Annotated in this window: 199 protein-coding genes, 1 tRNA gene and 1 pseudogene (2 of these 201 cut by a window edge); 124 read left to right on the top strand and 77 right to left on the bottom strand. The window is 72.5% G+C overall.

The window, feature by feature from the left end; all coding sequences use genetic code 11:
• Window positions 1-156, top strand: the end of a protein-coding gene (gene yczR / locus GA0070607_RS21305) for a MocR-like transcription factor YczR (protein WP_089019771.1). Its footprint begins 1,299 nt before the window's first position; only the last 156 of its 1,455 coding nucleotides appear in the window; its start codon lies off the left edge, out of view; it ends in the stop codon at window positions 154-156.
• Between the two features lie 73 nt (window positions 157-229).
• Here the strand turns inward: yczR and GA0070607_RS21310 are convergent, their stop codons facing one another.
• The 3 genes from GA0070607_RS21310 to GA0070607_RS21320 all read right to left on the bottom strand — a co-directional run bounded on the left by GA0070607_RS21310 (window position 230) and on the right by GA0070607_RS21320 (window position 3,897).
• A complete protein-coding gene (locus GA0070607_RS21310) occupies window positions 230-2,056 on the bottom strand; it encodes an AMP-dependent synthetase/ligase (protein WP_089019772.1) in 1,827 nt (608 codons plus the stop codon).
• A 138-nt stretch (window positions 2,057-2,194) separates the two neighbouring features.
• Window positions 2,195-3,142, bottom strand: a complete 948-nt coding sequence (locus GA0070607_RS21315) for a terpene synthase family protein (RefSeq protein WP_089019773.1) — start codon at window positions 3,140-3,142, stop codon at window positions 2,195-2,197.
• Window positions 3,143-3,270: 128 nt separating this feature from the next.
• Complete coding sequence (locus GA0070607_RS21320; RefSeq protein WP_089019774.1) at window positions 3,271-3,897, bottom strand: TIGR03085 family metal-binding protein; 627 nt, start codon at window positions 3,895-3,897, stop codon at window positions 3,271-3,273.
• Window positions 3,898-4,071: 174 nt separating this feature from the next.
• Between GA0070607_RS21320 and GA0070607_RS21325 the strand changes: the two genes are divergently transcribed.
• The 3 genes from GA0070607_RS21325 to GA0070607_RS21335 all read left to right on the top strand — a co-directional run bounded on the left by GA0070607_RS21325 (window position 4,072) and on the right by GA0070607_RS21335 (window position 8,641).
• Window positions 4,072-5,955, top strand: a complete 1,884-nt coding sequence (locus GA0070607_RS21325) for an ABC transporter ATP-binding protein (RefSeq protein ID WP_089019775.1) — start codon at window positions 4,072-4,074, stop codon at window positions 5,953-5,955.
• A gap of 61 nt (window positions 5,956-6,016) precedes the next feature.
• On the top strand, window positions 6,017-7,792 hold the full coding sequence (locus GA0070607_RS21330) for an ABC transporter ATP-binding protein (RefSeq protein WP_089019776.1): 1,776 nt from the start codon (window positions 6,017-6,019) through the stop codon (window positions 7,790-7,792).
• A gap of 99 nt (window positions 7,793-7,891) precedes the next feature.
• Entirely contained in the window at window positions 7,892-8,641 is a 750-nt protein-coding gene (locus GA0070607_RS21335) for a DUF2470 domain-containing protein (RefSeq protein ID WP_089019777.1), read from the top strand.
• 37 nt (window positions 8,642-8,678) lie between these two features.
• On the opposite strand, the gene GA0070607_RS21340 is transcribed toward GA0070607_RS21335, so the two are convergent.
• Genes GA0070607_RS21340 through GA0070607_RS21350 form a run of 3 tightly spaced genes read right to left on the bottom strand, consistent with a single transcriptional unit; the run spans window position 8,679 to window position 10,859 of the window.
• A complete protein-coding gene (locus tag GA0070607_RS21340; protein ID WP_089019778.1) occupies window positions 8,679-9,275 on the bottom strand; it encodes a TetR/AcrR family transcriptional regulator in 597 nt (198 codons plus the stop codon).
• Window positions 9,276-9,298: 23 nt separating this feature from the next.
• Window positions 9,299-10,054 (bottom strand): ABC transporter permease, encoded by a 756-nt coding sequence (locus tag GA0070607_RS21345; RefSeq protein WP_089019779.1) that lies wholly within the window; start codon window positions 10,052-10,054, stop codon window positions 9,299-9,301.
• A 55-nt stretch (window positions 10,055-10,109) separates the two neighbouring features.
• On the bottom strand, window positions 10,110-10,859 hold the full coding sequence (locus GA0070607_RS21350; protein ID WP_089019780.1) for an ABC transporter ATP-binding protein: 750 nt from the start codon (window positions 10,857-10,859) through the stop codon (window positions 10,110-10,112).
• 548 nt (window positions 10,860-11,407) lie between these two features.
• Between GA0070607_RS21350 and GA0070607_RS33475 the strand changes: the two are divergent.
• The 4 genes and pseudogenes from GA0070607_RS33475 to GA0070607_RS21365 all read left to right on the top strand — a co-directional run.
• Window positions 11,408-11,731, top strand: a pseudogene (locus GA0070607_RS33475) (phosphoribosyl-AMP cyclohydrolase); the annotation flags it as partial.
• A gap of 180 nt (window positions 11,732-11,911) precedes the next feature.
• The gene (gene hisI, locus GA0070607_RS33480) at window positions 11,912-12,343 is read left to right on the top strand and encodes a phosphoribosyl-AMP cyclohydrolase (RefSeq protein WP_089021997.1); all 432 of its coding nucleotides are present in this window, start codon (window positions 11,912-11,914) and stop codon (window positions 12,341-12,343) included.
• Complete coding sequence (locus tag GA0070607_RS21360) at window positions 12,340-13,893, top strand: anthranilate synthase component I (RefSeq protein ID WP_089019781.1); 1,554 nt, start codon at window positions 12,340-12,342, stop codon at window positions 13,891-13,893. The genes hisI and GA0070607_RS21360 overlap by 4 nt, the downstream gene beginning before the upstream one ends.
• Entirely contained in the window at window positions 13,890-14,483 is a 594-nt protein-coding gene (locus GA0070607_RS21365; protein WP_089019782.1) for a Trp biosynthesis-associated membrane protein, read from the top strand. The genes GA0070607_RS21360 and GA0070607_RS21365 overlap by 4 nt, the downstream gene beginning before the upstream one ends.
• 79 nt (window positions 14,484-14,562) lie before the next feature.
• Here GA0070607_RS21365 and GA0070607_RS21370 read toward each other — a convergent pair whose 3' ends face one another.
• Window positions 14,563-14,832: a hypothetical protein gene (locus tag GA0070607_RS21370; RefSeq protein WP_089021998.1), complete on the bottom strand. Its 270-nt coding sequence runs from the start codon at window positions 14,830-14,832 to the stop codon at window positions 14,563-14,565.
• 474 nt (window positions 14,833-15,306) lie between these two features.
• On the opposite strand from GA0070607_RS21370, the gene trpC reads away from it, so the two are divergent.
• From trpC to trpA, 3 genes are read left to right on the top strand one after another with little or no spacing between them, the layout of a single operon-like run.
• Window positions 15,307-16,110: an indole-3-glycerol phosphate synthase TrpC gene (gene trpC, locus GA0070607_RS21375; RefSeq protein ID WP_172899211.1), complete on the top strand. Its 804-nt coding sequence runs from the start codon at window positions 15,307-15,309 to the stop codon at window positions 16,108-16,110.
• 38 nt (window positions 16,111-16,148) lie between these two features.
• Window positions 16,149-17,387, top strand: a complete 1,239-nt coding sequence (gene trpB / locus GA0070607_RS21380; protein ID WP_089019783.1) for a tryptophan synthase subunit beta — start codon at window positions 16,149-16,151, stop codon at window positions 17,385-17,387.
• 1 nt (window position 17,388) lies between these two features.
• On the top strand, window positions 17,389-18,192 hold the full coding sequence (gene trpA / locus GA0070607_RS21385; protein WP_089019784.1) for a tryptophan synthase subunit alpha: 804 nt from the start codon (window positions 17,389-17,391) through the stop codon (window positions 18,190-18,192).
• A 127-nt stretch (window positions 18,193-18,319) separates the two neighbouring features.
• Here trpA and GA0070607_RS21390 read toward each other — a convergent pair whose 3' ends face one another.
• Window positions 18,320-18,859 carry an NUDIX hydrolase gene (locus tag GA0070607_RS21390; protein ID WP_089019785.1) on the bottom strand — a complete coding sequence of 180 codons (540 nt, stop codon included), beginning with the start codon at window positions 18,857-18,859 and terminating at the stop codon, window positions 18,320-18,322.
• Between the two features lie 102 nt (window positions 18,860-18,961).
• Here GA0070607_RS21390 and lgt point away from each other — a divergent pair, with 102 nt between their 5' ends.
• Window positions 18,962-20,149 carry a prolipoprotein diacylglyceryl transferase gene (lgt, locus tag GA0070607_RS21395; protein ID WP_089019786.1) on the top strand — a complete coding sequence of 396 codons (1,188 nt, stop codon included), beginning with the start codon at window positions 18,962-18,964 and terminating at the stop codon, window positions 20,147-20,149.
• Window positions 20,150-20,164: 15 nt separating this feature from the next.
• Window positions 20,165-21,352 carry an FAD-dependent oxidoreductase gene (locus GA0070607_RS21400; protein WP_089019787.1) on the top strand — a complete coding sequence of 396 codons (1,188 nt, stop codon included), beginning with the start codon at window positions 20,165-20,167 and terminating at the stop codon, window positions 21,350-21,352.
• Between the two features lie 42 nt (window positions 21,353-21,394).
• On the opposite strand, the gene GA0070607_RS21405 is transcribed toward GA0070607_RS21400, so the two are convergent.
• Window positions 21,395-22,240, bottom strand: a complete 846-nt coding sequence (locus GA0070607_RS21405) for a GNAT family N-acetyltransferase (protein WP_089019788.1) — start codon at window positions 22,238-22,240, stop codon at window positions 21,395-21,397.
• Window positions 22,241-22,384: 144 nt separating this feature from the next.
• On the opposite strand from GA0070607_RS21405, the gene gltB reads away from it, so the two are divergent.
• The 3 genes from gltB (at window position 22,385) to GA0070607_RS21420 (ending at window position 30,205) form a co-directional block, all read left to right on the top strand.
• Entirely contained in the window at window positions 22,385-27,091 is a 4,707-nt protein-coding gene (gltB, locus tag GA0070607_RS21410) for a glutamate synthase large subunit (RefSeq protein WP_172899076.1), read from the top strand.
• Window positions 27,084-28,598, top strand: a complete 1,515-nt coding sequence (locus GA0070607_RS21415; protein WP_089019789.1) for a glutamate synthase subunit beta — start codon at window positions 27,084-27,086, stop codon at window positions 28,596-28,598. The genes gltB and GA0070607_RS21415 overlap by 8 nt, the downstream gene beginning before the upstream one ends.
• A 191-nt stretch (window positions 28,599-28,789) precedes the next feature.
• Window positions 28,790-30,205: an MFS transporter gene (locus tag GA0070607_RS21420; protein ID WP_089022001.1), complete on the top strand. Its 1,416-nt coding sequence runs from the start codon at window positions 28,790-28,792 to the stop codon at window positions 30,203-30,205.
• A 308-nt stretch (window positions 30,206-30,513) separates the two neighbouring features.
• Here the strand turns inward: GA0070607_RS21420 and GA0070607_RS21425 are convergent, their stop codons facing one another.
• The gene (locus GA0070607_RS21425) at window positions 30,514-32,049 is read right to left on the bottom strand and encodes a M1 family metallopeptidase (RefSeq protein ID WP_089022002.1); all 1,536 of its coding nucleotides are present in this window, start codon (window positions 32,047-32,049) and stop codon (window positions 30,514-30,516) included.
• A gap of 201 nt (window positions 32,050-32,250) precedes the next feature.
• On the opposite strand from GA0070607_RS21425, the gene GA0070607_RS21430 reads away from it, so the two are divergent.
• The 4 genes from GA0070607_RS21430 (at window position 32,251) to GA0070607_RS21445 (ending at window position 36,975) form a co-directional block, all read left to right on the top strand.
• Window positions 32,251-33,048, top strand: coding sequence for an SGNH/GDSL hydrolase family protein (locus GA0070607_RS21430; protein WP_089019790.1), 798 nt, complete (start codon window positions 32,251-32,253; stop codon window positions 33,046-33,048).
• Window positions 33,049-33,191: 143 nt separating this feature from the next.
• Window positions 33,192-35,747 carry an FtsK/SpoIIIE domain-containing protein gene (locus GA0070607_RS21435; RefSeq protein WP_089019791.1) on the top strand — a complete coding sequence of 852 codons (2,556 nt, stop codon included), beginning with the start codon at window positions 33,192-33,194 and terminating at the stop codon, window positions 35,745-35,747.
• 2 nt (window positions 35,748-35,749) lie between these two features.
• Window positions 35,750-36,559 (top strand): hypothetical protein, encoded by an 810-nt coding sequence (locus GA0070607_RS33485; protein WP_089022003.1) that lies wholly within the window; start codon window positions 35,750-35,752, stop codon window positions 36,557-36,559.
• 146 nt (window positions 36,560-36,705) lie between these two features.
• On the top strand, window positions 36,706-36,975 hold the full coding sequence (locus tag GA0070607_RS21445; protein ID WP_231930110.1) for a DUF6244 family protein: 270 nt from the start codon (window positions 36,706-36,708) through the stop codon (window positions 36,973-36,975).
• A gap of 210 nt (window positions 36,976-37,185) precedes the next feature.
• Here the strand turns inward: GA0070607_RS21445 and GA0070607_RS21450 are convergent, their stop codons facing one another.
• Window positions 37,186-38,178, bottom strand: coding sequence for an SEC-C metal-binding domain-containing protein (locus tag GA0070607_RS21450; RefSeq protein ID WP_231930112.1), 993 nt, complete (start codon window positions 38,176-38,178; stop codon window positions 37,186-37,188).
• Between the two features lie 104 nt (window positions 38,179-38,282).
• A complete protein-coding gene (locus GA0070607_RS21455; protein WP_089019793.1) occupies window positions 38,283-39,749 on the bottom strand; it encodes an MFS transporter in 1,467 nt (488 codons plus the stop codon).
• Window positions 39,750-39,966: 217 nt separating this feature from the next.
• Between GA0070607_RS21455 and GA0070607_RS21460 the strand changes: the two genes are divergently transcribed.
• Window positions 39,967-40,548, top strand: a complete 582-nt coding sequence (locus GA0070607_RS21460) for a TetR/AcrR family transcriptional regulator (protein WP_172899077.1) — start codon at window positions 39,967-39,969, stop codon at window positions 40,546-40,548.
• A gap of 4 nt (window positions 40,549-40,552) precedes the next feature.
• Here GA0070607_RS21460 and GA0070607_RS33840 read toward each other — a convergent pair whose 3' ends face one another.
• Complete coding sequence (locus GA0070607_RS33840) at window positions 40,553-40,684, bottom strand: hypothetical protein (protein WP_269458392.1); 132 nt, start codon at window positions 40,682-40,684, stop codon at window positions 40,553-40,555.
• Between the two features lie 363 nt (window positions 40,685-41,047).
• Between GA0070607_RS33840 and GA0070607_RS21465 the strand changes: the two genes are divergently transcribed.
• A complete protein-coding gene (locus GA0070607_RS21465) occupies window positions 41,048-41,827 on the top strand; it encodes a lipase family alpha/beta hydrolase (RefSeq protein ID WP_089019795.1) in 780 nt (259 codons plus the stop codon).
• A gap of 56 nt (window positions 41,828-41,883) precedes the next feature.
• Here GA0070607_RS21465 and GA0070607_RS21470 read toward each other — a convergent pair whose 3' ends face one another.
• A complete protein-coding gene (locus tag GA0070607_RS21470; protein WP_089019796.1) occupies window positions 41,884-42,756 on the bottom strand; it encodes an aldo/keto reductase in 873 nt (290 codons plus the stop codon).
• Between the two features lie 221 nt (window positions 42,757-42,977).
• Here GA0070607_RS21470 and GA0070607_RS21475 point away from each other — a divergent pair, with 221 nt between their 5' ends.
• A complete protein-coding gene (locus GA0070607_RS21475) occupies window positions 42,978-46,967 on the top strand; it encodes a CHAT domain-containing protein (RefSeq protein ID WP_089019797.1) in 3,990 nt (1,329 codons plus the stop codon).
• A gap of 8 nt (window positions 46,968-46,975) precedes the next feature.
• On the opposite strand, the gene GA0070607_RS21480 is transcribed toward GA0070607_RS21475, so the two are convergent.
• Complete coding sequence (locus GA0070607_RS21480) at window positions 46,976-47,482, bottom strand: hypothetical protein (RefSeq protein WP_089019798.1); 507 nt, start codon at window positions 47,480-47,482, stop codon at window positions 46,976-46,978.
• Entirely contained in the window at window positions 47,479-47,799 is a 321-nt protein-coding gene (locus GA0070607_RS21485; protein ID WP_089019799.1) for a hypothetical protein, read from the bottom strand. Before GA0070607_RS21485 ends, GA0070607_RS21480 begins: the two co-directional genes overlap by 4 nt.
• Window positions 47,800-48,063: 264 nt before the next feature.
• Between GA0070607_RS21485 and GA0070607_RS21490 the strand changes: the two genes are divergently transcribed.
• The 4 genes from GA0070607_RS21490 (at window position 48,064) to GA0070607_RS21505 (ending at window position 52,473) form a co-directional block, all read left to right on the top strand.
• Window positions 48,064-48,429, top strand: coding sequence for a YciI family protein (locus tag GA0070607_RS21490; RefSeq protein WP_089019800.1), 366 nt, complete (start codon window positions 48,064-48,066; stop codon window positions 48,427-48,429).
• Between the two features lie 132 nt (window positions 48,430-48,561).
• Complete coding sequence (locus tag GA0070607_RS21495; protein ID WP_172899078.1) at window positions 48,562-49,944, top strand: FAD-binding oxidoreductase; 1,383 nt, start codon at window positions 48,562-48,564, stop codon at window positions 49,942-49,944.
• 199 nt (window positions 49,945-50,143) lie between these two features.
• Window positions 50,144-51,592 (top strand): pyruvate kinase, encoded by a 1,449-nt coding sequence (gene pyk / locus GA0070607_RS21500; RefSeq protein WP_089019802.1) that lies wholly within the window; start codon window positions 50,144-50,146, stop codon window positions 51,590-51,592.
• Window positions 51,589-52,473 carry an acyl-CoA thioesterase gene (locus GA0070607_RS21505; RefSeq protein ID WP_089019803.1) on the top strand — a complete coding sequence of 295 codons (885 nt, stop codon included), beginning with the start codon at window positions 51,589-51,591 and terminating at the stop codon, window positions 52,471-52,473. Before pyk ends, GA0070607_RS21505 begins: the two co-directional genes overlap by 4 nt.
• A 103-nt stretch (window positions 52,474-52,576) precedes the next feature.
• Here GA0070607_RS21505 and GA0070607_RS21510 read toward each other — a convergent pair whose 3' ends face one another.
• Window positions 52,577-53,245: a YceI family protein gene (locus GA0070607_RS21510; protein ID WP_089019804.1), complete on the bottom strand. Its 669-nt coding sequence runs from the start codon at window positions 53,243-53,245 to the stop codon at window positions 52,577-52,579.
• 272 nt (window positions 53,246-53,517) lie between these two features.
• On the opposite strand from GA0070607_RS21510, the gene GA0070607_RS21515 reads away from it, so the two are divergent.
• On the top strand, window positions 53,518-53,982 hold the full coding sequence (locus tag GA0070607_RS21515) for an RrF2 family transcriptional regulator (protein WP_089019805.1): 465 nt from the start codon (window positions 53,518-53,520) through the stop codon (window positions 53,980-53,982).
• A 101-nt stretch (window positions 53,983-54,083) separates the two neighbouring features.
• Entirely contained in the window at window positions 54,084-55,067 is a 984-nt protein-coding gene (locus GA0070607_RS21520) for a sulfite exporter TauE/SafE family protein (RefSeq protein WP_089019806.1), read from the top strand.
• A 64-nt stretch (window positions 55,068-55,131) separates the two neighbouring features.
• Here the strand turns inward: GA0070607_RS21520 and GA0070607_RS21525 are convergent, their stop codons facing one another.
• Window positions 55,132-56,568 (bottom strand): pyridoxal-dependent decarboxylase, encoded by a 1,437-nt coding sequence (locus tag GA0070607_RS21525; protein WP_231930114.1) that lies wholly within the window; start codon window positions 56,566-56,568, stop codon window positions 55,132-55,134.
• A gap of 259 nt (window positions 56,569-56,827) precedes the next feature.
• On the opposite strand from GA0070607_RS21525, the gene GA0070607_RS21530 reads away from it, so the two are divergent.
• Window positions 56,828-59,062 carry a rhamnogalacturonan lyase family protein gene (locus GA0070607_RS21530; RefSeq protein WP_089019808.1) on the top strand — a complete coding sequence of 745 codons (2,235 nt, stop codon included), beginning with the start codon at window positions 56,828-56,830 and terminating at the stop codon, window positions 59,060-59,062.
• A 199-nt stretch (window positions 59,063-59,261) separates the two neighbouring features.
• Here the strand turns inward: GA0070607_RS21530 and GA0070607_RS21535 are convergent, their stop codons facing one another.
• Both GA0070607_RS21535 and GA0070607_RS21540 read right to left on the bottom strand, forming a co-directional pair.
• A complete protein-coding gene (locus tag GA0070607_RS21535; protein WP_172899213.1) occupies window positions 59,262-60,272 on the bottom strand; it encodes an LLM class flavin-dependent oxidoreductase in 1,011 nt (336 codons plus the stop codon).
• Between the two features lie 81 nt (window positions 60,273-60,353).
• Window positions 60,354-60,833 (bottom strand): Lrp/AsnC family transcriptional regulator, encoded by a 480-nt coding sequence (locus GA0070607_RS21540; RefSeq protein ID WP_089019810.1) that lies wholly within the window; start codon window positions 60,831-60,833, stop codon window positions 60,354-60,356.
• Window positions 60,834-60,916: 83 nt separating this feature from the next.
• Here GA0070607_RS21540 and GA0070607_RS21545 point away from each other — a divergent pair, with 83 nt between their 5' ends.
• Window positions 60,917-62,095 carry a trans-sulfuration enzyme family protein gene (locus GA0070607_RS21545; protein ID WP_089019811.1) on the top strand — a complete coding sequence of 393 codons (1,179 nt, stop codon included), beginning with the start codon at window positions 60,917-60,919 and terminating at the stop codon, window positions 62,093-62,095.
• Between the two features lie 171 nt (window positions 62,096-62,266).
• On the opposite strand, the gene GA0070607_RS21550 is transcribed toward GA0070607_RS21545, so the two are convergent.
• Both GA0070607_RS21550 and GA0070607_RS21555 read right to left on the bottom strand, forming a co-directional pair.
• Window positions 62,267-63,016: a helix-turn-helix domain-containing protein gene (locus GA0070607_RS21550; protein WP_089019812.1), complete on the bottom strand. Its 750-nt coding sequence runs from the start codon at window positions 63,014-63,016 to the stop codon at window positions 62,267-62,269.
• Window positions 63,017-63,048: 32 nt separating this feature from the next.
• Window positions 63,049-63,124: transfer RNA gene (locus GA0070607_RS21555), tRNA-Leu, on the bottom strand.
• Between the two features lie 96 nt (window positions 63,125-63,220).
• Between GA0070607_RS21555 and GA0070607_RS21560 the strand changes: the two genes are divergently transcribed.
• The 8 genes from GA0070607_RS21560 to polA all read left to right on the top strand — a co-directional run bounded on the left by GA0070607_RS21560 (window position 63,221) and on the right by polA (window position 73,316).
• Window positions 63,221-63,841 carry an ANTAR domain-containing response regulator gene (locus GA0070607_RS21560; RefSeq protein WP_089019813.1) on the top strand — a complete coding sequence of 207 codons (621 nt, stop codon included), beginning with the start codon at window positions 63,221-63,223 and terminating at the stop codon, window positions 63,839-63,841.
• Between the two features lie 80 nt (window positions 63,842-63,921).
• Entirely contained in the window at window positions 63,922-65,124 is a 1,203-nt protein-coding gene (locus GA0070607_RS21565; RefSeq protein WP_089019814.1) for a hypothetical protein, read from the top strand.
• A gap of 368 nt (window positions 65,125-65,492) precedes the next feature.
• Window positions 65,493-66,644 (top strand): branched-chain amino acid ABC transporter substrate-binding protein, encoded by a 1,152-nt coding sequence (locus GA0070607_RS21570; protein WP_089019815.1) that lies wholly within the window; start codon window positions 65,493-65,495, stop codon window positions 66,642-66,644.
• 67 nt (window positions 66,645-66,711) lie between these two features.
• Complete coding sequence (locus tag GA0070607_RS21575) at window positions 66,712-67,695, top strand: branched-chain amino acid ABC transporter permease (RefSeq protein WP_089019816.1); 984 nt, start codon at window positions 66,712-66,714, stop codon at window positions 67,693-67,695.
• Window positions 67,692-68,849 carry a branched-chain amino acid ABC transporter permease gene (locus GA0070607_RS21580; protein ID WP_089019817.1) on the top strand — a complete coding sequence of 386 codons (1,158 nt, stop codon included), beginning with the start codon at window positions 67,692-67,694 and terminating at the stop codon, window positions 68,847-68,849. The genes GA0070607_RS21575 and GA0070607_RS21580 overlap by 4 nt, the downstream gene beginning before the upstream one ends.
• Window positions 68,842-69,783: an ABC transporter ATP-binding protein gene (locus tag GA0070607_RS21585; protein WP_089019818.1), complete on the top strand. Its 942-nt coding sequence runs from the start codon at window positions 68,842-68,844 to the stop codon at window positions 69,781-69,783. The genes GA0070607_RS21580 and GA0070607_RS21585 overlap by 8 nt, the downstream gene beginning before the upstream one ends.
• Window positions 69,770-70,483 carry an ABC transporter ATP-binding protein gene (locus GA0070607_RS21590; protein WP_089019819.1) on the top strand — a complete coding sequence of 238 codons (714 nt, stop codon included), beginning with the start codon at window positions 69,770-69,772 and terminating at the stop codon, window positions 70,481-70,483. Before GA0070607_RS21585 ends, GA0070607_RS21590 begins: the two co-directional genes overlap by 14 nt.
• 133 nt (window positions 70,484-70,616) lie before the next feature.
• A complete protein-coding gene (gene polA, locus GA0070607_RS21595) occupies window positions 70,617-73,316 on the top strand; it encodes a DNA polymerase I (RefSeq protein WP_089019820.1) in 2,700 nt (899 codons plus the stop codon).
• Window positions 73,317-73,475: 159 nt separating this feature from the next.
• Here polA and GA0070607_RS21600 read toward each other — a convergent pair whose 3' ends face one another.
• The 3 genes from GA0070607_RS21600 to GA0070607_RS21610 form a co-directional block, all read right to left on the bottom strand.
• Window positions 73,476-73,910, bottom strand: coding sequence for a DUF3140 domain-containing protein (locus tag GA0070607_RS21600; protein ID WP_089019821.1), 435 nt, complete (start codon window positions 73,908-73,910; stop codon window positions 73,476-73,478).
• Entirely contained in the window at window positions 73,894-74,118 is a 225-nt protein-coding gene (locus GA0070607_RS21605) for a hypervirulence associated TUDOR domain-containing protein (RefSeq protein WP_089019822.1), read from the bottom strand. Before GA0070607_RS21605 ends, GA0070607_RS21600 begins: the two co-directional genes overlap by 17 nt.
• A gap of 102 nt (window positions 74,119-74,220) precedes the next feature.
• Window positions 74,221-75,027 carry a class I SAM-dependent methyltransferase gene (locus GA0070607_RS21610; protein WP_089019823.1) on the bottom strand — a complete coding sequence of 269 codons (807 nt, stop codon included), beginning with the start codon at window positions 75,025-75,027 and terminating at the stop codon, window positions 74,221-74,223.
• 403 nt (window positions 75,028-75,430) lie between these two features.
• Between GA0070607_RS21610 and rpsA the strand changes: the two genes are divergently transcribed.
• Complete coding sequence (gene rpsA / locus GA0070607_RS21615) at window positions 75,431-76,927, top strand: 30S ribosomal protein S1 (RefSeq protein ID WP_089019824.1); 1,497 nt, start codon at window positions 75,431-75,433, stop codon at window positions 76,925-76,927.
• Between the two features lie 156 nt (window positions 76,928-77,083).
• On the top strand, window positions 77,084-78,256 hold the full coding sequence (coaE, locus tag GA0070607_RS21620; protein WP_089022004.1) for a dephospho-CoA kinase: 1,173 nt from the start codon (window positions 77,084-77,086) through the stop codon (window positions 78,254-78,256).
• A 13-nt stretch (window positions 78,257-78,269) separates the two neighbouring features.
• On the opposite strand, the gene GA0070607_RS21625 is transcribed toward coaE, so the two are convergent.
• Window positions 78,270-79,784 carry a hypothetical protein gene (locus GA0070607_RS21625; RefSeq protein WP_089019825.1) on the bottom strand — a complete coding sequence of 505 codons (1,515 nt, stop codon included), beginning with the start codon at window positions 79,782-79,784 and terminating at the stop codon, window positions 78,270-78,272.
• Between the two features lie 329 nt (window positions 79,785-80,113).
• On the opposite strand from GA0070607_RS21625, the gene uvrB reads away from it, so the two are divergent.
• A complete protein-coding gene (gene uvrB, locus GA0070607_RS21630) occupies window positions 80,114-82,222 on the top strand; it encodes an excinuclease ABC subunit UvrB (RefSeq protein ID WP_089019826.1) in 2,109 nt (702 codons plus the stop codon).
• Between the two features lie 139 nt (window positions 82,223-82,361).
• Complete coding sequence (locus GA0070607_RS21635) at window positions 82,362-83,219, top strand: helix-turn-helix domain-containing protein (RefSeq protein ID WP_089019827.1); 858 nt, start codon at window positions 82,362-82,364, stop codon at window positions 83,217-83,219.
• A gap of 100 nt (window positions 83,220-83,319) precedes the next feature.
• Here GA0070607_RS21635 and GA0070607_RS21640 read toward each other — a convergent pair whose 3' ends face one another.
• Entirely contained in the window at window positions 83,320-83,613 is a 294-nt protein-coding gene (locus GA0070607_RS21640) for an antibiotic biosynthesis monooxygenase family protein (protein ID WP_089019828.1), read from the bottom strand.
• Between the two features lie 117 nt (window positions 83,614-83,730).
• Between GA0070607_RS21640 and GA0070607_RS21645 the strand changes: the two genes are divergently transcribed.
• Together GA0070607_RS21645 and GA0070607_RS21650 are read left to right on the top strand one after the other, a co-directional pair.
• A complete protein-coding gene (locus tag GA0070607_RS21645; RefSeq protein ID WP_197701113.1) occupies window positions 83,731-83,895 on the top strand; it encodes a hypothetical protein in 165 nt (54 codons plus the stop codon).
• 325 nt (window positions 83,896-84,220) lie between these two features.
• On the top strand, window positions 84,221-85,219 hold the full coding sequence (locus GA0070607_RS21650; RefSeq protein ID WP_089019829.1) for a TerC family protein: 999 nt from the start codon (window positions 84,221-84,223) through the stop codon (window positions 85,217-85,219).
• Window positions 85,220-85,256: 37 nt separating this feature from the next.
• Here the strand turns inward: GA0070607_RS21650 and GA0070607_RS21655 are convergent, their stop codons facing one another.
• Window positions 85,257-86,174, bottom strand: a complete 918-nt coding sequence (locus GA0070607_RS21655) for a C40 family peptidase (protein ID WP_089019830.1) — start codon at window positions 86,172-86,174, stop codon at window positions 85,257-85,259.
• 58 nt (window positions 86,175-86,232) lie between these two features.
• Complete coding sequence (locus GA0070607_RS21660) at window positions 86,233-87,330, bottom strand: mandelate racemase/muconate lactonizing enzyme family protein (RefSeq protein WP_089019831.1); 1,098 nt, start codon at window positions 87,328-87,330, stop codon at window positions 86,233-86,235.
• 44 nt (window positions 87,331-87,374) lie between these two features.
• Between GA0070607_RS21660 and GA0070607_RS21665 the strand changes: the two genes are divergently transcribed.
• A complete protein-coding gene (locus GA0070607_RS21665) occupies window positions 87,375-88,172 on the top strand; it encodes a tyrosine-protein phosphatase (RefSeq protein WP_089019832.1) in 798 nt (265 codons plus the stop codon).
• Between the two features lie 82 nt (window positions 88,173-88,254).
• Here the strand turns inward: GA0070607_RS21665 and GA0070607_RS21670 are convergent, their stop codons facing one another.
• A complete protein-coding gene (locus GA0070607_RS21670; RefSeq protein ID WP_089019833.1) occupies window positions 88,255-89,115 on the bottom strand; it encodes a serine hydrolase in 861 nt (286 codons plus the stop codon).
• Window positions 89,116-89,235: 120 nt separating this feature from the next.
• On the bottom strand, window positions 89,236-91,104 hold the full coding sequence (gene typA / locus GA0070607_RS21675) for a translational GTPase TypA (protein ID WP_089019834.1): 1,869 nt from the start codon (window positions 91,102-91,104) through the stop codon (window positions 89,236-89,238).
• A 133-nt stretch (window positions 91,105-91,237) separates the two neighbouring features.
• Here typA and GA0070607_RS21680 point away from each other — a divergent pair, with 133 nt between their 5' ends.
• On the top strand, window positions 91,238-92,656 hold the full coding sequence (locus GA0070607_RS21680) for a DedA family protein (protein ID WP_089019835.1): 1,419 nt from the start codon (window positions 91,238-91,240) through the stop codon (window positions 92,654-92,656).
• A gap of 36 nt (window positions 92,657-92,692) precedes the next feature.
• Window positions 92,693-93,577: a lytic transglycosylase domain-containing protein gene (locus GA0070607_RS21685; RefSeq protein ID WP_089019836.1), complete on the top strand. Its 885-nt coding sequence runs from the start codon at window positions 92,693-92,695 to the stop codon at window positions 93,575-93,577.
• Between the two features lie 13 nt (window positions 93,578-93,590).
• Here GA0070607_RS21685 and GA0070607_RS21690 read toward each other — a convergent pair whose 3' ends face one another.
• Window positions 93,591-95,717 carry an MMPL family transporter gene (locus tag GA0070607_RS21690; protein ID WP_089019837.1) on the bottom strand — a complete coding sequence of 709 codons (2,127 nt, stop codon included), beginning with the start codon at window positions 95,715-95,717 and terminating at the stop codon, window positions 93,591-93,593.
• Between the two features lie 125 nt (window positions 95,718-95,842).
• Between GA0070607_RS21690 and GA0070607_RS21695 the strand changes: the two genes are divergently transcribed.
• From GA0070607_RS21695 to GA0070607_RS21715, 5 genes are all read left to right on the top strand, one after another.
• Window positions 95,843-96,358, top strand: coding sequence for a MarR family winged helix-turn-helix transcriptional regulator (locus GA0070607_RS21695; protein ID WP_089019838.1), 516 nt, complete (start codon window positions 95,843-95,845; stop codon window positions 96,356-96,358).
• A gap of 3 nt (window positions 96,359-96,361) precedes the next feature.
• On the top strand, window positions 96,362-98,038 hold the full coding sequence (locus GA0070607_RS21700; RefSeq protein WP_089019839.1) for a CocE/NonD family hydrolase: 1,677 nt from the start codon (window positions 96,362-96,364) through the stop codon (window positions 98,036-98,038).
• Window positions 98,039-98,212: 174 nt separating this feature from the next.
• Window positions 98,213-99,058: a hypothetical protein gene (locus GA0070607_RS21705; RefSeq protein ID WP_089019840.1), complete on the top strand. Its 846-nt coding sequence runs from the start codon at window positions 98,213-98,215 to the stop codon at window positions 99,056-99,058.
• Window positions 99,059-99,141: 83 nt separating this feature from the next.
• Window positions 99,142-99,717, top strand: coding sequence for an ArsR/SmtB family transcription factor (locus tag GA0070607_RS21710; protein WP_089019841.1), 576 nt, complete (start codon window positions 99,142-99,144; stop codon window positions 99,715-99,717).
• Complete coding sequence (locus GA0070607_RS21715; RefSeq protein ID WP_089019842.1) at window positions 99,714-100,994, top strand: MFS transporter; 1,281 nt, start codon at window positions 99,714-99,716, stop codon at window positions 100,992-100,994. Before GA0070607_RS21710 ends, GA0070607_RS21715 begins: the two co-directional genes overlap by 4 nt.
• Before the next feature lie 48 nt (window positions 100,995-101,042).
• Here GA0070607_RS21715 and GA0070607_RS21720 read toward each other — a convergent pair whose 3' ends face one another.
• Entirely contained in the window at window positions 101,043-101,246 is a 204-nt protein-coding gene (locus tag GA0070607_RS21720) for a cold-shock protein (RefSeq protein WP_007462771.1), read from the bottom strand.
• Window positions 101,247-101,427: 181 nt separating this feature from the next.
• On the opposite strand from GA0070607_RS21720, the gene GA0070607_RS21725 reads away from it, so the two are divergent.
• Entirely contained in the window at window positions 101,428-102,123 is a 696-nt protein-coding gene (locus tag GA0070607_RS21725; protein WP_089019843.1) for a class I SAM-dependent methyltransferase, read from the top strand.
• Window positions 102,124-102,225: 102 nt separating this feature from the next.
• On the top strand, window positions 102,226-102,846 hold the full coding sequence (locus tag GA0070607_RS21730) for a DedA family protein (RefSeq protein WP_089019844.1): 621 nt from the start codon (window positions 102,226-102,228) through the stop codon (window positions 102,844-102,846).
• An 88-nt stretch (window positions 102,847-102,934) separates the two neighbouring features.
• On the opposite strand, the gene GA0070607_RS21735 is transcribed toward GA0070607_RS21730, so the two are convergent.
• Window positions 102,935-103,588 (bottom strand): MBL fold metallo-hydrolase, encoded by a 654-nt coding sequence (locus tag GA0070607_RS21735; RefSeq protein ID WP_089019845.1) that lies wholly within the window; start codon window positions 103,586-103,588, stop codon window positions 102,935-102,937.
• A gap of 7 nt (window positions 103,589-103,595) precedes the next feature.
• Complete coding sequence (locus tag GA0070607_RS21740; protein WP_089019846.1) at window positions 103,596-104,312, bottom strand: maleylpyruvate isomerase family mycothiol-dependent enzyme; 717 nt, start codon at window positions 104,310-104,312, stop codon at window positions 103,596-103,598.
• 178 nt (window positions 104,313-104,490) lie between these two features.
• On the opposite strand from GA0070607_RS21740, the gene rsgA reads away from it, so the two are divergent.
• From rsgA to uvrC, 4 genes are all read left to right on the top strand, one after another.
• Window positions 104,491-105,561 carry a ribosome small subunit-dependent GTPase A gene (gene rsgA / locus GA0070607_RS21745; RefSeq protein ID WP_089019847.1) on the top strand — a complete coding sequence of 357 codons (1,071 nt, stop codon included), beginning with the start codon at window positions 104,491-104,493 and terminating at the stop codon, window positions 105,559-105,561.
• Window positions 105,562-105,731: 170 nt separating this feature from the next.
• Window positions 105,732-108,695 carry an excinuclease ABC subunit UvrA gene (uvrA, locus tag GA0070607_RS21750; protein ID WP_089019848.1) on the top strand — a complete coding sequence of 988 codons (2,964 nt, stop codon included), beginning with the start codon at window positions 105,732-105,734 and terminating at the stop codon, window positions 108,693-108,695.
• A gap of 156 nt (window positions 108,696-108,851) precedes the next feature.
• Window positions 108,852-109,337: a Rieske (2Fe-2S) protein gene (locus tag GA0070607_RS21755; RefSeq protein WP_089019849.1), complete on the top strand. Its 486-nt coding sequence runs from the start codon at window positions 108,852-108,854 to the stop codon at window positions 109,335-109,337.
• A 113-nt stretch (window positions 109,338-109,450) separates the two neighbouring features.
• Window positions 109,451-111,451 (top strand): excinuclease ABC subunit UvrC, encoded by a 2,001-nt coding sequence (gene uvrC, locus GA0070607_RS21760; protein WP_089019850.1) that lies wholly within the window; start codon window positions 109,451-109,453, stop codon window positions 111,449-111,451.
• 335 nt (window positions 111,452-111,786) lie between these two features.
• On the opposite strand, the gene GA0070607_RS21765 is transcribed toward uvrC, so the two are convergent.
• On the bottom strand, window positions 111,787-113,049 hold the full coding sequence (locus GA0070607_RS21765; protein ID WP_089017243.1) for an ISL3 family transposase: 1,263 nt from the start codon (window positions 113,047-113,049) through the stop codon (window positions 111,787-111,789).
• A gap of 583 nt (window positions 113,050-113,632) precedes the next feature.
• On the opposite strand from GA0070607_RS21765, the gene GA0070607_RS21770 reads away from it, so the two are divergent.
• Window positions 113,633-114,292, top strand: a complete 660-nt coding sequence (locus tag GA0070607_RS21770; protein WP_089019851.1) for a C39 family peptidase — start codon at window positions 113,633-113,635, stop codon at window positions 114,290-114,292.
• 68 nt (window positions 114,293-114,360) lie between these two features.
• Here GA0070607_RS21770 and recQ read toward each other — a convergent pair whose 3' ends face one another.
• Window positions 114,361-116,214, bottom strand: coding sequence for a DNA helicase RecQ (gene recQ / locus GA0070607_RS21775; RefSeq protein WP_089019852.1), 1,854 nt, complete (start codon window positions 116,212-116,214; stop codon window positions 114,361-114,363).
• Window positions 116,215-116,388: 174 nt separating this feature from the next.
• Here recQ and rapZ point away from each other — a divergent pair, with 174 nt between their 5' ends.
• From rapZ to GA0070607_RS21815, 8 genes are all read left to right on the top strand, one after another.
• The gene (gene rapZ / locus GA0070607_RS21780; protein ID WP_231930116.1) at window positions 116,389-117,321 is read left to right on the top strand and encodes an RNase adapter RapZ; all 933 of its coding nucleotides are present in this window, start codon (window positions 116,389-116,391) and stop codon (window positions 117,319-117,321) included.
• Window positions 117,318-118,352, top strand: a complete 1,035-nt coding sequence (locus GA0070607_RS21785) for a gluconeogenesis factor YvcK family protein (protein WP_089019853.1) — start codon at window positions 117,318-117,320, stop codon at window positions 118,350-118,352. Before rapZ ends, GA0070607_RS21785 begins: the two co-directional genes overlap by 4 nt.
• A 54-nt stretch (window positions 118,353-118,406) precedes the next feature.
• Window positions 118,407-119,387, top strand: coding sequence for a DNA-binding protein WhiA (gene whiA, locus GA0070607_RS21790; protein ID WP_074312802.1), 981 nt, complete (start codon window positions 118,407-118,409; stop codon window positions 119,385-119,387).
• 262 nt (window positions 119,388-119,649) lie between these two features.
• Entirely contained in the window at window positions 119,650-120,654 is a 1,005-nt protein-coding gene (gene gap / locus GA0070607_RS21795; RefSeq protein ID WP_089019854.1) for a type I glyceraldehyde-3-phosphate dehydrogenase, read from the top strand.
• Window positions 120,651-121,850: a phosphoglycerate kinase gene (locus GA0070607_RS21800; protein ID WP_089019855.1), complete on the top strand. Its 1,200-nt coding sequence runs from the start codon at window positions 120,651-120,653 to the stop codon at window positions 121,848-121,850. The genes gap and GA0070607_RS21800 overlap by 4 nt, the downstream gene beginning before the upstream one ends.
• Complete coding sequence (gene tpiA / locus GA0070607_RS21805; RefSeq protein ID WP_089019856.1) at window positions 121,851-122,642, top strand: triose-phosphate isomerase; 792 nt, start codon at window positions 121,851-121,853, stop codon at window positions 122,640-122,642. It begins immediately after the preceding gene.
• Window positions 122,643-122,737: 95 nt separating this feature from the next.
• Complete coding sequence (gene secG, locus GA0070607_RS21810; protein WP_089019857.1) at window positions 122,738-122,998, top strand: preprotein translocase subunit SecG; 261 nt, start codon at window positions 122,738-122,740, stop codon at window positions 122,996-122,998.
• Between the two features lie 138 nt (window positions 122,999-123,136).
• Window positions 123,137-123,478 carry an RNA polymerase-binding protein RbpA gene (locus GA0070607_RS21815; protein ID WP_089019858.1) on the top strand — a complete coding sequence of 114 codons (342 nt, stop codon included), beginning with the start codon at window positions 123,137-123,139 and terminating at the stop codon, window positions 123,476-123,478.
• A 72-nt stretch (window positions 123,479-123,550) separates the two neighbouring features.
• Here GA0070607_RS21815 and pgl read toward each other — a convergent pair whose 3' ends face one another.
• The 6 genes from pgl to tkt form a co-directional block, all read right to left on the bottom strand.
• Window positions 123,551-124,321 carry a 6-phosphogluconolactonase gene (pgl, locus tag GA0070607_RS21820; RefSeq protein WP_089019859.1) on the bottom strand — a complete coding sequence of 257 codons (771 nt, stop codon included), beginning with the start codon at window positions 124,319-124,321 and terminating at the stop codon, window positions 123,551-123,553.
• Between the two features lie 156 nt (window positions 124,322-124,477).
• Window positions 124,478-125,494, bottom strand: coding sequence for a glucose-6-phosphate dehydrogenase assembly protein OpcA (locus GA0070607_RS21825; RefSeq protein WP_089019860.1), 1,017 nt, complete (start codon window positions 125,492-125,494; stop codon window positions 124,478-124,480).
• 55 nt (window positions 125,495-125,549) lie between these two features.
• Complete coding sequence (zwf, locus tag GA0070607_RS21830) at window positions 125,550-127,100, bottom strand: glucose-6-phosphate dehydrogenase (protein ID WP_089019861.1); 1,551 nt, start codon at window positions 127,098-127,100, stop codon at window positions 125,550-125,552.
• Window positions 127,101-127,102: 2 nt separating this feature from the next.
• On the bottom strand, window positions 127,103-128,752 hold the full coding sequence (locus GA0070607_RS21835) for a glucose-6-phosphate isomerase (RefSeq protein WP_089019862.1): 1,650 nt from the start codon (window positions 128,750-128,752) through the stop codon (window positions 127,103-127,105).
• Window positions 128,753-128,828: 76 nt separating this feature from the next.
• Window positions 128,829-130,007, bottom strand: a complete 1,179-nt coding sequence (gene tal / locus GA0070607_RS21840; protein WP_089022006.1) for a transaldolase — start codon at window positions 130,005-130,007, stop codon at window positions 128,829-128,831.
• A gap of 16 nt (window positions 130,008-130,023) precedes the next feature.
• The gene (gene tkt / locus GA0070607_RS21845; RefSeq protein WP_089019863.1) at window positions 130,024-132,162 is read right to left on the bottom strand and encodes a transketolase; all 2,139 of its coding nucleotides are present in this window, start codon (window positions 132,160-132,162) and stop codon (window positions 130,024-130,026) included.
• Window positions 132,163-132,427: 265 nt separating this feature from the next.
• Here tkt and GA0070607_RS21850 point away from each other — a divergent pair, with 265 nt between their 5' ends.
• The 3 genes from GA0070607_RS21850 to GA0070607_RS21860 all read left to right on the top strand — a co-directional run bounded on the left by GA0070607_RS21850 (window position 132,428) and on the right by GA0070607_RS21860 (window position 134,945).
• A complete protein-coding gene (locus tag GA0070607_RS21850) occupies window positions 132,428-133,381 on the top strand; it encodes a heme o synthase (RefSeq protein ID WP_089019864.1) in 954 nt (317 codons plus the stop codon).
• Window positions 133,382-133,674: 293 nt separating this feature from the next.
• A complete protein-coding gene (locus GA0070607_RS21855; protein WP_089019865.1) occupies window positions 133,675-134,010 on the top strand; it encodes a hypothetical protein in 336 nt (111 codons plus the stop codon).
• A gap of 14 nt (window positions 134,011-134,024) precedes the next feature.
• Window positions 134,025-134,945, top strand: coding sequence for an ATP-grasp domain-containing protein (locus tag GA0070607_RS21860; protein WP_089019866.1), 921 nt, complete (start codon window positions 134,025-134,027; stop codon window positions 134,943-134,945).
• Between the two features lie 91 nt (window positions 134,946-135,036).
• Here GA0070607_RS21860 and GA0070607_RS21865 read toward each other — a convergent pair whose 3' ends face one another.
• On the bottom strand, window positions 135,037-136,002 hold the full coding sequence (locus GA0070607_RS21865; RefSeq protein ID WP_172899079.1) for a COX15/CtaA family protein: 966 nt from the start codon (window positions 136,000-136,002) through the stop codon (window positions 135,037-135,039).
• Between the two features lie 176 nt (window positions 136,003-136,178).
• On the opposite strand from GA0070607_RS21865, the gene GA0070607_RS21870 reads away from it, so the two are divergent.
• The 10 genes from GA0070607_RS21870 to GA0070607_RS21915 all read left to right on the top strand — a co-directional run bounded on the left by GA0070607_RS21870 (window position 136,179) and on the right by GA0070607_RS21915 (window position 144,615).
• Window positions 136,179-136,901 (top strand): helix-turn-helix transcriptional regulator, encoded by a 723-nt coding sequence (locus tag GA0070607_RS21870; RefSeq protein ID WP_089022007.1) that lies wholly within the window; start codon window positions 136,179-136,181, stop codon window positions 136,899-136,901.
• Complete coding sequence (gene sufB, locus GA0070607_RS21875; protein ID WP_074312771.1) at window positions 136,898-138,328, top strand: Fe-S cluster assembly protein SufB; 1,431 nt, start codon at window positions 136,898-136,900, stop codon at window positions 138,326-138,328. Before GA0070607_RS21870 ends, sufB begins: the two co-directional genes overlap by 4 nt.
• 98 nt (window positions 138,329-138,426) lie before the next feature.
• Window positions 138,427-139,569: a Fe-S cluster assembly protein SufD gene (gene sufD, locus GA0070607_RS21880; protein WP_089019868.1), complete on the top strand. Its 1,143-nt coding sequence runs from the start codon at window positions 138,427-138,429 to the stop codon at window positions 139,567-139,569.
• A complete protein-coding gene (locus GA0070607_RS21885) occupies window positions 139,569-139,895 on the top strand; it encodes a non-heme iron oxygenase ferredoxin subunit (protein ID WP_074312767.1) in 327 nt (108 codons plus the stop codon). Before sufD ends, GA0070607_RS21885 begins: the two co-directional genes overlap by 1 nt.
• Complete coding sequence (gene sufC, locus GA0070607_RS21890) at window positions 139,895-140,668, top strand: Fe-S cluster assembly ATPase SufC (RefSeq protein ID WP_089019869.1); 774 nt, start codon at window positions 139,895-139,897, stop codon at window positions 140,666-140,668. Before GA0070607_RS21885 ends, sufC begins: the two co-directional genes overlap by 1 nt.
• Before the next feature lie 20 nt (window positions 140,669-140,688).
• A complete protein-coding gene (locus tag GA0070607_RS21895) occupies window positions 140,689-141,993 on the top strand; it encodes a cysteine desulfurase (RefSeq protein WP_089019870.1) in 1,305 nt (434 codons plus the stop codon).
• Window positions 141,993-142,466: a Fe-S cluster assembly sulfur transfer protein SufU gene (gene sufU, locus GA0070607_RS21900; protein WP_089019871.1), complete on the top strand. Its 474-nt coding sequence runs from the start codon at window positions 141,993-141,995 to the stop codon at window positions 142,464-142,466. Before GA0070607_RS21895 ends, sufU begins: the two co-directional genes overlap by 1 nt.
• Window positions 142,463-142,924 (top strand): metal-sulfur cluster assembly factor, encoded by a 462-nt coding sequence (locus GA0070607_RS21905; protein ID WP_089019872.1) that lies wholly within the window; start codon window positions 142,463-142,465, stop codon window positions 142,922-142,924. The genes sufU and GA0070607_RS21905 overlap by 4 nt, the downstream gene beginning before the upstream one ends.
• A gap of 257 nt (window positions 142,925-143,181) precedes the next feature.
• The gene (locus tag GA0070607_RS21910) at window positions 143,182-143,805 is read left to right on the top strand and encodes a LysE family transporter (RefSeq protein WP_089019873.1); all 624 of its coding nucleotides are present in this window, start codon (window positions 143,182-143,184) and stop codon (window positions 143,803-143,805) included.
• A 123-nt stretch (window positions 143,806-143,928) separates the two neighbouring features.
• The gene (locus tag GA0070607_RS21915; RefSeq protein WP_089019874.1) at window positions 143,929-144,615 is read left to right on the top strand and encodes an acVLRF1 family peptidyl-tRNA hydrolase; all 687 of its coding nucleotides are present in this window, start codon (window positions 143,929-143,931) and stop codon (window positions 144,613-144,615) included.
• Between the two features lie 108 nt (window positions 144,616-144,723).
• On the opposite strand, the gene ypfJ is transcribed toward GA0070607_RS21915, so the two are convergent.
• Window positions 144,724-145,644, bottom strand: a complete 921-nt coding sequence (gene ypfJ / locus GA0070607_RS21920) for a KPN_02809 family neutral zinc metallopeptidase (protein ID WP_089019875.1) — start codon at window positions 145,642-145,644, stop codon at window positions 144,724-144,726.
• A gap of 262 nt (window positions 145,645-145,906) precedes the next feature.
• Here ypfJ and GA0070607_RS21925 point away from each other — a divergent pair, with 262 nt between their 5' ends.
• Window positions 145,907-147,511 carry an ABC-F family ATP-binding cassette domain-containing protein gene (locus GA0070607_RS21925; RefSeq protein ID WP_089019876.1) on the top strand — a complete coding sequence of 535 codons (1,605 nt, stop codon included), beginning with the start codon at window positions 145,907-145,909 and terminating at the stop codon, window positions 147,509-147,511.
• 85 nt (window positions 147,512-147,596) lie between these two features.
• On the opposite strand, the gene GA0070607_RS21930 is transcribed toward GA0070607_RS21925, so the two are convergent.
• Window positions 147,597-148,196, bottom strand: coding sequence for a cadmium resistance transporter (locus tag GA0070607_RS21930; RefSeq protein ID WP_231930118.1), 600 nt, complete (start codon window positions 148,194-148,196; stop codon window positions 147,597-147,599).
• 219 nt (window positions 148,197-148,415) lie between these two features.
• Here GA0070607_RS21930 and GA0070607_RS21935 point away from each other — a divergent pair, with 219 nt between their 5' ends.
• The 3 genes from GA0070607_RS21935 (at window position 148,416) to GA0070607_RS21945 (ending at window position 151,547) form a co-directional block, all read left to right on the top strand.
• The gene (locus GA0070607_RS21935; RefSeq protein WP_074312753.1) at window positions 148,416-148,643 is read left to right on the top strand and encodes a helix-turn-helix domain-containing protein; all 228 of its coding nucleotides are present in this window, start codon (window positions 148,416-148,418) and stop codon (window positions 148,641-148,643) included.
• A gap of 46 nt (window positions 148,644-148,689) precedes the next feature.
• Window positions 148,690-149,457: an enoyl-CoA hydratase/isomerase family protein gene (locus tag GA0070607_RS21940; RefSeq protein WP_089019878.1), complete on the top strand. Its 768-nt coding sequence runs from the start codon at window positions 148,690-148,692 to the stop codon at window positions 149,455-149,457.
• A 113-nt stretch (window positions 149,458-149,570) separates the two neighbouring features.
• Window positions 149,571-151,547, top strand: coding sequence for an ABC transporter ATP-binding protein (locus GA0070607_RS21945; RefSeq protein ID WP_089022008.1), 1,977 nt, complete (start codon window positions 149,571-149,573; stop codon window positions 151,545-151,547).
• Window positions 151,548-151,573: 26 nt separating this feature from the next.
• Here GA0070607_RS21945 and mug read toward each other — a convergent pair whose 3' ends face one another.
• The 6 genes from mug to GA0070607_RS21975 form a co-directional block, all read right to left on the bottom strand.
• Window positions 151,574-152,179 carry a G/U mismatch-specific DNA glycosylase gene (gene mug / locus GA0070607_RS21950; protein WP_089019879.1) on the bottom strand — a complete coding sequence of 202 codons (606 nt, stop codon included), beginning with the start codon at window positions 152,177-152,179 and terminating at the stop codon, window positions 151,574-151,576.
• A complete protein-coding gene (locus GA0070607_RS21955; RefSeq protein WP_089019880.1) occupies window positions 152,176-152,937 on the bottom strand; it encodes an SDR family oxidoreductase in 762 nt (253 codons plus the stop codon). Before GA0070607_RS21955 ends, mug begins: the two co-directional genes overlap by 4 nt.
• Window positions 152,922-153,494 carry a hypothetical protein gene (locus GA0070607_RS21960; protein WP_231930120.1) on the bottom strand — a complete coding sequence of 191 codons (573 nt, stop codon included), beginning with the start codon at window positions 153,492-153,494 and terminating at the stop codon, window positions 152,922-152,924. Before GA0070607_RS21960 ends, GA0070607_RS21955 begins: the two co-directional genes overlap by 16 nt.
• On the bottom strand, window positions 153,491-154,309 hold the full coding sequence (locus GA0070607_RS21965) for a DUF692 domain-containing protein (RefSeq protein ID WP_089022009.1): 819 nt from the start codon (window positions 154,307-154,309) through the stop codon (window positions 153,491-153,493). The genes GA0070607_RS21960 and GA0070607_RS21965 overlap by 4 nt, the downstream gene beginning before the upstream one ends.
• A complete protein-coding gene (locus tag GA0070607_RS21970) occupies window positions 154,306-155,229 on the bottom strand; it encodes a TIGR04222 domain-containing membrane protein (protein WP_089019881.1) in 924 nt (307 codons plus the stop codon). Before GA0070607_RS21970 ends, GA0070607_RS21965 begins: the two co-directional genes overlap by 4 nt.
• A 105-nt stretch (window positions 155,230-155,334) precedes the next feature.
• Entirely contained in the window at window positions 155,335-155,907 is a 573-nt protein-coding gene (locus tag GA0070607_RS21975; protein ID WP_089019882.1) for a TetR/AcrR family transcriptional regulator, read from the bottom strand.
• A gap of 88 nt (window positions 155,908-155,995) precedes the next feature.
• Between GA0070607_RS21975 and GA0070607_RS21980 the strand changes: the two genes are divergently transcribed.
• The 3 genes from GA0070607_RS21980 (at window position 155,996) to GA0070607_RS21990 (ending at window position 158,723) form a co-directional block, all read left to right on the top strand.
• Window positions 155,996-156,853, top strand: coding sequence for a carbon-nitrogen hydrolase family protein (locus GA0070607_RS21980; RefSeq protein ID WP_089019883.1), 858 nt, complete (start codon window positions 155,996-155,998; stop codon window positions 156,851-156,853).
• 65 nt (window positions 156,854-156,918) lie between these two features.
• The gene (locus GA0070607_RS21985; RefSeq protein ID WP_089019884.1) at window positions 156,919-157,563 is read left to right on the top strand and encodes an HAD family hydrolase; all 645 of its coding nucleotides are present in this window, start codon (window positions 156,919-156,921) and stop codon (window positions 157,561-157,563) included.
• Window positions 157,564-157,790: 227 nt separating this feature from the next.
• A complete protein-coding gene (locus tag GA0070607_RS21990) occupies window positions 157,791-158,723 on the top strand; it encodes a serine protein kinase RIO (protein WP_089019885.1) in 933 nt (310 codons plus the stop codon).
• Between the two features lie 48 nt (window positions 158,724-158,771).
• Here GA0070607_RS21990 and GA0070607_RS21995 read toward each other — a convergent pair whose 3' ends face one another.
• Window positions 158,772-159,020 (bottom strand): DUF2630 family protein, encoded by a 249-nt coding sequence (locus tag GA0070607_RS21995; protein ID WP_089019886.1) that lies wholly within the window; start codon window positions 159,018-159,020, stop codon window positions 158,772-158,774.
• Between the two features lie 383 nt (window positions 159,021-159,403).
• Here GA0070607_RS21995 and GA0070607_RS22000 point away from each other — a divergent pair, with 383 nt between their 5' ends.
• The 10 genes from GA0070607_RS22000 to GA0070607_RS22045 all read left to right on the top strand — a co-directional run bounded on the left by GA0070607_RS22000 (window position 159,404) and on the right by GA0070607_RS22045 (window position 169,861).
• Entirely contained in the window at window positions 159,404-160,789 is a 1,386-nt protein-coding gene (locus tag GA0070607_RS22000) for a cytochrome P450 (protein ID WP_089019887.1), read from the top strand.
• Window positions 160,786-161,697, top strand: coding sequence for a terpene synthase family protein (locus GA0070607_RS22005; RefSeq protein WP_172899080.1), 912 nt, complete (start codon window positions 160,786-160,788; stop codon window positions 161,695-161,697). Before GA0070607_RS22000 ends, GA0070607_RS22005 begins: the two co-directional genes overlap by 4 nt.
• On the top strand, window positions 161,694-163,313 hold the full coding sequence (locus tag GA0070607_RS22010; RefSeq protein ID WP_197701114.1) for a prenyltransferase/squalene oxidase repeat-containing protein: 1,620 nt from the start codon (window positions 161,694-161,696) through the stop codon (window positions 163,311-163,313). Before GA0070607_RS22005 ends, GA0070607_RS22010 begins: the two co-directional genes overlap by 4 nt.
• 110 nt (window positions 163,314-163,423) lie before the next feature.
• A complete protein-coding gene (locus GA0070607_RS22015) occupies window positions 163,424-166,039 on the top strand; it encodes a sensor histidine kinase (protein ID WP_089019888.1) in 2,616 nt (871 codons plus the stop codon).
• 90 nt (window positions 166,040-166,129) lie between these two features.
• Window positions 166,130-166,552, top strand: a complete 423-nt coding sequence (locus GA0070607_RS22020) for a roadblock/LC7 domain-containing protein (protein WP_089019889.1) — start codon at window positions 166,130-166,132, stop codon at window positions 166,550-166,552.
• Window positions 166,553-166,557: 5 nt separating this feature from the next.
• Entirely contained in the window at window positions 166,558-166,944 is a 387-nt protein-coding gene (locus tag GA0070607_RS22025; RefSeq protein ID WP_089019890.1) for a DUF742 domain-containing protein, read from the top strand.
• A complete protein-coding gene (locus GA0070607_RS22030) occupies window positions 166,925-167,536 on the top strand; it encodes a GTP-binding protein (RefSeq protein ID WP_089019891.1) in 612 nt (203 codons plus the stop codon). The genes GA0070607_RS22025 and GA0070607_RS22030 overlap by 20 nt, the downstream gene beginning before the upstream one ends.
• Window positions 167,537-167,632: 96 nt before the next feature.
• On the top strand, window positions 167,633-167,968 hold the full coding sequence (locus GA0070607_RS22035; RefSeq protein ID WP_089019892.1) for a YciI family protein: 336 nt from the start codon (window positions 167,633-167,635) through the stop codon (window positions 167,966-167,968).
• A 58-nt stretch (window positions 167,969-168,026) separates the two neighbouring features.
• Complete coding sequence (locus tag GA0070607_RS22040; protein WP_089022012.1) at window positions 168,027-169,253, top strand: RNA polymerase sigma factor; 1,227 nt, start codon at window positions 168,027-168,029, stop codon at window positions 169,251-169,253.
• Window positions 169,254-169,336: 83 nt separating this feature from the next.
• On the top strand, window positions 169,337-169,861 hold the full coding sequence (locus GA0070607_RS22045) for a GNAT family N-acetyltransferase (protein ID WP_089019893.1): 525 nt from the start codon (window positions 169,337-169,339) through the stop codon (window positions 169,859-169,861).
• A gap of 66 nt (window positions 169,862-169,927) precedes the next feature.
• Here GA0070607_RS22045 and GA0070607_RS22050 read toward each other — a convergent pair whose 3' ends face one another.
• The gene (locus GA0070607_RS22050; protein WP_172899081.1) at window positions 169,928-171,019 is read right to left on the bottom strand and encodes a winged helix DNA-binding domain-containing protein; all 1,092 of its coding nucleotides are present in this window, start codon (window positions 171,017-171,019) and stop codon (window positions 169,928-169,930) included.
• 105 nt (window positions 171,020-171,124) lie between these two features.
• Window positions 171,125-173,977 carry an aconitate hydratase gene (locus GA0070607_RS22055; RefSeq protein ID WP_089019894.1) on the bottom strand — a complete coding sequence of 951 codons (2,853 nt, stop codon included), beginning with the start codon at window positions 173,975-173,977 and terminating at the stop codon, window positions 171,125-171,127.
• Window positions 173,978-174,167: 190 nt separating this feature from the next.
• Between GA0070607_RS22055 and GA0070607_RS22060 the strand changes: the two genes are divergently transcribed.
• Entirely contained in the window at window positions 174,168-174,824 is a 657-nt protein-coding gene (locus GA0070607_RS22060; protein WP_089019895.1) for a DedA family protein, read from the top strand.
• A 65-nt stretch (window positions 174,825-174,889) separates the two neighbouring features.
• On the opposite strand, the gene GA0070607_RS22065 is transcribed toward GA0070607_RS22060, so the two are convergent.
• The 4 genes from GA0070607_RS22065 to GA0070607_RS22080 form a co-directional block, all read right to left on the bottom strand.
• Window positions 174,890-175,549, bottom strand: a complete 660-nt coding sequence (locus tag GA0070607_RS22065) for a C39 family peptidase (RefSeq protein ID WP_089019896.1) — start codon at window positions 175,547-175,549, stop codon at window positions 174,890-174,892.
• 491 nt (window positions 175,550-176,040) lie between these two features.
• Window positions 176,041-177,237: a hypothetical protein gene (locus tag GA0070607_RS22070; protein ID WP_089019897.1), complete on the bottom strand. Its 1,197-nt coding sequence runs from the start codon at window positions 177,235-177,237 to the stop codon at window positions 176,041-176,043.
• Window positions 177,237-177,731: a SigE family RNA polymerase sigma factor gene (locus tag GA0070607_RS22075; RefSeq protein WP_231930134.1), complete on the bottom strand. Its 495-nt coding sequence runs from the start codon at window positions 177,729-177,731 to the stop codon at window positions 177,237-177,239. The genes GA0070607_RS22070 and GA0070607_RS22075 overlap by 1 nt, the downstream gene beginning before the upstream one ends.
• Before the next feature lie 236 nt (window positions 177,732-177,967).
• Complete coding sequence (locus GA0070607_RS22080; protein WP_089019899.1) at window positions 177,968-178,156, bottom strand: hypothetical protein; 189 nt, start codon at window positions 178,154-178,156, stop codon at window positions 177,968-177,970.
• A gap of 19 nt (window positions 178,157-178,175) precedes the next feature.
• Between GA0070607_RS22080 and GA0070607_RS22085 the strand changes: the two genes are divergently transcribed.
• From GA0070607_RS22085 to pulA, 5 genes are all read left to right on the top strand, one after another.
• Window positions 178,176-178,853, top strand: a complete 678-nt coding sequence (locus GA0070607_RS22085) for a hypothetical protein (RefSeq protein WP_089019900.1) — start codon at window positions 178,176-178,178, stop codon at window positions 178,851-178,853.
• Window positions 178,854-178,889: 36 nt separating this feature from the next.
• Window positions 178,890-179,279, top strand: coding sequence for a hypothetical protein (locus tag GA0070607_RS22090; protein ID WP_089022014.1), 390 nt, complete (start codon window positions 178,890-178,892; stop codon window positions 179,277-179,279).
• A 126-nt stretch (window positions 179,280-179,405) separates the two neighbouring features.
• A complete protein-coding gene (locus GA0070607_RS22095) occupies window positions 179,406-180,098 on the top strand; it encodes a hypothetical protein (protein ID WP_089019901.1) in 693 nt (230 codons plus the stop codon).
• 97 nt (window positions 180,099-180,195) lie between these two features.
• A complete protein-coding gene (locus GA0070607_RS22100; RefSeq protein WP_231930136.1) occupies window positions 180,196-180,885 on the top strand; it encodes a cellulose binding domain-containing protein in 690 nt (229 codons plus the stop codon).
• 144 nt (window positions 180,886-181,029) lie between these two features.
• Window positions 181,030-186,525, top strand: a complete 5,496-nt coding sequence (pulA, locus tag GA0070607_RS22105; protein ID WP_089019902.1) for a pullulanase-type alpha-1,6-glucosidase — start codon at window positions 181,030-181,032, stop codon at window positions 186,523-186,525.
• Between the two features lie 105 nt (window positions 186,526-186,630).
• Here the strand turns inward: pulA and GA0070607_RS22110 are convergent, their stop codons facing one another.
• The 3 genes from GA0070607_RS22110 to GA0070607_RS22120 form a co-directional block, all read right to left on the bottom strand.
• On the bottom strand, window positions 186,631-188,280 hold the full coding sequence (locus tag GA0070607_RS22110) for a hypothetical protein (RefSeq protein WP_089019903.1): 1,650 nt from the start codon (window positions 188,278-188,280) through the stop codon (window positions 186,631-186,633).
• Window positions 188,281-188,580: 300 nt separating this feature from the next.
• Window positions 188,581-190,386 carry a hypothetical protein gene (locus GA0070607_RS22115; protein ID WP_089019904.1) on the bottom strand — a complete coding sequence of 602 codons (1,806 nt, stop codon included), beginning with the start codon at window positions 190,384-190,386 and terminating at the stop codon, window positions 188,581-188,583.
• 300 nt (window positions 190,387-190,686) lie between these two features.
• Window positions 190,687-192,168, bottom strand: a complete 1,482-nt coding sequence (locus tag GA0070607_RS22120) for an aminopeptidase P family protein (protein WP_089019905.1) — start codon at window positions 192,166-192,168, stop codon at window positions 190,687-190,689.
• 131 nt (window positions 192,169-192,299) lie between these two features.
• Between GA0070607_RS22120 and asnB the strand changes: the two genes are divergently transcribed.
• Complete coding sequence (asnB, locus tag GA0070607_RS22125) at window positions 192,300-194,261, top strand: asparagine synthase (glutamine-hydrolyzing) (RefSeq protein ID WP_089022016.1); 1,962 nt, start codon at window positions 192,300-192,302, stop codon at window positions 194,259-194,261.
• Between the two features lie 99 nt (window positions 194,262-194,360).
• On the opposite strand, the gene GA0070607_RS22130 is transcribed toward asnB, so the two are convergent.
• Window positions 194,361-195,479: a lytic polysaccharide monooxygenase gene (locus GA0070607_RS22130; RefSeq protein WP_089019906.1), complete on the bottom strand. Its 1,119-nt coding sequence runs from the start codon at window positions 195,477-195,479 to the stop codon at window positions 194,361-194,363.
• A 450-nt stretch (window positions 195,480-195,929) separates the two neighbouring features.
• Here GA0070607_RS22130 and GA0070607_RS22135 point away from each other — a divergent pair, with 450 nt between their 5' ends.
• On the top strand, window positions 195,930-197,081 hold the full coding sequence (locus GA0070607_RS22135) for an XdhC family protein (protein ID WP_089019907.1): 1,152 nt from the start codon (window positions 195,930-195,932) through the stop codon (window positions 197,079-197,081).
• A gap of 139 nt (window positions 197,082-197,220) precedes the next feature.
• Entirely contained in the window at window positions 197,221-198,156 is a 936-nt protein-coding gene (locus GA0070607_RS22140) for a PfkB family carbohydrate kinase (RefSeq protein ID WP_089019908.1), read from the top strand.
• On the opposite strand, the gene GA0070607_RS22145 is transcribed toward GA0070607_RS22140, so the two are convergent.
• Together GA0070607_RS22145 and GA0070607_RS22150 are read right to left on the bottom strand one after the other, a co-directional pair.
• Complete coding sequence (locus GA0070607_RS22145) at window positions 198,153-198,983, bottom strand: MBL fold metallo-hydrolase (RefSeq protein WP_089019909.1); 831 nt, start codon at window positions 198,981-198,983, stop codon at window positions 198,153-198,155. The genes GA0070607_RS22140 and GA0070607_RS22145 overlap by 4 nt on opposite strands.
• The gene (locus GA0070607_RS22150) at window positions 198,980-199,384 is read right to left on the bottom strand and encodes a thioesterase family protein (RefSeq protein WP_089019910.1); all 405 of its coding nucleotides are present in this window, start codon (window positions 199,382-199,384) and stop codon (window positions 198,980-198,982) included. The genes GA0070607_RS22145 and GA0070607_RS22150 overlap by 4 nt, the downstream gene beginning before the upstream one ends.
• A gap of 138 nt (window positions 199,385-199,522) precedes the next feature.
• Here GA0070607_RS22150 and GA0070607_RS22155 point away from each other — a divergent pair, with 138 nt between their 5' ends.
• Window positions 199,523-200,629, top strand: coding sequence for a phosphatase PAP2 family protein (locus GA0070607_RS22155; protein ID WP_089019911.1), 1,107 nt, complete (start codon window positions 199,523-199,525; stop codon window positions 200,627-200,629).
• A gap of 45 nt (window positions 200,630-200,674) precedes the next feature.
• Here the strand turns inward: GA0070607_RS22155 and GA0070607_RS22160 are convergent, their stop codons facing one another.
• From GA0070607_RS22160 to GA0070607_RS22170, 3 genes are all read right to left on the bottom strand, one after another.
• Complete coding sequence (locus tag GA0070607_RS22160; RefSeq protein WP_408630844.1) at window positions 200,675-202,171, bottom strand: PH domain-containing protein; 1,497 nt, start codon at window positions 202,169-202,171, stop codon at window positions 200,675-200,677.
• A 40-nt stretch (window positions 202,172-202,211) separates the two neighbouring features.
• Window positions 202,212-202,724, bottom strand: coding sequence for a PH domain-containing protein (locus GA0070607_RS22165; RefSeq protein ID WP_089022018.1), 513 nt, complete (start codon window positions 202,722-202,724; stop codon window positions 202,212-202,214).
• A 349-nt stretch (window positions 202,725-203,073) separates the two neighbouring features.
• Window positions 203,074-203,304 (bottom strand): hypothetical protein, encoded by a 231-nt coding sequence (locus GA0070607_RS22170; protein WP_074312690.1) that lies wholly within the window; start codon window positions 203,302-203,304, stop codon window positions 203,074-203,076.
• A 242-nt stretch (window positions 203,305-203,546) separates the two neighbouring features.
• Here GA0070607_RS22170 and GA0070607_RS22175 point away from each other — a divergent pair, with 242 nt between their 5' ends.
• Genes GA0070607_RS22175 through GA0070607_RS22185 form a run of 3 tightly spaced genes read left to right on the top strand, consistent with a single transcriptional unit; the run spans window position 203,547 to window position 206,580 of the window.
• Window positions 203,547-204,653, top strand: coding sequence for an AAA family ATPase (locus GA0070607_RS22175; RefSeq protein WP_089019912.1), 1,107 nt, complete (start codon window positions 203,547-203,549; stop codon window positions 204,651-204,653).
• A complete protein-coding gene (locus GA0070607_RS22180) occupies window positions 204,632-205,633 on the top strand; it encodes a DUF58 domain-containing protein (protein ID WP_089019913.1) in 1,002 nt (333 codons plus the stop codon). The genes GA0070607_RS22175 and GA0070607_RS22180 overlap by 22 nt, the downstream gene beginning before the upstream one ends.
• Window positions 205,630-206,580, top strand: coding sequence for a VWA domain-containing protein (locus tag GA0070607_RS22185; RefSeq protein WP_089019914.1), 951 nt, complete (start codon window positions 205,630-205,632; stop codon window positions 206,578-206,580). Before GA0070607_RS22180 ends, GA0070607_RS22185 begins: the two co-directional genes overlap by 4 nt.
• A 413-nt stretch (window positions 206,581-206,993) precedes the next feature.
• Here the strand turns inward: GA0070607_RS22185 and GA0070607_RS22190 are convergent, their stop codons facing one another.
• From GA0070607_RS22190 to GA0070607_RS22205, 4 genes are all read right to left on the bottom strand, one after another.
• Window positions 206,994-208,178, bottom strand: a complete 1,185-nt coding sequence (locus GA0070607_RS22190) for an acyltransferase family protein (RefSeq protein WP_089019915.1) — start codon at window positions 208,176-208,178, stop codon at window positions 206,994-206,996.
• Window positions 208,175-209,083, bottom strand: a complete 909-nt coding sequence (locus tag GA0070607_RS22195; protein ID WP_231930138.1) for an alpha/beta hydrolase — start codon at window positions 209,081-209,083, stop codon at window positions 208,175-208,177. Before GA0070607_RS22195 ends, GA0070607_RS22190 begins: the two co-directional genes overlap by 4 nt.
• A gap of 96 nt (window positions 209,084-209,179) precedes the next feature.
• A complete protein-coding gene (locus GA0070607_RS22200) occupies window positions 209,180-209,842 on the bottom strand; it encodes a response regulator (protein WP_089019916.1) in 663 nt (220 codons plus the stop codon).
• Window positions 209,839-211,077: a sensor histidine kinase gene (locus GA0070607_RS22205; RefSeq protein ID WP_157743194.1), complete on the bottom strand. Its 1,239-nt coding sequence runs from the start codon at window positions 211,075-211,077 to the stop codon at window positions 209,839-209,841. The genes GA0070607_RS22200 and GA0070607_RS22205 overlap by 4 nt, the downstream gene beginning before the upstream one ends.
• Window positions 211,078-211,232: 155 nt before the next feature.
• Between GA0070607_RS22205 and fabG the strand changes: the two genes are divergently transcribed.
• From fabG to GA0070607_RS22225, 4 genes are all read left to right on the top strand, one after another.
• Entirely contained in the window at window positions 211,233-211,937 is a 705-nt protein-coding gene (gene fabG, locus GA0070607_RS22210) for a 3-oxoacyl-ACP reductase FabG (RefSeq protein WP_089019918.1), read from the top strand.
• 35 nt (window positions 211,938-211,972) lie between these two features.
• Complete coding sequence (gene fabI, locus GA0070607_RS22215; protein ID WP_089019919.1) at window positions 211,973-212,740, top strand: enoyl-ACP reductase FabI; 768 nt, start codon at window positions 211,973-211,975, stop codon at window positions 212,738-212,740.
• A 123-nt stretch (window positions 212,741-212,863) separates the two neighbouring features.
• On the top strand, window positions 212,864-213,892 hold the full coding sequence (locus GA0070607_RS22220; protein WP_089019920.1) for a ferrochelatase: 1,029 nt from the start codon (window positions 212,864-212,866) through the stop codon (window positions 213,890-213,892).
• Window positions 213,893-213,929: 37 nt separating this feature from the next.
• Window positions 213,930-214,709 carry an HAD-IIA family hydrolase gene (locus GA0070607_RS22225; protein WP_089019921.1) on the top strand — a complete coding sequence of 260 codons (780 nt, stop codon included), beginning with the start codon at window positions 213,930-213,932 and terminating at the stop codon, window positions 214,707-214,709.
• A 15-nt stretch (window positions 214,710-214,724) separates the two neighbouring features.
• On the opposite strand, the gene GA0070607_RS22230 is transcribed toward GA0070607_RS22225, so the two are convergent.
• Complete coding sequence (locus tag GA0070607_RS22230; RefSeq protein ID WP_089019922.1) at window positions 214,725-215,519, bottom strand: hypothetical protein; 795 nt, start codon at window positions 215,517-215,519, stop codon at window positions 214,725-214,727.
• A 273-nt stretch (window positions 215,520-215,792) separates the two neighbouring features.
• Here GA0070607_RS22230 and GA0070607_RS22235 point away from each other — a divergent pair, with 273 nt between their 5' ends.
• Window positions 215,793-216,605: a DUF3097 domain-containing protein gene (locus GA0070607_RS22235; protein ID WP_089022020.1), complete on the top strand. Its 813-nt coding sequence runs from the start codon at window positions 215,793-215,795 to the stop codon at window positions 216,603-216,605.
• Window positions 216,606-216,662: 57 nt separating this feature from the next.
• On the opposite strand, the gene GA0070607_RS22240 is transcribed toward GA0070607_RS22235, so the two are convergent.
• Window positions 216,663-217,964, bottom strand: coding sequence for a serine hydrolase domain-containing protein (locus GA0070607_RS22240; protein WP_089019923.1), 1,302 nt, complete (start codon window positions 217,962-217,964; stop codon window positions 216,663-216,665).
• A 130-nt stretch (window positions 217,965-218,094) separates the two neighbouring features.
• On the opposite strand from GA0070607_RS22240, the gene GA0070607_RS22245 reads away from it, so the two are divergent.
• The 4 genes from GA0070607_RS22245 (at window position 218,095) to GA0070607_RS22260 (ending at window position 221,366) form a co-directional block, all read left to right on the top strand.
• Window positions 218,095-218,568: an NfeD family protein gene (locus tag GA0070607_RS22245; RefSeq protein WP_089019924.1), complete on the top strand. Its 474-nt coding sequence runs from the start codon at window positions 218,095-218,097 to the stop codon at window positions 218,566-218,568.
• Window positions 218,569-218,573: 5 nt separating this feature from the next.
• Window positions 218,574-219,680 (top strand): SPFH domain-containing protein, encoded by a 1,107-nt coding sequence (locus tag GA0070607_RS22250; protein WP_089022021.1) that lies wholly within the window; start codon window positions 218,574-218,576, stop codon window positions 219,678-219,680.
• A 151-nt stretch (window positions 219,681-219,831) separates the two neighbouring features.
• Window positions 219,832-220,599: a hypothetical protein gene (locus tag GA0070607_RS22255; RefSeq protein WP_089019925.1), complete on the top strand. Its 768-nt coding sequence runs from the start codon at window positions 219,832-219,834 to the stop codon at window positions 220,597-220,599.
• A gap of 167 nt (window positions 220,600-220,766) precedes the next feature.
• Complete coding sequence (locus GA0070607_RS22260; RefSeq protein ID WP_456299231.1) at window positions 220,767-221,366, top strand: response regulator transcription factor; 600 nt, start codon at window positions 220,767-220,769, stop codon at window positions 221,364-221,366.
• Here the strand turns inward: GA0070607_RS22260 and GA0070607_RS22265 are convergent.
• On the bottom strand, window positions 221,307-222,980 hold the full coding sequence (locus tag GA0070607_RS22265) for a sensor histidine kinase (protein ID WP_157743195.1): 1,674 nt from the start codon (window positions 222,978-222,980) through the stop codon (window positions 221,307-221,309). The two genes, GA0070607_RS22260 and GA0070607_RS22265, sit on opposite strands and share 60 nt — an antisense overlap.
• A 73-nt stretch (window positions 222,981-223,053) precedes the next feature.
• Between GA0070607_RS22265 and GA0070607_RS22270 the strand changes: the two genes are divergently transcribed.
• Together GA0070607_RS22270 and GA0070607_RS22275 are read left to right on the top strand one after the other, a co-directional pair.
• Window positions 223,054-224,901: a serine hydrolase domain-containing protein gene (locus GA0070607_RS22270; RefSeq protein ID WP_089019928.1), complete on the top strand. Its 1,848-nt coding sequence runs from the start codon at window positions 223,054-223,056 to the stop codon at window positions 224,899-224,901.
• Between the two features lie 203 nt (window positions 224,902-225,104).
• Window positions 225,105-227,309 (top strand): transglycosylase domain-containing protein, encoded by a 2,205-nt coding sequence (locus GA0070607_RS22275; RefSeq protein ID WP_231930141.1) that lies wholly within the window; start codon window positions 225,105-225,107, stop codon window positions 227,307-227,309.
• 18 nt (window positions 227,310-227,327) lie between these two features.
• Here the strand turns inward: GA0070607_RS22275 and GA0070607_RS22280 are convergent, their stop codons facing one another.
• Window positions 227,328-227,681, bottom strand: a complete 354-nt coding sequence (locus GA0070607_RS22280) for a hypothetical protein (RefSeq protein WP_231930143.1) — start codon at window positions 227,679-227,681, stop codon at window positions 227,328-227,330.
• A gap of 196 nt (window positions 227,682-227,877) precedes the next feature.
• Here GA0070607_RS22280 and GA0070607_RS22285 point away from each other — a divergent pair, with 196 nt between their 5' ends.
• Together GA0070607_RS22285 and GA0070607_RS22290 are read left to right on the top strand one after the other, a co-directional pair.
• On the top strand, window positions 227,878-228,675 hold the full coding sequence (locus GA0070607_RS22285) for a helix-turn-helix domain-containing protein (RefSeq protein ID WP_408630845.1): 798 nt from the start codon (window positions 227,878-227,880) through the stop codon (window positions 228,673-228,675).
• Window positions 228,666-228,854 (top strand): DUF397 domain-containing protein, encoded by a 189-nt coding sequence (locus tag GA0070607_RS22290; RefSeq protein WP_089019930.1) that lies wholly within the window; start codon window positions 228,666-228,668, stop codon window positions 228,852-228,854. Before GA0070607_RS22285 ends, GA0070607_RS22290 begins: the two co-directional genes overlap by 10 nt.
• A 47-nt stretch (window positions 228,855-228,901) precedes the next feature.
• Here GA0070607_RS22290 and GA0070607_RS22295 read toward each other — a convergent pair whose 3' ends face one another.
• Window positions 228,902-229,259 carry the final stretch of a thiamine pyrophosphate-requiring protein gene (locus tag GA0070607_RS22295; protein WP_089019931.1) on the bottom strand. 1,451 nt of this gene lie beyond the right edge of the window, so only the last 358 of its 1,809 coding nucleotides appear in the window; the start codon falls outside the window, past its right edge; it ends in the stop codon at window positions 228,902-228,904.

The following is a 229,259-nucleotide window of genomic DNA, read 5'->3' on the forward strand; positions in this document are numbered from 1 at the left end:
TTCGGCCTGGACGGGACGCTGGAGCGCTTCCTGCGGCTGCCGTTCACCCTGCCCGCCGCCGATCTCGTTGAGGCGGTCGGGCGGATCGCCGCGGTCCGCTACGACCTGGACCGGACCGGACGGCAGCGGTGGCGGGAGCCCGCCGTCATCGCCTGAGCCCGGCCGGGTCGACCGGCTGAAACGCCGGCGGCCCCGGACCCGGACGGGTACGGGGCCACCGGCGGTGCGCTCAGAGCTCGGCGAGGGAGCCGGCGTACATCTTGTCGATCTCGGCGGCGAAGTTGCTCTCCACACCGCGTCGCTTGATCTTCAACGACGGCGTGATCTCGCCGTCCTCGATTGTCAGGTCGCGCGGCAGGATCGCGACCTTCTTGATCGTCTCCCAGCGGTTGAGCTTGGCGTTGAGCTGGGCGACGTACTCCTCGACCATCGCCTTGGCCTCCGGCGAGGCGACGATGGCCGAGTAGTCGCGGCCCTCCAGCGGGCCGCCGGCCACCCACCCCCGGATCGCGTCCGGGTCCAGCGTGACAAGCATCGTGCAGAAGTTGCGGGCCTGCCCGACCACGACCGCCTGCGAGGTGTACGGGCAGATCGCCTTGAACATCCCCTCGATGTGCGAGGGCGCGATGTACTTGCCGCCCGAGGTCTTGACCAGGTCCTTCTTCCGGTCGGTGATCCGCAGGTAGCCCTGCTCGTCGAGGCTGCCGATGTCGCCGGTGCGGAAGAACCCGTCCTCGGTGAACGCGGCGGCGGTCTCCTCCGGCAGGTTGTGGTAGCCGCGCATCACCGGCCGGCCGCGGACCAGGATCTCCCCGTCGGTGTCGATCCGGCACTCCAGGTCGCCCATCGCCCGGCCCACCGTGCCGATCCGCAGCCCGGAGGGCGGGTTGACGAAGTTGCCGGCGCTCGTCTCGGTCAGGCCGTAGCCCTCGGAGATCGGCAGGTTGGCGGCGGCGAAGAAGGTGGCGATCTCCGGGCTGAGCGGAGCCGCGCCCGAGACCAGCACCCGCATCCGGCCGCCCAGGCGGGCCTGGAGCTTGCTGAACACCAGCTTCTCGGCCAACCCGTACCGCAGCTTCAGCCCGGCGGGCACCGGCTTGCCGGCCTGCTCCAGGGTCACCTTCTCCTTGCCGACCCGGACACCCCAGGCGAAGATCTTCGCCTTCGCGCCGCCAGCGCCCTGCGCTGTGGTCACCGCCTTGTTGTAGACCTTCTCGAACACCCGGGGCGCGCCGCACATCAGCGTCGGCCGGATCACCGAGAGCAGGTCGACCAGCTTTTCCACCCGCCCGTCGACGTAGGTGGGCAGGCCCACGTGGATGGCGCCGCAGAGCAGCGTCTTGCCGAACGAGTGGGCCAGCGGCAGCCACAGGTACTGCAGGTCGTCGTCGCGGAGCAGCCCGACCTCGGCCTGCGCCACGGCCTCCCAGCACCAGCCGCCGTGCAGCAGCTCGACGCCCTTGGGCCGGCCGGTGGTGCCGGAGGTGTAGATCAGGGTGGCCAGGTGCTCCGGACCGATGCCGGCCACGAGCATGTCGATCAGTTCCGGTTCGGCGGCCAGCGCGCGGGTGCCCCGCTCCTCCAGGTCGGCGAGGGTGAGCTGGGGGACCGCGGCGGTCTCGTCGGGGGCGCCGTCGAGGAGCACCACGTGGGTCAGCGCGGGCAGGTCGGCACCGGCGATCTTGGCGGCCTGGGCCGGGTTCTCCGCGAACAGCACAGTCGAACCGGAGTCGGCGATGATGTAGGTCGCGTCCGCCGGCTCGGTGGTCGGATAGACGGTGGTGGTCGACCCGCCGGCGCACATGATGCCGAGGTCGGCGATCACCCAGTCCAGGCGGGTGTTGGCGAGGATCGCGACGGGATCCTCCAGGCCGACGCCCAGGCCGTGCAGGCCGGCGGCGACCGCCTTCGCGCGCTGGCCGACCTGTTCCCAGGTCAGCCAGACGGGGCCCGACTCGTCAGGGGCCGGGGAGGCGAACGCGTGCCGGTCGGGGGTGGCCGCCACGCGCTTGAGGAACATGTCCGGGATGGAGCGGTACGGGACATCGAGAGCCATCGCTGTAGCCGCCTTCGGGGGTGGTGGCGTGACGGTCGTCACGTCATAGTGGTTACCGAAGGGTATTGCCTGGCACCGGGCATCGGCTAGCCCTGGTGATCGTCCGGGGCTCCCGTCCCGCCATCCGGTACGGCCGGATCAGGCGTAACGGGCGGCCACCAGTGACCAGTCGTAGGTTGCCCGGATCCAGTTGCGCCGGGCGGCGAGCGCCGAACGCAACTCGTCGTCGCCGCTGGCCAGCAGCGCGTCCTCCGCGCTCAGGTATGCCGTCAGCCCCTGGTTGAACCGGTCGGCCGCCGCCCGCAGGGCGCCCGGCTCGTCCGTGCCGGTCTCGTGGGCGATCACGGTCACCAGGTTGTGCGCGTCCGGGTCGGCCCGGCTCTCCTTGCCGTAGGAGAAGAGGTCGTTGCACCAGCAGACCAGGTCCACCGCCAGCAGGTCCAGGGCGGCCAGCGCCGGGTCGGCGTGCCGGCCCGGCTCGGGCGGCTCCTGCGACGCCAGGTCGGTCAGGGTGAGGCAGGGATGCACGCCGCCGATGTGTCGGCGCAGTTGGACGTACTCCGCCACCTCGGGCACCCGCCGGCGCTCCCGGTTGGTCGCCTCCCAGAGCAGCGCCAGCAGGTACTCGCGTACCTGGTGGACGAACCGCAGCAGCAGTGCCGGGCGGTCGTGCAGCCGGGTCCGGCGGCACAGGTCGTGCAGCGCGTCACCCAGCGGCCCCGCGGCCGGCGGTACGACGTCGGGGTCACCGCACCGGTCCAGCACGTCGAGAAGGGTGCCGATCGCCGGCGCCAGCCGGCCCGGGTCGGCGCCGAGGCCGTCCTCGTCGCAGGCGTCGTCCATCACGAAGAGCCAGGAGATCAGGTCGGTGAGCAGCCGCAGCCCGTCCGCCGACCCGTCGGGGGAGGCCCGCCCGGCCAGGCCGGCGGCGTCCGCCCGCTGCAACCGGTGGACCCGATGGCTGGAATCGATCAGCCCGAACGCGCGCGCCCACTCGACGCTCTCGCCGGCCACCCGATCCGTGGCCTCATGGCGCCCCGCGGGAAACGGGGGCTCCCGCAGCGCCGAGATCGCGAAAGTCCGCATAGTAACGCCCCCACTCGTGCCGCACCGGCGCGGAACGGCGCGGTGAAGCGTACGTGAGCAGGGATCGTTGCGCGTCGCTGGGAGCGATGCTTTCCACAGAGGGAGCGTGACCGTTTAGGTACAGACGGTTACATTCCCAGGCTGGCGTTGCGGAGCAACCGCGCGGACGCCGCCGAACCGTCCAACTGGACACGCGCCACCCGCTGCCGACCGGAAAGGAACAGGGCCAACTCGGCCGGGGCGCCGACCATCCGCAGCCGCTCGCCGCCGCGGCCGACGGAGATCCCGCCGTACCCCGGCGCCTGTACGTAGAGGTCCGCCGGAAAGCGGCGCAGGGCCAGTCGGGCCAGCGGGGCGACCCGCCTCCAGAGCGCGGCCTGCAGGCCGGGCGGCAGCTCGCGCGGCAGCCACCCCGACCCGGCCCGCCGTACGTCCTCGTGGTGGATGAAGAACTCCAGCGTGTTGGCCAGTTCGTCGGTCACCGGGTTGCTGACCGGGCTCCACACCGGCGGCCGGCGCACCTGCGCCACCAGGTCGGCGTAGGGCCGGGCGGCGAGGCGGCGACGGACCCGTTCGGCGTACCCGCGCAGCGGGGCCAGCATGATCCCGCCGGCCGCGTCCGGGCGGCGCTCCCGCAGCACCAGATGCGCGGCGAGGTCACGGGTCGCCCAGCCCTCGTTGATCGTCGGCGCGTCCGGCCCGAGGGCCAGCAGGAGATCCGCCAGCGCCTCGCGCTCGCCTCGGGCGTACCGCATGGCCCGATCGTAGGCCCGCGGGCCCGTCGGCGCCCGCCGGTGGATGCCGGGTCGGCATAACCGGTCTCGTCGCGCTCCGATACGTGATGGTCGACATATGCGGTCCGGGTCGGCGGGGGTGGTCCTGACCGGTAAGGATGAGGGAGATAATGGTGGCTTACGGCGGGGGAGAGCGTGGCGACCAAGACAAGTCGGGATGTGCTCGGCCGGGGGCTGGGGGTTCTCCGGCAGGCGATCCGGGAACAGCCACGGATCTTCACGGTGGCGGTGGTCGGCAGCGTGCTGTTCGGCTCGATGGTCATCGTCAGCGCGTACGTGGTCGGCGGGGTCGTCGGCGACGTGGTGGTGCCGGCCATCGCGCGGGGCGAGGTGGCCACCGGCAGCCTGGCACTGGCCGCGATCGCCCTGTTCGGCATCAGCGTGCTGCGGGTGGTCGGCATCTTCGGCCGCCGGCTCGGCGCCGGCTACATGCAGTACCGCCTCCAGGCCGCCTACCGTCGTCGGGTCACCCGCCGCTACCTGGACCTGCCGCTGTCCTGGCACCACCGCAACGCCACCGGCACCCTGCTCTCCAACGCCAACTCGGACGTCGAGGCGGCCTGGTACCCGATCGCCCCGCTGCCCTTCGCGGTCGGCACCCTGGTGATGCTGGTCGGCGCGATCGTCTCGCTGTTCGCCACCGACTGGGCGCTGGCCCTGGTCGGCCTCGCGGTCTTCCCCGCGCTGTTCGCGCTCAACGTGGTCTACTCCCGCCGGATGGCGCCCCGGCAGGCCCGGGCGCAGCGGCTGCGCGCCGAGGTCAGCGGCATCGCCCACGAGAGCTTCGACGGCGCACTGGTGGTCAAGACGATGGGCCGTGAGGCGCAGGAGACCGCCCGGTTCGCCGGCCGGGCCGGTGAGCTGCGCGACGCGCTGATCGCGGTCGGCCGGCTGCGCGGCGTCTTCGATCCGCTGCTGGAGACGCTGCCCAGCCTCGGCACCCTGGCCGTGCTGGTGGTCGGGGCGTTCCGGTTGCGCCAGGGCGCGATCAGCGTCACCGAGCTGGTCAGCGTGGCCTTCCTCTTCACCGTGCTGGCCTTTCCGGTGCGGGCCATCGGCTGGGTGCTGGCCGAGCTGCCGCGCAGCGTCGCCGGCTGGGACCGGGTCCGCCGGGTGCTCGACGCCACCGGCGAGATGCCGTACGGGCGGCGGGTGCTCGACCCGGCCACCCCGGGCCCGGCCACCCTCACCTTCACCGACGTGCACTTCTCCTACCCGCCCGCCGAGGCGCACCAGCCCGGCGTGCGGGTGCTCGGCGAGGTCGGCTTCACGGTGCCCGCCGGGCGGACGGTGGCACTGGTCGGGCCGACCGGCGCCGGGAAGTCCACAATCGCCTCGCTGGCGGTGCGCCTGGTCGACCCGGACGCCGGCGTCGTCACGCTGGACGGGGTGGACGTGCGCGAGCTCACCGCAGCGTCGCTGGCCGGCACGGTCGCCCTTGTCGCCCAGGTGCCGTTCGTCTTCGACGACACGGTCCGCGCCAACATCGCACTCGACCGGCCGGGCATCGACGACGAGGACGTCTGGGCGGCACTGCGGCTGGCCGAGGCGGACGGGTTCGTCGCGGCGCTGCCCGACGGTCTGGACACGATGGTCGGCGAGCGGGGCACCTCGCTCTCCGGCGGGCAGCGGCAGCGCCTCACCCTGGCCCGCGCGCTGGCCGGCCGGCCGCGCCTGCTGGTGCTCGACGACGCGACGAGCGCGGTGGACCCCCGGGTGGAGGCGGCCATCCTGGCCGGTCTGCGCTCATCAGGGGCTGAGCCGGGGGTTCCGGCCGCGTCGATCCTGGTGGTGGCGTACCGCCGGGCCACCATCGCCCTGGCCGACGAGGTCATCTACGTGGAGCAGGGGCGGGTGATCGCGCGGGGCACGCACACCCAGCTGTTGGCCACCGTGCCGGGCTACGTCGACCTGGTCACCGCCTACGAGCAGGCGGAGGTCGACCGCGCGCAGGAGCGCCCGTACGAGGACGAGGTCGCGCCGCTGCCCTCGGGCCTGGAAATCGAGGTGGACCGGTGAGCGCGAGGAGTGCAGCGCAGCGGAGCCCCGCAGTCGCGAACGAAAGGCCGCTCCGGTGACAGTGAAGACGGACGAGCGGGACGAGCGGGCCGAGACGACCTGGCAGACGCTGCGGCGAGGGTTGTCGCTCTCGCCGGAGCTGCGGACCGGGCTGGCGGGCACCCTGGCCCTGGCGCTGGTCTACATGGTGGGCCGGGTGGCCGTGCCGGTCGCCGTGCAGCAGGGCATCGACCGCGGCATCGTCGGTGGTCTGAACCTGAACGTGGTCTGGTCGGTGGTGGTGGTCACCGCCGCGATCCTCACGGTGACCACGCTCTGCGGCTACCTGATGATGCGCCGGCTGTTCACGGTCAGCGAGACGGCGCTGGCCAACGTGCGGACCAGGGCGTTCCGGCACGTGCACGACCTGTCGATGCTGCACCAGCAGTCGGAGCGGCGCGGCTCGCTGGTCTCACGGGTGACCAGCGACGTCGACCAGATCACCCAGTTCCTCCAGTGGGGTGGGGTGATCCTGCTGGTCAACCTCGGCCAGCTGGTGGTCACCACGATCGTCATGCTGGCGTACTCCTGGCAGTTGACAGTGGTGGTGCTGGTGGCGTTCCTGCCGGCGGTGTTCATCATCCGGCAGCTGCAACGCCGCCTGGGCGCCGCGTACGCGACGGTGCGTCAGCGCACCGGCACGCTGCTCGGCGCGATCGGCGAGAGCGTGGTGGGCGCGCCGGTGATCCGGGCGTACGGCATCGCGGGGCGCACCGCGCGACGGCTGGACGACGCGATCGACAGCCAGCGTCTGGCGCAGCAGCGGGCGATCCGGATCAGCATCGTGGGCAGTTCGGTCGGCGAGCTCGCCGCCGGGGTGGCGCTGGCCGGCGTGGTGGTGCTCGGGGTGACGCTGGGGGTGGACGGCACCCTGTCGATCGGCCAGCTGACCGCGTTCCTCTTCCTGGTGACGCTCTTCATCCAGCCGGTGCAGATCGCCACCGAGGTGCTCAACGAGGCGCAGAACGCGATCGCGGGCTGGCGCCGGGTGCTCGACGTGCTGGACGTCGCCCCGGACGTGGCCGACCCGGGGGAGCAGGGGCGGGAGTTGCCGGGCGGGCCGTTGGACATCAGGTTCGCCGGGGTGCGGTTCGCCTATCCGGGTGGTCCTCCCGTGCTGCACGACATCGACCTGGAGATCCCGGCGAAGAGCCGGGTGGCGGTGGTCGGCGAGACCGGGAGCGGCAAGACCACGTTCGCCAAGCTGCTGACCCGGTTGATGGATCCGTCGGCGGGTGCCGTGCTGCTGTCCGGGGTGCCGCTGGCGGAGGTCCGGTTCGACTCGCTGCGCTCCCGTGTGGTGATGGTCCCGCAGGACGGGTTCCTCTTCGACGCGACGGTGGGGGACAACGTCCGGTTCGCCCGGCCGGAGCTGACCGACGAGCAGCTCAACGCCGCCTTCACGGAGCTGGGTCTGGCGGACTGGCTGGACGGCCTGCCGGCCGGCCTGGACACGCCGGTGGGTGAGCGCGGTGAGGCGCTCAGCGTCGGGGAGCGGCAGCTGGTCGCACTGGCTCGGGCGTACGTGGCCGACCCGGACCTGCTGGTGCTGGACGAGGCGACCAGCGCGGTGGACCCGGCCACCGAGGTGCGCCTGCAACGCACCCTGGACGCGGTCACCCGTGGTCGGACCACCCTGGCCATCGCGCACCGGCTCTCCACCGCGCAGGCCGCCGACGAGGTGATCGTGGTGGATCGGGGGCGGGTCGTGCAGCGCGGCCCGCACGACGAGCTGGTCCGCGACGCCGACTCGGTCTACGGCCTGCTCTACGCCTCCTGGCTGGAGCAGACCCGGTAACGGAGCGGTGCCCACCTGCGCCGGGGATGGCTGGACGCCGCAGGCCGGGTGCTCTACGCTCCGGGTTAGGTAAGCCTAACCTCTGAAGGAGGTCGCGCCATGCGGCCCAGCCCCGCCGAGATCGTTCGTACCCTCGTCGCCGGCCGGCTGCCCGGTCTCGTCCACCTGGCCCACCGGCCGGGCCCGCACCACGCCCGGCACGTGACCGATCCGGACGGCCGGGTCCTGCTCCTGGTGCCGGTGGCCAGCCACCTGGCCGCCGCGCTGCGGCCGGCCACCGGGGGCACCGACGTCGCGGTGGTGCTCGACGTGCTCGACCTGCCACCCGCGGCCGGCGCGCCGGGGCTGGGTCGGGCCTGGGTCTCCGGCTGGGCCGCCGAGCTGCACGGCGCCGAGGCCCGCCGCGCGGCTGTCGACTTCGCCGTGGTGGAGCCGACCGGCGACCTGCTCGACCTGGGCGTCCGGTTCCGGCTGTTCCGCTTCGAGGTGGTCGAGGTCCGCTGGGAGCGCGCCGGCGTCGTGCAGCGGATCGACCCGGGGGAGTACGCCGAGGCCGAGCCGGACCCGGTGCACCCGGTCGAGGCGCGGCTGCTGGCCGACCTCACGGAGCGCGACGCCGGGCAGGTGACCGAGTACCTGCGCCGGCAGCTCGGGTTGACCGAGCAGACTCCGGACGGGCCGCCCCGGGTGGTGCGCATCGACCGTTACGGGCTGGTGGTCGCCCTCGGTCGCCCCGGCGCCCGGCGGCGGGTCCGGCTCGCCTTCCCGTGCCCGGTGGCCGACCCGGACGACCTGGTCCGGCTGCTGCCGCCGCTGCGCCGCCGCGCCGAGGCCCACCCGCCGGGCTGACCGCTCACCGGCCGCCCCGGGGGACCGCGTGCCGGCGCTAGCTCGGCAGCGGCCCGGTCAGGTAGCGCTGCACGGTCGGGCCGATCGCCGCGACCAGCGTCTCCGGGTCGGCGGACGCCACCGGCTCCAGCCGCACCACGTGCCGCATCATGGCCAACCCGATCAGCTGGGTGGCGACCAGCGAGCCGCGCAGCGGCAGCTCGGTCCGCTCGACGTCGAGCTGGTCGAGCACCCGGCGCAGCACCTGCGTGGTGATGAACTCGCGCAGCAGCCGGGCCGTCCACTCGTTGCTCACCGCCGAGCGCAGCAGGGCCACCCCGGCGTTGCCGGCCGGGGAGTCCCAGACACCCAGGAAGGTGCGGACCAGCCGTTCACCGATGCCGTCCTGGTCGCCCGCGAGCACCTTCGGCAGCAGCTCTCCCGGGTCGACCGGCGAGTTCATCGCGGCCAGGAAGAGCTGGTCCTTGCTGCCGAAGTAGTGGTGCACCAGCGCCGGATCCACCCCGGCGGTGCCGGCGATGGCGCGGATCGACGCGGCGTCGAAGCCACGCTCGGAGAACGCCTCCCGCGCCGCGTCGAGGATCGCCTGCCGGGTGTCCTGGTTGCCGGGTCGCCGGCCGGTCCGCCGCGCCATCGCCGCCCCTCGCTCGCCAGCCGTCAGCCGCTGCGCCGGCGCAGGGTGGCCGCCGCGAGCACCAGTGCCAGCACCACCGCACCGAGCACCACCACCACGTCCCGCCACATCGTGCCGGTCGGCTCGGCGTTGGCGCCGACCTCCTGCAACGCCTCGATGGCGTACGACAGGGGGAAGGCGTCGCTCAACGCCTGGAGCCAGCCGGCCATCTCGTCGCGGGCCACGAACAGCCCGCAGAGCAGCAGCTGGGGGATCACCACGACCGGCAGGAACTGTACTGCCTGGAACTCGGTGCGGGCGAAGGCGCTGCAGAACAGCCCGAGGGCGACGCCGAGCACCGCGTCGATCACCGCGATCCCGATCACCAGTCCACTGCTGCCGGCGGTGTCCAGATCGAAGATCCAGTACGCCACGCCGGCGGCGACCGCGGCCTGCACGGCGGCGGCCAGCCCGAACGCGATGCCGTAGCCGAAGAGCAGGTCGAGCTTGCCCAGCGGCGTGGTGAGCAGCCGCTCCAGGGTGCCGGAGGTGCGCTCGCGGAGCATGGCGATGCTGGTCACCAGGAACATGATCACGAACGGGAAGATGCCGAGCATCACCAGCGCGATCCGGTCGAACGCCGACGGCTGCCCGGGCGGGGTCGGCTGGTCGGCGTACATGAAGTAGACCAGGGTGAGCAGGACGGACGGCACCACCACGAGCAGCGCGATGGTGCGCCGGTCGTGCCGGAGCTGGCGCAGGATTCGGCCCGTGGTGGCCGCCAGGATCCGCGGGTTCATGACATGCCTCCGGTTCGCGGCTGCGGGGCTCGCAGGCCTGACTCCTTCTTCGCGCTCACGACGCCTCCCGTCCGGCCGTCGCGTCGGCGGAGCCCGGCTCGCCGGCCCGGATCAGCCGCAGGAACGCCTCGTCGAGGTCGTCCACACCGGCGGCCGCACGGATCGCGGCCGGGCTGTCGTCGGCGATCAGCCGGCCCTCCCGGATCAACAGCAGCCGGTCGCAGCGGGCCGCCTCGTCCATTACGTGGCTGGACACCAGCAGGGTGGTGCCCGCGGCGGCCATCGCGTGGAACCGGGCCCACAGGTCGGCCCGCAGCACCGGGTCCTGACCGACTGTGGGCTCGTCGAGGATGACCAGCTCCGGCTCACCGACGAGGGCGCAGGCCAGGGATGCCCGGCTGCGCTGGCCGCCGGACAGGGTGCTGACCAGTTGGCCGGCCGCCCGGGTCAGCCCGACGTCGCTGATCGCCTGGTCCGCCTCGGCGCGACCCCGCCCGTGCAGGGCCGCGAAGTACCGGGCGTTCTCCCGCACGGTCAGGTCGGCGTAGACGCTCGGCGCCTGGGTCAGGTAGCCCACCTGATGCCGTAGCGCGGGCGAGCCGGCCGGCTGGCCCAGCACTGTGACCGTCCCCCTGGTGACCACCTGCACCCCGACGACCGCGCGCATGAACGTCGTCTTGCCGCTGCCGCTGGGGCCGAGCAGCCCGGTCACGGCACCGCGCGGGACGGTGCAGCTGATGCCGTCCAGCACCCGCCGCCCGCCCCGGTCGACGAGCAGGTCGTGGACCGCTATCGCGTCGTCCATCACGCACCTCCGGAAAAACTCATCATCTGATGAACTCAACGCTAGATGAGATACCGACCCTGGCGCAACGATCGACCCACGCGTATCGCCGCGCGGAGCGTGGGAACGGGCAGTAGCCTCCGGACCGGACACCAGGTCCGGCAACGGGCATTGCGCACCGATCGGGCGTACGGCACGATGACGCCGTGGGTCACGCTCCGTTACCGGACAGCGGGTTTCTCGAAGACTGGGCCGCGCGGTTGCGGCAGGCGGCCGAGCGACCCGTCGTCGGCATCCTGCTGCGCGGCAGTCACGCCCGGCGGGCGGCCACCGCGCACAGCGACGTCGACCTCGACGTGCTGGTCGGCGGCGCCCCGTACGAGGCCCGTCGGGCGTATCTGGCCGAGTCAGCGGGCCGGCTCACCCACGTGTCGGTGGCCGCGCGGGACGTCCGCTCCTGGGTGCACCGGCTGGGTGAGCCGGCCGACTGGGCCTTCGGGCTGCCGGTCACCGCACCGGCGCGGCTGCTCTGGGCCGACCCGTACTGGCGGCGCCGCATCGACCTCCCGGTGCTCTGCCAGCCCGCCGAACCGCCCCGGCTGGAGGAGCTGATCGCCACGCTGGGTAAGGCTGCCGCCGCCCGGGCCGCCGACGACCGCCCCGGGCTCCGGCTCGCGGTGGCGGACCTGGCACGCCTCTGCCCCTCCGTGCTGCGCCCCGCCAACCCGTCGGTGCGGGTGTTCTCCCGCCGGGCGGCCTTCGCGGCGGCCCTGGAGCTGCCGGTCGCTCCGCCCCGTTACCGGGACGACATGCTGCTCTGCCTCGGGCTGCGTCCGGGCGCCACCGGGCAGCTCTGGGCCGCCGCCGTGCGGCTGGTCGCGGGAACGCTGCCGCTGATCCGCCCGTACGCCGAGCAGATCGCCGAAACGGCGGGCAGCGACCTGGCCGACGCCCTGGTGGACGGCCGACTGGACCGCTACGTCGCGCAGTTGGCCCGGCCCGCCAGCCCCGCCCCGCGGCCCAGGCGGGAGCCGTCGCAGGTTCCCGCGCCGCGTGCGGGACAATCGGTGACTGTGCCCGTACCTGACGCGCCGGTGACCGGCGTCCCCAACGATCCGACCGGCCCGACGCCGGCGCCGGCCCGCCCGTCCCAGCTCGACCCGGCCATCGCCGCGCGCCTGCGCCGCACCGCCGACGGCCTGGTCGCCGCAGTGGTCCGCGCGCACGACTCCGGCGAGGTGCTGATGGTCGCCTGGATGGACGACGAGGCGCTGCACCGCACCCTCACCACCGGCCGGGCCACCTACTGGTCGCGCAGCCGGCGCGAGTACTGGGTCAAGGGCGCCACCTCCGGGCACCACCAGTACGTCCGCTCGGTGGCGCTGGACTGCGACGGAGACGCGCTGCTGGTCAGCGTGGACCAGGTCGGCGCCGCCTGCCACACGGGTCACCGGACGTGCTTCTTCACCGAACTGCCCGTCACCGGTCTCGAGGCCCGCCCATGACCGACGGCGCGGTGAGCCCCGACCTGGCCACCTTCACCGAGCTGGCCGCCCACTGGCGGGTCGTGCCGGTCACCCGGCGGCTGCTGGCCGACGCGGAGACCCCGGTCGGGGTCTACCGCAAGCTGGCCGGCGGGCCCGGCACGTTCCTGCTCGAATCCGCCGAACAGGGCGTGGGCTCCGCCGGCATGGCCTGGTCGCGGTACTCGTTCATCGGGGTACGCAGCAGCGCCACGCTTGTCGAGCGGGACGGCGTGGCGACCTGGCTCGGCCAGCCGCCGGCCGGGCTGCCCACCGAGGGCGACCCGGTGCGGGTGCTGCGGGAGACCGTCGCGGCGTTGGCCGGCCCTTCCGGCGACCCGTCCGGCGGCCTGCCGCCGCTGACCGGCGGCATGGTCGGCTACCTCGGCTACGACCTCGTCCGCCGCTTCGAGCGGCTGCCCGAGCTGACCGAGGACGACCTGGGCGTGCCGGAGCTGGGCATGATGCTCGCCACCGACCTGGTGGTGCTCGACCACTACGACGGTTCGGCCCTGCTGGTCGCCAACGCGGTGCTGCCGCCGCTGGACGCCCCGGACCGCGCCGCGCAGGTCACCGCCGCGTACCACCACGCGGTGGGCCGGCTGGACGCGATGACTACCGCGCTGTCCCGGCCCATCCCGCCGATGATCTCCACCGTCGAGCGCCCGCCGGCCGGTGAGGTGCTCTGCCGCACCCCGGACGGGGGCTACCCGAAGGCTGTGGAGGCGGCGAGGGAGGCGATCCGGGCCGGCGAGTGCTTCCAGATCGTGCTTTCCCAGCGCTTCGAGCGGTCGACGCACGCCGATCCGCTGGACGTGTACCGGGTGCTGCGCACCAGCAACCCCAGCCCGTACATGTACCTGCTGCGCTTCGACGGGTTCGACATCGTCGGTTCGTCGCCGGAGGCGCACCTGAAGGTCACCGGCGGTGCGGACGGGCGGCGCCGCGCGCTGCTGCACCCGATTGCCGGCACCCGACCGCGCGGTGGCACACCGGCCGCCGACGCCGGGCTCGCCGCCGAACTCCTCGCCGACCCGAAGGAGCGTGCCGAGCACGTGATGCTCGTCGACCTGGGCCGCAACGACCTGGGCCGGGTCTGCCAGCCGGGCAGCGTGGAGGTGCCCGAGTTCGCCACCATCGAGCGGTACAGCCACGTGATGCACATCGTCTCCACCGTGACCGGCACGCTGCGTGACGATCGCAGCGCGTTCGACGCGCTCGCCGCGACGTTCCCGGCCGGCACGCTCTCCGGTGCGCCGAAGGTGCGGGCCATGGAGATCATCGAGGAGCTGGAACCGGTCCGCCGCGGCGTCTACGGGGGCACGGTCGGCTACTTCGGCTTCGGCGGCGACCTGGACATGGCGATCGCCATCCGGACCGCGCTGATCCGCGACGGCCGGGCCTACGTGCAGGCCGGCGCGGGGGTGGTCGCCGACTCGGACCCGGCCGCCGAGGACCAGGAGACCCGCAACAAGGCCGCCGCGGTGCTGGCCGCGATCGCGGCCGCCGAGACGTTGCGGCCGGCCCGATGACGGGTCCGACGCAACAGCACGACCGGGCCGCGACGGGTCGGCGTCAGCTGACGTACGCCGTGCTGCTCTGTCTCGCCGGCGCCGGCCTGGCGCTCTGGGCGTCGACGCGGAGCTGGTCGGTCGAGTTGACCGCGCGCCCGGCGCCGCTGCCGCCGGTGCGCGACGCCCGTAGCGGTGCTGCCCTGCTGCCGTGGCTGCCGGCGCTGGCCCTGGTCACGCTGGCCGGCGCCGGCGCGGTGCTGGCCACTCGCGGCCGGTTGCGGCGGCTGCTGGGCGTTCTGCTCGGCGTGCTCGGTCTGGCCGTGGCGGCCGGCGGCGGGTACGGGCTGGTCACCGATTTCGACGGCGTGGTGAGCCGGCAGTGGCCGGCGCTCTGTCTGCTCGGTGGCCTGCTGGCCGCGGTGGGCGGCGGGTGGACCGCGCTGCGTGGCGGCGGCTGGCCGGCGATGGGCGCCCGGTACGAGCGGCCGGCGCGGACCAGCCCGCAGAGCTCACCGCCGGAGGCCGGACCGGCCGGACCGATGGCCGGGCGGCGCACCACCGAGGCGTGGGACGCGCTGGACCGGGGCGAGGATCCGACGGCCGGCTGATCCGACGGCCGGCTGTTCCTACGACCGGCCGGCCGACCCGACGGCCGGCGCACCTCACGGCGCTGCGGCCGGGCGGGTGTCAAGCGACCGGTTGACGCTCCCGCTGCTGGCGGCGGGCGGCGGCGCGGGCGGCGGTCAACTCGGCCACCAGGCGGTCCAGTTCGGCGCGCTGGTCGGCGCGGGCCCGGTCGGCGCAGACCGCCTCCCAGGCGTTGCCGCGCGCGGTCCGCATCCGCCCCTCGCCGACCACGGCCCGCTCAAGTGTGTGCACCACCCCCACGGCGAGCGATGCCACCGTCCGCGAGATGGTGGTCAGCCCGATGCTGGGGGTCGGCTCGGAAATGCTCATGGTCACCTCGCACGAGGAGTTGGCGACGGTCGGGCAGGCGCGCCATCGAGTCTGCCCGAGGACGATGCTGGCCGGCTGACATTTCGCCGGGGTGACCGCCCGGTCAACTGTCCCGCCTCGGCCGCGACCAGGCACCGGCCGTTCGGCCTTGAGCTTGCTCACAGCATCGACGAACATCGCTGTCATGATGGGTTCGGTGGCGCGATCGACGCATTGGCCCGGTTCGACCGGGCCGCCAGCTCTCGTCGTACGACGCTTGCCGGTGCCGGAGGTGGCGCTGAGTGACATCCCCTTCACGGCAAGTCGGCCATTATGCCGCAGGCCTTTTCGTGAGCAGCGCCATACCCCCGGCTCCCGGCTCCGGCCGGCTGCCCCTAGCATCGGCCCATGACACCCGGAGAGGGGAGTCCGATGGTGACTGATGAGCATGCGCACGCGGAGGGGGACGAGGCCGGTCAGGCGGCGTCCGTAAGCGTGCTCGACGAGATCCTGGCTGGCGTACGCGAGGACGTCGCCCGGCGCCAGGAACAGGTTCCGTTGGAGCGGATCCGTGAACTGGCAGCGGCGGCGCCGCCGCCGCTGGACGCGTACGCGGCGCTGCGCAAGCCCGGCGTCGCGGTGATCGCCGAGGTGAAGCGGTCCTCGCCGTCCAAGGGCCGCCTGGCCGAGATCGCCGATCCGGCCGATCTCGCCGTCGACTACGCCTCCGGTGGGGCGCGCGCGATCAGCGTGCTCACCGAGGGTCGCTGGTTCGGCGGCTCGCTGGACGACCTGGCGGCCGTCCGGGCCGCGGTCTCCGTGCCGGTGCTGCGTAAGGACTTCGTGGTCTCCAGCTACCAGGTGCACGAGGCGCGCGCGCACGGCGCCGACCTGGTCCTGCTGATCGTCGCCGCGCTCGAGCAGAACGTGCTGATGGGCCTGCTGGAGCGGATCGAGTCGCTGGGCATGACGGCGCTGGTCGAGGTGCACGACGAGGAGGAGGCCGACCGGGCTCTGGAGGCCGGCGCGCAGGTGATCGGGGTCAACGCCCGTGACCTGCGTACCCTGGAGGTCGACCGGTCGGTGTTCGAGCGGATCGCGCCCGGCCTGCCCAGCAGCGTCGTCAAGATCGCTGAGTCTGGCGTCCGCGGCCCGCACGACCTGATCCGGTACGCCTCCGCGGGTGCCGACGCGGTCCTCGTCGGCGAGGGCCTGGTCACGCAGAAGAGCCCCCGGGAGGCGGTGGCCGAGCTGGTCAACGCCGGCAACCACCCGGCAACGCCCCGGCCGGTGCGCTGACCTCGCGCCGGTCTGACGCCCCACCGAGAGGATTTCCGATGAGCGCCGACGCGCTGGCCCCGGCGGCCGGTACGCAGCCCGACTCCGCCGGACACTTCGGCCGCTTCGGCGGTCGATTCGTGCCCGAGGCCCTGGTGGCCGCGCTGGACGAGCTCGACGGGGCGTGGCGCACGGCGATGGCGGACGAGTCCTTCCGGGCCGAGTTCGGCGCCCTGTTGCGCGACTACGCAGGTACCCCGTCGCTGCTCTACGAGGCCCGGCGCTTCTCCGCGAAGGTCGGCGCGCGGGTGCTGCTAAAGCGCGAGGACCTCAACCACACCGGGGCGCACAAGGTGCGCAACGTGCTCGGCCAGGCGCTGCTCACCAAGCGGATGGGCAAGACCCGCGTGATCGCGGAGACCGGCGCGGGCCAGCACGGCGTGGCCACCGCGACCGCCGCCGCCCTGTTCGACCTGGAGTGCGTGGTCTACATGGGCCAGGTCGACACCGAGCGGCAGGCGCTCAACGTGGCCAGGATGCGGATGCTCGGCGCCACAGTCGTTCCGGTCACCACCGGCTCGCGCACCCTCAAGGACGCGATGAACGAGGCGATGCGTGACTGGGTGGCGAACGTCGACGAGACGCACTACCTGATCGGCACCGCCGCCGGGCCGCACCCGTTCCCGGCGATGGTCCGCGACTTCGTCCGGGGCATCGGCGACGAGGCCCGCCAGCAGTGCCTGGACCTCACCGGCGCGCTGCCGGACGCGGTCACCGCCTGCGTCGGCGGCGGTTCCAACGCCCTGGGCATCTTCCACGCCTTCGTGGGCGATGACGACGTGCGGCTGTACGGCTTCGAGGCCGGCGGCGACGGTGTGGAGACCGGCCGCCACGCGGCCAGCATCACCGGTGGCTCGGCGGGCGTTCTGCACGGCACCCGCACCTACGTGCTGCAGGACGCCGACGGGCAGACGCAGGAGTCGCACTCGATCTCCGCCGGGCTGGACTACCCGGGCGTCGGGCCCGAGCACGCCTGGCTGCACGACACCGGCCGGGCCAGCTACCAGCCGGTCACGGACGACGAGGCGATGGCCGCGTTCGAGCTGCTCTGCCGCACCGAGGGGATCATCCCGGCGATCGAGAGCGCACACGCGCTCGCCGGCACCCTCGCGCTGGCCCCGAAGCTCGCCGCCGAGCTCGGCCGGGAGCCCACCATCGTGGTCAACCTCTCCGGGCGGGGCGACAAGGACGTGCACACCGCCGGCGACTACTTCGGCATCCTCGACAAGGAGCGGTGAGATGAGCCGGATCGGTGTGGCCTTCGACAAGGCACGAGCCGACGGGCGGGCCCTGCTGGTCGGCTGCATGCCGGCCGGGTTTCCGACGGTCGACGGCAGCATCGCGGCGATGACCGCGATGGTCGAGGCCGGCGTCGACGTCATCGAGGTGGAGATCCCGTACTCCGACCCGGTGATGGACGGGCCGGTCATCCAGAAGGCCAGCGACATCGCGCTGGCCGGCGGGGTACGCACCGCGGACACGCTGCGCATCGTCGAGGCGGTCGCGGCCACCGGCGCCCCGGTGGTCACGATGACCTACTGGAACCCGGTCGAGCGCTACGGCGTGGACGCGTTCGCCCGCGATCTCGCCGCCGCCGGCGGGACGGGCCTGATCACCCCGGACCTCATCCCCGACGAGGCGGACGAGTGGCTGGCCGCTTCGGACGCACACGGGTTGGACCGCACCTTCCTGGTCTCGCCGTCGTCCACCGACGCCCGGCTGGCGATGACCGTGGCGCACTGCCGGGGCTTCGTCTACGCCACGGCTGTGATGGGTGTGACCGGGGCTCGCGCGCAGACCTCCGACGCCGCCCCGACGCTCGTCTCCCGGGTCCGCGCGGTCACCGACCTGCCGGTCGGTGTCGGCCTGGGCGTGGGCACCGGTGCGCAGGCCGGCACCGTCGCCGGGTACGCCGACGGAGTGATCGTGGGCAGCGCGCTGGTGCGCTGCGTGCTCGACGCGCCCTCCGAGGCCGACGGACTGACCGCCCTGCGCACCCTGAGCGCCGAGCTCGCCGAGGGCGTCCGCACACCGACCCGCTGACCGTCGGGCGGCTGACCTTTGTCACGGTGATACCTGTGAGTCATAAATATGACTCACAGGTATCACGTTCAATTGAGTGACGCCCTTCCGGGCACGTCACCACGGGTCACCTCGCGCTCCGGAGGGGTCAGGGCCGCAGTGACGGGTCTGTCGCCGCCTCGCCACGCTGCTCCGGTGGCTGCCCCACGCTCGGCCGCCCGTCGTGGCTGGGCCCTGGCTGGCCGTCGTGGCCGCGCAGCACGCCGGAGCGGCCGGCTGTGGCGTCGGTGACGGCGGCCCGGGTGAGTGGGGTGACCGCCTCGGGCAGCGCGGCGGGAGCGTGCCAGGACAGCCGGCAACCCGGCGGCGGGTCGGCGACCGGTCGGACCTCGGCCGCGCGGGCCCGGAACACGTGCACCAGGACGTCCGGCAGCGGCCCGGCGCGCCCGGCCGGCGTGCTCGCCGTCGGGCTGGTCAGGTGGTAGACGCCGACCAGGTCGACCAGCTCGATCTCCCAGCCGGTCTCCGCGCGAATGTCCCGCAACGCCGCCTGGACCGGGCTCTCCGCCGGGCGCAGGCGCCCACCGGGCAGCGCGTACCGGCGCTCGCCCCGGCCCTGCCGGCAGAGCAGCACCCGGCCGGCGTCGTCAGTGACGACCGCGGCGACCGCCCAGGTGAGCGCGCTCATGGACAAAGAGCGTACGGCGGTGCAAACCAGAAGTCAGCGGGATGCGCGCGCAGCCGGCCCGGGGTGCCGCTTCGGGGGTGCACAGCGGTAGCGTGTGCACCCGTGACCCTCGCCTCGCTGTCCCCCCAGGCGGCCCTGCCCAGTCCCAGCACCGCGGTCTGGCAGCTCGGGCCCGTGCCGATCCGGGCCTACGCACTGTGCATCATCCTCGGCATCGTGCTGGCCTGCTGGGTGACCGAGCGTCGCCTGCGCCAGCGCGGCGTCGCGCCCGGCGCGGTGCTCGACATCGCCGTCTGGGCGGTGCCCACGGGCATCATCGGCGCCCGGATCTACCACGTGATCACCTCCCCCGAGAAATACTTCGGCGCCGGCGGCGACCCGATGAAGGCGTTCGCGATCTGGGAAGGCGGTCTCGGCATCTGGGGCGCGGTCGCCGGTGGCGCTGTCGGCGCCTGGATCGCGGCCCGGCAGCTCGGCATCCCGTTCAGCGTGGTGGCCGACGCGCTGGCCCCCGGGCTGCCGCTGGCCCAGGCGGTCGGCCGTGTGGGCAACTGGTTCAACAACGAGCTGTTCGGCGCCCGGACCACCCTGCCGTGGGGCCTGGAGATCCACCGGATGGACCCGGACAACCCGGGGCACGCGCTGCGCGACGACGCCGGCCAACCGATCCTCGAACCGGGGCTGTACCAGCCGACCTTCCTCTACGAGGCGCTGTGGAACCTCGGCGTGGTCGCGCTGGTCCTCGTCCTCGACCGGCGGCTGAAGCTCGGCCGGGGCCGGGCCTTCGCGCTCTACGTGATGGGTTACACCGCGGGTCGGTTCTGGATCGAGCTGATGCGCACCGACGAGGCGAACCAGATCCTCGGCGTCCGGCTCAACGTGTGGACCGCCGCCCTGGTCTTCCTCGGCGCGTTGATCTACTTCGTGCGGGTCCGCGGCCCCCGGGAGTACCTGATCCCGCTCGGCGCGGCGGCGACGCCGACCCCGCCCACCACGTCCGACCTGTCCCAGGTCGACCTCTCCGAGCGGGAGACCGGTGCCCGCGCCACCGCGCCGGAGGGCTACCGGGTGGTCAGCGAGGAGCAGCACCAGGCCTGGCGGGACAGCGGCGTCGTGCCGCCCGAGCCGGCCACCGAGGACGACGATCGGCCCGTCGGCGCTGAGCCGCTCGACGGGGCGGTACCCGGCGACGACCCGTCGGCCGACGATCAGGCGGCGGACGGTACGCCGGAACCCCGCGACGACCGGGCCGACGCCGCAGGCGCGCGCCCCGCCGACCGGGACAGCTGAGCGGGGGCGGCACCGATGCGAAGCGCGGTGGTCGTCGGCGCCGGGGTCGGTGGTCTCGCGGTCTCCGGCGCGCTGGCCCGCTCCGGCTGGCAGGTCACCCTGCTGGAGCGCGCCGAACGGGTCCGCCCCGAGCCGACCGCCGTGGTGCTCTGGCCCAACGGTGTCCGCGCGTTGCAGGCCCTCGGCCTCGGCGCCGGCCTGGCGGCGATCGCCACGCCGTTGCCCGACGGCGGGGTCCGGCGCCCGGACGGGCACTGGCTGGTGCAGCCCCGGCCCATCCCGGCCGACCGGATGCCGGTGGTGGTGCATCGCGAAGACCTGCACGACGCGTTGATCGCCGGGCTCGGCGACCGGGTCGAACTCCGCACCGGGGTGACCGTGCGCCACGTCCGGGTCGAGCCGGGCGAGCGCCCGGCCGTCGGCGACGGACGGCACACCATCGAGGCCGACCTGGTGATCGCCGCCGACGGCACGGACAGCGGCATCCGCCGCCAACTCGCCCCCGAATCCGGCGTGGTCAGCTCCGGCTGCGCCGCCTGGCGGGCCGTCATTCCCTGGTACCGGGCGCCCCGGCTGCCCGCCGACCAGCCGCTCGCCGGTGAGGTGCTCGGCGCGGGCTACCGGTTCGTGGCCGCCTCGCTCGGCGAGCGCGGCTCCTCGGGCGGCTCCACCCGGGGCGGCGTCTACTGGGTGGCCACCGCCGCCGGCGCGCCCCGCCCGGAGCCGCCGGAGACCCAGCTCGCCCTGCTGCGCCGCTGGTACGCCGGTTGGCCGGAGCCGATCGGCGCGTTGCTCGACGCCACCGACCCGGCGGACCTGGTCCAGCAGGAGGTCCGCGAGCTGCGCCCGCTGCCCCGCGCGTACGGCTTCCCGGTCGGGCCGGGCGGGGTGGTGCTGCTCGGCGACGCGGCGCACGCCATGCCGCCGCATCTCGGCCAGGGCGCCTGCCTCGCCTTCGAGGACGCCGCCACGCTCGCCTCCCTGCTGCGCGAGGCGCGGCTGCCCGACGCCGTGCAGGCGTACGACCGGGTGCGCCGCCCCCGGACGGCGACCGTGGTCCGGCAGACCCGTCGGATGTCGGCGGTGCTCCAGACCCGGGGCCGGCTGGCGCTGCGCGCCCGGGACGCCGCGCTCGGCACGATCAACTCGCGGCTGCTCTCCAGCGCCGCGGCCACCGCCGCCCAGTGGCGTCCACCCGCCTGATCCGAGGGGCGGGTCGACGCGGCCGAATGGCCGGGGGAGGCGTCAGGGGATGAGCGCGGCGGGCTCGGCGATGCAGGCGGTGCCGATCCGACGGAAGCCGACCCGCAGGTAGACCCGGGCGATCTCCTCGCTGCCCGCGGAGAGGAAGACCAGGTCCGTGCCCGCCGCCAGCAGTTCCCGGGCGATGGTGGCGGTCAGTGCGGCGCCCAGCCCGCGCCGCCGGGCGGCCGGCAGGGTGGCCACCCCGGCGATCTCCGCGACGTCGTCCACCCGCATCGCCATGCCGCTGGCCAGAGCGCCCTCGGTCGACGTGCCGGCCAACGCGGAGATCCGCCGGCCGTCGGCGACCCTGGTCCGTTCCTCGTCCAGCGCCGCCAGTTCCAGTTCACTGATCGCGGCGTCCCGCTCGGCCGGGCCGGCGTCGCCTCGCGCGGTGCCAGCGGCGGCGAACGACACAGCGGCCACCGCCCGCCGGGCGGCCACATCGGCGGCGAAGCCGGGCGAGTCCGCCGCCAGCACCCGGACCGGTACGTCGGAGAGCGTCGCCGGGTCGGGCAGCGCGGCCGGGTCGAGCACCATCAACGGCGCCTCCAGCACGCTCAGCCCCGCCGAGCGGGCCACCGCGAGCAGCTCCGGGGTCGTCTCGTGCACCCACTCGAAGGCTTCCGGCAGGCCCAGCTCCCGCTGCCGTTCACGGACCGAGCTGATGTCGGCCAGCGACGGCGGCTCGGTCGCGTCGAGCCGGGGCCGGGCGTAGAACGGCCAGCCGGCGCCGTCACGGACGAACAACACCAGCCCGCCATGCTCCTGTACAACGGCGACGTCGCGGGGCACCGCGTCGTAGAAGCGTTCCAACCGGCCGAAGATGTACTTGTGCTGCGGATCCACCGCGCGAGACTACACGTCCCAGACTCTGGACGGTGTGATCAATCTCGAGTGGCCTTGCGACCCCCGCCCTAACGTAGACTCAATAGACCCACGGGCCGACGTCGTCCCCACCATGCTCCAACCTGAGTGACGACAGGAGGCCCGGTGGCTCAGCCGTACCCGCACAAGTCACAGCCGTACCCGCACAGCCCGCAGGCGTCCCCGACGCCCGGCCCCCGCCCGTCCGCCCAGGGCCTGTACGACCCGGCGCAGGAGCACGACGCCTGCGGTGTGGCCTTCGTGGCGGACCTGCACGGCCGGCGTTCACACTCGGTCGTCGCCAACGGGCTCGGCGCGCTCTGCCGGCTGGACCATCGGGGCGCCCGCGGCGCGGAGCCCAACACCGGCGACGGCGCGGGCATCATGATCCAGGTTCCGGACGCGTTCCTGCGCGCCGTGGCGGACGTCGGGCTGCCACCGGCCGGCGAGTACGCCACCGGCCTGGTCTTCCTCCCCGACGACGACGCGGCGGAGGCCCGGGCCCGCCGGGTGGTCGAGAAGTACGCGCTCGTCGAGGGCGCCGACCTGCTCGGCTGGCGGGACGTGCCGACCGACACGACCGGGCTGGGCGAGACCGCCGTGGCGGCGATGCCCCGGGTCCGGCAGCTCTTCCTGGCCGCGCGCCGGCTCACCGACTCGCCCGCCGGGCCGGCCGGTTCCGCGCTGCGCGGCGTCGAGCTGGACCGGGTGGCGTTCTGCCTGCGTAAGCAGGCCGAGCGGGAGACCGCCGAGCGGGGTGTGCCGGCGTACTTCCCGTCGCTGTCCAGCCGGACCATGGTCTACAAGGGGATGCTCACCCCCGACCAGCTGCCGGCGTTCTACCCGGACCTGCGTGACGATCGGGTGGACAGCGCTATCGCGCTGGTGCACTCCCGGTTCTCCACCAACACGTTCCCGTCGTGGCCGCTGGCGCACCCGTACCGGTTCATCGCGCACAACGGCGAGATCAACACGATCCGTGGCAACCGCAACTGGATGCAGGCCCGCGAGGCGTTGCTGCGCTCGCCGAACGTGCCGGGCAACATCCGGCGGGTCTTCCCGGTCTGCACCCCCGGCGCGTCCGACTCGGCGAACTTCGACGAGGTCCTGGAGCTGCTGCACCTTGCCGGGCGGAGCCTGCCGCACGCGGTGCTCATGATGATCCCCGAGGCGTGGGAGAACGACCCGGGCATGCAGCCGGACAAGCGCGCCTTCTACCGCTTCCACGCGAGCCTGATGGAGCCGTGGGACGGGCCGGCGTCGGTGGCCTTCACCGACGGCGAGATCGTCGGCGCGGTGCTGGACCGCAACGGGCTGCGCCCGGGGCGCTGGTGGCGTACGGACGACGGGCTGGTGGTGCTCGGCTCCGAGGCGGGCGTGCTCGACCTCGACCCGGCCCGGGTGGTCGCCAAGGGGCGGCTTCAGCCTGGGAAGATGTTCCTGGTCGACACCGTCGCCGGTCGGATCGTGCACGACGAGGAGATCAAGTCCGAGTTGGCCGCCGCGCGGCCGTACGGCGAGTGGCTGCACGCCGGGCTGATCGAGCTGGACGACCTGCCCGCCCGCGAGCACACCGTCTACACGCACGACTCGGTCCGTCGCCGCCAGCAGACCTTCGGCTACACCGAGGAGGAGCTGAAGATCCTGCTCGCGCCGATGGCCCGCACCGGCGCCGAACCGCTCGGCTCGATGGGTACGGACACCCCGATCTCGCCGCTGTCCACCCGGCCACGGCTGCTCTACGACTACTTCCACCAGCTCTTCGCCCAGGTCACCAACCCTCCGCTGGACGCCATCCGGGAGGAGCTGGTGACCAGCCTGGCGTCGACGATCGGGCCGGAGGGCAACCTGCTCGACCCGGGCGCGGCGAGCTGTCGGCAGATCGTGCTGCCGCACCCGATCATCGACAACGACGAGCTGGCGAAGATCCTCTCCATCGACGACGACGGTGACCTGCCCGGCTTCAAGGCGGTCCGGGTCTCCGGGCTGTACCGCATCCGGGAGGGCGCCGCCGGGATCAAGGCGCGGCTGACCGAGATCTGCCGGCACGTCTCCGAGGCGATCGAGGACGGCGTCCGCATCCTGGTGCTCTCCGACCGGGACTCCAACGCCGACCTGGCGCCGATCCCGTCGCTGCTGCTCACCGCCGCCGTGCACCAGCACCTGGTGCGCGAGCAGACCCGCACCCAGGCGGCGCTGATCGTGGAGTCCGGCGACTGCCGGGAGGTGCACCACGCGGCGGTGCTGGTCGGCTACGGCGCGGCGGCGGTCAACCCGTACCTGGCCTTCGAGTCGGTGGAGGACATGATTTCCACCGGCGCGTTGGCCGGCGTCGAACCGGCCGCCGCGGTGCGCAACTACGCCAAGGCGCTCGGCAAGGGCGTCCTGAAGATCATGTCGAAGATGGGCATCTCGACGGTCTCCTCGTACTGCGGGGCGCAGGTCTTCGAGGCGGTCGGCCTGGACACCCGGCTGATCCAGCGCTACTTCCGGGGCACCCCCAGCCGGATCGGCGGGGTGGGGCTGGCCGGCGTCCACGCCGAGGTGGCCGCCCGGCACGCGCTGGCCTGGCCGCCGGCGGGCACCGCCACCTCCGACCGGCTGGAGGTCGGCGGCGAGTACCAGTGGCGGCGCGAGGGTGAGCTGCACCTGTTCAACCCGGAGACGGTCTTCCTGCTCCAGCACGCCACCCGCAGCCGGCAGTACGACATCTTCCGGCAGTACACCGCGAAGGTCGACGAACTCGCCGCGCGGGCCGGTTCGCTGCGCGGGCTGTTCACAGTGCGTACCGGTGTGCGTCCGGCGGTGCCGATCGAGGAGGTCGAGCCGGCCACCGAGATCGTCAAGCGGTTCGCCACCGGCGCCATGTCGTACGGGTCGATCTCCGCTGAGGCGCACGAGACGCTCGCCATCGCGATGAACCGCCTCGGCGGCAAGTCCAACACCGGCGAGGGCGGCGAGGACGTCGAGCGGCTGCACGACCCGGCCCGCCGCTCAGCGGTGAAGCAGATCGCGAGCGGCCGTTTCGGCGTCACGAGTGAATACCTGGTCAACGCCGACGACCTCCAGATCAAGATGGCCCAGGGCGCCAAGCCCGGCGAGGGTGGGCAGCTGCCCGGCAACAAGGTCTGGCCGTGGATCGCCCGGACCCGGCACGCCACGCCGGGCGTGGGTCTGATCTCCCCGCCGCCGCACCACGACATCTACTCGATCGAGGACCTCGCCCAGCTGGTGCACGACCTGAAGTGCGTCAACCCGGCCGCCCGGGTGCACGTCAAGCTGGTCAGCGAGGTCGGCGTCGGCACCGTCGCCGCCGGGGTGGCGAAGCTCAAGGCGGACGTCATCCTGATCTCCGGCCACGATGGCGGCACCGGGGCGTCCCCGATGAACTCGCTCAAGCACGCCGGCACCCCCTGGGAGCTGGGCCTGGCCGAGGCGCAGCAGACCCTGCTGCTCAACAAGCTGCGCGACCGGGTCACCGTGCAGGTCGACGGCCAGCTCAAGACCGGCCGGGACGTGCTGATCGCGGCGCTGCTCGGCGCGGAGGAGTTCGGCTTCGCCACCGCGCCGCTGATCGTCGCCGGCTGCGTGATGATGCGGGTCTGCCACCTGGACACCTGCCCGGTCGGCATCGCCACGCAGAACCCGGTGCTGCGGGAGCGGTTCACCGGCACTCCGGAGTTCGTGGAGAACTTCTTCCTGTTCCTCGCCGAGGAGGTCCGCGGCTACCTGGCCGAGCTGGGTTTCCGCTCGATCGAGGAGGCGATCGGCCAGACCGAGCTGCTCGACGTGGCCCCGGCGGTGACGCACTGGAAGGCGCACGGTCTCGACCTGGCGCCCGTACTGCACCTGCCGGAGCTGCCCGCGGGCGCCGCCCGGCGCGGGGTGCGCGCCCAGGACCACGGCCTGGAGCACGCCCTGGACAACGAGCTGATCGCGCTCGCCCACCCGGCGCTGACCAACGGGTCGTCGGTACGGGTCGAGGTGGCGGTGCGTAACGAGCACCGCAGCGTCGGCGCCATGCTCGGCGGCGAGGTGACCCGCCGCTTCGGCGGCGCCGGCCTGCCCGACGACACCATCGAGTTCGTGCTGCACGGCACCGCCGGGCAGTCGTTCGGCGCGTTCCTGCCGCGCGGGGTGACCCTGCGGCTGCACGGCGACGCCAACGACTACGTGGCCAAGGGCCTCTCCGGCGGGCGGATCATCGTCCGTCCGGACGCCGCCGCGCCGTTCGCCGACGCCGACGCCGAACCGGGGGCGCGGGCCGAGGACCAGATCATCGCGGGCAACACCATCCTGTACGGGGCGACCGCGGGTGAGGTGTTCCTGCGCGGCCGGGTGGGGGAGCGCTTCGCGGTGCGCAACTCCGGCGCCGTCGCCGTGGTCGAGGGTGTCGGCGACCACGGATGCGAGTACATGACCGGCGGGACGGTGGTGGTGCTCGGAGCGACCGGCCGCAACTTCGCCGCCGGAATGTCCGGCGGCACGGCGTTCGTGCACCAGTTGGACCGGGCCCGGGTCAACGTGGAGCTGGTCGACCTGGCGCCGCTGAGTGAGCAGGAGCAGGCGCTGCTGCACGAGCTGATCCAGCGGCACGTGGCCGAGACCGGGTCGGCGGTCGCCGAGGAGCTGCTCAAGCGCTGGCCGGAGGCGGTCGCGGAGTTCACCGCGGTGGTGCCGCGCGACTACCGCCGGGTGCTGGAGATCATGAAGGCCGCCGAAGCCGCCGGCCGCGACGTCGACGACGCGGTGATGAGCGCGCTCAGCGCGCCGTCCGCCGCGCCGGTGCCGCCCGCCCCGCGGGTGGCCGCCCAGGAGGTGGCTCGTGCCTGACCCGAACGGTTTCCTGCGTTACGACCGGCGACTGCCGGCCCGCCGCCCGGTGCCGGTGCGGATCAGCGACTGGCGTGAGGTGTATCCGCCGGCCGGCGAGGAGCTGGTCCGCGAGCAGGCCACCCGCTGCATGGACTGCGGCATCCCGTTCTGCCACGACGGCTGCCCGCTCGGCAACCGGATCCCGGACTGGAACGACCTGGTCCGCACCGGCAACTGGGACGCCGCGGTGGAGTCGCTGCACGCCACCAACAACTTCCCGGAGTTCACCGGCCGGCTCTGCCCGGCGCCCTGCGAGGCGGCCTGCGTGCTGGGCATCGCGGGCGGCCAGCCGGTGACCATCAAGCAGGTCGAGGTGGAGATCGCCGACGCCGCCGCAGCGCGCGGGTTCGCGCCTCGCCCGGTGCCGGCGCCGTCCGGCCGGTCGGTCGCCGTGGTCGGTTCCGGGCCCGCCGGCCTGGCCGCCGCCCAGCAACTGGCCCGCGCCGGTCACGCGGTGACGGTGTACGAGCGCGATGACGCGATCGGCGGCCTGCTCCGGTACGGCATCCCCGACTTCAAGCTGGAGAAGCGGCACATCGACGCCCGGCTGGCCCAGCTCGCCGCCGAGGGGGTGCGCTTCCGCACCGGGGTGAACGTCGGGGTGGACGTCACCGCCGAGCAGTTGCGCGCCGAGCACGACGCGGTGTTGCTGGCCTGCGGCGCCCTGCAGGGCCGGGACACCCCGGAGACTCCGGGCCGGGCGCTGCGTGGCGTACACCAGGCGATGGCACACCTGGTCGCCGCGAACCGCGTGGTCGCCGCCGCGGCCACCGCCGGCGAGTCCCGGCCGTCCGTCGCGGTGCTGCCGGATGGCAGCCCGATCGACGCGGCCGGCAAGCACGTCGTGATCATCGGTGGTGGTGACACCGCGGCCGACTGCCTCGGCGTCGCCCACCGGCAGGGCGCGGCCGGCGTGCACCAGCTCGACCTGTACCCGCAGCCGCCGCACGAGCGCGACGAGGCGCGGGACCCGTGGCCGACCTGGCCGTGGATCCTGCGCAGCTACCCGGCGCACGAGGAGGGCGGCGAGCGGGTCTTCGCAGTGGCGGTGCAGGAGTTCGTGGACGACGGCACCGGTCAGGTGCGGGCGGTGCGGATCGCCGAGGTGACCGTGGAGAAGCGCGACGGCCGGCGGGTGCTCACCGTGGTGCCCGGCTCGGAGCGGGAGTTGCCGGCGGACCTGGTGCTGCTGGCGATCGGCTTCGAGGGCACCGAGCAGCAGCCGCTGCTGGCCCAGTTCGGGGTCACCCGCAACCTCCGGGGCGCCGTCGACGCGCGGGACGACTGGCAGACCGGCGCCGACGGGGTGTTCGTCGCCGGCGACATGCACCGGGGCGCTTCGCTGATCGTCTGGGCCATCGCCGAGGGGCGTGCGGCCGCCGCCGCCATCCACGGCTACCTCGGCGGTCCCGGCGCGCTGCCGGCCCCGGTCTCCTCGGCCGCACAGCCGCTCGCAGCGCGCTGACCAGGGCGTAGCCCGACGGACCGGAATATCTGGCCGGCGCGGGGGTTTACCGCGCCGGCCGGGCGGGGTGGGTCGGTGAGACCGGTCACGAGTGTGGGCAGATCGGTTTAATTGCCGCAAGACTTGTCCGCTGCCGGGCCGCGCCGCGATCGGGCGTGATCATCATGCTCGATTGCACGGGAGGGTTCGTCGTGGCCAAAGGTGCCACCTTCGCCGCGCTGCGCCACCGGAACTACCGGATCTGGGCGCTGGCCGGGTTCGTCTCCGTCATCGGCACGTGGATGCAGGTCCTCGGAGTCAACTGGTACGTGCTGAAGGAGACCGGCTCGGCGACGTCCATGGGTTTCGCCGTGCTGCTCCAGGCCGTGCCCACGCTGCTGCTCAGCCTCTGGGGCGGTGTGCTGGCCGATCGGCTTCCAGCCCGCCCGCTGCTGATCGCCGCCCAGGTGGCCCACGCGACACTCGCCGCCGGGTTGGCGGCGGTCGCCCTGACCGGTGTCGGCGGCCTGCCGCTGATCTTCACGATCTCCCTGCTCACCGGCGCCGTCTCGGCGATCGAGGGCCCGGTGATGGGACGTTGGTCCTCCACGCTGGTGGACCGGGAGACGCTCGGCAATGCGCTGGCGCTCGGCTCGCTCACCAACTCCGCCGGCCGCATCCTCGGCATGAGCCTCGGGGCGGTGGTGGTGGCCGCCGTCGGCCCAGCGCTGCTCTTCGGCATCAACGCGGCGAGTTTCCTCGCCGTGGTGGTGGCGCTCTTCGGCGTACGCCAGGGGGCGTTGCACGGTCACCAGGTGGCGGCGCCGGACGGCGGCCGGAGCCACGGCGGCGTCCGCGACGGGTTTGCCTACCTGCGTGGGCAGCCGGTGCTGCTGCTCGCGCTCGCCCTGGCGTTCGTGCTCGGCAGCCTGGGACGTAACTACCAGGTGACGATGGCGGCGATGAGCGAGGGCCCCCTCGACGGCGGGGCGTCCGGCTACGGTTTTCTGTCGACCGTGTTCGCGGTCGGGACGGTGCTGGGTGCGCTCGCCGCGGCCCGCCGGCGTGATCTGGGTTACCGGACCCTGGTCGCCGCGGGCCTGCTGGCCAGCACGCTGCAGATCGTCGCCGGTCTCGCCCCGGGCACCTGGAGCTTCGCGGCGGTGATCCTGCCGATCGCCGCCGCCGCGGTGGTCATCGACACCACCGTCGGCACCCGCGCCCAGCTCGACACCGACGGCGCGATGCGGGGCCGGGTACTCGCCGCGCTCGCGGTCACCGGCTCGGTCTCCGCCGCGGTCGGCGCGCCGCTGCTCGGCTGGCTCTCCGAACACGCCGGGCCCCGGCAGACGCTCGTCCTGGCCGGATCCGTCGCGGCGATCGCCACCGTGGCGGCGGCGGTCGCCCTGGACCGGCAGCGCGGTCGCCAGCTCACCCTCACCATGGTCGTGCCGCCGGTGCGGCGGGCGGCGCGGACGGCGGCCCGCATCGCCCGGCCCGCGGCGGTGGTCGGCGGCGGCCCGCTGACGCCGCTGCCGGTGCTGACACCGGCCGGCGACGATCGGCAAACCGTCGGTGTGTGCTCGGCCGACCTGACCGATCCGGCTCTCGCGCCCACCTGCCGCTGAGACGGCGGTCACCCGGGGGACCGGCCTGCGCGGTGGACCGGTCGTCGGCGCCGGCGTCCTGAGCCACGATCCCTCTGCCCGCGTCGGCGTCCGCCGTGGGCTGGCCGTTGGTGACGAGTCAGTACGTGGGCCAGCGACATCTGCGGGCCCCCTTTGCGGCGGTGGGAGGTCAGGAGTCGCCGTGGTGGCATGCGGCTGAGGTCGTCCGGTGGGTGTGGGCTCCACACGGCCTCAACGCTCAGGTCCAGGCCGGGACGGACGGAAGGCCCGCCGCGCGTGCGACGGGCCTTCCGGGCGAGGTCTGCCCTCTAGTGCGACAGCAGGTCGTGCGCCTCGCGGATCTTGGCCCAGGACTTCGGCTCGACCGGCGGGGTGGCGGCCCTGCGCGCGGCGGTGGCCACGTCGGGCCGGCCGGCGGTGAACAGCCAGGTGGTGAAGAGCTCGTCCAGGTCGAGCCCGGAGATCCGCTCGGCCAGGGCCTGGAACTGCGCGATCGTGCCGTTGCCGTACCGGTGCTCGGCGGTCCAGGCCGGCAGGATCTCGAAGAACGCGTCGTCGCCGACGGCCAGCCGCAGCTGGTGCAGCGTCATGGCGCCCCGGTCGTAGACCGCGTTGTCGAAGACCCGGTCGGCGCCCGGGTCACCGGGCAGCACCTGCCAGAACTCGGAGTCCGCCGGGTAGCTGGCGTAGGTGAAGTCGAAGACCTCCTGCGCGGTGCCCTCGCCCTGCTCCTCCGACCAGAGCCACTCGGCGTACGAGGCGAAGCCCTCGTTCAGCCAGATGTTGCGCCACTCGGCCACCGAGACCGAGTCACCGAACCACTGGTGGGCGTTCTCGTGTGCCACCACGTACGTGTTGGCGCCGCGCCGCCAGAAGCCCGGGCCGTACACCGGTCGGGTCTGCGTCTCCAGCGCGAAGCCGATGCCGTCCACCGGCCCGGCCACGCCACCCTGCGCCTCGAACGGGTACGGGCCGAAGATCCCGCTCTCCCAGTCGACGATCTCGGCGGTCCGCTCGATGCTGGCCCGTGCGGCCGGCCCGAGCTCGCCCAGCGAGGTGCTGTACGCGTTCACCACCGGCTGGCCGCTCGGCGTGGTGTCGGTGACGATGTCGTACTGGCCGATGGCCATGAAGGCCAGATAGGTGGCGGTGGGGGAGGTGGTCCGCCAGCTCCACCGGGTGCGGTTGCCGGCTTCGGCCAGCGGCGGCCGCGGCTGCACGCCGTTGCTGATCACTTCGACGCCGGTGGGCACCGACACGGAGATGTCGAAGGTCGCCTTGTCCAGTGGGTGGTCGTTGCTCGGGAACCACCACCACGCGGACTCCGGCTCGTTGACGGCGAGGGCCCCGTCGTCGGTACGCGTCCAGCCGGTGTAGCCGCCGACCAGCGTCTCGGACGGAATGCCGGCGTAGCGCACCACGATCGTGAGCTGCTGGCCCCGGGTCACCGTGCGGGTCGGGGTGACCACCAGCTCGTGCGCGCCCGCGGTGCTGGTGGTCGCCGCCCATCCGTTGACCCGCACCGACTCGACGTCGAGCAGGAAGTCCAGGTTGAACCGGGAGAGATCCTCGGTCGCGGTGGCGAGGATCGTGGTGGTGCCGGTGAGCAGGTCGGTGGCCGGGTCGTAGCGCAGCCGGACGTCGTAGTGGGAGACGTCGTAGCCGCCGTTGCCGTAGTCGGGGAAGTAGCTGTCGCCCAGCCCGGGTGCGCCGGGTTGCGGCGCGAGCGTGACGGTGGGCCGGCCCCAGGCCGTCGGGGCGGCCAGGCCGGGAGCGCTGGTGAGCATTGTGCCGGCGGTGGTGAGGGTCAGGGCGGCGGTGGCCGCCGTGAGGACTCGTCGCACGAGGTGGACTCCCTCCATCGGGGTGTTCGCCCCGCCAACCTAATCGACAACTGTGAACGCCGTGGACCCGGCGCGCGGGTCAACCTCCTATTCCATCGATCTAAGTATTTCGATAGCATTACCGCCTGGTAACAACCGTTCCACCCCTGGCCACGCGCGCGGTCGCAGGATCCCACCACCCCTGTCCTGTGGAGGTCCGTCATGCCCCACCGCCCGCTGGCCCGCGCCCTGGCCGCGCTGGTCGCCATGTTCACCGCAGCCCTCGGCGCCGTGCTCGTCCCCGGCACCGCGCAGGCCGCCGCCGTCAACTACGTCGCGCTCGGCGACTCGTACTCGTCCGGCGTCGGCGCCGGCCCGTACGACTGGTCGACCTGCCTGCGCAGCCAGAAGTCGTACGCCCCGCTCTGGGCCGCCGCCCACGGCGTGACCAGCTTCAGCTTCCCGGCCTGCGGCGGCGCGGTCACCGCCGACGTGCTCAACAGCCAGGTCAACGCCCTCAGCAGCGCCACCACCCTGGTCACCATCACCATCGGCGGCAACGACGCCGGCTTCGCCGACGTGATCACCAGTTGCCGGTTCGGCAGCACGTCGTCCTGCACCAACGCGGTCAACAGCGCCAAGGCCTTCGCCACCTCGACGCTGCCCGGCCGGCTCGACGCGACCTACGCCGCCATCCGCAACCGGGCGCCGAACGCGCGGCTGATCGTGCTGGGCTACCCGAGGCTGTTCGAGACCACCTCCTGCGGTTGGTTGGCGATGAGCGTCTACAAGCGCACCATTCTCAACGAGGCCGCCGACGTGCTCGCCTCGGTCATCTCCGGACGGGCGAACGCCGCCGGCGCCACCTTCGCCGACACCCGGTCCTACTTCGCCGGGCACGGCGTCTGCGCCGGTGACCCGTGGATCCACGACGTCAGCGGCGTCATCGAGGCGTACCACCCGGACTCCGACGGCTACCGGTACGGCTATCTGCCGGCGCTGAACGCGGTCACCGGCTGACCCGTACACCTCTCGCGTGTCGGTCGACGGTCCACCCCGGACCGTCGGCCGCCACGCGTCACGCCGCGTCGGTACTGTCCCGGTGTCACCGCCGTCCGTTAGGGTTTCCGCGAACCGGACAGCCGTGGCGTGGGAGGCAGAGCGTGGGCAGGCTCGCGTCGGCGTACGGGCAGGCGGTCAACGCCCACCGGGCGGCCCGGGCGCACCTGGACACCGCCCGGGGTGCGCTGGGCGCGGCGGCGGCTTCGGCCGCGCCGGTCGGCGCCGACGAGCTGGTGGCCCGACTGGCCCGGGTCGGCGGCGCGTTGGCCACCCCCACTCCGGGCGCCACCCCGCTGACCGACACGCCGGCCGCGGTCCGGATCGGCGAGGCGTCCACTCCGGACGGCGGTTTCCCGGTGCTGCTGCCGCTCGGCGGCGGCCACCACCTGGCACTCGACACCGACGCCCGGGACCCCCGGGTCGCCGGGCTGCTGCGGGCGCTTGTGCTGCGGCTGGTCGCCACCGCCCCAGCCGGTCAGGTCCGGGTGGTCGGCATCGACACAGCCGCGCTGGGCGCCACCTTCGGGCCGTTGCGCCCGCTGCTCGACGCCGGGGTGCTCGACCCGCCGGCCACCGGCGAGGCCGAGGTGGCCGCGCTGCTGGACGCGGCCGAACAGCACGCCCGCGCCGCGCAGCACGCCGACCCCGACGCCCGGCAGTTGCTGGTGGTGGTCGCCACCGCCGCGCCGCCGCCGCGCGAGCTGGCCCGGCTCGCCGCGCTCACCCACGCCGGCCCGGCCGCCGCCGTCTGCGTGCTGCTCGCCGGCCACCCGTCGCGGCTGCCGGGCGAGACCTCGCCGCCGCTGGGCGGCGCCACGGCGGTCCGGGTCAGCGAGCGGTACGCGCAGGTCGGCGACCCGCCCAACGCGCCGTTCAGCGCGGACGGCAGCGGCCTCGCCGCGCCGGTGCTGCTCGACGGCGACCCCCCGCCGGCCTCGGTGCGGGCGCTCGCCGAGCACCTGGGCGCCGCCGCCCGCCGTACCGACACTGTGCGGTTCGCCGAGCTGCTGCCCGAGCGGCGCTGGGCCGAGTCCGCCGCCAACGGTCTACGGACCGTGATCGGCCGGGCCACCCGCGCCCCGTTGACGGTCGCCTTCGACACTCCACTGACCGTCGCCTTCGACGACGCCACCCCGCACTGGCTGGTGGGCGGGCGCACCGGCGCCGGCAAGACCGTCTTCCTGCTCGACGTCCTCTACGGGCTGGCGGCCCGCTACTCCCCGGCCGAGCTCCAGCTCTACCTGCTCGACTTCAAGGAGGGCGTGAGCTTCACCGAGTTCGTGCCCACCGGGCGTGACCCGTCCTGGCTGCCGCACGCCCGGGCCGTCGGCATCGAATCCGACAGGGAGTACGGGCTCGCCGTGCTGCGCGAGCTGCGCCGGGAGGCCCAGCGCCGAGCCACCGCACTGAAGCGGCACGGCGTCACCAAGCTCGCCGACCTGCCCCGGGACAATCCACTGCCGCGCATCGTGGCGGTGATCGACGAGTTCCACGTGCTGCTCGCCGGCAACGACGCGCTGGCCCGGGAGTCCGTCGACCTGCTGGAGGAGCTGGCGCGCAAGGGTCGCTCCTACGGCGTACACCTGGTGCTGGCCAGCCAGAGCATGACCGGCATCGAGGCGCTCTACGGGCGGGCCGAGGCGATCTTCGGGCAGTTCGCGCTGCGGGTGGCGCTGCCCGGTGGTGGCGGGGTGCTCGACCCGCTCAACGACGCCGCCGCGGCCCTGCCGATCGGCTCCGCCGTGGTCAACACCGCCGCCGGCGCGGTCGGCGCCGACACCGTGCTGCGCTTCCCCGACGCGCACGCCGCCGCGGCGGACCTCGCCGCGCTGCGCCACGAGCTGTGGGAGGCCCGCCCGCCGGGCGCGCGGGCACCCGCGGTCTTCAAGGGGTACGAGGCTGCGCGGGTCGAGGACGACCCCACCTTCGCCGGGTTGCGCCCCGGTGGCCGGCGCCCGATGGCCCTGGTCGGCCGGACTGTCGACGTGCACGGCACCACCGCGCTGTTCCTGATGGACGCCACCCCCGGCCGGCACCTCGCCGTGGTGGGCACCGCACCGGCCGGCGCGGACGTGCTGCGCGCCGCGACACTGAGCCTGGCCCGCCAGCACGCCGCCGGCGACGCCCAGTTCCTGCTGGCCTCCCTGGTCACCGCCGCCGACCCGGTCGCCGACGAGACCGGAACCGCGCTACGAGCCGCCGGCCACCCGGTGCGGCGCCTCGACGTGGCCGGGTTGCGTGACCGGATCGCCGCGCTGGCCGACGCGCCCGCCGGGCGCGAATACCTGGTGGTGTTCGGAATGGACGCCGCGGCACCGGTGCTGGAGGCGGCCGACCCGGTCACCTTCCGCTCCGGCCTGGACGACCTGCGCACCGTGCTGCGACAGGGCCCCGCTCAGGGGGTGCATCTGCTCGGCTGGTGGCGCGGCCTGCGCCGGCTCGCCGACGACCTCGGGGGCACGCAGAACCGCGACGACGTCGCGTGCCTGGTCGCGCTCAACGTGCCCGGTGCCGAACTGGCCCTGCACCTCGGGGTGCACGACCTCGCCTACACGCCCCGCGCCGACCGGGCGTTGCTGGTCGACCGGCACGACCACCGCACGAGGCTGATCGTGCCGTTCGCGCGCGACGGGCACGAGCCGGACGAGGAGCGGTGACGGTGTCCTTCGAGGAGTACGCGGCGCTGGCCCGCCAGCTCGCCGAGCAGCGCCGCGCCGGTGAGCGGGACGCCGCGGTCGAGTCCGAACGCCGCCGCGACCTGCACGCCGCCGTCGACTCCCTGCACCAGCGGCTCACCGCCCAGGGGCACCGCCTCGACCAGCTCGGGCGCGCCATCGGCGCCGAGCGGCCGGCCGCCGCCCCGCCGCCCGCACCCGAGCACCCGGGTCCCGCGCCCGGAACGGGAAACGGGGGACCCGCCGGCGCAGCCGGCGCGCCGGGGCGGGCGGATGTCGGGGCGTACCCCGAGCTGCCGGTGGGGGAGGCGCGGCTGGCGCTGCCGACGGCGGTGAGCCCGGCGGGCGCCGGGGTGCCGGCGCAGCGCGCGGCGACCGTCGATCCGGCGGTGGAGCTGGAGCTGGCCCGGCGGATGGCCGACGAGGCAGACCGGCACGGGCAACAGGCGGAGCTGCTGGCCCAGCGGCCGGAGCTGCTGCCGACCTGGTCGCCGCTGGCTCGCGCGGTCGCCGTCTACGCCGGGTGCGGGGCCGCCGCCGGGGTGCTGATGCTGGCCCTGGTGCTCGCCTCCGGGGTGGGCCTGGTCGACGGGTTCACCCTCGGCGCGTGGATCTGCGCCGGACTGCCCGCGTTGGCGTTCTTCGGCGGGTACCTGGTGCTCGGCCGGTGGGGGTGGCCCGCCATGGTCGCCGGCACCCCGCCGCGCTACCTGCCGCTCGGGTTCCTGATCTGCTTCCTGCTGGTGCCGATGGCCTACTGCGGTTACCTGCTGGTGTTCCGCACCCTGCGCTGAGCCCTGCCCGGTCTGCTGACCATGTCGCCGGCCGTCCGTGGGCGCGGGTGGGCGAGCGGACGGTCGCGCTGGGTGCGGGGATCTCGTACGCTCCCTTGTGGTCTCCGCCGGTGCGGTGGTGGAGGCGATGGTCGACCACGGGGAGGATGCGCGTGAGCGCAGCACAGATCATCGCGAGGTTGGCGGCGGCGTCGCAGAAGCTGGACGAGGCGAAGGCCAAGACGGCAGCGGCAGCACAGGACGCGGCCGAGGCACGGGCGCTCGTCGCCGGTGCGCTGGAGGGCGTGGCTGCCGGCCCGCTGATCGGCATGATCGACTCATACCGCCAGGCCCTCGCTCAGGCGTCGCAGGGCGGCGACCCGGCGAAGCAGCACGTCCAGGAGACGATCGCCAAGGTCCGAGCGTTGGGAAACTGACCACGGGTGGTGGTGGCACAGCCAAGCGGCGTTGGCCCTCCGGGCCCGACCGGCGAACCGCTCGGCGCCGACCCGGATCTCCACCGTCGCCGACCCATTCCGCTCGGGCTGGGTTGTGGGCCTGATACCTGTGAGTCATATCTATGACTCACAGGTATCAGACGTTCCAGGGACATCGCCCCCGGGGCCGCCGGCAGGCAGAGCGAAGCGTCAGTCGCGTGAGCGCGGCAGGCAGCACTTCTTGTACTTGGCTCCCGACCCGCACCAGCAGGCGTCGTTGCGGCCTGGCGGCCAGGTGACCGGGCCCACCTCGTCGAGGCTGTCCGCGTACTCGTCGAGGGTCTCCTCGTCGGTGGGGTCGCTGGCCGCCTGCTCGGCGAAGGAGGCCAGCCCCGCGACGGAGCCGGCGACCACGCCCAGGTCGGTCGCGCCCAGTTCGGCGGCGTTGGCCAGCGCGCGTTCGACCTGGGCCCGGTGCTCGTCCCAGGTGGTGGGGTAGCTGCCGGCCAGCGCGGGCCAGCGCACCAGCAGCTCGTCGAACTCCGCCCGCGGCCAGAACAGCAGCGTCGCCGGGCCGTCGTCCAGCGCACCGAGTGCGTGGTCGCTCGCGGCGCGCAGCCGGTCGGCGAGGTTGTCGTAGTCGTCGTGCGGCAGGCCCATCTCCTCGCGCAGGTCGTGCCGCCGCTGGGTCAGCCCGTAGATCATGGCGGCGGCCTCGTCCTGCGCGTCCTCGGACTCGTGCTGCTGGGTCCGGGTCCGTTCCAGGATCGCGTCCAGCGCGCCGGTGAGCCACTCCAGCGCCGTCTCGGTGTGGCCGGCCTCGGCCAGGTCGTCGATCAGGTACGTGGCGTCGGGATCGGTCTCCAGCAGTGGACGCAGGGCGGTCAGCTCGGCCAGGCCCTCGTCCTCGCGGCCGAGGCGCAGCAGCAGGCCGCCGCGCATCGATCGGGCGTGCGCGTCGTCCTCCGGCTGTTCGGCGATGGCGCGGGTGGTCAGCGTGAGCGCGTCGGCCAGGTCACCGGCCCGCACCAGGATGTCGGCGGCTACCAGCAGCGCGTACCCGGTGTCGTCGGGGTCGGCGACCCGGCCCGCGTCGACGGCGCCGACCAGCTCGGCGACGAGCGCGGCCGGGTCGGGGCTCGTGGGTCCCAGGGCACCGATCTCGTCGATGCGGTCGGCGGTCAGCAGGTCGGACGTGGGCATGGGCGCATCCTGAAGACGACGGACGGTGGACGGGGGAGCGGCCAGCGTACTCCCGAACATGCCGCAGCCCGGGCGGCGAACCGCCCGGGCTGCGACACGGACCCTCAGCGGGTCGCCGGCATGGTGGCGAACTCGCCGGCTAGCTCCGACTCGACGATCGTCGCGGTGGACGGCCGGCGACCGGACGACGCCCGCCGGGCGGACGGGACGGCCAGGGCCGCGAGCGCGGCGGCCAGGGCGATCGCGGTGAGAACGAGAAACCCGGTCGTGAAGCCGGCCTCCCGGGGCAGCCCGTTGGCCTGCGGGTGGGCGGTGATCACGCCGCTGACCACGGCGGCGCCGATCGCGCCTCCGATGGTGCGGATGTTGGCGTTCATGCCGGTGGCCACGCCGGTCTGGCTGGCGGGCACGCTGCCCACGATCAGGTTCGCCATGGAGGCGAAGGCCAGGCCGATGCCGAGGCCGACCAGGCCGCCGGCGAGCGCGACCTCCCAGCGGGTGTCGTGCGCGGCGGCCAGCATCGCGGAGGCGGCCACGTTGAACGCGGCGCCCGTGGCGAGCTGCGCCTTGGCGCTGAACACGGACTGGAGCCGGCCGGCGACCAGGCCCGCGACGAACATCGCGACCAGCATCGGCAGCATGAGCAGGCCCGCCTGGCTGATGCTGGCGCCGAAGCCGTAACCGGCGGCGGTGGGGGTCTGCACGAACTGCGGGAGGAACGCGTACACGGAGAACATCGACGCGCCGTAGAGCAGGGCGACCAGGTTGGTGGTCCACACGCCGGGCAGCCGCATCATCCGCATGTCGATCAGCGGGTTGGCGGAGCGCACCTCGGCGACCAGCCAGCCGACCAGGAGCACCACGGCGAGCGCCAGCAGGCCGAGCACCCGGGGAGAGGTCCAGCCCCAGGCCACGCCCTGGCTGATCGGCAGCAGCAGCGCGACCAGCCAGCCGGAGAGCAGCAGGGTGGCCCGCCAGTCGATCCGTCCGGGGGTACGCACCGGCGACTCGGGCACGAACAGGTACGCGGCGAGGGCGGTCAACCCGACCACGACCATGGGGATCCAGAACAGCCACCGGTAGTCCAGCGTGGTGACGATCGGACCGGCCAGCACGACGCCGAGGCCACCGCCGGCGGCGACGATCGCCGAGATGGCGGCGACCGCGCCGGAGACCCGCGCGGCGGGGAACTCGTCGCGGATGATGCCGAACGACAGCGGGAAGACGGCGCCGCCGATGCCCTGCACGACCCGGGCGATGATGAGGACGCCGATGCTCGGCGCGATGGCCGCCAGCAGGCAGCCGAGGGCGAGGGCGGCGAGCGAGACGACCAGCATCCGCTCCTTGCCGACCATGTCCCCGACCCGGCCGAGGATCGGCGTGAAGATCGAGGCGGACAGCAGGTACGCGGTCAGTACCCAGGTCACGGTGTTCTGCGAGGTGTGCAGGTCCTGCTGGATGGTCGGCAGCACCGGGGTGATCAGCGACTGGAGCATCGCGAAGAACCCGGCGCCGGCCGCGAGCACGGTGAAGGTGAGCCGACGCGAGCTGCGTCGGGATGTCACTGCCACGAGAGAAAACTCCCTGATTGCGGTACGGAAGGAGGTTTGTCACCCGCCGTGTGGAGGCGGGCAGGCTGTCGGGCCCGGGCGATCGGGTGGCCAGGCGGATCGGGCGGGTCCCGAGGTAAGCTAACCGGAGGCAGGCCTCCGGGATTCCGGAGGGGTGCCTCCACTAAGCTAGCGGAGGCTGGCCTCCGGATGCAACCAAGGTGAGGTGACGCACGTCATGACCAGCGCGGGGCAGGCGCCCGAGGTTTTCGCCCGGCGGCCGAAGCGGGCCGACGCGCGACGCAACTACGACGCGCTCATCGCCGCCGCCCGCGACGCGTTCGCCGAGCACGGCGCCGCCGCCTCCCTGGAGGACGTGGCCCGGCGGGCCGGGGTGGGCATCGGCACGCTCTACCGCAACTTCCCCAGTCGGCGGCACCTCTTCGAGGCCGTCTACGTCGAGGAGGTCCGGGCGTTGAGCCGGTCCGCCGAGGACCTGGCCGAGCTGCCCCCGTGGGACGCCCTGGTCGCCTGGCTGCACCGCTTCGTCGCGTACGTCGCCACCAAGCGGGCGCTCGCCGAGGAGTTGCTGCACGACTCCGAGATCTTCCGGAGCTGCCGGACGGAGATCTACGCCGCCGGTGAGCCACTGATGAGCCGCGCCCAGGCGGCCGGCGTGGTCCGCGACGACATCGGCTTCGACGACGTGGTGCGGCTGATCAGCGGGCTCACGATGGCCCAGTTCCCGTCGCCCGACCAGCGCGACCGGGTGCTCGGCGTCGCCCTGGACGGGCTGCGCCCGCCGGCCGCCGCCCGCTGACCGCTCAACCGTCGACGAGCAGCAGCCACTCGTCGTCGAGCCGCTTGACGACCGTGCCCGCCGGCCAGCGGTGACCAAGGTCGACCACCGCCCGCGCCTGCTCGACCTGCGGTGGCCGGCCCCGGTCAGGTAGCACGACGTCCGGCCAGTGGTCCGCGTCGTCCGCGCGCAGGTGCCGGGTCAGGACCCGCTGCGCGCTGCGCCGGGCCTCCCTCTCGCGCGCGGCATCACCCGCAGCTGACGCTCGGTGGGTTCGTCGGCGGCCACGGCCACAGCATGCCATCCGCCGTCCCGCGCCGGGGTACGCGTGGCCGGGTGGGCGTCCGATGTGGAGAGACGCCGATATGCCGGTTTGCGCCCCCGTCGGAACAACGGGTTACCGGCGCGTAACAAGTCATTGACGTTTCCAAATTGTTGCGCGCATCATCGTCGCACGGTCGACCGGACACCCCCACCCACCTGCCCGGCTCGCCGGGTGCCTCCCCCCGGAGGTGCAGCCATGCTGCTCCGAAAGACCGTCCTCGTCCTGTCCCTCGCCACCGCCGCACTGCTCGCGTCGACCGCCACGGCGACCGCCGCCCCCGCCGCCCCCGTGGCCGCCCCGGTGAACGCCGCCGCGGCCGCCAACCCGGTCATCGTGGTCGGCGGGCTCAGCGGCATCGCCATCGCGTACGAGCCGATCGCCGCCCGACTGCGCGGCGACGGCTACCGCACCTTCATCTACCAACTGCCCGGGCTGGGCCTCGGAGACATCCCCACCTCAGCCCGCGCGTTCGCCGGGTACGTCAACCAGGTGCGCGCCAGCACCGGAGCGGCGACCGTGGACGTGGTCGCCCACTCCGAGGGCGGCCTCGTCGCCCGCTACTACCTCAAGCGGCTCGGCGGCACCGCCACCGTCGGCCGGTACGTCAGCCTGGGCTCGCCGCAGTACGGCACCTACGTGGCGAACATCCTGGCGTTCCTGGGCCTGGGCAGCTGCGCCGGCATCGTGGCCTGCCAGCAGATGACCATCGGCTCGGCCTTCCTCGCCGACCTCAACGCCGGCGACGACACCCCGGGCGCGGTGCGCTACACCACAGTCCGCACCCTGCAGGACGAGCTGGTCCGGCCGACCGGAAACGCCGCCGTCAACGACGGTGCGACAAACGTGCTGATCCAGGCGTACTGCCCCCTGCGGGTGGTCGGGCACCTCGGCCTGGTGCTCGACGGCACCGCGTACACCATCGTGCGTGGCGCCCTCGTCGACGGCCCGGTGCGACCCAACTGCCTCGCCCTCTGATCGGCCCGCGCGGGTGGTCCGGGCCCGGACCACCCGCGCGGCACGCGGTCGACGGGTCAGGCCGCCTTGGCCAGCGCCTCGAACTCGTCGTCGGTGAGCTGCACCTCCGCGGCGACCACGTTCTCCTCCAGGTGCGCCACCGAGGACGTGCCGGGGATCGGCAGCATCACCGGCGACCGGCGCAGCAGCCAGGCCAGCGCGAGCTGCGCGGGCGACGCGCTGTGCGCGGCGGCGATCGTGTCCAGCGGCCCGCCCGGGCGTGCCAGCTCACCGGTGGCGATCGGGAACCACGGGATGAACGCGAGGTCGTTGCGCTCGCAGTACTCCAGCACGTCCTCGGCGCTGCGGTTGGCGAGGTTGTACAGGTTCTGCACCGAGGCGATCGAGGTGATGGCCCGGGACTCCTCGATCTGCGAGACGGTCACCTCGGAGAGTCCGATGTGCCGGATCTTGCCCTCCTGCTGCAACAGCGCCAGCTCGCCCAGCTGGTCGGCGAGCGGCACCTGCGGGTCGATCCGGTGCAGCTGGTAGAGCGGAATCGTGTCCAGGCCGAGGTGGCGCAGGCTCAGCTCACACTGCTGGCGCAGGTACTCCGGGCGGCCCACCGGGCGCCAGTCGCCCGGTCCGGCGCGGGTGAGGCCAGCCTTCGTCGCGACGACCAGGTCGTCGGCGTACGGGTGCAGGGCCTCGCGGATCAGCAGCTCGGAGACGAACGGGCCGTACGAGTCGGCGGTGTCGATGAACGTCACGCCCAGCTCGATCGCCCGGCGCAGCACCCGCACCGCCTCGGCGGGGTCCTTCGGGTCGCCCCAGATGCCCGGCCCGGTGAGCTGCATCGCCCCGTAGCCGAGACGGTCGACGGCGAGGTCGCCGCCGATCCGGTAGCTGCCCGAAGCCTTCGCGGGTTGCTTGCTGACGTCGGTCGCCATACGCGGTTCCCCAATCGTGTCGTCGTGGCGGGCCGGAGATCAGCTCGCCACCCCGCTGATGATGCCCCAATCCGGTCGTCGTATCCCCGGCACGTCGAGTGTGGGGGGCGACACGGTCGCCACCGACCGCGCCGGGATTCGGGTCGCGTTTCCGGTAGCGCCCGCGCTGTCCGATCTGCTACGCGTGATCGCAGCCGGTGCGGCCGGTCGGGGGAGGCGTGATGTGGCGGCGGTTCAGGTCCGACCCGGTGAGCCGGCTGCGGGAGCGGCTGGACGGCTTCGCCGCCACCACGGACCCTCGCGCAGTGCTCGACTCGGGCGCGATCCGCGACGCCGAGGCCGTCATCGACTTCGTGACCGCCACGCCCACCGACGGGCCACTGCCCGAGCCGGTCGCCGAGGGCTTCCTCCTCCTGGCCCGCCTGCGCTGGTACCGCTACCAGCTGCTGCCCCCGGGCGAGGACGCCGACGACCTCGGCCAGGCGGTCCGGCTCACCGAGTTCCTGCTGCGCTTCGCCCCGGAACGGGTGCCACCGTCGCTGCTGGCCCTGCTGCACGCGCACCGACCACCACCCGACTCCGGTCGGGTCCCCGGACCGCGGGTCGCCAGCGACCCGACGTCCGCGCCCACCGGCGCCGATTCCGCTCGCGGCGGGCGTACGGCGGGCCTGGTTGACGGCGAGGCCGGCGCGCTGTTCGTCGAGGCCGTCATGCTGATGGCCGCCGCGGAGAACAACCGTGACTACCGGGGCGCCGACCGGGCGGCGGCGCTGCTGCGACGGGCGGTGGACGGCACGCCCGCGGGCGAGCCGGAGCGGCTGCACTACCTGTCCGCCCTCGGCCGGGTGCACCGCGCCCAGTTCCAGCACCTCGGGCGGCGGCGCGCCCTGCCGTCGGCGATCGAGGCGCACCGGGAGAGCCTGGAGTCCACCCCGACCGACGACCCGGAACGTCCGGTCCGGCTGTTCCACCTCGGCAACGTGCTCGGCGACCGGTACGAGGTCCACGGCGACCCGGGGGACCTGGACGAGTCGATCACGCTGCTGCGCGACGCCGCACGAGCCACCGGCGCCAGCGCCTCGGTGCGCGCCATGGCCCGGGCCAACCTCGGGCAACGGCTGCGTGACCGGTGGCGCCTGCGGGCGCGGCCGGCCGACCTCGACGAGGCGATCGGCTCGTTCGCCGCCGCCCGGACCGGCGGTGATCCGCGGGTCGCCGCCCTGCACGGCACGGCGCTCGCGGAACGGTTCCTGCGCGGCCGGGCGAGCACCGACCGGGATGCCGCGATCGACGCGTACCGGTCGGCGCTGACCGGGTTCGGCGGTCTCGACCCGGAGCTGGCCGGCATCGCGCAGACCGGCCTGGCGACCCTGCTCGCCGAACGGCACCAGGCCGACGCCGCCCCGGCCGACCTCGACGCGGCGATCGAGGCGTACCGGGCGGCGGCCGCCGGGTCCGACTCGGCGCACGGTGGGCTGGACCCGGACGAGATACGACACGCGGTCGGCGGCCTGCTGGTGACCCGGTACGAGCGGCGGAGGCGGACCGACGACATCACCGAGGCGGTGCGGCTGCTGCGCGAGGGCGCCGACGCCGCCGGGGAACCGGTCCAGCGGGCCCGCTGGCTCGCCGAGCTCGGCTACGCGCTGGGTCGGGGGCACGCCGATCTGGGCGGGGTGCCCGCCCTGCGGGCCGCCCGGGACGCGCTGACCGAGGCGGAGTCGCTGCTTCCCCACGCCGACCCGCTGCGCCATCAGGTGCTCAACAACCTGGGCGAGACCCTGCGCGAACTGTCCGACCAGGCGGGGGAGCCGGCGCTGCTGGAGCAGGCCGCCGTGGCGCTGCGGGCCGCGGTCGCCGCCGCCGCACCGGATGCCGCAGCGCTGCCCGGGTACCGCTCGAACCTGGGCCTGGTATTGCAGGCCCTGTTCGCCTCGACCCAGGACCTGGCCACCCTGACCGAGGCGATCCAGGTGCTGGCCCAGGTGACCGAGGCGGCGCCACCCGGGCACCCGGACCGACTGCCGGCGCTCATCAACTACGGCTCCGCGTTGAACCGTCGGGTGGAACTCGCCCTGGACGGCGCGCTGCCCGCCGGCGGCCAGCCCGCCGACCACGTCAGGGCCAGTCCCGCCGGGGACGCCGACGCCGCTGTGACCGCGCTGCGGGAGGCGGCCGAACTGGCCGAACGGGAGGCCGAGCCCACCGAGTACGTGCAGACGCACGGCACCCTCGCCCTGGCCCACCTGCTGCGACACCGTCTGCACGACGACCCGGCGGGGCTGGACGAGGCGGTCCGGCTCCTCCAGCGGCTGAGCGAGCGCCAGCCGTTGCTCGGCGCCGAGCGGCACCGGATCCACACCAACCTCGGCAGCGCGCTGCTGCTGCGCTACCGGGCCCGCCGCGACGAGGCGGACGCCACGGCCATGCTGGCGGCCAACCGGGCGGCGGTCGACGCGCTGCCCGCCGAGCATCCCGCCCGGACCATGTGCCTGAGCAACCTGGCCACCGCCCTGGAAGCGGTCGCCACCCCCGCCGCGTTGGCCGAGGCGACCGACGTGCTGCGCGCCGCCGCCGCGGTGGAATCCGCGCCGTCGCTGCTCCGGGCGAGGGCGGCGAACCGGTACGCGGACCATGCCGCCGCGGCCGGCGACCTGCCGGCCGCGCTCGACGGGTACGCCACCGCGATCGAGCTGATCGACCTGGTGGCCTGGCACGGCATGGACCCCGACGACCAGGCGCGTCTGCTCGGGCTGTTCCCCGGGCTGGCCAGTGCCGCGGCGGCGGTCGCCATCGCCCTCGACCGCCCGGAACGCGCCGTCGAGTTGCTCGAGTACGGCCGCGGCGTCCTGCTGACCCGGGCCCACGACGCGGGCGCCGACCTGGCCACGCTGCGTGCGCGGTCCCCTCGGCTGGCGGCCCGGCTCACCGACCTCCAGGCCACCCTCGACGGCTTCGCCGCGCTGTCACCCGTCGGTCCGGACGGTCCCAGCGGCCGTGCCGAGCAGCGGTACGACCTCGCCGTACGGCGGCGCGACCTGCTCGCGGAGATCCGCGCCCGGCCCGGGTTCGCCGACTTCCTCCGCCCGCCACCGTTCGCCACCCTGGCCCAGGCTGCTGTCGGTGGCCCGGTGGCGCTGGTCAACGTGGCCGCGCGGCGCTGCGACGCACTGGTCGTCGCCGACGGCCAGGTCACCGTGGTCCCACTGCCCGAGCTGACCCTGGCCGACCTGGTCACCCGGACGGCGGGCTTCCTGACCGCGATCGCGGTGCTCACCGGGGCGGCGGCGTCGGACGCCCCAGAGCCGGCGGCGCAGCGCCGCCGGCTGGCGGCCCGGACCGAGGTCGGCCAGACGCTGGACTGGCTGTGGCAGGTCGTCGCCGCACCGGTGCTCGACGCCGCGCCAGCCCCGGCGCCCTCGGGTGCGGTACCTGCCGCCGAGGCGGACCGGCCACGGCTGTGGTGGTGCCCGACCGGGCTGCTCACCCTGCTTCCGTTGCACGCGGCCGGCCCGCTCGACGGCGGCGACGGGGTGCTGGACCGGGTCGTGCCGTCGTACACCGCGTCGCTGCGGGCGCTGGCGCACGCCCGACGCGGCGTGCCGACCCGGCCCGAGCCGGTCGACTCGGCGCTGGTCGTCGGCATGCCGCAGACCCCCGGCCTGGCCGACCTGCCCGGTGTCGCACGGGAGGAGGAGATCGTCCGCCGGCACCTGCCACGGGTCCGCGCACTCCTCGGCCCGGCGGCCACCCCGGCGGCGGTGCTCGCCGCGCTGCCCGACCAGCCGGTCGCCCACCTGTCCTGCCACGGCACCCAGGACCTGAGCGCCCCGGCCTGGGGGCGCCTCACCCTCGCCGGCGGCCCGCTGCACGTCCGGGACCTGTGGCGGCCCGCCGGCAGCCCGGCCGCGCTCGCCGTCCTGTCCGCCTGCGAGACGGTGCGCGGCGGCGCCGCCCTGCCCGACGAGGCGCTCACCCTCGGCACCGCGTTCCAGCTCGCCGGGTTCCGGCACGTCATCGGCGCGCTCTGGTCGATCTCGGACGCGCTGACCGTACGGCTCTGCGCCGACCTGTACGCCGGTCTGGCGGTGCCCGGCGGGATCGCACCGGACCGGGCGGCGCTCGCCCTGCACCAGTCGGTCCGTCGGCTCCGCGCCGCCCTGCCCGACCGCCCCGACACCTGGGCCGGCTACGTCCACCTCGGCCCCTGACGCCCCTGTTAGGAAGGGCCCCTTGTACAACACCAGGCGTTAACAGGGGTCCCTTGCTTACCGCTCGGCGCGTACCAGGTCACCCCGACCGCGACGACCAGCAGCGCGGTACAGAGCAGCACCAGCCGCACGCCGGTCCGCAGCGACCGGACCGCCGCCATCGCCTCCAGGTGGTCGCCGAGCGGGGCCGGTGGGAGCGCCGCCACCGGGGTCACCGCCAACCTGCCGTGCGCCGCCCGCAGCAGCGCCAGCGCCCCGCCCACCCCCGCGGCCAGCGCGGCGAGCAGCAGGACGCCGACCAGCGCACCCCAGCGCGGCGCCAGGGTGCTGACGTCGGTGCGGCCCCGGATCAGGCTGAACCCGACCAGCGCCACCAGCAGCCCGCCGAGGCCGTTGCGCCACGCCACCGCCGCCGCGCGGACCCGCTCCAGCTCACCGCGCAGCAGCCCGGCCACCTGCTGCGCCCGGTGCAGGTCGGCGACGGTCGCGGGTGGCCCGGGGCGCAGCCGGATCACGCCTCGACCTCCAGCCGCAGCGTCCAGTAGGCGCCGCAGCCGCGCAGCCCGGCGGGTCGCGAGGGGTGGTCGGCGTCGCACTCGCAGAGAACCGTGCGGTAGCCCGGGTCCGGGGCGGCCACCGAGGCCTCCCGCCGGTACAGCTCGTCGACGAGAGTGCTGGTGGTCGAGTGGTCGCAGCGCGGGCATCGTCCGCTGAGCTGCACCGCGAACTCGAACTCCCGCACCGTGAAGCCCGCGGCGGCCCGCGCCGCGTACGCCTCGTCGGTCACCTCGACGTACGGCAGTGGCCCCGCCGCCGGTTCGTCGTCGCGCATCCCGACCTCCCGCCGCCCACTCGGACCGTCCACCGTAGCCGGTCGCGGCACGCGGCCGGCCGACGTGTCGGATGATCACCACCAGCGCCGGCCACCGGTGCGCGATCGTGCCGGGATGCGGGCCGCCGCCGGCCCGACCGGGGCCAGTTGGCCGGAGCGAGCGGTACGGCGGCCGTCGGCGTGCGACGCTGAGCCCGTGCCGGCGACACCGGCTCGGGCCGCCGGGCCGGTCCGTACCCGGCGCGACGGCGGAGGGAGCACCCCATGGCGGGAGTGCCGCAGGTCGACTTCGCGCTCGACACGTACGAGTGCATCGTGATCTATCCCGGCGCGGCCGGACGGGCCCTGCCGAACGAGACCGTGCAGCGGTTGCAGGCCGAGCACACCGAGCACATGCAGGCGTTGCAGCAACGCGGCATCATCCTGGTCGCCGGCTCGGTGGACGGGCCGGCCCGCAACCCGGAGCCGCCGATCGGTTTCGGGTTGGCCCGCACCGGCAGCGTCGACGACGTGCGCAGCGTGCTGGAGGCCGACCCGGCGGTGCAGGCCGGGCTCTACCGGGTGGACGTGCTGACCTTCCTCTGCCCGGCCGGTTCGTTGGAGTTTCCGCTGGCCAAGACCGAGAGCTGACCGACCGCTCCATCGGCGGCTGTCGTAATGGTGACGGCGGTCGGGCGTCCGCCGCTGCTACGGTCGCGCCCAGCGAGGACCGCCGTCGGGGCGCACTCGGCGCCTGCGGCCGGCCCCGGTCGAGGAGTCGCCGTGAGCTCCGCAGCCACCTCCGATGTCGCGTCGGCCGCCGCCCGGCTGCGCGCCCTGCTCGGTGACCGGCTCCACGAGCCGGGAGATCCCGCTTTCGTCACCGCCACCCGCCTGTGGAACGCCGCTGTGGACCGCGCGCCCGCGCTGGTCGCCCGGTGCCTGGACGCCGACGAGGTGGCCGGCGTGGTCCGCATCGCCGCCCGGTGCCGCCTGCCGCTCTCGGTCCGTTCCGGCGGGCACGACTGGGCCGGTCGGGCACTGCGCGACGGCGGCCTGGTACTCGACCTGACCGGCCTGAGCCGGGTCCGCGTCGACCCGGGCACGGCCACGGTGACCATCGGCGGTGGCACCAGCGCCGCCGAGATGCTCGCCGCCGCCCGCCCGTACGACCTGGTGGTGCCCACCGGCACGGTCGGCGACGTGGGCATGGCCGGGCTCACCCTCGCCGGCGGGTACGGCCCGCTCTGCGGCCGCTTCGGCCTGGCCCTGGACAACCTGCTCGGCGCGGAGGTGGTCCTGGCCGACGGCCGTCGGGTCACCGCCGATCCCCGGCACGACGCCGAGCTGTACTGGGCGCTGCGCGGCGGCGGCGGCAACGTCGGCGTGGTCACCGAGCTGCGGTACCGCGCGCACCGGCTACCCGGCGTGCTGGCCGGCATGATCATGTTCGCGTTGGCCGAGGCGCCGGCCGTGCTGCGGGGCTACGGCGCGCTGGTCGCCGAGGCCCCGGACGAGCTGACCGTGATGGCCGGCTTCCTGCCCGGTCCCGCCGGCGAGCCGGTGATCTTCGTCTGCCCGTTCTACAGCGGCCCGGACCTGGACGCCGGGCGGCCGTGGATGGACCGGCTGCGCGCGCTCGGCACCCCGCTGGTCGACCAGGTCGACCCGATGCCGTACGCGGACGCGCTGCGGATGTTCGACGGCGGGATGGTCGACGGCAACCACTACCTGCTGCGGACCCGCTGGCTGCCCGCGCTCACCGGTGCCGCGGTGGACGCGCTGGTCGACGCCGCCCGGCAGGTCAGCTCACCGTTCTCCGCGCTGGCCCTGCACCACTTCCACGGCGCGGCCAGCCGGGTGCGGCTCGGCGACACGGCGTTCGGCCTGCGGGCCGATCATCTGTTGACCGAGGTGATCGCCGCCTGGGCGCCGGGCGGGGTGTCCGAGCCGCACCGGGACTGGGCCGAGCGCACCTCGGCGGCGTTCGCCCCGCACGCCCTGCCCGGTGGTTACCCCAACCTGCTCGCCCCGGAGGAGACCGAGCGGGTCCGGCTCGCCTACGGCGCGAACTGGGCGCGGCTGCGCCGGGCCAAGCGGCGCTACGACCCCCGTGACCTGCTCACCGCCGTGCCCACCCTGCCGCCGTCGGAGCACTCCGGGTGAGCCGCCGCCGGGAGCACCCGGACGGTGCGTGCCAGCGGAGGCGTACGATTCCCGGCGCGCGGTCGCCGTTGCCCGTCGCCACAACGTTCCCGGTGCGGTTCCGCCCGCCGGCCCGACGCGCACCGCGCGTCGTTGGACAATTGTTCCGCTGCCTGCAAGGGGTCGGCCCAGAGTCCGACCTGAAGGAGAGACTAGCCTGATGGGCGTGACACGCCGCGCGAAAATCGTCTGCACTCTTGGACCCGCCACCTCGTCCCCGGAGCGCATCCGGGGTCTCGTCGAGGCCGGCATGAACGTGGCGAGGCTCAACTTCAGCCACGGCAGCCACGCTGACCACGAGTCGGTCTATCGACTGGTCCGGGAGGCGTCCGAGGCGGCTGGCAAGCCGGTGGCCATCCTCGCCGACCTGCAGGGTCCCAAGATCCGGCTCGGCAAGTTCGCCGACGGCCCGCACGAGTGGCGCACCGGCGACTCGGTCGTGATCACCGGCGACGACATCATCGGCACCAAGGAGCGGGTCTCCTGCACGTACCGCAAGCTGCCGCAGGAGGTGAAGCCCGGTGACCGGCTGCTGATCGACGACGGCCGCGTCGCCGTCGAGGTCACCGACGTCACCGGCAACGACATCCGCTGCCTGGTCACCGAGGGCGGGCCGGTCTCCAACAACAAGGGCGTCTCGCTGCCCAACGTGGCGGTCAGCGTGCCCGCCATGTCGGAGAAGGACGCCGAGGACCTGCGCTTCTCCCTGGGGCTCGGGGTCGACCTGGTCGCCCTCTCGTTCGTCCGCTCCGCCGAGGACATCAAGCTCGTGCACGGCATCATGGCCGAGGAGGGCGTGTTCCGCCCGGTGCTGGCCAAGGTGGAGAAGCCGGAGGCGGTGGACCACCTGGAGGCCATCGTGCTGGCCTTCGACGGTGTGATGGTGGCCCGCGGCGACCTCGGCGTGGAGATGCCGCTGGATGAGGTCCCGCTGGTGCAGAAGCGGGCCGTGCAGCTGTGCCGGGAGAACGCCAAGCCGGTCATCGTGGCCACCCAGATGCTCGACTCCATGATCGAGAATTCCCGCCCCACCCGGGCGGAGGCCTCCGACGTGGCCAACGCGGTGCTCGACGGCGCGGACGCGGTGATGCTCTCCGGCGAGACCAGCGTCGGCAAGTACCCGGTGCTGACCGTCAGCACCATGGCCAAGATCGTGACGACCACCGAGGCCGGCTCGATCGGCGTGCCCCGGCTGCAGCACGACCCCCGTACGCACGGCGGTGCGCTCACCGTGGCCGCCTCGTCGATCGCCCGGGCCATCAACGCCAAGGCGCTCGTCGCCTTCTCGCAGACCGGCGACACCGTCCGGCGGCTCTCCCGGCTGCACTGCGACCTCCCGCTGCTGGCCTTCACCCCGGTCCCCGAGGTGCGCAGCCAGCTCGCCCTGACCTGGGGCGTGGAGACCTTCCTGATGCCGTTCGTGCAGCACACCGACGACATGTTCCGTCAGGTCGACCAGGCGCTGCTCGGCCTCAACCGGGCCAACCCGGGCGACTACGTGGTGATCGTGGCGGGCAGCCCGCCCGGCACCCCCGGCTCGACCAACACCCTGCGCGTCCACCAGCTCGGGTCGCTCGTCGACGCGGCGTCGGCGCGGGCGCTGCAGTGAGCGACGGCCGGGTCGCGGTCGGCCAGGCCGCGGTGGACCAGCTGCTGGAGGTCCTGGACCTGGACCCGACCGGGGAGATGACCTTCCGGGGGATGAGCCCCCCGGTCGGCCCGCAGCGGGTGTACGGCGGCCAGGTCGCCGGCCAGGCGCTGGTCGCGGCCGGCCGCACGGTCGACCCGGAGCGGTTCGTGCACTCCCTGCACGGCTACTTCGTCCGCCCCGGCGACCCGGTCGAGCCGATCGAGTACCAGGTGGAGAACATCCGCGACGGCCGGTCCTTCTCGGTCCGCCGCGCGGTGGCGCTGCAGCACGACAAGCCGATCTTCTTCATGTCGGCGTCCTTCCAGCGGGCCGAGGAGGGGTTGGACCACCAGGCGCCGGCCCCGCCGGACGTGCCCGCCCCGCAGGACGTGCCGACGATGACGGACCGCCTCTCCCGCTACCCGGAGCGGCTGGGCATCTGGGGTCAGATCCCGCGCCCGATCGACGTGCGCTACGTCGGCGAGCCCGGCTGGGTCCGTCCCGGTGACCGGCCGGCCGACCCGCACCAGCGGGTCTGGATGCGCATCGACGGCAAGCTGCCGGACGATCCGCTGCTGCACGCCTGCGCGCTCACCTACGCCTCGGACCTCACCCTGCTGGATTCGGTGCTCTCCGTGCACGGCGAGGTGTGGGGCCCGGGCGGGGTGGTCGGTGCGAGCCTCGATCACGCGCTCTGGTTTCACCGGCCGTTCCGGGCCGACGAGTGGTTCCTCTACGACTGCTGGAGCCCGTCGGCGTCCGGCGCTCGCGGGCTGGCCACCGGCCGGATGTTCACCACCGACGGCCGGCAGATCGCCAGTGCCGTGCAGGAGGGTCTGCTGCGCCGCGTGGGCGCCTGAAACTGCCGTCGTCCCCGCCGGGCACACACCTGAACACAGGTCGCGTCCGGGCGGGGACGGCTGTCTGACGGGGGCACCGTCGCGCTGACGAGCGCGGGCCGGGTCAGGGCTGGTGGATGCCCTCACCGGCGATCTCGATCTGCACGGTCTTTCCGACCAGAACGCCGCCACTTTCGAGCGCGACATTCCAGAGCAGGCCGTAGTCCTCGCGGTTGATTTCCGCCGTCGCGCTGAATCCGAAGATGTTCTGCCCGTAGGGATCGCGCCGAGCGCCGCCGAAATTCACCTGCAGGTCGACCACCCGGGTGATGCCCTTCACCGTCAACTCACCGGTGAGTACGAATCGTCCGGGTGCCGGGTCCGACTGCGGTGGGAGATTGTGACTTCTGCCTCGTCCACCGAGTCGATGCTTTCGCAGGCGGGCCCAGTAGAAAATTGGATCCTCGTTGCCCTGCCAGTTGATACCCGTGCTTCGATATTCAAGGGTGGGATAACGCTCCACGTCGAGGAAGTCGGCACTCTTCAGGTGCGTGTCCCGGTCGGCACTCCCGGTGGTGATGCTCGCCGTCTCGATGGTGGCGGTCACCGAGGAGAGCAGCGGGTCCTCCGCCACCAGGATCTGTGCGGTCGCCTCGGCGAATTCGCCCCGCACCGGGCTCACCATCATGTGCCGGGACAGGAAACCGATCCGCTTGTGCGCCTGATCGAGACGATAGGTGCCGGCGACCGGGATGGTCATGCCATCCCAGGTGCGTGTCGCGATATCGGTCATCGTGTTGCCTTCCCCCCGAGGTGGACCCCGGGTGTTTATCAATGTGCTGATGGAGCCCACGCAAACGGTCAGACACTCGTACTCCCCGCCAAGCATAAGGACGCTTCCGAGCAGCTTTTCGGGGCCCACCGCACGACGGATCATGAGGCACTCCACACGTCCTGGAATGCCTCCGGTGCGAGACCCGAGCCTGCCGTCTTTTCGTCGATGCGTGGCCGATCGGCCGAGGGTCGCCCGTCCGGCCGGCTGACCAGCGGGCTAACCTTGCCGACATGCGCCTCTCCGCCCGGGTCGACTATGCCCTCCGCGCGGCCGCCGAGCTCGCCGCGACGGCCAGCGGTCCCGGGCGGGGCCGGCCGGTCACGGCCGATCAGATCGCCCGGGCCCAGGAGATTCCGCCGAAGTTCCTGGAGAGCATCCTGCTCCAGCTGCGCCGGGGTGGCATCGTGCACGCCCAGCGTGGCCCGGAGGGCGGCTACTGGCTGGCCCGTCCCGCCGAGGAGATCTCCCTCGCGGAGGTTATCCGGGTGATCGACGGGCCCCTCGCGCACGTACGCGGGCAGCGCCCGGAAGCGCTCGGCTATCACGGCCCGGCCAGCGCGCTCCAGGAGGTCTGGATCGCGCTGCGGGCCAGCGAGCGGGAGATCCTGGAGCTGGTCAGCGTTGGCGACGTGGCCGCGAACACGCTGCCGGCCCGGGTCACCGAGCTGGCCGCCGACCCGCGCGCCTGGATCTGACCGCAGGCGTCCCATCCACCGATCGGGCACTTGACCCGGGCCTCCCCGTGCCGCATTGTCGACCAAGTCGATAGGAGATGCCGAAAAGTCAGGGGGCGCTCGTGCGCAAGCTGCTGGTCCTCGCTCTGGTCGGGCTCGCCGCGCAGCTGATCGACGGCTCGCTCGGCATGGCGTACGGGCTGACGTCGTCCACCCTGCTGCTGGTCGCCGGGGTCGCCCCGGCCGCCGCGTCGGCGTCGGTGCACCTGGCCGAGATCGGCACCACGCTCGCCGCCGGGGTGGCGCACTGGCGGTTCGGCAACGTGGACTGGCGGGTGGTGACCCGCATCGCGCTGCCCGGCGCGATCGGCGCGTTCGCCGGTGCCACGGTGCTCAGCTCGATCTCCACCGAGTCGGCCGCGCCGTGGATGGCCGGCATTCTCTTCACGCTCGGCGCGTACCTGCTGGTCCGCTTCGCCCGACCGCTGCGTACCGACCGGGTCGGCGGGCGGCTGCGCGGTCGCTTTCTCGGTCCGCTCGGCCTGGTCGCCGGCTTCGTCGACGCCACCGGCGGCGGTGGCTGGGGTCCGGTCGCCACTCCGGCGCTGCTGGTCTCCGGCCGTATGGAGCCGCGCAAGGTGATCGGCTCGGTGGACACGGCCGAGTTCGTGGTGGCGGGCGCGGCCAGCGTCGGCTTCCTGATCGGGCTGGGCAGCGAGGGATTCCTGCTGCCCACCGTCGCCGCGCTGCTCATCGGTGGGCTCGTCGCGGCCCCGCTGGCCGCGTGGCTGGTGCGTATCGTGCCGGCCCAACTGCTCGGCGCGGCGGTCGGTGGCGTGATCGTCCTGACCAACGCCCGCACCCTGATCCGGTCCGCCGAGCTGGACGGTCCGGTCCGCCCCGCGGTATACGCAGTGCTGGCGGCGGGCTGGCTGGCCGCGCTGGTGCTGGCCGTGCGGGCCCTGCGCCGTACCCGCCGGGCCCGCGCCACCGCCGTGCCCGCGACCGCGAGCGACGCCCCCGCCGCCGGCGTTCCTGCCGCCCCGGCGGCCACCGGCGCCGTCCCGGCCGAGCTCGCCGGCACAGGTACGCCAGCCGCACGCTGACCCCAGCACGCTGTTAGGAAGGGACCCTTCCTCTACACGAGGCGTTAATAGGGGGCCCTTCCTTTCACGGGTGGAGCAGCTCGTCGGCGGTGGTGGTCAAGAGCGTCCACGCCTCGTCGACGTGCCGTTCGGCGGTCTGCGGCGAGCCGACCGCCAGCCGCAACGTGTACCGGCCGGCCACCCGGGTGTGCGTCAGGTGCACCCGCCCGGTGCCGTTGAGCCGGGCCAGCAACTCGGCGTTGGTGTCGTCGTCGGCGCGCAGCCGGAAGCAGACCAGCGAGAACGGGTGCGCCGCGGCCAGCTCGAACCGGTCGTCGGCGCGTACCCGGTCGGCGAACCGGGCGGCCAGCGCCACCCCGGAGCGGATGTGCGCGCGCAGCCCTTCGACGCCGTACCAGCGCAGCACGAACCACAGCTTCAGGGCCCGGAACCGGCGGCCCAGCGGCACCTGCCAGTCCCGATAGTCGATCACCGCACCGGATTCGCTGGCCGCGTTGCGCAGGAACTCCGGCAGCACGGTCAGCGCCTCGACCAGCTCCCCGCGGTCGGCCACCCAGAACGCGTCGCAGTCGAAGCCGGTGAGCAGCCACTTGTGCGGGTCGAAGCAGTACGAATCGGCGTACTCCAGGCCGGTGTGCGACCAGCGCAGCTCCGGGCAGACGGCGGCGGCGCCCGCGTACGCGGCGTCCACGTGCAGCCAGATCCCGTACTCGGCGCAGATCGCCCCGATCTCCGGCAGCGGGTCGATGGCGGTGGTGGAGGTGGTGCCGATGGTGGCGACCACGATGGCGGGGATCTCCCCGACGGCCAGGTCGGCCTCGATCGCGGCGCGCAGCGCGGCCGGCCGTAGCGCCAGGGTCTCCGGGTCCGCCTCGATCGGGCGGACTCCGTCGCTGCCCAGCCCGGCGATCCGCACGGCCTTCTCGATGGAGGAGTGCCCGTGCACGGAGGTGTACGCCCGGTAGCGCCGGTCGATGCCGGCGTCGCGCCAGCGACCGCCGCTGGCCCGGTGCAGCGCGGCGAGGGTGGCCACCAGGGTCGCCGAGGAGGCTGAATCCTGGATCACCCCGCCGCCGCTGCCGGTCGAGCGGAACCGCTGCGGCAGGTCCAGCAACTGGGCCAGCCAGTCCATCATCACGGTCTCCAGCTCGGTGCAGGCCGGGCTGCTGGCCCAGAGCATGCCCTGCACGCCGAGCCCGGAGCTGACCAGGTCGCCGAGCAGGCTCGGGCCGGAGGTGTTGGCCGGGAAGTAGCCGAAGAAGCCTGGGTGCTGCCAGTGGGTCAACCCCGGTACGACTATCGCGTCCAGGTCGGCGAGGACCGCGTCGACCGGCTCGCTGGCGGTGGGCGGGGTGGCCGGCAGGGCGGCCGCCACAGTGCCCGGCGGGTCGGCCGGAGCGACCGGACGCTGCTCCAGTGTGGCCCAGTAGTCGGCGATCCAGTCGATGACGGCGTGGCCGGCGCGGCGGAACTCGTCGGGGTCCATGTGTGGGGCGCTCACCCGGCGAGTTGATCAGGCATCGTCCGCCGGGGCAAGAGTCGGGCGTGACGCGCGGCGGCCGAGTCAGCGACGAGCGTCGATGTTGCGTGGTGGAAAGCGCTTGCCCTACGATGCGCCTTGAGCCGGATCCGTGAGTACCCAGGGCGTTCACCCCCCGATCAGATCGCTGTCCGCCGCCGTCGCGCCGGACCGTCCACCGCGCCCTCCGGGCAGGGCTGGTGGACCGCAGCGGTCACCACCGGATCCCCGGAGGCAGTTCATGCACCAGTCCAGACATCGGTTGATCCTGCTCGCCGGTACGACCGCCGCCGCCGTCGCGGCCGGCACCCTCGGCACGGTCGTCGCCTCGGCCGCCGCCGCCGGCTGTCGGGTCGACTACCAGGTCACCAACCAGTGGCAGGGTGGCTTCGGCGCCGCCGTCACCGTCACCAACCTCGGCGACCCCGTCACCGGGTGGAGCCTCACCTGGTCGTACGCCGCCGGCCAGCAGGTCACCCAGGCGTGGAACGCAGCCGTCACCCAGACCGGCGCCCAGGTCACCGCGCGCAACGTCGACCACAACGCCGCCATCGCCACCAACGGCACAGCGGCCTTCGGCTTCAACGGCTCGTGGACCGGCGGCAACCCGGCGCCGGCCAGCTTCGCGCTCAACGGCGCCACCTGCACCGGCGCCGTACCCACCGCCGGCCCGACCACCACACCGCCGAGCACCCCACCCCCCACCACCGCGCCGCCGCCCTCGGCCGGAGCGGTGCAGATGGAGGATCTGGACCGGGGGCTGATCAGCGTCCGCTCCGGCAGCGGCAACCTGGTCTCCTGGCGGTTGCTCGGCACCGAGACCTCCGGCGTGGCGTTCAACCTCTACCGGGGCTCCACCAGGGTCAACGCCAGCCCGATCACCGGCGCCACCAGCTACCTCGACAGCGGTGCGGCGGCCGGCTCGGCGTACACCGTGCGCGCGGTGGTGGGCGGCGCCGAGCAGGCGGCCTCGGCGCCGGCGCTGCAGTTCCGCGACGGCTACCTGGACGTGCCGTTGCAGGTCCCGGCCGGTGGCAGCACCCCCACAGGCGAGAACTACACCTACAGCGCCAGCGACGCCTCCGTCGGCGACCTCGACGGTGACGGCAGCTACGAGATCGTGCTCAAGTGGGAGCCGTCGAACGCCAAGGACAACTCCCAGTCCGGCTACACCGGCAGCGTGTACGTCGACGCCTACACCCTCGCCGGCGCCCGGTTGTGGCGCGTCGACCTGGGCCGCAACATCCGCGCCGGGGCCCACTACACCCAGTTCCAGGTGTACGACTACGACGGCGACGGGCGCGCCGAGGTGGCCATGAAGACCGCCGACGGCACCCGCTCCGGCACCGGGCAGGTGATCGGATCCGCGTCGGCCGACCACCGCAACTCCAGCGGCTACGTGCTGGCCGGCCCGGAGTACCTGACCATGTTCGACGGCCGCACCGGCGCGATCCTCTCCACCGTCGGCTACGACCCGCCGCGCGGCACCGTGTCGTCCTGGGGTGACTCGTACGGCAACCGGGTGGACCGGTTCCTCGCCGGCACCGCCTACCTGGACGGGCAGCGCCCCTCGCTGATCATGGCACGGGGCTACTACACCCGCGCGGTGATCGCGGCCTGGGACTTCCGCGACGGCACGCTGCGCAGGCGCTGGACGTTCGACTCCAACGCCTCCGGCAACGGCGCCGCCGCCGGTCAGGGCAACCATCAGCTCTCCGTCGCCGACGTCGACGGCGACGGCCGCCAGGAGATCGTCTACGGCGCAGCCACCATCGACGACAACGGACGCCTGCTCTACTCGACGGGCAACGGGCACGGCGACGCCCTGCACGTCGGTGACCTCGACCCGAGCCGCCCCGGGCTGGAGGTGTTCAAGGTCGACGAGGACGCCAGCAAGCCCAGCTCCTGGTTCGCCGACGCCCGCACCGGCCAGATCCTCTGGTCCACGCCGGCCTCCGGCGACAACGGCCGGGGCGTCTCCGCGGACATCTGGGCGGGCAGCCCCGGCGCGGAGTCGTGGTCGTCGGCGGTCGCCGGGTTGGCCGACACCCGGGGGCGCAACGTCGGCCGCAAGCCGTCGTCGGCGAACTTCCTCGCCTGGTGGGACGGCGACCCGGTGCGGGAGCTGCTCGACGGCACGAAGATCGACAAGTACGGCACCGGCGGTGACACCCGGCTGCTCAGCGGCAGCGGGGTGTCGGCCAACAACGGCACCAAGTCCACACCGGCGCTGTCCGGCGACATCCTCGGCGACTGGCGCGAGGAGGTGATCTGGCGGACCACCGACAGCCGGGCACTGCGCGTCTACAGCACGCCCATCGCGACCAGCACCCGGATCCACACCCTGATGCACGACCCGCAGTACCGGGTGGCGATCGCCTGGCAGAACACCGCCTACAACCAGCCGCCGCACCCGGGGTTCTTCCTCGGCGACCAGATGGCGAACCCGCCCACCCCGAACATCTACCTACGCTGATCCGACCCCTGGCGGACCCGAGTGGGGCCGCCAGGGTGGCAGGCACCGGGCCGCAGCCGCGGAATCCGCTCAGCTCCGGCCCGGTGCGCCACACCGCGGCATTCCCGACCCGTCCCGACCGGGGATGCCGTACCACCACCGGCACCTACGTTAGGCACCGTCCGGGTCGCGGGGGTGACGCTGACGTGAAGATCGTGTTTCAGGCCTTCCGGCCCAGGCCGCCCGCCACCTGCTCGGCGATCAGCTCGTACGAGCGCACCCGGTCCGCCACGTCGTAGACCAGCGTGGTCAGCATCAGCTCGTCCGCGCCGGTGCGCTCCACCAGCTCGGTCAACTGCCGGCGCACCGTCTCCGGCGAACCCATCGCCTGACCGTCGCGGCGCTGCAGGACGAACTCCCGCTCGATCTCGGTGTACGGGTAGGCCGCCGCCTCGTCGGGCGTCGACAGTGGCTCCGGCCGGCCGGAGCGCAGCTTCAGGAACGACAGCGCGCTCGGTCCGGCCAGCCACTCGGCCCGCTCGTCGGTCTCCGCGCAGACCGCGTTGACCGCGACCATCGCGTACGGCTTGTCCAGCCACTGCGACGGCCGGAAGTTCTGCCGGTACAGCGCCAGCGCCGGCAGGGTGTTCGCCGAGCTGAAGTGGTGCGCGAAGGAGAACGGCAGGCCGAGCAGGCCGGCCAGTTGGGCGCTGAAGCCGCTGGAGCCGAGCAGCCACACGGCCGGCTGCTCACCCCGCCCGGGGGTGGCGATGATCTGCCCGGGCCGTTCCCCGCTGAAGTAGTTCATCAGGTCGGCCAGCTCGTTCGGGAAGCCCTCGGCCGAGAGCCCCTCCATGGTGCGGCGCAACGCCAGCGCGGTCATCTGGTCGGTGCCCGGCGCGCGGCCGATGCCCAGGTCGATCCGGCCGGGGTGCAACGCCTCCAGGGTGCCGAACTGCTCGGCCACCACCAGCGGCGCGTGGTTGGGCAGCATCACCCCGCCCGACCCGAGCCGGATCGTCGAGGTGTTCGCGGCCAGGTGGGCGAGCAGCACGGCGGGAGCGGAGCTCGCGATCGCCGGCATGTTGTGGTGCTCGGCCACCCAGAAACGGTGATAGCCCAACTCCTCCGTGCGGCGGGCCAACTCGGTGGTGGCCTGCAAGGCGGCGCCAGCGGTGGTGCCCTTGGCGACCGGAGCAAGATCAAGAACAGACAACGGTACGGTGATCACACGGTTGGCCAACCCGCCACCGACCGCTTTTGTTCCGCTTGGCCGGCATTCGATAGGACCGCACACCCACCCCGTCGCTGCTCAGCCCATCCCGCGGGCCTGCTCGAAGATCAGGCTGGTCTGCGTGTGCTGCACCACCGGATCGACGGCGAGGTGGTCCAGCACGAAGTCGCGCAGCGCGTCCCCGGACGCCGCCCGCACGTGCAGCACGTAGTCCTCAGCGCCGGCGACGTGGAACACCGACACCACCCCGGGCAGCCGCACCGAGCGGGCCCGGAACGCGTCCACCGCCGCCCGCTCGTGCGCAGTCAGCCGTACCGACACCAGCGCCTGCAACGGCAGCCCGAGCGCGGCCGGGTCCACCTCGGCGTGGAACCCGCGGATCGCGCCGCGCTCGCGCAGCGCCCGGGTGCGGGTCAGGCAGGTCGAGGGCGCCACCCCCACCCGCTCGGCGAGAGCGTTGTTCGGCAACCGGCCGTCCGTGGCCAGCTCGGTCAGGATCGCGCGGTCCACCTCGTCCAGGGCCGGATACGGCCGCACATCGTTCGGCTCAGGGGGCATCCCGCCATCCTCACCCGAATCCTCCAACGACACCAGGGTCAAGGACAGAATTATCTTCCAAGGCATTGCCCTCCTCGCGGAGGATGTTCGACCCTACAGCCATGACGATGGTGGACACGACAGCCGTACACGCCGGCCGCGACGACCTGCGGGCGCTCGGCGTCCACGTACCGCCGATCGACCTGTCCACCACCAACCCGCTGCCCTCCGTGGACGGCGGCGGGGACGCCTACGAGCAACTCGCCACCGGCGGCCTCCTCCCCGCCGAAGGCAGCGCCGTCTACCAACGGCTGTGGAACCCGACCGTCGCCCGCTTCGAGACCGCCCTCGCCGAACTGGAAGGCACCGCCCAGGCCGTCGCCTTCGCCAGCGGCATGGCCGCGCTCACCGCCACCCTGCTCGCCGCCACCCGGAACGGCCACCGGCACATCGTCGCCGTCCGTCCGCTGTACGGCGGCACCGACCACGTGCTCGCCACCGGGCTGCTCGGCACCACCGTCACCTGGGCCCGCCCCGACGAGGTCGCCGCCGCCATCCGTCCGGACACCGCCCTGGTCATCGTCGAGACGCCCGCCAACCCCACCCTCGACCTGGTCGACATCGCCGCCCTCGCCACCGCCGCCGGCGACATCCCACTACTTGTCGACAACACAGTCGCCACCCCCGTGCTGCAACAGCCCGCCCGGCACGGCGCCGCACTCGTGCTGCACAGCGCCACCAAGAGCATCGGCGGGCACGGCGACGTCCTCGCCGGCGTCGTCGCCTGCGACGCCGACTGGGCCGTCCGGCTGCGCCAGGTCCGCGCGATCACCGGCGCGATCCTGCACCCGCTCGGCGGCTACCTGCTGCACCGCGGCCTGCAGACCCTGCCGCTGCGCGTCCGCGCCCAACAGGCCACCGCCGAGAAGCTCGCCGGCTGGCTCGCCGACCACCCGGCCGTACACCGCGTGCACCACCCGTCGGTGCACGACCCGGCGGCGCTGGTCGGCCGGCAGATGGCCGGGCCCGGCAGCCTGCTGGCCTTTGAGGTACGCGGCGGCGCGCCCGCCGCGGCCGCCGTCGCCGGCGCCTGCCGGCTGATCACCCACGCGGTGTCCCTCGGTGGCGTCGACACCCTGATCCAGCACCCCGCCTCGCTCACCCACCGGCCGGTCGAGGGCGACGCGAAGCCCGCCGCCGCGCTGCTGCGCCTCTCGGTCGGGCTGGAGGACCCCGAGGACCTGCGCGCCGACCTCGCCCAGGCGCTCGCCATCCTCGGCTGACCGCCCGGCCACCTCAGCTTCCCCAGCACCCGGCGGGGAGATCCGTGCCGGGCCACCCGCAGCATCGCCCGGCCAACCCGTCGGTGGTGGTGACCTGGTTCGGCAGCAGCCGGCGCAGCATCGAAAGAGCGGGCGGGTCACGGCGCCGGCTACAGTCCGCGCGTGGCGCGGTCAGTACTTCGGGCCGACGTGCCGGTCCAGGGCGGCGACCGCCTCGCGCCGCGCCACCGACAGTGACCAGGGCAGGTTCATCCGCCATGCGATCCCCAGCAGATCGAGCGCCCACTGGCACAGAGTCATGATGTCGGTCGACCTGTTCGAGAACATGTAGCGCGGGTAGACGTACTCCCTGCCCCGCACCGTCACCCGATTGGCGAACCGGCAGCCGTCCGAGTGGAACAGGCCCCGGAGGAAGTGGCCGGGATGGCGCTCGATGATCGGCCGCTGCCAGTCGGCGAGGACGATCGGACGTTCGTGCTTCTTTCCCGGGCCGTGCTGCGGGAGCAGGCATGGCCAGTGCTTGCCGCTGCTTTCCACCGAGACGCAGCCGGTCTTGGGAATGCGTTGCACCTTCGTGGCGAGCACTGCCCGCATGGCCGTGTCGCACGCCTCGATCAGCCCGGGCCAGCTGTTGCTGCAGACGATGCGGAGCACCGGGACCCGCGCCGAGGTGACCAGATGCCCGTCGCCCAGGTAGAGACCGAGCAGGTAGGCGTATGCCGGTTGATCTGTCGGATTGTCGACGCCCTCCCGGCAGCGGAAACAGCGCAGCGCGGTGCCGTGGACGACGGGTTCGGGGCGGTCTCGACACCAGTGCCAGACGGTGCGATAGGGGAGCCCGACGCCGCGGGCGACATCGGCGATGCTGGCTCCGGACAGGTGGAGCTCCCGAGCGCGAGCACGCACCTCCGGGGAATGCATGACAACATCATCGAACGCGCGTACGACAGTCCTGGTGCCCCCGGTGGGATTCGAACCCACACTGTATGCAGTTTGAGTGCACTGTCTCTGCCATTGGACTACAGGGGCCTTCAGTTTCCCGGCCTGGATAGGTTACCCACTACGCTGAGGGCGGTGACACCCGGCTGGGCGGGTGTCGGGTTCTAACTGGTGGGGGTAGGGCTGGTGGCCGAGACGCCGACGGATGCCGAGCGCAGGCGGGTGCTGATCGCCGAGGACGAGGCGCTGATCCGGCTGGACCTGGCCGAGATGCTGGTCGAAGAGGGCTACGAGGTGGTGGGGGAGGCCGGCGACGGCGAGACCGCCGTGCGCCTCGCCGAGGAATTGAAGCCCGACCTGGTCATCCTCGACATCAAGATGCCGATCATGGATGGGTTGGCCGCCGCCGAGCGCATCGCCGGCGCGCGGATCGCCCCGGTGATCATCCTGACCGCGTTCAGCCAGCGTGACCTGGTGGAACGGGCCCGGGCGGCCGGCGCGATGGCGTACCTGGTGAAGCCCTTTCAGAAGAGCGACCTGGTCCCGGCGGTGGAGATCGCCCTGTCGCGCTACTCCGAGGTCGCCGCGCTGGAGGCGGAGGTCGCCGGCCTGACCGACCGTCTGGAGATCCGCAAGACGGTGGAGCGCGCCAAGGGCGCGCTGATGACCACGTACGGGATGACCGAGCCGCAGGCGTTCAAGTGGATCCAGCGCACGGCGATGGACCACCGGATGACCATGAAGGAGGTCGCCGAGCGGATTCTCGCCGAGACCGCCGGCGGTGAGGTGGCGCAGCCGACCGTCTGACCGGTCGCCCGTGGGGCCGGTTCCGGGCGCACGCGGATCGGGGGCCGCCGCGCGGCGCCCTCGGGGAATAGCATCGACCCGTGACCGTCCGACGGGTGATCGCGGTGTTCGGCCTCTTCGCGCTGCTGGTCTCCGGCTGCGACGGTTCCGCCGAGCCGTCCGGTGGCGCCTCGACCGGCGCCGGGCCGACGGCCGCCCCCGCGCCGGCGCTCCGGCCGGGGTGGCAGCCGCTGGCGTTGCCGGCGCCGCCGGGTGGCGCGGGCCGCCTGTTGCTCCGCGACGCGGCGGCCTGCGCGGGTCGCTGGTTCGTGGTCGGCGGTGTGGCCGACGCGGGTGGCGGCACCCGTCCGGCAGCGTGGACCAGCGTGGACGGTACGGCCTGGACGGTCGTGCCGGTGCGTGCGGATTCCTTCTACGGCCGGCAGAACGTGCTCTCGTCGGTGGCCTGCCGGGGCGGGAAGGCGGCGGTGATCGGCGCCAAGACCGGTGGGGCGCACGGGTATCCGCGGATCAGCACCTGGCGGCCGTTGGCCGACGGCACGCTGGGCGAGGTGCAGGCGTCGTTCGAGACGTTCGGCGGGCCGACGGCGGTGAACGTGTCCCGGTTGGTGGCCGGAGCGTCGGGCTGGTTGATCGTCGGCAACCGCTCGGCGGGCGCGGCCTCCTGGGTGTCGTCGCCGCCGGCGACGGAGTTCGAGCTGGTGGAGGGCGCGCCGGAGCTGGCCAGCGATGCGGTCGGCGTGACCTGGGCGTTCGACGCGGTGGCGGCGCCGCCGGGCTGGTTGGCGGTGGGTGGCCTGCTGCCGGCCGGCCGGATCGACCGCGATCCGGCGGTGTGGTCGTCGCCGGACGGGCGGTCGTGGCGGCGCACCGTGTTGCCGGGTGGTCCGGAGTACGAGGAGTTGCAGCGGGTGGCGGTCGTCGGCGGGGTGCCGGTGGCGGTCGGGTTGCGCGGGTCGACGTTCGGCGCGTGGCGGCAGGAGGGTGCGGGCTGGGTGGCCGGCGGAGCGTTCGGTCGGCGGGCCGGGGCCGGGGTGCCGGCGGTGGCTTCACTGGTCGTCGCCGGGGACCGGCTGGTCGCCGCCGTCGCCGACGGTGCGCGGTACTCGGTGTGGGTCTCGGCGGATCGGGGTGGGTCGTGGCGGGAGGTCGCGATGCCGCTCGACGTGCCGGCGGGGGCCGACCGGGACGTGACGCTGGTGGCGGTGGGCGACCGGTGGTGGTTGGCGGCGGACGACGGCTCGCGGTCCGCGCTGTGGTGGGCGGGTGTCCCGGGTGCCTGAATGTCGGTGGTTGCGCCGCGTCTCGGCCTGCGGTGCGGGCGTGCCGAGTAGTTTTCGCAGGTCAAGGGGCCTTTCGTCCAGGGCAGGATGGTCCGGGTCGATGCGGGTGAGCTCCGACCGGCCGCGCGATTAAGGACCGACCGACGGATTCACCTGTTACGGACATCGACAGGATTGCCCACGTCTTCGTAACGGTTTCGCAGACCCCCCGTTCAGGCCTTCCGGGAGGGTGTGCGGTGTCGGTACGCTCCGCCATCACGAGCCGTAACGCAGGGGGAGTCCCTGCGGGGTGGGTGGAATTGCGGGTTTGCTGCTGTCGCCGTCGCTTCGGGTCAGCCGCGTCCGCATCTGGAGGAGGTCAGGAAGCCGTGAGGCGAAGCTATGTACGGGCGCTGGGCACCGTTGCGCTCGCCGCGACCCTGGTGGTCGCGGCTGGTTGCCAGGATTCCGGTGGCGACGATGGTGGGACCGCGTCCGGTGACTGCGGTGGCAAGATCGCGATCTTCGGCGCGTTCACGGGTGACAACGCGGGTCTGGTGATCCCGTCGCTGAACGGCGCGAAGCTCGCCGTGAAGCAGTTCAACGCGGCGAACCCGGACTGCAAGGTCACCATGCAGGAGTTCGACACCCAGGGTGACCCCGCGGTGGCGACCCCGTTCGCGAACCAGATCGCGGGGGACAACTCGTTCCTCGGTGTCATCGGTGGTCACTTCTCCGGTGAGTCGGACGCCACGATGCCGATCTACCAGGCCGCGGGCCTGGCGATGATCAGCCCGTCGGCGACCCGCACCGACCTGACCCAGAAGGGCAACACGTCCTTCTACCGGGTGGTCGGCAACGACGGCACGCAGGCCGGCGCGGTGGCGAGCTACCTGAAGACCCAGAACGCGCAGAAGGTCTTCATGATCGATGACGCCAGCGCGTACGGCGCGGGCATCACCGACGAACTGGGCAAGCAGCTCGGCCCGCTGGTGGTCAACAAGGACAAGATCCAGGAGCGGCAGGCGCAGTTCGACGCCACCATCTCCAAGATCAAGTCTGCGCAGGCGGACTTCGTCTTCTACGGCGGTTACACCCGTGAGGCCGCTCCGCTGGTGAAGCAGATGCGTGCCGCCGGTGTCAAGGCCAAGTTCGTCGGTCCGGACGGTCTGTACGACCCGGCGTTCCCGAAGGGTGCCTCCGGCGGCGCGGAGGGCGCGATCATCACCTGCCCCTGCCTCCCGCCTGACAAGGCCGGCGGCACCTTCTCCGCCGACTACCAGAAGGAGTACGGCATCCCGCCGGGCTCCTACGGCGCTGAGGGCTTCGACGGCGCGAAGATCTACCTGGACGCCTTCAAGGACGGCAAGAAGACCCGGGCCGACATCCTGGCGTACGTGAAGGCGTACGACAAGCAGGGTGTGTCGAAGTACATCAAGTTCGATTCCAAGGGTGACGTCGACCCGACGAAGGTCGTCATCTGGGCCTACCAGATCAAGGGCGAGGCCATCGAAGCGCTGCAGGAGCTCAAGCTCAGCTGACGCCCCACGCAATGGAGTGCGGCCGGGGTGTTTCACCCCGGCCGTACTCGATTCAAGGAGACCCCCGGTGCATTTCGATGAACTGATCGGCCATCTCGGCCAGCACACGGTCGACGGCCTGTCCAAGGGCGCCATCTACGCCCTGATCGCCCTCGGCTACACCCTCGTCTACGGCGTCCTTCGTCTGATCAACTTTGCGCACTCCGAGGTGTTCATGGTCGGTACCTTCGCGGTGCTGATCCTCTGGAACCAGCTCGGGGTGGAAAATAACCCGCCTGTCGGCCAGGCGATCCTGCTCCTGGTGCTCGGTCTGGCCGTCGCGGCGGCCGCCTCGGGCGGTACGGCTCTGGCTCTTGAACGGATCGCGTACCGGCCGTTGCGGCGGAAGAACGCGCCGCCGCTGATCTTCCTGATCACCGCTATCGGTCTGTCACTGGTCTTCGTGGAGCTCTTCGGGCAGGTGCTGCCCAAGCTGCTCGGTGGCGTGCTGCCGGATGTGTTCGGCCGGCCCCGGCAGATCGTCGGAATGCCGACGATCATCCAGCAGGAGACCCTGTTCACCATCGGCAACACCGCGATCACGAACATTCAGCTGATCGTCTTCATCGCGGCCGTGGCGATGATGGCGATGCTGGACTGGTTCATCAACCGCACCCGGTACGGCCGGGGTGTGCGGGCGGTGGCGCAGAACCCGGAGACCGCCGCGCTGATGGGCGTCAACCAGGAGCGCGTGATCATGCTGATCTTCGTGCTCGGCGGGATCATGGCCGGTGCCGCCGCTCTGCTGTGGAGCATGCGGTTCGGCTTCACCCAGAACAGCATCGGCTTCGTGCTCGGCCTCAAGGCGTTCACCGCCGCGGTCCTGGGCGGCATCGGTAACCTGCGCGGCGCGCTGCTGGGTGGCCTCTTCCTCGGCGTCGTCGAGGTCTACGGCGCGACGCTCTTCGCGTCCAACTGGGAGGACGTCATCGCCTTCGTGGTGCTGATCGTGGTGCTGATGTTCCGGCCGACCGGTCTGTTGGGCGAGTCTCTCGGGAGGGCCCGCGCATGATCGACAAAATTCGCTCCGCTGATCGCCGCCGGGTGAGCATGCTGACCACGGTCGGCGACCGCTGGCGGGCGCTGACGAAGTGGCAGCAGGCCCTCGGGCTGGCCGCGTTCGTGGCGATCCTCTACTACCTGCCGTTGCTCGGCATCCCGGGCCTGACCTGGTTGCGTACCGACTCGATCCAGGGCGGCAACAACTGGGCGGGCGTGCTCTTCGTCTGCGCCATCTACGTGCTGGTCGCGATCGGCCTGAACGTGGTGGTCGGCCTCGCCGGCCTGCTCGACCTGGGCTACATCGGCTTCTTCGCCATCGGGGCGTACAGCGTGGCGCTGTTCGGTTCGGTGAACTCGCCGGTGGTGAAGTGGATCCAGCAGGAGTTCAACCTGCCGTCGACGTGGGCGGTGACCTGGGCGATCTGCCTGTTCATCGCGATCGTGCTGACGATGATCTCCGGGGTGCTGCTGGGCTGGCCGACGCTGCGGCTGCGCGGTGACTACCTGGCCATCGTGACGCTGGGCTTCGGCGAGATCATCCGGATCGTGGCTCGCAACGCCACCGGGCTGACCAACGGCCCGGTCGGCATCTCGGCCATTCCCGGCCCGGAGGGTGCGCCGTCGCCGGACAACAAGGTCTTCGGCCTGATCGACGCGAAGCCCTGGTACTGGTTGGCGATCACCTTCGTGCTGATCATGGTGTTCCTGGTCCGCCGGCTGGAGCGCAGCCGGGTCGGCCGGGCGTGGCTCGCCGTTCGGGAGGACGAGGACGCCGCGGCGGTGATGGGCGTGTACCCGTTCAAGTTCAAGCTCTGGGCGTTCGCCATCGGTGCGGCGCTCGGCGGCCTGTCGGGCTTCCTCTTCGGCAGCCGGAACGCGTTCATCGACCCGACCCAGTTCAACGCGAACCTCTCCATCCTCTTCGTGGCGATGGTCGTGGTCGGCGGCTCCGGCAACATGATCGGCGTCTCGCTCGGCGCGGTGCTGCTCGCGTACCTGCCGGAGCGGTTCCGCGATTTCGCCGACTACCGGTGGCTGGTGTTCGGTCTGGCCATGGTGCTCGTGATGATCCTGCGTCCGCAGGGCCTGATCCCCAGCCGGCGACGGGCCCGCGAGTTGAAGGACCGCGCGGCGGAGGCAGAGGAGGCGCCCGCTCATGTCTGACCAGACCACCAGCACGGCGACGCCGAAGATCCCGACCCAGCCGGGCCCGCGCTCGGTGCTGCTCGAGGTCGACGACGTCACGCTCCGCTTCGGCGGCGTGGTCGCCCTCGACAAGATCAATTTCCAGATCTACGAGGGTGAGATCCTCGGTCTGATCGGCCCGAACGGTGCCGGCAAGACCACCAGCTTCAACGTGATGACCGGCGTCTACAAGCCGACCTCCGGGGCGGTCCGGTTCCGTGGCCAGAAGGTGACCGGCCGCAAGCCGCACCAGATCAGCCAGCTCGGCATCTCGCGGACGTTCCAGAACATCCGTCTCTTCCCGGAGATGACGGCGATGGAGAACGTCATGGTCGGGACGGACTCCCGGCACAAGACGAGCGTGCCGGGTGCGCTGTTCCGGGTGCCCCGGTTGAAGGCCAAGCCGCACGAGCTGCCGCAGGTCACGGCCCCGTCCGGGCTCGCCCGGACGTGGCAGGAGATCCGCCGGTCCTGCGCCAAGGCGTTCGGGCTGTCCCGGTACGTCCTGGAGGAGCGGGCTGCCGAGGCCAAGGCACTCGAGCTGCTGCGGTTCGTCGGGATCGCCGACCGGGCCAACGACGAGGCGCGCAACCTGCCGTACGGCTACCAGCGCCGATTGGAGATCGCCCGGGCGCTGGCCACCGAGCCGAAGCTGATCTGCCTGGACGAGCCGGCCGCCGGCTTCAACCCGGCGGAGAAGGAGGAGCTCCTCACCCTGATTCGCAAGATCCGTGACATGGGCCTGACCGTCCTGCTCATCGAGCACGACATGCGGCTGGTCATGGGGGTCACCGACCGGATCGTGGTGCTGGAGTTCGGCCGCAAGATCGCCGAGGGTGCGCCCGCGGAGGTCAGCCGCGATCCGAAGGTGATCGCCGCATACCTGGGGGAGCCCGCCGATGACGCTGCTTGAGCTCGAGAACGTCGCCGTAGCCTACGGCCGGATCGAGGCGCTGCACGGCATCAGCCTCAGCGTGAACGAGGGTGAGGTGGTGGCGCTGATCGGCGCGAACGGCGCCGGTAAGACCACCACCATGCGGGCCATCTCCGGAACCCGGTCGCTCGCCAGCGGAAAGATCACGTTCAACGGCGAGGACATCAGCAAGCTTCGGGCCGACCTGCGGGTGGTCCGGGGGCTGTGTCAGTCGCCGGAGGGTCGGCAGATCTTCCCGGGTATGACGGTGATGGAGAACCTGGACATGGGGGCGTACACCCGGCGGGACTCCGCCGGCATCGCCGCCGACCTGGACCGGGTGCTGACCCTGTTCCCGCGGCTGGCCGAGCGGCGCAAGCAGGCCGGTGGCACGCTCTCCGGCGGCGAGCAGCAGATGCTCGCGGTCGGCCGGGCGTTGATGAGCCGACCGAAGCTGCTGCTGCTGGACGAGCCGTCGATGGGTCTTGCCCCGTTGGTGATCCGGCAGATCTTCGACATCATCACGGAGATCAACCAGCAGGGCACCACGATCCTGCTGGTGGAGCAGAACGCCCAGCAGGCGCTGTCGCGGGCGCACCGCGGCTACGTGCTGGAGACCGGTCAGATCGTGAAGGAGGGGTCCGGTCAGGACCTGCTGCACGATCCGTCGGTCAAGGAGGCGTACCTCGGCGTGGCCTGAGCCATCCGACCGGCGGCCGGCCATCCCTCGCGGGGTGGCCGGCCGCCGGCTTTTCCGGCCGGCTGTCCCGTTCCCGTCGGACGCGCGGTGCCGCCACCCGGGGATGTCGGTGCGACGGACTAGAGTCGCTGCCGTGACAGCTACGACGCCGCGCCTGCTCCTCGTCGACGGACATTCCCTGGCATACCGGGCTTTCTTCGCCCTGCCGGTGGAAAACTTCTCCACCACGACGGGTCAGCCGACCAACGCGGTGTACGGCTTCACCTCGATGCTGATCAACGTGTTGCGGGACGAGCAGCCCACCCACATCGTCGTGGCCTTCGACGTCTCCCGCCGTTCCTTCCGCACCGACAGATACGCGGAATACAAGGCCGGCCGCAGCGAGACCCCGACCGACTTCAAGGGCCAGGTCAGCCTGGTCAAGGAGGTCCTGGCCGCGCTCCAGATCCCGGTGGTGGAGAAGGAGGGCTTCGAGGCCGACGACGTCATCGCCACGCTCGCCTGCCAGGCCCGCGACCAGGGCATGTCGGTGCTGATCAGCAGTGGTGACCGGGACGCGTTCCAGCTGGTCGACGACCAGATCACCGTCCTCTACCCCCGCAAGGGCGTCTCCGACCTGGCCCGGATGGACCCGGCGGCGATCGAGACGAAGTACGGCGTCGGGCCGCAGCAGTACCGGGACCTGGCCGCGCTGGTCGGCGAGACCAGCGACAACCTGCCCGGCATCCCCGGTGTCGGCCCGAAGACCGCGGCCAAGTGGATCACCACGTACGGCGGGGTGGAGGGCGTGATCGCCCGCGCTGACGAGATCAAGGGCAAGGCCGGCGACAGCCTGCGGGAGCGGCTCGCCGACGTGATCCGCAACTACGAGATCAACCGCCTGGTCTCCGACCTGGAGCTGCCGCTGCGCCCGGAGGACACCCGTTGGACCGGTTGGGACCGGGAGGCGGTGCACCAGGTCTTCGACACCCTGGAGTTCCGCATCCTGCGCGACCGGCTCTACCAGTACCTGGAGGCGGTCGAGCCGGAGGCCGAGTCCGGGTTCGACCTCACCGGCGAGGTGCTCACCGCGCCCGGCGCGCTGGCCGGCTGGCTGGCCGCGCACGCCCCGACCGGCACCCCGGTCGGGATGGCGGTCAAGCTCGACACCGGCCCCAACCGCCGGCACGCCGCCTCCGTCGTCGGTCTGGCGCTGGCCACGGCCGGCGGCGCGGCGGCCTGGGTCGACCCGGCGGGTCTCGACCCGGCCGACGAGGGCGCCCTGGCCGCCTGGCTGGCCGACGCACATCGGCCCAAGGTGCTGCACGACAGCAAGCCGGCCGTGCTGGCCTGCGCCGCGCACGGCTGGGAGCTGGCGGGCATCGTGCGGGACACCCAGATCGCCGCCTACCTGGCCCGCCCCGACCAGCGCTCCTACGACCTGACCGACCTGGCGCTGCGTTACCTGCACCGCGAGCTGCGGGTGGACGTCCCGGAGTCCGGCCAGCTCACCCTCGACGGGCTGGGTGACGAGGGCGTGGCCGAGCAGAACCTGATGCTCCAGGCCCGGGCCACCCTCGACCTGGCCGACGCGATCGACGCCGAGCTGTCCCGCGACGGTGAGCAGTCCGCCCGGCTGATGGCCGGGGTGGAGCTGCCGCTGATGCGGGTGCTGGCCGGCATGGAGAGTACCGGCATCGCCGCCGACACGCACTACCTGTCCGAGCTGGAGGCGCATTTCGCCGCCGAGGTGAAGGCCGCCGCGCAGGGCGCGTACGAGGCGGTGGGCCGGGAGTTCAACCTCGGCTCGCCCAAGCAGTTGCAGGAGATCCTCTTCACCGAGCTGGGCCTACCCAAGACCAAGAAGATCAAGACCGGTTACACCACCGACGCGGACGCCCTGCAGTGGCTCTACGCGCAGAATCCGCACCCGGTGTTGGCCCACCTGCTGCGCCACCGGGACGTGGCCAAGCTCAAGTCCACCGTCGACGGTCTGCTCAAGTCGGTCTCCGACGACGGCCGGATCCACACCACCTTCAACCAGACGGTGGCGGCCACCGGCCGGCTCTCCTCCACCGAGCCCAACCTGCAGAACATCCCCATCCGCACCGAGGAGGGCCGGCGGATCCGCCGGGCGTTCGTGGTGGGCGAGGGCTACGAGTGCCTACTGACCGCCGACTACAGCCAGATCGAGATGCGCATCATGGCGCACCTGTCCTCGGACGACGCGCTGATCGAGGCGTTCAACTCCGGCGCCGACTTCCACGCGGCCACCGCCTCGTCGGTCTTTGGAACGCCGGTCGACGAGGTCACGCCGGACCAGCGCCGCAAGATCAAGGCGATGAACTACGGCCTGGCGTACGGGCTGAGCGCGTTCGGGCTGTCCCAGCAGCTCAACATCGGCACCGAAGAGGCGCGCGGGCTGATGGAGAACTACTTCGCCGGGTTCGGCGGGGTGCGTGACTACCTGCACCAGGTGGTCGCCCGGGCCCGTCAGGACGGCTACACCTCGACCATTCTGGGTCGCCGTCGCTACCTGCCCGATCTGGGCAGTGACAACCGGCAGCGCCGCGACATCGCCGAGCGGATGGCGCTCAACGCCCCGATCCAGGGCTCGGCGGCCGACATCATCAAGCTGGCGATGCTGCACGTCGACACCGCGTTGGGCGAGGCCGGGCTGCGCTCCCGGATGCTGTTGCAGGTGCACGACGAGTTGGTCTTCGAGGTCGCGCCGGGTGAGCGCGAGGTGTTGGAGGCGCTGGTCCGGCGGGAGATGGGCGAGGCGTACCCGCTGTCGGTGCCGCTGGAGGTGTCGGTCGGCGAAGGGCGGGACTGGAACAGCGCCGACCACTGATTTCTGTTGCTTGCGGTGGGGGTTCCGGGGCAGCCCGACCCACTCCGGGCGGTCAGGCTTGATCCCTGCCCGGGTCGGGCTGCCCCGGAACCCCGACGAGGTTGCTGTGGTCGGGCTGTTCGGCGTTGTTGATCAGAGTGGTGCCGTCCGGAGCGTGGGTCAGCGGCCGGGTCCTCGGCGCTCCTTCGGCGGTGTGCCGTGCCGATCGAGCGCCCGCCGGGACGGGCCGCCCGGTGGCGGAAGCGGACCCTTGAGAGGGTCGTGACCCCAGTTCATCAGCGACCAGCGCCACTTGGTGTCGCGGACGTTGCCGGAGGGGCGCTGGGCCATGTGCCGGCGGACGTAGCCGACCACCTTGCGCATGTGCTTGTAGTCCCCGTCCGACAGGTCGGCGCGCTTGCGGCGCAACAGGTCGATGATCTTTCGACCGGACTCGTGCCCGACCGACTCGCCGCCGCCGGAGCTGCCGCCCTTGTGCCAGCCGACCTGCTTCGACTCGTCGGTCTCCAGCCAGGACGACAGCTCGCCGGGCTTCATGTTCACCGCCTCGGTGAACTCCCGGTAGGTGTCCCGGCCGTCATGATCCGCGCTCATGACGCAGCACCTCCGGGCGGTGGGCCACGTCCCGGCCCGAGTCGTCGTTGCGGATGCGGTACTGCGGCTCGTCCTCGGTCGCGTTCACGGCGTGCCCGCGTACGTGCGTCCGATCAACCAGCTTCTCCTTGACCACGCCGTATGCCCGTCCGCTGTGACTGGCCCAGGAGACGTGGTCGCCTTCGCGGAACTCCCTCTGCTCGGCCATACGTTCCGGCTACCCGACCGCGCCGGGGCGAAACGGCCGGCCGGCCCGGCGGACTACGGCGTGATCTCGGCGATCGGCAGCCGCACCGTGAGTGCGACGCGGTCATGCCGCGGGCTTCTCGGTGACGAAGATGGCGGTGCCGGGGAAGAGCCGGCCGCGCAGCGGGCTCCACTGCCCCCAGATGCCCTCGTGCCCGGCCGGCCACTCCGGTTCCACCAGGTCCAGCAGCCGGAACCCGGCCCCGACCAGTTCCCGGATCCGGTCGCCGAGGGTCCGGTGCTGCTCGACGTAGGTGGCCACGCCGGCTTCGTCCTGCTCCACGTAGGGGGAGCGGTCGAAGTACGAGTGCACGGCGGTCAGCCCGCCCTCGCCCGGGTCGTCCAGGAAGATCCAACGCATCGGGTGGGTGACCGAGAAGACCCACCGGCCGCCGGGGCGCAGCACCCGGTGCACCTCGGCGAGCAGGGCCGCCGAGTCGTCCACGAACGGGATCGCGCCGAACGCGGTGCAGGCGAGGTCGAACGACCGGTCGGCGAACGGCAGGGCGAGCGCGTCGGCCTGCACCAGCGGTACGCGTACCCCGGTGCGGTCGGCGGCTTCCGCGGCGTGCCGCAACATGCCGGCGGACAGGTCGAAGGCGACCGGCCGGGCGCCCTGGGTGGCCAGCCAACGGGCGGCGGCCGCGGCGCCACAGCCCACCTCCAGCACCCGGCGCCCGGGCAGCTCGCCGAGCAGCCGGGCGTCGACCTCGCGCAGCCCCTCGGGGCACCAGACGAAGTCCACGTCTCCGAGGAAGGCGCCGTGCTCGGCCTGGTAGTCGTCGGCGTCGGTGTCCCACCAGCCGCGGTTGGCCCGCCGGGCCTCGGCGTCACCCACCCGGCGCCGGGTCACCCGGCTGTCGTCATCCACCCGCTCACGCTAGGCCCCGTCGCGACCGTCGGGGTGCGGTGGGCCGGCCGACCCGCCGGCACTTTCGCGTTGCCGGCCGGACACCCGCCGGGTGGTGCTGCTGGTGCCCGTGTGACGCAGGAGACAGCAGGGGCGGTATCCGGGCGATTGTTCGGCTTTCGCAGGTCATCGCAGGGCGAGAAGCCGGGAGGGCTTGCACGCTGTGGTAATGCGCACGGTAGGCTAGACGATGCGCTCGCGGATCGCGTTGCCTCGGCAGGGAGCAGGTGCGCGGTCGACGGAGCCACATCATGATCTCACTAGGCGATCGTTCGGTGTGCCCGGCGACGGATCCGCTGGCGCGAACAGGTCACCGCGACACCAGCCTGCTGTGACAACCCATCCGACCGGAGCAACCGCCCACATGACGAGCAGCATCGAGGCCCCCTCGAGCGCCACCCGGGTCACCCACGACGATCTCGGTTCCGAGGAGGCTTTCCTCGCCGCGATCGACGAGACCATCAAGTACTTCAACGACGGCGACATTGTCGAAGGCACCGTCGTCAAGGTCGATCGGGACGAGGTCCTGCTCGACATCGGCTACAAGACCGAGGGTGTCATCCCCTCTCGGGAGTTGTCGATCAAGCACGACGTGGACCCCGCCGAGGTTGTGACGGTTGGTGACCACATCGAGGCCCTGGTCCTCCAGAAGGAGGACAAGGAGGGTCGTCTGATCCTCTCCAAGAAGCGGGCGCAGTACGAGCGGGCCTGGGGCACGATCGAGAAGATCAAGGACGAGGACGGCGTCGTCCGCGGTTCGGTCATCGAGGTGGTCAAGGGTGGCCTCATCCTCGACATCGGGCTGCGCGGCTTCCTGCCGGCGTCCCTGGTCGAGATGCGGCGCGTGCGCGACCTGCAGCCGTACGTCGGGCGGGAGCTCGAGGCCAAGATCATCGAGCTGGACAAGAACCGCAACAACGTGGTTCTGTCCCGCCGGGCCTGGCTGGAGCAGACGCAGTCCGAGGTGCGCACCGAGTTCCTCAACAAGCTGCAGAAGGGCCAGGTCCGCAAGGGCGTCGTGTCCTCGATCGTCAACTTCGGCGCGTTCGTGGACCTTGGCGGCGTCGACGGTCTGGTGCACGTCTCCGAGCTGTCCTGGAAGCACATCGACCACCCGTCCGAGGTCGTCGAGGTGGGCCAGGAGGTCGAGGTCGAGGTCCTGGACGTCGACCTGGACCGCGAGCGGGTCTCGCTGTCGCTGAAGGCGACGCAGGAGGACCCGTGGCGGCAGTTCGCCCGCACCCACGCGATCCAGCAGATCGTGCCGGGTAAGGTCACCAAGCTCGTCCCGTTCGGTGCGTTCGTCCGGGTGGACGACGGCATCGAGGGCCTGGTCCACATCTCCGAGCTGGCCGAGCGCCACGTGGAGATCCCGGAGCAGGTCGTCCAGGTCGGTTCCGAGGTCATGGTCAAGGTCATCGACATCGACCTGGAGCGCCGCCGGATCTCGCTGTCGCTCAAGCAGGCCAACGAGGGCTTCGTCGAGGGCGAGGAGCACTTCGACCCGACCCTCTACGGCATGGCCGCGACGTACGACGCCGAGGGCAACTACATCTACCCGGAGGGCTTCGACCCGGAGACGGGCGAGTGGCTCGAGGGGTACGACAAGCAGCGCGAGACCTGGGAGAACCAGTACGCCGAGGCCCGTCTGCGCTGGGAGGCCCACACCAAGCAGGTGCAGACCTCCCGGGCCGCCGACGCCGAGGCGGCTGCCAACCCGACTCCGGCCGTCCCGGCCGCTGGCGGCACCACCTCCTCGACCAGCCCGGCCCCGAGCCGGCAGGCCGAGGAGCCGGCCGGCACCCTGGCCACCGACGAGGCGCTCGCCGCTCTGCGGGAGAAGCTCGCCGGCGGTAAGTGACCCGCTGAACGACGACGGGCCCCGTCCCCGCGATCTTCGGATCGTCGGGGGCGGGGCCCTCGCCGTACTCATCCAGGATCGAGCACGATCTCACCGCCACCACCAGCGCCCCACACCGGTTTGGCGGCCGGGTCCGTGATCCGGTTGACTGGTCCGGTGCTGAGGGTGGGATTGACCGGCGGGATCGGGTCCGGCAAGAGCGCTGTGGCCGCGCGGCTGGTCGAGCGGGGTGCCGTGCTCGTCGACGCCGACCGGGTGGCCCGGGAGGTCGTGGCGCCGGGCACCGAGGGCCTGGCCGAGATCGTCGCCGCCTTCTCCGAGCGGGTGCTGGACGCCGAGGGCGCGCTGGACCGCGCCGCACTGGGCGCGGTGGTGTTCGCCGACGAGACCGCCCGCCGTCGGTTGGAGGCGATCACCCATCCCCGGGTCCGGGCCCGCACCGCCGAACTGGTCGCCGCCGCGGCACCCGACGCGATCGTCGTCAACGACGTACCGCTGCTGGTGGAGGTCGGTCTCGCGCCCACGTACCACCTGGTGGTCGTGGTGCAGACGGCCGTACCGACCCGACTGGAGCGGCTGGCGCGCGACCGGGGGATGGACCGTGCGGAGGCCGAGCGGCGGATCGCCGCGCAGGCCGACGACGCCCGCCGCCGCGCGGTGGCGGACGTGGTGCTGACCAACGACGGAAGCCTCGCGGCGCTGCACGCAGAGGTGGACAGGCTCTGGCACAAGCGGCTGCTGCCCTACGAGCACAACCTGCGTGCGCGGCGGGTGGTCCCGCCGGGCCGGGTCGAGGTCGACCCGACCTGGCCCGAGCAGTACGCGCGGCTGGCCGCTCGGATCCGGCACGCGCTCGCCCCGGCCGACCTGCGGATCGACCACATCGGCGCGACCGCCGTGCCCGGCCTCGCCACCGAGGACGTGATGGACGTGCAGGTGGCCGTGCCCACTCTCGCCGACGCCGACGGGACGCTGGCCGACCGGTTGGCGAACGCCGGGTTCCCGCGGGTGCCGGGGCAGTGGTGGGACGATGCGCGCCCGGCCGGCAGCGGCCGGTGGGAGAAGCGGCTGCACGGCAGCGCCGACCCGGCCCGCCCGGTGCGCCTGCACGTGCGGGTGGCCGGATCGCCGGGCTGGCGGTACGCGCTGCTGACGCGCGACCACCTGCGCGCCGACCCGGGCCGGCGGGCCGGCTACCTGCTGCACCAGCGGGAGTTGGCCGACGCGGCACCGGTTGTCAGCGGCTCCGGTACGGCGCGCGACCCCTGGTTCGACGAGGAGTACCTGCGCGCCGAGCGGTGGGCCGCGCAGAACGGCTGGCGGCCGTAGGCGCCACGGTCGGTCAGGTGGTGGCCGCGGCGCGGGGCACCGGGGCCAGCCGGGGCACCGAGGCGGGGTTGAGGTCGAGCTGTGCCCACGCGCCGGGGGCGGTGTGCAGCTCCAGCCGGCGCAGCGACCCGTTCCGGTCGATCCAGTAGCGCAGGAGCGCGTCCGCGGTGCGCAGTTCGATGACGTCCACGGTCCGCCCGGCGGCGACGTCCTCGCGTATCCACACGGCCGCGCCGCGCTGCCCGGCCGACCCGGCGGCGGCCACCGCCGCGCCAACCAGCAGGCTGAGGTCGTCCGTACCGGACCGGGTGAACCGCCACGCCCCGGCGGGCGGCGGCAGCGGCGGCCGACCCGGCGCCTCGGCCGTGCCACCGCCACCGGCCGCGGCCGGTACGTCCGCCCGGGCCAGACCGGCGGTGTCCCGCCGGAGCAGGGTCCGGCGATCCGGTACGCCCAGATCGGCCACCGCCAGGTACGCGGTGCGCGCGGTCCAGCTCAACCACCCGGCGCCGCGCAGGTTGGTGTCCGTGCCCACCGGGGCGGTCAGTGTCAGCGCGGCCCCGCCCTGCGCGCGCAGCCGGGCCGGCAGGCGGCTGAGCCGGTCCCGCTCGGCGTCGGTCAGCGCACGGGGCAGCCCCGGCCGGCCACCGAGCGCGTCCACCGGCCGCAGCGTCGGCCGGTCCGCCCGGTTGAGGATCACGGTGACCGGGCCGACGCCGGGCAGTCGGGCGACCAGCTTGTGCAACCGGCTGTCCTGGTCGAGCCAGTAGCGGGGCTGCCCGTCCGCGTCGCCGCCCGCGCTCGGCGTGCCGGCCGCCGCGCTGCCCGGTGCCGGGTTGCCGCTGGCGCGCGCGCCGCCCGGCAGCGGCGCCTGCAGGACGTCCACCGGGCCGGCGGCGACGGTGTCCCGGGCCAGCCAGCGGGCGCCGCCGTCGCGGAGTGCCTGAGCCGGGTCCGGGCGGTCGGCGGCGAGGCCGAGGAGCAGGTCGAGCACCGGTGCCAGGCCCGCGCCGGGTGCCAGGTGGTGCAGCCGCCAGTGGTCCGCCGGCGGCACCAGTGGCGGCGCGGCGGGAGTGGGCACCGCCGACGGGTCCGGCCGGATCACCAGCACCGGACCGACGCTCTGCAACAGGCCCCGCTCGGCGCCCGCGCCCGGCCCACCCACGTCGAGGTAGAGCAGCGGCCGCGACCAGTCCACCCATCCCACGAGCTCGGTACGGGCGGCGCCGGTGCCGACCGTGACGCGGACCCCGGCGCGCAGGTCCCGCAGGTTGGTGACCCGCATCGCGGCCAGCCGCTCGCCCTCGGCCACGGTCAGCGGCCGGGCGGGCTCGGGCGGGTCGGGCGACCAGCTCAACAGCCCGATCACCAGCGCGGTCGCGGACGTGACCGCGGTCAGGCCGAGTAGCAGGAGCACCGTCCGGCGGCGGCGGCCGGCTCGGGTCGGGCCCGTGGTGTCGGCGGCCGGGTCGGCGGCGCGGCCGGGGCGGGACGTGCTGTCGGTGTCGCGCGTCGCAGAGGTGTCCACGGATGTGAAACGGGTCGGGCGGCGGCGGGGTGACGAGCAGGGGTGGGTGGCATCGCCGGAACGAGCAGGGGCGCTCGCGGCGGCCGGTCTGCGCCTCGAGCGCGACCACACGGGTGCGCACGCCGGACGCGCCGGGTGCTGCGACCGCAGTGCCGGGGGTGGCCGGCCGAGATGAGTGGCCTGGGCCACCGGCCCGGTCGGCCGCCGCGAGCGGCCTACAGCGAGAGCCTAGCGCCGGTGACATGCGCCACACAATGGGAATATTGAAGCTGATCACGTACCCGCCGTGACGGCGGTTCCTGTCGGACCTCCGGCGTACCGTTGAGGTCATGGCGCTCGACATTCCCCGGCTCGACAGCCGCTTCCAGGTCGTCAGTGACTTCCAGCCGGCCGGCGACCAGCCCGCCGCCATCGACGACCTTGAGCGTCGCGTCCGGCGTGGCGACCGCAACACGGTGCTGCTCGGCGCGACCGGCACCGGCAAGAGCGCCACCACCGCGTGGCTGATCGAGCGGCTGCAGCGCCCGACCCTGGTGCTCGCCCCGAACAAGACGCTCTGCGCGCAGCTGGCCAAGGAGTTCAGCGAGCTGCTGCCGCACAACGCGGTCGAATACTTCGTCTCGTACTACGACTACTACCAGCCCGAGGCGTACATCCCGCAGACCGACACCTACATCGAGAAGGACTCCTCGATCAACGAGGAGGTCGAGCGGCTGCGGCACTCGGCGACGATGTCGCTGCTGACCCGCCGGGACGTGATCGTGGTGGCGACCGTGTCGGCGATCTACGGCCTGGGCACCCCGGAGGAATACCTCGACCGGGCGGTCCGGGTCGAGGTGGGCCAGGAGCTCGACCGCGACAAGCTGCTGCGCCGGCTGGTCGACATCCAGTACACCCGCAACGACATGGCCTTCAACCGCGGCACCTTCCGGGTCCGCGGCGACACGCTGGAGATCATTCCGGCGTACGAGGAGCTGGCCGTCCGCGTCGAGATGTTCGGCGACGAGGTGGAGAAGCTCTACTACCTCAACCCGTTGACCGGTGACGTGGTCCGCGAGGTCGACCAGCTGGTGATCTTCCCGGCGACGCACTACGCGGCCGGCCCGGAGCGGATGGAGCGGGCCATCCGCGACATCGAGGTGGAGCTGGCCGAGCGGCTGGCCGAGCTGGAGCGGCAGGGCAAGCTGCTGGAGGCGCAGCGGCTGCGGATGCGCACCACCTACGACATCGAGATGATGCGGCAGGTGGGCTTCTGCTCCGGCATCGAGAACTACTCGATGCACATGGACGGGCGGCTGCCCGGCAGCCCGCCGCACTGCCTGCTCGACTACTTCCCGGACGACTTCCTCACAGTCGTCGACGAGTCCCACGTGACGATCCCGCAGATCGGCAGCATGTACGAGGGTGACGCCTCGCGTAAGCGGATGCTCATCGACCACGGTTTCCGGCTGCCCAGCGCGGCCGACAACCGACCGCTGCGTTTCGACGAGTTCCTGGAGCGGGTCGGCCAGACGGTCTACCTCTCGGCGACTCCGGGCCCGTGGGAGCTGGAGCGGGCCCAGGGCGAGTTCGTCGAGCAGGTCATCCGTCCCACCGGGCTGATCGACCCGGAGGTCGTGATCAAGCCGACCAAGGGCCAGATCGACGACCTGATGCACGAGATCAAGCTGCGCACCGAGCGGGACGAGCGGGTGCTGGTCACCACGCTGACCAAGAAGATGGCCGAGGACCTGTCGGACTACCTGCTGGAGAACGGCATCCGGGTGCGCTACCTGCACTCGGAGGTCGACACGCTGCGCCGGGTGGAGCTGCTGCGCGAGCTGCGCAAGGGCGAGTACGACGTGCTGGTCGGCATCAACCTGCTCCGCGAGGGTCTGGATCTGCCCGAGGTGTCGCTGGTGGCGATCCTCGACGCCGACAAGGAGGGCTTCCTGCGCAGCGGTCGGTCACTGATCCAGACCATCGGCCGGGCCGCCCGTAACGTCTCCGGCCAGGTGCACATGTACGCCGACAAGATCACCCCGTCGATGGCGGCCGCGATCGACGAGACCGACCGGCGCCGGGCCAAGCAGATCGCGCACAACGAGGCGCACGGGATCAGCCCGGAGCCGCTGCGCAAGAAGATCCACGACATCCTGGACGACATCTACCGCGAGGCGGAGGACACCGAGAACTCCCGGGTCGGGGGCGCGGTGCGCCAGCTCTCGCGGGGCAAGGCGCCGGTCAAGGAGACCCGCAGCCGGAGTCGGGCCGCCGCCACCACCCCCTCCCGGGAGGGGATGGCACGCGCCGACCTCGCCCAGCTCATCCAGGAGCTCAACGACCAGATGCTGGCCGCCGCGCGCGAGCTGCAGTTCGAGCTGGCGGCCCGGATCCGCGACGAGGTCGCCGACCTGAAGAAGGAGCTGCGCGGCATGGACGCCGCCGGCGTGAAGTGACGATCACGCCAGCGGGCCGAAACGGCAGGTGCGAGCCGGTCCGCCCGGTCCACGGGAGTGATCGGGCGGTTGCGGTGCGCGAGCGTGGTATTGCACTGGGTGATCGTCCTGCGTACTCTCCCTCGGTGGGGAGGCGGGGATGCCGGTGCCAACAAGTCCTGTCATTCGACGTGTGCGGCTCGGCGCCGAGCTGCGCCAGTTACGCCGCCGCGAGGCGCTGACCCTGGAGCAGGTCTGCGACCGGCTGGGCTGGGCGTCGACGTCCAAACTGTCCCGCATCGAGCTGGGCCAGAGCCGCCCGGACCTGGCCGACGTCCTGGATCTGCTCGACGTCTACCAGGTGCCGGCGCCCACCCGGGACGCGCTGATCGTGATCGCCCGGGACGCGGCCACCAGCCGCGGCTGGTGGAAGACGTTCGGCGAGATGAGCGAGCGGCAGCGCACGTACGCCGAGCTGGAGGCGGGTGCCGCCCACATCGTCGAATATCAGCCGGCGGTCGTGCCGGGGCTGCTCCAGACCCCGGCGTACGCCCGGTTGCGGGTCGCCGCCGGCGCCCTGCTCACGCCCGAGGTCGACGTGGAGGCCGAGGTGCGCGCCCGGGCGCTGCGACAGGAGGTGCTGCGCCGGGCAGACCCGCCGCGCTACACGGCGGTGCTGGCCGAGGCAGCCTGCGACCCGGGTGACCTGCCGGTCGCGGTCTGGCGTGAGCAGCTGCGGCACCTGGTCGCCGTGAGCGGGCTGGCCCACGTGACGGTGCGGCTGCTGCCCCGCGGGGTGGCCGGCGACGGGCTGCACCCGCTCACCCCGTACTCCTGGTATGCCTTTCCCGACCCTGCGGATCCGCGGACGGTGATGCTGGAGGCGTTGACCACCGACGTCCGGTTGACCACCGCGCTTGACGTGGACCGGTACGAGCGGATGACCGAGGCTCTGCTGGCCGCCGCGCTGTCGCCGGAGGAGACGGTCACCGCGCTGGCCCGCCGCGTCGGCGAATGAGGGCACGGCGCGACCACCGGACCCGGCGCCCCCGAGCCCGTCGGGGCCGGCGGCCGGCGCGTGCGGAGGGCACGATAACCGTTGGGTACGACAGCTCCACTCAGGCCGGTACGTCGATGAAGTGCTCGACCAGGGGCGGCCCGGCGAAGTACGGCCCGATCAGCTCGCGCCACCGCGTGAAGCGCTCGGTGGCCCGGAAGTTCTCCTCGTGCGCCTCGACCGAGTCCCACTCGACCAGCAGCACGAAGCGGGTCGGGGACTCGATCCCCCGGGTCATCCGCACCGAGCGGCAGCCAGGCGTCCCGGCGAGCACCGGGTGGCCCTGGGCGTACGCGGCGGCGAACGCGTCCTCGTTTCCGGGCAGTACGTCGATCAGCGCGACCTCAAGCACCATGGTGGAGAGCCTCCCACGAGGGGCCGGCCGGGCGGCGTGGAGGGTTCTGTTCCGGTGCCGACACAGACCCTAGGGTGGCACCGTGATGATCGCGACGGGGAACATCTGCGGGGCTGGATGACCGAGCGGTTCCGCGCCGAGCTGGCGGGGTGCGGGGTGCCGGTGGTGGAGCTGGCCGGACCGCACGCCGAGCGGCTGGTCCGTGCGGTGGCGGCCTGCGACGCGCTGCTCGCCGCCGGCTGGCCGCTCGGCGACCCGCTCGTCGCACCCGGCACGCACTAGCCTCCTAGGACGCCTGAGGGACGTGTCGGACGTTATTCCCGGTCGGCGGGTGGGCGGCGACACCGGTTGCCCGGGGTGCGATCACACGGCGTGGTGAGGAACAATGGTCGCGGAGGAGGGGAGTATTCCCTCGCGACGGAGTCGTCAGCACGGTCGATCGCCGGAACGTCGGCGGCCCCGACCCGGCCCCGTCGGTCGCCGTCCCGCTCGCGGGAGGTGGCGGAAGAGACCTCCGACAGTCACCAGAGTGAGCGTCAGCGGCACACCGGCCCCCGCGGGGGCGTACGGTGTGCCCGACGCCGCGTGTCTGCCGGAGGAATGAAAGTTGGACGTGTCCGGATTGGTGTGGGCGGCAACGCTCGTCGCACTGACTGCGGTTCTGCTCGTCGACCTGTTGATCATCGGTCGGCGGCCACACGAGCCCAGTGTGCGCGAGTCGAGCCTCTGGGTCGCCTTCTACGTCGGCCTGGCCCTGCTCTTCGGGGCCGGTGTCTGGTTCGCCTCCGGGGCGAGCGCCGCCGGGCAGTTCTACACCGGCTGGCTCACCGAATACAGCCTCTCGGTGGACAATCTCTTCGTCTTCGTGATCATCATGGCCCGCTTCGGGGTGCCCCGGCAGTACCAGCAGAAGGTGCTGCTGGTCGGCATCGTGCTGGCGCTGGTGATGCGCGGTGGGTTCATCGCCGCCGGCGCCGCGCTGATCTCGCAGTTCTCCTGGGTCTTCTACATCTTCGGCGCCTTCCTGATCTACACGGCGGTCAACCTGGCCCGGCAGGGCGAGCCGGACGAGGGCGAGTTCTCGGAGAACCTGCTGATCCGGTGGAGTCGTCGGGCACTGCCGATCTCCAAGAGCTACGACGACGCGAAGCTGACCACCCACGAGAACGGCCGGCGGCTCTTCACGCCGATGCTGATCGTGATGATCGCGATCGGCACCACCGACCTGATCTTCGCTCTGGACTCCATCCCGGCGATCTTCGGCATCACCCAGGAGCCCTACCTGGTCTTCACCGCGAACGTCTTCGCGCTGATGGGCCTGCGTCAGCTCTACTTCCTGCTCGGCGGCCTGCTCGACCGGCTGATCTACCTGAGCTATGGGCTGGCCGTGGTGCTCGGCTTCATCGGGGTCAAGCTGGTGCTCGAGGCGCTGGCCGACAACAACCTGCCGTTCATCAACGGCGGGGAGCACGTGGGGTGGGCGCCGCACATCCCGATCTGGCTCTCCCTGCTGGTCATCCTCGGCACCCTGCTGGTCGCCACGGTCGCCAGCCTGATGAAGTCCGCCCGGGACCGACGCCGCGAACTGGCCGAGGCTCGACGCTGACCCGCCGCCGGCCGGGTGCGGGTCAGCGCCCGGCCGGTCAGACCCGGTGCGCGCCGACCAGGGTGGCGGTGCGGTCGGCCGGCAGCGGCTCCTCCACCACTCGCCGCCGCCGGTAGCAGGCGTGCAGCATCCGCCGGTTCTCGTGGTCGCCGGGGACTGCGGTGACGATGCCGATGTGGTGGATCTTCCGGCCGGGGCGGGCGAAGAAGTAGAGGTCGCCGGGACGCTCCTCACCCAGCGGCAGTGGTGTGGTCGCCTCGGCCTGGTCGTCGGCGTCGCGGGGCAGCAGCACCCCGAAGCGGCGCCAGGCCAGGTGCACCAGCCCCGAGCAGTCGATGCCGTACGCGGAGAGCCCGCCCCAGACGTAGACGACGTGCAGCAGCCGCTGCGCTACCGCGAGCGCGTCGGCGGCGCTGGGTGGCGTGGCCGGCGCGGAGGTGAGCTGACCGTCGGGCAGCCAGAGCGGCGCGGCCTGGCCGGGGGCGTGCACCGGCTGCCAGCCGTCGGCCGCTGGGCCGGCCGGGACGAGACGGGTGCCGACGACCACGCCGGGCAGCACCACCGGCCCGTTCGGCGCGGCGCGCAGCCCGGTGACCGTGGCGTCCACGACCAGGGGGCGGCCGGTGACGGCCGGGTCGACGGGGGCCAGTTGGTCGGCGGGCAACCAGCCCGGGTAGCCGCGCGGGTCCAGCTTGGCGGCCGGTTGCTCGACGGCGACCACCCGCGCCCAGCCGTCCGGGCGCAGCTCGCTGATGAGCACCCGTTCGCCCAGCAGTAGCTGGCTCAGCACGCAGTCGCCGACCTGTTGGTCGTTGTCCAGGCCGGAGACCCAGGTCGAAATGTCGGCGCGTGCGGTCAGCGCCGGCTGATCCACCGGGCGGACCGCCTCGGGGGAGGTCCACAGCGTCGCCACCGCGACCCGGACGACGGCCTCGCGGCCCGGCTGCAGCTCCACGTCAACCCCCAGCTCGTGCCCGCTGTCCCTGGAACCCTATGAAAGAAACCAACGATCATCAACTGCGGGGCTGCATCTTTGCTTCAGCCAGGCCCGAGATGCCCAGGCCGGGAGCGTCCGGCAGCACCACCGTCGCCCCCTCGTAGCGGAGCCCGCCGTGCACCGGTGACCAGGCCAGCCACCAGGCGGCGTCCAGGTCGGCGACGGCTGTGGTGCCGTACGCGCCGACCAGGCTCGCCGCCGCCCCGATGCCGACCTGGGTCTCCATCATCGACCCGACCACCGTGCCGAGCCCGTGCGCGGCGGCCAGCTCCAGCAGGGTGCGCGCCGGTTGCAGTCCGCCGCACTTGGCCAGCTTGACGTTGACCAGGTCGGCGGCCCGTCGACGGATCACCTCCACCAGTTCACGGACCCCGAAGACCGCCTCGTCGGCCAGGATCGGCACGGACACCCGGTCGCTGACCCACGCCAACCCGTCCAGGTCCCAGCGGGCCACCGGCTGCTCCACCAGCTCCACGTCCAGCCCGGCGTCCTCGATGCCGCGGATGACCCGTACCGCCTCCCGGGGCGTCCAGCCCTGGTTGGCGTCGAGCCGGATCCGCACCCCGGCACCGACCGCCGAGCGGACCGCCCGGACCCGGTCCAGGTCGCCGGCGGCGTCGGTGCCGACCTTGAGCTTGAGCACGCCGAAGCCGTCGGCCCGCCGCTGCCGCGCGGCCGACGCCAGGTCCGCCGCGTCGCCCGCGGCCAGCGTGACGTCCGTGGGGACCCGCAGCGTGGTGCCGCCGAGCAATCGCACCAGGGGTACGCCCAACCGTCGGGCGGCCAGGTCGTGCAGGGCGACGTCCACCGCTGCCTTGGCCGCCTCGTTGCCGACCGCCGCGCGCTGCACCTCGGCGCAGCGGGCCACCAGGTCGTCCGGGTCGCGCCCGGTCAACAGGGGTCCGAGCAGCTCCCGTACGCACGCCTCGGCGCCACCGACCGACGCGCCGGTGACCTGCCAGACCTGCGGTGCCTCGCCGAAACCGGACCGGCCGTCGGCGTCGATGAGTTCGACGACCAGTGTGTCCACAGTGGTGGTACGGCGCAGCGCGGTGACGAACGGGGTGTGTAAGGGGGCGGAAACCCGGTGGGTGCGTACCGCCGAGATCGTCATGTCGGGCACCCTATACGTAGGCACGCGGTGGGAGGGGAGACCGGATGACCGGGCGGGACTGGGAGATGGTGGGCGCACCGAACGCGCGCGACCTGGGCGGCCTCGTCGGCGCGGACGGCCGGCGGGTACGCACCGGGCTGGTGATCCGGACCCCGGCGCTGGGCCGGCTCACCGACGAGGACCTGCCGGTGCTCGCGAAGCTCGGCCCGGCGTGCGTGGTCGACCTTCGTGACGGCTCGGAGATCGCGGTGGCCCCGACGGACCGGCTGGTCGGCGAGCCCCGGGTGGTGCACCTGCCGGTGCACGATCCGGAGCACCCGGTCTTCACGTACGTCTCGGCGGTGCTGCTCGGCCATGACCTCGACGCGTACGCCGAGCTGGCCCGGCAGGGCACGGCGGCGGCGATGGCCGCGATCTACCGGTGGTTCGTCACCGGCGAGTCGGCGCGGGTCGGCTTCGCCGAGGCGGTGCGGCTGGCCGCCCGGGCGGAGAACCTGCCGTTGGTCTACCACTGCTCGGCCGGCAAGGACCGCACCGGCTGGCTCACCGTCATCCTGCTGACGGCGCTCGGGGTGGACGAGGCGACGATCCGCGCCGAGTACCTGCGCAACAACGCGCTGACCGACAGCCTGCGCGCGGTGATCGTCGAGGCGATGCGGCGCCGCCAGCCCGAGCTGGACGTCGACGCGGTGCTGCCGGTGCTGGAGGTCCGCCCCGAGTACCTGGATGCCGGCTACGAGGAGGTCCACCGGGTACACGGCTCATTCGACGGCTACCTGCGCGACGGCCTAAACCTGCCCGACGAGGTCCTCAAGGCGCTGCGGGCCCAACTGCTGGAGTGAGCGTCGATCTAGGGCATATCGCTGTGATCGTAGATCAACTCACGGCGATTTGCCCTAGATCGACGTGGCGGTGGGTGTGGGGTCAGAGGTGGTGGCGGGCCGCCCAGATTTGCGCCGAGATGTGGGCGATCAGTCGGCAGGCGTCGTCCTCGACCTCGTCGCCGCTGGGGCCGCCGTCGGCCAGGTCGGTCGTCGTGCAGACGGCGATGACGTACGGCGGGGCGTCGTCGGGCAGGACCACCCCGGCGCCGTGCCGTACGCCGCGTACCCAACCGTTCTTGTGCGCGATCCGGGTGCCCTCGGGCAGGCCGGCGGCCAGGTCCTCGCGGTGCTCCTGGGCGAGCAGCACGTCCAGCATGGACGCGCAGCCGGCCGGCGAGGCGAGCCGGCCGGGGCTGGTCGCCCCGGTGGCGAGCGCGCCGAGCAGGGCGGCCAGGTCGTGGGCGGTGACCAGGTTGGTGATGCCGGCCTCGCGGGCGGCGAAGTCCTCGATGCCGCGGCCGGTGATGCTGTGCCGGGCTCCGGCCAGCGCCCACACCTCGGCCACCGCGGGCAGGCCGACGTGGCCGATGACCAGGTTGGTGGCCAGGTTGCTGGACCGCACGATCATCCGGTCGGCGAGCCAGCGCAGCGGCGCGGTGCCGCCCACCCGGTCCCAGACCGCGTCGTCGTTGTCGTAGTGCTGCGCGCAGGAGAAGCGGGGTGCGCCGGGCTGGGCCGAGTCGAACTCGTTGACCACCGGGACCGGGGCGTCCAGCTCCAGCGTGCCGGCCTCGGCGGCGCGGTGCAGCGCGGCGAGCACCGCCGCCTTCATGGTGCTGGCGGCGTAGTGGGTGGCGTCGGCATGGCGGGTCCAGGCCGGCGGCGCGTCGAGGCGGCCCACGTACGCCGAGACGGTGCCCGGCACCTTGTCCAGATGGGCGTCGAGATCATCCCAGGTCATGCCGGTGACCGTAGCGGATCACCGGCGGGTGGGCCGGGCAGGCCCGCGTACCCCGCCGGAAAGCGGACGGGCGCGCCGACCGCAAGCGGTCGACGCGCCCGGTGCCGGGTGCTGGTGAGGTCAGCCGGCGTGCTTGCGGCGGGCGGCGGCCCGGCCACGCAGCTGCTGATCGAGCACGACCTTGCGGATGCGCACCGCGGTCGGGGTGACCTCGACGCACTCGTCCTCGCGGCAGAACTCGAGCGCCTGCTCCAGCGACAGCTTGCGCGGCGGGATCAGCTTCTCGGTCTCGTCGGAGGTCGAGGCCCGCATGTTGGTGAGCTTCTTCTCCTTGGTGATGTTGACGTCCATGTCGTCGGAGCGGGAGTTCTCGCCGACGATCATGCCCTCGTACACCTCGGTGGTCGGCTCGACGAAGAGCTGGCCGCGCTCCTGCAGGTTGATCATCGCGAAGGCGGTGACCGCGCCGGCCCGGTCGGCGACCAGGGAGCCGTTGTTGCGGGTACGCAGCTCACCGAACCACGGCTCGTAGGACTCGAAGACGTGGTGCAGGATGCCGGTGCCCCGGGTGTCGGTCAGGAACTCGGTGCGGAAGCCGATCAGGCCGCGCGCCGGGACCAGCCACTCCATCCGGATCCAGCCGGTGCCGTGGTTGACCAGCTGCTCCATCCGGCCCTTGCGGGTGGCCAGCAGCTGGGTGATCGCGCCCAGGTACTCCTCGGGCGCGTCGATGGTCAGCCGCTCGACCGGCTCGCAGGTCTTGCCGTCGATCTCGCGGGTGACGACCTGCGGCTTGCCGACGGTCAGCTCGTAGCTCTCCCGGCGCATCTGCTCGACCAGGATGGCAAGCGCCAGCTCACCGCGGCCCTGCACCTCCCAGGCGTCCGGGCGCTCGGTGGGCAGCACCCGCAGCGACACGTTGCCGACCAGCTCCTTGTCGAGCCGGTCCTTGACCATCCGCGCGGTGACCTTGGAGCCCTTGACCCGGCCGACCAGCGGCGAGGTGTTGGTGCCGATGGTCATCGAGATGGCCGGCTCGTCGACGGTGATCAGCGGCAGCGGCACCGGGTTCTCCGCGTCGGCCAGCGTCTCACCGATCATGATCTCGGAGATGCCGGCGACCGCGATGATGTCGCCCGGGCCGGCCGACTCGGCCGGCTTGCGCTCCAGGCCCTCGGTCATCAGCATCTCGGAGATGCGGACCCGCTGGGTGCTGCCGTCGGTGCGGCACCAGGCCACCGTCTGGCCCTTGTTGATCGTGCCCTGCCGGACCCGGCACAGCGCCAGCCGGCCGAGGAACGGCGAGGCGTCGAGGTTGGTCACGTGCGCCTGCAGCGGCGCGCCCTCGTCGTACGCGGGCGGCGGGATGGTGTCCAGCAGGGTGCGGAACAGCGGCTCCAGGGAGCTGCTGTCGTCCGGCACGGAGCCGTCGGCGGGCTGGGTCAGCGAGGCGATGCCGTCGCGGGCGCAGGCGTAGACGATCGGGAAGTCGATCTGCTCCTCGTCGGCGTCCAGGTCGAGGAAGAGCTCGTAGGTGTCGTCCACGACCTCCTTGATCCGGGCGTCGGGGCGGTCCACCTTGTTGATCACCAGGATGATCGGCAGCCGCGCGCGCAGCGCCTTGCGCAGCACGAAGCGGGTCTGCGGCAGCGGGCCCTCGCTGGCGTCGACCAGCAGCACCACGCCGTCGACCATGGTCAGGCCGCGCTCCACCTCGCCACCGAAGTCGGCGTGGCCGGGGGTGTCGATGATGTTGATGGTGACCGGGTCGGAGCCATCCGCCGGCAGGTAGCGCACGCCGGTGTTCTTGGCCAGGATGGTGATGCCCTTCTCCCGTTCCAAGTCCCCCGAGTCCATCACCCGCTCGGTCGTCTCACCGCGGGCGCCGTACGCGCCGGCCTGCCGCAACATGGCGTCGACCAGGGTGGTCTTGCCGTGGTCGACGTGAGCGATGATGGCGACGTTGCGGAGGTCGGTGCGAAGCTGCATACCCTCTATCCTTCCGCCTGCGCTCGCGCAGGCCGCGTCGGGGTCACCCCCAGGTGCCCCTGATCTCTGGTGAAACTGCTGTCCGGGTCGTTCTCCCGGCTGGCATGCTGGCTCCCGTGTCCCGGGGGCCTGAGTGCATGACCTGCTGACCTTTGTGCAGGGTCTGCCCACGTTGTGGATCTACCTGGTCGCCGCGCTGATCGTGGCGGGCGAGACCGCGGTGATCTTCGGCCTGCTGGTGCCGGGTGAGGCTACCCTGCTGCTCGTCGGCTTCCTCACCTACAACGGTACCTTGCGGCTGGGCCCGGCGTTGCTGGCGATGATCGCCGCCGCGGTCCTCGGTGACGCGCTGGCGTTCCGCGCCGGCCGGCGGTACGGCTCGCGGCTGCGTGCCGGGCTGGGCCACCGGGTCGGGCCCGAGCGGTGGGGCCGGGCCGACGCCATGCTCGCCCGGCTGGGCGGGCGGGGTGTGTTCGCCGCGCGCTGGGTGGCCTTCGCCCGCACTCTGGTGCCCCGGCTGGCCGGCGCGGCCGGTATGCCGTACCGGCGGTTCGCGCCGTGGAACCTCGCCGGCGTGGCGACCTGGGTGGGGGGCTCGGTACTGCTCGGGCACGTCGCCGGTGAGTCGTACGACACGGTCTCCCGGTTCCTCGGCCGGGCCACCGGCGCGGTGCTGGTGCTGCTGGCCGGCCTGCTGGGGGTGGTGCTCGCCGGCCGGTGGCTGGGCCGTAACCCGGACCCGGTCCGGGCGCTGCTCTCCCGGGCCGGCGCGCTGCCGCCGGTGCGCTGGCTCAGCGCCCGTTACGGGGTGCTGTTCTTCCTGGTGGCCATGCGGATCGGCCCGGCCTGGACGCTGCTGCTCAACCTCGCCGCCGGGCTGCTGCTGCTCTTCGCCGCCGGGCTCGCCATCGCCGGCCTGCTCGCCGTGGTGGTCCGCAACAGCGGGCTGGCCGCGCTGGACGGGGCGATCGGGGGCTGGTTCGCCGCCCGGCGGACCCCGGACGCCGCCGACGCCACGCTGGCCCTGGTGTCGCTGGTGCGGGGGTGGGTGCTGATCGTCCTGGTGGCGCTGGTGGCGGCGGTGCTGGCGTGGCGGAACCGGCCCTGGCGGGCGGACCTGCTCAGCGTGGTCGGCACGGTGGGCGCGTTCGTGCCGCTGCTGGTGCTGGCCGTGGTGGCCGAGCTGACCGGGTCGCCGGGGGCGGGGCCGGGCGGCGGCGAGGGGGTCCCGTTTCCTACGCAGAACGCGGTGGTCGCGGCGAGCTTCTGCACCCTGGCCTGGCTGGTGTCCCGGGGTGCCCGCTGGCCGGTGGCGGTGGCCGCCTGGACGGCCGCCGCCGCCGGGGTGCTCGGCGTCGGCGCCGCCCGGCTCTACCTCGGGTTGGACACGGCGAGCGGGACCGCGGCCGCCGTGCTGCTCGGGGTGCTCTGGACGCTGGTGTTCATGGTCGCCTGGGCCACCCGGGACCGGGCGGTGGGGGAGCGGGAGCAGCCGCAGGACCCGGTCCGGCCGCGGTCGCAGGGGCCTCGCCGCCCGGTCGAACCTTGCTAGGGTGCTGCGGCGACGGTCACACGGGGGAGGAACGGCATGCGTGGACGGACCGGTCGGGTGGGTGCTGTGGTGCTCGCCGGGCTTCTGCTTGCGGGCGCGATGGCCGGCTGTGCCGACCGCGGTGAGAGCCCGCAGGGCCAGGCGGCGCCGGTCGCGGTCACCGATGAGCCGACGGAGGCCGCGGTCGACGAGGCCGCCGTGGAGCCGAGCCCGTCGGTGAGCGGGGTGGCGGCCATGGGTGCCGCGCCGAGTCGCAGCGCGACCCCGACCCCGAAGCCGACGAAGAAGCCGACCCGCCCGTCCGGCCCGGCGACGAAGCCGCGCCCGGTGGCGAAGCCGCCCACCGAGATCAAGGTCCCGCCGGCGCCCCCGAAGCCGGCACCGACCTCCTGTAAGCCCAGTTACAAGGGCACCCAGGCGACCCGGGCGGAGACCAAGGCGGCGCTGGCCGACGCGGCCGCCCGCGTCTACTGGCCGACCTCCGCACCGACCATCGAGATCCCGCTCAAGCTGCTCAAGGCCACCGCCTGGCAGGAGAGCGGCTGGCAGTCCAACATCTACGCCTGCGACGGCGGCGTCGGGCTGATGCAGGTGATGCCGGGCACCGCGACCTGGATGAACCAGCGGTTCGAGCAGAGCTACGAGATCGACGACTACCGGGACAACGCGTACCTGGGCGCCAATTACCTGGCCTGGCTGACCAAGTACATCGGTGACATGTACTTCGAGTCCGACTTCCGGCTCGACGCCAACCTGTGCACCTCCGAGCTGAACTCCTGTCTGCTCAACGCGGTGATCGCCGCGTACAACTTCGGGCACGGGGCGGTGGCGCAGGAGGGAAAGCCGCTGGCCATCCCCAACCCGTCCTACGTGCGCAACGTGCGCGCGCTGATGACCGAGTGCGTCTGCCTGGGTTACTGAGCGAGCCGATCGGTCAGTCGCGGGCGGCCACCGGCTCGGGCGGCACGGGGGTGTCCGCCGCGTTCTCGCCCGTGATTCGGCCGGGCCACCAGAAGCGGTCGCCGAGCACGAACGCCAGCGCCGGCACCAGGACGGTGCGGACCAGCAGGGTGTCCAGCAGGACGCCGATGCAGACGATGATGCCGATCTGGGTCAGCGTGATCAGGGGCAGCACCCCGAGCACGGCGAAGACCGCCGCGAGCAGCACGCCGGCGCTGGTGATCACGCCGCCGGTGACCCGCAGCGCGGAGAGCATCCCCTCCCGGGTGCCGGCGCTGCGGGCGTCCTCGCGGGCCCGGGTGACCAGGAAGATGTTGTAGTCCACACCGAGCGCCACCAGGAACACGAAGGCGAGCAGCAGCACACCGCTGTCCAGTGCGGGGAAGCCCAGCACGTGGTCGAAGAGCAGCCACGCCGCGCCGAGGCTGGCGAAGAACGACGCGATCACGGTGAGCACCAGCAGCACCGGCGCGACCAGACCCCGTAGCAGCAGGACGAGCACCGCGCCGACCAGCAGCAGGATGATCGGCAGGATCAGCCGCAGGTCCCGGTCGTTGGCGTCCTCCGAGTCGTAGGTGCCGGCCACCGTGCCGCCGACGATCGCCCCGGACGGCGCGTCGGCGCCGTCGACCGCGGGCGGAGCGGAGTCGGGGACCGCGGCGACCGCGTCGCGCAGCGCCTCGATCGTGCGGTCGGACGCGGTGGTCCCCGGTTCGGGCTCCAGCACCACGTCGACCTGTGCGATGCCCTGGCCCGCGTCCCCGGGGCGGGCCGAGGCGACCCCGGGAACGGCGGCGGCGACGTCGGTGACGGTCCGCACCGCCGCCGGGGTGGTGAGCACGGCGACCGGCTGCGTGGTGCCGGCGGGGAAGGCCCGGGCCAGGGTCTGCGCACCGGTCACCGCCTCGGGTTGGGCCCGGAACCGCTCGGTCTCGGACAGGCCGGTGCGGATCCCGAGCCCGCCCAGCGCGAGGGCGGCGAGCAGGAGCGTGGCCAGCACCGCGACCGGTACCGGACGGCGTTGCACGGCGGCGCCGAGCCGGCCCCAGAGCCGGCCCTCGCGGATCGCGCCGCCGACCCGGGGTACGAACGGCCAGAACAGGCCGCGCCCGAAGAGCACCAGCACGGCGGGGAGCACGAACAGCGCCGAGAGCACGGCGAAGACCACCCCGGTGGCGCAGGCCACGGCCAGCGCCCGGTTGGTTTCCTGCTCGCTGAGCAGCAGGGTGAGGACGCCGAGCACCACTGTCCCGCCGCTGGCCAGGATGGGCTCGGCCGTACGGCGCAGCGCGGCGCGCATCGCCGCGTACCGGTCCTCCTCGCGGCGCAGCTCCTCCCGGTAGCGGGCGATGAGCAGCAGGGCGTAGTCGGTGGCGGCGCCGAAGACCAGCACGCTGGCGATCCCGGTGACCTGGCCCGGCTGGAGGTGGATGCCGACGGCCGGCACGATCGTGTCCACCGCGCGCAGGGTGAGCTGCTCGGTCGCCGCGACGACGACCAGCGGCACGATCCACAGGAACGGGCTGCGGTAGGTGATCAGCAGCAGCACCGCGACCACGGCGGCGGTCACCGCGAGCAGGGTGACGTCAGCGCCCTCGAAGACCGAGGCGAGGTCGGCGGTGAAGGCGGGGGCGCCGGTGACCTCGACGGCGAGCTCGTCGGGCAGGTTGGCCAGCGCGGCGCGGAGCTGGGCGATCGTCTCGGTCACCTCGTCCTGTCCACCGACGGTGCTGAGCGGCACGGCGACCAGCGCGACCGTCCCGTCCGGGGACAGCTGCGGGGGGCTGACCCGCCCGCCCACAGCGAAGCGAACCAGGTCCGCGGAGCGGCCGGCGACGGCGGCCCGGTCGGCCTCGGTCAGCGCGCCGCCGTCACCGCGGCTGACCACCACGATGGCCGGCTGGACCCCGCTGGACGGCAGCTGGTCCTGCAACCGCTGCACCTGAGTCGACTGCCACCGTGCGGACAGGCCGGTGGCGGAGACCGGCGCCGGGTTGTCCGGCCGGGGCAGCCCGAAGACGGCCGCGCCGACGACGATCGCAGCGGCCACGGTGAGCCAGGCGGCCAACCGGCCGCGGGCGACTCTGGTGAAGGCAGACATCAGGGGAACCTCAGGGCCTCTCGATCGGAGAGTATCTTGATAGCCGAGATTATCGGCGGCTGTTCTATGCTGCAACCCGAGGGACCGACGACGGGAAGAAGCGGCGCGAGGTGGTGACTCACGGCATGTACCGGCGGCGCGACACGCGCCGGGAGCAGCTGGTCGCGGAGATCACCAACAACCTGCGGCGGTACGCGGTGGACGCCCAGCAGGTCGGCCACGCCTTCGCCAACCTGCACGGTCTCAACCCGACCGACCTGAACGCACTGCTCGCGGTGATGGACGCCGAGATCCTCGGGGACCCGATCACCCCCGGCCGCCTCGGTGAGCAACTCAACCTCTCCTCCGGCTCGGTCACCGCCCTGATCGACCGGCTGGAGCGAGCCGGCCACATTCGCCGGGACCGGGACACCGTCGACCGGCGCAAGGTGCTGCTGCACTACGCCGACCAGGGAGCCGCCCTGGCCATGGAGTTCTTCCAGCCGCTGGGCGCCCGCACCGACTCGGTGATGGCCGAGTTCGGCGAGGACGAGCTGGAGGTGGTGCACCGGTTCATGGCGCGGATGAGCGAATCGCTGCGCGCGCACCGCGACGCCGTGCGCGCCGCCCGGCCCGAGTCGACCCGCCGCCCGACGGGCTGACCCGTGCCGGACCGGCTCCTCGCCCGTCTCGCCGGTGCCGCGCTGCGGCTTCCCGCGACCCGCCCCGGCCCGGTGCGGGTCACCCGCGACATCCCGGTCCGGGTCCGCGACGGCGTGGTGCTGCGCACCGACCACTACGCCCCAGGCGTCCGGGACGCGCCCACCGTCCTGATCCGCACCCCGTACGGGCGGGGTGGACCGCTGCGGCTGCTCGGCCGGCTGCTCGCCGCCCGCGGGCGGCACGCCGTGATCCAGTCCTGCCGGGGCACCGGCGGCTCCGGGGGGACGTTCGCTCCGCTGGTGCACGAACGCGACGACGGCGTGGACACCCTGGACTGGCTGCGCCGCCAACCCTGGTGGTCCGGGGCGCTCGGCATGTTCGGGGTCAGCTACCAGGGCTTCGCGCAGTGGGCGCTGGCCGCCGACGCCGGCGACGATCTGCAAGCGATGGTCGCGGTGGTGACCGCCTCGGCCACCCGGGACTCGACGTACGCGGGGGAGTCGTTCGCCCTGGACACCGTGCTGACCTGGGCGGAGCTGCTGCACGCGCAGACCGTGCCGTGGCTGGCCCGGCAGCGGGAACTCAAGCGCGGGCAGCCCCGGCTGGCCGCCGCGCTGGAGCACCTGCCCCTGGTCGAGGCGGACCGGGTGGCCACCGGTGTGACAATCCCGTTCTTCCAGGAGTGGCTGCGCCACCACACCCCGGACGCCGAGTACTGGCGGACCCGGGTCTTCGCCGACCGGGTGGCCCGGCTGCGCGCGCCGGTGATCATGGTCAGTGGCTGGCACGACATCTTCCTGCCCGCCCAGCTCGACGACTACGCCACCCTGCGCGCCGGCGGCGCCCGTCCGCGCCTGGTGATCGGCCCCTGGACGCATGGCAGCCCCGGCCTGTTCGTGGCCGCCCTGCGGGAGGGGTTGGCCTGGCTCGACGAGCACCTGACCGGGGCGGCTCAGGCGGGCGAGCGGCCCCGCCGCGCCGGGCGGTCCGGCTCAGGCCCGGTGCGGCTGTACGTCGGCGGCGCCGGCGGCGGCTGGCGGGACCTGCCGGACTGGCCGCCGCCGGCCGTCGACACCGCCTGGCACCTGCATCCCGGTGGCGAGCTGGCGGTGCGCCCGCCGGTCCCCTCGCCGGCGGACGAGTTCCGGTACGACCCGGCCGACCCCACCCCTTCGCTCGGCGGGCCACTGCTGGTGGCGCAGCGGGCCGGCCCGGTGGACAACCGGAGCGTCGAGGCCCGCCCCGACGTGCTGACGTACACCAGCGCCGCGCTGACCCGGCCGATCGAGGTGATGGGCCCGGTGCGGGCCGAGATCCACGTCCGCGGTGAACTCGCGCACCTGGACGTCTTCGTCCGACTGTGCGATGTGGACCTTCGAGGTCGTTCGTGGAACGTGTGCGACGGTCTGGTCCGGGTCGCGCCCGGGCGCTTCCCGGCCGACCCGTCCGGGGTGCGCCGGGTCCCGGTGCCGCTCTGGCCGACGGCGTACCGGTTCGCCGCCGGGCACCGGCTGCGGGTGCAGGTCGCCGGTGGCGCCCATCCCCACTGGGCGCGCAACCCGGGCACCGGCGAACCCCTCGGTACGGCGGTGACTCTGCGTGCCGGATGGCGGCAGGTTCTGCACGAGCCCGCGTACCCCTCGGCACTGCGGTTACCGATCGTCCACTCTGGCGCCTAGCGATCTCCAAGGTGAACAGATCGCCTCTGAGCTGGGCATTAGCGGTTGACGCGGGCTATCGTTGGGTCAACGCCCGGCGCTGTGCACCAGTAGGCCGGGCTCGTCCGTAGTCCCGCACCGCGTACACGGTGTCACGTCGCGCCCGGCCCCCCGCCCATCGGAAAGGGGGACCCCATGACCCGGGCCCCGGCGAACCTGTTGGCCGTGCGCACCCTGCTGCTGGCCCACCTCGACAACGCCCCCGGGCCGGACGATCTGGAGCCGGCGGAGGTCGGCATCGTCGGCGATCCGGCGCACCGCGGCGGCTACCACTGCGGATCGGACCGGGTCGTCACCAACGACTACTCGGTGGTGGAGTCACCCCGGGACCGGGCCGGCCTGACCCTGGACGCGGCCGCGTTTGACGTCGGCGGCTTCGAGGTCCGCGTCGGTGGCCGGACGCACACCCTGCCCAGCTTCTCGCTCTGGTGCGTCGGGCAGTGCGTCGCGAACGCGGCCGACACCCGGGACATCCGCGAGATCATCTACAGCCCCGACGGAAACACGGTGCGGCGGTGGGACCGGCTCGGCAAGCGCAGCAGCGGCGACAGCTCGCACCGCTGGCACACCCACTTCAGCTTCTTCCGTGACGCCATCAAGGCGGGCCGCGACCAGCGGCCGATGTTCCGCCGCTATCTCAGCTCCATCGGACTCCTGGAGGAGAACGACATGACCGAAGCCGAAATCATCGCCGCGCTGCGGAAGGGCGTCACCAGCGACCCGGTCATCCGCGAGGTCCTACGGCGGGCGCCGTGGGAGTTCCTGCCCGCCGACCACGGCGGCAAGACGTCCGCGCACGCCATCGTGCTGAACGGACTACCCGCCCAACTGGAGGCGCTCGGCAACCGGGACTTCACCGACGAGCCGGCGATCATCCAGGGCGTGCTGGCCGGGCTGACCCCGGAGAAGATCGCTGCGGCCATCCCGCCCAGCATGGCCAAGCAGGTCGCCGACGAGTTGGCCCGCCGGCTGGTCGCCTGAGCCTGGGCGGACCACCCATTCCGCAACAGCGGTTACGCAATAGTTGTTGCGTAACCGCTGTTGCGGATGGCAGGCTGGGCGGCATGCAGAACCCCGACGTACGCCAGGTCACCGACTCACGGGTGCTGGCCGCCATGGCCCACCCGCTGCGCCGGCGGCTGATGGACGTGCTCAAGGTGCACGGCCCCTCGACGGTCGGCATGCTCGCCGAGCGCACCGACCAGGCGCCCGCGAACGTCAGCCACCACCTCAAGGTGCTCGCCGCCGGCGAACTGGTCGCCGAGGCCCCCGAGCTGGCCCGGGACCGGCGCGAGCGGTGGTGGCGGCTGACCACCCGGTCGGTGCGCTGGTCCACCACCGACTTCGCTGCCGACCCGGCCACCCGCGCCGTCGCCGACGCCGCCATGTCGCTCGACCTCGACCGGCACGTCGCCCTGGCCAGGGCATGGCATGCCGCGGACGACGCGGCCCAGGCCGCCTGGGACGACGCTCCCTTCTCGACCGACAAGTGGCTGCACCTCACCCCCGACGAGCTGACCGAGCTGAGCCGCGAGGTGATCGACCTGCTGACCCGCTGGGCCGACCGGGAGACGCCCGACGACGGGCGCGAGCGCCAGCCGGTCTTCGTGTTCGCCCACGGCGTCCCGGCCCGTCCGTGACCGCGGCCGTTCACACCGGTCCGAGCCCGGTCCAGCCGAGCGGCGGACTGCTGCGGCACCGCGACTTCCGGCTGCTCTGGGCCGGTCAGGCGGTCAGCAGCGTCGGCAGCAACGTCACCACTGTCGCGCTGCCGCTGGTCGCGGTGGCCGTGCTCGACGCCGGCACCTTCCAGGTGGCGGTGCTCACCGCCGCGGCCTGGCTGCCGTGGCTGCTGATCGGCCTGCCGGCCGGCGCGTGGGTCGACCGGCTGCCGCGCCGGCCGGTGATGGTCGCCTGCGACCTGCTCTGCGCGGTGGCCTTCCTCAGCGTTCCGCTGGCCGCCGCACTGGACCGGCTCACCGTCTGGCACCTGCTGCTGGTCGCGCTCGGCGCGGGCACCGCGCGGGTCTTCTTCGAGACCGCCGACCAGGTGTACCTGCCGGTGCTGCTCCGCGCCGAGCAGTTGCCCGAGGGCAACGCGAAGCTGCAGGCGACCCAGACCGTGAGCTACGTCGTCGGGCCCGGCCTCGCCGGTCTGATCGCCCAGCTCACCGGGGCGGTCGCCGCGCTGCTGCTGGACGCGGTCACGTTCCTGCTCTCCGCGGCCTGCCTGCTACGGATCCGCACCGCCGAACCACGTACCCCGCGGACCGACCGGTCCCCGTCGTTGCGCCGGGACATCGCCGAAGGGCTGCGCTTCGTCATCCGTGACCCGTACCTGCGGGTGCTCACGGTCTTCGGCGCCGCCAGCAACATCGGGCTGATCGGCTACCAGGCCGTCCTGGTGGTGTTCCTGGTTCGCGAGCTGCGGCTCGCGCCCGGCCTGGTGGGCGTCCTGGTCGCGGTGATGAGCGCCGGGGGGATCCTCGGCGCGCTGCTGGCCACGGCTCTGGCCCGGCGTTGCGGCACCGCGCGGGCACTGCTGCTCGGCGCGGCCCTCACCGGGCCGCCCGCGCTGCTCATCCCGCTGGCCGCGCCCGGTGCCGGGCTGGTCTGGCCGGCCCTTGGCGGGGTGCTGATCGGCCTCGGTGTGGCCATCGGCAACGTGGTCAAGGGCAGCTTCCGACAGACGTACACCCCGCACCACCTGCTCGGCCGGGTGACCGTGAGCATGCAGCTGCTCAACTACGGCACCATCCCGCTGGCGGCCGTGCTGGCCGGTGCCCTCGGCGCGCGCTACGGCGTCGGGACCGCGATCGGGGTGATGACCGCCTGGTTGGCGCTCACCCCGTTGATTCTGTTGATCGGGCCGCTCCGGCGGCGGCGGGACCTGCCCGCCGCCCCGGCGGCGTCTTGAGTGCGCTGCGACGGCGGCCGGAGACCGGCCGCCGTCACCGGCACGGAGCTACATCGGGCGGACGTTGTCCGCCTGCGGACCCTTCTGCCCCTGGGTCACCTCGAACTCGACCTTCTGGCCCTCGTTGAGCTCCCGGTAGCCGCTCGAGGCAATGGCGGAGTAGTGGACGAACACGTCCGGCCCTCCACCGTCCTGCTCGATGAAACCGAAGCCCTTTTCCGAGTTGAACCACTTAACCGTGCCGGTTGCCATGCATCTCTCCCTGTTCAAAGCGGCTGACCCTCGGCCTGTGGCCGATGATCGCCCGTACCTGTCCGACAGTAACGGTCGAAACGCGGATCCGCCGGCCGAAGTGCCGTAGGTCTTCGAGTGAAGTCGGGTGAACTCTGCGTGCCGGCACGCGAAACCCGCCCCGGCGGCCCTCCGCTGCGGCATGCTTGCGCCGATGAGGGGTGCCGCAGCCGCCGCGCTGTCCGAGTTGGAGCGCGAGATCGACGCGCCCGGCGCCGGCCTGGACCGGCTCCGGCTGGTGCCCACCCCGTTCGTGCCGGAGGTGCGGCTGCACCTGGCCGAGGACGCGATCGTCTGGTGGGCCCGGATGGAGGCGGCCGTCGGGCACGCCCTGCCGCCGCCGTACTGGGCCTCCGCCTGGGCCGGGGGCCAGGCCCTCGCCCGTCACCTGCTGGACCATCCGGAACTCGTCGCCGGCCAGCGGGTGCTCGACCTCGCCGCCGGGTCGGGGCTGGTGGCCATCGCCGCCGCGCTGGCCGGCGCGGCGACGGTGGTCGCCAACGACATCGACCCGTACGCCGTCGCCGCCGTCACAGTCAACGCGCGGGCCAACCGCGTCGCCGTCGACGCCACCGGCGACGACCTGCTCGACAGCGCCGACGCGAAGGCGGACCTGGTCCTCGCCGGCGACGTCTTCTACAGCCGCACGATGGCCGACCGGATGCTGCCGTTCCTCCAACGGGCCGCCGCCGGCGGCGCCGAGGTGCTGGTCGGCGATCCCGGCCGGGGCCACCTGCCGACAGACCGGTTGACGGTGCTGGCCGACTATCCGGTGCCCACCACCGAGCCCTCGGTCGACTCGTCGCTGCGCCGGGTGCAGGTGCTGCGACCCGCCTGAGGCCGGGGGCCGTCTCAGGGGCGACCCCGAGGTGGATACCAGGGGTCGCTGGGGGATGCGACCGGATGTCCACGGTGGTGCGGTGGCCATAGCGTACGGGGCATGACGCAATGGCTGGCTCAGGTCGGGGAACTACCCATCCTGCTGCTGATGGGCACGCTCGGGCTGGTCATGCTCTTCGACGCCGTACCGCTGCTGGGCGTCCTGGTTCCCGGTGACGTGGCGATCCTGGCCGCGGTCGGGGTGGGCCGCCCGGCCACCGGGCTCGCCACCTTCACCGCGGTGCTGGTCGGCTGCCTGGCCGGTTGGTCGTTGAGCTTCCTGGTCGGCCGCCGGTACGGGGAGCGGCTGCGACGCAGTCGGGTCGGCGACTGGATCGGCGAGGCGCGCTGGACGGCGGCGGAGGGTCTGCTGCGTCGCGGTGGGGGCCGGATGGTGGTGGTCGCGCCGTTCCTGCCGGTGTTCAACGCGCTGCTGCCGCTGGCCGCCGGCGGGCTGCGGATGTCGTACCGGCGGTTCCTCGGCTGCGCGGCGCTCGGCGCGACGGCCTGGGCCGGTCTCTACCTGGCGCTGGGCACCGCGTCCCGCTCGCTGGCCGGGCTGCTGCCGGGAGAGTCCAGCCCGCTGCTGGTCACCATGGGTGTCGGGCTGCTGCTGACCGCCGTGGTGCTGCTGGGCACCCGGCGCCGGCTGCGCGCGGTCACCGGGGCGCCGACGCCCTGACCGGGTCGGCCCGACGGCGGGTGCGGGGGTGCGCCCGCGCGGTCGGGTGGGTGGTGCGGGGCCGGCCGGGGGGCCGGCCCCGCCTGGCTCACCAGCCGCGGGCGCGCCACTGGGGCAGGGCCGGCCGTTCCGCGCCGAGCGTGCTGTCCTTGCCGTGACCGGGATAGAACCACGTCTCGTCCGGCAGCTGGTCGAACAGCTTGTGCTCGACGTCGTCGATCAGCGCCGCGAAGCGCTCCGGGTCCTGGTCCGTGTTACCAACCCCACCCGGGAAGAGGCTGTCCCCGGTGAAGAGGTGCGGAGTGCCGGCCGGGTCGCGGTAGAGCAGCGCGATCGAGCCCGGGGTGTGCCCCTTGATGTGGATGACCTCCAGCGCGCAGTCGCCGACCGGCACTGTGTCGCCGTCCGCGAGCCGCTCCGCCTCGATCGGCAGCCCGGCCGCGTCGTCGGCGTGCACCAGCGGACGGGCGCCGGTCTTGGCGACCACCTCCTCCAGCGCCACCCAGTGGTCCATGTGCTGGTGGGTGGTCACCACGGCGGTCAGCCCGCCGTCGCCGATCAGGTCCAGCAGGCGGGGCGCCTCGTTGGCGGCGTCGATCAGCACCTGCTCGCCGGTGGACGTGCAGCGCAGCAGGTAGGCGTTGTTGTCCATCGGACCCACCGACAGCTTGCTGATGGTGAGCCCGCTCAGGTCCCGCACCGCCGGCGCCTCGCCGGGGGTGACGTCTCCGCTGTAGGTCATGTTGTGTCTATATCCATTCCGGTGGAGTAGGCAGGAGGCCGTCGGGAGTGACGGCGAGCGCGCCGCCGCCGTCCCGGCCGATCAGCCAGGCGGCGAGGTCGGGGGCGGGACCGGCGACGACCGGTGCGCCCGCGCGCTCGCCGATCACCAGTTCGTGTCGGCTGCCGTCGAAGCGCAACACCATCGACGGCGGCGCCGGCCGGTCGCCGTGGTGCGCGGCCACGTCATGCAGCAGCCGGTGTGCGAACGCCTCCGACCAGTCCGCGGGCCGGTAGTCGGCGGCCAGGTCGAGGTGGTGCACCTCGATCTCGCGCAGCCGGCCCCAGACGAGCAGCGCCGCTGGCCACGGGCCCCGGCGGGTCTGCACAGTCGCCGCCCACGCCTCGACCGGCATGGCCGCGACCGCCTCGGTGAAGCGGTCCGCGGTACGCCGCAGGTCGTCCAGATGCTCGCCCGGTGGGCGGCCCGCGCCGGCTTCGATGTCCGTCGTGCGTGCCTCCGGCGAGGCGTACATCGGCAGCGGTTCGCCGGTGCGGGCCGCGGTGAGCAGGTTGACGAAGCCGTCGGCGTTGCGCGCCAGGTGCGCCAGCACGTGGCCGCGCGTCCAGCCCGGCAGTAGCGACGCGGCCGCCAGATCCGCGCCGTCGAAGGAGGCCGCGGTACGCAGGAGTCGACTGGTCGCGTCGTCCACCTCGCCCGTCAGCAGGAGCGGATCGGTGGTCACGCGTCGACCCTAGCGGTCCGCCGTCGCGGCGTCGCCGGGGAAATCGCTTTCGGCGCGTCGGCGCGCGCCCTACCGTCAGCGGCATACGCGGCACCGGGACGTCGGACGGAGGTGATGACCATGCCGGACGTGGCACGCGTGTTCCGCCATCACCAACTTCGACACCGATGAGGATGCCATGACGATCGATCTGACCGCCCTCGGCTGGGACGCCGAACGGGCGGCGTACGCCGGGCGACGCGGCGACCGGCACCCGGGCCGGGTGGCCCGGGTGGACCGGGGGGTCTGCACAGTGCTCACCGAGGCCGGCCCGGTGCGGGCCAGCCTGGGTGGGGCGGTGCTGGCCACCGCCGTTCGGGACCCCTCCGCGCTGCCCTGTGCGGGCGACTGGGTGCTGCTCGCGCACTGGCCGGACCGCCGCACCACCGTGGAGACGGTGCTGCCCCGGCGGGCCGCGCTGATCCGCCGTACCGCGGGCAAGGACGCCAGCGGCCAGGTGCTGGCCGCCAACCTCGACGCCGCGGCCGTGGTGGAGCCGGTGCACCCGGAGCCGGACGTCGGCCGGATCGAGCGGCTGCTCTCCCTGGCCCACGAGTCCGGTGCCCGGCCACTGGTCGTGCTGACCAAGGCCGACCTCGCGGCCGACCCGGACGCGCTGGCCCGCCAGCTGGCCGCGGTCGCCCCCGGTGTGCCGGTGCTGCCGGTCAGCGCCGAGGGTGGCCTCGGCCTGGAACCGCTGCGCGCCGAGGTGGCGCCGGGCCGCACCCTCGGCCTGCTCGGGCCGTCCGGCGCCGGCAAGTCGAGCCTGGTCAACGCGCTCGCCGGCGCGGTGCTGATGCCGACCCAGGCGATCCGGCGGGTCGACGGCAAGGGCCGGCACACCACCACCTGGCGGGCACTGGTGCCGATCCCCGGCGGCGGCGCGGTGATCGACACGCCCGGCGTGCGGGCGGTCGGCCTGCTGGACGGCGTGGCCGGTCTCGACCGGGCGTTCGCCGACATCGCCGGGCTGGCCGAGGGCTGCCGGTACGCCGACTGCGGGCACGACGGCGAGCCGGCCTGCGCGGTCCGCGACGCGCTGGTCACCGGGGAGCTCTCCACCCGCCGCTGGGAGAGCTGGCGACGGCTGCAGGGGGAGGTGGCCCAGGAGAGCCGGCGGCGGGAGGCGCGGCTGGCCGCGGAGCGGCGTGGCGGGTGGCGGTCCGCCCGGCGTCGGGCGACCCGGCCGCCGTTGCCCGGGGGTTGGTGACCGGCCGGCCGGCCGACCGGGCTGAGCTGGGGGAATGTGCGGGCGGGGGAAACTGTCATACCTCGGGGCTAGAGTTGCCGAGGCGAGTTTTCCGCGCCCGCACGACCGCTCAGACCCTGCCAGAGCGGGACACATCCTTCGCTTCGTCTTCACCCGGGAGTACACGCACCGTGGCCGACCGACTGATCATCCGTGGCGCGCGCGAGCACAACCTGCGTGACGTCAGTCTCGACCTGCCCCGGGACGCACTCATCGTGTTCACCGGGCTGTCCGGGTCGGGCAAGTCGAGCCTGGCCTTCGACACGATCTTCGCCGAGGGGCAGCGGCGCTACGTCGAGTCGCTCTCGTCGTACGCCCGGCAGTTCCTCGGCCAGATGGACAAGCCCGACGTCGACTTCATCGAGGGGCTGAGCCCCGCCGTCTCCATCGACCAGAAGTCGACCTCGCGCAACCCGCGCTCGACTGTCGGCACCATCACCGAGGTCTACGACTACCTGCGGCTGCTGTTCGCCCGCGTCGGCGAGCCGCACTGCCCGGTCTGCGGCGAGCGGATCTCCCGCCAGAGCCCGCAGCAGATCGTCGACCGGGTCCTCGCCATGGCCGAGGGCACCAAGTTCATGGTGCTCGCCCCGGTCATCCGTGGCCGCAAGGGCGAGTACGTCGACCTCTTCTCCGAGCTGCAGGCCAAGGGCTACGCCCGGGCCCGCGTCGACGGCGTGGTGCACCCGCTGACCGAGCCGCCGAAGCTCAAGAAGCAGGAGAAGCACACCATCGAGGTGGTGATCGACCGGCTCACCGTCAAGCCGAGCGCCAAGCAGCGGCTGACCGACTCGGTCGAGGCCGCCCTGGGCCTCTCCAGCGGCCTGGTGCTGCTCGACTTCGTCGACCTGCCGGAGGACGACCCGGACCGGGAGCGTCGCTACTCCGAGCACCTGGCCTGCCCCAACGACCACCCGCTCGCCATCGAGGACCTCGAGCCCCGGGTCTTCTCGTTCAACGCGCCGTACGGCGCCTGTCCGGAGTGCACCGGCCTGGGCACGAAGAAGGAGGTCGACCCGGAGCTGCTGGTGCCCGACCCGGAGCGCACCCTGCGTGAGGGCGCGATCCAGCCCTGGGCCACCGGCCACAACCTGGAATACTTCCTGCGCCTGCTGGAGGCGCTCGGCGAGGCCCAGCACTTCGACGTCGACACCCCGTGGCGGGCCCTGCCGGCGCGGGCGCAGAAGACGATCCTGCACGGCTCCGACGACCAGGTGCACGTGCGCTACCGCAACAAGTACGGCCGCGAGCGGTCCTACTACACCGGCTTCGAGGGCGTGGTGCAGTGGATCGAGCGCCGGCACTCCGACACCGAGTCCGAGTGGTCCCGCGACAAGTACGAGGGCTACATGCGCGACGTGCCGTGTGCGGCGTGCGGCGGTGCCCGGCTCAAGCCCGAGGTGCTCGCGGTCACCCTGGCCGGCAAGAGCATCGCCGAGGTCTGCAACCTGTCCGTGGGGGAGTGCGCGGACCTGCTCGCGGGCATCGAGCTCACCGACCGGCAGAAGATGATCGCCGAGCGGGTGCTCAAGGAGATCAATGCCCGGCTGCGGTTCCTGCTCGACGTCGGTCTGGACTACCTCTCCCTGGACCGGCCGGCCGGCACCCTCTCCGGCGGCGAGGCGCAGCGCATCCGGCTGGCGACCCAGATCGGCTCCGGGCTCGTGGGCGTGCTGTACGTGCTCGACGAGCCGTCGATCGGCCTGCACCAGCGCGACAACCACCGGCTGATCGAGACCCTGATCCGGCTGCGTGGCCTGGGCAACACGCTGATCGTGGTGGAGCACGACGAGGACACCATCCGCACCGCGGACTGGATCGTGGACATCGGGCCGGGCGCCGGTGAGCACGGCGGCAAGATCGTGCACAGCGGTTCGGTGCCGGCGCTGCTGGAGAACCCGGAGTCGGTCACCGGGGCGTACCTGTCCGGGCGCCGGTCGATCCCGACGCCGACGAAGCGCCGCCCGCAGGACCGGGACCGGGAGCTGGTGGTGCACGGCGCGCGCGAGCACAACCTGCGCAACCTGACCGTCTCCTTCCCGCTGGGCCAGCTGATCGCGGTCACCGGGGTCAGCGGCTCGGGCAAGTCGACACTGGTCAACGACATCCTGTACGCGGTGCTCGCCAACCAGATCAACGGCGCCCGGCTGGTGCCGGGCCGGCACACCCGGGTCGGCGGTCTGGAGCACGTGGACAAGGTCGTCGGCGTGGACCAGTCGCCGATCGGCCGGACGCCGCGCTCCAACCCGGCCACCTACACCGGGGTCTGGGACCACGTCCGCAAGCTGTTCGCCGAGACCACCGAAGCCAAGGTGCGCGGGTACGGTCCGGGCCGGTTCTCGTTCAACGTCAAGGGCGGGCGCTGCGAGGCGTGCTCCGGCGACGGCACCATCAAGATCGAGATGAACTTCCTGCCCGACGTGTACGTCCCGTGTGAGGTCTGCAAGGGCGCCCGGTACAACCGGGAGACCCTCGAGGTGCACTACAAGGGCAAGACCGTCTCGGACGTGCTGGAGATGCCGATCGAGGAGGCCGCGGAGTTCTTCTCCGCCATCCCGGCCATCCACCGTCACCTCAAGACGCTGGTCGACGTCGGCCTCGGCTACGTCCGCCTCGGCCAGCCGGCGCCGACCCTCTCCGGTGGTGAGGCGCAGCGGGTCAAGCTCGCCTCCGAGCTGCAGAAGCGCTCCACGGGGCGGACGGTCTACGTGCTCGACGAGCCGACCACCGGCCTGCACTTCGAGGACATCCGCAAGCTGCTGATGGTGCTGGAGGGGCTGGTCGACAAGGGCAACACCGTGATCACCATCGAGCACAACCTCGACGTGATCAAGACGGCCGACTGGCTGATCGACATGGGCCCGGAGGGCGGGCACCGGGGTGGCAGCGTGCTCGCCACCGGCACCCCGGAGGAGGTCGCCGAGGTGCCCGAGAGCCACACCGGCCAGTTCCTGCGCCAGGTGCTCAAGCTCGACGGCGAGGCCAAGGGCGCGGCGGCCGCCACCACCCGGGCCGCCAAGGCCAACGGCACCGCCAAGGCCAACGGCGCCGCCAAGACCCGGGCCCCGCGTAAGGCGACCGCCGCCGCGCGCTGAGCCGACCCGACGCCGGCGATGCCCATCGGGCATCGCCGGCGTTCCCATTTCCTGGGTCGAGGCCGTGCCACCGTGAACCATCCGGCACAGTTGCTCGTGTTGACCTGTGTGGCCGGGAGATCGGGACCGGCACAGCGGCCTAGAGAGAGGCGAGGCATGAGCGACGATCAGGCGCTGACCGGTCCGGGTACGCAGACCCGTCGGGCCCTGCTCACCGGTGTCGGGGCGGCGGGCGCGGCCGTCGTTCTGGCTGCCTGTGGCAGTGACGACACCGGCGACGGAGGCGCGGCCCCGACCAGCGGCGGTCCGGCGGTGCCCAGCACCGGTGACGCCGGCGGCGGCGATCGGCAGGGCGCCCAGTCGCTGGCCAGCACCGCCGACATCCCGGTGGGCGGCGGCAAGGTCCTCGCGGCCGAGGGTGTTGTGATCACCCAGCCGAGCCCGGGTCAGTTCAAGGGGTTCGACCCTATCTGTACGCACCAGCGTTGTCCCGTGTCGAACGTCGACGGCGGCACCATCAACTGCACATGCCATTTCAGCAAGTTTTCGATCGAGGACGGATCGGTCAAGGCTGGGCCGGCTACCGCGCCGCTGGCCTCGAAGCCCGTCAAGGTGGTCGGCGACCAGATTTCGTTCGCCTAGGCATCGGCGCTGAAATGACGTGTATTGCGTGGTTCGCCCGGGCGGTGTCGCTGTCGCCCCAATGGTCGGCGGGGACGATCTGGGGTGTCAGGGCCGGCGGCTAGTCTCGGAGTGTGGCTGACCCCTCGACCTACCGTCCCGCCCCCGGCACCATCCCGGAGTCCCCGGGGGTCTATCGCTTCCGCGACGGCACCGGTCGGGTGATCTACGTCGGCAAGGCGAGGAACCTGCGCAGCCGGCTCAACTCCTACTTCGGCGACATCTGGAACCTGCACGAGCGCACCCGACAGATGGTCACCACCGCCGAGTCGGTGGACTGGATCACCGTCGGCACCGAGGTCGAGGCGCTCCAGCAGGAGTTCACTGAGATCAAGCAGTACGACCCGCGGTTCAACGTCCGCTACCGCGACGACAAGTCGTACCCCTATCTGGCCGTCACCCTCGATGAGGAGTACCCGCGGCTCCAGGTGATGCGCGGCGCGAAGCGCAAGGGCGTGCGCTATTTCGGGCCGTATTCGCACGCCTGGGCGATCCGGGAGACCCTCGACCTGCTGCTGCGGGTGTTCCCGGCCCGGACGTGCTCCGCCGGGGTCTTCAAGCGGGCTGGCCAGGTCGGCCGGCCCTGTCTGCTCGGCTACATCGGCAAGTGCTCGGCGCCCTGCGTCGGCAGCGTCTCCGCCGACGAGCACCGGGCCATCGTCGACGGCTTCTGCGACTTCATGGCCGGGCGCACCGACTCCATGGTTCGGAAGATCGAACGCGAGATGACCGAGGCGAGCGAGCAGCTGGAGTTCGAGCGGGCCGCCCGGCTGCGCGACGACGTGGCCGCCCTGCGCCGGGCGATGGAGAAGCAGACCGTGGTGTTGGGCGACGGCACCGACGCCGACGTGGTCGCGTTCGCCGACGACCCGCTCGAGGCGGCCGTGCAGGTCTTCCATGTCCGCGACGGCCGGGTCCGCGGCCAGCGCGGCTGGGTGGTGGAGAAGACCGAGGAGCTGACCACCGGCGACCTGGTGCACCACTTCTGCACCCAGGTGTACGGCGGCGAGCATGGCGAGGCCGACGTGCCCCGCGAGCTGCTGGTGCCCGAGCTGCCCGCCGACGCCGATGCGCTGGCCGACTGGCTCTCCACCCACCGTGGCAGCCGCGTCTCGCTGCGGGTGCCGCAGCGTGGCGACAAGCGCTCGTTGATGGAGACGGTGGAGCGCAACGCGAAGGACGCGCTGGCCCGGCACAAGCTCAAGCGGTCCGGTGATCTGACCACCCGGGGTAAGGCCCTGGACGAGATCAGCGAGGCGCTGGGCATGCGCACCTCGCCGCTGCGCATCGAGTGCTTCGACATCTCCCAGATCCAGGGCACCGACGTGGTGGCCAGCATGGTGGTCTTCGAGGACGGGCTGCCCCGCAAGAGCGAGTACCGGCGGTTCATCGTCCGGGGCGCGACCGACGACCTCTCCGCGATGTCCGAGGTGCTGCGCCGCCGCTTTGCCCGCTACCTCGACGCGCGGGCGGAGACTGGCGAGGCGGGGGTCGAGCCGGCCGACGATCCGGCCGCACCGGGTGGCCTCGGTGACATCGACGAGCCGCAGGTCGGCATCCTGGTCGATCCGACCACCGGCCGGCCGCGCAAGTTCGCGTACCCGCCGCAGCTGGTGGTCGTCGACGGTGGCGCGCCGCAGGTCGCCGCCGCCGCCCAGGCCCTCGCCGAGCTCGGCATCGACGACGTGGCGCTGTGCGGGCTGGCCAAGCGGCTGGAGGAGGTCTGGCTCCCGGACGACGAGTTCCCGGTCATCCTGCCGCGCACCTCGGAAGGGCTCTACCTGCTGCAACGGATTCGCGACGAGGCGCACCGGTTCGCCATCACCTTCCACCGGCAGCGCCGTTCCAAGCGGATGACCGAGTCGGCGCTGGACAATGTGCCCGGCCTGGGCGAGGTGCGGCGCAAGGCGCTGCTGCGGCACTTCGGCTCGCTCAAGCGGCTCTCCGCCGCCACCGTCGAGGAGATCACCGAGGTGCCCGGGGTGGGCCGGCGCACCGCCGAGTCGATCCTGGCCGCCCTCAGCAAGGGCACCACGAGGGCCGACGAGGGCGCCGAGGCCACCCCCAGCTCGTGAGTCGGCCGGCCGCATCCCCGCGCTCCCTGTCGAGCTGCCCCAGATGTGGGCGCGCGTCCTCGCCCGTCCCCGGGGGCTGATATCGCGGTGTCCCGGCGCCGGGGATGCCCCGATCTCAGCGAAACCGAGTCGATCAGCCTGCGCTGACCCGGACGAGGCGTCGGAAGTGCCACAGACAGGTTTCAACGGCCCTGGCCGGCGCGCTCGCGGTGGGCGGGACGAGTGGCTCGACGGCGCACAGCGAGTTGTCGACGCGGGCGGCATCCGTGCCGGAGAGCGTGATACCTCAGAGTCATATTTATGGGTCTTGTGTCGAGTTAGTGGGTCGTTGGTGATCATCTTGCGGGTAGTTGGGGTCGGTGGCCGCCGAGGCTGAGCATGGCCAGGGCAATGAGGGCGTCGGGTGAGTGGAAGCCGAAGGCCATCCGGGTGATCAGGCGGATCTTGGCGTTGACGGACTCGATGCGGCCGTTGGACAGGCCGTGTTCGATGGACGCGACGATGGCGTCGCGGTGACGCGTCACGCGTCGTTGCAGGTCGACGAAGACGTCGATGCGGCTGCGTCGGGCCCATCCGATCCACCGGTCGAGGGCTTCGACCGCCGCTGTCGGGCTGGTCTTGGCCAGGGTGAACACCAGTCGTAGGCCTTCCTTCAACGCCCAGGCCCGGTGCAGGCGGGGATGGGTCTTGGCGATCCAGGCGAGTTTGGCGTGCTGGGCGTCGGTGAGGTTCTGCGGGTTCTTCCACAACGCCCAGCGGGTGTTCTTCAACTGCCGGGCCGCGCCGACAGCGACGCCGCGACGGCCTGCCCCACGCCCGGTGGCCTCGTTCCAGGCTTGGCGGCGAACCCGATCCACGGCGTCAGTGGCCCAGGCCACGACGTGGAACGCATCGGCGCAGCGCACCGCGTTCGGGCAGCGGCGACGCACGACCGTGGTGATCCAGTCCGCGCCGTCAGCCGACACGTGCGTGATCTTCGCGGCCCGATCAGAACCGAGCAGGTCGAAGAACTCCTGCAACGTGGCTGCGCTCTTGCCCGGCGCCGCCCACACCAGCCGACCCGTGTCGTGATCGACGACCACCGTCAGATACCGGTGGCCCTTCTTGTAGCTGACCTCATCGATGCCGATACGACGCAACCCGTCGTACCGGTCTTCAAGGCCACCGGTGTCAGCCCACACCCGGGCCACGATCGCCCCGACGGTGCGCCACCCGATCCGCATCACCTGCGACACCGCCGACTTCGCTGTGTGCACCGCCAGCCACGCCACCGTCGCGTCGAACGCCCGCGTATGCCCCGCCCCATGACGAGCCCAGGGCACCGCCGCGACCACCACCTGATGCACCGGACACGACACCCGCGGCGCGTCCGCCTCGACCACCGCCCGCACCACACCCAGATCCAACGTCCGCCACCGACGCCGCACCCCGGCGTCATAGCGCGCACACCGCCGCCCGCAATGCGGACACCGCCGCGACGCGCCCTTACGCACCCGCACCCGAGCCACCACCACCGACTCGACCGGATCGAACTCCACACCCTCCACCACCGCCTGCTCGACCCCGAGCAGCACAGCCCATACCCTGGCAGAACGCACGCCGTTCTCCCGCCCATCCAGTTCTGACCTTCGACAAGCCAGAACCTAGGCAGGACAACGGCGTGCGCCACAAACGACGCGCCCAACCACCCACAGACACGACACAAGACCCATATTTATGCCTCACAGGTATCGGGCTCGCATGCCTACTGGCCCCCGGCCCGCCCGCAACGCGGTCGCGACCTCGCGGCAGGTTGTGGCCACGCCGCACAGCACTGTCCGGGAAGTGCGCCCCCGTGGAGCCCGCCGGGTTGAAGCCTCGACGACCTGACTGTCCGGTTCGCGGTGGGCACGGCTGGGTGCCGGTGTCCGGTTTCGGGGTGGGCGTCCTGTGGTCGGGGCCACCCGTGGGCTGGAATCGGGGGCCGGGCGGGGTGGTTATACCTGGCAGATCACCGCGCCCCCGCCGGGCACTGGTGCGGCAGCCGCCGGGAACACCCGCCGGCCCGCCGCGGTTACATCCCCCGGACACCCGAGCAGGCCCCCCGGCCGCCGGGCAGATCCCCTTTTCGAACTTCCCGTGCGACACCCGCCCCCGCTTGGGGTGTCACGCGTATCCCCCATCGCAGAGGAGCACGCCATCATGCGTACCGATCTGATCCGCAAGACCGCCCTGACCGCTGCCGGCCTCGCGTTCACCGGCGGCGCCATCGCCGGCCCCGTCACCGCCGCCTACGCCGCGTCGGACGCCAAGCCGACCACCCAGACCCAGAGCGACCGTAAGCCCGCCGGTGAGCGTCAGCTCGGCGTGCGCTACGAGGCGCAGCCCAACTTCTACTACTGCGGCCCCGCCGCCACGCGTAACGCCCTGTCCGTGCAGGGCAAGGACATCAGCGTGGACGCCATGGCCAAGGAGATGGGCACCACCGAGGCCGGCACCAACTCCATCAACGACATCACCCCGGTGCTGAACAAGGAGACCGGCAAGAACAACGCCTACCACTCGGTCGAGATCAGCAGCCCCAACGCTGACGACAAGCAGACCGACACCCTGCGCGCCGACGTCGTGCGCACCGTCAACGACGGCCGGGCAGTGGTCGCGAACATCGCCGGCACCAGCGTCGACACCGACGGCGCGATGCACTCCTTCGAGGGCGGGCACTACATCAGCGTCGTGGGCTACCGCGACGGCGGCAACATCGTCAAGATCGCCGACTCCGCCGATGCCAACACCGCCTCCTACGAGGTCACCATCGAACACCTCGCCGACTGGATCGCCACCCGCGGCTACGCCACCAGCTGACCCAGACAGCACCGACAAGGGCCGGACCCCACCAGGGGCCCGGCCCTTTCGTCATGCCCAGTTCGGCGTCAGGCCGGGGCGGCGTCGGAGGCGAGGACCGCCAGGATCTGCTCGCCGTACTTGGCGAGCTTGTTCTCGCCGACCCCGCTGACCCGGGACAGCTCGGCCAGCGAGCCAGGGGCGTCGCTCGCGATCTGCCGCAGCGTGGCGTCGTGGAAGATCACGTACGCCGGGACGCCCTGCTCCTTGGCGGTGGCCGCCCGCCAGCCGCGCAGCCGCTCGAAGACCGCAGTGGCGGCCGGGCCCAGGTCCGCGACCACGGTGGCCGCACCGCGTGGCTTCGTCGACCGGCTCGACGCGGGCTTCTCCGGTTCGCGGCGCATCGTCACGGTGCGGCGACGCCCCAGCACCTCGGCGCTCGCCTCGGTCAGCGCCAACGTGCCGTAGTCGCCCTCCACGGCGAGCAGCCCTTCGGCGAGCAACTGTCGGACCACGCCCCGCCACTCGGCGTCGCTCAGCTCGGTGCCGATGCCGAAGACGGTGAGCGCGTCATGGCCGTACTGGCTGATCTTGTCGGTCTGCTTGCCGAGCAGGATGTCGATGCAGTGCCCGGCGCCGAACCGCTGGTTGCGTTCGCGGTCGAGACGGAAGACTGTGGAGAGCAACTTCTGTGCGGCGACAGTGCCGTCCCAGGACTCCGGCGGGTTGAGGCAGGTATCGCAGTTGCCGCAGGCGGCCGTTGCCGGCTCACCGAAGTATTCGAGCAGCTGGACGCGCCGGCAGCGCACCGTCTCGCAGAGTGCGAGCATCGCGTCCAGGTGTGCGGCCAGGTTGCGGCGGTGCGCGAGGTCGCCGTCGGACGTCTCGATCATCTTGCGCTGCTGGACCACGTCCTGGAGCCCGTACGCCAGCCAGGCCGTGGACGGCAGCCCGTCCCGGCCGGCGCGGCCGGTTTCCTGGTAGTAGCCCTCTACCGACTTGGGCAGGTCGAGGTGCGCGACGAACCGGACGTCGGGCTTGTCGATGCCCATGCCGAAGGCGATGGTGGCCACCATCACCAGACCGTCCTCGCGCAGGAAGCGCTGCTGGTTGGCGGCGCGGGTGGCCGCGTCCAGGCCGGCGTGGTAGGGCAGCGCGGCGATCCCGTTGGCGGTGAGGAACTCGGCCGTCTTGTCCACCGAGGCGCGGGACAGGCAGTAGACGATCCCGGCGTCGCCGGGGTGCTCATCGCGCAGCAGGGCCAGCAACTGCTTACGGGGCTCGCGCTTGGGCACGATCCGATACTGGATGTTGGGCCGGTCGAAGCTGGCCACGAAGTGCCGGGCGTCGTCGAGCTTGAGCCGGCCGGCGATCTCGGTGCGGGTGGCGCTGGTCGCGGTGGCGGTCAGCGCGATCCGGGGCACGTCCGGCCACCGTTCGTGCAGCATCGACAGCGCCAGGTAGTCGGGGCGGAAGTCGTGCCCCCACTGGGACACGCAGTGCGCCTCGTCGATCGCGAACAGCCCGATCCGGCCCCGGTCGAGCAGGGCGAGGGTGGACCGCACGCCGAGCGCCTCCGGGGCCAGGTAGAGCAGATCCAGCTCGCCGGCCAGGAAGGCCGCCTCGACCCGGCGCCGGGCCTCGAGACTCTGGGTCGAGTTGAGGAAGCCGGCCCGCACGCCGACCGCGGTGAGCGCGTCCACCTGGTCCTGCATCAGGGCGATCAGCGGGGACACGACGACCGCGACGCCCTCGCGGACCAGGGCCGGGATCTGGTAGCAGAGCGACTTGCCGCCGCCGGTGGGCATCAACACCAGCGCGTCACCGCCGGCCACCACGTGGTCGATCACCTCCTGCTGGAAACCGCGGAAGGCGTCGTAGCCGAACACCCGGCGCAGCACCGGCAGCGCGTCCTCGGTACGCAGGTCGGTGGGGGAAGCCATCCGCGGAGTCTACGAGCCCACCCCGACAGCGCCCGCCCGACGCACCCGGACAGGTGGACCGCCGGGCCGGGCCGACCGGTGACGGGTGCCCGACCACGGCCGGGCGGCGGGATAGAGTCGCTGATTGACCAATCGCGGCCGATGGCGGCCGCGGCGCCACGGCTGGGGGTACGGGTGAGCGAGGCGCGCACAGCCAGTGACCGGATCGACGTCCCGGAGGCCATCGACGGGCAGCCGACGGCCGAGTCGGAGACCACACTCGTGGTGGTCACCGGGCTCTCCGGCGGCGGCCGCAGCACGGTCGCCCGGGCGTTGGAGAACGTCGGGTACTACGTGGTGGACAACCTGCCGCAGGCGCTGATGCTCGACATGGCCGAACTGGCGTTCAAGGCCGGCGGCGCGGCACGGCGTACCGCGATGGTGCTGGACGTCCGTTCGCGCGCCTTCTCCACCGACCTGGTTGGGGCGATCCGGGAGCTCAAGGAGCGCGGCTTCTCACCCCGGGTGGTCTTCGTCGACGCCGACGACGAGGTCCTGATCCGGCGGTTCGAGAGCGTCCGGCGTTCGCACCCCTTGCAGGGCGACGGACGGCTGGCCGACGGCATCGCCGTGGAGCGTGGGCTGCTCGAGGAGGCTCGCGACCAGGCCGACGTGATCATCGACACCAGCCACCTGAACGTCAACCAGCTCCGCCGGCGCATCGAGGAACTGTTCGGCGGCGAGGACGCCCGCCGGCTGCGGGTCACCGTGCTGTCGTTCGGCTTCAAGTACGGGCTGCCGCCGGACGCCGACTTCGTGCTGGACGCCCGGTTCCTGCCCAACCCGTACTGGGTGCCGGAGCTGCGCGAGCACACCGGGCGGGAGGAGGCGGTCAGCGCGTACGTGCTGGGCCAGGAGGGCGCCGACGCCTTCGTCGCCTCGTACGCCGACCTGGTAAACGCCACCACCGCCGGCTTCGAGCGGGAGGGCAAGCGGTACCTGACCGTCGCGGTGGGCTGCACCGGCGGCAAGCACCGCAGCGTGGCCATCGCGGAGGAGCTGGCCGGACGGCTGCGCCAGTCCGGGTTGGCGGCCAACGCCCAGCACCGCGACCTGGGGCGGGAATGACGGCCCGCCGGGTGGTGGCGTTCGGCGGCGGGCACGGTCTCTCCGCCTCGCTGCGTGCGCTGCGCCACTGCGCTCCCGAACTTGATCTGGACATCACCGCGGTGGTCACGGTCGGCGACGACGGTGGCTCCAGCGGCCGGCTGCGCGCCGAGCGGGGTGGCCTGCCCCCCGGCGACCTGCGGCAGGCGCTTGTCGCGCTGGCCGGCGACCATCCCGCCACGCGCCGCAGCGCCGGGCTGTTCCAGCACCGCTTCGCCGCCGCGCCGGCGGACGCACCGGGGTTCGCGGCCCCGGCGGCGGGTGACCCCGACGGTGGCGCCGGCCGGGCGGCGGCCCGGGCCGACGGGCTGGCGGGGCACGCGGTCGGCAACCTGGTGCTCTGCGGCCTGATGGAGCTGCTCGGTGACCCGGTGGCCGCGCTGGAGCACGCCGGTGCCATGCTCGGGGCGGTCGGCCGGGTGCTGCCCATGTCCCGCGAACCGGTGGGCATCGAGGCCCAGGTGCGGGGCGCCGACCCGGCCGTGCCGGACGAGGTGCGCACCGTACGCGGCCAGCACCAGGTGGCGGTCACCACCGGGCGGGTCGAGTCGCTGCGGCTCAGCCCGACCGCCCCGGCGGCCTGCGCCGAGGCGCTGGCCGCGATCGGCGCGGCGGACTGGCTGATCTTCGGGCCGGGCAGCTGGTACACCAGTGTGCTGCCGCACCTGCTGGTGCCGCAGCTGGCCGACGCGATCGTGTCCAGCCCGGCCCGGCGACTGGTCACCCTGAACCTCGCCGCGGAGAAGGAGACCCTCGGGCTCTCCGTCGCCGATCACCTCGCGGCGCTGCACTGGTACCTTCCCGAGCTCAAGGTGGATCTTGTGCTGGCCGACGCCAAGGCGGTGGGTGACCCCGAACCGGTCGAACGTGCGGCAGAATCGCTGGGTGCCCGCCTGGTCCTCGCCCCCGTCGCCGTTGTCGACGGGACTCCCCGCCATGATCCGGCTGCCCTGGGCGCCGCGCTGGTGCCTGTCCTGGGCGCCGATCGTTAGACACGTACGTAATCTCCGGCGACACGCCGGAACAGGTCCGTGAGGGGACGCACAATGGCGATGACGGCCGCGGTCAAGGACGAGCTGAGTCGGGTCGACGTGCCCAAGCCCTGCTGCCGGCGGGCGGAGATGGCCGCGCTGCTGCGCTTCGCGGGCGGGTTGCACATCGTCTCCGGCCGCGTGGTGGTGGAGGCTGAACTGGACACCGGGGCGGTTGCCCGGCGGTTGCGCCGGGAGATCGCCGAGGTCTACGGCTACCCCAGCGAGATCCACGTGCTGGCCTCCGGTGGGCTGCGCAAGGGCAGCCACTTCATCGTGCGGGTGGTCAAGGACGGCGAGGCCCTGGCCCGGCAGACGGGCCTGCTGGACGTACGCGGCCGGCCGGTGCGTGGGCTGCCCCCGCACGTGGTGGCGGCGAACGTCTGCTGCGCGGTCTCCGCATGGCGGGGTGCGTTCATGGCGCACGGCTCGCTCACCGAGCCCGGCCGGTCCAGCGCGCTGGAGATCACCTGTCCGGGGCCGGAGTCGGCGCTGGCGCTGGTCGGCGCGGCCCGCCGGATCGGGATCACCGCCAAGAACCGCGAGGTGCGCGGGGTGGACCGGGTGGTGGTCAAGGACGGTGACGCCATCGCGGCGCTGCTCACCCGGATCGGCGCGCACTCCAGCGTGCTGGCCTGGGAGGAGCGCCGGGTCCGCCGTGAGGTACGGGCCACCGCCAACCGGCTGGCCAACTTCGACGACGCCAACCTGCGCCGCTCGGCGCGCGCCGCTGTGGCCGCCGCCGCCCGGGTGACCCGGGCGCTGGAGATCCTCGCCGACGAGGCGCCCAACCACCTGACCGACGCTGGTCGGCTGCGCCTGGAGCACCGGCAGGCGTCGCTGGAGGAGCTGGGCGCGCTGGCCGAGCCGCCGTTGACCAAGGACGCCATCGCCGGGCGGATCCGCCGGCTGCTGGCGCTGGCCGACAAGCGGGCCCGGGACCTCGGCATCCCGGATACCGAAGCAGCCGTCACGCCCGACATGCTCGTGGTCTGATAGGACGGTGGGGCCGCACGGTGCGCCCGGGAACACCACCCGGCGCAGCGTGGCCGCGCACGCTCGGATATGGTCGCTGCGTACGGCAAGGGGGCCGACACAGGCACTCCTCGTCGTGCCCACCGCCTCGGGCGGTCAGGTCCTCAGACCGCGGCGGGGTGCCGAGATGAACCGTCAACGGCCGGCTCCAACGGTCGGCGCACACCACTCCGCCGGCCCGTTGTCTGAAGCCGGCGGACCAGAACGCGAGGAGATGGGACCTGTGACCATCCGGGTTGGCATCAACGGCTTCGGCCGGATCGGCCGTAACTTCTTCCGGGCAGTGCTGGCGTCCGACGCCGACATCGAGGTCGTGGCGGTGAACGACCTGACCGACAACGCCACGCTCGCCCACCTGCTCAAGTACGACAGCATCCTGGGCCGCCTGCCCTACGAGGTCAAGGCGACCGCCGACGAGATCACCGTCGGTGGCAAGACCATCAAGGCGTACGCCGAGAAGGACCCGGCATCGCTGCCGTGGGGCGAGGTCGGCGCCGACGTCGTCATCGAGTCGACCGGCTTCTTCACCGACGCCACCAAGGCCAAGGCGCACATCGCCGGCGGGGCCAAGAAGGTCATCATCTCCGCCCCGGCGAAGAACGAGGACGTCACGGTCGTCATGGGTGTCAACCACGACACCTACGACCCGGCGAAGCACACCATCATCTCCAACGCTTCGTGCACCACCAACTGCCTCGCGCCGATGGCGAAGGTCCTGCACGACACGTTCGGCATCCAGCACGGTCTGATGACGACGATCCACGCGTACACCCAGGACCAGAACCTCCAGGACGCCCCGCACAAGGACCTGCGCCGGGCGCGGGCCGCCGCGCTGAACATCGTGCCGACCTCCACCGGCGCCGCCAAGGCGATCGGCCTGGTGCTGCCGGAGCTCAAGGGCAAGCTCGACGGGTACGCCCTGCGGGTGCCGATCCCGACCGGCTCGGTCACCGACCTCACCGTCAACGTGGGTCGCGAGACCACCGTGGACGAGGTCAACGCCGCGCTGAAGGCCGCCGCGGACGGCCCGCTCAAGGGCATCCTGGTCTACAACGAGGACCCGATCGTCTCCACCGACATCGTCACCGACCCGGCGTCGTGCATCTTCGACGCGCCGCTGACCAAGGTGGTCGGCAACCAGGTCAAGGTCGTCGGCTGGTACGACAACGAGTGGGGTTACTCCAACCGCCTGGTCGACCTGGTCAAGCTGGTGGGTTCGTCGCTGTGAGCATCCGTACCCTCGACGACCTGCTCGCCGAGGGGGTGTCGGGTCGGCGCGTGCTGGTGCGCGCCGACCTGAACGTCCCGCTCGACAAGCAGACCGGTGCCATCACCGACGATGGGCGCATCCGCGCCGTGCTGCCGACCCTCGGCGCGCTGGTCGAGGCCGGTGCCAAGGTGGTCGTCTGCTCGCACCTGGGTCGCCCGAAGGGCACGCCGGACCAGCAGTTCAGCCTCCGTCCGGTCGCCGGGCGGCTCGGTGAGCTGCTCGGCGCGCCGGTGCACTTCGCCACCGACACGGTCGGTGACTCCGCCCGCTCCACCGTCGCGGGCCTGGCCGACGGCCAGGTCGCCCTACTGGAGAACCTGCGTTTCAACGCCGGTGAGACCAGCAAGGACGACGCCGAGCGGGGCGCCTTCGCCGACCAGCTCGCCGCGTTCGGCGACGCGTACGTCGACGACGCGTTCGGTGCCGTGCACCGCAAGCACGCCAGCGTGTACGACGTGCCGGCGCGGCTTCCGCACGTGGCCGGCCGACTGGTGCTGCGTGAGGTCGAGGTGCTCTCCACGCTCACCAGTGACCCCGCGCGGCCGTACGTGGTGGTGCTCGGCGGGTCCAAGGTCTCCGACAAGCTGGCGGTGATCGAGGCCCTGCTGCCCACTGTCGACCGGCTGCTCATCGGTGGCGGAATGTGCTTCACCTTCCTCAAGGCCCAGGGCCTGGAGGTGGGCACCTCGCTGCTGGAGAAGGACATGGTCGAGACCTGCGGCAACCTGCTGGAGCGGGCCGCCGGCAAGATCATGCTCCCGGTCGACGTGGTGGTCGCGGACGCCTTCGCCCCGGACGCCGCGCACGACACGGTCCGCGTCGACGGCATCCCGAGCCACCGGCTCGGTCTGGACATCGGCCCGGAGACGGTGGCCGGCTTCGCCGCCGCGCTGTCCCAGGCGAAGACGGTCTTCTGGAACGGCCCGATGGGCGTGTTCGAGATGCCGGCGTTCGCGGCGGGCACCCGGGGGATCGCCGAGGCGATCACCAAGGCCGACGCGTTCAGCGTCGTCGGTGGCGGCGACTCCGCGGCCGCGGTCCGTGCGCTGGGCCTCGACGAGACGTCCTTCGGGCACATCTCCACCGGCGGCGGCGCCTCCCTGGAATACCTCGAGGGCAAGACCCTCCCCGGCATCGCGGCCCTGGAGAACTGAATGGCGAGCACCACCCGCCGGCCACTGATGGCCGGCAACTGGAAGATGAACCTCAACCACCTCGAGGCCAACCTGCTGGTGCAGAAGCTGGCCGCGAGCCTCACCGAGAAGCAGCTCACCGAGGTGGAGACGGTCGTCCTGCCGCCCTTCACCGACCTGCGCACCGTGCAGACGGCGGTGGACGGGGACAAGCTGCTCATCGGGTACGGCGCGCAGGACCTCTCGCCGCACGCCTCGGGCGCGTACACCGGGGATATCTCGGGCCCGATGCTGGCCAAGCTCGGGTGCTCGTACGTCGTCGTCGGGCACTCCGAGCGGCGGGCCTACCACCACGAGAACGACGCGCTGGTCAACGCCAAGGTGAAGGCGGCGCTGACGCACGGCCTGACCCCGATCCTGTGCGTGGGGGAGGGGCTGGACGTCCGCGAGCAGGGCGGCCACGTGGCGCACTGCTCCGATCAGCTCGACGGTGGCCTCGCCGGGCTCACCGCCGAGCAGGTGCGGCAGGTGGTGATCGCGTACGAGCCGGTCTGGGCGATCGGTACCGGCAAGACCGCGACGCCGGACGACGCACAGGAGGTCTGCGGTGCGGTCCGTCAGCGGCTGGCGGTGCGCTTCGACCAGGACACCGCGGACCAGGTCCGGGTCCTCTACGGCGGCTCGGTCAAGGCGTCCAACATCGCCACGATCATGGCGATGGCGGACGTGGACGGGGGCCTGGTGGGTGGCGCCAGCCTGGACGCGGAGGAATTCGCGCAGATCTGCCGGTTCCCGGAGCACATCGCCCGCTGATCGCTCGGTATCCTTGACCCCGCCCGTCCGCCGGTCGGTGCCGCCGTGCCCGATCAGACCGGGCGAGGATCGCTACGAGAGGACTGACCCCAGCCATGCCGATCTGGTTCGCATACACGTTGATCGTGTTGCTGATCATCACGAGCGTCCTGCTCACCTTGCTCATCCTGCTGCACCGCGGCAAGGGCGGCGGTCTGTCGAGCATGTTCGGCGGTGGCGTCAGCTCCAGCCTCGCCGGCTCCTCCGTGGCGGAGAAGAATCTGGACCGCTACACCGTTCTGGTGAGTGTCGTCTGGTTCGCCGCCATCATCGGGCTGGGGCTCTGGCTCCGGCTCCAGATGAACAGCGGCGCCTGAGCAGGCCCGTAAAGTCGTACAATCTGCGCGCGGTCCGTCACCAGACGGGCCGCGCGCAGGCTTTTCTCCGCTGCACCGCGTCGCCCGCCGCCCACCCCTGAAGACGGCGGGTCCCTCCGACGACAGGAGCGAGCAGCCGTGCCGAGTGGCAATGTCATCCGCGGCGCCCGGATCGGGTCCGCACCGGTCCGTCCGGACGAGCGACACCCTCCCGCCCCCCGACAGGACGTCACCTACTGGTGCCGCAACGACCACCGGACCAGCATCCGGATCGCCGCGGACGCCGTGGCGCCGCCGCTGTGGGACTGTCCCCGCTGCGGCCTGCCCGCGGGGCAGGACGCGCAGAACCCGCCCGGGCGGGCCCGCGCCGAGCCGTACAAGAGCCACCTGGCGTACGTGAAGGAGCGGCGTACCGCCGAGGAGGGCGAGGCGCTGCTGGCCGAGGCGCTCGACGCGCTGCGCCGCCGCCGGGGCGAATGAAAGGAAGGGCCCCTTATTAACGCGTACGCGTTAATAAGGGGCCCTTCCTTCCGCGCGGGGCGCGCGGCGCGCTCAGCGCAGGCTGCGCAGCCGGGCCGGTACGTCGGCTGCCGCCGCCCGGTCCAGCAGCCAGCGGGTACGGCCCACGCCGTGCACCCCGGCGGCCGGCAACTGCACCGGCCCGGCCCCGGCCAGCGCCATACCCACAGCCCGCGCCTTGTCCGCGCCGCCGGCCACCAGCCAGACCTCCTCGGCGGTGTTGATCGCCGGCAGGGTGAGCGTGGTCCGCACCGGCGGCGGCTTCGGGCTGCCCCGCACCGCGCTGCACGGCCGGCTCTCGTAGTGCACCGGGTGCTCGGGGAAGATCGAGGCGACGTGCCCGTCCTCCCCGACGCCCAGCATCAGCACGTCGAAGTGCGGCAGCACGGCGTGCCCGGGGCGGGCGGCGCGCGCCAGCTCCTCGGCGTACGCGGCGGCGGCCGCCTCGGGGTCGTTGCCGGCCGGGCCGTCGGAGGCGGGCATCGGGTGCACCCGGGCCGGGTTCAGCGGCACCACGTCCAGCAGGGCGGCGCGGGCCTGGGTCTCGTTGCGCTCCGGGTCGCCGCCGGGCAGGAACCGCTCGTCGCCCCACCACACGTCGACCCGGGACCAGTCCACCGCGTCGCGGGCCGGCAGGTGTGCCACCGCCCGGTACACGGCCGCGGCGATCCGCCCGCCGGTGAGCACCACCGAGGCCTCGCCCCGGTCGGCCTGGGCGTCGAGCAGCTTCACCAGCAGCCGGGCCGCCACGGCCTGCGCCAGCAGATCGGCGTCGGCGTGGACGGCGACACTCGCCTCACTCATTGGTTGTGCCTTCGTTTCCCGACCGCGGGGCGGTCGCTGTCGCGTCGTGCCCGGGCCGGTGCCCGGACGTGGCGGGGCGGGGTGCCCCGGAGGTCCCGGGGCAGGGACAAGGCTCACCCGGCCCTGCCCCATGTGGTGCCTCGGTCGCCGGCGGGCTCAGCGCTCGCCGCTCGTGCCGGCGTGGGCGGTGATCCCCGCCTCGGCGCGCTGTGCGGTGGCCGGATCCTTCCAGACGTGCACCCGCTGCGGCGGGCGCTGCTCCAGGCCACGCAGCCCGGCGGTCGCGCCCAACGCCTCCGCGTACACCTGGTCGGCGTCCAGCCGGCGCAGCTCCTCGGCCAGCTCGTCACCGAGCGGCCGACGCACCAGCGGCAGGGCCCGGTCGTCCTGACCGGTCCGCCGGAACACCGCCATGCTGTCCTCGCGGGTCAGCGTCAGATGGTCGCCGTTGGCGCAGGTCAGCTCCACCTCCCGCATCCGCGGGAACTCGTCGGTGGCCACCCGGCGCGGGGTGATGCCGAGCCGGCTGCCCAGCCAACCGGCCATCAGCTCCGCCGTCGGGTCGCTGGGGGGCGCCACGATGGTCGCCTCGGTGACCCGCGCCTCGGTGGTGTCGAACGCCCCGGCGACCAGGGTCCGCCACGGGGTGATCCGGGTCCACGCCAGGTCGGTGTCGCCCGGGGCGTAGTCCCGGGCCCGCTGCCGCAGCGCCGCCACCGGGTCGGCGGCCTGCGCCGTGTCGGTGATCCGCCGGTCGGCGACGACGCCGAGGAAGTCGGTGGCGATCTCGGCCGGCGGCTCGCCGTGCCACCAGGTCACCACCGGCACGTCCGGCACCAGCAGCGGCATCACGACCGACTCGGCGTGCAGCGCCAGCCGCCCGTACATCCGGGTGACCACCGCCTCGCACGGGCCGAGCCGGCCACCGACCACGATCTCCGCGTCCAGCCGGTTGCGGTCCCGCTCGATCTCGGAGCGGACCACCACCACCAGCCGGCACGGGTGGGCGGCCGCCGCGATCGTCGCCGCCGCCTCCGCCTCCCGCACCCGCTTCTCGTCCACCACCACGATGAGGGTGAGCGCCATGCCGCTGGCCACCCCGCCGGCGCTGCGCCGCTCGGCGGCGAGCGCCTTGACCACCTCGTTGCCGGTGGTGTCCCACAGCCCGATCACTGGAGCCTCCTGGTGTGCTCGCCGCGCCCGCTCGTGTGCCCGCTGGTTCGCTCGCTCACGCGCGCCGCCAGGCGCGGCCCTCGCGGGCCAGCATCTCGTCGGCTGCCCGCGGCCCCCACTCGCCGGAGCGGTACGGCTCCGGCTTGGTGCCCGCCCAGGCATGCTCCAGCGGGTCGATCACCTGCCAGCTCTGCTCGACCTCCGCCGCGTCCGGGAAGAGCGTGCGGTCGCCGATCAGCACGTCCAGCACCAGCCGCTCGTACGCCTCCGGGCTGGACTCGGTGAACGCCTCGCCGTACTGGAAGTCCATCGCGATGTCGCGGACCTCCATCGTGGTGCCCGGCACCTTGGAGCCGAACTTGAGCACCACGCCCTCGTCCGGCTGCACCCGGATGACCAGCTGGTTGTTGCCCAGCGACTCCATGTCGGCGTCGTTGAACGGCAGGTGCGGCGCCTTCTTGAACATGATGGCGACCTCGGTGACCCGCCGGGGCAGCCGCTTGCCGGCCCGGATGTAGAACGGCACCTCGGCCCAGCGGCGGTTCTGGATGCCGAGCCGCACCGCCACGTACGTCTCGGTGGTGGAGTCGCCGGGGACGCCCTGCTCCTCCAGGTAGCCGACCGCGCGCTCACCGCCGACCCACCCCGGCAGGTACTGGCCGCGCACGGTGTCCCGGGCCACGTCCTTGGGCAGGGTGATCGCCTTGAGCACCTTCAGCTTCTCGGTCCGGATCTCGTCGGCGTCGAAGCTGGTCGGCTCCTCCATCGCCACCAGGGCCAGGAGCTGGAGCAGGTGGTTCTGGAGTACGTCGCGGGCGGTGCCGACGGTGTCGTAGAAGCCGGCGCGGCTGCCGATGCCGACGTCCTCGGCCATCGTGATCTGCACCGAGTCGACGTACTTGGAGTTCCAGAGCGGCTCGAACAGGTTGTTGGCGAACCGCAGGGCGAGGATGTTCTGGACCGTCTCCTTGCCCAGGTAGTGGTCGATCCGGAAGACGTCCTGGCGGGTGAAGACGTCGTCGACCAGGTCGTTGAGCGCCTTAGCCGAGGGCAGGTCGTTGCCGAACGGCTTCTCCACCACCACCCGGCGCCAGCCGCCGGACTTCTCGTTGTCGGCCATTCCGGTGCGGGCAAGCTGCTTGAGTACGACCGGGAACGCGGCCGGGGGGATGGAGAAGTAGAACGCCGCGTTGCCGGCGATGCCGTGGCTCTGCCGCAGCTCGTCCAGCGTCGTGGCGAGCTGGTCGAAGGCGGCGTCGTCGTCGAACGACCCGCCGACGAACTTGATGTTGCCGGCCAGTCGTGCCCAGATCTCGTCCCGCCACGGGGTACGCGCGTGCTTGCGCGCCGCCTCGCAGGCCAACGTCTCAAAGTCGCCGTCGCCCCAGTCGCGGCGGGCGAAGCCGAGCACCACGAAACCAGGTGGGAGCAGCCCCCGGTTGGCCAGGTCGTAGACCGCCGGGAGCAGCTTCTTGCGGGCCAGGTCGCCGGTCACCCCGAAGATCACCAGAGCGCACGGCTCGGGGATCCGGGGCAGCCGGCGGTCCTGCGGGTCGCGTAGCGGGTTCACGCCGCCTCCTCGCTCCGCTTGCGTCACGTCGTCCATCCTCACGCCCGCAGCTCACCGACCGCGTCGAGCAGTTGGGCGACGCCGGCGGCCCGGTCGGTCAGGTGCAGCCGCAGGAGCGGCCGCTCCCGGCCAACGAGGGCCTCCCGGTCGCCAGCGGCCTGCGCCGCCTGCAACTCGCCGAAGGTGTACGGCTTGCCCGGCACCGGCAGGTCCTCGGCGACCGCGCCGGTCACCTGCAGGTAGCTGCCCACCTGTGGGCCGCCCTTGTGGTACTGGCCGGTGGAGTGCAGGAACCGTGGCCCCCAACCGAAGGTGACCGGCCGGCCCGACGCTTCGGCCAGCAGCGTACGCAGCCGGCCCGCGTCCGCGTCGGCGAACCGGTCCAGGTACGCCATCACCGCCAGGTAGCCGTCGTCGCCCATCCCGTCGAGCAGCCAGCGCAGCACGCCGGCCAGGTCACCGGGGGCACCCTGCGGCGCGTACACCTCGATCGCGCCCTCGGTGAACGACGGCGTCTCCGCCGGCAGGCCCGAGGCCAGGATCTTGTTGGTGTTCTCCTTGGACTCGGTGACGTTCGGCTGGTTGAACGGGTCGATGCCGAGCACCACCCCGGCCACGGCGGTGGCGTACTCCCAGGCCAGGAACTGCGCGCCGAGTGGGCCGTTGACGGCCACGTCCGGGTTGGCTCCGCCGCCCGGTGCGTCGCCGGGGGCCAGTGCGCCGCCGTAGCTGACGGTCAGCACGTCCGGGCCGGTGGCGCCGGCGCTCTGTGGAGACTCCACCACCACCGGCAGGATGCCCACCCCGGCCTTGCCGGTCGACTCGGCGATCAACTGCTCGGCCCAGTCGCCGAACCCCTCGATGCCGGTGCCGTCGGAGATCAGTGCGACCTTGTCCCGGGCCAGCGTGGCGGCGGCGCCCAGCGCGGCGCCCAGTGCGAGTGCCGGATTGTCCCGATCCCCGGCGAGCGACGCGGCCAGCTCGTCGGCCTGGTCGATCAGCTCCGTCACCTCGACCCCGGCCAGCGCCGAGGGCACCAGCCCGAACGCGGTCAGCGCCGAGTACCTGCCGCCCACGTTCGGATCGGCCAGCACGGTGAACGCGCCCATCTCGGTGGCGGTGGCCTCCAGCGGCGAGCCGGGGTCGGTGACGATGACGAAGTGTCGACCGGCCTCCGCCTCGGTCATCCCGGCGTCCAGGAACGCCTGCCAGTAGGCGCGTCGGTGGCTGTCCGTCTCCACCGTCGAGCCGGACTTGCTGGCCACCACCACCACGGTGCGCTCCAGCCGGTCACCCAGCGCCGCCCGGACCTGGCCCGGGTCGGTCGTGTCCAGCACCGTCAGCGGCCGGCCCATGGTGCGGGCGATCACCTCGGGGGCCAGCGACGAGCCACCCATGCCGGCGAGTACCACGTGGTCCAGGTCGGCCAGCTCCGCGGTCAACTCGGCAAGCTGTGCCAGCAGCTCCCGGCTACGCCGGTGGGTGTCCACCCAGCCGAGCCGGATCTTCGCCTCGGCTTCGGCGTCCGGCCCCCACAGGCTCGGGTCCTTGGCTGCCAGCCGGCCCGGGACCTCGGCCCTGACCAGCGCGTCCCGGGTCGAGGCGGGTGCGGACTTGTCGACAGCGTCCGCGCCGTACACGGCGAGCCCGGCGGCGGCCTCCACCGGCCCGGCCAACAAGTCGCTCATGCTGCCGCCCCGCTTCGCGCGGCGGCAGCACGAGACTCCCGGACACTGAGCCTGCTGTTTCGCTCGCTCCGCTCGCTCATGCGTTACCACCGGCCTGCTGGGCGGCCTTCGCGTTGCCCTTGGCGGCCGCGTTGGGGGAGCCCTTGCCGGCGGCTGCCGCGTCCAGCGACTTGCGGACGCCGTCGAGCAGCTCCTGCCAGCTGGCCTCGAACTTCTCCACGCCCTCGCGCTCCAGGGTCGCGATCACGTCGGCCATGTCCACCCCGACCGACTCCAGCTGGGTGAAGACCTCGCGGGCCGCGTCGTACGAGCCGCTGATGGTGTCGCCGCGGGTCTCACCGTGGTCGGCGTACGCGTGGATGACCGCCTCCGGCATGGTGTTGACAGTTCCCGGGGCGATCAGCTCCTCGACGTAGATGACGTCCCGGTAGTCCGGGTTCTTCGTCGAGGTGGAGGCCCACAGGGGCCGCTGCGGGTGCGCGCCGGCGTCGGCGAGTGCCTGCCAGCGGTCGGAGGAGAACACCTCGCTGTAGCGCTCGTACGCCAGCTGGGCGTTGGCGATGGCCGCCTTGCCCTTGAGCGCCTTCGCCGGATCGGAGCCGATCTTCTCGAGCCTCTTGTCGACCTCGGAGTCGACACGGGAGACGAAGAAGGACGCCACGGACCCGATGGTGGAAAGGTCGTGACCGTTCGCCTTGGCCTGCTCCAGGCCGGCCAGGAACGCCTCCATCACCGCCGAGTAGCGGTCCAGACCGAAGATCAGGGTCACGTTGACGCTGATGCCCTCGGCCAGCGTGGCGGTGATCGCCGGCAGGCCCGCCTCGGTGGCCGGGATCTTGATGAAGAGGTTGGGCCGGTCGACCAGCCACCACAGCGCCTTGGCCTCGGCGACCGTCCGGTCGCTCTCGTGCGCCAACCGCGGGTCCACCTCGATGGAGACCCGGCCGTCGACGCCGGCGCTCTGGTCGTACGCCGGGCGCATCACGTCGCAGGCCCACCGCACGTCGTACGTGGTGAGCATGCGTACGGCCTCCTCGACGTCCACCCCACGGGCGGCGAGGTCGCGCAGTTGCCAGTTGTACTCGTCGGCGTCGCTCAGCGCCTTTGCGAAGATCGTCGGGTTGGTGGTGACCCCGACGACGCGCTTCTCCCGCCGCAGCTGGTCCAGCCCGCCGGAGCTCAGGCGTACCCGGGAAAGATCGTCCAGCCACACCGCCACACCCGCGGCGGTGAGCTCATTCAGCCTGTCCGTCATGCCGTCCACGCTCCCCTCAGTTGCCGGTCGTGAAACCGGTGATGTCGCCCACCCGGGCCAGCGAGGCGTGTGCCGCCGCCACGATCCGGTCGCCGGTGAAACCGAACTGCTCGAAGAGCACGGTGTGCGGGGCGCTCGCTCCGTAGTGCTCCAGGCTGACGCTCTCGCCGAGGTCGCCGACGACGCCGCGCCAGGACATCGCGATGCCCGCCTCCACGCTCACCCGTGCCTTTACCCCGCGTGGGAGCACCGACTCCCGGTACGCCTCGTCCTGCTCGTAGAACCACTCCTGGCAGGGCATCGACACCACCCGGGTGGGGGTGCCGTCGGCCTCCAGGCGCTCCCGGGCGGTCAGGCAGAGCTGCACCTCGGAACCGGTGCCGACGATGATCACCTGCGGCTTGCCGTTGGACGCCTCGGCCAGCACGTAGCCGCCCTTGGCGACCCCCTCCGCGCCGCCCAGGACGTCCCGGTCCAGGGTCGGCAGCGGCTGGCGGCTCAGCGCCATGGCGGTGGGCCGGTCGGTGTGCTCCAGCGCCAGCCGCCAGGCCCAGGCGGTCTCGTTGGCGTCGGCCGGGCGGACCACGTCCAGGCCGGGGATGGCGCGCAGCGCGGTCAGGTGCTCCACCGGCTGGTGGGTCGGACCGTCCTCGCCGAGGCCGATCGAGTCGTGCGTCCAGACGTACGTCACCGGCAGCTTCATCAGCGCGGCCAGCCGCACCGAGGGGCGCATGTAGTCGCTGAACACCAGGAAGGTGCCGCCGTACGGGCGGGTGCCGCCGTGCAGGGCGATGCCGTTGAGGATCGCGCCCATGGCGTGCTCGCGGATGCCGAAGTGCAGCGTGCGCCCGTACTCGTGGCCCGGGAAGTCCTTGGTGGCGTGCGCGGCCGGGATGAAGGACGGTTCGCCCTTCATGGTGGTGTTGTTGCTCTCGGCCAGGTCGGCCGAACCGCCCCACAGCTCCGGCAGCACCGGCGCGAGCGCCTCCAGCACCTTGCCGGAGGCGGCCCGGGTGGCCAGGCCCTTGGCGTCGGCGGGGAAGGTGGGCAGCGCGTCGGCCCAGCCTTCGGGCAGCACCCGGCCGGCCATCCGCTCGTAGAGCGCCGTGCGCTCCGGGTTCGCCGACTTCCAGGCGTCGAACGCGGTGGTCCACTGCTCCTGGGCGGCGGAGCCGCGGCCCATCACCTTCCGGGCGTGGCCGAGCACCTCCGTGTCGACGTCGAAGGTCTTGTCCGGGTCGAAGCCGAGGATCCGCTTGGTGGCCTTCACCTCGTCGGCGCCGAGCGCCGAACCGTGGATCTTGCCGGTGTTCTGCTTGTTGGGCGCGGGCCAGCCGATGATGGTGCGCAGGGCGATGAAGGAGGGACGCGCGGTCTCCGCCTTGGCGGCCAGCAGCGCCTGGTAGAGCGCCTCCGCGTCCTCGTGGTAGTCGCCCTGGTCGGCGTCGCCGCTGCGCCAGTCGACCGTCTGCACGTGCCAGCCGTACGCCTCGTAGCGGGCGGCCACGTCCTCGCTCTTGGCGATCCGGGTGTCGTCCTCGATCGAGATCTCGTTGTCGTCGTAGATCACCGTGAGGTTGCCCAGCTGCTGGTGCCCGGCGAGGGCGCTGGCCTCGTGGCTGATGCCCTCCTCGATGTCACCGTCCGAGACGATGCACCAGATGTCGTGGTCGAAGACCGACGCGCCGGGCTCGGTCTCCGGGTCGAACAGGCCGCGCTCGCGGCGGGCCGCCATCGCCATGCCGACCGCGTTGCCCAGGCCCTGCCCGAGCGGGCCGGTGGTGGTCTCCACGCCCGGGGTGTGCCCGTGCTCCGGGTGGCCCGGGGTGAGCGAGCCCCACTGCCGCAGCGACTGCAGGTCGGCCAGGCTCATCGGGTAACCGGAGAGGAACAACTGGATGTAGAGGGTCAGGCTGGAGTGTCCGGCCGACAGCACGAACCGGTCCCGGCCGGGCCAGTTCGGGTCGGCCGGGTTGTGCCGTATGACCCGGTTGAAGAGCAGGTAGGCCGCGGGCGCCAGGCTCATCGCGGTGCCCGGGTGGCCGTTGCCGGATTTTTCCACGGCATCCATGGCCAGCACGCGGACGGTGTCGACGGCCCGGCGGTCGAGGTCGGACCAGTTGAGTGCGGAGTGCTCGGGTCGGTTGGCAGCCACGATGGTTGTGCTCCTCGGCAGATGGGCGGAACCCTCACTGGTGACCCTATCGAGCGTGACTAAACGTCCGCCCGGGGATCTCTGCATGGTGTGCGGTACGTAGCGGCGCGTCGCGTCGTTCAACCCGGTGGTGTGACGGCCCGCACCGTTGTCGGGTCGGCCGGGCAGCCAAAACGACAACGCGTAGTGTGTGGGTCGGTATGCGGACCCCGAGCGGGTCCCGCCGATCCGATCTCCCCGTGCCGATGCCGGAAGGTGGCAATCCGTGAGCATGATCACCGAGCGCCCCGCGAGCAACCCTGCCGGGCACCCCCCGGCGCGGGCGGTCGAGGGTCCGGTGGCGCGGCGGGACGTGCGCGCGATCCTCTCGGCGTACGTGGCGCTCACCAAGCCGCGAATCGTCGAGCTGCTGCTGGTCACCACCATCCCGGCGATGATGCTCGCCGAAGGCGGTCTGCCGTCGCTGTGGCTGATGGCCGTGGTGCTGGTCGGCGGCTCGCTCGCCGCGGGCGCGGCCAGCGTGCTCAACTGCTACATCGACCGGGACATCGACCAGTTGATGCGGCGTACCAAGCGCCGTCCGCTGCCGGCGCACACCGTGTCGCCGCGGAGCGCGCTGATCTTCGGTCTCGTGCTGGCGGCGGTCTCGGTCGCCCTGATGGCGGCGCTCACCAACCTGCTGGCCGCCGGGCTGACCCTCGCCGCGATCGCCTACTACGACCTCGTCTACACCCTGTGGCTCAAGCGCTCCACCCCGACGAACACCTTCTGGGGCGGGGCCTGCGGGGCCGCGCCGGTGCTGATCGGGTGGGCGGCGGTGACCGGCTCGCTGGCGCCGGCCGCCTGGGGGCTGTTCGCGGTGGTCTTCTTCTGGCAGATGCCGCACTTCTACCCCCTCGCCATGAAGTACAAGGACGACTACGCCCGGGCCGGGATCCCGATGCTGCCGGTGGTGGCCTCCACCCGCCGGGTGAACGCCGAGATCCTGATCTTCGCCTGGCTCACCGTGCTCACCTCCCTCGCGGTCTGGCCGCTGGGGCTCAGCGCGATCTACGGCGTGCCGACCCTGGTGGTGGGCGCCATCTTCCTGGTCGAGGCGCACCGGCTCTGCCGGCGGGCGACGCGCGGCGAGGCGGTCAAGCCGATGCGGCTGTTCCACTGGTCGACGACGTACCTGACCATCCTCTTCGTGGCCGTCGCGGTCGACGCCCTGATCTGACCCTGCCCTGCCGCGGGGCTCCGCCCGTAAGTGTGGATGGCAATTCTTCGACTAATCACGGTCATGGATGAGTTGTCCGGGTTTAACGTCACATCAGCGTAACTTTCGGCATGAGCCGGATCGGCTCAACCTGCGGGGATTGGGTCCTGATTTAACCGCGTGTTCTGCGCTGAAAAGTCCGGATAAAACCGGACAGTTAACCTGTGGTGTTCCTTAAACCTGTAGGTAATTGGCATCACAAAAGCTGCATGGTTCTCGCCCGTCCGAGTGCAACTCTGCTTAGGCTTCGCGTCATGGCAGATGGTTCCGATACGACGCTGACGGCCGAGCAGACCGCCGGCGAGCAGGCGCCCCACGGCCTGGTCGCGGGCCTCAGGGCGTTCGCCGCCGGACACGGCGGAGCGAAGGCGGTCATCGAGTACGTCGGCAAGCGTGGCGCGCGAATCGTCCTCGTAGGTACCGACGGTGAGTGGGGCGACCAGTTCGCCGACGACACCGTCACCGCGCGGGAGGCGTGCGCCAAGGCGGGAGTCACCGTCGAGAACGCCTGGGAGCGTGAACTGATGGACCAGATGCGTCCGAGCAACGACCTCTGGCGGTCGATGGCCCGACGCACTATGGCCCGCTGAGATAGATACCTGAATTGACCAACCACTATCAGTCGACCCGGGGGGAACCCCGGGTCGCTCTCGTCACCTGCACCGAACTCGTCGACCTCGACCCGGACGACCGGCTGGTCCTCGCCCCGCTCGCCGCCCGGGGGATCGCCGCCGAGGCGGTCGTCTGGGACGACGCCGACGTCGACTGGTCCTCCTACGACCTGGTAGTGCTCCGCTCACCGTGGGACTACGCGCTGCGCCGCGACGAGTTCGTCGCCTGGGCCTCCTCCGTACCGGCGCTGGTCAACCCGGCCGAGGTGGTGCGGTGGAACACCGACAAGCGCTACCTCGCCGAGCTCAGCGCGGCCGGTGTGCCGACCGTGCCGACATCCTGGGTCGGGCCCGGGGAGAGTTGGCTGCCGCCGGCCGACACCGGCGAGTACGTGATCAAGCCGGCGGTCAGCGCGGGCAGCCAGGACACCGGCCGGTACGACCTGGCCGACCCGGAGCACCGGCAACTCGCCGCGGCGCACGTACGCCGGCTCTCCGACGCCCGTCGGGTGACGATGGTCCAGCCGTACCTGACGGCGGTCGACACCGAGGGCGAGACGGCACTGCTCTTCCTGGCCGGTCCGGACGGGCTCGCGTTCAGCCACGCGATCCGCAAGGGCCCGATGCTGACCGGGCCGGACCCCGGCCCGGACGGGCTCTACAAGGCCGAGGAGATCACCGCCCGCACCGCGGCCCCGGCGCAGCTGGCGGTGGCGGAGAAGACCCTGGCGGTGGTACCGGGCGGCACGGCGCAGCTGCTCTACGCCCGGGTCGACCTGATCCCCGGCCCGGACGGCGCCCCGGTCCTGGTCGAGCTCGAGCTGACCGAGCCGTCGCTCTTTCTCGGCTACGCCGACGGCGCACCCGACCGCCTCGCCGAGGCCGTCACCACCCACCTGGCCCGTCGCGGCTGACCTTCGCGGGGCGTCCCCGCCTCGACGCTTCCCTGGCGGTGCGCGGATCGCGGGTCGGACGGACCGGCGAGATCGCGTGGCGGGGCCGCGGCTAGGCGGTGGCCGGGACTGCTTCGGTGTCGGCCGGGGCGGCGGCCCAGGGTGCGGGGGCGACCGGGCGGCGTTCGCGAGTGGACCACTGCACCGAGAGGGTGGCCAGCAGCACCAGGCAGGAGCCGAGCATGTGTGCGCCGACCAGGACGGCCGGCACGTGGGTGAAGTACTGCACGAAGCCGATGAGGCCCTGACCCAGCTCCACGGCGAGCAGGACGACGGCGGCCCGGGTGGCCCGCCGTGCGCCGACCGCGCGGAACGCGAAGATCAGCGCCACCGAGAGACCGATCAGCAGGAAGACGCTGTCGGCATGCACCTGGGAGATCGACTCCGGGTCCAGGCCGTTGCGGGCCGCGCCCTGGTCGCCGGCGTGTGGGCCGCTGCCGGTGACCCAGGTGCCGATGACCAGCACCGCCACCGCGACGCCCGTGGTGACCCGGGCCAGCGCGCGCAGCGGCGCCGGGACCACGGCGACCGTCGGCCCGTCCGGGTCGGCGATCCGCCGCCACAGGGCGTACGCGGCGGCGATGACCGCCATCGAGGCGAGGAAGTGCAGCCCGACCACCCACGGGTTGAGGTTGGTGAGCACGGTGAGACCGCCGACCACGGCCTGGGCGGGAATGCCCAGGAAGACCGCGACGGCCAGCGCCAGCAGCCCGGGCCGGCGTGGCCGGTGGGCCAGCACGGCCAGCACGGTGGCCAGCGCGATCAGGCCCACCGCGAAGGTCAGCATCCGGTTGCCGAACTCGATCACCCCGTGCCCGCCCATTTCCGACGTCGCGACGTACGACGCGTCCGTGCACCGGGGCCAGGTCGGGCAGCCGAGGCCCGAGGCGGTCAACCGGACGGCCCCGCCGGTGACGACGATGCCCACGTTCGCGATGATCGAGGTGAGCGCGAGGCGGCGCAGCAGGGTGCCGGAGACCGGACGGACGTATCGGTTCACGGCGCAAATCCTACGCACCGTAGTGATCGAGGTTCGTCCGACTCCGCCGGCTCGGTGGTTCGGATCACCGGGGCCCGGGTTTGCGGCCCCTGAGGTAATTACGTAACGTTGGCGTTGTGAAAAACGTGGCGGCGCTCTCCGGGCAGCAGCCGACGGCCGGTCCGGCCGTCGGGGCGAGCGCGTCCGCGTCGGTCGTGACCACGTCAGCCGCGCTCAGCGGCACCGCGCCGACCGAGGTCTCCACCCGGGACCGGGTCACCCAGCTGCTGCTGGAGCGGGGGGCCACCACCGCCGCGCAGCTCGGGGAGGCGCTCGGGCTCAGCCCCGCCGCGATCCGGCGGCACCTGGACGCGATGCTCGCCGACGGTGACGTGTTCGCCCGCGAGCAGACCGTGCAGGGCAGCCGCGGTCGGGGGCGTCCGGCCAAGGTGTTCCTGCTGACCGAAGCCGCCCGGGTCCGCTGTGGCACCCATCACTACGACAACATGGCCACCGCCGCCCTGCGCTGGATCGCCCGCAGCGGTGGCTCGGACGCCGTCGAGGCGTTCGCCACCGAGCAGGTGTCCGCCCTCGAGTCCCGCTGTCAGGCGGCCATGGAGGACGCCGGCGACGACCCGCTCGCGCGAGCGGAGGCACTCGCCGCGGCGCTCACCGCCGAGGGTTACGCTGCCAACGCGTCCACGATCGCCTCCGGCGGCCAGCTCTGCCAGCACCACTGCCCGGTGGCGCACGTGGCCGCCGAGTTTCCCCAGCTGTGCGAGGCCGAGACCGCGGTGATCTCCCGTCTGGTCGGCACCCACGTGCAGCGCCTGGCCACCATCGCGCACGGCGACGGTGTGTGCACCACGCACATTCCGACCCAGCCGGGCCGCGTTCAATCCGGTAATCCCGTCACCACTGTGAGGACAGATAGATGACCGAGCAGATCGTCCAGCCCCTGACCCAGGAAGAGCAGCTCGCCGCCCTGGGTCGCTACGAGTACGGCTGGTCCGACCCGGACGCCGCCGGGGCGGTTGCCCAGCGCGGCATCAACGAGGCGGTGGTGCGGGACATCTCGGCGAAGAAGAACGAGCCGGCCTGGATGCTCGACCTGCGCCTGAAGGGTCTCCGGCTGTTCGGCCGCAAGCCGATGCCGGCCTGGGGCGCCGACCTCACCGGGATCGACTTCGACAACATCAAGTACTTCGTGCGGTCCACCGAGAAGCAGGCCACCAGCTGGGAGGACCTGCCGGAGGACATCAAGAACACCTACGACCGGCTGGGCATCCCGGAGGCGGAGAAGCAGCGGCTGGTCGCCGGCGTCGCGGCGCAGTACGAGTCCGAGGTCGTCTACCACAAGATCCGTGAGGACCTTGAGGAGCAGGGCGTCCTCTTCCTGGACACCGACACCGCGCTGCGCGAGCACGAGGACGTGTTCAAGGAGTACTTCGGCACGGTGATCCCGGTCGGCGACAACAAGTTCGCAGCGCTGAACACCTCCGTATGGTCCGGTGGCTCGTTCATCTACGTGCCGAAGGGTGTGCACGTGGAGATCCCGCTGCAGGCCTACTTCCGGATCAACACGGAGAACATGGGCCAGTTCGAGCGGACGCTGATCATCGTCGACGAGGGTGCGTACGTGCACTACGTCGAGGGCTGCACCGCGCCGCTCTACTCCTCCGACTCGCTGCACAGCGCGGTCGTGGAGATCATCGTCAAGAAGAACGCGCGTTGCCGCTACACGACCATCCAGAACTGGTCGAACAACGTCTACAACCTGGTCACCAAGCGCGCCGTGTGCCACGAGGGCGCGACCATGGAGTGGGTCGACGGCAACATCGGCTCCAAGGTGACCATGAAGTACCCGGCGGTCTACATGACCGGCGAGCACGCCAAGGGCGAGGTGCTCTCGGTGGCCATGGCCGGCGAGGGCCAGCACCAGGACGCCGGCGCCAAGATGGTGCACGCCGCGCCGCACACCTCCTCGACCATCGTGTCGAAGTCGATCGCCCGGGGCGGCGGCCGCACCTCGTACCGGGGCCTGGTGCAGGTGCTGGAGGGTTCGCACCACAGCCGGAGCACTGTCAAGTGCGACGCGCTGCTGGTGGACACCATCTCCCGCTCGGACACCTACCCGTACGTCGACATCCGCGAGGACGACGTGTCGATGGGGCACGAGGCGACCGTCTCCAAGATCAGTGACGACCAGCTCTTCTACCTGATGAGCCGGGGCCTGAGCGAGGACGAGGCGATGGCCATGATCGTGCGTGGCTTCATCGAGCCGATCGCCAAGGAACTCCCCATGGAGTACGCCCTGGAGCTGAACCGGCTGATCGAACTCCAGATGGAGGGCGCGGTCGGCTGACCCCGGCCGGCCGACTCTCGCGGTGGCCCACCCGCCGCTCCGCGTCGCGACCAGCCCGTCCGACCCTCCGATTAACCGTAGAACAGACCAAGGAAGACATGACTACCCAGGCTTCCGCGCCGCCCAGCACCAAGTCGCAGGCGCTGCGCTCGTACGACGTCGCTGACTTTCCGGCCCTCACCGGCCTGGAGGAGGAGTGGCGTTTCACCCCGCTCAAGCGGCTGCGCGGGCTCGCCGGTGAGCCACAGGCCGCCACCGGCACGATCCGGCACGAGTACGGCGACCTGCCCGAGGGCGTGGCCGTCGAGCGGATCGGCACCGACGACCCGCGGGTGGGCAGCGTGCTCACCCCGGTCGACCGGGTCAGCGCGCTCGCCTACGGCGGTGCCGGCCAGGCGCTGCTGCTCAGTGTGGCCAGCGACGTGGTGGTGGGTGCGCCGGTGAGCCTGCGGGTGGTCGGTGACAGCGCCGAGGGCGTGGCCTTCGGGCACACCTTCGTCGAGGTGGGCCGGTTCGCCGAGCTGACCCTGGTGCTGGAGCACGTCGGCTCGGCGACCCTGGCCGACAACGTCGAGGTCTCCGTGGCCGACGGCGCGAAGCTGACCCTGGTCACCGTCGCGGACTGGGCCGACGACGCGGTGCAGGCACAGCACCTGAAGATCAAGCTGGGTCGGGACGCCCGGGTGACGCACGTCCAGGTCAGCCTCGGCGGTGACCTGGTCCGGCAGTACACGTCGGTGGAGTACACCGGCCGCGGTGGCGAGGCCGAGCTGTACGGCGTCTACTTCGCCGACTCCGGCCAGCACCTGGAGCACCGGCAACTGGTGGATCACAGCGTGCCGGACTGCCGCAGCTACGTCGGTTACCGGGGCGCCCTGCAGGGCGAGGACGCGCACACCGTCTGGGTGGGCGACGTGCTGATCCGGGCCGAGGCGACCGGCACCGACACGTACGAGATCAACCGGAACCTGTTGCTCACCGACGGCGCGCGGGCGGACTCCGTACCCAATCTGGAGATCGAGACCGGCGAGATCGCCGGCGCCGGCCACGCCAGCGCGACCGGCCGCTTCGACGACGAGCAGCTCTTCTACCTGATGGCCCGGGGTATCCCGGAGGGCGAGGCCCGCCGCCTGGTGGTTCGCGGCTTCTTCGCCGAGCTGATCAACAAGATCCCGGTGGAGTCGCTGCGGGAGCGTCTTGGCGACGCGATCGAGGCCCGGCTGACCAAGGCTGGCGCCTGATGATCCGGATCTGCTCCACCGAGGATGTGCCGAAGGGCACCGCGATCAGCGCGGATGTCGACGGCACCCCGATCGCGCTGGTGCACGGCGAGGACGGCCAGTTCTACGCCGCCTACGACGAGTGCTCGCACGCCTCGGTCGCCCTCTCCGAGGGTGAGGTCGACGGCTGCACGCTCGAGTGCTGGCTGCACGGCTCGCGTTTCGACCTGCGCACCGGGCAGCCCTCCGGGTTGCCGGCCACCGAACCCGTACCCGTCTACCCCGTCGAAGTCCGCGACGGCGACATCTACCTCAGCCTGACGCCGAGTAATGGAGTGACCCGATAATGAGCACCCTGGAGATCCGCGACCTGAAGGTGTCGGTCAAGCTGCCCGAGGGTGAGCTCAAGCCGATCCTGTCGGGCGTCGACCTGACCGTCCGCTCCGGTGAGACCCACGCGATCATGGGCCCGAACGGCTCCGGCAAGTCCACCCTGGCGTACTCGATCGCCGGCCACCCCAAGTACGAGATCACCGGCGGCACGGTGACGCTCGACGGCGAGGACGTTCTCGCCATGACCGTCGACGAGCGGGCCCGCGCCGGCCTCTTCCTGGCCATGCAGTACCCGGTCGAGGTCCCCGGCGTCTCGGTGGCGAACTTCCTGCGCACCGCGAAGACCGCCATCGACGGCGAGGCCCCGAAGCTGCGCACCTGGGGCGGCGAGCTGCGCGGTGCCATGGAGCGCCTCCAGATGGACCCGGCGTTCGCCCAGCGCAACGTCAACGAGGGCTTCTCCGGCGGTGAGAAGAAGCGGCACGAGATCGTCCAGCTGGAGCTGCTCAAGCCGAAGATCGCGATCCTCGACGAGACCGACTCCGGCCTCGACGTGGACGCGCTGCGCGTGGTCAGCGAGGGCGTCAACCGGGTCCGCGACAACGGCGACACCGGCGTGCTGCTGATCACCCACTACACCCGGATCCTGCGCTACATCAAGCCGGACTTCGTGCACGTCTTCGTGGCCGGCCGGATCGTCGAGCAGGGCGGCCCGGAGCTGGCCGACAAGCTCGAGGCCGAGGGCTACGAGCGGTACGCCGCCGGGGCCGGCACGGCCAAGGCCTGAGCGGGAGAGGCGCTGCCGAGATGACCAGCATCGCGATCCCCCCGGGGATGCCGCAGTACGACGACGTGCCGCGTTTCGACGTGGCCCGGGTGCGCGCCGACTTCCCGATCCTCGATCGGGAGATCAACGGGCACCCGCTGGTCTACCTCGACAGCGCCAACACCTCGCACAAGCCCCGGCAGGTGCTCGACGTGCTCGGGGAGCACTACGCGCGGCACAACGCCAACGTGTCGCGCTCGGTGCACACCCTCGGCACCGAGGCGACCGAGGCGTACGAGGGGGCGCGGGCCAAGGTCGCCGCGTTCCTCAACGCGTCGAGCCCGGACGAGGTGGTGTTCACCAAGAACTCCACCGAGGCGATCAACCTCGTGGCGTACGCGTTCTCCAACGCCTCGCTGCGCCCCGACGCCGACCCACGGTTCCGCCTCGGCCCCGGCGACGAGGTGGTGATCTCCGAGATGGAGCACCACTCGAACATCGTCCCGTGGCAGCTGCTCTGCGAGCGCACCGGCGCGACCCTGCGCTGGTTCCCGGTCACCGACCAGGGCCGGCTGGACGAGTCGGGCCTGGACGACCTGGTCACCGAGCGGACGAAGATCGTCTCGCTGGTGCACGTGTCGAACATCCTCGGCACGATCAACGCCACGGCCCGGATCACCGCGCGGGTCCGTGAGGTGGGGGCGCTGCTGCTGCTGGACTGTTCGCAGTCGGTGCCGCACCTGCCCGTCGACGTGGTCGACCTGGACGCCGACTACATCGTCTTCACCGGGCACAAGATGTGCGGCCCGACCGGCGTCGGTGTGCTCTGGGGCCGGGCCGAGCTGCTGGCGGCGATGCCACCGGTGTTCGGCGGCGGCTCGATGATCGAGACGGTCACCATGGCCCGGTCGACGTTCGCCGCTCCGCCGGCCCGGTTCGAGGCCGGGACCCCGCCGATCGCCGAGGCGGTCGCGCTCGGCGCGGCGGTGGACTACCTCACCGGGATCGGGATGCGGGCCATCCAGTGGCACGAGAAGGAGCTGACGGCGTACGCGCTGGAAGCCCTCGGATCGGTGCGCGACCTGCGGATCTTCGGCCCCACCGTGCCGGTGGGCCGGGGCGGCACCATCTCCTTCGCACTGGGTGACGTGCACCCGCACGACGTGGGTCAGGTGCTCGACTCGCTCGGTGTGCAGGTGCGGGTGGGCCACCACTGCGCGAAGCCGGTGTGCAGCCGGTTCGGTGTCCCGGCGATGACCCGGGCCTCGTTCTACCTCTACACCACCACCGAGGAGATCGACGCTCTGGTGGCCGGTCTGGAGCAGGTGCGGAAGGTGTTCGACTGATGCAACTCGACCAGCTCTACCAGGAGATCATCCTGGATCACTACAAGCATCCGCACGGGCGTGGCCTGCGCGACGCCGCCGACGCGGACGACCAGGTCGCCGAGGCGCACCACGTCAACCCGACCTGCGGCGACGAGGTCACCGTCCGGGTGGCCACCGACGGCGCGGTGCTGCACGATATCTCGTACGACGGGATGGGCTGTTCGATCAGCCAGGCGTCGGCGAGCGTGCTGCACGAGTTGCTGCGTGGTCGGGGCGCCGGGGAAGCTTTCGAGGTGCACGAGGCGTTCGTCGAGTTGATGTCCGGCCGTGGCCAGGTCACGCCGGACGAGGACGTGCTCGGTGACGGGGTGGCTTTCGCGGGTGTGGCCCGCTACCCCGCTCGGGTCAAGTGCGCGCTGCTGCCGTGGATGGCGTTCAAGGACGCCGCGGCACGCGCCGGTGTGGGCGTGAGCCCGGAGGTGAAGGCATGAGCAGCGAGAACACGGCTACCGAAGCGACGCCCGAGGCTGGTGACGCCACGGCGTCGCAGACCGGTGCCGCGACGACCGACGGTGTCGCGGCGCCGGGTGCCGGCGAGACCGCCGCCCCGGCGACCGGCGTCAGCAAGGCGATGATCGCCGACATCGAGGAGGCGATGAAGGACGTCGTCGACCCGGAGCTCGGCATCAACGTGGTCGACCTGGGCCTGGTGTACGGGGTGCACGTCGACGACGAGAACGTCGCGACCCTGGACATGACGCTCACCTCGGCGGCCTGCCCGTTGACCGACGTGATCGAGGACCAGGCCCGACAGGCGCTGACCACCGGGCCCGGCGGCGGCCTGGTCAACGACATCCGGATCAACTGGGTGTGGCTCCCGCCGTGGGGGCCCGACAAGATCACCGACGAGGGTCGGGACCAGCTCCGTTCCCTCGGCTTCAACGTCTGAGCCGACTCCGGTTGGCAGCATCGAGCGCGGTACCCGTCACGGGTGCCGCGCTCGACGCGTTCCCGCCGCGCCCCGCGCGGGTGCGGGTGCGGGGCACGTGGTGGTGCGGCGGAAATGCGCTGGCGTGGGATGGAGTGGGCCACCCAGGATGAGCGCATGATCGAGGCGTACCGGATGCAGCTTCCTGTCGGCGCGGCCATTGCCGAGCGCCGACAGCGCGTGCTTCCCCGTCGCGCCTCGACCCGGCGCCGACGACCGTGACCGGGGCGTTCCTCGCCGGCCTCGTGGCCGGTTACGGCGTCGCGATCCCGGTCGGGGCGATCGCGGTACTCATCCTGGGGCTCAGTGCCCGTACCTCGTTCCGGGTCGGCGCGGCCGGGGCGCTGGGCGTCGCGACCGCCGACGGCCTGTATGCCGCTGTCGCCGCCGTCGCTGGTGCGGCTGTGGCGGGCGTCGTCGAGCCGGTGGCCGGCCCACTGCGGATGGTGGCCGCCGCGGTGCTGCTCGCGCTGGCCGCGCACACCGCGTGGCGCGCCCTGCGGCCCGCGCCGGTGACCGGTGCGCGGAGCCGTCGCGGGCTGGACACCCCGTTGCGCGCCTTCGCCGGCATTCTGGCGCTGACACTGCTCAACCCGGCGACGGTGGTCTACTTCGCCGCGTTGGTGCTCGGCCGGGGCGACGCCGCCGATCCGGGTGTGTCGACGGCCGTGCTGTTCGTGCTCGGCGCGTTCATGGCATCGGCGAGCTGGCAGCTGCTCATCGCCGGCGGCGGCACCCTGGTCGGCCGGATCCTCACCGGCACCCGCGGCCGGCGGGCCATCGCCATCACGTCCAGCGCCATCATCACCATCCTGGCCCTGACCGTCCTCCTCTCCACCTGACGCCCCCGCCACCTCCGCTGATCATGAAGTTAGCGTCGTCGATCCCGGCGTGTCGTGACGCTAACTTCATGATCAGCGGAGGGGGCGGCGCGGGGGTGGGCGGTGGTGCCGTAGGTTCGGGGGATGTCTAGCCGACCTGCTGCCGGTGGTGGGCGCTGGGTCGAGGTTGATCCGGCTCGGCTCGGTCGCTGGGTCGAGGGCTTCGCCGAACGGCACGGTCCGCCCACCGTGACTGCCCAGGGGTACGGTCTGCTGCTCACCGCCCCCGACGGCGCCACCGCGGAGCTGCACGCCCCGCCCGGCGCCGCCGGCGACCTGAGTGCGTCTGCCGGCACGAAAGTCGGCGGGGACCTGGCGGGCTTTCTCGCCGCCGCCGCCGCGCCACGGCGGATCGGCCTGTTGCTGGCGCGCAAGAGCGCGGTGGCCGTGGGCGTCGCGGCGGGGGAGGACCTCGTAATCTCCAAGGTGGACAGCCGCTACGTGCAGGGCCGTACCGCCGCTGGTGGCTGGTCCCAGCACCGCTTCGCCCGTCGGCGGGACAACCAGGCGAAGGCCGCTCTCGGCGAGGCGGTCGAGTTGGCGGTACGGCTGCTGCTGCCGGAGGCCGGCACGCTCGACGCCGTGGTGGCCGGCGGTGACCGGCGCACGGTCGACGGCATCCTCACCGATCGGCGCCTGGCCCCGCTCGCCGCGCTGCGGGCCGACCGGCTGCTCGACGTTCCCGAGCCCCGACACGCCGTGCTGGTCGCCGCGGTGGCGGCCGCCCGGGCCGTCCGCGTCCTGGTCCGCGATCCCGCCCCGTCCGACTGACCCTGCCGTGACGAGTGGTGCGGGAAGCATCCGAGAACCTTGTCACGCGAAGGGCGCCCCGACGGTCGGTACCGGCCGTCGAGGCGCCCGAGTCGGCGCGGCGGACCGTCAGAGCTGGTTGGTGCCGAAGGTGTCGCAGACCTTCGGGTCGCCGCGGTCGTAGCCCTGGGTGAACCAGCGCTTGCGCTGCTCGGACGTGCCGTGGGTGAACTGGTCGGGGTTGACCCGCCCGCCGGAGCGCTCCTGGATGCTGTCGTCGCCGATCGCCTCGGCGGCCTGCACGGCCTCGCTGATGTCTGCCTGGGTGATGGACTTGAACAGCGGTTCCTGGCCGGTCTTGTCCTTGCTCTCGGTGGCGTGCCTGGCCCAGGCGCCGGCGTAGCAGTCGGCCTGCAACTCCAGCCGTACAGAGGCGGAGCGGGGGCCGCTCTGGTCGCCCTGGCCGGCCTTCGCGTTTGTGCCGAGCAGGTTCTGGATGTGGTGTCCATACTCGTGGGCGAGCACGTAGGGCTGAGCGAACTCACCCTTGGCGCCGAACCGGGAGGCCAGCTCGTCGTAGAAGCTCAGGTCGATGTACACCTGCTTGTCGGCGGGGCAGTAGAACGGGCCGACGCCCGAGTCGGCCTGCCCGCAGCCGGTGCTCACGGCGGCCTGGAAGAAGTTGGTGTCGGTCGGCTCGTACTTTCCGTTGCCCAGCTCCGGGTACGCCTTCTGCCAGTAGGCCTGGATGCTGTTGACGTAGAGCGCGTTGCGGCAGCGCGCGTCGTCGAGACGTTCGGGGTTGTCGCGGGAGCACAACTGCTCCAGGTCGGTGCCGCCGGCCTGACCGCCCTCGTCGCCGTTGGTCACGGCGTTGAGGCCGAAGCCGCCGCCGAGCAGCGCGATGAGCACGGCCACCACGATGCCGATGATGCCGCCTCGACCGCCGCCTCCGGGGATCGGGATGCCGAAGCCGCCGCCAGATCCGCCGCCGCGGCCCACGTCGTTGACCTGGGAGGTGTCGATTTCGGCCCGCTCGTTGAGTTCCATGCTGACCCCGATCGCCGTATGCCGGTGAGTGTCTTTATGTGTCGTTTCGTCCATCGAGTGCCGGACCGGGTCCGGACATCCGGTCCGGTACCCGATGATCTTGATCGGTAATCCGGGAGGGGCACCCGGGAGCGCCCGGTACACTGGTTGGGTGCTGCGCTGCGAAGGCTGAACCGCCCCGCGCCGCCGGGCCCCTTGAGCCCGCCGGCCGTTTCGCGTGCCCCGAGTCAGCCTTCCAGACCCCGAGAGCGAGCCCGAAGAAATGATCACTGCCACCGGCCTGGAGCTGCGTGCCGGTTCCCGGATCCTGCTGTCCGACACCACCCTGCGGGTGCAGCCCGGTGATCGGATCGGCCTGGTCGGTCGCAACGGCGCCGGCAAGACCACCACGCTGAAGGTGCTCGCCGGCGAGGGGCAGCCGTACGCCGGGCACATCGACCAGCGCAGCGCCATCGGCTACCTGCCGCAGGACCCGCGTACCGGCGACCTGGAGGTGACCGGCCGCGACCGGGTGCTCTCCGCGCGCGGCCTGGACGTGCTGATGTCCCAGATGCAGGAGGTCGAGGCCCGGCTCGCCGAGGACGCCGACGAGAAGCTGGTCCGCCGCTACGGCGCCCTGGAGGACCAGTTCGCCGCCCTGGGCGGGTACGCGGCCGAGGCCGAGGCCGCGCGGATCTGCGCCAACCTCGGCCTGCCGGACCGCGCGCTGGCGCAGACCATCGGCACCCTCTCCGGCGGTCAACGACGGCGCATCGAGCTGGCCCGGATCCTGTTCCGGGACGCCGGCGAGAACGGCGGCGGCATCCTGCTGCTCGACGAGCCGACCAACCACCTCGACGCGGACTCGATCACCTGGCTGCGGGGCTTCCTCGCCAACCACAAGGGCGGCCTGATCGTGATCTCCCACGACGGCGCGCTGCTGGAGTCGGTGGTCAACAAGGTCTGGTTCCTCGACGCCACCCGGTCCGTGGTCGACGTCTACAACCTGGGCTGGAAGGCGTACCTGGAGGCGCGCGAGACCGACGAGCGGCGCCGCCGCCGGGAGCGGGCCAACGCGGAGAAGAAGGCCGGCGCCCTGATGGCGCAGGCCGACAAGATGCGGGCCAAGGCCACCAAGACCGTCGCCGCGCAGAACATGGCCCGCCGGGCCGAGAAGCTGATCTCCGGCCTGGAGGAGGTACGGGTCGCCGACCGGGTGGCCAAGGTGCGCTTCCCCAGCCCCGCGCCGTGCGGCAAGACCCCGCTGACCGCGACCGGCCTGTCCAAGTCGTACGGCTCACTGGAGATCTTCACCGACGTCAACGTGGCGGTGGACCGCGGCTCCCGGGTGGCCATCCTGGGGCTCAACGGCGCCGGCAAGACGACGCTGCTGCGGATGCTCGGCGGCCTGCTGACGCCAGACACCGGCGAGGTGCACGCCGGGCACGGGCTGCGCCTCGGCTACTACGCCCAGGAGCACGAGACGCTGGACGTGGAGCGGACGGTGCTGGAGAACATGCGCGCGGCCGCCGTCGAGCAGTCCGACACCGACCTGCGCAAGATTCTCGGTGCGTTCCTCTTCTCCGGGGACGACGTGAACAAGCCGGCCGGGGTGCTCTCCGGCGGCGAGAAGACCCGGCTGGCCCTGTCCACCCTGGTCTGTTCCGGCGCCAACGTGCTGCTGCTCGACGAACCGACGAACAACCTCGACCCGGTCAGCCGGGAGCAGGTGCTGGACGCGATCGCCAACTACCCGGGAGCGATCGTGCTGGTCACCCACGACCCGGGCGCGGTGCTGGCGCTCAAGCCGGACCGGGCCATCCTGCTGCCGGACGGCGACGAGGACGCGTGGAGCGACGACCTGCTCGAGTTGGTCGAGCTGGCCTGACCGCTCCCGGTCGCCGCACGTAAGGAAGGGCCCCTTCTTATCGCCTCGCGATAAGAAGGGGCCCTTCCTTACACACCGGCCGCGCTCAGCCGAGCAGGTCGACCAGCCGGCCGAGCACGCCGGAGCCGACCAGGATCACCACCCCGATGCCGACGAAGATCGCCGGCACCAGCCAGTGGCCGGCGCGTTCGACCAGCCGGACAGTCCCGGGGTGCCCGCCCAGCCAGGCCGCGGCGGCGCACCACAGCGCGATGAGCAGCACGAAGACCAGCAGGAAGACCGCGCTGTCGGCGGGGCCGAGGGCCCGGAACACGGGTACGTAGACGGCCACGTTGTCGGCGCCGTTCGCGATCGTCACCCCCGCCACCCCGAGTGTGGAGGCCACCACGACGGGTTCCTCGTCGCCGTCACGGTGGACGAGGGCGCGGATCCCGAGCGCGATCGGCAGCAGCCCGAGCAGCCCGGTCCACGGGTCGGGCACCACCAGCAGGCCCGCGGCGACCACCACGCTGGCCAGCGCCAGCGTGCCGATGCCGAGGTACTGCCCGGCCACGATCTGCCGGGCCCGCGGTCGGCCGGTGCGCCGGGCGGTGACGAAGAACAGCGTCAGGATGACGATGTCGTCGATGTCGGTGGCCGCGAAGACCACGGCCGCCCCGGCGGCGGTGCCCAACAGGTCGATCACGACCGCAGGGTACGGGTCGTCGACGGGCATCGTCGCACGGCGATGATGGTACGCCCGGCCGGTGCGACGGGACCGATCGCCAGGATCACTCTATCGGGAAGCTGACATTGCATAGCGTGTCGGTTGGCGAAGAGTTGATATCTGGCGCATGATCGTTCGAGGCGGTCTAATAGGTGGGACCGTATCCGAACCGCACAGTCTGGGACGTGAGGACACAGCATGGCAGCCACTGGCACAGCCACCAGCACTGAGAAGGGTCGCCGGATCATCGGAGCCGAGCGTCAGACGCTCGCCAAGGACCTGGTAAAGCGGTACACCTCGGGGGAGAGCATCCGCGCGCTCGCGGCCTCGACCGGCCGTTCCTACGGGTTCATCCACCGAGTGCTCACCGAGTCCGGGGTGCAGCTGCGCCAGCGCGGCGGTGCCCGGCGCCGCAAGAAGGCGTGACCCGCCCCCCAGCGTCGTCCGACAGCGCCGCTCCCCGGGCCGCCCGGTGACCGCCGAGGCGACCGGGGTTCGGCTGACCTGCGACGGGCCGGTTGCCACTGTGACGTTGTGCCGGCCCGACGTGCTCAACGCCCAGACCCCCGCGATGTGGCGGGCGATGAGCGACTTCTCCCGCGACCTGCCCGGTGACGTGCGGGTGGTCGTCGTCCGGGGCGAGGGGCGTGCCTTCTCCGCCGGTCTCGACCTCTCCGTGGCCGGCGCTTCCGGCCCGGGGTCCTTCGCCGAGCTGGCCACGCTGCCCGAGCAGGAGTGCGCGGCCCGGATCGCCGAGTTCCAGGCCGGTTTCACGTGGCTGCACCGCCCGGACGTCATCTCTGTGGCGGCCGTGCAGGGTCACGCGATCGGCGCCGGGTTCCAGCTCGCGCTCGCCTGTGACCTGCGGGTCCTGACCACCGACGCGAAGCTGTCGATGGCCGAGGTGACCCTCGGTCTGGTGCCCGACCTGGCCGGCACGAAGCGGCTCGTCGAGCTGGTCGGCTATGCCCGGGCGCTGGAGATCTGCGCGACCGGCCGTCGGATCGACGCCGCCGAGGCGGACCGGATCGGGCTGGCCACCCTTGTCGTGCCGCCGACCGAGCTGGACGGCGCGGTCGGTGACCTGACCGCCGGCCTGCTCGCCGGCGCCCGTGACGCGGTGGTGGAGATCAAGGCGTTGCTCGCGGGGGCGCCCGGGCGGTCGCACGCCGACCAGCAGCGCGCCGAGCGGGAGGCACAGACCCGCCGGCTGCGCGACCTCGCCGGCCAGGGAGAATAGTAAGGACCGTACGGGAAGATCCGGGTTACGACCGAGGTTGTCACAGTCGTCGGGAGAATTGGCCTGACGATGAGGTCTGCCCGACGACCCGGAGGTGAGCGGTGTCCAACCCGATGTCCGGCGGTGGCATGGCGGGCTGGAGCATGCTCCGGTCGATGCGTAACCGGGACGAGGTCTCCACCCACCGGCTGAAGCACGGGGTGGCCCGGCGGATCGTCGCCTTCGCCCAGCCCTATCGGCGCGACATAGTGGTCTTCCTGGCCACCGTGGTGCTGGCCGCCATCATCGGCGTGGCCACCCCGGTGCTCGCCGGTGACGTGATCAACGCGATCAACCGGGGCGGCACCGAGGCCGGCCGGCTGGTGGTCAAGCTGGCTCTGTTCATCGCCGCGCTGGCGGTCGCCGACGCGCTGCTCTCGCTGGCCCAGCGCTGGTATTCCGCCCGGATCGGCGAGGGCATCATCCTCGACCTGCGCACCCGGGTCTACGACCACGTGCAGCGGATGCCGTTGCAGTTCTTCACCCGCACCCAGACCGGCGCCCTGGTGAGCCGGCTCAACAACGACGTGCTCGGCGCCCAGCGGGCGTTCACCTCCACCCTGTCCGGGGTGGTCAGCAACGTCATCCAGCTGGTGCTCACCGCCGCGGTGATGTTCACCCTCTCCTGGCAGATCACCGCGCTCTCGCTGGTGCTGCTGCCGATCTTCATCATTCCGGCCCGCCGGGTCGGCCGGCGGCTCGCCGACATCACCCGCGAGGCGTACAACCTCGACGCCAAGATGAACGCGACGATGACCGAGCGGTTCGGGGTGGCCGGCGCGCTGCTGGTGAAACTCTTCGGCCAGCCCGAGATCGAGGCCCGCCGGTTCGCCGGCCGGGCCGAGCGGGTGCGCGACATCGGCATCCAGTCCGCCATGTACTCGCGGACCTTCTTCGTGGCGATGCTGCTGGTTGCCTCGCTGGCCCAGGCCCTCACCTACGGCCTCGGCGGCTGGCTCGCAGTGACCGGCGGTGTCAGCGCGGGCACCGTGGTGACTCTGGCGCTGCTGCTCACCCGCCTGTACGGCCCGCTGACCGCGCTCTCCAACGTCCGGGTGGACGTGATGAGCGCGCTGGTCTCCTTCGACCGGGTCTTCGAGGTGCTGGACCTGAAGCCGGGCATCGTGGAGAAGCCCGACGCGGTGCCGGTGCCCCGGGGCGCCGGCCGGGTCGACTTCCGCGATGTGCGGTTCCGCTACCCGAGCGCCGCCGAGATCTCCCTCGCCTCGCTCGAGGAGGTGGCCACGCTCGACCGCACCGTCAACGAGCCGGTGCTCAAGGGAGTCTCGTTCAGCGTCGAGCCGGGGCAGATGGTCGCCCTGGTCGGCCCGTCCGGCGCCGGCAAGTCGACGCTGTCCATGCTGATCTCACGGATCTACGACGTCAGCGACGGGCAGGTGCTGGTCGGCGGTGTGGACGTGCGCGACGCGACGCTCGCCTCCCTGCGCGACGAGATCGGCGTCGTCACCCAGGATTCGCACCTGTTCCACGAGACGATCGCGGAGAACCTGCGTTACGCCAGGCCGGACGCCACCGATGACGAGATCTGGGCCGCGCTGGCCGGCGCCCAGGTCGCTGACCTGGTCCGGTCGTTGCCCGACGGGCTGGACACCACAGTGGGGGAGCGTGGCTACCGGTTCTCCGGCGGCGAGAAGCAGCGCATCGCGATTGCCCGACTGCTGCTCAAGGCCCCGTCGATCGTGATCCTGGACGAGGCGACGGCACACCTGGATTCGGAGAGCGAGGCGGCGGTGCAGCGGGCGCTGTCGGTGGCGCTGGCCGGGCGGACCGCTCTGGTGATCGCGCACCGGCTCTCCACCGTCCGCGACGCCGACCAGATCCTGGTCCTGGACGGCGGGCGGATCGTCGAGCGCGGGCGGCACGAGGAGCTGGTCGCGGTCGGCGGGCTCTACGCCGAGCTGTACCGGACCCAGTTCGCGGTCGCCGACTCGCCCACCCCGTACGTGGACGCGACCGGCCCCGAACCGGTGATCATGCCGCTGGGCACCTACGTCGCCGACGAGGCACTGCCGCCGGCCGCGGCGAACTGACCCACCGGCCCCGGCGGCGCACCGGGTCAGCCCGGGCGGCGGTCCGGTAGGCCGGTCGCCAGGCGCAACTCGGCGAACGCGGCGCCCAGGGTCTCCGGCGTGAAGTGTGCGTTCAGCCCGCTCGGATTGGGCAGTACCCACAGCCGTGCCCCGGCCAGCGACTCCGGCTGCGGCCCGAAGGCGGCCTTGGGCCGGCCGAACCCGATCCGGTACGCCGTCACACCCACCACCGCCACCCAGCGCGGCCGGTACCGGTCCACAGTGGCGGTGAGCAGCCGGGCACCGTCGAGCAGTTCCTCGGTGGTCAGCTCGTCGGCGCGGGCGCTGGCCCGGGCGGCCATGTTGGTGATGCCGAGGCCGAGGGAGGGCAGCTCGTCCTGCTCGCTCGGGTGCAGCAGCCGAGGGGTGAATCCTCCCCTGTGCAGCGCGGGCCAGAACCGGTTGCCGGGCCGGGCGAAGTGCCAACCGGTCGCGGCCGACCAGAGACCGGGGTTGATGCCGACGAAGAGCACAGCCAACCCCGGCGCGAGAACGTCGGGGATTGTCCGGTCCGCGGCGGCGGCCAGCTCCGCCCGGGTCGGCCGGGGGTGCCCGGCGGCGCCGCTGGCTCGTCGGACCGCGTCGGGCGTCACAGCCCGCGCAGCGCGCCACCGTCGACCGGCACGGTGAGGCCGGTCAGGTAGCTCGCGGCGGGGGAGAGCACGAACGCGGCCACGCGACCGAACTCGGCCGGGTCGCCGATGCGCCGCAGCGGAATGCCGGCCTCCGCCTCCGTTCGGGCCCGCTCCGGGTCGCCGGTCATGGCGAACAGTTCCCGGTTGCGGTCGGTCAGGATCCGGCCGGGCAGCAGGCCGACCACCCGCACGCCACGCGGGCCGTAATCGTCGGCGACGTCCTTGGCGACCCCCACCAGACCGGGCCGCAGGCCGTTCGAGATGCCCAGGCCGGGCACCGGGCCGCGGGCCGAGGTGGAGAGCACCAGCCCGATCGCGCCGCCCTCGGGCAGCGCGTCGGCGACCGTGCGTACCGCGCGGACGGTGCCCAGGAAGACGGTCTCGAAGGACTGCCGCCACTGCTCGTCGGTGACCGACGCGGCGTTGCCCGCGGGCGGACCGCCGACCGAGATGAGCGCACCGTCGAGGCGACCGAAGTGTTCCCGGGCCGCCGCGACGAGTTGCCCGGGGGTCTGCGGGTCGGCCAGGTCCGCGGCCAGGCCGACCGCCCGCTCCGGTCCCCCCAGCCGCTCGGCGGCGGCGGCCACCGCGTCGGCGTCCCGGGCCGAGAGCACCACCCGGGCCCCGTCGGCGACCAGGCACTGCGCCGTCGCGTAACCCAGGCCGCGGGAGGCGCCGGTGAGCACGTACACCCGGTCGGTCAGTCCGAGATCCATGTCGCCGATCCTGCCGCATCCGGTACGCCGTCGCCACCAGTGGACTGCGGCGGCGGTGGACGTCCGGCGGGACGCAGCAGGCGTACCCTGCCGGCGATCTGCACCGCGACGGCGCCGCCGGCGCGGGCCACCGCCGGCAGCCGACGGAGACGCGGCGCCTCGCGTCCGTCGTAGCGCAGGCCCGCCTCCCGGGTGACCAGTTCCTCCGCGCCCGCCGGTGGCAGTGCGTCCCGCTCGCGTAGCGTCCTGGCCAGATCCCAGCCGTCGCGCAGCGACCCGGCGGTGGGACGGTTGGCGGCCCAGCCGGCGAAGGTCGACGGCCAGCCCTCGCCGAGGCCGGCGGCGAGCAGCGGCCAGTGCCGGGCCACCTCGCCGGCCCGCTTGCGTAGCAGCGCCGCCCGGGTGGCGGCCAGCGGCGCCGGTGCGAACCCGGCCGGCGACGGCCCCCCGGCTACCAGCGCGGCGACCAGCTCCGCCTGCCGTTCGGCGAGCCGGCCCGTGGGCGGGTCGGCGGCGGCCGACGGGCCGTTGCCGGTGGGTGGTGACGCGCCGGTCATGTCACGGCCGGGAATCCCGCGGCGGCGGCCAGGGCGTCCAGTTCGGCGCGGAGCTGGGCCGCGGGCGGGTAGTCACCGTCGCGCTCCAGCAGCAGCGCTGGCGGTCGCCGCCGGGCGCAGAGCGCGCCGACCAGCTCCAGCACCGCCGGCGGCACCGGGTCGGTGTGCGTGTCGTGGTAGAAGCCGCCACGCTCCGCGCCCCCGGCCACGTGCACGTATCCGACCCGGTCCAGGGGCAGCCGGTCCAGCAGGGCCAGCGGGTCGGAGCCCCGGTTGCGGGCGTTGGCGTACACGTTCGCCACGTCCAGCAGTAGCAGCGCCCCGGTCCGGTCCAGGATCTCGGTGAGGAAGTCCGCCTCGTCCAACTCGTCGTCGGGCCAGTCCACCAGTGCGGCGATCGGTTCCAGCGCGATGGGCACCGGCAGGTCGGCCTGCGCACGGGCGACGTTGGCGCAGACCGCGTCGACCGCCTCCCGGCTGCGCGGCAGCGGCAGCAGGTGCCCGGCCTCCAGGCCGCCGGCCCGGACGAAGGCGATGTGCTCGCTGACCAGCGGGGCGTCGACCCGCTGTGCCACCGCGGCCAGGTGGGCAATCCGGGCCGGGTCGACCGGCTCGGCGCCGCCGAGGGAGAGCCGCACCCCGTGCGGTACGACGGTCACCGCGCGCTCGCGAAGCTGTGCCAGGCCCGGCGGGAGCGGCCCGGTCGCGGGCACCGACTCGGCCACCACCTCGACGAAGCGCAGACCGGGCAGCTCGGCCACGAAGCCGGCGATCTCCGGGCGCCAGCCGATGCCGACGCCGTACGGACCGGTCATCCGCCGCACCCTCCGCCGCCGCATCCACCGCCACCGCCGCACGAGCTGCCACCACTGCACGAGCTGCCCCCGCCGTCGCCCGACGTGCCGCCGCTGGAGCCCGACGACCAGCCGCCGCTGGCCGCCGCCTGGCGCTGGATCTCGGCCTGCTCGGCGAAGCCCGGGTCGAGTGCCCACAGCGACACGGTGCCGTACAACGCCACGCCCATCGCCGCCCCTGCCGCACCGTAGGTGGCGAACGCGGGGGACGAGGCGGGGGACAGGTGGGTGTGCTGGCGGCGCAGGTCGCGCAGGGCAACGCGACCGGCCCGGGTGGTCTCGGGCACCCGCCACAGCACCAACAACGCCGCCAGCACCGCGACCATGGCGAGCAGCAGGTAGCCGACCGGGCGCCCGTTGGAGAGCCCGGCGAAGAGCCGGTATCCGCCGATGGCCAGCAGGCCGACGAGGCCCAGGGTCCAGTGCCGGGCGGCGGCGCGCCGCTCGTGGCTCAGCAGCAGTCCGCGCTGTTCGAGCCCGGCGCGGAGCTGGTCGAGCGCGGTGCGGACCCGTTGGTCCCCAGGCAGGTCGCCGGCTCGGGCACGCTGGTGGGCGGCCCAGTGCACCGCCTGGTCCAGCGGGGTGAGCCCGGTCGGCGCCGGGCCGGTGGTGAGCAGCCGGCGGTCCGGGCCGACGCCGATCGCGCCAGTACCGCGCAGGCCGCCGACCGCGGCGTGCACAGCGAGGCGGGGACCGCCGTTGAGGTACGCGGCCTGTTGCGGACTGAGCGGCTCCGACACGCTGCCCGGGGCGCCGGCCGGCCGGCGGAGCCGGTGCCACACCGCGAGCGCGACCACCACGGCGGTCGCCACGAGGTAGAGCCGCAGGAAGGTCGGGCCGGGGATGCCCCAGGTGTCGCCCGACGCGGCGAGGTCGATCATTGGCTGCTCCTGTCGCCGGAGGGATCGGCGGCCTCATTGTGGAGCAGCGCCGCCATGGTCGGCGGCCCGGTGTCCGGGCTGGACGCTCAGCGACGGCCGGACCGTTCAGCGGCGGCGGACCGCCTCCTCGACCAGGTCGAGCACGGGGCCCAGGTCGCCGGCCGGCCGTCCCATTGCCAGGTGCAGCACCAGGCCGTCGTAGGCCAGCTCGAGGAACTGGGCCAGCACGTCGATCGGCACGTCCTCGCGCAGCACCCCGGCGTCGCGCTGGCGGGCCAGCCGGTCCCGGGTCGCCTCGGCGATCGCCGCGGACCGCTCCGCCCAGCGCCGGGCGAACGCCGGGTCGGTGCGCAGCCGGCGGGAGACCTCCAACTGGCTGCCGAGCCAGCCGGTGGTGTCGGGGGAGACGGCACCGGCCAGCAGGTCGCGCATCACCTGCACCAGACCGTTGCGGGCCACCGTCTCGACCATCGCCGCGGCGTCGTCCTCGGCAACGGCGAGGAAGAGGGAGTCCTTGTCCCGGAAGTGGTGGAAGATGGCACCCCGGGAGAGCCGGGTGGCCTCCTCGAGGCGGCGTACGGTCGCCCCCTCGTAGCCGTGCCGGGCGAAACAAGACCGCGCGGCGGCGAGGATCTCCTGCCGGCGCGCGTCGAGCTGGTCCTGGCTTACTCTGGGCACACGTCGATCGTCGCAGGTCACCCCGCGTCACGCAAACCGTACGTACGGCTTGGTATATCGCCCGAGCCGGCACCGCTACCATCGCCCGGTGACCCCGCCCCGCACCCCCGCCGCCCCGCTGACCGTCGCCACCGTCCAGGCCACGCCGACTCCCGGCGACGTCGCCGGCAACGCGGTCGCCGCCGCCGACCTGGTCCGCCGGGCCGGTGGGCAGGGCGCCCGGGTAGCCGTCCTGCCGGAGCTGTACCTCTGCGCGTACCACCCACCAACCCTCGCCGCCGACCCGGCCGGCACCGACGTCACGGTCGACCCGGCCGGGGCGGTCGCCGACCCGCGGCTCGATCCGCTGCGCGCGGCGGCGCGCGAGGCCGGCGTCACCGTGCTCGTCGGCGCCGCGGCCCGGCACCCGGACGGCCGGCGGACCATCGCCGCGCTGGTGGTCGACCGGGCCGGCGCGGTCCGTGTCGGGTACGACAAGCAGCAGCTGTGGGGTAGCGAAGCCGACCTGTTCAGCCCGGGGACCCGGGGTGCCACGTTGCTCGTCGACGACTGGCGGCTCGGCCTGGGCATCTGCTACGACGGCTGCTTCCCGGAGCACGGCCGCGCCGCCGCCCTCGACGGCGCGCACGGTTATCTCTGCCCCAGCGGGTACCTGGCCGGCTCCGAGCACCGCCGGGATCTGTACTACGCCGCTCGCGCTCTGGACAACACCATGTTCGTGGTCTTCTCCAACGCGGTCGGGGGCGTCGACCCGTGGCGCTTCAACGGCGGCGCGGCGATCTACGACCCACAGGGGAGGGCGCTGGCCCGGGGCGCCGACGAGGGCACGGCGGTGCTGGTGGCGACGCTGGACCCGGCCACGCTCGCCGCCACCCGCGCCGCCCATTCGATGCTCGCCGATCGCCTGCCGGACCAGGGCGGCCGGCGGGCGTCGATGGCCGGTTGAGCCCACCGTCAGGTCGACACCCGCCGGATCTGTTGGCGGACACGTCGGTCCCGTAGGGTGCCCGAGTGCCACTGCTCCTGCTGGACCTGGACAACACCCTGCTGGATCGGGCCGGGCCGTTCCGTCGCTGGGGTGAGCGCTTCCTGGACGGCATCGGCGCGCCCCCCACCGACATCGACTGGCTGATCTCGATCGACGCCGACGGGCTGACTGACCGCTGGGATCTGGCCGACGCCATCCGGGACCGCTACGAGCTGCGCATCCCCTCGATCGATCTGGTGGAGGAGTTGCACGACGGGGTGGTGGCGCAGACCCGGCTCGACCCGCTGACGGCCTGCGCCCTGCGGATCGCCGACGACGCCGGCTGGGTGCCGGTGGTGGTCTGCAACGGCACGGTACGCGTGGAGGACGCCAAGATCCGCCAGACCGGCCTGGACCGCTACGTCGCCGACTGGGTGATCTCCGAGGAGGCCGGGGTGAGCAAGCCGAACCCCCGGATCTTCGCGCTCGCCGCGCAGCGGGTCCGGATGCCGCTGCGTGGCGCCTGGGTGATCGGCGACGGCCCGGAGGCGGACATCGGCGGCGCCGCCGCGGTCGGGCTGCCCAGCGTCTGGCTGCACCGGGGCCGTACCTGGTCGGACACCCGCTTCGCGCCGAGCCGATCCGTGGACGGGCTGATCGCCGCGGTCGCAGTGGTGCTCGGCGGCTGACGGCCCGCCCCGCGCGTCGCCGCCGGTCGGGCTCGGGCCGCCGCCCCGGCCGCTCCGAGTGGGGTTCCGGTAATTCGGTTGACCGGCTGCCGTGGTGACGGCGAGTATGGTCGGCGCATCGTGCACCCGGGCGTGCGCCCGGTCGAGGAGAGGGGGTCGGTAATGGCCGTCTTCGCAGGTCGCTTCCAGCTGCCTTCATCAGCCTCGACCAAGGGAACCTCACCACAGTGCGCGATCATGATCTGCCGGCGCTGGAGCGCCGGACCCGCGGCAAGATTCGTTTCGACGACGACGAGCCGCAGTTTCTGAAGCGCGGGCGGCCCACTGAGCCGCCCGCCGACCCGGACGGCGAACCTGACCCGGACACCGGCGACCGCTGGTCGTCCTGGGACGACGCCGTGCACGGTCCGCAGCCGTGCCCGGACTGGCTGGTCACCGAGCTGGCCGCCAAGGACACCGAGCTGGGTGTGCTGAAGACCGGCAAGGAGGCGGACGTGCACCTGGTCCGTCGGGCGGTGCCCGAGACGGACCGGTCCTGCCTGCTGGCGGTCAAGCGCTACCGGGACGCCGAGCACCGGCTGTTCCATCGCGACGCCGGCTACCTGGAGGGCCGGCGGGTGCGCCGGTCCCGCGAGAACCGGGCGATGGCCGGCCGGACGGCCTTCGGCCGGCAGATGATCGCCGGGCAGTGGGCAGCGGCCGAGTTCGCCGCCCTGACCCGGCTCTGGGAGATCGGCGCCGGCCACGACCGGATCGCCGTGCCGTACCCGGTGCAGCTGCGGGGCACCGAGTTGATGCTGGAGTTCGTCGGCGACGCCAAGTCGGGGCAGGCCGCGCCCCGGCTGGCTCAGCTGCGGCCCGGCCCGGCCGAACTCCGCGACCTGTGGGGCCAGTTGGTGGAGGCGCTGCGGGTGCTGGCCCGAGCCGGCTACGCGCACGGCGACCTGTCGCCGTACAACCTGCTCGTACACGACGGTCGGCTGGTCGTGATCGACCTGCCCCAGGTGGTCGACGTGGTGGCGAACCCGCAGGGGCCCGAGTTCCTGGCCCGCGACGTGCGCGTGGTCGGCACCTGGTTCCTGGCCCGGGGGCTGGCCGCCGAGCAGGTCGATCCCGCCGCGCTTACCGGGGAGCTGCTGCGTGAGGCGGGCGTTCGCTGACCGGGACGGGTCGGGCGGCCCCACCGGCGGCCCGACCCTCCGCGCCGGTCACTGCATGTAGCGCTCCACCTCGGGCTTGGGGCGTTCGCCCTGGGCATCCGCGTCGCCGTGGGTCTGCCGCGCGGCCCGCCGGCGGCGCAGCAGGTCCCAGCACTGGTCGAGGGACTCCTCCAGGTTGCGCAGCCGCTCGCTGGCCTCGCCCTCGGTGCCCGACTCGTGGGCCTGTGCCGCCGCGCGCAGCTTGTGTTCCTCATCGACCAGTTCGGAGATCCGGTTCAGGATGGTCTTGTCGTCCATGACAAGAGCCTGGCACAGGGTGCCGGGTGTCGCCCGGATTCGGTCGTTCCGCCGAGTCGCGTGCATGGCGCGGGTGACGAGTGACGCGGTTCCGGGCCGAGCCGGCGCGTCCCCGGGCGGGCGCGCACCACAGGTAGTGAGTGATATTCGCCACTATTGAGCGCCTCAGATGCCTGCTGGTGGTCGCGACCATCGCTACCTGCGGGATCTGTGGTCTGCGCACTTCCCGCCGACCGAATCCTGTGGGGACGCGATCCTTGCGCGTGAAAATTTCACGTACTGCGCCTAGAGGAAGGCGACCGAGCGGTGGCATGCTCCACGAATAGCTAACTCCGCATAGTCGTTCCGCGACGCCGAGTATCCACAAGGGAGTGACAGTTCCCGTGGTAGCACCTCCGACAGTGCCGGTTCAGCCGCGACGGGCGGGTTCGGTCCCGCTGCGTCATGTGGTGCCCAATCTGTTCCGCGATCCGGCCCGCACCCTGGTCGAGTTGGGCGAGCGGTCGCAGGGCGAGGTGGTGAAGCTCAGCCTCGGTGCGTTCCGGCCCTACCTGATCACCCGACCGGAGCACCTGCAGCGGGTACTGCGCGAGAAGTCCGACAACTACGTCCGTGCCGGCGACGGTCTCCAGTGGCGTCCGCTGAAGCGGTTGTTCGGCGACGGCATTCTCAGTGACGGCGATTACTGGAAGAACAGCCGCCACGTGCTCCAGCCGCTGTTCACCGCTCGGCGGGTCGACTCGCTGGTCGACCGGCTGGCCGAGGCGATCGAGGAAGTGGTCGACGAACTGGACGAGCCGGCCCGCGCCGGCCAGCCCGTCGACATGGGCACCGTGCAGGCCCGGATCGTCTGCTCGGCGATCATGCGGGTCTTCTTCGCCGACAAGATCTCGGTGCCGCAGGCGATGCGCATCATGGAGGCGCAGGACGCGATCGCCTGGTCGGTGATGCCGCGGCTGTTGGTGCCGTGGGCGCCGTTGGCCATGCCGATGCCCGGCGACCGCGCGTTCCGTCAGGCAGTTCAACTCATCGACGACACTGTGCTCCCGATCGTCCGCGCCGCCCGGGGAACGGCCGAGACCGATGGCGACGACATCATCGCCACGCTGTGGCGGGGCCGCACGGAGGCTGGCGGCCGGCTCGACGAGCGGCAGGTCCGTGACGACACCGTCTCGATGGTCGCCACCACCACGGAGACCACGATCAGCGTGCTGACCTGGCTCTGGCCGCACATCGCGCAGGACGAACAGATCGCCGAGCGACTGTACGAGGAGATCGACCGGGTGGTCGGCGACGCTCCGGTCCGGCGCGAGCACCTGCGCGAGCTGCGTTACACGCGACAGGTGCTCGATGAACTGCTACGGCTCTACCCGATCGGCTGGCTCTTCCCGCGCCGCGCCCTGGAAGCCGACGTGATCGGCGGCGTACGCATCGAGGCCGGCGCCACTCTCGTGGTCAGCCCGCTGATCACCCACCGGATGTCCGCGTTCTGGGACCGGCCCGAGGTCTTCGACCCCGACCGCTTCGACCCCGAGCAGGTTCGCAACCGGCACCGGTACGCGCACTTCCCGTTCGGCGGCGGCCCACACCAGTGCATCGGCATGCACCTGTTCTATCTGGAGGCCATGCTGATCGTGGCCACCGTCCTGAGCCGGTTCCGGTTCCGCCTGGTGCGGCAGGCTCTGCCTGGTATCAAGGTGGCCGCCGCGCTGCGGCCCCTCCAGCGTGTCGAGGTGACCCTGCAGCCGGTACGGAGTGTCTCCGCATGACCGCTGAACTCGCGTCGCTGCCGGATACCGGTAGCGACCAGATGGCGCTGGCCGCGGAGCAGGGCCGGATTTGCGCCCTCGCCGCGAAGGGCCAACGTGACCTGGCCGAACGCGCTGCGGCGTACCCCGATCTCTTCCCGGCGCGACCGTTCGACCCGGCTTTGTTCGGCAACGTCGCGATGGCGATCGCGTTCGGGGCGCCCTGGTGTGACCTCGCCCAGTTGCGCGTCACGAACCGGGCCGTGCTGTGGGGCTTCGCGGTCGACTGGCTCGTCGACCACGAGGCGCGTACCCGTGCCGAGATCGACCGGTTGACGGCGGGCTGCCTCGCCGTGGCCGAGGGCGGGAAGCCGGCGGAGGACGACTCTCTCGGCCGCTTTCTCGCCGAATTGCACGACGAACTGGCCGCCGTGCCGGCGTACGCGACCCACGGGGTGGTGTGGCGCAACGAGTTGCGGACGATGCTCGACGCCATGGCGCGGGAGTGGGACTGGAAGCAGACCGCCAGCGCTGGCGTGCTGCCCACCCTGGACGAGTACCTGGCCAACGCGGCGAACCTGGCCTGCACAGTGGTCAACGTCGTGCACTGGATCCACTCCGGCGATCCCGCGACGCTGGCCCACCTCGACGCGCTTGTCGCGGCCAGTGACCAGGTGCAGCGGATCCTCCGACTCGTCAACGACCTCGCGACCTACGAACGCGACCAGCGGTGGGGGGACCTCAACGCGCTGATGTTGGTGCCGGAGCGGGCCGACATCGAGCGCCAGATCAGCGGCCTGGTGGCGTACGCCCGCGAGCTGCTCGACCCGCTGCGCGCAAGCTGCCCGCTGCAGGCCGACTACCTCGCCCGCCAGATCGGCTTCAGCACCGGTTTCTACCGGTCGACCGACTTCTGGGGCGTGCTGTGACCACCTCACCGGCCGCCGCCGATGCCGGGGACGAGTCCGACGTGGCCGCATCGGCCCGGGAGTTGCTCGCCGCCATGGTGCTCGAGCCGGCGGGCCGGGTCACCCCGTCGGTGTACGAGACCGGCCGGGTCGTCGCCGACGCGCCGTGGCTCACCGGGCACGACCGGCGGCTGCGGTACCTGCTGGACGAACAGCGTTCCGATGGCGGGTGGGGTGGCGCCGGCGGCTACGCCGTGGTGCCGACGGTGAGCGCGGTGGAGGCGCTGCTCGGCACACTGCGGGGCACCCAGGGATCCTCTCGGCCCGAGCTGGCCGCCGCGGCGAGCCGCGGGCTGGGCGTGCTCGCCGACTGGCTCGGAAGGGGCACGCCGCTCCCGGACACACCGGCGGCCGACCTCATCGTGGCGGCCCTGGTGCAGCGGATCAACGACCACCTCACCTTCCTTGCCGCACGCCCCGGTCAGGGCATCGTCGACGGGGTCCGCGCCCTGCCCGGCGTGGACCGACGGCGGCTCGACGCGGTACACGCGCTGGTGGGCGCCGGACGTCCGGTGCCGCAGAAGCTGCTGCACGCCTTCGAGGTGCTCGGACCGGTCGCGCGTCGGCACGGCCGCGTGTCCCCGGTCGCCGGGGCCGTGGGTGCCTCGCCGGCGGCCACCGCCGCCTGGATCGGCGACCCGGCGACGCCCGGCTCGGACCCGGAGGCGCTGGCCTACCTGAGGGCGGCTGTCGGCCTCCTCGACGGACCGGTGCCCTGCTGTACGCCGATCACGGTGTTCGAGCGGGCCTGGGCGCTGAGCAGCCTGGCCCGAGTGGGGGTGCCGGTCCGACCCGTGCCGAAGCTCATCGCCGAGTTGACCGCCGCGCTCGGGCCGCAGGGCACGCCGACCGGGCCAGGACTGCCCGCCGACGCGGACACCACCTCGGTCGCTCTCTACGCTCTCGCCCGTCTCGGTCACCCGGTGGACCCGGCGAGCCTGCTCCACTTCGACCTCGGCAGCCACTTCTGCACCTGGCGGGGGGAGGACGGGCGGTCGGTCACCACGAACGCGCACGTGCTGGAGGCACTCGGCTGGCACGCCCGTCACACGTCGGCGGCCGCGAGCCGCTACGGCGGCCGTGCGGCGGCGCTGGCCGGGTGGCTGGGCGACGAGCAGCAGCCCGACGGCTCCTGGGTGGACCGCTGGCACGCTTCGCCCTACTACGCCACCTCGTGCGTCGTGGCAGCCCTCGACCGGTACGCCCCGGCCGGGATCGCCGGATCGAGGGTGGACCGCGCCGTTGACTGGGTGGTCGCCACCCAACGGACGGACGGGACGTGGGGACGCTGGACCGGCACCGTGGAGGAGACCGCGTACGCCCTGCACGTCCTGCTGGGGGTCCATCGACCAGCCCGGCCGGGCGTACGAGAGGCGATCGGTCGCGGGTTGCGTCACCTGACCGAGGCAGCCGATGACCACGATCATCCTCCATTGTGGCATGACAAAGATCTCTACACACCCGTGCTGATCGTCCGTGCGGCCATTCTCGCGGTCCGGCAGTTGGCCCTGACCAGATCCGACCTGGTCAACGACATGGACCGGGCGCCAGTCAGGCCACGTACGGCGGTCCCATGATCAGCGGCGCTTGAGTGCGGCCCCGGACGCTGCTAGCGTGCGCCGGGGTCGACGCGTTCACTCCGCACTTCTGACTGATCAATCACACAGGTCGCGCCAGGGACGGTGTAATGGGTTCCCGCAGTACGAATCTGCGTACCAAGGTCGTTGCTCTACTCGTCTCACTCGTGGCGCTCTGGGGCTTCACGGCCTGGGTCACCGTCCGGGACGGGGTCAACCTGCTCGGCGTGCAGACCCTGGACACGAAGGTCTTCGATCCCACCGAGCCGCTGCTGTTGCAGTTGCAGTTGGAGCGTCGGACGTCGCTGACCTATCTCGGTCGACCCGACGACGAGCAGCGCGCCACGCTGGCGCAGACCCGGCAGCGCACCGACCAGTTGGCGGCGAAGTTTACGAAGTCCACCGAGAACTGGCAGGTCAGCGCGCTGGGCAGCGACACCCTCCACCAGCGGATCAAGGCTCTCATCACTGGCCTGAACGACTTGGACAAGACCCGTACGGCGGTCGACGGCCGGAGCATCGACCGGGCCGAGACCTTCGCGACCTTCACCGGGGTGATCGAGTCGATCTACCGGGTCTACGACGCGCTCGGCAACCTCGACGACGAGCAGGTCGCCGAGGACACCGCCGCGCTGATCGGCCTCAACCGGTCCCGGGAGCTGCTGTCCCAGGAGGACGCGTTGCTGGCCGGCGTGCTGGCCGCCGGGCGCATCACCACGGCCGAGCGGGCCGAGTTCACCCGGATCGTCGGCGCCCGACAGTTCGTCGCCGCCTCGGCACTGGTCCGGCTCCCCGCCACCGACCAGCGCCGCTACGAGACGATGTCGACGGGCGCCACCTTCAGCCAGCTGACCGCCCTGGAGACCCAGGTCATGCACGCCGGTGGTGCCGGCCGGCCGGCCGTGAACGCGACGGAGTGGACCGACACTACCGCTCCGGCGCTGACCGAGATCAGTGAGGTCGTGTTGGCCGGTGGCGACGGCGTGGTCGACCGGGCGACCCCGGTCGCCATCGGCGTGGTCGTCCGGTTGGCGCTGGCCACCGGCCTCGGTCTGCTCGCCGTCATCGCCTCGATCGTCGTGTCCATCACCACCGCCCGCTCCCTGGTACGGCAGCTGGAGCGGTTGCGTAGCGCCGCCTTCCGCCTGGCCAACGAGCGGCTGCCCAGCGTGGTCGAGCGACTCGGCCGCGGCGAGGAGGTCGACGTGGCCACGGAGGCGCCGCCGCTGGAGTTCGGCACCGACGAGATCGGCCAGGTCGGCAAGGCGTTCAACGCGGTCCAGGAGACCGCCCTGCGTACCGCTGTCGAGCAGGCCGACCTGCGCCGCAACGTCCGCGAGGTCTTCCTCAGCCTGGCCCGCCGCACCCAGGCGCTGGTGCACCGCCAGCTCACCCTGCTGGACGCGATGGAGCGGCGCGAGCAGGACGCGGAGGAGCTGGAGGACCTGTTCCGGGTCGACCACCTGGCCACCCGGATGCGACGCAACGCGGAAAACCTGATCGTGCTCTCCGGCTCCACCCCGGGCCGGGCCTGGCGGCGCAATGTGCCGATGGTCGACGTGGTGCGCGGCGCGGTGGCCGAGGTGGAGGACTACACCCGGGTCAACGTGCTGCCGCTCGGGCCGGTCTCGCTGGCCGGCCGCGCGGTCGGCGACATCATCCACCTGCTCGCCGAGCTGATCGAGAACGGCCTGTCGTTCTCCCCGCCGCACACCACTGTGGAGGTTCGTGGCCAACTGGTGGCCAACGGGTTCGCCATCGAGATCGAGGACCGGGGCCTCGGCATGAGCGAGGAGGACCTGGCCGCGGCGAACCACCGGATCGTCGACCGGTCCGAGCTGAACCTCGCCAACGCCGCCCGCCTCGGTCTCTACGTGGTGAGCCGGCTGACCGAGCGGCACGGCGTGCGGGTCCGGCTCAAGGAGTCGGCGTACGGCGGCACCACCGCTGTCGTGCTGATCCCGCTGGAGCTGGTCACCGAGAACGGCGCGTCCCCGGAGGACTCCGGCGCGATGCGGGCCGGGTCACCGGCCATTCCGCTGGCCGCGTCGCCGACCGCCGGCCCCGTGGGCGCCGCCGATGGCGCTCGCCCGGCCACCCTCGCGCTGGCCGCACCACCGGCAGCAGCGGGTACGACGGCGCCGGACGTTCCGGGCCCGGTGACCCCGGCCGCCCCGGCGGCGGTCCCGGCCGACACGCCGGTGTCGACCGATGCCACCAGTCTGACGGCGCAGACCGATGGGACCGATGTGGACGCCTCCTCCCTGCCCACCCGCCAGCGGACGACGCCGGCCGCCGGGTCGGCGGAGCTGCCCAGCCGGGCCCGGCGCGCCCTCGGTCAGCCGGCCCTTGACGGCCCGACGGTGCCCACCGGCCTGCCCTCGGTCGACCGCGTCGGACCAACGGACAGCGCCGGCGTCGGCGAGCCGGGCGCGGACGGTGGGGCGCTGCCCACCCGGGACGAGGCGGACCGAACGGACTCGGGCCTGCCGGTGCGGGTCCGGCAGGCGAGCATCGTGCCCGAGCTGCGCGACGACCCGGCGGCGACGGAGACCGACGAGGAGGACGTGGCGCGCCCGCCGGAGCAGGTGCGCCGGATGATGAGCTCCTACCAGAGCGGTACGCGGCGAGGTCGGACCGACGCGGCGCGACTGGTCGGCGGCGCTTCCGGCGCCCCGCCGGCGGCGACGCCCGAGCCGACCGACGAGGACCCGCGCACTACCTGACCGGGCGCCGGTGCTGCGGGTTTCCGCGCGGCGTGATGGTCAGCCCCAGACGAGTACGGCGACAACAGCCGGGGGAGAAGAGGACGACGAGTGGCCCAGAAGACGGCTTCGAGTGCCGACCTGACGTGGTTGCTGGATGATCTTGTGGGCCGGGTGAAGCAGGCCGAGCATGCGGTCGCGCTCTCCACCGACGGGCTGTTGATGGCCTCCTCGCAGGGGCTGAGCCGGGACGACGGCGAGCACCTCGCGGCGATGGCGGCCGGCATCCAGAGCCTGGCCCGGGGCGCCGGCAAGCGCTTCGGTGGCGGGCAGGTGCAGCAGACCATCATCGAGATGCAGTCGTCGTTCCTGTTCGTCACCGCTGCCGGGCGCAACGCCTGCCTGGCGGTGCTGGCCAGCGAGGACGCCGATGTCGGCCTGATCGCCTACGAGATGGCGATGCTGGTCACCCGGGTCGGCAAGTACGTCGCCTCCCCATCCCGCGCCGCCGACCAGCCGGCCGGCGAGAAGTAGCGGCCATGACGGTGCAGGGAGAGTCCGCGGAACATCAGTGGGTGGATGACCATGCGGGCCCGGTGGTCCGCCCGTACGCGGTGACGCGTGGGCGGGCCCGCCCGGTCACCGGCACGTTCGACCTGATCTCCCTGGTCACCGCGACCCGAGCCGACGTCACACCGGAGGTCGGCCTCGGTCCGGAGCACCTGGCGATCGTCGGACTGTGCCAACGAATACAGTCCGTCGCCGAGATCGCCGCCCATCTCGACCTGCCGGTGGGCACCATCCGGGTGCTCCTCGGCGACCTGGCGGCCCGCAGCCTGGTGCAGGTCCGCGAGCCACAGACCACGGCCGGTCTTCCCGACAACAGCATCTTCGAGGCGGTAATCAATGGACTACGGGCACTCTGACCGGCCGGCGGGAGCGACCCCACTGCCCACCGCGATCAAGATCCTGGTCGCCGGTGGCTTCGGCGTGGGCAAGACCACAATGGTCGGCGCGGTGAGCGAGACCCGGCCGTTGCGCACCGAGGAGGTGCTGACCGAGTCCGGGGTCGGCATCGACGACCTGTCCGGGGTGGAGGAGAAGACCACCACCACAGTGGCGATGGACTTCGGTCGGATCACCATCAGTGACGACCTGGTGCTCTACCTGTTCGGCACGCCGGGGCAGGACCGGTTCTGGTTCGTCTGGGACGAACTGGCGCTGGGCGCGATCGGCGCGGTGGTGCTGGCGGACACCCGCCGGCTGGCGGACTGCTTCCCGTCGATCGACTACTTCGAGGGCCGGGGCACCCCGTTCGTGGTCGCGGTGAACTGCTTCGAGGGGGCCCGGCAGTACCGGCTCGACGAGGTACAGTCCGCGCTGAACCTGGACCCGGGGGTCCCGGTGCTGCTCTGCGACGCGCGTCAGCGCGCCTCCAGCAAGGAGGTGCTCGTCACGCTGATGGAGCACGCCATGAAGACCCGGGAGGCCCGCCGCCGCGCCGCCGGCGCGAACTGACCGACCACCGGCGAGAATTTTCCGGCACCCGGTGTCCGGAACGTCCGCGGCCGATCGTCATGCTGGCGATACCCCGAGACACCAGGGAGCGCCCAGATGAAGTACATGATGTTCGTCTGCACCGACGCCGAGCCGGACACCGACCCGACCGACGTACCCGACATCCACGCGTGGGTGGCCGAGAACGACGCCCGTGGCCGCCGCCTTCAGGGCGACGAGTTGGCGCCGAGCACCGCGGCCACCACGGTCCGGGTGCGCGGCGGCGAACTGCTCATCTCCGAGGGACCGTTCGCCGAGACCACGGAGGTGATCGTGGGCTTCGACCTGCTCGACTGCGCCGACCTCGACGAGGCGATCGAGGTGGCGCGGACCCACCCGATGGCCCGGCACGGACGACTGGAACTGCGCCCGTTCGCCGGCCTGCCCGGCTGATCGAGTGAACCGCACCGAGACGCCGGCCGGTGAGCGGCACGACGGCGCCGGCCGGGCGATCGGCACGGAGGCGGCTGCGGCGGCGGAGGCCGTCGCGGCCGCCGGCGCCGAGGCGTACCCACGGATCGTCGCGACCCTGATCCGGATCACCGGGGACTGGGCGCTGGCCGAGGACTGCGCCCAGGAGGCGCTGACCGTCGCCCTGGAGCGCTGGCCCGGCGACGGCGTGCCGGCCAACCCGGGCGGCTGGCTGATGACGGTGGCCCGCAACCGGGCGATCGACGTGCTGCGCCGGGCCGCCGTGGAACGCCGCAAGCTGCACGACCTGGCGGTGCTCACGCCAGCCGACGCGCAGCCCGCGCCCGGGGTGGGGGAGGACGTGGTGGACGACCGGCTGCGACTGATCTTCACGTGCTGCCACCCCGCGCTCGCGATCGAGGCCCGGGTGGCGTTGACGCTGCGCACCGTCTGCGGTGTGCCGACCGGCGCCATCGCCCGGCTCCTCCTGGTCAGCGAGTCGACGATGACCCGACGGCTGACCCGGGCCCGGACCCGCATCGCGCAGGCCGGCATCCCCTACCGGGTGCCGAGCGGGCCGGCGCTGGCCGAGCGGCTGCCTGGCGTACTCGCCGTGCTGTACCTGCTCTTCACCCGGGGCTACGTCGCCGACGGTGAACCAGCCTTCGCCGACGAGGCGGTCCGGCTGGCCCGGTTGCTCGACCGGCTGATGCCGCAGCAGTCCGAGGTCGCCGCGCTGCTGGCGCTGTTCCTGTTCCAGCACTCGCGCGCCGACGCGCGCCGCGACGCCACCGGCAACCTGCTGACCCTGGATCGGCAGGACCGCGCCCTCTGGAACCGGGTCGCCATCGCCGAGGGCCTGGAAGCACTGGCTCGGGTACGCCACGGCGGGCCGTACGCGTGGCAGGCCCGGATCGCCGCCTGCCACGCCACCGCCGCGTCCGCCGAGGCCACCGACTGGCCGGCGATCGCCCAGGCCTACGACGCGCTGGCCGGCATCCGGCCCTCGCCGGTGGTGGCGCTCAACCGCGCGGTCGCGCACGGCTACGCGTACGGTCCGGCGGCCGGGTTGGCGCTGCTCGACGTGGCCCGAGCCGGGGGCGCGTTGGACGGATACCCGCTGGCCGTCGCGGTGGAGGCGGACCTGGTGGCCCGGCAGGGCGACCGGGTCCGCGCCGCCGCCCTGTTCCGGAGGGCCGCGGCCGAGGTGACATCCGCCGCCGAGCGCCACGCCCTGCTCGACCGCGCCGCCGGCCTCGCCTCGTAGCCGGCTGGCGCGCGCACGCCCCCCGGGGCCGGCGGGATCGGCACGTCCTCCTCGCGAAGGGGATTCGTGAGAGGATTCCGCGCATGATCGACCTGGATGTGCGGCCGATGTCCCGTGCGGAATTCGACCGGTGGCAGAGCGACGTCGTGGCCGCCTACGCGCAGGACCAGGTCGAGGCCGGCACCTGGACGGCCGACGAGGCTCTCCGCCGCTCCGAGGAAGCCAACCGGGCCCTGCTGCCGCAGGGTATGGCCACGCCCGGCATGATCTTCCTGCTCGGCGTACTGGCCGACGGCACATCGGTCGGACGCCTGTGGATCTCGCTGACGCATCCGCGCGGCGTCGCGCACTGCGCCTACCTCTACGACATCGAGGTGGTCGCCGAGCACCGCGGGCAGGGCCTGGGGCGGGCCCTGCTCACGGCCGCCGAGCGGACGACTCGCGACCAGGGCGCACACGCTCTCGAACTCAACGTGTTCGGGTACAACACGACGGCGCTCAACCTGTACGGCTCGTCGGGGTACCAGGTGACGACCCAGCAGATGCGCAAGGACCTCCGCACGTCCACCCGCCAGGAGCCGGACGCGGAAGCGGCGACCGAGGGGTGATCCTCGCGCAGGTGGGTGACGTTGGGTCCGTGTGCCGCACCTGGCCGCGACGCGTCCGGTCCGTCGTCAGTCCGGGAACTCGACGCCGGCGAGAGTAGCGGCGCGGTGCGCCGCGAGGCGCTCGGCCTGCTCGATGACGGCCCTGCGCCTGCTCTCGGGCAGCTTCTGCCAGGGCTGGACGGCGACCGTCATCCTGGCGCCCGACTTGCGGGGCCGCCAGGTGCCGACCAGCTCACCGTCGACCAGGACGGCGCCGGGGCGACCCAGCACCGGCCACAGCTCCTTGGCGCGCGCGGCGTCGGGCACCAGCGTCGCCCGGTCCCTGGCTTGCAGGAAGAGGTCGAAGGGGCCGAGCAGGCGGGTCGCCGCCGCTGCGGCCGACGCCAGCGACTGCTCGTCGGCGGCCAGCAGCGAGCGCTTCTCGCCGTCGACCGTCACCTCGATCACGTCCTCGGGCCACCGTGCCTTGACTTCCCGGACCGGGGCATCGAGGTAGGTGGCGACGTGGCCGGGGGTGGCCGGACCCATTAGCCGCAGGTACGCGCGCACGAGGTCGAACCGGTCGCCCGCGTCGGCCGCCGCGCGGAACCCGGGGATGCGCCGCAGCACCGGCGGCGACGTGTCGCGCTGCAATTCCAACCCGGCGCGCACCGCGGCCAGCCGCAACGGCATCTCGAAGATGTGCGTGGCGTCGCATGGGCGGCAGAACCGCAGGTAGGGCTCGGGCAGCACCGCGTTCAGGCGGCCCGACACGTCGCCCTTGACCATCGGCTCGGTGACGGTGGCCCGCAGCTCGGCGGCCACCGTGTCGAGGGCCTCCAGGTTGCCGATGCCGGCCGCCCTCAACGGCTTGGCGGCGTCGTAGATGCGCTTGCCCGCGTCGGCGTCGGACCAGGGTGCGACAGCGGACGCCACGCGCCCCGCGTCGGCGCGGCGGTAGAGGTGGGGCGCGCCGCGCACGGTCCACAGCAGCACCAGGTCGGCCCCGGACGACGCCGCCCGGTCGACCCCGCGCAGCGCCAGAGCCCAGCCGCCGCCGTCGGGGCCGGTGTCCTGCACACCGATGTCGAGCACGGCGGTGTCCACCAGCGTGCCGTGCGCCCGAGCGAGCTGCTGTGCCTGGACGCGGAACCTCATCACCTGACGCCGGTCGACCACCCCGACACCATAGGGGGTCACCCCGACAACGGGCAGCACGACCGGCCAGGACGCCGCAGGGCCCCTCCCCGCCGAGCGGGAAGGGGCCCTGTTGGACGCGGTGCGTCAGCTGGCGATCATGCGGCGCAGCACGTACTGCAGGATGCCGCCGTGCCGGTAGTAGTCCGCCTCACCCGGGGTGTCGATCCGGACCACAGCGTCGAACTCGACGCCGGTGTCGGTGGTGACCTTCACCGTGCGCGGGGTCTCGCCGTCGTTGAGCGCGGTCACCCCGGTGAAGGTGAACGTCTCCGTGCCGGTGAGGCCGAGCGACTCGGCGGTGGTGTCCACCGGGAACTGCAGCGGCAGGACGCCCATGCCGATCAGGTTGGAGCGGTGGATCCGCTCGTACGACTCGGCGATGACCGCCCGGACGCCCAGCAGCATTGTGCCCTTGGCCGCCCAGTCCCGCGACGAGCCCGAGCCGTACTCCTTGCCGGCCAGCACGACCAGCGGGATGCCGGCCTCCTGGTAGGCGACCGAGGCGTCGTAGATCGAGGTCTGCTCGCCGGTGAGGTGGTTGACGGTGAAGCCGCCCTCCACCCCCGGGACCAGCTGGTTGCGCAGCCGGATGTTGGCGAAGGTGCCCCGGATCATCACCTCGTGGTTGCCCCGGCGGGAGCCGTACGAGTTGAACTCGTGCCGCGGCACGCCGTGCTCGGCGAGGTACTGACCGGCCGGGGAGTCGGGCTTGATCGAGCCGGCCGGCGAGATGTGGTCGGTGGTCACCGAGTCACCCAGCTTGGCCAGCACCCGGGCGCCGGCGATGTCGGTGACCGGGCTCGGCTCCTGCCGCATGCCCTCGAAGTACGGGGGCTTGCGCACGTAGGTGGAGTCGTCCGCCCAGGCGAAGGTGTCGCCGGTCGGGGTGGGCAGCGACTGCCAGCGCTCGTCGCCGGCGAAGACGTCGGCGTACGCGGCGCTGAACCCGGTGGCGCCGATCGCCTGGGCGATGACGTCCTGGATCTCGGCGCTGTTCGGCCAGATCTCGCGCAGGTAGACCGGGTTGCCGTCGCGGTCCTCGCCGATCGGCTCGTTGGCCAGGTCGATGTCCATAGTGCCGGCGAGGGCGTACGCGACCACCAGAGGCGGGGACGCCAGGTAGTTCATCTTGACGTCCGGGTTGATCCGGCCCTCGAAGTTGCGGTTGCCGGAGAGCACCGAGACGACGGCGAGGTCCTTCTCGTTGACCGCCGCCGAGACCTCCTCGGGCAGCGGGCCCGAGTTGCCGATGCAGGTGGTGCAGCCGTAGCCGACCAGGTTGAAGCCGAGCTTGTCCAGGTACGGCGTCAGGCCGGCCCGCTCGTAGTAGTCCATGACGACCTTGGAACCGGGCGCCAGGGTGGTCTTGACCCACGGCTTGCGGCTCAGGCCCTTCTCGACCGCGTTGCGGGCCAGCAGCGCGGCGCCGATCATCACCTGCGGGTTGGACGTGTTGGTGCAGGAGGTGATCGCGGCGATCACCACTGCGCCGTGGTCCAACTCGTACTCGACGCCGTCGGCGCCGGTGACCCGGATCGGGTCGGTGGCCCGACCGCCGGAGCCGACGGCCGCGGTCTCCAGGTCACGCGGCTCGTCGGCCGGGTCGCTGAACTCGTTGGCCGGCGGGTCGCTGGCCGGGAAGGACTCGGCGCTGGCCTCGTCGGCCGGGCCGTTGGCACCGCGCGGCAGCTCCTCACGGGGCACGCCCGGCTTGAGATCACGCTCACCGACGGAGTCGTCGGCGACGTAGTCGGTCAACGCCGAGCGGAACAGCGTCTTGGCGCTGCCCAGCGGCACCCGGTCCTGCGGGCGCTTCGGGCCGGCCAGCGACGGCTCGATGGTGCTCAGGTCGAGCTCCAGGCGCTCGGAGTACTCCGGCTCCGCGTCCGGGTCGTGCCAGAGGCCCTGCTCCTTGGCGTACGCCTCGACGAGCGCGACCTGCTGCTCGTCGCGACCGGTCAGCTTCAGGTAGCGGACCGTCTCGGCGTCGATCGGGAAGATCGCCACGGTGGAGCCGTACTCGGGGGACATGTTGCCGATGGTGGCGCGGTTTGCCAGCGGCACGGCGCTCACGCCGGGGCCGTAGAACTCGACGAACTTGCCGACCACGCCGTGCTTGCGCAGCATCTCGGTGATGGTCAGCACCAGGTCGGTGGCGGTGGTGCCGGCCGGCATCTCGCCGTGCAGCTTGAAGCCCACCACGCGGGGGATCAGCATGCTGACCGGCTGGCCGAGCATCGCGGCCTCGGCCTCGATGCCGCCGACGCCCCAGCCCAGCACGCCCAGGCCGTTGACCATCGTGGTGTGCGAGTCGGTGCCGACCACCGTGTCCGGGTACGCCTGGCCGTTGCGCTCCATGATGGTGCGGGCCAGGTACTCGATGTTGACCTGGTGCACGATGCCGGTGCCCGGCGGGACGACCTTGAACTCGTTGAACGCGGTCTGGCCCCAGCGCAGGAACTGGTAGCGCTCCTTGTTGCGCTCGTACTCCAGCTCGACGTTGCGCTCGAAGGCGTCCGCGCGGCCGAACAGGTCGGCGATGACGGAGTGGTCGATGACCAGCTCGGCCGGGGCGAGGGGGTTGACCTTGGTGGCGTCGCCGCCCAGCTCGCGTACCGCCTCGCGCATTGTGGCCAGGTCGACCACGCAGGGCACGCCGGTGAAGTCCTGCATCAGCACCCGCGCCGGGGTGAACTGGATCTCCACGCTCGGGGCGGCGGTGGAGTCCCACCCGCCGAGCTGGCGGATGTGGTCGGCGGTGATGTTCGCGCCGTCCTCGGTCCGCAGCAGGTTCTCCAGCAGGATCTTCAGGCTGTACGGCAGCCGGTCGTGGCCGTCCACCTTGTCGATCTTGAAAATCTCGTAGCTCGCGTCTCCGACGCGTAGCTGGGTCTTCGCACCGAAGGTGTCGAGGCTCGCCACGTCGTACTCCTTCACACCAGCGACCGTGAGTAGTCCTGAGCAGTGTGTCGCACCGGGCAGGGTGCCGCCGAGGTTAGGTGACACTTACCGCCGATTCCGCTCTCAACAAAACCGTACGTCCGTCTTGCTAGTTGCGCAACCCGACGGTGGGTTAGGGCGGCTGGCCGACGGTAGGGTTCGAGGCCGAACGGGGAAGGGGTCGACGGTGTTCGACGTTCAGCACTGGCTCGTGTCGCTGCCGCCGATCGCGGTCTACCTGCTCGTCGCCGGAGTGATCGGCGTGGAGAGCATGGGTGTCCCCCTGCCCGGCGAGATCGTCCTGGTCAGCTCCGCCCTGCTCGCCGCCACCGGTGTGGTGGAACCGGAGTGGGTCGCCACCGCCGCTGCCGCCGGAGCGATCATCGGCGATTCCGTCGGGTATGCGGTGGGCCGCCGGGGTGGCCGCCCGCTGCTGGCCCGGCTGGGCCGGCGCTTCCCCCGACATCTCGGCCCGGCACAACTCGCCCGCGCCGAACAGAGCTTCGCCCGGTACGGCGTCTGGGCGGTCTTCTTCGGCCGGTTCGTGGCACTGCTGCGGATCCTGGCCGGGCCGCTCGCCGGGGCGCTGCACGTGCCGTACCGGCGGTTCCTGCTGGCCAACGCGGCCGGCGGCCTGGTCTGGGCGTTCGGCACCACCTACCTGCTCTTCACCGTGGGCCGCGCGGCCGAGCACTGGCTCAAGGACATCTCCTGGGCCGGGCTGGCCCTCGCGGTGCTCGCCGGTCTCGCCAGCACGTGGTGGCTGCGCCGACGGGCCCACCGGTTCGAGGCGACCGAACCGACCCCGGACGCCGAGCCGGTCCGCGCGGGCAGCGAACACTGACCCGGGCGCGACGAAAGGGCCGGACCCCTGGTGGGGGTCCGGCCCTTGTCGGTGTTGGTTGGGTGTCAGCTGGTGGCGTAGCCGCGGGTGGCGATCCAGTCGGCGAGGTGTTCGATGGTGACCTCGTAGGAGGCGGTGTTGGCATCGGCGGAGTCGGCGATCTTGACGATGTTGCCGCCGTCGCGGTAGCCCACGACGCTGATGTAGTGCCCGCCCTCGAAGGAGTGCACGCCACCGTCGGTGTCGACGCTGGTGCCGGCGATGTTCGCGACCACGGCCCGGCCGTCGTTGACGGTGCGCACGACGTCGGCGCGCAGGGTGTCGGTCTGCTTGTCGTCAGCGTTGGGGCTGCTGATCTCGACCGAGTGGTAGGCGTTGTTCTTGCCGGTCTCCTTGTTCAGCACCGGGGTGATGTCGTTGATGGAGTTGGTGCCGGCCTCGGTGGTGCCCATCTCCTTGGCCATGGCGTCCACGCTGATGTCCTTGCCCTGCACGGACAGGGCGTTACGCGTGGCGGCGGGGCCGCAGTAGTAGAAGTTGGGCTGGGCCTCGTAGCGCACGCCGAGCTGACGTTCACCGGCGGGCTTACGGTCGGTCTGCGTCTGGGTGGTCGGCTTGGCGTCGGTGGCGGCGTAGGCGGCGGTGACGGGGCCGGCGATGGCGCCGCCGGTGAACGCGAGGCCGGCAGCGGTCAGGGCGGTCTTACGGATCAGATCGGTACGCATGATGGCGTGCTCCTCTGCGATGGGGGATACGCGTGACACCCCAAGCGGGGGCGGGTGTCGCACGGGAAGTTCGAAAAGGGGATCTGCCCGGCGGCCGGGGGGCCTGCTCGGGTGTCCGGGGGATGTAACCGCGGCGGCCGGGCCGGTGTTCCCGGCGGCTGCCGCACCGGCCCCGACGGGGGGCGCGGTGATCTGCCAGGTATAACCACCCCGCCCGGCCCCCGATTCCAGCCCACGGGTGGCCCCGACCACGGGACGCCCACCCCAAAACCCGACACCACACCCCAGCCGGCCCCATCACGAACCGGACATCAAACCCTCAAGGCCTCAACCCGCCCGGCCCCGGGGCAGTGGGCATTCGAGCCGTGATACCTCTGAGGCATACATATGACTCTCAGGTATCACGCACTCCGGTGCGGATGCCGCTCGCGACCGGGCCGGTCTCCCGTCACGGGAGACCGGCCGTCGATCGTGCGGTTACCGTTCGGCGGTTACTGGGTTCGCACCCACCCGAGGACGTGATTGTTGGACTCGTCCGGGTCGGGCGTGTTGCTGCGGATGTCGGTCGTGAACCCGAACTTGTTCAGGCACGCGTCGGTCATGAACGAGTAGGTGAGCTGGACGCTCTCGCCGCGCTTCAGGCCGCGGTACCCGCTGTTCTCCGCCGGGTCTCCTGGGGTGTCCAGCCAGTAGGGCGAGTCGTACGTGCCGTTCGGCAGGTCTATGCCGCCGCGCCACTCCAGGTGGAACCGCCCCGAGGTTTCGGTGCTGTGGTTGATGACGGTGAAGATCACCGACATTTTCCGGTACTTCCCCTCGCAGGGCCCGGACACCGGCGCCGCCAGCGGGGTGGCCACGGTCAGGCCCAGGTCAGCCGCACGCACCCGCGGCGGAAACCCCGTCGGCCCGCCGACCTGCGCGAACCACGAGCCGTTCCAGGCGAACGACCGATCCTGGCGCCGCTGGTCGTCCCGGGCCCGGGTGTCGGCGACGGTGGCCGTCACGCCACCCCGCGACCGCGCGGTGATCTTCACGATGGCCTGCGTCAACAAGTCGGTCGCGACGACCTGACCGAGGGTGATGATCGTCCCGTGGTCGTCCCGGTCGAATGCCATCACCTGCTCCGCCCCGTAACCGCAGCGCAACAGGGCGGCGGTCTCCGCCTCCGGGTCGTCGTCCAGGTTGGTCCGGAGCAGGTCGACGACGCCGACCCGGGCTCCGCTCACCTGCGCCGTCGGGCGTAGCGTGACCCGTCCGCTGGTGCAGTCGACCTCCGTCGAGCCGCTCCACGGCCACTTCGGTACGCCGACCGGCGCGGCGGTCAGCTGAGCGAGGCTGATGGAACGGTCGGGTGGCGCCGAGGTCGTCGGCGCGGCGGTCGGAGTCGGCGTCGGCGTCGGTGTCGGCGACGGGCTCGCTGCCGGCGTGCTCGGCCCCGCGGTCGCGCTCGCGGTGGCGTTCGCGCTCGCCCCGGTCGTGTCGGGCTGCCCGCGTCCGGTCCCCATGAACACCCCGAGCGGCAGAACGGTCGCGAGTCCCGCGGAGACGAGCACCGTCGTGACCCGCATTCTGCGTCGTTGGCTCACCGTGTCCCGCACCCCGCCCGGCGCCTGAACAACGGCACCCGGGTCCGACGTGAAGCTCGCGAACGCCCGGTCGACGAGTTGCTCGTCGTCGTACTCGCTCATCACAGGTCTCCTCTCAGTTGCTCGGCCAGCGCCGCACGTCCGCGGCTCAGCCATGACTTGACGGTTCCTTCGGCCACGCCCTCCTGGACGGCGATCTCGCCGACGGACAACTCGGCCATGTGGTGCAGCACCACCGCGCGTCGATGCCGGGGCGGCAGCGTGGCGAGCGCCCGGACCAACGCGACCCGGTCGGGGTCCGGTCCGGACACGACCACCTGGCGCTGTCCATGGAGGAAGGTGCGGGCCGTCCGCCGTACCCGGAACCGGCTTTTCGCGAGGTTCCACGCCACCCGGCGCACCCAGCTCGTGGGGTCGTCGTAGGCGCCGATCCTCTTCCACCGCACGAAGGCGCGGCAGAAGGCCTCCTGTACCAGGTCCTGCGCCTCAGCCAGGTCACCGATGTAGGCGTACAGCTGGAGGGTGAGGCCCTGGAACCTGGCGCGGTAGAACTCGTCGAAGTCGGACGGTTGGGTGCCGTCCGGTGTCAGGACCATCGGTGGGGCCACCATGACATCACGCGCCTCTCTTCCCCGTTTGCGGCTCTGCGCGGCCGTTGCACCACACACGCCGGGGTATCGACGTCGGTTGCAGACGTCGTCGGCTCACGTCAGGTACCGGACAGCTTCGGGTCTCGCGCGCGCGAAAAAAACGGAACGCCTTCCCGACGCAGCGCGTCGGGAAGGCGTTCGGCAGGTTTCGGTTTTTGTCGGAGGAGTGTCGGGGCGGGTGGTCAGGCCGGGTCGGCGGGTCTCGCGGAGTCGCTCGCCTGGGCGTGCCGTTCGAGCAGCCGCTGCCGGATCTCCTCCGGGGTGTACGCGCGCCGACGTCGTTCGGCCCGCGCGATCACCACACCGGTGGCCGCGACGCCGGCGAGGCCGGCCAACCCGAGGACCTTCCACCACCGCATTCGTTGCCGCATCGGCCTAGGCTAGACCCTCATGAGCATCAGCCTGGACGAGGCCGTCGAGTTGACCCGCACCGGCGACGTGTGGGTGTTCCGGGGTCGCAGCGTGCCGGACCGGGCGATCCAGATCACCACCAACAGTCCGGTCAACCATGTGGGCATGGCCGTGGTGCTGGACGACATGCCGCCGCTGATGTGGCACGCGGAGCTGGGCAGGTCGCTGCGGGATCTGTGGTCCGGCACCCACCAGCGTGGTGTGCAGCTGCACGACCTGCGGGACGCGGTCTGCGTCTGGGCCAACCGGTACGGGCAACGGGCCTGGTTGCGGCAGCTGGATCCACCGGCGGACGGGGAGATGGAACGGGCGGTGCTGCGTACGATCGCGCGGCTGGACGGCACCCCGTTCCCGTCCACCGCGCAGTTGGCCTGGCGGTGGGTGCGTGGTCGGGTGCCGGCGTTACCGCGACCCGGTCGGCCCGCGCCGCCGTCGGCCTCGTCGTCGGGTGGGTCGCCGGCCGCGCGGGACCGGGCGCTGGAGACGGCGTACTGCGCCGAGGTGGTGGCGGTGACCTACGAGGCGATGGGGCTGCTGCCCGCCGGCCGGCGTCCGAACTGGTACGACCCCGGGCGGTTCTGGAGTGGGGACGACCTGGGGCTGGCCGCCGACGCGCGGCTGGGTGCCGAGATCGAGGTCCACGTTCCGCCGCGCTGAGGTTTGACCTGCCCGGAGACCGGCAACTGCTGGGCCGTGAAAGCCTCCACCGATCTCGACGCGCTCACCGACTTCTTCGACAGGTACGGCGTCGCGTTGATCTCCGGCGACCTGCCGGCCATCGCCAACTGCTACGCCCTGCCCGGCCTGGTGGTGGCCGACACCTACAGCTTCTCGTTCAACTCGCCGGCCGCGGTGGCGCTGTCCTTCGTGGGCGCCGCACCCGACTACCAGGACCGGGAACTGGTGGCGGCGCACGCCCGGATCGAGGATGTGCAGCCGATGTCCGCGCTGCTGACCATGGTGGCGGTGGAGTGGGAGTTCCTGGACAGCCGGGGGCACGCGGTGCCGGGGGAGCGGTACAGCTACCTGCTGCGCACCACCGGTGAGGGGCCGCTCATCTCCACGGTTGTCCGGACGGCCTGACCAACCGGTGCGATCGAGCCGTTTTCCGCGCCGGGTCGGCTGGTCGGCCCGATCAGTACCCGCCCGGTTCCTGGTCTGGCCTGCGCTGGCTACGCTGGCGCGTCGGCGGGGACGAGGGGAGACCTGATGGCGGTGCGGCCGGACGGTGCGGAGGGTGTGCGGGCGGCCCGGGTGCTTGCGTCTGTGCCGTGGATCGTGGTGCTGCTCGGCGTCTGCGCGCTTGTGGTGTTGTTGGTGGTCGCGCTGCTGTCGTTCCGTACCCGGGAGCCGGAGCCCATGTCGCAGGCTGGCCCGCCGGTGTTCCTGCCGACCGCGCCGGCCACCGCGTCGGCCACGGCGACTCCGACGCCGACGTCGACCGGGGTGGAGCGACGTACGCCGTCGCCGCGGCCGTCGCGCGGCAGCCGGACGCCGTCGCCGCGGGTCAGCACCAGCTCGCCGGCTCCGGGCCGGACGTCCGCCCCGGCGGCGTCGGCGGTGCCGCTGGGTCCGGCGGAGGGGACGGTCAACGCCCGGTACCAGGTCGGAACGGACGGGTGGGACGGGGACGAGGCGGTGCTGTCGGTCACGAACGCGTCGGGTGGGGCGCTGGACTGGCGGGTGGAGTTGTCGTACGACGACGACGTGCGGGGGCTGCGGGTCAGCGGCGACTCGGGAGTTTCGGTGTCGGCGCGCGGGGACGGCGAGTTCGTGCTGCGCGGCACGCGTTCCCTGGCCCCGGGTGACAGCCGGACGCTGCGGCTGCGGCTCGGCTGGGACGACTCGGGGGAGCGGCCGGACCGGTGCACGGTCAACGGGGTCGACTGCCAGCTCGGTTGAGCTGGTGACCGGCCGGCGCCGTGCGGGTCCGCCGCCGGAGCTTCCGGGTCTGGCCGCCGGTGGCTACCCTGCCCGGACGGCCCGCTGAGGGAGGTACATGTCCGGCATGCGTCGCGCCCCGCGACCGTCCCGTGGTCCGGCCGCTGTCGCGTCGTCGCCCTGGATCGTGGTGTTCGCCGGCGTCGTGGTGATGGTGGTCCTGCTCTTCATGGCCCTGGGCGCGTACCGGGGACGTAGTCCGGCGCCGGACGACGTATCGGCGCCGCCGCCGGCGCTGCCGCAGGGTCCGGTCCCGCCCACCGTCTCGGCGCCGACGCCCTCGGGATCGTCGGCGCCGCCGTTGCGGCCCGGGTTGTCCCCGCGCGCGAGCGGGCTGTCCCCGAGCGCGCCGGCCGGGTCGCGACCGCCGACGGCCGGCCGACCGGACGGGCCGGCGTCGAGCAGTCCGGCGACGCGGCCAACCCAGGGCGCTCCCACGGTCAGTGGCCGGTACCGGGTCGTGCAGAGCTTCGACGGGGGTTTCATCGGCGAGGTGCTGATCGTCAACCGGGCCGCCGAGGACCGGGGTTGGACGGTGCGGTTGGACTTCGGCGGTGGGCGCCTGGTGACCGCCTGGGTGGAGGGCGTGCCACAGGGGACTGTGCGGCAGACCGATGGCGGCTTCACGTACGTCAGTGGGGTGGACGTGCCGGCCGGCGGGTCGGCGACGTTGCGGTTCCACCTGGAGCGGGCGTCGACGAGCCCGCAGGCGTGCACGGTCGACGGGGTGCGCTGCACCGGGTTGTGACCTGAGCGGTCGTCGGTGGACGCACGCCCGGTGAAGCGGGCTTCCGCAAGTCGTCTGCTCTGTTACGACTTTGTTTGCAAGGTATTGCAGATCGTTTCGGCAAGGGTTAGCGTGCGGCCAATCACGACCAGAGGAAGGCCGTCGATGAAACCCCCGCCGACACCGCGCACCGCCCTGCTCGCCCTCGCCTCCCTGCTCACCCTCACACTCGTCGGCAGCCCGGTCGCGGTGCGTCCCGCCGCCGCGGACCCCCGGCCGTCCGGCACCGACCCCCTCGCCATCGCCGGCGCCGTCCAGTGGCGCGGTGAGCCCACCGCCGAGGAGCTGCTGAAGGCGGGCACCGACACCGCCCGCGCCGAGCAGTTCTACTTCGTCCTGCCGGACCGGTTCGCCAACGGCGATCCCCGTAACGACCGGGGCGGCCTCGCCGGTGACCGGCTGCGTACCGGCCTCGACCCGACCGACAAGGGCTTCTACCACGGCGGCGACCTGAAGGGCGTCATCGACAAGCTGGACTACATCCAGGGGATGGGCACCACCGCAATCTGGCTCGCCCCGATCTTCAAGAACCGGCCGGTGCAGGGCGCCGGTGACGACATCTCGGCCGGCTACCACGGCTACTGGATCACCGACTTCACCCAGGTCGACCCGCACTTCGGCACGAACGAGGAGATGAAGCGGCTGGTCAAGCTCGCCCACCAGCGCGGCATCAAGATCTACCTCGATGTGATCGTCAACCACACGGCCGACGTCATCAAGTACGCCGAGAACAAGTACGCCTACGTGGACAAGGCGACCTCGCCGTACACCGACGCGCAGGGGCGGGCGTTCGAGGACCGCAACTACGCCGACGGCACCCGCGCATTCCCGCGGGTGAACCAGTCGTCGTTCCCGTACACCCCGACGTTCGCCGAGCCGAAGGACGCCACGGTCAAGGTCCCGGCCTGGTTGAACGACGCCACCATGTACCACAACCGGGGCGACTCCACGTTCGCCGGAGAGAACAGCGAGTACGGCGACTTCTTCGGCCTCGACGACCTGTGGACCGAACGCCCCGAGGTGGTCCAGGGTCTGACCAGGGCGTACGGGGACTGGATCGGCGCGACCGGCGTCGACGGCTTCCGGCTGGACACCGTCAAGCACGTCAACATGGACTTCTGGCCGCAGTTCAGCCAGGGCATCGAGCGGGCCGCCGAGAAGGCCGGCAAGAAGGACTTCTTCATGTTCGGCGAGGTGTACAGCGCCGACCCGGAGGTCAGCTCCAGCTACGTCCGGCAGGGCGGTCTGCCAGCCACCCTCGACTTCGCGTTCCAGGAGGCCGCGCGGGGCTACACCGCCGGCGCCGGCTCGGCGAAGGCGCTGGCCGACGTGTACGCCCGCGACGACCTCTACGCCGCCCGGGACACCGACGCGGGCCGGCTCACCACCTTCCTCGGCAACCACGACATGGGCCGGATCGGCTCGTTCATCGCCGGTGGAGGCACCGACTCGGCCAGCCACCTGCGCCGCGACCAGCTCGCGCACCAGCTGATGTTCCTCACCCGTGGCCAGCCGGTGATCTACTCCGGCGACGAGCAGGGCTTCACCGGCCCCGGCGGGGACAAGGACGCCCGGCAGGACATGTTCGCGTCGAAGGTCACCGACTACCTCGACGACGACCTGCTCGGCACGGACCGCACCCACGCCAGTGACCAGTTCGACCCCACCCACCCGCTGTACCGGACCATCGCCGAGCTGGGCAGGCTGCGCCAGGCGCACCCCGCGCTGCGCGACGGCGTGCAGGTCACCCGGTACGCCGCCGACGGCCCGGGAGTCTTCGCCGCCTCCCGGATCGCAGCCGCCGACCGCATCGAGTACGTGGTGGCCGTGAACAACGCCGACACCACGCAGACTGTCACCGTGGACACCTGGTCGGCCGGCGCCACCTTCACCGGCATCTACGGCTCGACCGGTGCCGCCGCCGCGGGCGCCGACGGCAAGCTGACCCTGACCGTGCCACCGCTGTCCGCGGTGGTGCACCGGGCCGGCACGCCCGTCCCGCAGCCCGCCGGCAAACCGACAATCACCATCACCGCTCCCGCGCCGGACGCGCCGGTGGCCACCCGAGCCGCGGTCACCGCCCAGGTGACCGGTGACCCGCTGGCCACCGTCACCATGGCGGCCCGGGTCGCCGGCGGTCGGTGGACCCTGCTGGGCAGCGCTGACCACGCGCCGTACACCGTGCGGCACGACCTCACCGGGCTGGCCGGTGGGACGCCCGTGGAGTACAAGGCGGTGGTCCGCGACGGGCGGGGCCGCACCGCGACCGCCCGGTCCGCCGCCATCGTGGGCACGCCGGAGCAGGGCGGGTCCCGGGAGTGGGCGGTGGTGCACTACCAGCGCCCCGCCGGCGGATACGACGACTGGGGCCTGTACGCATGGGGCGACATCGACCCGGCGTACGTCACCGAGTGGCCGAAGGGTCAGCCCTTCGCCGGGGAGGACTCCTACGGCCGGTTCGCCTGGGTGAAGCTCAAGCCGGGCGCGAAGTCGGTGAGCTTCCTGGTGGTCGACAAGAACGGCACCAAGGACGTCGCCCAGGACCGTAGCGTCGACGTCACGCAGACCGGCGAGGTCTGGCTCAAGCAGGGCGACCCGGCGATCTACCCGACCCGGCAGGCGGCCACCGGTCAACCGGACCCGCCTGTCGAGGAGGGCACCGCGGTGATCCACTACCGCCGGGCCGACGGCACCTACGACGGCTGGGGCCTGCACCTGTGGGACGGCGCGGCCAACCCGACCGAATGGTCCACGCCGCTCACGCCGACCTCCGTCGACACGTTCGGCGCGGTGTTCCGGGTGCCGCTGGCGGCCGGCGCCACCGGGCTGAACTACATCATCCACCACGGCGACACGAAGGACCTGCCGGACGACCAGCGGCTCGACTTCGCCAGCGCCGGCCGGGAGGTGTGGCTGCTCGCCGCCACCCCGGGCCGGCTGCTGCCCTCGACCGTGACCGGCGCCGGCCGGGACACCGACATCGCCAAGCAGAAGGCGCACTGGATCGACAGGTCCACCGTCGCGTGGCAGACCGGCCCGACCGACGGCAGGACGTACGCGCTGGTCACCGCGCCGGCCGGCGGGGTGAGCGTGGTCGACGGGGAGCTGACCGGGACGTACACCACCCTGCCGCTGCGGGCGCAACGCAACGGGCTGACCGAGGCCCAGCGCGCCGCGTTCCCGCACCTGTGGTCGTACCGCGGCTTCACCCTCGACCGGGGTGACCTGGCCCGGGTGCCGGCGGCGCTGCGTGGACAGCTGCTGGTCACCGAGCGCGACGCCGAGGGGGCCCTGCTCGCCGCCACCGGCGTGCAGATCCCCGGTGTACTCGACGACGTGTACGCCCGGGCCACCGACGCCACCCTCGGGCCGACGTTCGCCGGTCGGACGCCGAGCCTGGCGCTCTGGGCGCCGACCGCCCGGACGGTGGCGCTGCAACTGTTCGACTCGCCCACCGCGCAGCCGAGGACGGTGTCGATGCGCCGGGACGACCGCACCGGGGTCTGGTCGGTGCGCGGTAGCCACGCCTGGACCGGGAAGTACTACCGGTACCAGGTGCAGGCGTGGCAGCCGGCGGCGCAGCGGATGGTCACCGCCTCGGTGACCGACCCGTACTCGGTGGCCCTGTCGGCGGATTCGACGCACAGTCAGCTGGTCGACCTGAACGACCCGGCGCTGGCCCCGGCGGGCTGGCGGACGCTGCGCAAGCCGGCCGCGGTGCCGGCGGCGCAGGCGCAGGTCTCCGAGCTGTCGGTGCGCGACTTCTCCATCGCCGACGACAGCGTGCCGGCCGAGCGGCGGGGCACCTTCCTCGCCTTCACCGACCCGAAGACCGCCGGCATGACCCACCTGAAGGCGCTCGGCGACGCCGGGGTCACCCACCTGCACCTGCTACCGGCGTTCGACTTCGCGACCATCCTGGAGAAGCGGGCCGACCAGCGCCAGCCGGCCTGTGACCTGGCGGCCCTGCCGCCGGACTCCGCGGAGCAGCAGAAGTGCGTGGCGGCGGTCGCCGAGGCCGACGGCTACAACTGGGGCTACGACCCGCTGCACTACACGGTGCCGGAGGGCGGCTACGCGGTCGACCCGGCCGGCGCGGCGCGGACCGCCGAGTTCCGCCGGATGGTGGCCGGGGTGAACGGCGCCGGCCTGCGGGTGGTCATGGACGTGGTCTACAACCACACGTCGGCGGCCGGCACCGACGCGAAGTCGGTGCTCGACCAGGTGGTGCCCGGCTACTACCAGCGGCTGCTGGACGACGGCACGGTGGCCAACTCCACCTGCTGCGCCAACACCGCCCCCGAGCACGCCATGATGGGCAAGCTGGTGGTCGACTCGCTGGTCACCTGGGCCAGGCAGTACAAGGTGGACGGCTTCCGGTTCGACCTGATGGGCCACCACCCGAAGGCGAACATCCTGGCCGTACGCAGGGCGCTGGACCGGCTGACCGTCGCCCGCGACGGCGTGGACGGCCGGTCGATCCTGGTCTACGGCGAGGGCTGGAACTTCGGCGAGGTCGCCAACGACGCCCGGTTCGTGCAGGCCACCCAGGCCAACATGGCCGGCACCGGTATCGGCACCTTCAACGACCGACTGCGCGACGCGGTGCGCGGCGGCGGACCGTTCGACGCCAACCCTCGGGCGCAGGGCTTCGCCTCCGGGCTCTACACCGACCCGAACGGCGATCCGGTCAACGGGTCACCGGCCGAGCAGAAGGCCCGGCTGCTGCACGCCCACGACCTGATCAGGGTGGGACTCACCGGCAACCTGCGCGGGTACCGGTTCACCGACTCCGCCGGGCGGCAGGTCACCGGCGCGCAGGTGGACTACAACGGCTCGCCGGCCGGCTACACCGCCGCGCCCGGCGAGGCGGTCACCTACGTCGACGCGCACGACAACGAGATCCTGTACGACGCGCTGGCGTACAAGCTGCCGCAGGCCACCGCCGCGCCGGACCGCGCCCGGATGCAGGTGCTGGCGCTGGGCACTGTGGTGCTGGGCCAGGGCACCGGCTTCGTCACCGCCGGCACCGAGCGGCTGCGGTCGAAGTCGCTGGACCGCAACTCGTACAACTCCGGTGACTGGTTCAACCAGATCCGCTGGGGCTGCGCCAACGGCAACGGGTTCGGCGCCGGCCTGCCGCCGGCGCAGGACAACGAGGACAAGTGGCCGTACGCGAAGCCGCTGCTGGCCGACCCCGCGCTGGTGCCGGACTGCGCGGCGATCAACACCACCGACGCCCGGTACGCCGAGCTGCTGCGCATCCGGGCGTCCTCGCCGGTGTTCGGGCTGAGCACCGCCGAGCAGGTGCAGCAGCGGGTGGCGTTCCCGCTGTCCGGGGAGCGGGAGACCCCGGGCGTGCTGACGATGACCCTGGACGCCCGTGGGCTGGGCGGTACGTGGAAGTCGATCACCGTCGTCTTCAACAGCACGCCGACGGCGGCGAAGCAGACGCTGACCGGTCTGCGTGGCGCGGACGTGGCCCTGCACCCGGTGTTGGTGAACTCGGCCGACCCGGTGCTGCGTACGGCCTCGTTCGACCGGGCGTCCGGCACGTTCACGGTGCCGGCACGCAGCGTGGCGGTCTTCGTGCAGAGGTAACCGGTCCGGGCGTGAACCGGCCCCCTTCCGCGTGTTGCGGAAGGGGGCCGGCCCGGTGCTGGCCGTCGTGCCGCCGTCATCGGCCGCACGTCACCCTCAGGGTGATCAGGCGAAGCAGTTCTCGATGGTGCCGCCCGGGATGGCCAGGCAGTTCGTCGGACGGTTCGCGGTGATGGCGGACTTGTCGTCCACGTTCACGTCTCCGAAGAAGGTGAACACACCGCCCGGAGCGAAGGTGGAGAAGTTGTGGGCGACCTTCGTCTTCGACAGGTTGACCTCGCCGAAGATGTTGAAGATGCCGCCGCCGACCCCGAACGGGCCGATGGCCCGGTTCCCGACGACCTCGCTGTCGCGCAGCGTGGTGACGCTGAGCGTGTTGAAGACACCGCCGCCGAAGAAGCCGGCGGTGTTGTCCTTGATGGAGCTCTTCTCGACGGTCACCGCGCTGTCGAAGGCGATGGCCAGGCCACCACCGACGCCGACGGTGCTGTTCTTCTCCACCGAGACCTTGTGCAGGTTCAGCTGGCTGTCCGCCGCGGCGATGCCACCACCTGCGAGGAACGCGGTGTTCGAGACGAACTTGGTCTCGTACGCTGTGGTGTTGCCCTCGATGTCGAGGAGGCCACCGCCGAAGCCCAGCGTCTCGTTGTCGCTGATCTCGGTCTTCTTCAGCTCGACGGTCCCGCCGTCGACGTCATCGGTGAAGATCCTCGCGGCGCCGTTCGAGATACCGCCACCGCCGATGATGGCGGTGTTGTCCTTGATCTTCGACTCCTCGACCTTGAGCAGGCCGGCGTTGAAGACGCCGCCACCGAAGAAGAAGGCGGTGTTGCGGGTGATTGTGCTGTGCCAGATCTTCGTGGTACCGAAGTTGGCCACGCCACCGCCGTTCCCGCCCGACTGGTTGAGGACGACCTCGGACTCCAGGATGTCGGCTGAGCCGCCCGGCTGGACCAGGATGCCGGCGCCGTCGCTGAAGCCCGGGTGCTCGACGAGCGGCGTGACGACCCCGTCCTGAGCGGTCGGCGCGGCCTTGGGCGTGGCCTTCGGCGCGGCCTTCAGGGCCGCCTTCGGGTTGGCCTGTCGCGTGGTGAGCGCCTGGTTCAGCGGTACGCCGGCCTTCACCTGCGCGGCGATCGCCTCGGAGTCCGAGTAGGCCCCCCAGACCTCCGCCGGCTGGACGGGCAGGTACCGCTCGAGGGTCTGACCGCCCTTGATGGTCAGGCCCTTCACCGTGAGGTGCCCACCGCTGCCGACGTTGAGGATCCGGAAGTAGTCGGCGGTGGCGTCCCGGCTGATCGTCGTGTGGTCACCCTTCAGCGTGATCCGCTCGGTGATGATCGGCAGGCCGTTGCCGTAGTAGTCGTTGCGGGTCAGGTTGTAGGTGCAGCCCTTGGCCAGTTCCAGCACACCGCCGTGCTTGTTGTTGGCGAACGTGATCGCCTGAATCAGCTTGTCGGTGTCGCAGGGCACCTCCTTCCCGCGCTCGTGGTCCTTGTCCTTGTCCCGGTCCTTGTCCCGGTCCTTGTCCTTGTCCCACTCGCGACCCTCGTCACCGCGCTGGTCGCCGTCCTTGCTGACCTGTGCGGTGTTCCAGTTCAGGCTGCCGACCGCGCCGGCGCTGCCCGCGACGCCCACCGCCGCGAGACTGATCACGCCCGTCAATCCGGCTACGCCACTGGCGAGCCAGAGCTTGCGGCGGCGCTTGGCCGTCGCCTGCCCGGAGGCTTCGTTGTTCGTTAGGTAGTTGGACATCGGAGCTCTCTGCCCTCTCCTCGTACCAGACAGGGTCGCCGCCCTCAGGCGGGCGTCCCCTGCTACAAATCGGTTGTAGCTCCCAAAACCACCGTATGAGAAGGATCCTCGCCTCGCGGGCTTATCCGAAAGAAGCCCACATTCGGTTCGTGTTCGCCGTGGGCGGCCCGGACACCCCGGTCGGGCACAGGCTCACCCAAGGCGATCGTCGGCCCCTGTGACCTGCCCAAACAGGTACGCCCCTCCGCCGCCGTCACCGGCTCGGAGGGGCGCACCCTCTATGTGGATCAGCCCCACCGATCAGGCGAAGCAGTCCGGAACGTTGAAGCAGTTGGTGGGGCGGTTGGCGGTGACGGCGGACTTGTCGTCCAGCGTCACGGTGCTGCCGAGGTTGTTGAAGATGCCCCCGGGCGGGAGGGTGGCGAAGTTGTGCGCCACCTTCGTCCGGTGGAGCGTGACCTCGCCCCTGTCGGTGTTGAAGATGCCGCCGGCACGGGCGAACGGACCGACGGCCCGGTTGCCCACCACCTCGCTGTCGCGCAACGTGGTGACGCTGTCCTCGTTGAAGAGGCCGGCGCCGAAGAACCCTGCCGTGTTGTCCTTGATCCAGCTGTTCTCCACAGTCGCGGCGCTGTCGAAGGCCACCGCCAGGCCACCACCCACGCCGGCGGTGCTGTTCCCGGCCACCGTGGCGTGCTTGAGGGTGAGCTGGCTGTCGGCCACCGCGACGCCGCCACCGGCGAGCAGCGCGGTGTTGTCGCTGACCTTCGTCTCGTGCAGGGTCGTGGTGCCCTCGACGTCCAGGACGCCGCCGCCGAAGCCGAGCGTCCGGTTGTTGGCGACCTCGCTCTTGTAGACCCAGACCGAGCCGCCGTCGACGTCGTCGGTGAAGATCCTCGCAGCGCCGTTGGCGATGCCGCCACCACCGATGATGGCGTTGTTGTCCTTGATCTTCGACTCGTTGACCTCGAGTACGCCGGCGTTGAAGACGCCGCCGCCGAAGAAGAAGGCGGTGTTGTGCGCCACGGTGGTCTTGATGAGCCGGGCGGTGCCGAAGTTCGCCAGCCCGCCGCCGTTGCCGCCGGACTGGTTGTACAGCAGCTCGCTGTCCAGGATGTCCGCCCGGCCGCCGGGCTGCACCAGCACCCCGGCACCGTCGTTGAACCCGGGCTCCTCCACCAGCGGTACCGCCGCGGGCCCAGCCGTCGCCGGCTTCGCCGCCGCGGCGGCGGGGTCGGAGCTCGCCGCTGCGGGCTTGGCCGCTGCAGGCTTCGCCGCCGCGGCTGCCGGCTTGGCTGCCGGAGCTGCGGGTTTGGCCGCCGGGGCCGCCGACTTGGCCACCGTGGGCTTGGTCGCTGCCGGTTCGGCCACGGCGCCCGGCTTCGGCGTCGCCGTCGTGGCAGGCTTGGCCGCCGAGGTCGTCCGGACCGACGGCGAGTACGGCGCCCAGACCGCCGCCGGGTCCATGGTCATCGCCCGCTGGAGGGTCTGGCCGCCCTTGATGCTCAGGCCCTTGAGGGTGAGGTGCCCGCCGGGGCCCACGTTGAGGATCCGGAAGTGATCGGCGGTGGCGTCGCGGCCGATGGTGGTGTGCTCGCCCTTGAGCGTGATCCGCTCGGTGATGATCGGCAGGCCGTTGCCGTAGTAGTCGTTGCGCGTGAGGTTGTAGGTGCAGCCCTTGGCCAGCTCCAGCACGCCGCCGTGCTTGTTGTTGGCGAACGTGATGGCCTGGATCAGCTTGTCGGTGTCACAGGGGACCTGCTTGGTGCGGTCCTTGGCGTCGTGCTTGTCGTCCTTGCCCGACGCGTCGTCGAAGCCGCTCCAGTCGCCGCCGCTCCACTCGTCGCCCGGGTCCTGGCCGCTGTTCTCCTTGGCGTTGTCGCCCGCGCCACCGTCGTCGCTGACGTTCTGCCGGTTGGTTGACGGCTGCGCGTCGGACACCTGGTTCGAGTTGGGCTTGTCGTCCCGGGCGGCCAGGCCGCCGAGGGCCGCCAGCCCGACCACGCCGGTCAGCCCGGCCACGCCGGCGACCCAGAGAGCCCGCCGTCGTCGTGTCGGCGGAGCCGTCGAGGCCCCGCCGTCGGTACTCGTTACGTCGTTGGACATCAGAGCCTTCCGCCCTTTCCTGCTACCAGACGGGATCGCACCGCCCAAGGCGCGCGACCAGCTACAAATCGGTTGCAGCCTCTGATCCCCACCGTATGAGAACCATCCTCGCGATGCGGACTTATCCGAGAAAAGCCCGCATTCACCTCAGGTTAGGGCAGGTGCCGGCGAACTGGGCCGGGGCGGCAGGAAGGGGCGCGACCAGCACAAACACCGACGGACCCCGCCGCCGGACGCGCGGACGTCGAAACGTCGCGCCCCGGCGGCGGGGTCCGTCGCGGGTCGTGCCGGTGCTGCCGGTCAGCCGGGCAGGCGCGGCCCTGCCTCGCGCTGCTCGGCCAGCCAGGTCTCCACCTCGTCGGAGGTGCGCGGCAGGCCGGCCGACAGGTTCACCGCGCCGGTCGCGGTGACCAGCACGTCGTCCTCGATCCGCACGCCGACGCCACGCAGCTCGGCGGGGACCAGCTCGTCCTCCGGCTGGAAGTACAGCCCCGGCTCGACGGTGAGCACGTAGCCCTCGCCCAGCGTGCCGTCGCGGTACGTCTCCTTGCGGGCGTTCGAGCAGTCGTGCACGTCGATGCCGAGCATGTGGCCGAAGCCGTGCAGCGTCCACCGCCGGTAGACCGAGGACTTCTCGTCCATCGCCTCGTCCACGCTCACCGGCAGCAGGCCCAGCTCCGACAGGCCCTCCGCGAGCACCCGCATGCAGGTCAGGTGGACATCCTTGAACTTCACCCCGGGCCGGATGGCCTCGATGCCGGCCTGCTGCGAGGCGTACACGATGTCGTAGACCTGGCGTTGCAGGGCGGTGAACCGGCCGCTCACCGGCAGCACCCGGGTCACGTCGGCGGTGTAGAGGTTGCGGCCCTCGACACCCATGTCCATCAGCAGAAGCTCGCCCGGCCGGGTCGCGCCGTGGTTGTGCACCCAGTGCAGGATCGTGGCGTGCTCGCCGGCGCCGACGATGGAGCCGTACCCGACGTCGTTGCCGTCGTGCCGGGCCCGCAGCGCGAAGATCCCCTCAAGGAGCCGCTCGGAAACGGCGCGGTCGGCCGGCAGGATCCGGGCCACGTCCTCGAAGCCGCGCACAGTGGCGTCGATCGCGTCCTGGAGCTGACCGATCTCCCACTCGTCCTTGACGAGCTTCTGCTCCGAGATGGCGATCGCCAGCTCCCGGTCGCGGGGCGGCTGCCCCTCGGCACGGACCCCGTCGTACGGGCGGACCGCCGCGTCCACCTGGGCGTCGAACCCGCGCAGCACCCGGGTCCGCCCCGGCGGCAGGTCGGCCAGCGTCGCCTCCAGGCCGGTCAGGTCGGCGGTGGGCAGGCCCAGCTCGGTGGACTTCTCGCTGAGCGTGTGTCGCCGGCCCACCCACAGCTCGCCGTGCCGGCTGCGGAAGAACTCGTCGGTCTCCCGGGACGAGCGCGGCCGCATGAACAGCGTGGCGTCGTGCCCGGAGCCGTTCGGGCGCAGCACCAGCACGCTGTCCGGGTCGTGGTCGCCGGTCAGGTAGGCGAAGTCACTGCCCGGCCGGAACGGGTAGGCGGTGTCGTTGGCCCGGACCTTCTCGGGGCCGGTCGGGATCACCAGCGTCTCGCCGGGGAAGGCCGCCGAGAGCGCAGCCCGCCGCTTGGCGTAGTTGGGGGCCTCCGGCCGGGGCGCCACCGGGAGCGCGCTGTCCCGCCAGCCCTGCCGCATGAAGGACAGGAACGCCTCCGGGAAGTCCGGATCGTGCGATTCCGTACCGTCCGTCGGCGTACCGTCGGTGCGTCCCTCGGTCATTGCGCGCTCCCTCCGTGTCATTGCTGGTCCCGACGGTACCGCGCGCCCGGTTCGCGGTGGCGCCGGCCGGAGCGCTCCGGATCGACGGACGGCTGCGACGGGCCCCCGGCGCGCGTGGGAAGATGACCACCATGTGCGGACTCCTGGCCTTCTTCAGCGCGAACGGCAACGCCGCCGCGCACCGCGACCACATCGCCGGAGCGTTGGAATGCCTGCACCACCGCGGCCCCGACGAGACAGGGGTCGAGGTGGTCGGCGACGCCTCCGGGCGGTACGCGGACGGAGTGTTCGCCCACAAGCGGCTCGCCATCATCGACGTCGCGTCGAGCCACGAGCCGTTGCCCTACGCGAACGGTCGTTACCTGCTCACCTTCAACGGTGAGATCTACAACTACATCGAGCTGCGCGACGAGCTGGTCCGGAACTTCGGCGCCCAGTTCGCCACCGCCGGCGACGGCGAGGTGATCGTCGCCGGCTACCACTTCTGGGGTGAGCAGGTGCTCACCCGGTTGCGCGGCATGTTCGCCTTCGTCATCTGGGACCGGCAGGAGCGGCTCGCGTTCGGTGCCCGCGACTACTTCGGCATCAAGCCGATGCACTACCTGGAGACCGCCGACGGGCTCTACCTGGCCTCGGAGAAGAAGGCGCTGCTGCCGTTCGCGCACAGCAGCTACCAGGGCGACGCGGGTGTCGACGCGGCCAACCTCAGTCACTACCTGACCCTGCAGTACGTCCCCGAGCCCGGCACCCTGCACAAGGGCATCAACCGGATCGGCTCCGGGGAGTACCTGACCTGGACCCCGGGTGGGCGGATCGACGTACGCCGCTGGTACCGGCCGGTGTTCCGGCCGGCGGCGGTCGACGACGAGCAGAAGCTGTACCACGAGATCCGGGAGACGTTGCGGGAGAGCGTGCGCATGCACATGCGCTCCGACGTGCCGGTCGGCTCGTTCCTGTCCAGCGGCATCGACTCCACAGCGGTGGTCGCGCTGGCGCGGGAGTTCAACCCGAACATCCTCACCTTCACAGTCGGCTACGACGTGCCGGGCTACTCGGAGATCGACGTCGCCCAGGATTCGGCCCGGCACCTGGACGTCACCACGATCCCCACCAAGATCGGTCCGCAGGACATGATCGACGCGCTGCCGAAGATCGTCTGGCACCTGGACGATCCGGTGGCCGACCCGGCGCTGGTGCCGCTCTACTTCGTGGCGAAGAAGGCCGCCGAGCACGTCACTGTGGTGCTGTCCGGTGAGGGGGCCGACGAGTTCTTCGGCGGCTACACCATCTACCGGGAGCCCCTGTCGCTGAGCGGCGTGAACGGCCTGCCCGGCGGGGTGCAGAAGGGGCTGCGCGCGGTCTCCAAGGCGATCCCGCAGGGGGTCAAGGGCAAGAGCTTCCTGGAGCGGGGCACCACCCCGATCGAGGAGCGCTACTACGGCAACGCCCGGATGTTCACCGAGGAGGAGAAGCAGCAGCTGCTGCGCCGCTACGACCCCTCGGTGCGCTACACCGACGTGACCGCCCCGATCTACGCCGAGTGCACCGAGCTGGACGACGTCACCAAGATGCAGTACGTCGACCTCTACACCTGGCTGCGCGGAGACATCCTGGTCAAGGCCGACCGGATCTCGATGGCCCACTCGCTGGAGGTGCGGGTGCCGTTCCTCGACCGCGCGGTGTTCGACGTCGCGGCGAAGATCCCGGTGGACCTCAAGCTGCCGCCGCGCTCGGACGCCACGAAGTACGCGATGCGCCAGGCGTTGCAGGGCGTCGTCCCGCCGGCCATCGTCAACCGCAAGAAGCTGGGTTTCCCGACCCCCACCCGGGTCTGGCTGCGCGGCGAGATGTACGAGTGGGCCCGGCACGTGCTGAGCACCTCGGGTGCCGGCGACCTGCTCGACCTGTCGTACGCGCTGCGGCTGCTCGACGAGCACAAGCGGGAGGAGGCCGACCACTCCCGCAAGGTGTGGACGGTGCTGATCTTCTGCATCTGGCACGCCATCTTCGTGGCCAAGACCCTCGACCCCGGCATCCAGCGCAACCAGTCCGCCCTGCTCACCAAGCCCGTCGTCGGCTCCATGGTCCGCTGACCGGTAAGGAAGGGCCCCCTGTTATCGCATTCCGCATAGCAGGGGGCCCTTCCTAACGCCCGGTTCTCCGGTCCGCGCCAGCGGCCCGGGTCCGCTGGGTCAGCGGCGGGCGCAGGTGACCGTGGGCAGAGTGTTGGTGCCTGTGGTGCTGCCCAGGAAGCCGAAGGTCGTGGTGCCCTCCGGTGCGACCGTGCCGTTGTGTGCGACGTTGGTGGCCGTCACCGAGGCGCCGGACGAGGTCTGGGTGGCGTTCCAGATCTGACTGATCGACTGCCCGCTGGGCCAGGTCCAGCTCGCGGTCCAGCCGTTGAACGGCGTACTGCCGTGATTCATGATCATGACTTCGCCCTGGAAGCCGCCCTGCCACGCGCTGACGACCTTGTAGACCGCCATGCAGTCACCACCGCTCGGCGGCGGCGTGGTCGGGTTCGGCGGGGGAGTCGTCGGGTTCGGCGGCGGGGTGGTCGGGTTCGGCGGGGGAGTCGTCGGGTTCGGCGGCGGCGTGCCGCCCGGACCCACGCCGGTCACCTGGCCGTTGCCGCCGTCGAAGGTCACGTCGGAGCAGCCGAAGAAGTTCTCCTGCGAATCCGAGCGCACCCAGCGGGAGTAGATGATGTGCCGGCCGCTCTTGCCCGACGGCAGGTTTCCGCTGAAGTAGTAGTGCCCCTCGTTGGTGCCGACCCCGCCGCGCTGCGGCGGGTTGGTCACCGTCAGGAACGGCTGCTCCTCCAGGTCGCCCCACGCCAGCGCCCGGGTCGGGCTCCAACTGTTCTTGGTCACGTAGAAGTAGAACGTGCCCGGGTGGTGCGCCCAGTTGCTGTACCGGAAGTCCAACCGGGCACCGGCGGTCAGGTGGGTCAACGGCCAGTCGGTACGGGGCAGGTCGTAGCCGCGGTAGCCCGGGTTGCCGCCGCTGCACAGCTGCCCGTCCGGAATGAAGCCGACCGTCCGGCCGCCCGCGTCCGAGCGCAGCACGCTGAACCAGTTGTAGAGCGAGTTCGCGCCGCTCTGCGCCACGGCGGCGGAGCACGCGGGGTTGTTCGGCCTGATCTCGCCGGTCTGGCTCAGGCCGTCCTGCCAGCACAGGAACGTACGGCTGCCGGGGGTCATCGCGGCGCCGTGCGCGGCGGCCGGCTCCGGGCTGGACGCCAGGGCGACGGCGCCAAGGGTGAGGGTCACGGCCGCGGTGAGCAACGCGGCCGTACGGGAACGGTTCACGGGTTCTCCTGACTCGCGGGGCGCGCCGCCCGAGCCGCCCCGCCGCAATCGGGTGGGATGTGGCCTTGTCGCCCCGCTGCAAGGAGCGGAAGCGATGATCACGGTCAGTGCCCCGGCGGGAATCGGCCGGTGGACACGTGCCGTCAACGGTCCCTGTCGTGGACCGGCGCCCTCGCGTCGAACGAACCCGGCAACCGGCGGCGCGGCAGCCCTCGCACCGCCCGGTACGCGTCATCCCACCACGCCCTCCGGCCGTTGCGCAATAGCCCGTTCTCGATGTGTCAGGCCACCCTCTCCAGGTTGTCGGACGCTCGTACGGCCCACGGCCCGTGCCGTGGCACATATTCTTCGCATGCGGCCGCCTACGGCTTCGTGGCGATGCCACCGGGCCGGGCGGCTCGACCGGTACCCGGCGGCCGCTGCGGCGGCGAGACGGAGAGGCGACCGAGCGTGCCCGACGTGTTCGAGGAGCTGCACCGCCGCTGCCGCGCCGGCGAGGCGGTCGCCCTGGCCACCGTCGTGGCCACCTGGCGGTCCGCGCCGCAGCCGCCCGGCGCCAGCATGCTGGTCGCGGCCGACGGCACGGTCACCGGCAGCGTCTCCGGCGGCTGCGTCGAGGCCGACCTCTATGAACGGGCCCGCATCGTGCTCGACACCGGCGCCCCGGAGTTGACCCGCTACGGAGTCAGCGACGACGCCGCGTACGCCGCGGGCCTGACCTGCGGCGGTGAGCTCGACGTGTTCGTGGAGCGGATCGACGGCGGCGACCTCATGGAGCTGGACGCGGTCGACGCGGCGCGCCGGGCCGGCCAACCGGTGGCGGTGGCCACCTGCGTGGCGGCCGACGCCGGCGATCCGCCGAGAGCGGTGCCGATCGACCCGGCGGGGCGGCTGGGCCGGCGGCTGGTGCTGACCGGGCAGCGGGTGACCGGCTCACTCGGCGACGACCGGCTGGACGCCGCCGCCACCGCCGACGCCCTCGGCCTGCTCGTCGCCGGGCACAGCGGGGTGCTCCGGTACGGCTACCACGGGCAGCGCCGGGGCGTCGGCCTGAGTCTCTTCGTGGCCGCGTACGCCACCCCGCCCCGGATGATCGTCTTCGGGGCCATCGACTTCGCCGGCGCGGTGGCCCGGATCGGCGCGTTCCTCGGCTACCGGGTGACCGTCTGCGACGCCCGTCCGGTCTTCGCCACCGCTCGACGCTTTCCGGAGGCGGACGAGGTGGTGGTGCGGTGGCCGCACCGCTACCTGGCGGCGGAGCTGGACGCCGGCCGTGTCGACGGGCGGACCGTGGTCTGCGTGCTGACCCACGACCCGAAGTTCGACGTGCCGCTGCTGGCGCTGGCGCTGCGCCACCCGCTGGCGTACGTCGGCGCGATGGGGTCGCGGCGGACCCACGACGAGCGGCACAAGCTGCTACGCGAGGCGGGGCTGAGCGCGGAGCAGCTCGCTCGGCTCGCCTCGCCGATCGGGCTGGACCTCGGTGGGCGTACCCCGGAGGAGACCGCGGTGAGCGTGGCCGCGCAGATCGTCGCGGCCCGCTGGGGCGGGACCGGTCGCCCGCTGACGGCACTAGCCGGGCCGATCCACCAGGCGGGGTAGCACCCCGGACGCCTCGTCGGTGGCCCGGTCGGTCGGACCCGCGCCTTCGGCGCCCGCCGGGTCGTGCGCTGTGCCAGCCTGGTGCCACGCGGACCGCACACGTGGGTGGTGGGTGGCTGGCGACGACGAAGGGACCGGCATGGGATACGCGGTGGTGCTCGGCGAGGCGCTCGTCGATCTGCTCGACACCGAGCGGGACGGCGAGCGGGTCTACCGGCAGGCGATCGGCGGCGCGCCGCTCAACGTCGCCGTCGGGGTGGCCCGGCTCGGCGGCGCGGCGCAGTTCGTCGGCTCACTCGGCGACGACGTGCTGGCCGGCCGGATTCGCGCCTTTTTGACCGCGGCCGACGTCGGGCTGGCCGGCGCGGTCACCGTGCCGGCGCCGACCACCCTCGCGGTGGTCACCTTCGCCGGCCCGGAACCCGACTTCCGCTTCTACGGGGAGCCGCCCTCCTACGGCCTGCTCGCCCCGGAGGATCTCGACCTGGCGCTGCTGGAGGGCGCCGACGTGGTCTACTGCGGCTCGGTCGTGCTGCTCCACCCCGGCACGCTGGCGGCCGCCCGGCGTGCCTGGGCGCTCGCCGCCGGCCTGCGGGTCTTCGACCCGAACGTGCGCCCCCGGCTCCTGGACGGGCCGGGCGCGTTGGCCGGGCTGCGCGAGGTGGTGGCCGAGTTCGCCGCCGGCGCCCACCTGGTCAAGCTGAGCACCGCCGACGCCGAACTGCTCTACCCGGGCGAGCCGGTCGAGGGGGTGGCCGCGTACCTGCGGGAGCTGGGCGCCGCGACGGTGGTGGTGACGCTCGGCGCGGCCGGCGCGGTGCTGGCCGCCGCCGACGCCGACCCGGTCCGGGTGCCGGCCTCGCGGGTCGACGCGGTCGACGCCACAGGCGCCGGCGACTCGGTGATGGCGGCGTTGATCGCCGATCTGCTCCTCGACGGCGAGCCGGCCAACCCGGCGGGCTGGGTGGAGCGGGTGGCGTTCGCGCTGCGGGTGGCCGGCCTGGTCTGCGAGTCCCCCGGCGGCGCCACCGCCATGCCCACCCGCGCCGACGTCGAACGTCGCTTCCGGAGCTAGGGCGTGCCGTCCAGTTCGAGGTAGCCGCGGCGGGCGGCGATGAGGGCGGCGCGGGCGCCGAAGGGCGCCTCGGCGGCGACCCGTTCCGGCGGTGCGCCGCCGGTATGCCCGGCCCGGATCAGCCACGCCAGCTTCGCCAGCTCGGCGTGCTGGGCACGGACGAACTCCACGTCCACCGGGTCGCCGTGGCCCGGCACCACCACCGTGCCCGTGGTGGTCAGCCGGAGCAGGTCGGCGACCGCGTCCGGCCACTGCAGGGGGTACGAGTCCTCGAACGCGGGCGGCCCGCTCTGCTCCACCAGGTCCCCGGCGACCAGCACGTCCGCGTCGGGTACGTGCACCACCAGGTCGGCGTCGGTGTGCCCCCGCCCGGGGTGACGCAGCAGCACCCGCCGGCCGCCCAGGTCGAGTGCCGTCTCGGTGTGCACGGTGTGGGTCGGTGCGAGCAGTGGTGTGTCGGTCAGCTCGGCGGCGAGCGCCGGGTGCTCCTCGCGCACCTCGTCGTACGCCTCCCGGCGCAGCCGCTCCGGCTGCTCGCGCAGGGCCGCGGCGGCCAGCGCGTGCGCGTACACCGGGCGGGGCGGGTCGCCGGCCAGCACGGCGTTGCCGAAGCAGTGGTCGTAGTGGTGGTGGGTGTTCACCAGCGTCAGCGGACGGTCGGTGACCGCCCGGACGGCGGCGGCCAGCTCGGTGGCCTGGGCCGCCGAGGAGAGGGTGTCCACCAGCAGCGCCTCGTCGTCGCCGACGACCAGGGTGACGTTGATCCGCAGCAGCGGCTCGCGCAGCACGTGCACCCGGTCGGCGACCTTGACGAAACCGCCGATCATGACGCCCGCCCGGCGCGGTCGACGAAGCGTTGCCGGTCCACCAGGATCCGGTCCACCCGACCCCGGGCCACCGTCTCGGCACCATCGGTGACGGTGACCTCGAACGACAGCCGGCGACCGTCGACGGCCGCCAGCAGGGCCTGCGCCCGGACCGTCCGGCCGACCACGGTCGGCGCCAGGTGCTCCAGCTCGACCCGGGTCCCCACGGTGGTCGACCCGGACGGCATCGCGGTCGCCGTCGCCGCGACGGTGGCCGCCTCGGCCAGCGCGAGCACCCGGGGTGTGCCGAGCACCGGTACGTCCCCGGAACCGACCGCCTGGGCGGTGTCCGCGTCGGTGACGGTCAACTCGACCCGGGCGGTCAGACCCGGCGCGAAGGCCGGCTCGGGCTGCTCCTGCATGGTCGCCAGCCTAGGTGCTCGCCGAGCCCGCCGAGCACGCGCCCGGCGATCCGGCCGTACCCGCCGCGCTACCTGTGGACCGGCCCGGCGGGTGGTCGCCGTCGGTCGATGCCGCCCCCGTCGTTAACCTTGACCGCGATGGCCGTCGTGACTGACCCCCAAACCCCCGCCCGGACCGACCCGCCCGCGTCCCCGGACGGGGGCCGTCGGCGCATCGTCGCCATGACGATCTGGGCGGTCGCCTTCGTGGCCGCCTGGCTGGGCATCGGACTACCCACCGACCCCGCGTACGCCTTCGTGTGGATCTGGGCCGGGACCATCGCCTGGAACAGCGACCGGCCGTGGCGCAGTCATCTGCGCTTCGCCCGGGACTGGGTGCCGGTGGTGCTCCTGCTCGCCGCGTACAACCTCTCCCGGGGGTTCGCCGACAACGGGGCCACCCCGCACGCGATGGAGTTGATCGTCGCGGACCGGTTCATGTTCGGCTGGGCCACCGGCGGTGAGGTGCCCACCATCTGGTTGCAGCAGCACCTCTACCACCCGCAGCTGCACTGGTGGGACGTCGCGGCGAGCTGGGTGTACTTCTCGCACTTCGTGGTGGCGCTGGCCGCCGCCGCGGTGCTCTGGCTGCGGGACCGGCACCGCTGGGCGGCGTACATGCGGCGCTGGGGCTTCCTCTGCGCCGCCGGTCTGGCCACCTACTTCATCTACCCGGCGGCGCCGCCGTGGTGGGCGGCACAGAACGGCCTGCTCACCGAGGTCGCCCGGATCTCCACCCGGGGCTGGAAGGCGTTCGGCATGCACGGCGCCGGCAACGTGCTCAACGCCGGTCAGATCGCCTCGAACCCGGTCGCCGCGATGCCGTCGCTGCACACCGCTTGGGCGCTGTTCGTGGTGCTCTTCTTCCTGCACACCACCCGCCGCCGCTGGTGGCCGCTGCTGCTCGCGTACCCGCTGGCGATGACCTTCACCCTGGTCTACTCGGGTGAGCACTACGTGATCGACGTGCTGGTCGGCTGGACGTACGTCGGGATGACCTTCCTGGTGGTCGGCCTGGCCGAGCGTGGGTGGGCGGCGCTGCGAGCCCGTCGCGCCGGGCCCGCCAAAGCCGCCGCCGAACCGCCACCGGGAGGTATCACCGGCCCCGACGGCGCCACCGACCCCCCGGGTCGGCCGGCCAACGGGCAGCCGGCACCGGTCGGCCCGAGCACCGCCGACGAGCCCGCAGTCCCAGCCGACCGCTGACACCGTCAGCCCCGGCCCGGCCCCGGCCGGGTGGGGCCGGGTGGGTCAGGCCGGGCGGCGGGCGGCGTGCGCGCGGAAGGTCAGCTCGGCTGCCAGGCCCCACGCCTCCGACAGATCCCGGTCCTGTGCCGCCGCGCCCGAACCGCCCGCGGTGTCCGCGTAGACGGTGGCCAGCCCGAGCCGGCGCTGCGCCGGCCCCTGCACCACCCGCACGCTCTGGATCCGGGCGTACGGCACGATCGCCACCTGCCGGGTGAGCAGCCCGGACCGGGTGGCGAAGACCCGCTCGAACAGGCCGGCGCCGAGCGCGCCCCGGCCCAGTGGGTGCAGCCAGCGGGCCCGGGGTGGCGGTGGGGCCAGCGCCAGCGCGTCGAGGCGTACCCCTGGCAGCACCTCGGTGACGATCATCGTCGCGGTCGGCAGGTCACCGACCGGCAGCAGGCGGTCCGGCCGGTTGCGGTCGTCGGCCTCGGCGACGGAGTAACCGGCAACCTCCAGCCGCAGCCGCAGCCAGCCCTTCACCCGCCAGAGCAGCGGCCAGGTGGCCCGTACGGTCTGAACCCGGTCCAGCGGCACGGTCTGCGCCCGGGTCTCCAGCAGGCCGTTGTGCACCCGCAGCGTGCCGTCGTCGCGGGCCAGCCGGAAGTTCCAGTCGTCGAGGACCCGGCGGATCGGTTGCAGCAGCACACCGGCCATCGCGGTCAGCGTGCTCGCCACCGCGACGAACGACCACGACCCCGCGGTGAGGAACTGCACCACGACGAAGGCCACGCCGAACGGGAGCAGGAATGCCTGCGGGGTGAGCAGTTGGCTGACCAGCAGGCTCTGGTTGCGTACCGCGTGCAGCGGGCGGCCCGGTGCGGCCAGCGGCGGCGCCGTCCCGGGGGCCGCCGCGGACGGCGCGAGGCCCGGCGCGGGCGGTTGTGACGCGCGGCCGGCGAGCGCCAGCAGCCGCTCGCGCAGCCGGGCCGCGTCGGCCACCCCGAGGTACGCCAGCGGCGCCTCGGTCTTGCCCCCGCCGACCACCTCGAGCCGCAACTCGGCCAGGCCGGTGAGCTGGGCGAGCAGCGGCCGGACCACCTCCACGGCCTGCAACCGCTCCAGGGGAATCGCCCGGGTACGCCGCCAGAGCAGCCCCTCGTACACCCGCAGTTCGCGGCCCACCACGTGGTAGCCGGTGTTGTACCAGCTGATCACTGACAGCACGGTCGCGCCGAGCGCCAGTACCACCACCATGGCCGCGAACCAGCCGAAGCCGACCCGGGACAGCGTCGACCAGGACAGCCCGGCGATCACCACGACCAGCGACTTGGCCCCGTGCAACAGCGGGCTGAGCGGGTGCAGTCGCTGACGCGGCTCGCCGTCGCCGCCCGTTGCCGGCAGCGGCCAGGGATAGGGCACCCCGGGCGGCACCGCCGCGTAGGGCACCGCTCCGCCGGGCGCGTAGGGCGGCACCGCGCCGCCGGGGGGCGGGCCGGTGGGAGGCGCGCCACCGGGCGGCCGGGGCGGGCCGGTGCCAGGCTCGGCGGGATGGTCGGTCATCGGGCCGGCCTCCAGCGTGGCCGGTCGACCGGTCGCGCGCTCACAGCCCCTCCGCCCGGTCCTCGCCGAGCGCGGTGAGCCGGTCGCGCAGCCGGGACGCCTCCGCCGGGCGCAGCCCCGGAACCCGGGCGTCGCTCGCCGCCGCCGCGGTGTGCAACTGCACGGTGGCCAGGTCGAAGGCGCGCTCCAGCGGCCCGGCGCTGACGTCGACGAACTGCATCCGGGAATACGGCACGATGGAGAGCCGCCGGACCAGCAGCCCGTGCCGGACCAGCAGGTCGTCCTCCCGCTCGGCGTAGCCCCAGGCCCGGACCGCGCGGACGATCGCCACGGCCCGCCACGCGCCGAACACCAGCACGGCGGCGAGGGCGAGCCCGAACAGGCCCTGACCGCTCAGTGCCCAGCCGATCGCCGTCACCGCCAGCCCGATGGCGAGCACCACGGCCAGCCGGATCAGCTCCACCCAGATCAGGTCGGAGGAGATCGGCTGCCAGTGGACAGTGTCCGGCCAGGGCTCCAGTGGACCCCGCCCCGCGGACCCGTCCGTCAACAGCGGCCCGGGTGCGCCGGAGGCGGGCGACGGGCCGGGGGGCAGCAGGCCGGGCGCCGGCAGGTCGGGCGGGCGCGGGTCCCCGTCGTACCCGCCGGATCTCGGTAGGGCGCTCGGCGGCAGCGGGGCGGGCGATGACGCGTCGGGCGGGGTGGGATCCGGGCCGAGCGTGCCGGGCGCCGGGAACGCTCCGGGCGGTGGGGCTGTGGTGCGGGGCCGGGACGGGGAGGCGGGCCCGGGGGAGGCCGGTGGGTCGACGCGGTCGTCCGCGCTCACCGATGGGATCCGTTCTGCGCGGCAGCGGCGCGAGGCGTCACGCTGCTGTGCCCACTTGTTCGCCCGCTGCGCTCGCTCACATGTCGAGGGTAGGCGATCCGGGCACCGGATTGACGGCACGCAGGAAGCCGCGTGCGTCCAGGAAGTCGCCGAGGCTGCCCCGGTGCTCGCCGCAGGCCAGCCACGTCTTGCGCCGCTCGGCGTTGTGCAGACGGGGGTTGTTCCACTCAAGCGCCCAGACAGCGGGGGCGCGGCAGCCGCGTGCCGAGCAGATCAGGGCCTCGCCGGCGGGGGAGGGGTTGCTCATCCCGGCCAGTCTAGGGCGGCGGGACGGAGGGCTTGAGCGCCGGGCGGCCACGGGGGGAGCCGCCCGGCGACGGGGTGAATGGTACACGCGGCGAGCCGGTCCCTGTCCACCCCGTGAAGGGCGATTCGGCTGCCGGGGACGGCGCGGCGAAAATCGGCTTCTCCCCACCTCGACACTCAGGAAGGCGTGCGAGTCTTGATACCGCACCAGCCGCGACGACCGACCAACGCTGTGGAGGACCGGTGGCCCAGCCGACCATGCCCGATGCCCCGACGCCGAACGGGGCGGCCCCGGCGGACCCCGCGCCGGTGACCACACCCGCGCAGGACGCCACCCTGCTGGAACGGGCGCTGTTCGAGATCAAACGGGTCATCGTCGGGCAGGACCGGATGGTGGAGCGGATGTTCGTCGCGCTGCTCGCCCGCGGCCACTGCCTGCTCGAAGGGGTGCCCGGGGTGGCCAAGACCCTGGCCGTGGAGACCCTCGCCAAGGTTGTCGGCGGATCCTTCGCCCGGGTGCAGTTCACCCCGGACCTGGTGCCCGCCGACATCATGGGCACCCGGATCTACCGGCAGTCGAGCGAGAAGTTCGATGTCGAGCTGGGCCCGGTCTTCGTCAACTTCCTGCTCGCCGACGAGATCAACCGGGCTCCGGCCAAGGTGCAGTCGGCGCTGCTGGAGGTGATGAGCGAGCGGCAGGTGTCCATCGGCGGGGAGAGCCACCGGGTGCCCGACCCGTTCCTGGTGATGGCCACCCAGAACCCGATCGAGCAGGAGGGCGTCTACCCGCTGCCGGAGGCGCAGCGGGACCGGTTCCTCATGAAGATCGTGGTGGGCTACCCGACCGACGCCGAGGAGCGGGAGATCGTCTACCGGATGGGCGTCGCCGCGCCGGAGCCGAGTGCGGTCTTCGACACGCCCGACCTGATCGCCCTGCAACGCAAGGCGGACCAGGTCTTCGTGCACAACGCCCTGGTCGACTACGCGGTCCGGCTGGTGCTGGCCACCCGCGCGCCGGCCGAGCACGGCATGCCCGACGTCGCCCAGCTGATCCAGTACGGGGCGAGCCCGCGCGCCTCGCTCGGCCTGGTCCGGGCAACCCGCGCGCTGGCGCTGCTGCGCGGTCGGGACTACGCGCTGCCGCAGGACGTGCAGGACATCGCCCCGGACATCCTGCGGCACCGGCTGGTGCTCAGCTACGACGCGCTCGCCGACGACGTGCCGGCCGACCACATCGTGCACCGGGTGATGTCCACCATTCCGCTCCCGGCGGTCGCCCCCCGGCAGCAGGCCAGCCCGTCGTCGACCACCACGCCGCCGGGCGCCGGCTGGCCCGGGCAGCGGCCGTGACCTCACCCACCCCTCGACCCGCCCCCGTCCCCGACCGCAGCGAGGCCGTGCTGTCCCGGCTCCAGTTGCTGGTCACCCGCAAGCTCGACGGTCTGCTCCAGGGCGACTACGCCGGCCTGCTGCCCGGCCCGGGCAGCGAGGCGGGTGAGTCACGGGAGTACCGGGCCGGCGACGACGTACGCCGGATGGACTGGCCGGTCACGGCACGGACCACAACGCCGCACGTGCGACGTACGGTGGCTGACCGGGAGTTGGAGACCTGGCTGGCGCTGGACCTCTCGGCCAGCCTGGACTTCGGCACCGGGCAGTGGCTCAAGCGGGAGGTGGTGGTGGCCGCCGCCGCCGCGATCACCCACCTGACCGTGCGCGGCGGTAACCGGATCGGCGCGGTGATCGGCACCGGCGGCGGCGCGTCCGCCCCGGCCCGGCGCTGGCGGGGTGGGCCACCGCCGACCGGGCCCGGGGTGTTCACCCGCCTTCCGGCGCGCTCCGGCCGCAAGGAGGCGCAGGGCCTGCTGCGCGCCGTCGCCGGCGCCGCGATCCAGCCCGGCCGGGGTGACCTGGGCGCCCTGATCGAGATGCTCAACCGCCCACCCCGGCGGCGAGGGGTGGCGGTGGTGGTCTCGGACTTCCTCGCGCCGGCCGAGCAGTGGGCCCGGCCGATGCGCAAGCTGCGGGTCCGGCACGACGTGCTGGCGATCGAGGTGGTCGACCCGCGGGAGCTGGAGCTGCCCGACGTGGGTGTGCTGCCGGTGGTCGACCCCGAGAGTGGCGAGCTGCACGAGGTGCAGACCGCCGACCCGCGGCTTCGGCAGCGCTACGCCGAGGCCGCCGCCGCCCAGCGGGCCACGATCGCCGCCGCGCTGCGTAGCGCCGGCGCGGCCCACCTGCGACTGCGTACCGACCGAGACTGGCTGCTGGACATGGTGCGTTTCGTGGCCGCGCAGCGGCACGCCCGCACCCGGGGGACGACACGATGATCCGTTTCATGCAACCGTGGTGGCTGCTGGCCGTGCTGCCGGTGCTCGCCCTCGCCGCGTTCTACCTGTGGCGGCAGCTGCACCGCCGGGCGTACGCGATGCGCTTCACCAACGTGGATCTGCTGCGCACCGTGGCACCGAAGGGGCTTGGCTGGCGCCGGCACGTTTCGGCGACCGCGTTCCTGCTCTGCCTGCTGGTGCTGGCCACCGCGCTGGCCCGTCCCGCGGTGGACACCAAGGAGCCGCTGGAGCGGGCGACAGTGATGCTCGCCATCGACGTGTCGCTGTCCATGCAGGCCGACGATGTGGCGCCGAACCGTCTGGAGGCGGCCCAGGAGGCGGCGAAGCAGTTCGTCGGCGAGTTGCCGAGGAGCTACAACCTGGGGCTGGTGTCGTTCGCCAAGGCGGCAAACGTGCTGGTGCCACCGGGCAAGGACCGGGCGGCGGTGACAAGTGCGATCGACGGGCTGGTGCTGGCCGAGGCGACCGCGACCGGCGAGGCGGTGTTCACCTGCCTGGAGGCGATCCGGTCGGTGCCGGCCGACGGGGCGGCGGGTATTCCACCGGCCCGGATCGTGCTGCTCTCCGACGGGTTCCGCACGTCCGGCCGGTCGGTGGAGGAGGCGGCGGCGGCCGCGCAGGCGGCCAACGTGCCGGTCTCCACCATCGCCTTCGGCACCGACACCGGCCAGGTCGACATCGGCGGCCAGCTCCAGCGGGTGCCGGTGGACCGGATGGCCCTGGCCGAGCTGGCCGAGACCACCGAGGGCTACTTCTACGAGGCGGCCTCGGTGAGCGAGCTGAAGCAGGTCTACCAGGACATGGGCAGCTCGATCGGGTTCCGCACGGAGCCGCGCGAGGTGACCCAGTGGTACGCCGGGGTGGCGCTGCTGCTGGCGCTCTGCGCCGGTGCGCTCAGCCTGCTCTGGTCGTCCCGGATGCTGTGAGGCCGGCGGTGCCCGGGCTGGTCCCGGGCGCCGCCACCAGTGGCCGGGTGACGAGATCGGGCGCGAGCGGTGGGGTCAGTGCCCGCCGCCGGCGAGCACGAAGACGATGGCCACCCAGACGGCGGCGAGGGTGAAGCCCAGCGGGGCGACGTAGCGGCTCATGGACGGCTCCGGGTGGCGGCTGGACGGTCCGCGTGCGGGGGCGGACCGCAGGGGGTGGGGACGCGCACACGAAGTCGTGACCGGGCGGCTCCCGGCGACCGTCCGGATTCGGACGGCGCGGCACGCGCACCTCGGCGTGGGCCGGGTGACGGGGGAGCGGAGCGGGGTCAGCTCACCAGACTGAGTCGTGGCTCAGCGGGGCTGACCATCGGCCCGGCCACGACTGGGAGGATCGCTATCTCGCACAGCGATCACCTCCTGACGTCGGGCGGGCCGGAACGTCGATCATCGTACACCCGCGCCGCCGACGGGACGTACTCGGCCGACCGGCTGGCGGCTCCTCCACCGCCCGGCCGTCGCCACCCGGTCCGACGGGCCGGCCGGCGGCCCGCCCGTGCCAGCGTGACAAGCACCGCGGCGAACAGGGGCAGCCAGCAGAACCGGGCGAGCACCCAGCCCGGACCGTCCGGCGCGGTGTGCAACCCCGGCAGGGCCACCCCACCCCGGGCGACGAGCGCGGTCACCGCGACCAGGACGGGCTGGTGCCACAGGTAGATCCGCACCGCGTTCCGGTTCACCTCGGTCACCGCCCGGCCCGGCAACCGACGGGCCAGCAGCCGTTCCAGCCCCGGCCGGGCGAGCAGGCCCACCCCGACCTGGGTGACCGCGAGCGCCACCGCCAGCAACGACGGCGGGTTCAGGTTCGACACCCCGGCCCCGGGCACCCCGACCGCGCTGACCGGATAGCCCAGCGCCAGCAGCGCGGCCAGCGCGACGGCGCCGCCGCCGGCCAGCGCGCCGGCCACCCGCCGGCCGGCCAGCCGCCCCTCGGCGTGCGCCAGGCCGAGCAGGTACGGCACCGCCCAGGCCGCCACCACGGTGACCGGCGCCAGGCTGGTGCCGGTCGGCAGCAGGCGGCCCGCCAGGTCGGCCGCAGCCACCACGGCCACCGCCGGTGCGGCGCAGCGCACCAGCCCCCACCTCGCGACGGCGGCCCGCAGCGGGCCGGTCGACGCGACGAGGAGCAGCAGCGGTAGCAGGAACCACAGGGGACTGACCGCGAGCCGCAGCGCGACGGCGAGGGTGTCGTCCGGGATGCCGGCGACGGTGGCGGCGAGCAGCACTGCGGCTCCCGCACCGAGCAGCGCCAGCGCGGGCAGCGCCAGCCGGCGCAGCCGACGGGCCAGCCATCCGCCCGGCCCGCCCCGGTGGCGTGCCAGCGACCGGGCCGAGCCGAATCCGGCGGTGAAGAAGAACAACCCGAGGGTCTGCAACACCCACGTCACCGGGGCCAGGCCGGGCAGTGCGGTCAGCGGGCTGGACTGGTGCAGCTCGCCGTCGGCGGTCAGCACCAGGCCGGTGACCAGCCAGTGCCCGAGCACCACCCCGCCGATGGCGTACGCCCGCAGCGCGTCGACCGCGCGGTCGCGGCTCACCGGGCGTTCCCGGCCCGGTCGGCGTCGGCGCCGCCCAGCACGACCGTCGCCACCGCGACCAGCGTGGCGCTGCCCGGCACCAGGTAGTCGTCGTGCCCGGCGACCCCATCCACCGGCAACGGCCGGGCGCCGAACGCCGGGTCGCCGGGGCGCCGGCCGTACCCGAGGCCGGGCAGCCGCACCGACGGCACCCGCCGGATCCAGTCGGTGGGCGCCTCGGCCGCCCAGAACCGCCGCCCGCCGCGCAGCTCGTCGGCGTGCTGCACCCCGGCGCCGATCCCGCCGAGGCTGACCACGTCACTGACCTGCGGCGGGGCGTCCGCCGCGGCCAGCGACACCACCAGCGCCCCGTAGCTGTGCCCGACCAGTGTGATGGTCGCGGCGGGGAGGCGCCCGGCCAACTCCCGCAGCAGTGCGGCCAGGCCGTCCCCGCCCCGCCGGGCGCTCGCGCCCGAAACGGCGGCCAACACCCCGTCGGGTGGGTCGTAGCCGAGCCAGGCCAGCACCGCGACCCGCGCCGCCGGGTCGGCCCCCCGCAGCTCCCGGTACACCTGCCGGGCCTGCGCCGCCGGCGCCCGGCGCGCCACACCGCCCAGCCCACGGTCGAAGTCGGCGAGGGTGCTGCCGACACCGGGCACCAGCACCGCGATCCGGTCGGCGTGGGCCAGGTCGCCGAACACCTCGACGGCACGACCGTCGCCGTGCGGGTCGAACGCCAGGAACCGGCGCCCGCCGGCCGCCCAGTCCGCGTACGGCGGACCGGCCGCGCGCATCGCCGCCGCCGTGACCGGGTACGCCTCGACGAACCCGGCCGCCGCGACGGGCTCGGGTCGGGTCGGCAGAACCAGGTTCACGCCGAGCAGCGCGGCCAGGGCCAGCCGGCCGGCACCTCGTGGTCGCATCATGTTCCCCCTCCGGAATGTTGTCCGAAGGGACAGTGCGCCGGTGGGCAGCGCTCGCGCGTCGTCCCGGGGAGCCGTTCCCGTGCTGGCTCCGTGGAGCTACTCGCCCGCGGCGACCAGACCCGTCTCGTACGCCAGCACCACGGCCTGGACCCGGTCGCGCAGCCCGAGCTTGGCCAGGATCCGCCCGACGTGCGTCTTGACCGTCTGCTCGGCCACCACCAGGTCGCCGGCGATCTCCGTGTTGTTGCGGCCCCGGGCGATCAACCGCAGCACCTCGGTCTCCCGCGGAGTGAGCCCGGCCAGGTCGGTGGGGCGGGGCCGGTGGCGGTCCGGGCGGGCCGCGAACTCGGCGATCAGCCGGCGGGTGACCGCCGGGGCGAGCAGCGCGTCCCCGGCCGCCACCACCCGCACCGCCTGCACCAGGTCGGCCGCCGGGGCGTCCTTGAGCAGGAAGCCGCTGGCCCCGGCGCGCAGTGCCTCGTACACGTAGTCGTCCAGGTCGAAGGTGGTGAGGATGAGCACCCGGGGGCGCTGCGCCGACCGGTCGCCGAGCAGCTTGCGGGTGGCGGCCAGCCCGTCCAGCACGGGCATCCGCACGTCCATCAGCACCACGTCCGGGTCGAGCCGGCGGGCCGCGGCGACGGCCTGCGCGCCGTCGGCGGCGTCACCGACCACCAGCAGGTCCGGCTGGGCGGCGAGCAGCGCCCCGAAGCCCTGCCGGACCATCGCCTGGTCGTCGGCGATCAGCACCTTGATCATCGGTCCGCGTCCTCCACGTCGTACGGCAGCTCGACCGCCACCGCGTAACCCCCGTCGGGCAGCGTCCCGGCGGTGAACGTACCGCCGAGCGAGACGGCCCGCTCCCGCATGCCGGTCAACCCGTGCCCGGCTCCGGCCTCGGTGCCCGGCCGGGCGTCGGTCGAGTCGGGCGGTGCGTTCTGCACGCGTACCCCCAGGCTGGAGCGGCCGGCGCGGACGGTGACCCGCACCGCGGCGCCGCCCGCGTGCCGGGCCGCGTTGGCCAGGCCTTCCTGCACGATCCGGTACGCGGCCAGCCCGACCGGCGTGGGCACCCGCTCGACCTGCACCTGTTCGGCGTCCAGGGTCACCGGCAGCCCAGCCCTGCGCGCCGCCTCCACCATCGTTTCCAGGTCGGCCAGGTCGGGTTGCGGCGCGGTCTGCGGGCCGGTCGACTCGCTGCGCAGCACGCCGAGGAGCCGTCGCATGTCGGTGAGCGCGTCGCGGGCCGAACCGGCGATGGCGGTGAACTCCGCCGCGACCGGCGCCGGCACGTCGGTCAGCCGGTACGGCGCGGTCTCCGCCTGCACGGCGATCAGCGACATGTGGTGGGCCACCACGTCGTGCAGTTCCCGGGCGATCCGGGTGCGTTCCTCCAGCACCGCGCGGCGCTCGTGCTCCCGCTCGCTCAGTTCGGTCTGCTCGGCCAGCGCGCGCCGGGACATCCTGTTGCGCCGGATCAGGTCGCCGACGATCGCCAGCGCGCCGAGCAGCGCCAGGACAGCGGCCCGGTTCTCGGCGCGGACCAGGGTGAACACCGGCACTGTGGTGATCGCCACCACCCAGACCAGCACCGGCCGGTCGACCCGCGCGACGACCACCGCGACCACCGCGATCGACCCGAGCGCCAGCGGCGGGGTCCACGGGCCGGGCGTGTCGGCGGGCGCGTTGAACGTGCACACCAGCAGGGCCAGCACGGTCAGCCGCCAGGCCAGCAGCGGACGCCGGGGCAGCGCCAGCAGCGGCGCCACGGTCATCGCCGCGAACAGCACCGCGATCGGCGTCGGCAGGCCCCAGTCGCTCTCCACGGCCACCGTGATCCAGAAGAGGCCGAGCGCGGCGAGCAGCCCGACCGGGGCGGCGTGACGGGCCAGCCTGGGCCAGCGGGCCAGCAGCGGCCGCCCGGGCGGGGCGTCCGGGCCCAGCAGGGTTTGCCGCAGGGCCCGCAGGGCCACGGCGATCGGTTGCCGGTTCACCACCGGGAGGCTACGGGCCGGCACCTCCGAGGGGCGTGCCACCAGGGGTTGATCCCCATGTCGTACCCCAGTGTGACGCGACTCCCGTTAGCGCTTACCTGCCGGTAACGCCTAGGCTCCGACGCGTCCGTGCTGACCATTCGCAAGGGGGAATCGTGGCCCGTACCGTGCTGGTGACCGGGGGGAACCGGGGAATCGGCCTGGCCATCGCGCAGGCCTTCGCCAAGCAGGGCGACCGGGTTGCGGTGACCCACCGCAGCGGCGAGGCGCCCGACGGTCTGTTCGGGGTGCGGGCCGACGTCACCGACGCCGACTCGATCGACGCCGCCTTCACCGCGGTGGAGGCCGAGCTGGGGCCGGTCGAGGTGCTGGTCTCCAACGCCGGTATCACCGACGACACGCTGCTGCTGCGGATGTCCGAGGAGCAGTTCACCGGCGTGCTGGACACCAACCTCACCGGCGCGTTCCGGTGCGCCAAGCGGGCCTCCGGAAAGATGCTCCGGGCCAGGTGGGGGCGCATGATCTTCGTCTCGTCGGTGGTCGCGCTCTCCGGCGGCGCAGGTCAGGTCAACTACGCCGCCAGCAAGGCCGGCCTGGTCGGCGTGGCCCGCTCGATCACCCGGGAGCTGGGCAGCCGCAACATCACCGCGAACGTGGTGGCGCCCGGCTTCATCGACACGGACATGACCGCCGGCCTGTCCGACGACCGCAAGGCGGAGATCCGCAAGTCCATCCCGGCTGGCCGGATGGCCCACCCGGACGAGGTCGCCGCGGTCGTCACCTGGCTGGCCGGCGACGCCGCCGGGTACGTCTCCGGGGCCGTGATCCCGGTCGACGGTGGCCTCGGTATGGGCCACTGACCAGCGCTATCTGACTACGTACGGAGGAACCCTGCATGTCCGGACTGCTCGCCGGTAAGCGGCTGCTGGTCACCGGTGTCATCACCGACGCCTCGATCGCCTTCTCGGTGGCGAAGCTCGCCCAGGAGAACGGCGCGCAGGTCGTGCTGACCGGCTTCGGACGGCTCTCCCTGGTCGAGCGGATCGCCAAGCGACTGCCCGAGCCGGCCCCGGTGATCGAGGTGGACGTGACCAACACGGAGCACCTGGCCAGCCTCGCCGACCGCGTCCGCGAGCACGTCGACGGGCTCGACGGCGTAGTGCACTCCATCGGCTTCGCCCCGCAGAGCTGCCTGGGCGGCGGCTTCCTCGACGCCCCCTGGGAGGACGTGGCGACCGCGCTGCACGTCTCCACCTACTCGTACAAGTCGCTCGCCATGGCGGCGCTGCCGCTGATGTCCGCCGGCGGCGCGGTGGTCGGCCTGACCTTCGACGCCACGAAGGCGTGGCCGGTCTACGACTGGATGGGCGTGGCCAAGGCCGGCCTGGAGTCCGCGTCCCGCTACCTGGCGCTGCACCTGGGCAAGCAGGGCATCCGCAGCAACCTGGTCGCCGCCGGGCCGCTGCGCACCATCGCCGCCAAGTCGATCCCCGGTTTCGACCAGTTCGAGGACGCCTGGACCCAGCGGGCTCCGCTCGGCTGGAGCCTCACCGACCAGGAGCCCGCCGCGCGGGCCTGCCTGGCGCTGCTGTCCGACTGGTTCCCCGCCACCACCGGCGAGATCGTGCACGTCGACGGCGGCTACCACGCCATCGGCGCCTGACGTTTAAGGAAGGGCCCCTTGTTAACGCCTGCGGTAGAGCAGGGGGCCCTTCTTAACACCGTGGACCACTCCGGAGCAGGGGCCGTCGCCGGATCGTTCCGGCCGACCGGCAAGAATGGACCCATGGCGTACGACGCGGTGGTGCTGGTGTCCTTCGGTGGGCCGGAGCGGCCCGAGGACGTGATGCCGTTCCTGCAGAACGTGACCCGGGGCCGCGGCGTGCCGCCCGAACGGCTGGCCGAGGTCGCCGAGCACTACCAGCACTTCGGCGGGGTGTCCCCGATCAACCAGCAGTGCCGTGACCTGCTGGCCGCCGTCCGCGCCGACTTCGCCGCACACGGTCTCGACCTGCCCGTCTACTGGGGCAACCGCAACTGGGACCCGCTGCTCGCGGACACCGTGACCCAGATGCGCGACGACGGCGTCACCAGGGCGCTCGCCTTCGTCACCAGCGCGTACGGCGGCTACTCGTCCTGCCGGCAGTACCAGGAGGACATCGCCGCAGCCCGGGCCGCGGTCGGCCCGGACGCCCCGGTCATCGAGAAGCTGCGCCAGTTCTGGGACCATCCCGGCTTCGTCGAGCCGCACGTCGACGCGGTCCGTGCCGCCCTGGGGCAGCTCGACCCGGCGAAGCGGGACACCACCCGGCTGGTCTTCAGCGCCCACTCGGTCCCTACCTCGATGGCCGCCAACGCCGGCCCGCACGGCGGCCGGTACGAGGCGCAGCTGCGCGAGACCGCCCGGCTGGTGGCCGCGGCCGCCGCTCCCGACCTGCCGTACGACCTGGTGTGGCAGAGCCGCTCCGGCCCGCCGCAGGTGCCGTGGCTGGAGCCGGACATCAACGACCACCTGGCGACCCTCGCGCAGGGCGGCACCACCGGCGTGGTGGTCAGCCCGATCGGGTTCGTCTCGGACCACCTGGAGGTGGTGTGGGACCTGGACACCGAGGCGTTGGAGACCGCCAAGCAGCTCGGCCTGGACTTCGTCCGGGCCGGCACCCCGGGCACCGACCCGCGCTTCGTGGCCATGGTGCGGGAGTTGGTCACCGAGCGGACCGACCCGGACGGCGCGCAGCTGCGCCGCCGCCTGGGCGACCTGCCGATGTGGGACACCTGCCCCACCGTCTGCTGCGTGCCGACCCGCCGCCCCTGACCGTCCACCCGCCCACCGACACCCCGGGGATCACCTAATGCATGACCGCAAGCCCGTCGAGAGCTGGCTGACCGACATGGACGGCGTGCTCGTGCACGAGGGCCAGCCGGTGCCCGGCGCGCCGGAGTTCATCAACCGGCTGCGCTCCTCGGGCAAGCCGTTCCTGGTGCTGACCAACAACTCGATCTACACCCCGCGCGACCTGACCGCCCGGCTGAGCCGGATGGGGCTGGACGTGCCGGAGGAGTCGATCTGGTCCTCCGCGCTGGCCACCGGCCAGTTCCTCGCCGACCAGCGGCCGGGCGGCACCGCGTACGTGATCGGGGAGGCGGGGCTGACCACGGCGCTGCACGCGGTCGGTTACGTGCTCACCGACTTCGCCCCGGACTACGTGGTGCTCGGTGAGACCCGCACCTACAGCTTCGAGGCGATCACCAAGGCGGTCCGGTTGATCAACGACGGGGCCCGGTTCATCTGCACCAACCCCGATGTCACCGGCCCGTCGGTGGAGGGCGCGCTGCCCGCCGCCGGCTCGGTCGCCGCCATGATCTCCAAGGCGACCGGGGTGGAGCCGTACTTCGTCGGCAAGCCGAACCCGATGATGATGCGCTCGGCGCTGAACACCATCAACGCGCACTCCGAGAGCACCGCGATGATCGGTGACCGGATGGACACCGACATCCTGTGCGGGCTGGAGGCCGGGCTGGAGACCATCCTGGTGCTCACCGGGATCAGCAGCCGCACCGAGGCGGAGCGCTACCCGTACCGCCCGTCCCGGATCATCAACTCGGTGGCGGACCTGCTCGACGAGGTCTGACCCGCTTGCCTCCCGTCAGGGGCGCAGTGGGGCGTTGCAGGCGGCCACCAGCGCCTGCCGGCAGGCCGTGGTGAGCGGGCGGAGCGCGGCGTCGCGCTGCTGCGCCTCGTAGTTGTTGATCGCGCCACCGGGCGCGGCGTGCCCGGCCAGCGCGAGCACCCGGTCGAGCACCGCGGCGCGGGCGAAGAGTCGACGGGCCCGGGGGTCGAAGCCGGGCGGCAGGTCGGTGGCGCCGTCCGGGCGGCGCAGCGCGGCCAGCGCCCCGGCCAGCTCGGGCCGCCACTGGGCGACGTCCAGACGGGTCAGCGCGGCGGTCGTCTCGGCGAGCGCGGCAGCCAGCTCGGCCTCCGCCTCGGCGGCTCCGGGCAGCGACAGTGACGCGGCGGGCGCGTTGGCCGGCAGCGGGTAGACCCGCCAGAGCACCGTCTCGAAACAGTCCCCCGAGCCGGAGGTGTGCAGCCGGACCTGCGGGATCAACCCGAGCCCACCGGCCACCACCGCCTCGCCCGCGACCAGCGCCGCACCGGCGAAGTCACCGGGGCCGGGCAGCCCCCGCGGGTCGCCCGGCGCGGGCAGCACCAGACGGATCTCGTCCGGGGAGAGCTTGGCCAGGGTGGGCAGCGCGGCACCCAGCGGGACGTCGGTCCAGGTGCCGGGGGCGTCCGCCACGAGGTGCTCCTCGTCGCCGGCGATGGCGTCGGCGACCTCGTCGTACGGCACCAACCCGGCGCGCCACGCGCGCACCCAGGCGACAAACCGGCTCGACCGGCGCGGCGTGAGTGTGGCCGCGCCCGCTGTGGGGGTGGACATGCCGAAAGGGTACGTGGTCACCGCCGGCCCTGTCTCGACTGCCGCTCCGGCCGCCCTGCCTGACCCGAACTGCCCCCTTCGCCCCACTCCCGGCCCCGCCCCCAGCCCGCTCTCTACTCACGTCGATCATGGCGCCGCCGTGGGCGGTCCATCCTGATTCGTGACGTTTCGCGAGGCACCACAATTCCATGATCGACGGGGTGCGGGGTGGGGGTGGAGGGTCGGCGGTGTGTCGAGGTGGTGGTCGGGGGTGGCGGGGTTAGCGTGATCGACATGGCGGGGCGATACGGCGAGGACGTGTTGGCGGGCGACTGGCGGCGGCGGAAGGTCACCCCCGAGGTGGACGCCGAGCCGGATCTCGTGGTGGAGGACGCCGACTCCGGGTTCTGCGGGGCGGTGGTGGGCTTCGAATCGGGCGCGGTGGTGCTGGAGGACCGGCACGGCCGGCGGCGCAACTTCCCCCTGCTGCCGGCGGCGTTCCTGCTCGACGGTCGCCCGGTGACGCTGCGCCGCCCGACCCGCGCGCCGGTGCCGACGGCCCGCCGGCGCACCGCGTCCGGCTCGGTGGCGGTGGACAACGTCCGCGCCCAGGTGGCCAGGGCCAGCCGGATCTGGGTGGAGGGCATCCACGACGCGGCGCTGGTCGAGCGGATCTGGGGTGACGACCTGCGGATCGAGAGCGTGGTCGTGGAGCCGCTGGACGGCATCGACGCCCTCGACGCCGAGGTGCGCGACTTCGGCCCGGCCCCGACCCGGCGACTCGGCGTACTCGTCGACCACCTGGTGCCGGGCAGCAAGGAGAGCCGGATCGTGGCCCGGGTGACCTCGCCGTACGTGCTGGTGACCGGGCATCCGTACGTGGACGTCTGGCAGGCGGTCAAGCCGGCGGCGCTGGGCATCGCGGCGTGGCCGGTGGTACCGCCGGGGCGGCCGTGGAAGGAGGGGGTCTGCGCGGCCCTCGGGGTGGCCGAGCCGGCCGACATGTGGCGGCACATCCTGTCCCGGGTGAACACCTTCGCCGACGTGGAGACCCCCCTGATCAACGCCATGGAACGCCTCATCGACTTCGTCACCGAAGCCCCCTGACGGCCTGAGCCCCGGATCCCCTGAGCCCCCTGATCCCCTGATCCACCGGGCGGCGGGTCAGGGGACCTCGTCGGGGCTGCGCGTGAAGACGAACGTGGCGATGTCGACCGCCACCGCCCGTCCGCTGTCGTCGCGTAGCACCGACAGGATCTCGCCGGTCTCCGGGCCGGAGCGTCCCCGCCAGCGGTCCGTCCCCTCGGCGACGAACCGGCTCACCCGCTCACCGCGTACGTGGGCCACCAGGTCACCCGCGTCCCAGTTCAGGTCCAGCGAGGTGCCCATCCACCACCAGCGGCCGGTCAGCTCGGCCAGCTCGGCCAAAGGCGCGTCGGTGGCCGGCCGCCACGGCTGCGGGAACGCCGGCTCGGCGTCCAGCACGGTGGTCAGCAGCCGGCGGCCGAGCCCGGTGATCGGGAAGCCGTACGCGTTGGCGAAGCCGACCACGGCGGTACGGGTGGGCCGGTGCACCGCGAGGGCGGCCACGTACCCGGGCATCGAGCCGCCGTGCCCGACGTACACGCGTTCGCCGTCCCGGTAGAGCTCCAGCCCCAGGCCGTGCCCGCCGGTCCAGGAGTCGAGGTCGCTGATCACCACGGGCGCGCACATCTCGGTCAGCGTCTCGGCGGCCAGCACCGACGGGTCCGGGTCGGCCAGGAACGCCGCCCACCGGCCCAGGTCCTCGATCGTCGACCAGAGCTGCCCGGCCGGGGCCATCGCCCCGGTGTCGGTGCGGGGCTCCTCGCGCAGCGTGTCGTGCCACGGGTGGACGACGTAGCCGCGGGCGAACGGTTCAGTGGCCGCGTAGGTGGTGCGGTGCAGGCCCAGCGGGGTGAGGATCCGTTCGTCGAGCAGGTCGGCCCACGGCTTGCCGGTGTGTCGTTCGAGCACCCCGCCGAGCAGCCCGTACGCCAGGTTGGAGTAGTGGTACGTGGCGTGCGGCGGGTAGGCGATCTTGTCGGCGTCGACGTCGGCGAGCAGAGTGCTCAGGTCGACGCCCGCCGCCCGCTCCCACCAGTCACCCTCGGGTTCACGCTGGATGCCGCTGGCGTGCCCGAGCAGTTGGCGCAGGGTGAGCCTGCCCACGCCGGTGCCCGGCAGGTGCTGCTCCAGCCGGTCATCGAGGGCCAGTCGGCCGGCGTCGCGCAACTGCATGATCAGGGTGGCGGTCATCGTCTTGCTGATCGAGCCGAGCCGGTACTGCAGGTCGACGTCCGGGCGGGGGTGCTCGCCGGCGGCGGCGACGTGCGCCAGCGTGCCGTCGCGGACCACGCCCAGCACCAGCGACGGGGCGCGGCCGTCGGCCTGTGCCTGGGCCACCTGGGCGTCGATCTGTCGGGCGGTTTCCGGCAGCAGGGTCAACGGGATCTCCTCGCTCGTCGGCTCGGGCGGGCCACCGGTGTGGGGTGTTTCGGTGGGGCCAGGCGGTTGCGCCGAGCCTACTGATCATCACGGGTCGGCTGCTCGTGCATTCGCGTGTCACGATTGGGGTGTGGACGCCGTGGTGTGGATCGTTTTGGGTGTGCTGCTGGTTGTCGCCGAGGTCTTCACGACGACGCTTTTTCTGATCATGTTCGGGGTCGGCGCGTTCGCCGCCGCGGGCGCTGCCGCTCTGGGCGCGCCGGTGGCGGTGCAGGCGTTGGTGTTCGCGGTGGTGTCGGCGCTGAGTCTGGTGGTGGTCCGGCCGGTCATCCGGCGGCACCAGCGGTCGGCACTGGACAGCGGCGAGCAGCCGTTCGGCGTGGAGGCCATCGAGGGCTCCATGGCGTTGGTGCTGGAGCGGGTGGACGCCGAGCGTGGCCTCGTCAAGATTGACGGGGAGATGTGGAGCGCCCGGTCGTACGACACGACGCAGACGTACGCGCCCGGTGAACGGGTGCGAGTGATAAAGGTCCGGGGCGCGACCGCCCTGGTCTGGCAGGACGACGTTTCTTCCGCCGGCGAGCTGCCGGAAGCGAGAGGGTGAACGGGATGACGGCCATAGGCGTACTGCTGATCGCAGTGGCGTTGATCGCGGTGGTGACCCTGGCGAAGGCGGTGCGGATCGTGCCGCAGCAGCGCCAGGACGTGGTGGAACGGCTCGGCAAGTACAAGCGCACGCTCAGCCCTGGCCTCAACCTGTTGGTGCCGTTCGTCGATGCGGTGCGCACCAAGGTCGACATGCGGGAGCAGGTGGTCAGCTTCCCGCCGCAGCCGGTGATCACCTCGGACAACCTGGTGGTCTCGATCGACACGGTCCTCTACTTCAAGGTGGTCGACTCGGTCCGGGCGACGTACGAGATCTCCAGCTTCCTGCAGGCCATCGAGCAGCTCACCGTCACCACGCTGCGTAACGTGATCGGCTCGCTTGACCTGGAGCGGGCGCTGACCAGCCGGGACGAGATCAACCGGCACCTCTCCGGCGTGCTGGACGAGACCACCGGCCGCTGGGGCATCAAGGTGACCCGGGTGGAGATCAAGGCGATCGAGCCGCCGGCCAGCATCCGCGACTCGATGGAGAAGCAGATGCGCGCCGAGCGGGACCGTCGCGCGGCGATCCTCACCGCCGAGGGCCACAAGCAGTCGGTGATCCTCACCGCCGAGGGTGACAAGCAGTCGGCGGTGCTGCGCGCCGACGGTGACCGGCAGGCCCGGATCCTGCAGGCCGAGGGTCAGGCGAAGGCGATTCGGACCGTCTTCGACGCGATCCACCAGGCGAACCCGAGCCAGAAGGTGCTCGCCTACCAGTACCTGCAGGCCCTGCCGCAGATCGCCCAGGGCAGCGCCAACAAGGTCTGGATCATCCCGGCCGAGCTGACCAAGGCACTGGAGGGGATGGGTGGCGCGCTCGGCGGGCTGAGCCAGATGGTGGGGGACCTGCCCGCGCCGGAGGCCGCCGACCAGGCGAGCCAGGTCGAGCGCGAGGCCGCGGAGGCCGCGCAGGCCGCGGCGGACGCCGCCCAGCAGATCCACGACGAGGTACGCGTCGCCGAGGCGCAGGCCACCGGTACCAAGGGACCGCAGGGGCTGCCGGCGCCGGAGCCGGTCTCGCCGGCCAGCCTGGTCAGCGACCCGACCGACCAGCGCGAGCGCGAGTGATCCAGTACGCCGGCCGTCCGGCCGGATAAATGCGAGAAAGGCTCATGGGGCGCTCCGACGCCTGCCACGATCGGTCCTAGGACGGGTGGTGACCAGGCAATCGGGGCGCCCCGGCGCGTCCCGCACCGCTCGTGGACGAGCGAGGTGACGCATGAAGGATCCGGCGAATCGGATGTGGTCCTCGGCCCCGGTGCCCGGCGCGCACGACCCGGCCGGCCCGCTGGGCTCCCGGCGCAGCGGCGGCGGGTTCGGCGTACTGCCGTTCGTCGGCGAGCCGACCCCGGCCGGGCCGGCAACGAACGCCAGTTGGGCCTGGTCGGTGCGCCGGTTCGCGCGGGCGGCGGTGTGGCTGCTGCCCGCGTACGCCATCCTCTACGGCGCGGTGGCGATGGCCAGCGACGGAGGGGTGGGCAACGACCCGTATCCGGCCGACGGCCAGGCGGCGTACCTCATCGGCTGGGTGGCCGCGGTCTGGCTCGGCCTGCTCGCGCTGCTGGCCCTCACCGGGCTGCTGGCCGCGACCCGCAGCCGCCTGGTGGCCACCGCCGGGCTGCTGGTCAGCATCGCCGGCACCGTGCTGATGCTGCCCTTCGCCGGGCTCGCCGAACAGACGCCGGTCTTCAGCACCACCGCGCGGTCGCTGGTCCTGCTCGGCGCCACCTTCTACAGCGTGGGTTGGGTCCTCACCGGGTGGGCGGTGGCCCGCTCGGGCACCTTCAGTCTCGGCGACGGGATCATGCTGATCATCGCCGCGCCACTTCTCGGACTGGGAGGTGCCCTGGTCGGCTCGTTGCAGACGTTCGGCGCGATCTTCGTGTTGATCGCCGGCATCGGCATCGGCTACCGCTCCGGTCGCCTGATGCCCCGCGAAACCGCCCGCGACGCAGCCAGCGCCAGCCTCAGTACCCCAACCCCCTAAGCCACCACCCGGCCGCCACCGAGGTCGCGCGGGTCACTTCGATCGGACCTGGTCACAGCCGCCCGCGCGGCACGTTCGTACGATCCTGGCGGCGAAGGGCGTGATCTGCCTGGACCGCCGGGTTCGCCTACCGCGAACGGCCTTGCGCGGAGGTGACTGTGATCAGGGTGCTGTTGGCTGAGGACATGCATCTCATTCGGGGTGCGTTGGCCGCGCTGATCGCGTTGGAAGCGGATATGCACGTGGCCGGGGAGGTCGCGACGGGCGAGGCGGCGGTGGCACTGGCCATCGAGGTGCGGCCCGAGGTGGTGGTCCTGGACATTCAGATGCCGGGTCGACTGGACGGCCTGGACGCGGCCCGCGAGTTGCGGGAGCGGGCACCGGAGTGCGGGCTTCTGATGCTGACCTCCGCGGGGAATCCGGATCTCCTCCGGCGGGCGTTGGCGATCGGTGCGCGGGGGTTCATGGTGAAGGACGCGCCGCCGGTGCGGTTGGCTGAGGCCATCCGCCGGGTGGCGGCGGGCGAGACGGTGGTGGACCCTGACCTGGCTGCCGCCGCGATCGCCGGTCGACCCAATCCGCTGAGCCCGCGCGAGGCGGAGGTGCTGCGCCGGGCGGGTGAGGGGGCGGACCTGGCCGAGATCGCGGCGGAGTTCTTTCTCAGCAAGGGGACGGTACGCAACTACCTGGGCGCGATCGTCACGAAGTTAGCCGCGCGTAACCGGCTCGACGCGGTCCGGATCGCGGTCGAAAAGGGCTGGATATAGGACGGCCAACCGGTAGACCCCGGGCTCACCGCCGATGCTGAGCGTGCCGCCGGCGGCGGTCACTCGAGCGATCAGGTTCGCCGTTCCGCTTCCGCTGCCGCGGGCAGCGAGGGCTCCGTCGTTGACGATGACGAGGCCGTCCGGCGTGATCTCGATCAGACAGTACGTGGCGGCGCTGTGCCGAAGTACGTTGGTCACGCCTTCGCGCAGGACGATCGCCAGCAGGGCGTCGTCGCGTTCCGACGTGCGGCGTAGGTCCGTTCGGATTCCGGCCGACTCGAGCAGGGACCGCGCCGAGTCCAGCTCGGCGGTGAGGGACAGCCGTATGTCCGGGTCGTCCGGGATGGCGCGCAGCGCGGCCAGGGACTGGCGGGCGACCCCGGCAATCTCGCCGAGCTGCTCGCGGGCCGCTTCCGGTGTGAGCCGGTCGGCCAGTTCGGCCTTGACAGTGATGGCGGAGAGCCCGTATCCCAACAGGTCGTGGACGTCGCGGGAGATGCGGCGGCGTTCGTCGGCCACGGCGATCGCGGCCAACGCCTGGCGGGCCTCGCGGGCCTCGAGGACCAGCGCGGTCTGCACGGCCAGGCCGGCGAACATGGCGGCGACGGCGATCGTGTTGAACGTCCAGTAGGCATTCTCGCTCGCGGAATAACCGCGGACGGCGAGCACCGCCGGCGTGGCCAGGACGACCATCGCGACCACCGGCCACCATGCCCGGCCGGCGATCAGGAACGCGGCCGCGGCGAACCCGGCGGCCTGCGGATAGCCCTGCCCGGGGTAGAGCAGGGCGGCGGCGGAGGCGGGCAGAAGCGCGAGGGCGATCCAGGGACGGCGCCGCGGCGTCGGTTCGGACTGGCGGGGCAACGCATGGAGCAGGTGCAGCCCCAGGATGCCCGCGAAGAGGATGGACGGCGCTGGGCGTCCCTCCACGTAGATCAGTCCGGTCACGAAGAACCCCGCGTGTACGGCGACGAGAATCGGCACGGCGAGCCGGGGCGGCAGGTCCGGCTCGGGCAGCGGTCGCGCCGAGTTCAGCGGGACCGCACGGGCACTGGCCGCCGCGGACCGGGAAACCTCCGCGATCCGCGCGGTGTCGGCACGTACCGCCAGGGTGATGATCGACGACAGGGCAGTCCCGACCGCGGTTTCCAGCTGACCGGCGGCGCGCGTTCGTTCGGCTTCGACCGATCGCGCTGCGAGTTCGGCGCGGGTGGCGCTGACCGCGGCGCGGGTGTCTCCCAGTCGGGTCACCCCGAACAGAATCAGGCCCTGGGCGGCGGCGTTGAACATCGCGAGCGCGATCTCGAAGGGAGTGGCGGGCGAGATCACCGCCGCCATCACAGTCACCGTCACGAAGAGTATCCATCTGACCACACCACGCGTCATCAAGAGCGTGGACGCCGCCACCATCCCCGCAGCTCCCGGCCCGGCCCAGGGCAGGAGGACGACCTGCGCCGCGAGCGTCCAGCGGTTGCGCCACGGAGTCAGGCAGTGCAGCAGTTGCAGGCCCAGCACGAGCGCGAAGGGCAGGCTCGGCACCGGATGGAGCGGATCGAAGGCGACTCCGGCGAGGACCACCGCAACGATCAACGCATTGTGCACCAGATGTCCCAACCATGCATTTTCCATGGCGGATCGAGGTGCCTGGCACTGATACGGGAGGGGTCCCGTTCGGCACGCTGAGCACGTGAAAATAGCGCTGATCTCCGCCCTTGCCCTGGTCACCCTACATTCGAGCCCCGCGCACGCCGCCGACGCCGAGGACATTGGCGCGACCCTCGACCGGATCGTGCCGGCGATGCTCGCCGCAGACCGGATCCCCGGCGCGGCCGTCGTCATCGTGCAGAACGGGCAGACAGTCTTCAGCCAGGGCTACGGAGTCGCCGACGTCACCACCGGCTATCCCGTGGACGCCACGACGCCGTTCCTGACCGGTTCGCTGGCCAAGGTTTTCACCGCCGAGGCCGTACTGCGCCTGGTTGGCGAGGGCCGCCTCGACCTGGACACCGACGTCAACCGCTACCTCACCGACTTCCAGATCAAGGACACCTATCCGGGGCACCCGGTGACAGTGGAAAATCTGCTCACCCACACCGCCGGTTTCGACGACGACATCGTCGGCCTGGCCGAGGAGGATCCGTCCGGCCTCCCGTCACTGGCCGAGAGCGTCAAGGACCGCCAGCCGCGCCGGGTACGTCCGCCCGGAACCCGGATCGCGTACGACAACTACGCCCTGGCCCTCGCCGGCCGTATCGTCGAGATCGCATCTGGTCAGCCGTACGCCAGCTACGTCGCCGACCACGTGTTCGCCGCCCACGGAATGACCGGTTCCACCGCCGCGCTGCCACATCCCGCACCCGTGGCGGAGCGACTTGCCCACGGGTACCGACCGGACGGCGACGGTTACGCCGAACAGAGAGGCCAGTACGCGCCCTGGACGCCATCCGGCACGGGTCCTGCGGTCACGACGCGCGACATGGGCCGGTACCTGATCGACCAGACGAATGGCGACCCGATCGCGGCGCAGATGCAGCAGCGTCACTTCACGGCCGATGACCGTATGCCCGGCATGGGGTACGTCCTCGAAGAGCGCCCGCGCAACGGACAGCGGGTCCTCTACAAGGACGGCGACGTTCCCGGCTATCACTCCGCCATGGCGCTCCTGCCGGGCCAGAAGTCCGGCATCTACGTCGCCGTCAACGGAGACGGTGTCGCCGGGGCCGCCACCTGGGACATCCAGAAGATCGTCAATGCGATCATCAGCGAGCGCCTCCCGGCCGCCTCGACGCCCTCGCCCACGCCGCTCACCAGCGACGTCTCCCGTTACGCTGGCTCCTACCGCTCGGCCCGCGCCAGCCAGACCAGTCTGATGAAGGCATCGGCCCTGTTCTCCGTACCGACCGTCACGGCCAGCCCGGACGGGACGCTGACCACCACCGGGTTGTCCCCGGATCCCGACCGGTCCACCCAGCACTGGTTCCAGATCGAACCTGGCCTGTTCCAGGAACGCGACGGTCAGGCCCGCATCTCCTTCCCCGAGGACGGCCTCCTGGTCAGCTCCGCGCTCCCCTCCGAGGTCTATGAGAAGCTGCCCTGGTACGACACCCCGACTGTGAATGTGCCCCTGTTCGCCCTCGGGGCGCTTGCCCTCATCCTCGCCGCCCTTGGTCTGCCCATCGCCGCCCTCGTCCGCCGGCGCCGCCAGGTCCGGTCGTCGCGCCCGGCTCGCCTGGCCGCTCACACCGCCTGGGTCAGCGCCGCCCTGAGCACCGGGTTCCTCGTGGGGTTCGCCCTGGTGATGGCCGACCCGAATGTCCTCATGGCGGCGGTAGCGCTCGGCTCACCGAGCCTCACCGTCCTTCCGATCCTGGCCACGCTCTCCCTGTTGTTCGCCATTCCCATGGTCCCGGCCACTGTCCTGGCCTGGCGGCTCCACTGGTGGGGTCGTGCCGGGCGGATCTCCTACACGCTGCTCACCGTGACGGCAGCGGGGTTTTTCACCGTAGCCTTCGGCTACCGCCTCCTGCTCTTCTAGTCACCGCCGACGCGACCGTCCCGGATCCGCTCCGGCGGATTCGGGACATACGCCCCTTTCCCGCGTCATCGTCATCGGATCCGGCGCGGCCGGGGTGGGCGGGCGTGATTGGGTGGGTGTTGGCTGGTGGGGGGCCGTGAAGTTGCTGACAATCCGGGGTTGGGGGTGGTCGGTTGGCGGCTTTCGTGGCAATCCTGGGGACCATGGCCGCCTCTCGCTCGCCGCTGTCGCGGCTGTTCACCGTGCTGCTCGCCGGCTTGCTGGCCGGGCTCGCCCTGGCAGTCGCCGCGTTGCCGGGCAACCTGCTGCTCGGGTTCGCCACCCGCTCCGCGATCGGGTCGTACGCCGCGTTGCCCGCCTCGCTGCGCACCCCGGCCACGCCGCAGCGCTCGTACCTCTACGCCAACGACGGCAAGACGCTGATCACGACGTTCTACGACGTGAACCGCACAGATGTGCCGCTGTCGGAGATCGCACCCGTGATGCGGCAGGCGATCGTGGCGGCCGAGGACCGGCGCTTCTACGAGCACGGCGGCGCCGACCTGCGCGGCCTCGCCCGCGCGCTGGTGGCCAATGTCAAGGGCGGCGGCACCGAGCAGGGTGGCTCGACGCTGACCATGCAGTACGTCCGTAACGTGCTCAAGACCGACCCCACCCGCACCGCCGAGGAGCGCGCCGCCGCCACCGATCCCACCATCGGGCGCAAGCTCCAGGAGATCCGGTACGCGGGCGCGCTGGAGCAGAGCCTCGGCAAGGACGAGATCCTCAACCGGTACCTGAACATCGCCTACTTCGGCTCCGGCGCGTACGGGATCGCGGCGGCCAGCCAGAAGTACTTCGGCAAGCCGCCGGCGAAGTTGACCCTCGCCGAGTCGGCCCTGCTCGCCGGCCTGGTGCAGTCCCCGGACGCGTACAGCCCGATCGACGGGGACAAGGACGCGGCGCTGGCCCGCCGGTCGTACGTGCTGGACTCGATGGCCGCCACCGGGGCGATCACCGCCGGCCAGGCCGCGCAGGCCAAGGCCGAGCCGCTGACCCTGCACCCGACCCAGCAGCCCAACGGTTGCACCGCGGTGGCCCAGGGCCACGACGACTGGGGCTACTTCTGCGACTACCTGCGCCGGTGGTGGGTGACCCAGCCGGCGTTCGGGGCCACAGTGCCGGAGCGCGAGCAGGCCCTGCGCGCGGGTGGCTACACCGTGGTCACCTCGCTGGACCCGAAGGTGCAGGCCACCGCGCAGCAGCAGGCCACCAAGGTCTACGGGTACGACAACAAGCGCGCCCTGCCGATCGCCGCCGTGCAGCCGGGCACCGGTCAGGTGCTGGCGATGGCGGTCAACCGGCACTACAGCCTCGCCGACAACCCGAATGGGCAGGCCAACTACCCGAACACCGTCAACCCGCTGATCTCCGGCGGCGCCAGCGTCAACGGGTACCAGGCCGGCTCCACGTTCAAGCTGTTCACCATGCTCGCGGCGCTGGAGTCGGGTCGTACCCTCTCGACCGGCTTCGACGCGCCCGCCAAACTGCCCACCCGGTACCCCGCCGAAGGGCCCGGGAGCTGTGACGGCCGCTGGTGCCCGGCCAACGCCAACCCGGACTGGATGGACGGGTACCGGATGATGTGGGACGGCTTCGGCCGCTCGGTGAACACCTACTTCGTCTGGCTGGCCGAGCAGGTCGGCCAGGACAAGGTGGTGGAGATGGCGCAGCGCCTCGGCATCACCTTCCGCGCCGGCCCGGACGCCGACTTCGCCAGGAACGATGCCGCCAACTGGGGTTCCTTTACGCTCGGCGTGGCTGCCACCACCCCCTTGGACCTGGCCAACGCGTACGCCACCGTGGCCGCCGAGGGCACCTACTGCACGCCCGTGCCGGTGATCTCGGTGACCGCCGCGAACGGCGACAAGGTGCCTGTCGGGCAGCCGTCCTGCAAGCGCGTGCTCGACGCCGACGTGGCCCGCGCCGCGACCGACGCCGCCCGCTGCCCGGTCGGGCAGCAGTCACCGTACGGGCAGTGCAACGGCGGTACGGCCACCGGCGTGAACGACATCCTCGACGGCCGCCCGGCGGCCGGCAAGACCGGCAGCTCGGAGGAGAACGCCACCGAGACGTTCGTCGGCTTCACCCCGCAGGTCGCGGTCGCCGGCATCGCCGCCAACCCGGACGACACCACCGACTCGGTGGGTTCCGCGGTGCAGGCCAAGGTGATCGACGCGGTTGCCCGGGTCATCGCCACGGCCGTCAAGGGTCAGCCGGAGAAGGCGTTCGTCGCACCGAGCCGCGAGCTGGCCGGCGAACCCCGCCGCCCGGTCGAGCGCGCCCCCGTCCCGGACCGCCGATCGACCCGGGAGAACGACGACGACCCCCGCTCGCTCCTGCAACGCTGGCTCGACCGCCGCGGCTGACCGCAGCCGCCGCTGCGGTCAGCGAAAGCGCGGGTCGGACCAGTCGACGAAGCGGGCGAACAGCGCGTGCGGGCGCGGCGTGTCGTAGGGGTTGAGCGTGTACAGGTCACGGGCGGCCTGGGCGAAGACGCCCGTGAGCAGGACGTAGAGCCGTACCCGGTCCGTTTCGTGGCGGGCCCGCAGCAGCAGCCGGGCCACCGCGCACGGCCACGGGTCGCCGCACCCGGCGCACACCCAGAGCGGCTTCAACGGCCGGTGCGGTTCCAGCCACGCCGGTAGCTCACCGACCGCCGCCGGCCGGCACCGATCCGGGGGTACGCGGCCAGCCGCGTCGCGCCCGCCACCGCCGTCGTTGGGTTCTGCTGCGTCCACGATGTCTCCTCGTCTGCGGGGGAGCGGCGCCGGGGCGTACCGGGGGAATGGCCGCCGACCCGGCGCCGCGTGCTTCACAGTCTGCTGACCAGGCCACTACGCTCGGAAGCTTCCGCAGGTGGGCGGGGAGCACCGGACCGGCACCCGAGAGCGCTTGGGAACCGGCCCGGCCCGCCGTAGAGGAGGTGGAGAGCCGGTGAGCGTGTCCGCGTCGGAGTTCCTGGTCCGCGAGCTGCGCAGGCAGCGCACCCTGGCCGGGCTGACCCAGGACGAGCTGGGCGAGCGGGCGCACTTCTCCGGGAAGCAGGTCAGCGCGGTCGAGCTGGGCACCCGCCCGCCCCGCGAGGACTATCTCGCCGCCGTCGACCGGGCACTGGACACCGGCGGGCTCTTCGTGCGGCTCTGGGCCGATCTGGTCAAGGACGACGCCGCGCCGGTCTGGCTACGCGAATGGATCGAGTTCGAACGCGAAGCCGTCCTGCTCCGCTGGTACGAGCCGCTGTACGTTCCGGGGCTCCTCCAGACGGAGGACTATGCGAGAGCCACATTGGCCGGTGGGCGGTTCACCGTTGAGGAGATCGACCGGGCCGTCGCCTCGCGCCTCGACCGCCAGGTGATCCTGACGCGGGAGAAGCCGCCGCAACTCGTGGCCGTGGTCGACGAGGCGGTGATCCGTCGGCCGGTCGACCGACCTGGGTTGATGGCCGCCCAGCTTGCCAGGCTGGTGGCGCTGGCGGAACTGGACCACGTGCAGTTGCAGGTCGTGCCAGCCGAGACGGGCATGTATCTGGGGATGGCCGGCCAGTTCATCATCGCCGAACTGCCGGACGGCGATCGGGTCGCGCACGCCGACAACCAGCTCACCGCGCAGATCGTGGAGCAGGCCGCAGACGTTGCTAGGCTGTCGGGCACCTGGGAGATCGTGCGGAACGAGGCCCTCTCCCGGCGACAGTCACTCGACTTGATCAAGGAAGTGGCGAAGACATGGACCTGACGGGTGCCCAGTGGCGCAAGTCGAGCCGGTCCGGCGGCAACGGCGGCTCCTGTGTGGAGGTGGCGGACAACCTGCCGGGTGTGGTGCTGGTCCGGGACACGAAGGACCGTTCCGGCGGCACCCTCGCCTTCGCGCCGGCCGCCTGGCGGGCCTTCGTCGGCTTCGCCCGCCAACGCTGACCCCACCAACGCCGACCCCGCGACGCTGACCCTGCCCGGGCCGGCGGTCAGCCCTTCCGGCGACGCGGCCGGTAGCTCGCCACGGTGGCGGGCAGCCCGCGCCGGATGATCCCGGCCCAGTCGGTGTCGCCACGCAGCACCGCCGCCGCGGTGTTGCGCGCCTGCTCGGCGGTGAAGTGCGGTGGCAGCATCAGCTCGGCCGGGTCCACCAGTGCGTTGATCACCGTCGGCCGGTCGGCGGCGAGCGCCCGGTCCCAGAGACCCGGCACCTGGTCGGGAGAGTCGACCAGCTCGCCGTGCAGCCCGAGCACCTGGGCCCACTGGTGGTAGCCGATGTCCGGCAGCTGCTGACTGTCCGGGAACATCGGCGTCCCCTCGCTGGAGCGCTGCTCCCAGCTGACGAAC

Source organism: Micromonospora coriariae (genome assembly GCF_900091455.1).
Classification (GTDB): Bacteria; Actinomycetota; Actinomycetes; order Mycobacteriales; family Micromonosporaceae; genus Micromonospora; species Micromonospora coriariae.

Coding starts and splice junctions, on each gene's coding strand:
- GA0070607_RS21310 (WP_089019772.1), bottom strand. CDS start 2,056: ATGGCTCTCGATGTCCCGTACCGCTCCATCCCGGACATGTTCCTCAAG.
- GA0070607_RS21315 (WP_089019773.1), bottom strand. CDS start 3,142: ATGCGGACTTTCGCGATCTCGGCGCTGCGGGAGCCCCCGTTTCCCGCG.
- GA0070607_RS21320 (WP_089019774.1), bottom strand. CDS start 3,897: ATGCGGTACGCCCGAGGCGAGCGCGAGGCGCTGGCGGATCTCCTGCTG.
- GA0070607_RS21335 (WP_089019777.1), top strand. CDS start 7,892: ATGCGGCCCAGCCCCGCCGAGATCGTTCGTACCCTCGTCGCCGGCCGG.
- GA0070607_RS21340 (WP_089019778.1), bottom strand. CDS start 9,275: ATGGCGCGGCGGACCGGCCGGCGACCCGGCAACCAGGACACCCGGCAG.
- GA0070607_RS21345 (WP_089019779.1), bottom strand. CDS start 10,054: ATGAACCCGCGGATCCTGGCGGCCACCACGGGCCGAATCCTGCGCCAG.
- GA0070607_RS21350 (WP_089019780.1), bottom strand. CDS start 10,859: ATGGACGACGCGATAGCGGTCCACGACCTGCTCGTCGACCGGGGCGGG.
- GA0070607_RS21360 (WP_089019781.1), top strand. CDS start 12,340: ATGACCGACGGCGCGGTGAGCCCCGACCTGGCCACCTTCACCGAGCTG.
- GA0070607_RS21365 (WP_089019782.1), top strand. CDS start 13,890: ATGACGGGTCCGACGCAACAGCACGACCGGGCCGCGACGGGTCGGCGT.
- GA0070607_RS21370 (WP_089021998.1), bottom strand. CDS start 14,832: ATGAGCATTTCCGAGCCGACCCCCAGCATCGGGCTGACCACCATCTCG.
- trpB (WP_089019783.1), top strand. CDS start 16,149: ATGAGCGCCGACGCGCTGGCCCCGGCGGCCGGTACGCAGCCCGACTCC.
- trpA (WP_089019784.1), top strand. CDS start 17,389: ATGAGCCGGATCGGTGTGGCCTTCGACAAGGCACGAGCCGACGGGCGG.
- GA0070607_RS21390 (WP_089019785.1), bottom strand. CDS start 18,859: ATGAGCGCGCTCACCTGGGCGGTCGCCGCGGTCGTCACTGACGACGCC.
- GA0070607_RS21400 (WP_089019787.1), top strand. CDS start 20,165: ATGCGAAGCGCGGTGGTCGTCGGCGCCGGGGTCGGTGGTCTCGCGGTC.
- GA0070607_RS21430 (WP_089019790.1), top strand. CDS start 32,251: ATGCCCCACCGCCCGCTGGCCCGCGCCCTGGCCGCGCTGGTCGCCATG.
- GA0070607_RS21445 (WP_231930110.1), top strand. CDS start 36,706: ATGCGCGTGAGCGCAGCACAGATCATCGCGAGGTTGGCGGCGGCGTCG.
- GA0070607_RS21450 (WP_231930112.1), bottom strand. CDS start 38,178: ATGCCCACGTCCGACCTGCTGACCGCCGACCGCATCGACGAGATCGGT.
- GA0070607_RS21460 (WP_172899077.1), top strand. CDS start 39,967: ATGACCAGCGCGGGGCAGGCGCCCGAGGTTTTCGCCCGGCGGCCGAAG.
- GA0070607_RS21465 (WP_089019795.1), top strand. CDS start 41,048: ATGCTGCTCCGAAAGACCGTCCTCGTCCTGTCCCTCGCCACCGCCGCA.
- GA0070607_RS21470 (WP_089019796.1), bottom strand. CDS start 42,756: ATGGCGACCGACGTCAGCAAGCAACCCGCGAAGGCTTCGGGCAGCTAC.
- GA0070607_RS21475 (WP_089019797.1), top strand. CDS start 42,978: ATGTGGCGGCGGTTCAGGTCCGACCCGGTGAGCCGGCTGCGGGAGCGG.
- GA0070607_RS21485 (WP_089019799.1), bottom strand. CDS start 47,799: ATGCGCGACGACGAACCGGCGGCGGGGCCACTGCCGTACGTCGAGGTG.
- GA0070607_RS21490 (WP_089019800.1), top strand. CDS start 48,064: ATGGCGGGAGTGCCGCAGGTCGACTTCGCGCTCGACACGTACGAGTGC.
- pyk (WP_089019802.1), top strand. CDS start 50,144: ATGGGCGTGACACGCCGCGCGAAAATCGTCTGCACTCTTGGACCCGCC.
- GA0070607_RS21510 (WP_089019804.1), bottom strand. CDS start 53,245: ATGACCGATATCGCGACACGCACCTGGGATGGCATGACCATCCCGGTC.
- GA0070607_RS21515 (WP_089019805.1), top strand. CDS start 53,518: ATGCGCCTCTCCGCCCGGGTCGACTATGCCCTCCGCGCGGCCGCCGAG.
- GA0070607_RS21530 (WP_089019808.1), top strand. CDS start 56,828: ATGCACCAGTCCAGACATCGGTTGATCCTGCTCGCCGGTACGACCGCC.
- GA0070607_RS21540 (WP_089019810.1), bottom strand. CDS start 60,833: ATGCCCCCTGAGCCGAACGATGTGCGGCCGTATCCGGCCCTGGACGAG.
- GA0070607_RS21545 (WP_089019811.1), top strand. CDS start 60,917: ATGTTCGACCCTACAGCCATGACGATGGTGGACACGACAGCCGTACAC.
- GA0070607_RS21550 (WP_089019812.1), bottom strand. CDS start 63,016: ATGCATTCCCCGGAGGTGCGTGCTCGCGCTCGGGAGCTCCACCTGTCC.
- GA0070607_RS21580 (WP_089019817.1), top strand. CDS start 67,692: ATGATCGACAAAATTCGCTCCGCTGATCGCCGCCGGGTGAGCATGCTG.
- GA0070607_RS21585 (WP_089019818.1), top strand. CDS start 68,842: ATGTCTGACCAGACCACCAGCACGGCGACGCCGAAGATCCCGACCCAG.
- GA0070607_RS21590 (WP_089019819.1), top strand. CDS start 69,770: ATGACGCTGCTTGAGCTCGAGAACGTCGCCGTAGCCTACGGCCGGATC.
- GA0070607_RS21600 (WP_089019821.1), bottom strand. CDS start 73,910: ATGAGCGCGGATCATGACGGCCGGGACACCTACCGGGAGTTCACCGAG.
- GA0070607_RS21605 (WP_089019822.1), bottom strand. CDS start 74,118: ATGGCCGAGCAGAGGGAGTTCCGCGAAGGCGACCACGTCTCCTGGGCC.
- rpsA (WP_089019824.1), top strand. CDS start 75,431: ATGACGAGCAGCATCGAGGCCCCCTCGAGCGCCACCCGGGTCACCCAC.
- uvrB (WP_089019826.1), top strand. CDS start 80,114: ATGGCGCTCGACATTCCCCGGCTCGACAGCCGCTTCCAGGTCGTCAGT.
- GA0070607_RS21635 (WP_089019827.1), top strand. CDS start 82,362: ATGCCGGTGCCAACAAGTCCTGTCATTCGACGTGTGCGGCTCGGCGCC.
- GA0070607_RS21640 (WP_089019828.1), bottom strand. CDS start 83,613: ATGGTGCTTGAGGTCGCGCTGATCGACGTACTGCCCGGAAACGAGGAC.
- GA0070607_RS21645 (WP_197701113.1), top strand. CDS start 83,731: ATGACCGAGCGGTTCCGCGCCGAGCTGGCGGGGTGCGGGGTGCCGGTG.
- GA0070607_RS21660 (WP_089019831.1), bottom strand. CDS start 87,330: ATGACGATCTCGGCGGTACGCACCCACCGGGTTTCCGCCCCCTTACAC.
- GA0070607_RS21665 (WP_089019832.1), top strand. CDS start 87,375: ATGACCGGGCGGGACTGGGAGATGGTGGGCGCACCGAACGCGCGCGAC.
- GA0070607_RS21670 (WP_089019833.1), bottom strand. CDS start 89,115: ATGACCTGGGATGATCTCGACGCCCATCTGGACAAGGTGCCGGGCACC.
- typA (WP_089019834.1), bottom strand. CDS start 91,104: ATGCAGCTTCGCACCGACCTCCGCAACGTCGCCATCATCGCTCACGTC.
- GA0070607_RS21685 (WP_089019836.1), top strand. CDS start 92,693: ATGCGTGGACGGACCGGTCGGGTGGGTGCTGTGGTGCTCGCCGGGCTT.
- GA0070607_RS21690 (WP_089019837.1), bottom strand. CDS start 95,717: ATGTCTGCCTTCACCAGAGTCGCCCGCGGCCGGTTGGCCGCCTGGCTC.
- GA0070607_RS21695 (WP_089019838.1), top strand. CDS start 95,843: ATGTACCGGCGGCGCGACACGCGCCGGGAGCAGCTGGTCGCGGAGATC.
- GA0070607_RS21705 (WP_089019840.1), top strand. CDS start 98,213: ATGACCCGGGCCCCGGCGAACCTGTTGGCCGTGCGCACCCTGCTGCTG.
- GA0070607_RS21710 (WP_089019841.1), top strand. CDS start 99,142: ATGCAGAACCCCGACGTACGCCAGGTCACCGACTCACGGGTGCTGGCC.
- GA0070607_RS21720 (WP_007462771.1), bottom strand. CDS start 101,246: ATGGCAACCGGCACGGTTAAGTGGTTCAACTCGGAAAAGGGCTTCGGT.
- GA0070607_RS21725 (WP_089019843.1), top strand. CDS start 101,428: ATGCTTGCGCCGATGAGGGGTGCCGCAGCCGCCGCGCTGTCCGAGTTG.
- GA0070607_RS21730 (WP_089019844.1), top strand. CDS start 102,226: ATGACGCAATGGCTGGCTCAGGTCGGGGAACTACCCATCCTGCTGCTG.
- GA0070607_RS21735 (WP_089019845.1), bottom strand. CDS start 103,588: ATGACCTACAGCGGAGACGTCACCCCCGGCGAGGCGCCGGCGGTGCGG.
- rsgA (WP_089019847.1), top strand. CDS start 104,491: ATGACGATCGATCTGACCGCCCTCGGCTGGGACGCCGAACGGGCGGCG.
- GA0070607_RS21755 (WP_089019849.1), top strand. CDS start 108,852: ATGAGCGACGATCAGGCGCTGACCGGTCCGGGTACGCAGACCCGTCGG.
- GA0070607_RS21770 (WP_089019851.1), top strand. CDS start 113,633: ATGCGTACCGATCTGATCCGCAAGACCGCCCTGACCGCTGCCGGCCTC.
- recQ (WP_089019852.1), bottom strand. CDS start 116,214: ATGGCTTCCCCCACCGACCTGCGTACCGAGGACGCGCTGCCGGTGCTG.
- GA0070607_RS21785 (WP_089019853.1), top strand. CDS start 117,318: ATGACGGCCCGCCGGGTGGTGGCGTTCGGCGGCGGGCACGGTCTCTCC.
- whiA (WP_074312802.1), top strand. CDS start 118,407: ATGGCGATGACGGCCGCGGTCAAGGACGAGCTGAGTCGGGTCGACGTG.
- tpiA (WP_089019856.1), top strand. CDS start 121,851: ATGGCGAGCACCACCCGCCGGCCACTGATGGCCGGCAACTGGAAGATG.
- secG (WP_089019857.1), top strand. CDS start 122,738: ATGCCGATCTGGTTCGCATACACGTTGATCGTGTTGCTGATCATCACG.
- pgl (WP_089019859.1), bottom strand. CDS start 124,321: ATGAGTGAGGCGAGTGTCGCCGTCCACGCCGACGCCGATCTGCTGGCG.
- zwf (WP_089019861.1), bottom strand. CDS start 127,100: ATGGACGACGTGACGCAAGCGGAGCGAGGAGGCGGCGTGAACCCGCTA.
- GA0070607_RS21835 (WP_089019862.1), bottom strand. CDS start 128,752: ATGAGCGACTTGTTGGCCGGGCCGGTGGAGGCCGCCGCCGGGCTCGCC.
- tal (WP_089022006.1), bottom strand. CDS start 130,007: ATGACGGACAGGCTGAATGAGCTCACCGCCGCGGGTGTGGCGGTGTGG.
- GA0070607_RS21855 (WP_089019865.1), top strand. CDS start 133,675: ATGGCAGATGGTTCCGATACGACGCTGACGGCCGAGCAGACCGCCGGC.
- sufB (WP_074312771.1), top strand. CDS start 136,898: ATGACCGAGCAGATCGTCCAGCCCCTGACCCAGGAAGAGCAGCTCGCC.
- sufD (WP_089019868.1), top strand. CDS start 138,427: ATGACTACCCAGGCTTCCGCGCCGCCCAGCACCAAGTCGCAGGCGCTG.
- GA0070607_RS21885 (WP_074312767.1), top strand. CDS start 139,569: ATGATCCGGATCTGCTCCACCGAGGATGTGCCGAAGGGCACCGCGATC.
- sufC (WP_089019869.1), top strand. CDS start 139,895: ATGAGCACCCTGGAGATCCGCGACCTGAAGGTGTCGGTCAAGCTGCCC.
- GA0070607_RS21895 (WP_089019870.1), top strand. CDS start 140,689: ATGACCAGCATCGCGATCCCCCCGGGGATGCCGCAGTACGACGACGTG.
- sufU (WP_089019871.1), top strand. CDS start 141,993: ATGCAACTCGACCAGCTCTACCAGGAGATCATCCTGGATCACTACAAG.
- GA0070607_RS21905 (WP_089019872.1), top strand. CDS start 142,463: ATGAGCAGCGAGAACACGGCTACCGAAGCGACGCCCGAGGCTGGTGAC.
- GA0070607_RS21915 (WP_089019874.1), top strand. CDS start 143,929: ATGTCTAGCCGACCTGCTGCCGGTGGTGGGCGCTGGGTCGAGGTTGAT.
- ypfJ (WP_089019875.1), bottom strand. CDS start 145,644: ATGGAACTCAACGAGCGGGCCGAAATCGACACCTCCCAGGTCAACGAC.
- GA0070607_RS21925 (WP_089019876.1), top strand. CDS start 145,907: ATGATCACTGCCACCGGCCTGGAGCTGCGTGCCGGTTCCCGGATCCTG.
- GA0070607_RS21935 (WP_074312753.1), top strand. CDS start 148,416: ATGGCAGCCACTGGCACAGCCACCAGCACTGAGAAGGGTCGCCGGATC.
- GA0070607_RS21945 (WP_089022008.1), top strand. CDS start 149,571: ATGTCCGGCGGTGGCATGGCGGGCTGGAGCATGCTCCGGTCGATGCGT.
- GA0070607_RS21955 (WP_089019880.1), bottom strand. CDS start 152,937: ATGGATCTCGGACTGACCGACCGGGTGTACGTGCTCACCGGCGCCTCC.
- GA0070607_RS21960 (WP_231930120.1), bottom strand. CDS start 153,494: ATGACCGGCGCGTCACCACCCACCGGCAACGGCCCGTCGGCCGCCGCC.
- GA0070607_RS21965 (WP_089022009.1), bottom strand. CDS start 154,309: ATGACCGGTCCGTACGGCGTCGGCATCGGCTGGCGCCCGGAGATCGCC.
- GA0070607_RS21970 (WP_089019881.1), bottom strand. CDS start 155,229: ATGATCGACCTCGCCGCGTCGGGCGACACCTGGGGCATCCCCGGCCCG.
- GA0070607_RS21995 (WP_089019886.1), bottom strand. CDS start 159,020: ATGGACGACAAGACCATCCTGAACCGGATCTCCGAACTGGTCGATGAG.
- GA0070607_RS22005 (WP_172899080.1), top strand. CDS start 160,786: ATGACCGCTGAACTCGCGTCGCTGCCGGATACCGGTAGCGACCAGATG.
- GA0070607_RS22015 (WP_089019888.1), top strand. CDS start 163,424: ATGGGTTCCCGCAGTACGAATCTGCGTACCAAGGTCGTTGCTCTACTC.
- GA0070607_RS22025 (WP_089019890.1), top strand. CDS start 166,558: ATGACGGTGCAGGGAGAGTCCGCGGAACATCAGTGGGTGGATGACCAT.
- GA0070607_RS22030 (WP_089019891.1), top strand. CDS start 166,925: ATGGACTACGGGCACTCTGACCGGCCGGCGGGAGCGACCCCACTGCCC.
- GA0070607_RS22035 (WP_089019892.1), top strand. CDS start 167,633: ATGAAGTACATGATGTTCGTCTGCACCGACGCCGAGCCGGACACCGAC.
- GA0070607_RS22045 (WP_089019893.1), top strand. CDS start 169,337: ATGATCGACCTGGATGTGCGGCCGATGTCCCGTGCGGAATTCGACCGG.
- GA0070607_RS22065 (WP_089019896.1), bottom strand. CDS start 175,549: ATGCGTACCGATCTGATCCGTAAGACCGCCCTGACCGCTGCCGGCCTC.
- GA0070607_RS22070 (WP_089019897.1), bottom strand. CDS start 177,237: ATGAGCGAGTACGACGACGAGCAACTCGTCGACCGGGCGTTCGCGAGC.
- GA0070607_RS22075 (WP_231930134.1), bottom strand. CDS start 177,731: ATGGTCCTGACACCGGACGGCACCCAACCGTCCGACTTCGACGAGTTC.
- GA0070607_RS22080 (WP_089019899.1), bottom strand. CDS start 178,156: ATGCGGCAACGAATGCGGTGGTGGAAGGTCCTCGGGTTGGCCGGCCTC.
- GA0070607_RS22085 (WP_089019900.1), top strand. CDS start 178,176: ATGAGCATCAGCCTGGACGAGGCCGTCGAGTTGACCCGCACCGGCGAC.
- GA0070607_RS22095 (WP_089019901.1), top strand. CDS start 179,406: ATGGCGGTGCGGCCGGACGGTGCGGAGGGTGTGCGGGCGGCCCGGGTG.
- GA0070607_RS22100 (WP_231930136.1), top strand. CDS start 180,196: ATGTCCGGCATGCGTCGCGCCCCGCGACCGTCCCGTGGTCCGGCCGCT.
- pulA (WP_089019902.1), top strand. CDS start 181,030: ATGAAACCCCCGCCGACACCGCGCACCGCCCTGCTCGCCCTCGCCTCC.
- GA0070607_RS22110 (WP_089019903.1), bottom strand. CDS start 188,280: ATGTCCAACTACCTAACGAACAACGAAGCCTCCGGGCAGGCGACGGCC.
- GA0070607_RS22115 (WP_089019904.1), bottom strand. CDS start 190,386: ATGTCCAACGACGTAACGAGTACCGACGGCGGGGCCTCGACGGCTCCG.
- GA0070607_RS22120 (WP_089019905.1), bottom strand. CDS start 192,168: ATGACCGAGGGACGCACCGACGGTACGCCGACGGACGGTACGGAATCG.
- asnB (WP_089022016.1), top strand. CDS start 192,300: ATGTGCGGACTCCTGGCCTTCTTCAGCGCGAACGGCAACGCCGCCGCG.
- GA0070607_RS22140 (WP_089019908.1), top strand. CDS start 197,221: ATGGGATACGCGGTGGTGCTCGGCGAGGCGCTCGTCGATCTGCTCGAC.
- GA0070607_RS22145 (WP_089019909.1), bottom strand. CDS start 198,983: ATGATCGGCGGTTTCGTCAAGGTCGCCGACCGGGTGCACGTGCTGCGC.
- GA0070607_RS22150 (WP_089019910.1), bottom strand. CDS start 199,384: ATGCAGGAGCAGCCCGAGCCGGCCTTCGCGCCGGGTCTGACCGCCCGG.
- GA0070607_RS22155 (WP_089019911.1), top strand. CDS start 199,523: ATGGCCGTCGTGACTGACCCCCAAACCCCCGCCCGGACCGACCCGCCC.
- GA0070607_RS22160 (WP_408630844.1), bottom strand. CDS start 202,171: ATGACCGACCATCCCGCCGAGCCTGGCACCGGCCCGCCCCGGCCGCCC.
- GA0070607_RS22170 (WP_074312690.1), bottom strand. CDS start 203,304: ATGAGCAACCCCTCCCCCGCCGGCGAGGCCCTGATCTGCTCGGCACGC.
- GA0070607_RS22185 (WP_089019914.1), top strand. CDS start 205,630: ATGATCCGTTTCATGCAACCGTGGTGGCTGCTGGCCGTGCTGCCGGTG.
- GA0070607_RS22195 (WP_231930138.1), bottom strand. CDS start 209,083: ATGATGCGACCACGAGGTGCCGGCCGGCTGGCCCTGGCCGCGCTGCTC.
- GA0070607_RS22200 (WP_089019916.1), bottom strand. CDS start 209,842: ATGATCAAGGTGCTGATCGCCGACGACCAGGCGATGGTCCGGCAGGGC.
- fabI (WP_089019919.1), top strand. CDS start 211,973: ATGTCCGGACTGCTCGCCGGTAAGCGGCTGCTGGTCACCGGTGTCATC.
- GA0070607_RS22220 (WP_089019920.1), top strand. CDS start 212,864: ATGGCGTACGACGCGGTGGTGCTGGTGTCCTTCGGTGGGCCGGAGCGG.
- GA0070607_RS22225 (WP_089019921.1), top strand. CDS start 213,930: ATGCATGACCGCAAGCCCGTCGAGAGCTGGCTGACCGACATGGACGGC.
- GA0070607_RS22230 (WP_089019922.1), bottom strand. CDS start 215,519: ATGTCCACCCCCACAGCGGGCGCGGCCACACTCACGCCGCGCCGGTCG.
- GA0070607_RS22235 (WP_089022020.1), top strand. CDS start 215,793: ATGGCGGGGCGATACGGCGAGGACGTGTTGGCGGGCGACTGGCGGCGG.
- GA0070607_RS22250 (WP_089022021.1), top strand. CDS start 218,574: ATGACGGCCATAGGCGTACTGCTGATCGCAGTGGCGTTGATCGCGGTG.
- GA0070607_RS22255 (WP_089019925.1), top strand. CDS start 219,832: ATGAAGGATCCGGCGAATCGGATGTGGTCCTCGGCCCCGGTGCCCGGC.
- GA0070607_RS22275 (WP_231930141.1), top strand. CDS start 225,105: ATGGCCGCCTCTCGCTCGCCGCTGTCGCGGCTGTTCACCGTGCTGCTC.
- GA0070607_RS22290 (WP_089019930.1), top strand. CDS start 228,666: ATGGACCTGACGGGTGCCCAGTGGCGCAAGTCGAGCCGGTCCGGCGGC.